Origin of the sequence: Acinetobacter sp. YH12241 (assembly GCF_013417535.1) — a bacterium.
Classification (GTDB): Bacteria; Pseudomonadota; Gammaproteobacteria; order Pseudomonadales; family Moraxellaceae; genus Acinetobacter.
Map to the genome: position 1 here is coordinate 1 of NZ_VPDQ01000001.1, position 230686 is coordinate 230686.

A 230686-nucleotide genomic window follows, 5' to 3' on the forward strand; every position below is an offset into this window, starting at 1 on the left:
TTTCCTGTTGGCACTCCAAATTGGATTGAATATCTCTCAGACTTTGCCTACAAGAGAATTGAGACATCAATATGGCAATAAACTGATCCCACCGGGAAGCCGCTCTAAATTTCTGTCCAACATGGTGCACTTTAGCAAGTTGTTCAAAATCCTGTCGCACAACAGGTTTAATTAGCTCATGAAATACGGTATTCTGATGGGACAAAACCTGAATCCTGGTCGTTAAAGTGTTTGTTTGCACTCATATTTTAACTGTTAGGACTCAGGTTTTTTTATTTAAAGCAAACTATGGGACAGCAGTGATCTCAGGTCGCCTTTTTTAGTGTTCTAAATCTGCTGCTGCCCGCGATAAGACAAGGCTTCCGATAAGTGCCCAGTCTGAATATCTGGACTTTGGTTAAGATCGGCAATGGTTCGGGCAACACGCAAAATCCGATGATAGCCTCGTGCTGACAAATTCAGTTTCTGCTGAGCCAGTTCAATCATTTTCTGAGCTGGTGGATCGAGAGGGGCGTATTGTTCTAGTTGCTTTGGACTAAGACTCATGTTCAAGGCATTTTGCCGTTCGATCTGAATATTATAGGCGGTGATCACGCGCTGTCTGACCGTTTCAGAGTTTTCGACAGGTTTATTGTCCTGTAATTCCTGTGCCTGTAAAGGTGGTACGTCAATATGCAGGTCAATCCGATCCAGTAATGGGCCAGAAATCCGGCTCTGATAACGCTTAATGCTTTCAGGTGAACATTGACAGCGGCTGTCCTGATTAAATGCATAACCGCATGGACAGGGATTCATGGCTGCCACCAGTTGAAAATTGGCTGGAAAAGTAATTTGCCGGGAAGCACGTGAGATTACAATTTCTTTGGACTCAAGCGGCTGACGTAATACTTCTAAAACCTTGCGGTCAAACTCAGGCAGTTCGTCTAGAAATAAAACGCCCAAATGTGCCAGTGTGATCTCTCCAGGTTTAGGATGTGAGCCACCGCCGACCAGTGCAATGGCAGACGCAGTATGATGCGGTGCCCGAAATGGCCGCTGGCCAAAGGGATGATTGGCATTGGCAATTGAATAGATACTAGCAACTTCCAGATTTTCCTGAGTATTTAAGGGAGGTAAAATACTGGCGAGGCGCGATGCTAATAAGGTTTTACCTGTACCAGGTGGGCCGCGGAACAGCAGGGAATGGCCACCTGCAGCTGCAATTTCCAAGGCACGTCGTGGTCGCAATTGTCCTTTCACATCCGCAAGATCAAATTTATAAAAAGAGTGCTGATCTAATGGACTGGTCTTAAACGGGGGCAAGGTTTCTGCTTGAGCCAGATGTGCACAGACTTCCTGTAAATGATTGGCAGCAAATACCTGAAAATCCGGAAGCTGAGAGGCTTCCTGAGCATTCGGACTAGGCAAGATCAGTTGATGCTGTGCCTGCTGGCAGGCGATTGCAATACTCAGGATTCCTGTTACTGGCCGCAATTGACCATCTAGGGCCAGTTCACCAATAAATTCAAGGTCATCTGTGCAATTTTCTGGAAGCTGCCCTGAGGCCACTAAAATTCCTAGCGCAATCGGCAAGTCCAAACGTGAGCCATCTTTAGGTAGATCGGCAGGTGCCAGATTAATGGTCAGGCGTTTGGTCGGAAACTGAAAGCCGCTATTCAGAATAGCTGATCGAACCCGATCCTTACTTTCCCTGACTGCGGCTTCAGGAAGCCCCACAATGGTGAGGGAAGGCATGCCAGAACTGACATGAACTTCGACTTCAATTAAAGGTGCATGCAGGCCTAACAGGCCTCGCGTATAAATTTTGGCAAAAGACATATTGTTGTTCCAATATAGTGCATTATTTTTATTGTTCTCGTGTCTTTTGTGCACTGTAGTTGTGCTTATTTTTTAATCGAGACTTTTTCTTCTAGCTCTTCGACTTGTTTTAGTAAAACATTTAAACGCTGATTGGCATTATTTAGGGCAGTGCGTTGACGTTCGAGCTCTTCTTTAGACACTAAATCCATTTTACTGACGGCTTCATTGAGCAGGGCACGCAGATTGTGCTCCAGGTCCTTTTTAGGGTGTTCAACTTGCTGCAAAATTGCTTGTAACAGGGTTTCAATCATAATCTGATCCATCGCCATATAAATGCGCGGACAGTGTAGCATTGCTGCAAGAGTGACTTACAGTATTTCAGATAAAATATAGGCTGCTTCGATTAGTAATATTGTAAAAATCCACATAAAAAATATCCAATTTGTGCAGATTCCAATACGTTATAAGTATAAAATAAAAGAGCAAGAAACATCGTGCCGGGCTTTCTAATTTCCCCCGACCTTAGGAATCTTGGCATGAAATTTGAACATAAAACCTTACTGGTGAAATAAGCCGAAGGAAAACAAACATGAAGCTCGTAACTGCAATTGTAAAACCTTTCAAATTGGATGATGTGCGTGAAGCATTATCTGAAATTGGTGTTCAAGGCATCACTGTGACTGAAGTCAAAGGCTTTGGTCGTCAAAAAGGCCATACTGAACTTTATCGTGGTGCTGAATACGTTGTAGATTTCCTACCGAAAGTCAAAATCGAAATCGCAATCAGCGATGAAATGGTTGATTCGGTAATTGAATCAATTACTCGTGTTGCAAGCACTGGCAAAATCGGTGACGGAAAAATTTTCGTAACTAACTTAGAACAAGTCATCCGTATTCGTACCGGTGAAACAGGTGCAGACGCTGTTTAATTTGGCACGAAGTTTGCTGAGTACCTAATAACTCACAAAAAACATGGTTGGGGGATACGAATGAAAAAAATGCTAATGGCGTTCGGCTTGTCCAGCGCTCTTTTAGGTGGTTCTGTTGCGTGGGCTGAAGAGGCCGTAACAGCACCAACACCTACTGAAGAAGTCGCACTCGTTGCAGAGACTGGTGATACTTCACTTACAATAACAGACACAACTACAGCAGAGATTGCTGAAGTGGCGCCAGCTGAACCAGCAGCGCCTGCAGAAGAAGAAGCTACTCTCGATACTGGCGATACAGCCTGGATTCTCACTTCAACAGCCCTTGTATTACTGATGACCATTCCAGGTTTAGCCCTGTTCTATGGCGGTATGGTCCGTAAGAAAAATGTGCTGGCAACAATGGCACACAGCTTTGTTGCCGCAGCCGTAGTCAGTATTGCCTGGGTCGTGATTGGCTATACATTGGCCTTTGGTGAAGGAAATGCCTTTATCGGCAGTCTGGACAAGCTCATGCTGGCTGGAATAACCACCGATGCGCTTTCAGGCACAATTCCTGAAATCCTGTTCGTGATCTTCCAAATGACGTTTGCCATTATTACGGTTGCCATCATCAGCGGTTCGATTGCTGAGCGTATGAAGTTTGGTGCTTTTGTGGCATTCATTGCACTCTGGGTGATTCTGGTGTATGCACCAATTACTCACTGGGTCTGGGGCGGCGGCTGGTTAGGCAACGACGGTGCGCTTGACTTTGCTGGTGGTACAGTCGTTCACATCAACTCAGGTGTAGCGGGTCTGGTTGCAGCCTACATGCTTGGTAAACGTATGGGTCTTGGCCGTGAATCAATGGCGCCACATAACCTGACTTTAACTGTAGTCGGTGCAAGCTTACTTTGGGTAGGCTGGTTCGGCTTCAACGGTGGTTCAGCATTGGGTGCAAATGGTTCTGCAGGTTATGCGCTGATCGTAACTCAAGTTGCAGCAGCGGCAGCAGCGATCTCTTGGTTAATTACTGAAAAAGTAGTACGTGGTAAAGCATCTGTATTAGGTGGGGCTTCTGGTGCGGTAGCAGGTCTGGTGGTAATTACTCCAGCAGCTGGTTTTGTCACTGTCGGTGGTGCGCTGGCAATGGGTCTGATCGGTGGTGTGGTATGTTTCTGGGGTATTACTGCTCTGAAACGTACACTGAAAGCTGATGATTCTCTGGATGCCTTTGGCCTGCACGGTGTGGGTGGTATCGTTGGTGCGATTCTGACAGCATTCTTCGCAAGCGAATTCATCATGGGTGATGCTGCTCCAGCAAATGTAATGAGCCAACTTTGGGTTCAAGTTGAAGGTGTACTTGCAACCATCGCTTACTCTGCAGTATTAACTTTCGTGATTCTTAAAGTGATTGATCTGATCATCGGTATCCGTGTTTCTTCTGATGATGAACGCATGGGTCTGGACTTGAGTCAACATGGCGAACGCGTAGAATAATCTGCTAAAACAATAATCAATATATTGTGTAAAACAGCCCATCTGGGCTGTTTTTTTTCTATATATTGCGTAAAACTCTACAAAGTTTAGAATTTTTGCTACACTCGGAAATTATCAGGATTTGTTCAATTAAACCGCTATGCATTGCCCATTTTGCAATACACCAGACAGTAAAGTGATTGATTCACGCCTGGCCGCTGAAGGTTGCCAGATTCGCCGCCGTCGTGAATGCGTCAGTTGTAATGAACGTTTTACTACCTTTGAAAGTTATGAAGTGGTGATGCCGCGTGTCATCAAATCCGATGGCAAGAATGAACCCTTTGATGAAGCCAAATTACGTCGCTCACTGATGCATGCCTTGCAGAAACGTCCTGTGACTCAAGAACAGATTGAAACGGTGCTGAGTGATATCCAGTTGCAGATTCGCCGTCTGGGTGAGCGAGATGTGAAATCACGTACTATTGGTGAAATTGTCATGCAATCTCTATTCGCACTTGATCATGTGGCTTATGTCCGTTTTGCTTCGGTGTATCAGGATTTCCAGGATGTCGAAGCCTTTCGTCGTCAGATTGAACAGATGCAGCAACGTGGTGAGTTTCAAGAATAAGCATGACTGAACTCACTCAAGATCAAATCTGGATGCGCCGTGCCATCGAACTGGCACGTCAGGGGCAGTACTCCACTAAACCGAATCCGAATGTCGGCTGTGTCATTGTCAAAGATGGCATAGTCGTGGGTGAAGGTTTTCATCCCAAAGCCGGTCAGCCTCATGCGGAAGTCTTTGCCATGCGTCAGGCCGGAGAGCAGGCACGTGGCGCAACAGCATATGTGACTTTGGAACCTTGTGCCCATTATGGCCGTACACCACCATGTGCTAAAGGATTGGTTGAAGCAGGCGTAGCTAAAGTGATTGTGGCTTGTCCTGATCCGAATCCACTGGTCGCTGGCAAAGGTGTGCAAATCCTGAAAGATGCCGGAATCGACGTTGAAGTCGGCATTTGTGAAGATGAAGCACATCCACTGAATGATGGCTTTCTAAAAGCGATGGCGACTGGGATGCCTTATGTCCGTTTGAAAATTGCATCGAGTCTGGATGGCCGTACGGCAATGGCATCGGGTGAATCGAAATGGATTACCGGGCCTGAAGCGCGTCAGGATGTACAGCATTGGCGTGCGATTTCTGGCGCGGTGATTACCGGTATTGAAACCGTATTAGCCGATGATTGTCAGCTCAATGTCCGTAGCTTAAACGGTGTGGATGACATCAGCAGCATCGTTCAGCCAAAACGGATTATTCTGGATCGTCAGGGGCGTTTGCCACTCACTGCCAAGCTCTTGAAAAATCCAGAAACGGTAATGGTGATGGGGCCTTATTGTCCGGAACTAGCCGACCTCGGCGTGATTCAACTTGAGATTCAGCCTTTAAAAGAATTATTACAGCAACTGGTTCAGCAGCATCAGATTTATGATGTGCTGGTAGAAGCAGGGGCGACCTTATCTACCGTATTTTTACAGGCAGGACTGGTGGATGAACTCATCAGTTATGTTGCACCAACCTTATTGGGGCAAACTGCGCGTAGTATGTTCAATGCAGAATTTAGCCGAATGGCAGAACAACTTCGATTTAAGTTGCAGGACGTGACCCGTTTGGGTGACGACGTGCGCTTCAGGTTAATTCCTTCTCAAGAGACACTATGAATTCAGAGTCTACGGTTTATCACAAACGCCGCCATGCGGCACGTACTACCGATGAATATCTTTTCCATCAGTTGGTTCCTTATTTGGGGAACAAACGCCGTTTACTACATTTAATTCTGGAAGCACTTGAGAGCACGGGAACCTTAAAACGTGAAGATGGCCGTGCGCCGATTTTTGCCGATTTTTTTGCCGGTTCCGGTGTAGTATCACGTTTGGCACGTCAAAATGGCTATCGTGTGATTGCCAATGACTGGGAACCGTATAGCCATGCGCTGAATCATGCAGTTCTGGCTTGCACTGATGCACCTACATTTAAAGAACTGGGTGGCTATCAGAAAGCAATTGATTATCTGAACCGTTTGCCTGAAGTTAAAGGCTGGGTGACACATAACCTGTGTCCGCGTAATGATGAGATTTATGATCCGACCCGAGACCGTTTGTTCTTCAAACGCCGTAACGGCATGCGTATCGATGCCATCCGTCAGCAGATTGCCACCTGGCAGGCTCAAGGTGCGATTGATGACGTGGAAATGAGTGCTTTGCTGGCACCGCTGCTCTATTCAGCCAGTTTTGTCAGCAATACCTCAGGTGTATTTAAAAGTTTCCATCATGGTTGGGGCGGTAAAACCCAGACTGCACTAGAACGCATTGAATCACTACTTTGGTTAACGCCAAGCCGTTTCTGTGAAGATGCTAAGCATCAAGGACCTGCCGCAGAAATGTGGTGTGTGGATGCCCAACACTTAGCCAATCAGATGAGTGGTTTTGAAGTCGATGTGGCTTATCTGGATCCACCGTATAACCAGCATGCCTATAGTAGTAACTATCATGTACTCAATGCTTTAACGCTGTGGGATCAGGTGGATTTACCGACTCCAGACACTAAAGGCTTCAAGAGCGGGATTGACCGTGCATGGCGTAAAGAACGTCCAAGTCAGTACAACTCATCCAAGCATGCCAAAGAAGCCTATGAAACTTTGTTGGCGACCATTAATGCGCGTTTTATCCTGACCAGTTATTCAACCGATGGTAATATCAGTGCCACAGATTTGCTGCAGGCCAACCTGAAACGTGGCCGTGTAACCTTGCTCACTCAGGATGTGCCACGTTATCGTGTCAGTAAGCAGCGCCAGTCTGAACGTGCACGCGTATTGGAATTTATTGTAATTACCGACACGCATGCCAAGTCAGGTCCACCAATTCGTCAGTTACTGAGCCAGTTGCATCATTATGCTGAGCTGGGCGGTGTGGATACGACCGGCGTGAGCACCCAATTGGCCTTGTGGTAAGCGCAGAGAAAAAGGAAATAAAGATGTTTACAGGTATTATTGAAAGTCTGGGCAAGGTCGAGAGCTTGCAAAGCGTTGGCGGTGATGTACGCTTACGCATCCAGACGGATCTGGATATGTCCGATGTACATCTGGGTGACTCGATTGCCACTAATGGCATCTGTCTGACCGTAATTGACTGGGGTGAGAACTGGTATGCTGCAGACGTATCACGTGAAAGTCTGGACCGGACTACACTGGCTAACTGGAAAGTCGGCCAACCTGTAAATGTCGAAAAGGCGATGCTACCAACTACACGCTTTGGTGGACATATTGTTTCTGGTCATGTCGATGCGGTTGGTGAAATTACGGTGGTACGTTCCGATGCCCGTTCCATTTATTTTGAAGTGACTGCACCAAAAGAAATTGCCAAATATCTGGCAGAGAAGGGCTCTATAACAGTAGATGGCATCAGCCTGACCATCAATCACTTGCGTGGAAATATCCTTAGTCTGAATCTAATTCCGCATACGGCAGAACGGACCAATATTGGTACCTGGAAGTTAGGCACTAAAGTCAATCTGGAAGTGGATGTACTGGCACGTTATATCGAGCGTTTATTGCTTGGTGACAAGGCCGCAGAAACTACAGAACAGTCTAAAATCAGCATGGAATTCTTAGCCGAAAATGGCTTTTTGAAATAAATTAGCTGCGCAATTACCAGACAATCTAATTGAAAAATTAGACTGTTTTTTTATTTTTCGGGATAATACGTAGCTCAACTCGCGATTTTAGCCCCAGTGGACAGGTCGAATGCTCGATTTTTTACTTCATCTTGAACAGTCTTTACCCTTATTGCTGGAGCAGTATGGGGTATGGATCTATGCAATTTTGTTCCTGGTGATTTTTGCGGAAACAGGTTCGCCATTTTTTTTCTTTTTGCCCGGTGACAGTCTGTTGATTGCCGTCGGTGCGCTGTGTTCCAGCTCTGACCTGATTACCTTACACTCCATGGGTTTATTGCTGCTGATTGCTTCGATTCTGGGTTATACCGTGAATTATTATTCAGGCAGGGTGCTCGGATTAAAATATTTCAATGAGCATTCACGGTTTTTCAAACCCGAATATATGGTCAAAACCAATCATTATTTTATGAAACATGGCGGCAAGACGATCTTAATTGCGCGTTTTATTCCCTTTGTACGTTCCTTCGGTCCTTTTGCGGCAGGTTCTGGCCATATGAGCTTTGCAACTTTCAGTTTTTATAATGTGACTGGGGGAATTCTCTGGATTAGCACTCTGCTAGGGGCGGGCTATCTGCTTGGCAATACCGCATTTTTACTGGCTGACTTGTTTTAATTTTAAAGCAGATTTTATAGTTTGATGGAATAAACTAACCAAGACAGGGGATGGATTAGGCTGAAAAATAAAAAGAATCTTTTCAGCCAACTGACGATCAACTTTACTCAGCCAGATCAGAATTTTTCAGAATATAGTCAATTTCTTCTTTGGCTGCAGCGCGTAATTTCTCACGCAGTGCATTGACGGTTTGTTCAATCACAGTTTCTGCTTCGAGTTCCAGACGTAACCGTAAGCTTTCCAGCTCAGATAAAATCTGGGTATCGTCGATATTTAGGCGACCTTTGGCAAAGTCGAGCACCTGATCCGGATTTTTCTGATAACGTGCGGCATAATCCTGAACCTCAGTATCTAGCATATGACGCATTTCAGCCAGCTTCCGGGTCTGCTCGGCAAATTTTCGCTCTTCATCACGGCGTAGCTGTTCGGCATAGGCTTGCTCTTCAGCACGTTTTTCGGCTAAGGCTTTTTCGAGTGCCCGTTGTCTGCGAATACGTGCTTCTTCAATCAGTTCGGCCTTGCGCTGTGCATACGCTGCTTCAATTTTACGCTCAGACTCTTTCTGTAACTGCTGGTCGCGAACGAGCCATTCTTCTACAGCAGTTTCAGGCTTAAGTACTTCACAGATGCGCGAGAGGTCATCGATAAAGGTCTGACGTACAGCCTCAGGCGTGTTTAACCAGCGCTGTTTAAAATCTGGACCTACATTTAATGCCACTTGCATCTCCTTGTTCACGTGATTACTTAGAGCTTAAAGGTATTTGGCTGAATGCCAAAGCGACGATATTGTTTATATTTCTCACGTCCCAGCTGTTTAGCCGGTTCATTGTTTTCAATAATCTCAATAATGTGACTAAATTTCGCATCAGGTTCAAGTGCTTCCGGATTAAAATTAAAAATAATCCAGCCAGGCTGCTCTGGTAATTGAGCCGATATACAAACGGTCGCATCTGGCTGATCGATTCCATGCGGAATAAAGCTGGCAGGATCAAAGTTCCATAGCTTTTCATCCAGTTCCTGCTGTAAGGCAGGATCGGCACACAGCAGCCAGATACGCTCTGGCTGACGCAAAATTTTACGGCATAAACGACAAGTGCTGTCCACTTGTCGTTCAGGGCTTTTTTCAAATAAATAAAAGCTGACCTTAGCCATGCTTTTGAACGCGATTAGCCAGGAATTGCATTAATAGAGGTACTGGACGGCCAGTTGCGCCTTTATTTGGACCTGAATTCCATGCAGTACCTGCAATATCCAAGTGAGCCCAGCGATATTCACGCGTAAAACGTTGCAGGAAGCATGCAGCTGTTACAGAACCGGCTTTAGGGCCACCAATATTGGCAATATCAGCAAATGGGGAATCCAGTTGTTCCTGATAGTCGTCCAGTACTGGCATGCGCCATACACGGTCAAATGCATTTTGGCCGGCGGTTTCAAGCTCTGCAGCCAGCTCATTGTCTGGCGTAAACATACCGGTCAAGACTGAACCTAAGGCCACTACACAAGCACCGGTTAGAGTTGCAATATCAATCACCAGGGCAGGGTTGAAGCGTTTCACATAAGTTAGCGCATCACAGAGTACCAGACGGCCTTCAGCATCAGTATTTAAAATTTCAACAGTTTGACCACTCATGGTGGTTACGATGTCACCTGGACGGGTGGCTTTGCCCGATGGCATATTTTCAGCTGCAGCAATCGCACCTACCACATGAATTGGTAAACGAGATTCGCATAGTGCACGAAGCGTGCCCAGAACTGAAGCTGCACCGCACATATCGTATTTCATTTCATCCATGCCAGCGCCTGGTTTTAATGAAATACCGCCGGTATCAAAAGTAATGCCTTTACCCAGTAATACAACTGGTGCTTCTTCACGATGAGCCAGATATTCAATTGTAATAATACGGCCTGGACGGTCTGAACCTTTGCTAACTGCAAGGAAGGCACCCATACCAAGGTCAGCCATTTGCTGTTCATTAAGTACAGTTACTTTAAGCAGGTCCGGGTATTGAGCCGCCAGCGCTTGCGCCTGTTCTGCCAGATATTCCGGGAAACAAATATTGCCAGGACGATTACCCAGATCACGCGCCAGATTCTGACCAGTCTGAACGGCCTGAATCAATTGCAACTGTTCAGCTGTTAGCGGAGTTTCGGCAGCGATGAAATCAATCTGCTGCAGAATAAATTCGTTCTTTTTTGACTTGTATTCGTCATAGCCGTAGCTGGCTTGAGTTAAAGCCAATGCAAACAGATAGTGCAATTCTTGTGGAAGTTGTGTCAGATCAACAGAAATCTGTTTGAATTTTTTTTGAGAGCCTTTAATAATGGCTTGGGCAATTTTCGCCAGTTTTCCCGCTTGTAATTCGGCAGTCTTGCCGAGGCCGATCAGGGCCGCATGCTGAGACTGGCTGACCTGTCCAATCAGGCTTAAACTTTCTGCCAGACCAGCCTTGAATTGAGATGCTTCAATTAATGTATCTAGGCTGTTGATTTGGTATGTTGATGCAGCGCTCTGAATCTGTTCTGAGTCGACTAAAATCAACAAAGATTGACTTGATCCATTCTCTGGGAATGACGTATTAATTGTAAGGTTCATATCTTGTTTTCACGCCTGTTTAGATTTGCAAATCATTCAAGCATTGAAACATTTATCCGAATAGATTTTCAATGGGCAGAGCCACCTAGGTTTTATATTTTTGCTATTCGGGTAAACTAGCACTCGTTTTATGGAGCTCATTTTGGAAGAACTAATTTGATTATTCGGCGTTATCTGGTCAAGCAAGTGGTATCGACCTCCTTGGTGGTGATTGCCTTACTGACCCTTATCATGATGGGCGGTCGTTTGATCAAGTATTTTGGTGTGGCCGCGCAGGGGCGTCTGGATGCTGGAATCCTGTTCAGCATCATTGGTTATCGTTTGCCTGAATTCCTGACCTTGATTCTTCCACTTGGGTTCTTTATTGGCTTAATGCTGGTCTTTGGTCGTCTCTATGTTGATCATGAGATGGCGGTCTTAAATGGTAGCGGAATTAGCCGGCATCAGCTGGCACGTCTTTTGATTCCGATGACTTTGGTCTATCTCCTTGCACAAGGCTTTCTCATGTTGTGGGCTTCACCGTGGGGGATTCGACAGTTCGAAGCCTTGACCAGTGAGCAGGCAGTACGAACCGGCTTTGATCTGGTTCGGCCCAAAGAATTTATCTCTTCCGGACCTTATACTATTTATGCCGGAGATCTATCCGAAGATCGCAAAAACCTGAAAGATATCTTCTTCTATCAGCGTGCGGAAAAAGAAGGCAAGCCAGATGTGATGATTCTGGCGCAGGAAGCGACCCGAATTGAAATGCCGAATGATGCGGCCAATGTGGTCGATCTCGTCAATGGCCGCCGCTATGAAATTTATCCAGGCACGCCGCAATATACCCAGGCTGAATTTGAAAGCTATCGTTTACGGATCGAAAGTGATAAAGAAGCAGAACTGGCCAGTGATGAAGTCGAGGCCTTGCCGACCGGACAGCTTTGGAAAAACCGTCAGGATCCGGTGGTAGCCAGTGAGCTTGGCTGGCGTGTCTTTGTACCATTTGCCATTGTAATTGCCCTGATTTTGTCTGTAGCCCTGTCTGAAGTGAGCCCACGTCAAGGTCGCTATCTCAAATTATTCCCGGCACTGATGATCTTTGCCAGCCTGATCGTCGCCCTGATGGCGATCAAAACCCGGGTCAGCAAGGCGGAAATGGGCATTTGGGCTTATCCATTGGTCCTGATCATATATGCCATAGCCGGTGCATTGTTCTCACGTAAACAGAATTTGGCGCCAAAAATTAAAAAACGGATTCAGCGAGTGAGGTCTTAACAATGTTAGCACGTCGTATAGTTGCCAAACATGTGACCGGAACCACCGCGCTGGCGATGCTTGGGGCAACCGCTGTTCTTTCAGGTCTGCAGGTCTTATTTACGTATTTAGGTGAATTGGGTTCCCTGAAAGAAGGCTATGGTGCCTGGGATGCCTTGAAATATGTACTCTGGGGGGCACCGAATTATCTTTATGAAATCCTGCCAATTTCGGCACTGATTGGCGCGGTACTCGGTTTAGGTACATTGGCTTCCAATAGTGAACTGATCATAATGCGTTCAGTCGGAGTCAGTCTGTGGCGGATTGTCGGCTGGGTGATCCGTTCAGCATTGCTATTGGTCGTATTATCGTTTGCCCTGAGCGAGTGGGTGATTCCATATACCAATGAACAGGCCAAAGCAGTCAAAAGCTATAACAAGCCAGTCAAAATTGGTGAAGTGAAAGGTTACTGGACGCGTGAGGGTAATCGCTTTATCTATATTGATTATGCCAACGCCAAGGGCCAGCTGAAAAATGTACAGATGCTGGACTTTGATGACAATTACCGACTGCGGGGTACTCTGGATGCCAAGCAGGGTGAATTCGTCAAAGATGGGGCTTGGAAACTAGATAGCACAGAACAGTTTGATATTTTACAAAACGGCAATGCGACACTGGTACAGCATGATGAGCAACCACTGGCTTTGGCCTTGCAGCCGAAATATGTGCATATGGTGACGATTGATCCGGAAGATTTATCGCCAAGCCAGCTGGTGAGCTTTATGAGCTATATGCATGAATATAGTCAGGTACCTAAAACCTATCAGCTGGCTTTCTGGCAGAAAGTCGGTTCGCCATTTGCCCTGATTGCGCTGGTAGTGATTGCCTGTTCATTTATCTTTGGGCCATTGCGTCAGCAATCGATGGGCTTCCGTTTGGTGATTGCGTTATTCGCAGGTTTAGGCTTCTTCTATCTGCAGGATTTTCTCGGTTATGCCAGTCTGGTCTATGCGCCGTCACCGGCATGGTTTGTATTTATTCCTATTTTGCTGATGTTTGCTATTGGCGGCTACTTGCTCCATCGGGCCCGCTAAACTACAGGAAAATAGAAGAAATCAATCGCAACAAGAGGCTTAAACCATCGTCTGGTCATGGCCTCTTTTTGCAAAATTCGGTAAACTAGAGCGATTAATTCGTAGACGAAAAGAGTATTTCATTATGACGGATGCAACTGCTGGCAAAATCCCTCACGTTTTGGTGATTATGGATGGTGTGGGTCATCGCGAAGCGGTCGAAGACAATGCGTTTTTAGCGGCTAAACGACCAAATTTAACTGCTATGCAGGAAAAGCATCCGCATGGTTTGATCTCAGGTTCAGGTGAAGATGTCGGCCTGCCTGATGGTCAGATGGGGAACTCTGAAGTCGGTCATATGAATCTCGGTGCTGGCCGTGTGCTGTATCAGGACTTTACCCGTATTACCAAAGATATCCGTACTGGTGCTTTCTTCGAACATGAAGTGCTGGTAGATGCGGTTGAGAAAGCCAAAGCAGCAAATGGCGCAGTCCACATTATGGGTCTGTTGTCTGAAGGCGGTGTGCACTCACACGAAGATCATATCGTGGCGATGGCTGAACTGGCTTTAAAACGCGGTGCTCAGGTTTATCTGCATGCGTTTCTCGATGGCCGTGATACACCACCAAAAAGTGCGCAACCCTCTTTAGAAAAACTGGATGCATTATTTGCTCAATATCCGGGCCAGGGTCGTATTGTCAGCATGATCGGTCGTTATTTTGCCATGGACCGTGACAACCGTTGGGATCGTGTAGAGCAAGCGTATCGTCTGCTGACTGAAGGTGAAGCAGTGCGTACTGCAGCTAGTGCAGTTGAAGGTCTGGAACAGGCTTATGCTGCAGAGGAATCAGACGAATTCGTAAAAGCGACTCGCATTGGCGACACTGTGAAGATTCAGGATGGCGACAGCGTTGTATTCATGAACTTCCGTGCTGACCGTGCCCGTGAATTGACTCGTGCCTTTGTTGAAAAAGATTTTGCCGGTTTTGAACGTAAGGTTGTACCGAATCTGGCGAAATTCGTGATGTTGACCCGTTATCAGGCGACCATTGATGCGCCAGTAGCCTATATGCCAGAAGCGCTGGTAAATTCTTTAGGTGAGTATCTGTCGAACCTGGGCAAAACTCAGCTACGTATTGCAGAAACCGAGAAATATGCGCATGTAACCTTCTTCTTTAGCGGTGGCCGTGAAGATGAATATCCAGGTGAAAAACGTATCCTGATCCCATCTCCAAATGTTGCGACTTATGACCTGAAACCGGAAATGAGTGCCTATGAAGTAACAGATGAACTGGTGGCAGCGATCAATTCAGGCGAGTTTGACCTACTGGTTGTGAACTATGCCAATGGTGATATGGTCGGCCATACTGGTGTATTTGATGCAGCAGTGAAAGCCGTTGAAGCCGTGGATACTTGCTTAGGCCGAGTTTATGAAGCTGTGATGGCGAAAAAAGGCCATATGATTATTACTGCAGACCATGGTAATGTGGAGCAGATGCAGGATTATCAGAGCGGTCAAGTGCATACCCAGCATACCACTGAACTGGTTCCATTTATCTATGTGGGTCCAAGCTCTGCAACAATCGCAGAAGGTGGCGTATTGGCTGATGTCGCACCAACCCTGCTGAACTTGATGCAAATTCCGGTACCAGCTGAAATGCAGGGTCGCAATCTTATTGAGCTGCACGCTTAATCTTTTATAAAACAGGTATAAGAATGATAAAAACACATGGCAAGTCTGTAGTCTTATCCTGCTTACTGATGTGTTTGAGTCATTCCGCCTGGAGTGCTGTTTCGACCGAGATGGCACTCGATGAACTGGAAATGGATGAACAGGTCTATAATGAAATTCCTGTTACATCCATCCAGGAATTTGTTCAGATTTATGGCATCGTCAAAGATAATTATATTCAAGACAAAAATGACGATGTGCTTTTCCAGCAAGCCATTCAAGGTTTGGTGAGCGGCCTGGACCGCTATTCCCGCTATTTATCTCCTGAAGACTATAAACAGCTGCGTGAATATACTGAAGGTGATCTGGCCAGTATTGATTTTGATCTGCATTTTAATCCACAGCTAAAACAATGGATGGTACAAGGCCTAAGTCCGGATGCTGACTCTGCCAAACAAGGCCTTCGCAATGGTGTCACAGTTTATAAGATTGATGATCAGGTCTTGAGTGCGCTGAAACGTGAGCAGGTGCGAGATTTATTGACTGGTGCCATTGGCTCTACTTTAACGCTTCAGCTTTCTGCGCAAAGTGTACCGATTACACTGGTCCGCAATACCAAAGTGGATACCGAGATTAAATCGACTTTACACAGTAATCAGGTTCTGGTGCTGCAGGTCAAAGTTTTCCAGCAAGATACTGCTAATGAAATCAAGCGAATTATTGAAAGTTATTCAACCAATCGCCTGAAAGCAGTGCTGTTTGACTTACGTAATAATCCGGGTGGTTTATTGTCTGCGGCTGTTGAATCAGCAGATTTGTTCCTGAATCAGGGCATTATTGTCTCGACCAAGAGCCGTTCTGAAGGTAATCAGCAATTTCAGGCACTTCCAGGAATTGAATTTCAAAATCTGAAAGTCGGGATTCTAATCAATAACCGTTCGGCTTCCGCTGCAGAAGTATTTACTGCTGCTCTGAAAGAACATAATCGTGCCTGGGTGGTAGGGGAAAAGAGCTATGGCAAAGGGGTGGTGCAGAAACTGTTTCCTTTGAGCAATGGCTCTGCTTTGCAGATGACGGTGTCGCAATACTTTAGCCCGAGCGGCAATATGATTGAAGGACAGGGGATTCAGCCACATTTCACCTATCCTCTCGGTCAGGATGCGCGTGAGGAGAGCTATCTGGATCACGTCACAGACTTGCTGCTCCTGCAGAAATAATTATTCCTCTTCTTCGGTATCCAGTCCGAATTTTTTCAGACGATAACGTAAAGAGCGAAACGACATACCGAGTTTTTTGGCGGCCAATGTACGATTCCAATGCGTCAGATTCAAAGCATTCAGCAGAATTTCTTTTTCAATCTTTTCTAAATACAGTTCCAGACCTTCCTCGGGGAGTTTCTTGGGAATAATGATCTGATCCGTAGATGAGGTCGGCTCTGCCAGATTTGCCGTTTCTGATTGGACGGATACCGTATGACGCAGTGGAGCAGTTTGCAGATGCTGAAGATCAATCTTGTCTTCATCACTCAAAGTAATAGCTCGTTCAATAATGTTACGCAGTTCGCGTACATTGCCCGGATAGTATTGCTCCAGTAAAAATTCCTTGCTCCGTTCTGTCAGTTTTTTCGCAGGAATCTCCCATTCCTGACAGATCTTTTGAACAAAATGCTCAGCGAGGAGCAGAATATCTTGGCCGCGCTCACGCAGTGGTGGTAAGACCAGATCCATCACGTGAATACGGAAGAACAAATCCTGACGGAATTTGCCTTGTTGTACCAGCGCATCGAGATCCTGGTGGCTGGCGCTAATAACACGGAAATCGACATCAATTTCAGTATCAGAACCGACTGGACGAATGCGTTTTTCCTGGACGGCACGTAACAGTTTAACCTGCATAGATAGCGGTAATTCGGCGATTTCATCTAAGAACAAACTGCCTCCATGGGCAGACTGAATCAGTCCCTGTTTGTCCTGAGTCGCGCCAGTAAAGCTGCCTTTCTTGTGGCCAAACAGTTCACTTTCCATTAATTCAGTCGGGATTGCACCGCAGTTAATCGCGATAAAAGGCCCTTCATTGCGGTTACTAAGACGATGAACCAGATTGGCCACCACTTCCTTCCCGGTACCTGATTCGCCAGTAATAAATACGGGTGCCTGAGAGCGGGCAATTTTTTTCAAGGTGACACGTAATTGCTGAATAGGCAGGGATTGTCCAATTAGCAGCTTATGCTCTAATGAGTCATTGGAATTATTCTGATAATAGTCTACTGGTTTATTTAGCGCTTTTTGCAGCAGTTGTTCCAGATGCTTTTGATTAATCGGTTTGCTGACAAAGTCAAATGCACCTGCCTTGAGTGCAGCAATGGCAATTTCCATATTACCATAGGCCGTTAGAACAGCTACCGGAAGGTGAGGGGAATGCTGGTTAATCCAGTCCAGTAATTGCAGACCATTGCCATCAGGAAGATTTAGATCTGTCAGACAGGCATCATATTGATGATCCCTAAGACATTTTTTTGCATCTTCCAGACGATGAGCAATATGCGTACGGATTCCCATGCGCATCAATGACATTTGCATGAGGGTACATAGATCTTCCTCATCATCCACCAATAAAACCAGTGGTTGTTGTTCCACAATATTTCCCCTTATTCCTTTTATGCTGTCACACGTTGACAGCTAATCCGAAAGCATGCGCCCTGTTCTTGTGAAATGTAGTTGAGTTGTGCCTGATTGGCTTCACAAAAACTGTGTGATAAATATAGTCCGAGTCCCGTTCCATGGATAGACGTGCTGAAAAAAGGTTTAAATAATAATTCCTGATCATGGGTGGCAACACCAGAGCCAAAATCCCGGACATCTATCCATACCTTATGTTCATATGGGTGAATATTCAATTGAATATGGGGTGAATCCGGTGAATTATGCCGGATAGCATTACGAATCAGGTTAATTAGAATCTGACGTAACTGGGCCTCATCAAACTGAATTGCCAGTGGTACATCAATATTAAATTGAATCTGGTCCGCCACATCTGCTAAATCTTCCTGAATAAACAGTGGTATAAATTCATTCAGCTGAATTACGACTGGATGGGTTTCTTTATTCTTCACCATATTCAGGGTGTCCTGAATAATCCGGTCAATCCGGGTGGCCTGTCGGCTAATCATCTGATGCAGAACTTGTTGCTGTTCAGGTTCAGAATCGAGATAAAGATCATTGGCCTGTACAATGGCAGCCAGAGGATTGCGAATTTCATGGGCAATACTGGCGGAAAGCTGGCCTAGAGCAGCAAGCTTTAACTGTTGCACCTGCTGATTAAGTTTGCGGGCATCTTGCAGCACGAGGAGCGTCAGAGTCTGGTGCGGCACAATCAGCTTTTGTACCTGCACGTGAATATTATAACGACTCTGCTGGGATTCAAATTGAAACCGCTCGCCATTTTCCAGATTTTCAAAACGGATCAGTTCAAACAGGTCATTTTGAGATTGGTATAACGAAAATCTTTCATGGGCATACATTGGCTCAATGCCGAGCAGATGACAGGCAGCCGGATTACTGAGCACCACATGGTAATTCTCATCTAAAACCAGATAGCCGGTTTCAATCTGTTCCAGAATATAGCGGTTAATATTCTGTAAGCGATATAGTTCCAGCGATTGAGAAAAATTCAGGTTTTCCAGAATCTGAAAGCGCCGTACCGCAATTTGTCCTGAGCCATAGACGACAAAAAACAAAAAGGCCAGCAGGGCACTATTCCCGATATTGGTAAGCGAGGAAAAGGCAAAAATACTGCCGATAAAATGCTGGTAGATGATACTAATCACCGCAATCAGGGTGATGATCAGGGCCTTCTTGGCATCCAGTAATAATGAAGCTGAAAAAATGGTAATAACAAAAATCAGTCCGAGATGGACATTTGGACCCTGACTGGCCAAGGTCAATAAACTGAGAAAAAAGACATCGCTGGCAAAAATCAGAATGAACTGCGGCTGAATCAGGCGCTTTACCCATCTCAGCGTAAACAGCTGCACAGTATTGACGGCGACGCTAATCATTAAGGCATAGTGATAGAGTTTAGGATACTGATAATCTGTAGTCATATCAGGATAAGTCAGCAGAAAAATCAGCAACAGACCCGTGCTGATAATCAGGCGGTAGGCGCTATACCATAGGCCCAGATGATATTGATTCAGTTCAGAATAACTGGATGTTTGCGCCATAGGAACCGCATTAAGCAGAGGGTTAAATTAAGGTTTAATCAGGCCATAGCGCATTGCAAGATGGGTTAGTTTAACATCACTATCGATATTCAGTTTTTCGAAGATCCGGTAACGGTAAGTATTAACTGTTTTAACACTTACAAACAGCTTGTCGGCAATTTCCTGCGCGCTGATACAGTTCACTACCATCATGGCTACCTGCATTTCACGTTCAGACAGTGCGTCAAAAGGAGATTGCTGGGTATCGGACAGGTAAGAACTCGCCAGCTGTTCAGCAATGTCGGCACTGAAATATTTACCGCCCTGCATGACTTTATTGATGGCACGGACCATCTCTGATACAGGTGCACCTTTGGTGATATAACCTTTGGCACCTGCTTTCAATAATAGTGAAGGATAAGGTTCTTCAGCCAGGCCACTGACCGCAAGAACTTTGGTTTCAGGAGCAGTCTGTAGCAAACGGCGTGTGGTTTCTACACCACCGATACCTGGCATGTTGACATCTAACAGAACCACATTGGGATGATGCTGACGGACGAGGGTAATTGCTTCTTCACCAGATTCAGCCTGTCCAATCACCTGAACGTCCGCATGGTCTTCCAGCATTCTGCAAATTCCAGTACGAACTAATTCATGGTCGTCGACAACTAAAACTGTGATCACCTAGACTCTCCCTCATTAAAAAATCATTTTTTTGTTACATAAAGCAAAATAAGCTTGCAATGAAACTACAAAATTAGCAATCCTATTCGCAGATTAAATCTGAAACTTATCACATAGTGTCAAGAACAAAAAATGTTCGGCATTGTGTTTAAATGTAAGGCATATTAGAGGTAATACGCAAATCAATCTTACCTCTGTTAGTTGAGTGAAGGAATAGTGAAGAAAATAAACAAGTCTTTAAGGCATCTACTCGGCCTGTCCGTGTTAATCAGCATGAGCACGACAAGTTTTGCTGAAATCATTATGAATTCTGGCACAACAGAGGGCGGATCCAGCATCAGCTGGTCTTCTGATGAAGTCAATCAGCTCATGAATGATAATTTGAGCGTATCTGCTGCAGAACCTTCACCACCAGGTTCAGCAACTGTTACGACGACGATTCGTCAGGGCAGTGCACCAGCGCCAGTACCGACAAAACCTGTGCAGATTATTGATAATAGTCATTTTATTAATCAACCTGCTGTAAGTGCGCGTGCAGCTCTGGTGATGGATTCACAGACAGGTGAAGTGTTATTCAGTAAAAATACCAATAATGCTTACCCGATTGCGTCGATTACCAAATTGATGACTGCAGTAGTGATTTCAGATGCGCGTTTGAATATGTCTGAAAAAATTACCCTGCAACAGGCTGATTTTTCCTGTGCAGGCTGTAAGAGCTCAAGTTCTACCTTAAGAGCCGGGGACAGCATGAATCGTGCTGAAGCCTTATTATTTGCTTTGATGAAGTCTGAGAACCCGGCTGCAGCTGCATTGGCGCGTACTTATCCAGGCGGTCGTGCAGCCTTCATTGCGAAGATGAATGCCAAAGCTAAAGAGCTGGGCATGAATTCAACCCATTATATGGAATCTACTGGCCTGCATCCTGGCAATGTGTCTTCTGCACGTGATTTGGGGATTCTGGTCAATACCGCTTCACAGTATGGCCTGATCCGTCAATTCTCTACCACTGCCAGCTATGATTTCAACCTGGGTTACCGTGTATTGAAATCCAACAACACCAATTCACTGGTGCGTAATGGCGGTTGGAATATCAATCTGTCTAAAACCGGTTATATTAATGAAGCAGGACGTTGTGTCGTCATGCACACCACCTTGAATAACCGTCCTGTGGTGGTCGTGGTATTAGGTGCGGATTCAACTGCTGCACGTACCAATGATGCGACTCGTCTGATGACTTGGGTATCTAGCCTGCCTAAACAACGTGTTTAATCTTTTTTAAGCGCATATAAAAAGCCCTGCAATTGCAGGGCCTTTTATTTCAATCTAAATTACATATTAGAAAGAATTGATTCACGAACCTGTTCTAAAGTTGCGTCAATTGAAAGCATTACGGCATCAGAACATTGTTTGATCGCAGTATCCGGATCTTTCAGACCGTTACCAGTTACAGTACACACGATCACAGAACCTTCAGCAATTTTACCTGCTTTAATGTCACGGATTGCGCCACCGATTGAAGCTGCAGATGCAGGTTCTACGAATACGCCTTCATACATAGAAAGAAGACGTTGCGCTTCCAGAATCTCGGCATCAGTCAGTTCATCGAACCAGCCTTTAGAATCACGAACAACCGCTTTCGCATGGTTCCAGCTTTGTGGATTACCGATACGGATTGCAGTTGCAACAGTCTCAGGATTTGCAACAGGTGCACCACGAAGGAAAGGTGCGGCACCAGAAGCCTGGTAACCTACCATTGTTGGCAGACCTTCAGGTTTAGGACCAGTGAAGGCATCAGTAGCAGCATCGTAAACCACTTGCTCAAACTCGCCAGCAGGCTGATTTGCAACCGCTTCGGTATAACCCATCCAGTGCGCAGTAATGTTACCCGCATTACCTACAGGCAGGCAGTGGTAATCTGGTGCACGGCCCAATTCATCCACGATTTCGTAAGCAATGGTTTTTTGACCTTGCAGACGGTATGGGTTGATTGAGTTCACGATAGTGACAGGTGCTTTGTCAGCGATTTCTTTTACCAGACGCATACCGTCATCGAAGTTACCGCGGATTTGCATGGTGATCGCACCATACATCATCGCTTGCGCCATTTTACCCATCGCAATTTTGCCTTCTGGGATTAAAACAAACGCCTTGATACCTGCACGCGCTGCATAAGCTGCTGCAGCTGCTGAAGTATTACCTGTAGAAGCACAGATAATCGCTTTAGAGCCTTCTTCAACCGCTTTTGTTACCGCCATGGTCATACCACGGTCTTTAAATGAACCAGTCGGGTTTAAGCCCTCGTACTTCACATAAATTTCAACATTTTTGCCAATAATGCGCGGAATATTCGCAAGCTTAATCAGTGGCGTGTTACCTTCACCCAGAGAAACGGCTTTAGTAGTTGCAGACACTGGTAAACGGTCGCGATAGCGGTCAACTAAACCAGTATAACGATTGGCATTCGACATGATGATGTTCCAATTGTGTAGAGCTTGGCAAGGGGAGAGTGTCCCCTCGACCCGATTAATTATCAAGCGATTCTAAACGAATTCGTACAATTTCGCCATGAATGACAGGAAGAGCTTGAATTTGTTTTAACGCTTCATCCATTTTCGCTTCCTTGACTGGATCAGTCAGGATCACGATAGGAATAAGATCTTTCAGACGTGACTGCTGCAGAATTGCATCAATACTGATGCCTTCGCGGCTTAGAATAGAGGTTACTTCAGCCAGTACTCCGGTTTGATCTTCAGCATTGATCCGGATGTAGTATCCAGTCGTCATTTCTTCACGTGGCAGGATTGGCAGGTCACTTAAGCTTTCAAAAGCCAGTTGTGGAATTGTACCAGCACCATCTTCAGTATAAGAAATATCACGTACGATATCCACGACATCTGCGACTACTGCAGAAGCTGTAGGACCTGCACCCGCACCTGCACCGTAATACAGTGTAGGACCAACCGCATTGGCTTGAACCAGAACTGCATTTTTTACACCATTCACATTAGCGATCAATTGCTCTTCAGGAATCAGGGTAGGGTGTACACGGAGTTCGATACCAGTTTCAGCACGACGGGCAATACCGAGGTGTTTAATACGGAAGCCCAAGTCTTCAGCATATTTCACGTCTTGTGCAGTAATTTTGCTGATGCCTTCAGTAAAGACTTTATCAAACTGCAACGGAATACCAAAAGCAATAGAGGCCAGTAATGTCAGTTTGTGTGCTGCATCGATGCCTTCTACATCGAAGGTTGGATCTGCTTCTGCATAACCCAGTTCTTGCGCTTCTTTCAGTACATCAGCAAAGGCACGGCCTTTATCTCGCATTTCAGTCAGGATGAAGTTACCTGTACCGTTGATGATACCAGCCAGCCAGTCAATCTTGTTGGCTGCCAGACCTTCACGCATCACTTTAATAATTGGAATGCCGCCAGCTACCGCTGCCTCGTAAGCAATTTGCACAGCGTTGTCATCGGCAAGTTTGAACAGTTCATTTCCATGTTCAGCCAATAGGGCCTTGTTGGCAGTTACGACCTGTTTGCCATGCAGAATGGCTTCTTTAATCACTTCATAAGCAGGGTGAATACCGCCCATGACTTCAACCACCACATCTACATCAGGTTGACGTACGATATCGAGCAGATCTGCACTTTGTTTGACTGATTCAGGTAGATCCAGATCAGGACGCGGACGACGCGTACCAACATGGGTAATTTGAATTTCACGACCGGTGCGACGTTTAATCTCAGCAGCATTTTCTTTTAATAGTTTAAGGGCACCACCACCCACAGTACCAAGACCGAGGATTGCCAGACGAACTGGTTTCACGTCACACTCCAAATATAAACAGTTTTTTACGAGAGCCTAGATCATAGCTAAAAAAGCGGCCTGACTCTAGGGTCATTTCAGAATATCTTCATCTATAAAATAAAGTTAAATAACTAATTAAAATGAGTTATTTAAGTCGATCCAATAATTCTGATGTGCTCATATAGCCACCGAGGTAAAGTCCTTCAGAACTGTATACGCCCGGCGTACCATTGACACCAATATTAAGACCCATTTGATATTGATCTTTCACAGGATTTTTACAAGTCGTTGGTGTGATAGATCCACCGGCAATGGCTTGATCGAAGGCTGCACGACGATCGGAATTACACCAGATGGCTTCCATGGCAGGCATATGCTGCTCGCCACGTGGCCAGGCAATATAGCGTACTTCGATGCCTTTGCTGTTCATTTCATCCATCTGTTCATGGAATTTGTGACAATACGGACAGCTGACATCGGTAAAGACATAGATCACATGCTTGGTTTTGCCTTTGGCTGGATAAATCAGCAGGTCTTCCGCTTTAAGGTTTGCAAAGATTTTCTTGTTGACGTCAGATTGCAAAGTTTCACTGACATTGTGCAGCTCTTTATCTCCAAGGCGAATGACATCGCCCTGAATCAGATATTTGCCATCATTTGTCACATAGACGGGTGCCATACCTTCCAGGCTGACCCATGACATGTTGGGTACTTCAGTGGTTTTAATACCCGTGATTTTTGCGTTAATTCCCGCTTTTTTTAAATGACCTTCGAGCGTTGAAATCAGGCGTTGCTGTGCATTACGTTCGCTAAGGTTAGAGGCTTCACCCGTCGCCGGTGCACTTGCTGTAAGCGTATCTTGCTTTTTATCTGAATTATTGGAATTGGAACATGCGCTCAGTCCCAGACCGGTAGCAAGCAGACAAGCGATAAAAATTTTGGTGCGGGCAAATGTCATAATAACCCTTTTTTTTCTTGGACTAAAAACAGAGCATTAGCATAGCAAAAAAAGATAGAGCTACGTCAAACTTCTCAGTTTATTCTATTCAAATCAGCTCTTAAGCCCGTGGATGATGGGTTGCATGCAGTTGCTGCATTCTAACTTGTGCCACATGGGTATAGATCTGTGTGGTGGATAAATCACTATGACCTAGCAACATTTGTACTACCCGTAAGTCAGCGCCATGATTAAGTAAATGCGTGGCGAAGGCATGACGCAAAGTATGTGGAGACAGTTCAGCCTGAATTCCGGCTTGTAGTGCATAGCGTTTAATGGCATACCAGAAATTCTGCCGGCTCATGATGCCGCCATGCTGGGTGAGGAACAGATAATCAGTCGCTGTCTTATACAATTGCGGGCGTGCTTCCTGCAGGTATTTTTCCACCCATTCACAGGCCATCTGTCCCATCGGCACCAGACGTTCTTTATTGCCTTTACCGACAATACGCAAATAGCCCTGTTTTAAATTAATCAGATCCAGACGCAGATTAATCAGTTCTGTCACCCGTAAACCGCACGCATAAAGCACTTCAAACATAGCACGATCACGTAAACCGAGGGCAGTATTAATATCGGGTGCATGAATCAGTGCTTCGACATCAGCTTCAGACAGGTCTTTGGGCAGGGCACGGCCCAGCTTCGGTGTTTTATGAGCAGCAACCGGATTGTCACTCCGCAGTTTTTGTTCCCGCAGGAATTTATAAAAAGAACGTAAGGCGGACAAACATCGTGCAATTGAACGTGGACTTTTTTGCTGTTTGGTCAGTTCAATCAGTACATCGGAAATATCGTCATGGTTCCATTCTGGTAAAGGTTTAACCAGACATTCGGCACACTGGATCAGATCAGACAAATAGGCATTTCGGGTATGAGGGCTCACTGTCTGGGCAATCAGATAATCGCGAAAACCCTGTAAGTAACTGAAAGCTTCAGGAATCTGAACTGGACTAGGAATGCGAGGTTTTTTATTCAGCATGATGTTTAATGAAGATAATTTTAAAAGCGAGAAGCCTGATTGCTCATCTCCACTCTAGTTTAATTTTACGAACATGTCGATGTGCTATACAGCTAAGAAGAAATGTAATTAATACTTATTTGTTAATTATTCTCATTTGTTTGTATACTGTACAAAAGTCTTAGGAATTTTCACGGTGCGTTTGTCTGATTTGAAAGCAAAACAAACTGCCATCATTCGAAAAGTTAATCGAACTACTGATGGTAAAGGCGCTTCCCACGATGTTGTGGCCAGTCGCTTGGAAACTTTAGGTTTTGTACCAGGGACTCAGGTACAAGTCATTACCAAAGGTATTTTTGGTGGGGATCCGATTCTTATTCAGGTGGGGTTTACGCGTTTTGCTTTACGAAAATCGGAAGCGGCCAAGATTGAAATTGAACAGGGAGCGGCGGCATGAGTGATACCTTACGTATTGCCCTTGTCGGTAACCCAAACTGCGGTAAAACTTCTTTATTCAACCATTTAACCGGATCTCGTCAAAAGGTCGGCAACTATGCCGGGGTTACGGTTGAACGTAAAGTCGGGAATTTTACACTTCCTTCAGGCAAACCGGTACGCGTACTGGATCTGCCAGGAACTTATAGTCTGGATGCGACCAGCCCGGACGAAGAAATTACCCGTAATGTGGTTCAGGGTAAAATTGCAGAAGAAGGCCAGCAGGATACTTTCCTGTGCGTTGTAGATGCAACCAACCTAAAACTGCATCTGGGACTGGTACTGGAAATGATTCAGCTAGGTCGTCCAATGCTGGTGGTGCTAAACATGATGGATGAAGCGCGCCGTCGCGGGATGCAGATTAATACCCAGAAACTGTCTGAACGTCTGGGTGTGCCAGTGGTTGAGACCGTTGCCGTGCGTACTTCAGGCATTGAAAACCTGAAAAATGCACTGGATAAAAACAAATTTTCTGCCCCGCAAACTGAACTCAGCGGTTTGAGTGGCGATCACCATCATCAGATTGCCAGCATTCTGAAAGATGTGGTGAATTATGCCGATCAGGAAGATAAACGTACTGATTTTCTGGACAAGATATTCCTGCATCCGGTATTGGGCCTGCTTAGCTTAGCCATTATGATGTTTGTGGTGTTTCAGGCGGTCTTTGCTTGGGCTGCGCCATTCATGGATGGGATTGAAACTTTCTTCGGCTGGTTGGGGGAGTACATGGGTGGACTGATCGCTCATCCTTTATTAAACAGCTTGGTGGTTGACGGGATTATTGCCGGCGCGGGTGGGGTAGTGGTCTTTCTGCCGCAGATTCTGATTCTGTTCTTCTTTATTCTGGTACTAGAAGAGTCCGGCTATTTACCACGTGCCGCCTTCCTGCTGGATAAATTGATGTTTAAGGCAGGTCTTTCGGGCCGAGCCTTTATTCCATTATTGTCCAGCTTTGCCTGTGCCGTACCGGGAATTATGGCTTCAAGAACGATTAGTGACCCACGTGACCGTCTGACCACGATTTTTGTGGCGCCACTGATGACCTGTTCGGCACGTCTGCCAGTATATGCTTTGCTGATTGCAGCCTTCATTCCTGAGCAAACCGTGTGGGGCTTCATGAATCTGCAAGGTTTGGTGTTATTTGGTCTGTATATGGCCGGTATTCTAAGTGCACTGATTGTTTCCTTTATCCTGAAATTTTTCCATAAGGACAAGTCACAGCATATGCTGTTGATGGAGCTGCCAAGTTACCGTTTCCCGGATGTGAAAAACGTCTGGATTGGTTTGCTTGATCGCGGCAAAATATTCTTGAAGCGTGTCGGTGGCATCATCTTTGCGCTATCCATTCTGCTTTGGTTCCTGTGTACGTTCCCGCAACCACCAGAAGGTGCAACTTTACCGGATATCGATTATTCCTTTGCCGGGATGCTGGGCCATGTGATGCAACCTATTTTTGCACCATTAGGCTTTAACTGGCAGATCTGTATTGCACTGATTCCGGCGATGGCAGCGCGTGAAGTTGTCGTGGCAGCACTAGGTACGGTTTATGCCTTGTCTGCAGTCGATGAAGATGCCATGTCTGAGGGTCTGGCGGCACTGATTAGTGGCGGCGGTGATTTGGGCTGGTCGATCGCGACCGGCTTGTCTCTACTGGTATGGTTTATTTATGCACCACATTGTCTGGCGACCTTAGCCACTGTGAAGCGTGAAACCGGTTCATGGAAAACGGTCAGCTTTATGACCTTCTACCTGTTTGGTTTGGCATATTTCATGTCATTCCTGACTTATCAAATTGCATCACATTATTTGGGTTAAACTGGCTGAAGGGAAACCTTGGCTAGATCTGAATGATCATGTGAATGGGAGATTGAGATGATTGAAATTCTGATTGTAGCGGTACTGGTTGTCTGGAGTGCGCTCGTGGTATTTAAAAAGGTATTTCCGAATACTTCACGCTCAGTCTTCCAGAAGTTGTCTGATGCCTGTGCAGCCAAGGACTGGCATACGCTGGCGAAATGGTTAAAACCGGCTATGGCCAGTGGCTGTGGCGGTAACTGTGCCTGTCCGGCATCGGAGCAAAGTTCGGATGCTAAGCCTAAAGCTCAGGCAGTGAAATGGAAGTAAACTTTCATTCTGTTTGAGAATAAAAACTGAGCATGCAAATGAGTAGGGAGCTTAGAAATAAGCTCCCTAATTTTTTATTTTTTAAAAACTTATTAATTTATCTAGGTGAAAAGAATCCACTATTTTTCTATATTATGAATGGAAGCGTTATCTGATTTTCCTTTCAAGTTATGGATAGCATAGTCTTAACTTTTATTCCCATGATGGCTCCAATAAAAATTTATTAATTATTAAACCGATTAAAGATGAAGATTTAACGATATTTTTTTACGCCCTGACACAAAAAATGCCAGAGAAAGTCAAAACAGAAAAAGCATTCAAAACAGCAAAGTGCTACCATTTCGTCAGTTTTAAAATAGACCAGAAAATGGGGCGAAAATGTTAATACAACGTGGTGGATTAAAAGTCGTTGCAGGACTCGGGATTTCAGGTGTTGCAGCGGTCAACTTCTTACATGACCAGGGCTACCGCGTTGCAGTAACGGACTCAAGAGCCACCCCTCCGGGACATGACCAGATTCCTGCGGAAGTACAGACCAGTTTTGGCAAGTTTGACCAGAATCTGTTGCTCTCTGCCGAAGAAATTATCATCAGCCCGGGACTCGATCCAAAACTGCCTGAAATCCAGGCAGCACTAGATCAAGGTATTCCTGTGGTAAGTGAAATCCAGATTTTACGTCGTGCGACTGATAAGCCGATTGTGGCGATTACCGGTTCCAATGCCAAAAGTACCGTAACTACTTTAATCGGTCTGATGGCAGCGAATGCGGGTAAAAAAGTGGCGGTTGGGGGGAATCTTGGTCGTCCAGCACTGGATCTGACCAAAGATGATCCTGAACTGTATATTTTGGAGTTGTCGAGCTTCCAGTTAGAAACCACATCAAACTTGCAGGCTGAAGTGGCTGTTGTTCTGAATATGAGTGAAGACCATCTGGATCGTCATGGCGACATGATGGGTTATCACACCGCCAAACACCGTATTTTCCAAGGCGTGAAAAAAGTGGTGTTTAACCGTGATGATTCACTGACCCGTCCACTGGTTCCAGATGCAACACCGATGCAGAGCTTTGGTTTGAATGCACCGGACATCAACCAGTACGGTATTCTCAAAGATAAGGATGGCACGATCTGGCTGGCACGTGGTCGTGAACGTCTGCTCAAAAGTTCTGACATGTACATTCAAGGTACCCATAATGTGGCGAATGCCTTGGCTTGTCTGGCTCTAGGTGAAGCAATTGGCCTGCCAATGGACGTTATGCTGGATACGTTAAAAACCTTCAAAGGTTTGGAACATCGCTGCGAATTTGTTAAAGAAGTCAATGGGGTACGTTATTATAATGACTCCAAAGGAACCAATATTGGTGCAACACTGGCAGCACTTGATGGCTTGGGCATGGCAATCGAAGCTCAAGGTGGTAAAGTTGCCATTATTCTTGGCGGTCAGGGTAAAGGTCAGGACTTTACTGCTTTACGTGACTCATTATCTAAGTATGCAAAAATAGCTGTATTAATTGGTGTGGACCGTCCAATTATTGAAAAAGCCATTGCGGGTACAACTGAGCTGGTGCATGCAGAAAGCCTGCAGGAAGCAGTAGAAATTTGTCAGAAGCGCACTCAGGCACATGATGTCGTGTTATTGTCTCCTGCATGTGCAAGTTTTGACATGTTCTCCGGTTATCCGGAACGTGGTCGCAAGTTTGTGGCCTATGTGAATGAACTCAATTAAGAATAACAAGGATTCGTGATATGGCTGAGTTTGCTCAGACTGCGATCAATAAAATTAATCAATTTTATCAGCAGTGGGTACCTAAGTTACCCGCTGAAGTTAATCCGCGTAATGTGCTGATTTTTTGTGTGCTGGCTTTGCTGTGCATCGGTTCGATCATGGTGGCATCGGCTTCGATGCCTTATGCGGAACGGATGCATGAGAATGCTTTCCATTATGTGACCCGACATGCGATCTCGATTCTGGTTGCGGCGGGTGCAGCCTTTTTAGCCTATAAAGTTCCATTAAAAGTCTGGTTCAATAACACTTTCTTTTTATGGATTATTACCATTGTTTTGCTGGTCGCCGTACTCTTTGTCGGGACTGAAGTAAACGGCTCCAAGCGCTGGATTCGGGTAGCCGGTTTTACCTTGCAGGCTTCCGAAGTCGCTAAGGTCATGATGGCGATTTTTACCGCTGACTATGTAGTCCGTCGTGCTGAAGAGGTTCGTAATAATATCAAAGGCTTGGTACGATTAAGTGCCATCATGGGTGCAACCGTTGGCCTGATTATTCTTGAGCCTGACTTAGGGGCAACAGTGGTAATCACCCTGACCATGCTCGGTGTATTCTTCCTGGCTGGTGCACCCTGGATTCAGTTCGGTGTCGCTTTTATTACTTTATTGGGTGCATTTGCTGCTGCGATTGCTCTGGAACCTTATCGTTTACAACGTTTATTGTCTTTCTCGAATCCTTGGGAAGATCCGCTCGGTACCGGTTATCAGCTTTCTAATGCCTTGATGGCGTTTGGTCGTGGTGAATGGACCGGAGTAGGGCTAGGCCATAGTATCCAGAAAATGTCATATCTGCCGGAAGCGCATACTGACTTTATGTTGGCGATCTTAGGGGAAGAATTTGGTTTCTTGGGTATTTCTACCATTCTGATTCTGTCCTTTACCGTGATGGTCTGCTGTATCCGGATTGGACATCGTGCCTTGCAGCATCAATACTTGCGCGCAGGTTATCTGGCTTATGGGATCAGTATCATTTTCCTGTTACAGATTCTGGTAAACGCCGGGATGAATATGGGTCTATTGCCAACCAAAGGTTTGACCCTGCCATTTATTAGTTATGGTGGTTCATCACTCATTGTCTGTGCAGTGATGATCAGTTTGATTCTGAAAATTGACTCAACTACTCAACAAGTTAATCCAAGTCGGGAAGAATCAAGCTTCTAGATTAGACGGACGCTGTGGATCGGGCTGAGCATGGTTAAGCACTGTGCTCGGCATGACAGTTCCACAGTTCAGGCAACGCACAAAAGTACTTTTTGCCTTAGAAAGTGGAACTAGCGGAATAAAAAATAAAGAAAAATAATTACGCTGCTGTTTGAGTTCATACCCAGAACGGGTTCGGCAGACTGGACAAAGAAACTGACTTTTCTCAATGACCTTGGTTTTCGGTCCTACACCAAAAATAAAAAACATTTTTATGACCCTCACTCGCCTGTGTTATTGCTTTTAGCTTAAGTGAAAACCCGTTTTTATAAATAGTGACCTTGTAGCTCAGTTGTATGCGGGATTCGGGAGATATCCCATTGTGCGACGGCTTGTTCGAGCATACGAGCAGGGCGATCCAGTTCTACGGGCGCCTGACAGAGGGCTTGAAGTGCCTGTTGCAAGAGCAGGGGAGCTTGATCAAGATCCAGTGCTTGCGCCAGATTTTGCTTGGACAGTTTCTGGCCCTGATCATTCATTGCCAGTGGTAAATGCATATAGCTTAAACGCGGATAACCCAACAATTGACCCAGATAAATCTGACGTTCCGTGTTGTCCAAAAGGTCTGCACCACGGACTACATGGGTCATGCCTTGCAGATAGTCATCGACCACAACTGCCAACTGATAATTCATGATGCCATCACGGCGTTTTAAGACAAAATCGCCCAAGTCCTTTTTCAGTTGTGAGCAGTGTCGGCCTTGCAGACGGTCTTCAAAACAGATTTCAACATCTTCAACCTTGACCCGAATTGCCTGATGTTCAAAAGGCAAACCTAAGTCACGACAGGTGTCCTGATAAATATGATTGGAACCCAGCATTTTACGGGTACATTGACAGGCATAGACCAGACCCTGCTGGCGCAGTTGCTGGATCACATTTTCGTAAATATCCAGACGATCTTTCTGATAAATGATTTCACCATCTGGCTCGAATTCAAAAGCATCCAAGGCACGCAAAATATGTTCTTCGCTGCCGGGATAAATTCGCGGGATGTCGGTATCTTCAATGCGGACTAGCCAGCGCCCCTGATGGGCTTTGGCATCGCAGTAACTAGCGACTGCGGTAATGAGGGAACCAAAATGCAAAGGGCCGGTTGGCGATGGCGCGAACCGGCCCACGTAATTCTCTTCAGCTTTCCCTTCCTTTGATAAAGGGAGGGTCAGGGAGGGATTACTTAAAGACATGCTTAACCGTTATTTTGCTTCTCTTTGATCTCTGCCAAAGTTTTGCAGTCGATACATAAAGTTGCAGTTGGACGTGCTTCTAGACGGCGCAGACCAATTTCGATACCACAAGTTTCACAGAAACCGTAGTCATCGTTTTTAATCGCTTCGATAGATTGCTCGATTTTGCGGATCAGTTTACGTTCACGGTCACGAGTACGAAGTTCGATGGCAAATTCTTCTTCCTGAGTCGCACGGTCATTTACATCAGGGAGTGCAGTGTTTTCGTCTTGCATCGTATTTAAAGTACGATCAACTTCTGACATCAGTTCAGCTTTCCATGCCATCAAGATTTGGCGGAAGTGTTCAAGCTGCCCTTCAGACATGTATTCTTCATTTTTTTTAGGTTGATAAGGTTCAATACCAAATAAGCTAGCAGTAGAACCACCCTCAGTCGTTTTCGGCTTAGATTTGCGCACACGTTTTGTAGGTTTTTCCTCTACAACATCAGTTTGTTCGTCTAAGACTTGATTTTGGTTGTCATTCGCCATTTAGGGCATTCCTCATCATATGCGTATGTTAATACGCAAAAAATATGGTGATATGCAATTTTTATCCACCCTGTAGAAAGATTATCCTCCTACGGGGGTCGTCATCATATAGACTTTTTATGCTTTTTGATAGTCTTTGATGTCTGGATTATAGATATCACATTTCCTTTGGTTGCAATAAAGTAATTCAAAAAAAATAAAATGCAAAGTTAATAACCTGAAATTTCGGTATTAATATTTTGCTGGCTTAAGGTCACACGTTCGATATGTGTATCGAACTCCCCATTTTGTTTCAAATGTAATACACGATAGCCAGGTGCCGCCTGGTCTAGCGCGAATTCATCACTCTTGGGTTTGAACTGTACGCTGGTTGATGGCGTCGATAAAAACTGGATACCGTGCCATTCATTGCAGGAATCCTGATGCACATGACCAAACAGAACCAGCTTCACATTCTGGTGCCGGGCCAGTACATCTTTTAGATCTTCGGCATTCTTTAGCCGGTGCTGGTCAATCCAGTGCGACTTCATCGCAAAAGGATGATGATGGCAAGCCACAACCACATGCTGATTACGATATTCAAGCAATAATTGGTCTAGCTGTTCCAGTTGAGCCTGCTCTACCCAACCATCTATCCGATCCTGGACTGCACTATTTAGTAAAATCAGGGTCCAGTTGCCAAAATGAATCGCATGAGCCTGATCTCGATCCTGATAAAAAGGAAAGACATTGATGTCATCATGATTGCCCGGAATCTGGTAATAGGGCACCTGGCAAGACTGGATATATTTTAAATAACGTGTATAGGTTTCTGCGACCGGCACCTGTGCCAGATCACCGGTATGTACGAGTGCATCCATTTCTGGAAAATTGTGCTGAATATGCTGCATGACTTCATGGAAGCTCTGCTCGGGATTCATATTCGCGAATTCCAGATTGGGCTGATCCATCAAGTGGGTATCAGAAATCTGGATAATGGTCCATTCTTGTGGCGATGCAGGACTGAATTGTTCCGATGTCATGTCTGCCCCCTTAAACCTGATGGGACAGCCTGTTGATGCTGTTGTAGCCATTGTAAGGCCATAATCACAGGTGCATTTCTCAAGCGACCATTATTCAGCAGGGTCGGAATATCGGCATAATCCAGAATGTGCAGCTGGATATTTTCCCCTTCATCCGGCATACCAAAAACACCGCCTTCTTCAGGCAGTTCAGTCTGGGCGACATAAAGATGAAACAGTTCCGAGCAGGCACCGGCAGAAGGGTAGAAACTGAAAAGATGCTGTAAGGAATCAACAGTGCAGCCTGACTCTTCGAAAGCTTCGCGGCGAATACAGGTCTCAGGCGTTTCATCGCCATCCAGTACACCGGCAATGACTTCTAGTTGCCATGGCGTATCCTGATCATCCAGCCCGCCAATACGGAACTGTTCAATCAAGCCGAATTTTTGCTGTTGATCGTTATACAGCAGTACCCCAGCGGCTTCAGGACGATGGATGAGCTCACGCTGCAATGCAGGTGTATAAGATTCCTGATGGAAGACACGATGACGTAACGTGACTTTTTCCACCTGAATAAATCCCCGATATAAAAACTCACGGGCCTCTATCCTAAAATCTTTTTTATTATAAGAGGCTTGTTTAATAATATTCATAACTCAGAAAAGGATGAAATAACTTATTTTTTTCATCCTATCTGAGATTTTTATGAAAACAACTGTTTTTTTTACGGTTTTACACCTTGTGGTACAATTTTTGACCAGAGCTGTGGAAATCGTTTTTCATCTGGTTGAGGCCGGCTTCAATCTCTGCCTGCGTTACAGCCGGGGTTTCATCAGCAGATAACTGGCTGGCATAATCCCGCACATTCTGGGTGATTTTCATTGAACAGAACTTTGGTCCGCACATTGAGCAGAAGTGAGCCGATTTATGTGCCGCTTTGGGCATGGTTTCATCATGCATGCTGCGTGCTGTGTCCGGATCTAGACTCAAGTTAAACTGATCTTCCCAACGGAATTCAAAGCGGGCTTTGGACAGGGCATTGTCACGCGCTTGTGCTCCCGGATGGCCTTTGGCCAGATCAGCAGCATGTGCAGCAATCTTGTAGGTAATGATGCCATCTTTGACATCTTTCTTGTTCGGCAAGCCTAAATGTTCTTTCGGTGTCACGTAGCAAAGCATTGCCGTACCGTACCAGCCAATCATCGCGGCACCAATCGCCGAAGTAATGTGGTCATAACCCGGTGCGATATCTGTGGTTAATGGCCCAAGTGTATAGAAAGGTGCTTCCTTACAGACTTCCAGCTGCAGATCCATATTTTCCTTGATCATATGCATCGGTACATGCCCCGGACCTTCGATCATCACCTGAACATCATGTTCCCAGGCACGATGCGTTAGTTCACCCAAAGTGCGCAGTTCAGCAAATTGTGCTTCGTCATTGGCATCCTGAATACAGCCCGGACGTAAGCCATCCCCGAGGCTGAAAGACACATCATAGGCTTTCATGATTTCGCAGATTTCATCGAAATGGGTATAGAGGAAGTTTTCCTGATGATGGGCCAGACACCACTGTGCCATGATCGAACCACCACGTGACACAATACCAGTCAGACGATTCGCGGTCAGCGGTACATAACGCAATAACACACCGGCATGAATCGTGAAGTAATCCACGCCCTGTTCAGCCTGTTCAATTAAAGTATCTTTAAAAATTTCCCAAGTCAGGTCTTCGGCTACACCGTTAACTTTTTCTAGTGCCTGATAAATTGGTACGGTACCAATTGGCACTGGTGAGTTGCGAATAATCCATTCACGAGTTTCATGGATATTTTGACCAGTCGACAGATCCATAATGGTGTCGGCACCCCAGCGGGTGGCCCAGGTCATTTTTGACACTTCTTCTTCAATACTTGAACCTAGTGCGGAGTTCCCGATATTGGCATTGATTTTCACCAGGAAATTGCGCCCGATGATCATTGGTTCCAGTTCAGGGTGATTGATATTGGCAGGAATAATGGCACGGCCTGCAGCGACTTCCTGACGGACAAATTCAGGGGTGATTTCCTGTAAATTTTTGGCACCAAAATTCTGTCCCGGATGCTGGCGCATATCGGTACCTTCCAGCTGACGCAGGTTTTCCCGAATCGCAATATATTCCATTTCCGGCGTAATAATGCCCTGTTTGGCATAGTGCATCTGGGTCACATTCTGGCCAAGTTTAGCCCGGCGTGGTTTCTGGATATGGGCAAAGCGGATATTGGCAGTACGGATATCGCGCAGACGTTGGCGACCAAACTCAGAACTTAAATCATCTAGCATTTCTGTGTCATTACGCTGTTCAATCCAGCCTTCACGCAGATTTGGCAGGCCTTTATTCAGATCAATTTCAACGTTTGGATCGGTATAAACCCCTGAAGTGTCATAGACCATCAACGGTGCATTATATTCACCGCCCAGACCAGTCGGGGTTTCGCTGAGAGAAATTTCCCGCATCGGCACCTGAATATCAGGACGTGAGCCTTGTAGATAGACTTTACGGGAAGCAGGCAGAATGCGGGTCAGATCACGCGCTTCCTGTTCGTGTGGAGTAAGGGGTGTTTCAGAAGAAAGATTCGTTAACTGGCTCATTGCAATGATCCTTATGAATGACATCAACGAATCAAGCACGACCAAAAACGTGGACAGAATTATCTGAGTAGATAAAACAAGGGTAGTCGTTTTTAGATGGCTTGATTCCTACGCAGGTATTAACCTGATCAGGTTCAACGGTACTCACTATCAAATGGCCGATAAGGCTGATTTAAGTGATCTCAGCGAGTTATTACTCGCGCTCCGTCAAGCGAAGTTAAATCTTAGCTTAGTTGGTATTTAAAAAGTAGCTTTAAATTGGGAGGGGTTGCTGATTTTCGGCTATCTCATCGATTTTTAAGAAAAGATTGTTTTAAAGACAGATCGCATCCTTAAAGCAGTCTTTACCATAGTTCTGTGAGGGTGGGGTGACTTGAGCATAATATAAAATCTGTTCAGTGCTGGAACGGTCACGATATTCCGCAGCTAAGGCACGCTGACGCTGTTCAGGATTCATGTCCAGAAACTCTAAAAATAATTGCGCCTGTGTCGATAACTTGGATTTCTGACCACGCGCTAGACCAATAATAGTTTCCAGATGGCTGGTTTCTACTGAATAACGGTCACGATAATCCTCAGAGATTGACGATTGCTCGCTGCCTCTGAACAGGAAATAAGTATATTGTTTCAGCAGATATTCGGCATCACGCTGATAACTGCTTTTTGGATAGGTTTGCAGATAATCTTCCCAGAATAGAGCGCGAGCGGCAATATTGGCAGCTTCAAGCTGTAAGCGTTTTTCGACCAAGACCGGTTCCATATTCTGCTCAGCCAGATTTTCAATAAATACCTTTTCGGCAGCTGGTAAATACGGCGCAAAGATACGTACCAGATATTCCGGACTACGACGATATTGTAGCGTGCCATTGCCCTGATCCAGCAGTTCTACATAGGCCTGACCTTTATGCTTCAATAAATACTGGTCGCGTGTGGTCAACTGTTCAAAGTGGCTTTGCTGAATAGTAGGATGCTGAGCCATATCTAAGGCATATTGCTCGAAAGCACGCTGCTGAAATTCGGTACGTTCCACATGCAGGAAGCGTTGATACATTTCGGTAGAACGCTGCATCAGGTGTTTCTGCTCGGCCAGTTCCATGAGCGGCAGACACACTTTAAGGTCCTGATTAATCTGTTCCAGCGCAAAAGTGGTGCGCTGTTCATTAATCTGGGACATGTTTTTTTCAATATTTTCACACATGAGGGTGAAATCGTTCGCGGGAGATTGAACGGTTTTAACCTCGGCCTGTTCCATTTCAACTTGCGGTTCTGAGGATTGCTGGCATCCGCCTACGAACAGCAAGCTGCTGAAAACAAAACAAACTTTGAACATCGAATGAATTCGCGTTAACACTATGCTTCAGGACTCTATATAGATGAAATCAGAAATAACTGCCTTACTGGGAGCTATATTGTATAGATCTAATTCAAGTTCTATGTGTAGTATTGTGAATGGCTTTGTTAAGCTAGGATGCGGGATGGGGAAAATAGGAGGAATATTGAATAAAATCGTGGATCTATAAGAGAAAATTAATAAAAGTCATACGTAAAAAATCAAAAGAAATCTTTAGTATTGCTGGGTTTAAAGCGCCTTAATCTGATGATTTAAATGGCTGTAGGGGTGAAAACTATAAAATGAAATTAAAACTCATCGTCAGTGCCTGTTTATTGGGTGTCAGTCCGACACTGTTTGCACTGGATCTGCTTGAAGCTTATCAGCGTGCCCAGCAGAATGATCCGAACTGGCAGGCGAATCTGTTGCAATACCAGTCGGACCAGCTCAATCTGGGCATTGCCAGTGGAAATTTATTGCCGACTGTGACTTTATCTGGAAATGTAACCCGTAAAAACCAGTCTGCTGATAATTCATCGATAGAAGGTTTGCCTGCCGAATTTGGGGAACTACAAGGTTCGAGTACGACCACGCGTCAGATTGCAGTCACTGCACGTCAGCCTTTATTCCGCTGGGATGCCTGGCAGGGTTATAAGCAGGTCAAAACCTCGGTAGAACTCAGCGAAGTTAATCTGCGTCTGCAAAAGCAGCAGCATATTTTACAAGTGGCAGAAGCCTATTTTAATGTTTTACGTCAGCAGTCTTTAACCACAGCTTATTTACAGGAAGAGCAGGCTTTATCAGAACAGTTAAGGATGATGAATGCCAAACTTCGAGAAGGGCTCGTGGCGAGAAGTGATGTCAGTGAAGCCAATGCCCAATACCAAAGTGCACAAGCTAACCGGATTTCTACACAGGTACAACTGGTGCTGGCACAGGAACAATTGGCTCAGTTGATTGGACCCTATCAGGAAAATCTGGCGGTTCTGCGTGAGGATTTCCAGTTTCAGAAACCTGTTCCGAGTAATATCGGTTCCTGGACCGAACTGGCACAAAACCAGAATCTGGAAATTCTACAGGCACGTTTGCAGAAACGCTATTCTGAAGATGCCAAACGGGTGGAGCAGGCTGCTCTCTATCCTCAGGTTGAAGCCGTTGGAACCTATGGCTATTTGAAGCAGACCCCTGAAACAGTGTTATCAACCAATGGGGATTTTGACCAGATTGGTGTCGAAGTTAACTGGAACCTGTTTACCGGGGGCCGAACCCAAAAAAGTATTCGTCAGGCCGGCGTAAATGTGCAGCGAAGTGAAGCCCAACTGGATGCTGCCATTCGCAAAGCCAACACCGATGTCAAACAGTCTTATCTGCAGGTAGAAACGGATGAGGCCAAGCTGAATGCACGTAAAGCAGCGATGCAGTCTTCAGATATCGTTTCTCAAGCTTCCAGAGCTCAATATCAGGAAGGTTTAAAAACCATGGTGGATGTATTACTGGCCCAGCGCAATGCTTTCTCTGCCAAGACCGATTATCTGAATGCCAAATATGATTATTTGCTGCATGTACTACAATTACAGGCTTCGGTAGGACAATTGACAGAAAAGGAACTGGCAGAGATGAATGCCTGGCTCATTGAATATGACCGCTCTTAAAAAAGGCTAACAAGTTGTCATCAAACTTTCATGATGGTCATGCTTTAATCACAGTTCATGATGTATTTTTGCCTTTTCCTGTTCAGGAGTAGATTTCCTTGAGTCCCAATAATCCTGTGCTCAGTCATCACATTTCTTCGCAATTCAATGAAGAATTGCAGGATGTAAATACCAAGTTCATGACCATGGGCGGCATGGTAGAACAGCAGGTGGCTAATGCCATTCATGCGCTGCTGGATACAGATGCTGCAATGGCGGTTGAGGTGCAGTTTCAGGACAACACCGTGAACCGCCTGGAAGGTGAAATTGATGAGGCGCTCACCCTGATTTTGGCTCGCCGTCATCCCGCTGCCATTGATCTGCGTATGGTGCTTGCCATGTCCAAGGCCAATACCGATCTGGAACGGATTGGAGATGAAGCATCGAAAATTGCCCGTATTGCCCAGACTTTGTGTGAAGAGGGTGGTTCACCACGCGGTTATATGGAAACCCGACATATTGGTAACCAGGTTCGAGTGATGATTCATGATGCATTGGATGCCTTTGCTCGTCTGGATATAGACCAAGCGCTGCGCGTGATGCAGGCCGATGCCGATATTGACCGGGAATATCAGTCCGCTACCCGTACCTTAATGACTTATATGATTGAAGATCCACGGCATATTAGCCGAGTGATCAATGTGCTTTGGGTGCTACGCTCACTGGAACGCATTGGAGACCATGCACGTAATATTTCGGAACAGGTCATTTATATGGTCAAGGGCCTGGATGTACGGCATAGCAGTGTCGAAGAAATTGAGCAAAAATTTCAGCGTTAAGCAAACCTAAATAATGATAAAAAGCCTGCATTGTGCAGGCTTTTTTTATTTCAAAAATATATTCTTGATATTGTGAAAGCTAGATAGGATAGGCGTTCCTTAATATTACTATGAGAAAAATCACATAAATAACAATTACTAATAATCGTTATAAATTTAATTAAAAGAAATGTGAACTATTTATCAAAAAACATACAAAAGTTGTATATAATTTAGCAAAATGCGGGTTGATTTATGAAAATGGAATTGTTTTCAGAAAGTGAAAAGATTTTTTCATGTGCTCATCAAACCTATAGATAAGAAAGAAAAACGAAGCTCTTTTGTTATCAGTCACATACTTCTGGTCTAAACCTAACCCTGCATTAATTTACTCAGTGAAATTATATATTTAAGAGAAAATTCATGATCATTGATGAAAGTCAAAGAGAAGCTTCCCGAATTTACTTTTCTGTGCAGTTAAAGTTTGTGATCGCGTTAATGGGTGCGTGTTTTTGGACCGTATTTTCTATCTGGATTGCCCAGGACTGGATGCATGATTTGAGCAGCTATATCGGTTATTTTTGGGCTATTTTTCTGATTTATGGTATTGCCATTATTCCAGGATTTATGAACTCATTTGCGGCATTAAGCCTGATGATGGACAGACGCCCTAAACGCCAGCCATTAGCAGTTTATCCAGGGATTACCATGTTGGTGGCTGCTTACAATGAAGCCGCGTCAATTGAAGACACTTTGGTCAGTATTAACCAGCAAAAATATCCGGGAAAATTACAGGTTATTGTGATCAATGATGGCTCTCAGGATGAAACCGCAGAGATTGTTCGCAAAGCAGAATCAAGATTTCCCTAGCTGACTTTACTGGATTTAAAGCAAAATGCAGGGAAGGCGCACGCCTTAAACGAAGGTCTGAAACTTGCGGAACATGATCTAGTAATTACCGTCGATGCGGATTCCTATCTCCATCGTGTTGCCCTCATCAATATTGTTGAGCGCTATGTGGCAGATCCTCCAAATACACGTGCGGTTGCGGGTAAAATTCTGGTACGTAACTCACGTACCAATCTGCTGACCAAAACTCAGGAATGGGACTATTTTTTGGGGATCTCGGCGACCAAACGCCTGCAATCTCTCTATCAGGGAACTCTGGTAGCACAAGGTGCTTTTTCTATTTATGACCGTAATGCCCTGATTGAAGTCGGTGGCTGGCCTAAATGTGTAGGTGAAGATATTGTGCTGACCTGGGCTTTATTAAATGCAGGTTATCGGATTGGACATTGTGAGGATACCTGCCTGTTTACCAATGCACCGACGACGCTTAAAGTGTTTGTTAAACAGCGTCAGCGTTGGGCTCGTGGCATGATTGAGGCATTCATTAAACATCCCAGTATTTTAATGTGGGTAGAGAGTACTTCAACCCAGAAGATTATCAAGAATCGATGCTCGCTCTCGGTTGGCGTCAGCGTTTTGCTGGCTGGTCCGCAGGCTTAACGGCAGGCTTTGGCCGAGAAAAAATCAATCAGGATCCGAGCCAGTCTACCCGGCTATTTGAGCTTAATGTACAAAGTTCTGTTCGTGGCTCGCAATTTCTGCGGATGAATGCCGGCTATAACCGCAGTGCTTCTTTCTATGGCCCGAATTACGATTATCGTTATATCAAAGGTGAATGGATTATGCGTTTTTAATACTGGACGATAAATCTTGATTTTAAGCAGTCTTTAAAGACCGCTTTTATTTTTTAGGGATAGTCTAATGAAGAGCTAACTATGCGTTTCTTCCTCTGCATCATCTTCAAAAGTCTTGGCAATTTTTTCAATATTCAGGCTCTTGGCCATTGCATCGAAAATTTCCTTATATACGCCGTCCTGATGATAAAGCGCGTCATGTTCACCGTGTTCGGCAATACAACCTTCTTTCATCACATAGGTATAGTCCGCATCAATAATTTGAGACAGGCTATGTGAAATGATAATCACGGTACGGCCTTGCTTGATCTGATCCAGACTTTGTTTGATCTGTTCTGTCGCAATGGCATCCAGACTCGCCGTCGGCTCGTCCAGAAAAATAATCGGCGGGTTTTTCAGGAACATCCGTGCGATGGCAATTCGCTGTTGCTGACCGCCGGACAGTTGCAGGGCATCGGAATCATAACCATCCGGTAGCTGTAAAATCTGTTCATGAATTGAGGCTTTTTGAGCAGCTGCAATCACCTCATCCATACTGGCATTGGTTTTGCCATAACGGATATTGTCAAAAATTGTGCCCTGGAAAATATGGTTTTTCTGTAGTACCAATCCGATATGATCACGTAAATATTGAGTGTCATAATCTTTTAAATCAATCCCATCCAGCTTGATCTGGCCTTCCTGTGGTTCATAAAATTTATCTAGCAGACTGATCAAGGTTGATTTTCCGGCTCCCGATAATCCTACCAGTGCGGTAATGGTATTGGGGCGGATTTCCATATTGATATCTTTTAAAGCATGATGCCCATTCGGATAATAAAAATTCACGCCACTTAGCTCAAATCGGCCTTGGACAGGTGGTTTTTGCTGGCCACTCTGTTCAATTTCAGCATCCGCTTCCAGAATATTAAAGAAGCTTTCTGAATAGATCATGGCATCATTCACTTCATCATAAATCCGGTGCAACGAGCGAATCGGGGCAGAGACGTTATTAAAGAGCAGCACATGGTACATGATCATGCCGATACTCATCTGGCCATCCAGTACAAAATAGGAAGTTAGGATGATAATCAGGACTATGCCGATCTGTTCAATAAAGGTTTTTAGGCCATCAAACAGGAAGCTGGTCTGCCGGGTTTTCATCTGGTTATCGGTCAGCTCACGCTGTAAGCTCAGCTGCTTGTCTGATTCAATTGATTCTCGGTTAAAGGATTTGATGACCGTAATTGAATTGATGATGCTGAGAATGCCTTGACTCTTTTTTTCCCGGCCATCTCTCAGACTACGGCGCCATCCTCCGAGTTTTTGTGCCTGTTTATAGGTGAGCCAGAAGTAGATCGGCACAATCGCTGTGGCAACCAGTCCGACATAAAAATTGGCATAGTACATCAGTCCTAGCGCGACAATTGCACTGGTGAATAGAGGAAAAATATCAATGAAAAAGATCTGGACCAATCGGGTGAGGGAGCCAATTCCGCGGTCAATCCGGGTCTGTAATTTTCCAGCCTGATTATTATCCTGATTAAAAAATGCCAGCCGGTATTTTAAAAACTTTTCAATAATGCCTTGAGCCAGATCTTGGGAAATAAAAATCCGCAGCTTTTCTCCATAAAACTTCTGCCCAAACTGGACCAGCGCATTCACCACTTCTTTACCGAGTAAAATGGCAGAGATAGTGACCAGAATATGCCAGCCTTCATCCAGTCCCTGTCCTTGTTCCAGCAGTGCATTGATGCTGTCGACTGCATATTGCAGAGTCAGTGCATTGACCTGAGCAGTAAAGGAACCGATCAGGGTCAGAATGAGGGTCGCAATCACCAGGAGCCGATAAGGGCTGACAAAGGGACGAAGTTTTAAAAACAGCTGCCATAAATTCATAAGCAATTATTTTTATTGTCAAAGTTGAATTTAGTCTAGGCAGGAATAAAGGTACTCACAAGAGTAAATGTTGTATTTATTTGTGAAATTAGATTGTAATTTTTCCGGTTAAGTCTCAATCTTTTCAGCAAGATATCGTAAATTTTAGACTGATTTTAAAATGACTTTGGACCTGTTTGCGCCAGAATCTCAAGTGAATTTATTACCCTTTGATGGGGTGGTAGAGGATTATGGCCAGATTTTAAATGAGCAGCAGAGCCAGCAATATTTACAGCATTTTCTAGCTCATCTGGCCTGGCAAGCGGATGAAGTCACTTTATTTGGCAAGCACTATGTCACTGGACGAAAAGTCGTCTGGTATGGCGATGAACACTATCAATATCATTATTCTGGAAGTTTCAAACAAGCTCATATCTGGACACCGGGGCTATTTCGGTTAAAGCACCATATTGAAAAATTGGTCGGGCATTCCTTTAATTCCTGTTTGGCCAATTTATATGAAGATGGTTCGCAAGGTCTGGGCTGGCATAGTGATGATGAGGCGGCTTTATATCAGGGAACGTCACAGGAAAATGTGATTGCATCCCTCAGTCTGGGGGCAACCCGCAAGATGAGCTTTAAACATAAAACAGAGAATGAAACAGTAGATCTGCTTTTACAAAGTGGTCAGTTGATTGTGATGCGAGCACAGACCCAACACTACTGGAAACATTGCATCCGGAAAACGACTCGGGTTTTAGAACCCAGAATTAACCTGACCTTTCGTTATTTTTTTCCTTAGTTAAATCTCTTCATAAAATAAAAAATATTAGTTTATTAGTATTTAAAATTCCTTCTCCCTCAGGGAGAAGGTTAGGATGAGGAAGTTTCTTTGCTCATTGTTAAATGATTAAAAAATGATTGATGAAGGCACTCTATTGTTTTTAGATTAAAAGTATTCCAATGAAGTAAAAAGAGACTCTTTAACTCAAAAAAATAGCATCTCGAAAGATGCTATTACTGATATTTAAAAAATTTAAGGTTGCAGTCCAGCCGGATACCGATACCAGCTTTCAATCAAGAGGGCAGCAGCAATACTGTCCGCAGACAATTTTTTGCCACGACCTTGAGCCTGATAATGATCCAGTTCATCCCGTGCTTCACGAGTGGTCAGGCGTTCATCCACCATCAAGGTTTCAATATTGGTCTGATGACGTAAACGGCGGGCAAATTTTCGTGCCCGTGTCGACAGTTCAGATTCACTATCATCCATATTCAGTGGAAGTCCCACTAAAAATAGGCTTGGCTGATGGTTTTTTACAATTTTCAGTAATTCGTCCCAGTTCGGAATCCCATCTTTCATGGGGAATAAAGGGAGGGGGGTGGCACTTTCAATCAGGGATTGGCCGACTGCCATTCCCATTTTCTGTGTACCAAAATCAAACGCCATAATAGTGTTTGGCGCGTTTACATCAGGCATGTCCAATCTCGGAAGATAACCAGGTTCGGTCTACGCCCATTTTTTTATAGGCAGCATCCCAGCGGTCGTTATAAGGTAAGTTAAAAATCAGGTCCATATCGGATTCACAGATTAGCCAGTCACCCCGGGCAATCTCTTCTTCAAGCTGATGTTTGCCCCAGCTCGCATAACCCAATGCGATCTGATAGCGGCCTACACCTTCATTATGCGCAATCGCATCCAGAATATCTTTAGATGTGGTAATACAAACATTTTCACCCACAGCAATAGAGGAATGCCAGGTCGGCTGACCGGTATGCAGGACAAAACCGGCCTCTGGTCGCAAAGGTCCACCTTGCAACACTTCATGGGGATTGACATTATCCGCCTCAATATCCAGATCATTCAGCAATTCTTTAATTTGAATGCCAGCAGGGCGGTTAATAATGATCCCTTGAGCGCCATCTTCATCATGACGGGCCAGATAAATGACCGTATGCGCAAAAAAATCGTCACTTGCATGGGGTGGCGCAATCAGACAACGATGAGTCAGATATTGTTTAGTCACCTGAGCGGCTCTCCAAAAGTCTATATCGTTTATGATTGTGGTAAATGATTTATCAGGGCAAAAGACTGGATTTTCAATTCTGCAAATTGTCTATTCCTTTATTTACTTATCCCACAAAAATGTATCACTGACAACTTAGCTTTGTAGATACTGGGTATAAAAAAACTACAAATAGGCATTTTTTTTATTTTTTCAATAAATTAATAAAATCAGTTTTATTTTATTGAATGGTAAATTCTAGAGCTCATTTATTATTGACTAAGAATATAAAATAAATTCAATGAGGAATAAGTTTATATATTTTTAATTGTTTAATAATCAAACTAAATAATTAAATAGAAGAAAATATTAAATTTTATATTTTAAGCGAAGTGCTTTATTTTTTATTAATTTTTTATAAGTTATTTTATTAATGAATAGATGTAATTAATTAAACTTATATAGCAATAATAGAAAAGATTTTTCATACTTAAAAACGATCATAATTTGTAAAGTTTATTTAATATTGTTTAATTTAGGTAAATATAATGCGTTTGTTTAGAGTTGAATTTTACGTAATATATACATAAACTACATATTGAAACAATCAGGCTTTGTTTGTAAGATGCGCCGATTTTTAATCTTCTATTATTTTAACGGATCGTTATGCATCATTTTTTTAAAGGGACTTTAATTTCTACTCTATGTTCAGCATCTATTATTTCCCATGCGGAAGTATTCAAAACATATAATGAAGAAGGTAATTTTTTTCGTAGTCATTTAAATGCAGAACTGTCTGAAAATTTAATTACAGATTTCAAGAATAAAACTAATTCAAAAGATGGAGTTTTATATCTGTTAGAACAAGCCCGTTTATTACAGGTTAATCATCAATATGATCAAAGCCAAGAATATTATAAACAGGCTTTTACTTTGCTGGATAAACAGCAAAATCGTGCGAAAGTCAGTGTATCCCGTGTGGGCTTTAAAGCTCTGGCTTTGATGAGTAATGATTCAATCGTTCCTTATCTGGTGCCACCACATGAACAGGTACTGGCACATATTTCTCAGGCAAAAAACTATATTTTTCTCAAAGATTTAGAAGCTGCATCCGTAGAAATGCGGGTCGCGCAAGGCCTACAGCGTGAAATTGAACTGGCTCACCAGAAAGAGCTGGAAAGAAAAAAAGATAAAGTTAAAAAACCGGCTACTGAAGGAAATCCGCTTAGCGCACTGGATGAAGCGTTTATAGGTTTGGACCCTATTGCCGGCAAGATTAAAAACAGCTACCAGAATGCGTATGCGTTCTACATGGCTGCCAATTTATGGGAAACCTTGGGTGAATATAATGATGCCTTGGTAGATTATAAAAAGGCCTATGAATTACAACCAGATGCGCAGATTGCCCAAGATGTAAAACGCCTGAATCAGTTAGTAGCAAAACCAAAAAGTGGCAGTGTGCCGGTGATTGTCTTTATCGAGCAAGGCATTGTGCCACAAAAGGTTGAAAACAAGATTGATGTGCCAACACCAGGCGGTCTGGTCAATATCGCTTTTGCGACTTATGAACCAAGCACCTATGTGGCACCGAAAAGCTTAAAAGTCAAAGTTAACAATAAGCCTATGCAAGACAGCTACGTGATTAGTGATATTGGCGCTCTGGCAGTTAAAGATCTGAAAGAAAAAGTAGTAGGCAATCTGACCAGTCAAATCATGCGTGCAAGCGCCAAATATGCGGCACAAAAACAGTTGGGCAATCAGCTGGGTATTTTGGGTCAGGTGGCCGGCAATGTGCTTAATATGTCAACTGAACGTGCCGACTTGCGTGGCTGGAGTACCTTACCAAGTAATGCTCAGATTGCTCGTTTAAATCTCGCCCCAGGCAATCATAAATTACAGCTCTCTAGCGGCAGCCTTTCCAGTTCGGCTGTCAATCTGGATGTTAAAGCCAATCAAACTGTCTTTGTCTATGCACATCACGTCAATGACAAGATTACTGCCAGCGTAAGCACCATCCCACATTAATAAAACCTAAGAGAACGATATGAAACATCAATTCAGCTTTGCAGTACTTGGTTTAGGGGCACTGTTAATGGTGGGGTGTACTGCACCGAATGCCTTGTCGACCCAGACCAACTCAACTAATGAAATCAGCATCCGTACGATCACCAATAACCCGATCCTGAGTACGGAAGTATTTGTAGAACGCGTAAATATGAGTGCGGCAGGGGATTTGAAGCGCGCATCAATTGCAATCAAAAACCGTCGTTTTAATAACAAAGATTTTAGCTACAAGATCGTGTGGGTAGATGCGCAAGGTGCGGAAGTGAATCCTGAAGGTGCCATCTGGAAGCCGATTCAGTTAACTGGCCGTGAAACCAAAGGCGTGCAATCCCTGGCGCCAAATCCATCTGCTGTCGATGTTGTTGTGTACTTGAAAAAATAAGAGAGATTAAACATGAATGCAAAATTGATTTTCGCTGTATTGGCAGCAACGACTCTGGTTAGTGGCTGTGCGTCTACTGGTGCAGTGAGTTATGGCGATGCGCAAGCAGTTGAAACTTTGACGACTGACTTCGGTTCGACTGACCTGCAAATGATCGCAGCGAAAATGGTGGATGACATGCTGATGTTCCCGCCGATCGTGCAGATGACACAAAACCGTCGCCCGGTGATTGTAGTAGATCGTATTCACAATAAAACTCAGGAACATATTGATACTGAATCCATTACTGACAGCATTCAGAACAAGCTGATCAACTCTGGAAAATTCCGGTTTGTGGATATGAAGTCTGTGAATGCGATGGCGCAACAACTGGCCTATCAAAAACAGAGCGGCATGGTGAATCAGGCAACCGCTGTACGGAGCGGTGGTCATATCGGTGCTGAATATATGCTAAATGGCAACTTGTCGAGCATTGTAAAAAATGCGGGCAGCAAGAGCGATGTGTATTACAAGTTCACCTTTAAATTGCAAAACCTGCAGACTGGAATTGTCGAGTGGACTGGCGAGAAAGAAATCCGTAAAGCAGGCAAGCGTTCGACTTTCGGCCTGTAATTTAAATTAAGGTTGCTGTGCTTTGGCACAGTGACCGCAGAAGAATTCATTATGAAAAAAATATTACTTGCAGGCTTATTGTCCGGATTGCTCAGTTCACCTGCTTTTGCAGCAATTAAGGAAGTGATCAAAGAAGCCAGCGGCAGTGGTTCTACACAGCATCAGGCCATTTCTGAAGCGTTATTGGTAGCGGTACAGTCAGTAAATGGTGCTTCGGTTTCTTCGCAGATGGATTATGAAGAAACCGTTTCTTTATCAGTGAACCATCAAGGCTGGACCTATACCGGCAAGGTATCTCCGGTCTTTAGCGTAGCTAATCAGGGTTCGGGTTCAGTCACTAAATTCCAGGTACTTAGTGTTTCTGGAGCGAAGAATAATTATCGGGCCAAAGTCCGTGCTCATGTGGTCAAGTTTGAATCTGCTGTGCAGGATCAGCATTTACACCGGATCGCTGTTTTACCATTCCAGATGGCGGAAAAAAATAATCGACTGGCTGGAAGGGGATCTGCCCGTCAATTTAGTCAGGAATTATCCGATACACTGGGCACTTATCTAACCCAAAGCGGACAATTAAGTGTGGTTGATCGTCACTATATTGAGGAAATGCAGTCTGAAACCGGTTTCCTGTATTGGGATGGCGCACCACAGGAACTGGCACGTATCGGTCAGAAAGTTGGCGCAGATTATTTGCTGGTTGGTCAGATTAAAGATTTATCTAGCGCCAGTGATCGGCAGATGTATGGTCTGAATGCTGGTGCGGCTCAGGTGCGTCTGAGCTGGCGCGTGATTGAAGCTGCGACCAGTAAAGTCGTTGCAGCTGGAATCTTTAACCGTACCTTGTCTAATTTAATGACGCAGAATATTTTGACGAACAGTTTAAATGACAGTACTGCAGACAAAATTGCTCAAGGTCTTAATTCAGAGATTTTACAAGGTTTGAAATTGCAGCCTGTACAAACTCGTCAAGCTTATGACCAGTCACCCGGTTATGGAATGACGCCAGGTTCTAGTGATCAACCAGTCAAATGGTAATTTTTGGCTTTAACTAAGAGCTGTTCATAAAAAAATCCCTGCAATAGTCAGGGATTTTTATTAAGCATGATTTATGCTTGCTGAAACTTTAACTGTCTTAACTGACGTGCATGCTGCAAGGTGGTTTCATTAATTTCCACGCCACCCGTCATACGTGCAAGTTCCTGTACAATTTCACTTTCTTCCAAATTAATAATGGTACTGCTGGCCGGATCAGTCTGGCGTTTTTTCACTAATAAATGCTGGTCGGACTGTGCAGCCACCTGCGCCTGATGGGTAATACAAAGAATTTGTACATGCTGTGCCAGATCAGCCAATAAGCGACCCACGATTTCCGCAGTTCCGCCACTGATCCCGACGTCGATTTCATCAAAGACCAATACTTCAGCTTCGGTTTTTTCTGCATTCATCACCTGCATCACCAAGGCGATACGGGATAATTCACCGCCTGAAGCCACGCGTGCCAGAGGTTGTGCTGGTATGCCCTTGTTGGCAGTAAACAGAAGCTGAATAAAACTCAAACCTTCACTTGATGGATGTTCCAAAGGCTCAAATTTAAATTCAAAATGCGCTTCAGGTAGGGCAAGCTGTTTCACCTGTTCGGTCAGTTTTTTCGCCAGCGGTTCGGCTGCATCACGGCGAATCTGGTCCAGATGTTGAGCTTTGCTTAGAAACTCCTGATAAGAGACCTCGACCTGTTCAGCCAGAGTTTCCGGGTCTTCTAGCTGATGCAATTGTTCAAGTTCAGTCTGCCAGGCCTCATATTCTTCTTTCAGCAATTCTGGCTGGGTGCGGTATTTGCGTGCTAAACGGTGAAACACTTCCAGTTTGGAATTCAGTTCTTCCATACGTTCCGGATCAAAGCTTTGCCGATCCATAAACTGACGTAAGGTTGCCGTTGCATCTTCGAGTTCGCTTTGGGCATTCAGTAAAGAGGTATAAATCTGGGAAAGCTGTTCGCTACGACCGGCATGCGATTCCATGCGGCGCAAGATTGAAGCCAGTTCCTGCGAAATATTCTGTTCACCTTCATCCAGGCCATTCAGGCTATAAACACAATCCTGCATGATGGCTTCATGATGTGAAAGGCGGTCAAATTCCTGCTCAATTTCCTGATAATCCGTCTGGACGACTTCTTCCAGTTCTTCAAGTTGCAGCTCCAGAGTTTCCATACGTTGCTTACGGGTTGCTTGTGCATCCAGCGCGGCCTGATGCTGGCGAATATTTTTATGCCAGGTGCTATAAGCGTCACGTACTTCCTGAGCTGGTGCATAAAAATTGCTATAGCGATCCAGCCAGTGTTTGGGATAAGGTGGTTCTAGAAGTTGCTGCTGACTATGCTGGCTATAAAGCTGAACCAGTAGTCGGCCAATTTCTTTCAGTTCAGACAGACTACTGGGACGACCATTGATCCAGGCCTTACTGCGGCCAGTGGCAAAGATCACCCGGCGTAAATGAATCTCCCCCGACTCATCATCCAGTTCATGCTCTTTTAACCAGCTCGCTTCAGGGCTGTCTTCCTGATAACTAAAGGTTGCTGTTACATCCGCTTTTTCGGTGCCATAACGCACATAATTGGTATCGGTTCGCTCCCCCAGACAGGCAGACAGAGCATCCAGTAACAGGGATTTACCTGCACCGGTTTCACCAGTAAGAACGTTAAAACCTTTATCAATATCAATAGCAAGATGCTCGGCCAAAGCAAAATTGATCAGAGTTAAATGTGTCAGCATAAACGCATCCGGGCTGCGAAAAGTTTGAATGAAATAGCATGTCAGTTGCTTCAGTCTAGCAACGCGGCTGTTATTATAAATCAGGATAAATCGATTTCATTCTATCTTAAATTTCATGGATTAATACACGCTTATTTGAATGTTGTGTCACAGGAACCAAGATCAGGCCACTGAAGTTACAAAAGATATTTTCATTTTTCTGACATGCTTGAAAGTTAAATTAAATCAGGTCGGAATATATTTTGCTTATAAATGGCGGGAAAAATCACGGCATTTTCCAGGATCTGCCGAAATCATTCAAACAGGCTGGAATCAAGGCAAGCAGGGGGCACCAATAATTTCATTCAAGTCCGATAAACTTCGATTGATTAGTTGCGGGTGCACATTTAAACTACAGCAATCAAAATATTACAAAATGCTTTATCTGGAGAAATGGCATGTCAGCTCAGTTTGATCATGTATCAGTACTTAAAAAATCGAATGTGTATTTTGGCGGGTTATGCATTAGCCATGTGGTGCAATTTGAAGATGGCACTAAAAAAACCTTAGGGGTAATTTTACCTTCAGAAAATGCATTAACTTTTGAAACACATGTGCCTGAGCGTATGGAAATCATCTCAGGTGAATGCCGTGTGCAAATCGCTGACAGCGAAGAAAAAGAACTGTTCCGTGCTGGTCAGTCTTTCTATGTGCCAGGCAATAGCCGTTTCAAAATTGAAACTGATGATGTGCTGGACTATGTTTGCCATTTTGAAGGCTAAACAGACCTACAGATGAGCTGTAACCGATCAAGAAATTTTGTTCTGAATCGGTTAAACTAAGCTTAATACAGAATCCTGTGAAGTTGGCTTTGCAGGATTTTTCTTTTGCTGCCTATTTCCCAATTTATTTTCGAGGTCGTTCATGGCTAAACCTGAGTATTATTATGGCGTCCATTCAGTAGAATCACTGCTGGAGCTTGAGCCTGAACGTGTCTTGACTCTTTTTACCCTGAAAGGCCGTGATGATCAGCGCCTGAAACGTGTGCTGGAATTGGCTGAGCCTTTTGGCATTAGTGTCCAGCAGGCTAGTCGTGACAAGCTGGAAAAACTGGCTGGTTTGCCTTTTCACCAAGGCGTTGTAGCGGCAGTTCGCCCGCATCCAACCTTAAATGAAAAGGATCTGGAAGATCTATTGAAGCAAGATTCTCAAGTACTTCTATTAGCACTCGATCAGGTAACGGATCCACATAACCTGGGTGCTTGTATTCGTACTGCCGCAGCGATGGGTGTAGCGGCTGTGATTGTACCGCGTGACCGTTCAGCAAGCCTGACGCCGACTGCACGTAAAGTGGCAGCAGGTGGTGCAGAAAAAGTGAAGTTTATTCAGGTGACCAATCTGGCGCGTACTTTGGGTCAAATCAAAGATGAATTTAATGTACGTGTGGTTGGTACGATGCTGGATGAAAAAGCTTTACCTATCCAGAAATTTGATTTTACTGGTACAGGTGTATGCGTGGTGATGGGTGCGGAAGATACCGGTTTACGTCCAATTACCCAAAGCCAATGTGACCAGACGGTTTATATTCCGATGGCAGGCAATCTGCAAAGTCTGAATGTGAGCGTGGCAACAGGGATGGCTCTTTATGAAGCCTGTCGTCAGCGTCAAGCCTAAGCCCTTTTTATTGTTTATTCACAAATACTGTTAAAGAAGAAGTCTATGTCTCCCCGAACGCAAGGTTATGCCTTTGTCTTAATTACCATGTGTATTTGGGGAGGTTTTACCTTAAGCACGCGCTTAAGTGCCCAGTGGGGGATTAGTGCCTGGGATCTGGTGGGATTACGTTTTCTATTGGCTTTTCTGATTCTGATGCCAGTCCTGATTTATAAAAAGGACACAGCCTTTTTGTGGAGTAAGGAATCCTTTCTCTTAGCCATGATTGGCGGGGTAGGGTATTGCCTGACTGCTTATACTGCTTTCCATTATGCACCTGCAGCTCATGCTGCCGTATTTCTAAATGGCTGTATTCCACTTTGTACCGCAGTGGCTGCTTTTGTGTTATTTAAACAGGGATTTGACCGACATACTTGGATCAGTATGGCGATTATGCTGCTTGCGATTGGCAGTATGAGTTGGCTGATGTTCCGAGAGTCCGGTGTGGCCTTGGGATTAGGCGATCTGCTATTTTTCATCAGTGCAATGTGGTGGGGTGTATTCACTGTACTGCTACGTCAATGGAAGCTATCTGCCTGGCATTCTATGGCCAGTGTAGCGATCTGGTCAGCCATCGTTTATGTGCCAATTTATCTGCTATTCTTCCCCAAACATCTGGATGCTGCTGAACCTTGGCAAATGGCTTCCCAGGTACTCTTTCACGGTGTTTTTGTGGTGATTGTAGCGACACTAACTTATGTGGAAGCGATTAAGCGTTTAGGTGCATTTAAAGCGGGTAGTATCGTGACTCTCGCACCATTTATTGCTGCCATACTGGCTGTGCCGCTTCTAGATGAACCTTTAAGTCTCGCGATTGTTTCTGGTTTGGTAGGTATGGCAATTGGTGCCATACAACCTTGGCGCTGGCTGATGCATCAAGATAGCCTGAGTCAGAAACTGGAACAACAAAAAAAGCAGTCCTAAAAGGACTGCTTTTTATTTGGAGACTGACTGAGTTCGGGTTAATGATTTTGAGCAGCCATCTGAAGATACTTTTCATGTAATGGTGTGAGATGAGCATAGAGATGTTCTAGCTCACCATCATTCAGTACAATATCATCAGCCATGGCACACTTTTGTTCACGCGGCATTTGTGCGGCAATGATCTTCTGAATTTGCTCTACATTTTGTCCATCGCGCTGTGAAGCCCGTTGAATTTGCAGTTCAATAGCAGCATCAATTAATAACGTATGTTGTGTTAGTTCATGCTGATTTGTTTCAAACAATAAAGGAGAAACTAAAATCGCATAAGGACTTTGTGCTGCATGTAACTGTTGAATAATTGAATTGCGAATAGCAGGGTGGGTGATATTTTCCAGCATTTTTCGTGCTTCTGGAGACTGGAAAATATGTTCGCGCAAAACACGGCGATTCAATGAACCATCCTTGAGTAAAACCCAATCGCCGAAAGCTTCCCGAATTTGCTGTAGGGCTGGTTGACCGATATCAACGACTTCACGGGCGACAATATCTGCATCTACGACAGCAATCCCTTGAGCTTCAAACCATTGGCTGGCAGCAGACTTGCCACTACCAATTCCACCAGTTAAACCGAGTACAAATTTCACTTTACTGACCTAAATAGATTTTCATGATCTGCTCACCCCATAAAAAGGCAATCCAGCCGGCAATGGCAATATAAGGGCCAAAGGCAAAGGGCTGATTTTCTTTACGGACTTTAAGCAGGATAATCCCAATAATCGCGCCCACCAATGATGACAATAATACAATGAGTGGTAGGAGCATAGGCCCCATCCAGGCACCTAAGGCAGCTAGTAATTTGAAATCTCCATAGCCCATACCTTCCTTGCCGGTCACCAGCTTAAACAGATAGTACACCACCCACAAGCATAAGAAGCCAATGATATAGCCCCAGATGGCAGAATCAGGGGTAGTATAAATCGCATAACTATTAATGCCCAGGCCGAGTGCAGCCAGCGGCAGGGTATAGCGATCGGGTAATAACTGGGTATCGAAATCAATAAAGGTGAGGGCAATCAGGACATAGGTAAAAACCAGACCAAACAGCATCTGTATGGTAGGCCCAAATACTGCCACCACTATCAGCGCACAAGCAGCTGTGAGAAGTTCAATAAATGGATAGCGGATACTGATTGGATTCTGACAGTTACCACATTTACCACGTAATAAGATCCAGCTAATCACCGGAATATTCTGATACCAGCGAATAGGAGTCTGACATTTCGGGCAGGTGGAAACTGGTTTGCTTAAAGTAATTTTGCTTTCATCAATAATGGGCTGATCTGGATGCAAGAACAGCTGGCAATCTGTACGCCATTCCTGTTCCATCATTTTAGGGGTACGGTAAATGACAACGTTTAAAAAGCTACCAATACAGAGACTAAAAAGCCCAACTGCGAGATAAAGCGCAGTTGGGTTTTGACTGAAATATAAAATAAAATCTTGCATTAAACCACGGAACCCATTTGGAAAATTGGAAGGTACATTGCGATAACAAGGCCACCAACAAGGACACCAAGAATTGCCATAATCAAGGGCTCCATCATGGAAGTTAAACCATCAACCGCATTGTCGACTTCATTTTCATAATGGGTTGCGACTTTATCCAGCATGGCATCCAATGCACCTGATTCTTCACCAATTGCAACCATTTGTACGGCCATAGAGGGGAATTTATCGGTGACACGCATGGCAAATTGAAGCTGTTGACCGGTTGCAACATCTTCCTTGATTTTTAATACCGCCTCCTCATAGACCACGTTATTGGTTGCACCAGCAGTCGATTCAAGCGCATCAATTAATGGCACACCGGCAGCAAAAGTGGTGGCGAGAGTGCGGCTATAACGGGCAATGATCGCTTTATAGACCAGATCACCAAAGATGGGTGCTTTGAGCGCGGCCTTATCCAGTAAATCACGGAATTTTTTGCTACGCTTTTTCGCTTCAAGGAAAGCAGTAATCACTACGCCAATTCCAATAATCAAAAGGAACCAATATTTTTGCATCCATTCGGACATATTGACTACCATTTTAGTAAATGCAGGTAAGTCTGCACCGAATGAAGAGAATAAGTCCTGGAATACAGGAACTACTTTCACCATCAGGATAATTGTGACGATCACAGCTACTACAATTACTGTAGCTGGGTATTTCATGGCTTTTTTAATTTTTTGCTTTAACAGCTCACTTTTTTCTTTATAAATCGCGACACGATCCAGCATGGTTTCCAGAGCACCAGATTGTTCGCCAGATTCGACCAAAGAGCAGAATAGATTATCGAAATATTGTGGGTATTTTCGTAAGGCTCCGGCAAAAGTATTCCCCCCTTCAACTTCGCCTTTAATTCCAAGCACAACCTCGCGCATGGATGGATTTTCTAAACCTTCTGCAACGATTTCAAAGCCTTGTACTAAAGGCACCCCCGCTTTCATCATGGTGGCTAACTGACGGGTGAAGATGGTGATATCCAAGGTGGAAACTTTTTTCTTCATCAAACCTTCGAGAATATTTTTTTTCTTTTCCCGGATGGTTTTGATCGTAATGCCTTGTTTGCGCAAGTTCACTTTTGCCAAGGCCATATTTCGTGCCGGCAATTCCCCCTTGATCTTGGCGCCTTTGCGATCAACCCCTTCATAACTGAAGATCGGTGTCATCTGGCCTTTTTTTACTGCTGCCATAGCTTTATCCTTATTTTATATTCAGCACGATCATTCGCTGGTTACACGATTGACTTCCTGTAAAGAAGTCACCCCCTGCATAACCTTCACTAACCCTGATCGGCGTAAATTGTTAAATCCTGCACGTGCGGAAGCTTCAGCAATTTCAATGGCATTGCCATCTTCCATAATAATTCTTGAAATCTCAGGTGTTACCTTCATAACTTCATAAATACCGACCCGGCCCTTATAACCTTCACGACATTCATTACAGCCGACTGGCTCATAAATCTGAAATTCAGGGCTTTGTAAATCTGCTTCGGTAAAGCCCATCTCCAGTAAGCTTTGCTTTGGAATGTCAGCCGGTTTTTTACATTGTGAACACAAGCGACGGGCCAGACGCTGCGCAATCACCAGATTGACTGAAGTCGCGATATTGAAAGAAGGTACGCCCATATTACGTAAACGGGTCAAAGTTTCCGGAGCACTGTTGGTGTGCAGAGTTGACATCACCATATGACCTGTTTGCGCTGCTTTGATTGCAATTTCAGCTGTTTCCAGATCACGGATCTCACCGACCATGACAATATCAGGATCCTGACGCAGAAAGGATTTTAAAGCAGCTGCAAACGTCAGGCCAACTTTATTATTGACGTTCACCTGATTAATCCCTTGCAGGTTAATCTCGACTGGGTCTTCCGCAGTAGAAATATTGGTATCTTCACGGTTCAAGATGTTTAAGCCCGTATAAAGTGATACGGTTTTACCGGAACCGGTAGGACCGGTAATCAGTAACATCCCTTGCGGTTTATCTAGGGCTTCCATGAATAACTCTTTCTGCTCAGGTTCATAACCTAAAGCATCAATTCCTAGCATGGCACTAGACGGATCTAGAATACGTAGAACCAGTTTTTCGCCAAACAGGGTAGGGAGTGAGTTAACACGGAAGTCGATAGCTTTGTTTTTTGAGAGCTTTAATTTAATACGACCGTCTTGAGGAACACGTTTCTCAGAAATGTCCATCTGCGACATGACTTTCAAACGCGACGCCAAACGGTTTGCCAGTTGTAGCGGCGGTGTTGCAATCTGACGTAAAACGCCATCGACACGATAGCGTACCCGATACATTTTTTCATAAGGTTCAAAATGTAAATCTGATGCCCCCATACGAATGGCATCAATCAGTAATTTATTAATATATTTAACAATCGGGGCTTCTTCACCCTTGTCTTTTTCATCTTCTTCTTTCGTTGGATCGGCTGTGTCGACATCGACATCCAGATCGAAATCATCATCAAAATCAAAAGTACTTTCTTCAGTAAAGTTTTGCTCAATCAGTTTTTCGAGTTTATTGTGTTCAACAATAACAGTTTCAATATTCAGTTTGGTTGCAAAGCGGATGGCATCCGTTGCTTCGATATTGGTCGGATTGCTCGTGGCGACATAAAGAATATTGGCGTTTTTATAAATTGGCAGAATACGATGCTTGGTAATCAGCTTTTCATCAATATCTTCACGCAGGATTTGTCCCGGATCATAAGCACCAATATCAAATAGAGGCTCACCAAATTCTACTGAGATCGTTTCAGCAATGGTAGTAGGGGAAAGATTATGATGACTGACCAAATAGGCCACGATATCTGTTTTTTCCTGTTTGGCATTGGCTAAAGCAGTCCGCATATCTTCAGCTGATAATACCCCTTCATCGACCAGGCGACGAATAAACCCCGTAAATCTTGGTGACCCCTGCAATGCTGTCATGCTTCAAATGCCTATCAATTCAATTTTTTTAATTTGCTATTCTAAAATTATACGTTTGTTATACAAAAATACCATAGCTGAGAATGCTGCAATCTTCGTGATATTCAGTAAAAGCTTGAACTGGTCGGAAGAACCGGGCATTTTTTTCAGTGATAACAAAAAATAACCATTTTGAATAGTCTAAACTGAGAAATAGGATGAATAAAACTATTCTTTAAATTTTACAATTCCGTGTAGAATGTGCCCAATTCAAGATATGTCAGTGAAATAGGTTATTTATGTCGGTTTCGACGATTACCCCTTGGGTGGTGGGCAACTGGAAAATGAATCCAATGCAGGCAGATGCCCAAGCTTTGGTTCAGAATTTAAAAGACTTGCTTGAGTCTGCACCAGTTTCAACAGAGAAATGTCATTTGGGTGTGGCGCCGACAACCCTTGCCTTAACTCAAATTCAAACTGCATTTGCTTCTGCTAATCGCCCTGTATATACCGTAGCACAAGATGTATCACGTATTGCAGGGACAGGCGCTTATACTGGGGAAGTGAGTGCTGAATTATTGGCTGATAGCCAGATTCACTATGTATTGATTGGGCACTCTGAACGTCGTGAAATTTTTGCTGAAAGTTCACAGATTCTAAATACTAAAATCAAGAATGCCTTAAATGCCGGTTTAACCGTAATTTACTGCGTGGGCGAAAGTCTGGAACAGCGTGAAGCAGGGCAGGCAGAAGCGGTGGTTCTCCAACAGATTTGCGATATCGCGACTGTGGTAGAAGATGAACAGTGGAAAAATATTGTGATAGCCTATGAGCCAATCTGGGCCATTGGTACCGGTAAAACAGCTTCTCCAGAAGATGCGCAGGCCATGCATGCCCAGATCCGTCAGGGTTTGAGCCAGATTACAGGTTATGCTGCGACTATGGCAATCTTATATGGTGGTAGTGTAAAACCGGAAAATGCAGTAGAGTTAGCAGCCTGCCCTGACATTAACGGGGCATTGGTGGGTGGTGCATCACTCAATGCTGAGTCGTTCCATCAAATTGCTCAAGCATTTGCAAATACACAATAATTAGGAGTTCAGCATGCAAACTTTTGTGCTGGTAGTACATATTATCTTAGCGATTTTGATGATTGTCTTGATTTTAGTTCAGCATGGTAAAGGTGCGGATGCAGGTGCATCATTTGGCGGCGGCGGTGCGGCAACGATCTTTGGTGCCTCAGGTTCGGGTAATTTCATGACCCGTTTGACGGCAGTTTTTACCGCATTGTTCTTTGTGACCAGTATTACTTTGGCGATTCTTGCCAAGAAACAAACCACGAATGCGTACAGTTTATCGTCAATTCAATCAGCACCAACTGCGCCTGCGCAACCGGTTGAAACTTCACCAACTGCACCACAAACGACCGAATAATTTTAATTAAACCTTTCTTTTTTTCAGTGATGCGACTAGAATGCGTCACAGCTGCGGTGGTGGTGGAATTGGTAGACACGCTACCTTGAGGTGGTAGTGCTTTCGGGCGTGGGGGTTCAAGTCCCCCCTTCCGCACCAACTTATAATCCAGAATATAAGTTGGTGTATGCAGCTAAAAAAACTTCTGTTGATGCGGGATGGAGCAGTCTGGTAGCTCGTCGGGCTCATAACCCGAAGGTCGTTGGTTCAAATCCAGCTCCCGCTACCAATCAATCCTTTTTTAAAGACGCAAACTTTTAAAAGGCAGCTTAAATCTGATTTAAGTTGAGAAGAATTATTTGCATGTTGTTGCGGGGTGGAGCAGTCTGGTAGCTCGTCGGGCTCATAACCCGAAGGTCGTTGGTTCAAATCCAGCCCCCGCTACCAATCCTTTAAAGCTGCAAACTTTAAAGGCAGTTTAGTGTAAAATATTAAGCTGAATGTTATTTGTATGCTGATGCGGGATGGAGCAGTCTGGTAGCTCGTCGGGCTCATAACCCGAAGGTCGTTGGTTCAAATCCAGCTCCCGCTACCAATTTTTCAGTAACAGATAACAAATATGCAGAATGATGTGGTTGTGATTGAAAAGTTCGCATCTTTTGTATATAATTTTTGCACGTTGATGCGGGATGGAGCAGTCTGGTAGCTCGTCGGGCTCATAACCCGAAGGTCGTTGGTTCAAATCCAGCTCCCGCTACCAAGTTTCTTAAAAGAGGCTCACAACTATGGTGGGCCTTTTTGCACAGTGGGATTTGAAAAAAGTTCAAATTGTGCATTAATTGGGGCGATTTACGCCCTTTTTTATTGGCTATCGTGTAGTGTCGACAATATTTGGTCAAATCTCCATGTTTCACTACTACTATAGTTTGTATTGGTTTGTAGTGGTCAAATAGATCATAAAATCGCACCAGATGACGAGAGTAAATGAAGCTATCAAATAAAACTCAAGCACTTCAGGACTTGATTGCACCAGCAGTTGAAGCCTGTGATGTAAATCTGTGGGGGATTGAATTCCTGCCACAAGGCAAACGTTCATTATTACGGATCTATATCGACAAACCGGTCGATGAAAATGCAGCACCTGTTGTCAATGAAGATGGCGAAGAAGAGCAGGGTCGTGGTATTGGGGTTCAGGACTGTGTACGTGTCACACAGCAAGTCGGCGCGATCCTGGATGTACATGATCCAATCTCAGGTGAATATTCGCTTGAAGTGTCTTCACCAGGTTGGGATCGTCCATTCTTCCAGCTGGAGCAGATGGCTCATTATATCGGACAAATGGTTGCGCTGCGTTTGATCAGTGCCGTCGATAACCGTCGTAAATTCCAGGCAAAACTGGTTGCAGTCGACCTTGAAAATGAAATGATTCAAGTTGAAGTAGAAAAGCAACAGATTTTGGATATCGACAGTCACAATATCGATAAAGCAAACTTGGTCTATCAAGATTAATTCAATTAATAAGAATCTGAACGAATAGGTGACTTATGGCACGTGAAATTCTTACCGTCGTTGAAACGGTTAGTAACGAAAAAGGTGTAAGTCGTGAAGCAATTTTTGAAGCGCTAGAACAAGCTTTGGTTGCAGCGACTAAGAAGAAATTCTACGAGGGGACTCACTCGGAAGAAGCTCGTCTTCGTGTAGAAATTGACCGTAAAACTGGTGATTATCGTACTTTCCGTCAATGGGAAGTGGTAGCTGATGAAGATCATGAAATGCCTGCTTGTCAGGATGCGATCTCTGATGTGGATCCAGCGCAGTGGTCGATTGGCGATATCCGTGAACTGGAAGTAGAATCAATCGATTTCGGTCGTATTGCTGCCCAGATCGCGAAACAGGTGATTGTACAGAAGATCCGTGAAGCAGAACGTGCACTGGTTGCTGATGCTTATGAATCTAAAGTCGGTGAGCTGATCTACGGTGAAGTGAAAAAACAAACCAAAGATGGTTTTATCATTGACTTGGGTGATAACGCAGAAGCGTATCTGGCACGTGAAGAGATGATTCCGAAGGAAATCCTTCGTCCGAAACAACGCGTAAATGCGATTCTATATAGCGTTAACCGTGAAGGCCGTGGTGCACAGTTATTGTTGTCACGTGCTAAACCGGAAATGCTGATTGCATTGATGAAAAAAGAAATCCCTGAAATTTCTGAAGAAATCATTGAAATTAAGGCCGCAGCTCGTCAACCGGGTGTTCGTGCTAAAATTGCAGTGAAAACCAATGACCACCGTATTGACCCGGTGGGTGCTTGTATTGGTATGCGTGGTACACGTATCCAGGCTGTACAGCAAGAGCTCAATGGCGAGCGTATTGATGTAGTGGTTTGGTCGGATGATCCTGCGCAATATATCGCAAGTGCATTAGAACCAGCAGATGTATCTAGTATTGTCATCGATGAAGATGCACGTACTGCAGACATCATTTTCGCGACTAGTGATCAGCTAGCTCGCGCAATTGGTTCACAAGGTCAAAACGTTCGTCTGGCATCTGAACTGACTGGCTATAAGCTGGACATGATGCTGGAAGAAGAGTACTACGCACGTCAGCAAAGCGAAGCACAAAAATATCTGGACATGTTTGTTACACGTCTGGATATTGCTGAAGATTTGGCGATGGCGTTAGTAGAAATGGGCTTCACCTCGCTTGAAGAAATTGCTTACGTACCGCCAGAAACGTTTGATGAAATCGAACTGGATGCGGAACTGGTTGAACTACTGCAAAGCCGTGCGAAAGAAATTGCACTTGCTGATGCATTACAACAGCAAGAAAACGTACAAGCGCCAAGTGAAGAACTTGTTGCAATGGAAGGCATGACAGCAGAGATCGCGCAAGCTCTCGCAGCTCGTGGTGTGGTAACCGTAGATGACTTAGCTGACCAAGCGACTGATGATATCGAAGATATCGAAGGTCTCGGTGCTGAGAAGGCCGGTCAACTTATTATGAAAGCGCGCGAATCATGGTTTAACTAGGAGGTAGTATATGACGGACAAGTCGATTAAAGAGTTAGCACTCAGCGTGGGTCGCCATGTTGATAAGCTCCTAGAGCAGGTTCGTGAGGCAGGTTTACCACAGCGTAAAGCTGACGATATTATTACCACCGAACAACAAGATCGCTTAATGAATCATGTGAAAAAGACACAAGGTTCTGATGGCCATGCAGGACAAATCACGTTGAAACGTAAAACGACCAGTACTGCTAAAGTGGCAAGTACTTCAGGTAAGGCGAAAACGATTAATGTAGAAGTTCGCAAGAAACATACATTCGTTAAGCCAGACCCGGAACAAATTAAAGCAGAAGCTTTAGCGAAGGCTCAAGCTGAACAGCAAGCGAAAGCAGAAGCTGAACAGAAGCCAGCACCAGCTAAAAAACCTGCTGATGCACCTAAATCAGGTACAAACAATGCAAGCAAAGCACTAGAAGCAATGCGTGCAGCTCAGAAACAAGAAACTGAGAAACAGGAAACACCTAAAGCCGCTGTTGTGGTAAAACGCAAATCAACTAATAAACCGATTGTGAAAGCAGCGGTTAAACAAGTTGAAACAGCAGAACAGAAAAAAGCGCGTGAAGCTCAAGCCGCTCAATTAAAAGCAGCTGAAGAAGCAGCACGTCGCAAGGCAGCTGAAGAAGCACAACAACGTACCCTTGAGCAAATGCGCAAGATGGCATCGAAGTATTCTTCTGAAGATACCACTGCAACCATTCGTGTGATTGATGATTCTCCACTTGCGGCTGGTCTGGTTGGCCAGGCATATGAAGACTCATTTGCGAAAGAAGACCGCGAAATTAAACGTGGTACTAACACTTCAAATACACGTTCACCGAAGAAAGGTGGTCGTCGTGGTGAAGAGCAGTCTTTCCGTGATAACTCACATAAACGTGGTTTGAAATCTAGCCAAGCGAACAAGCATGGTTTTGAAAAACCAGTGAAAAAACAGGTTTATGACGTTGAAATCGGTGAAACGATTGTCGTGGCTGACCTGGCTGCGAAAATGGCAGTTAAGGTTCGTGAAGTCATCAAGTCACTGATGAAAATGGGTGAACTGGTTACTCAAAACCAGGCGATCGATCAGGAAATCGCGGCACTTGTGGTTGAAGAAATGGGCCATAACCCGGTACTGGTTTCTGAAACTGCAGTCGAAGATAACCTGCTTGAACAGGCTGAAGAAGCACGTGGTGCGCAAACTACTCGTGCGCCAGTTGTTACGATCATGGGGCACGTTGACCATGGTAAAACATCGCTTCTAGACCGTATCCGTCGTGCCAAAGTGGCGCAAGGCGAAGCAGGGGGTATTACCCAGCATATCGGTGCTTACCATGTAACCACGGATAAAGGCATTATTACATTCCTTGATACTCCGGGACACGCAGCGTTTACTGCAATGCGTTCACGTGGTGCCAAAGCGACTGATATCGTAGTTCTGGTTGTAGCAGCTGATGATGGTGTGATGCCACAAACTGCAGAAGCAATCGATCACGCACGTGCAGCGGGTACGCCAATCATTGTTGCAATCAACAAGATGGATAAAGACTCAGCTGATCCAGATCGCGTATTGAACGAATTGACCACCAAAGAAATCGTACCTGAAGAATGGGGCGGTGACGTTCCTGTAGCGAAAGTATCTGCACATACTGGTGCGGGTATTGACGAACTTCTTGACCTGATTTTAATTCAGTCTGAATTGCTTGAATTGAAGGCGTCTGAAGAAGGTGCGGCACAAGGTGTTGTGATTGAAGCGCGTGTTGATAAAGGCCGCGGTGCAGTGACTTCTATTCTGGTTCAAAACGGTACGCTGAAAGTGGGTGACCTGGTACTTGCTGGTTCATCTTATGGCCGCGTTCGTGCCATGACCGATGAAAACGGTAAGCGTATCAAGTCTGCAGGTCCTTCGATTCCAGTCGAAATTCTGGGTCTTCCAGAAGCACCGATGGCAGGTGACGAAGTTCTTGTTGTGAATGACGAGAAGAAAGCACGTGAAGTTGCCGATGCGCGTATGGATCGTGAACGTCAAAAACGTCTTGAACGTCAATCTGCAATGCGTCTTGAAAACATCATGGCGTCTATGGGCAAAAAAGATGTGCCAATCGTCAATGTGGTATTGAAAACTGATGTACGCGGTACATTGGAAGCACTGCATGTTGCATTGGCTGAGCTTTCAACGGATGAAGTAAAAGTACGTATCATCGGTTCGGGTGTAGGTGCGATTACTGAATCTGACGTCACACTTGCTGAATCTTCAGAAGCGGTTCTTCTTGGCTTTAACGTACGTGCCGACAATACTGCACGTCAGAAAGCAGATGCAGACAGTATCGACATTCGTTACTACTCAGTGATCTATCAATTGATTGATGACGTGAAAGCAGCGATGAGTGGTAAGCTTGCTCCTGAACACCGTGAAACCATCTTGGGTGTTGCTCAAGTGCGTGAAGTGTTCCACTCAAGCAAATTCGGTGCTGCAGCAGGCTGTATGGTGCTTGAAGGCGTATTACACCGTAACAAACCGATTCGCGTATTACGTGATGACGTGGTGATCTTCCAGGGCGAGCTAGAATCTCTTCGTCGCTACAAAGAAGTGGTGGAAGAAGTTCGTGCCGGTATGGAATGTGGTCTTGCGGTGAAAGGCTATAAAGACATCAAACCTCTCGACAAGATCGAAGTGTATGATGTGCAATTGATTAAACGGAGTCTTTAATGGCGGGTAGTCAACGTCTGAAGCGTATGGCGGATACGGTACAACGCGAGTTGTCTGAACTGATCCGTCAGGAGCTGAAAGATCCACGTCTGGGTGGTCTGGTGACCATCTCAGCCGTGAAGGTGAGCCCAGACTTAGGATATGCAGAAGTTTATGTCACAGTAATGGGTCGTGAACTTGGTGATGAGCAAAGTGAAGCGGCAAATAAAGAAACACTCGATGTCCTGAATAAGGCATCCGGGTTCCTGCGCCATGAACTGAGCCGTCGGATCAAGACACGTATTACACCTCGTCTACGTTTCCATTACGACAAAACCAATGCATATGGTAACTATATGTTTGGTCTGATTGCTGAAGCAGTGAAGGATTTACCTCCTGCTGAAGACAAGAAAGATGAAGAATAAGCTTTTATAAAGCGCAATAAAAAAGCCACCTTAGGGTGGCTTTTTTATTGTTGAACTTTTAAGTAGAACTGGCTAACTATTACTTTGAATCCTGGTCATTCATTTTCTTTTCATAAAATGCACGACGGCGGGTTTTCTGCCAAGGCAATGGACGTTCTAGTGTTTCTGGCACTTCACCACTCATCGAGCGCAAACGTAAATGCAAGGCCGCTTGCGCCATCAGGTTGGCAGATACCGGTGCAGTAATGAAGGCAAACAGGGTAATCAGTACTTCAGCAAAACCTAAACGACCATAGATAGCCGAAAAAATAATAGAAGCGATCAGAAAGCTTCCCAGGCCTAAGGTACTGGATTTAGTCGGTGCATGCAGACGCATAAAAAGGTCGGGTAGACGTATCATCCCAATGCCACCCACCAGCATAAAAAACGCGCCAATCAATAAAAAAATCGAAACTAGTATTTCTAAAATTAAAGGCATTTAAAAACTCCTAGTCGATGACATGTCCAGTGGTGAAATAGCGGGCAAGGGCAGCGGTAGAAACAAAGCCCAGCATGGCCACCAGTAGGGCACCTTCAAACATGAAAGTGCTGCTCCAGTAGATTCCCAGAATCACCACCAGACAGGTTGCATTTAAAAATAGGGTGTCCAGTGCCAGCAAACGGTCGACGATTGATGGGCCCATAACCAGCCGGATCAGACACAGTAACATGGAGATCGTGACAGCACCCAGACAAATCAGCAATGCATATGGCAGAATGGTCATGCTTCAGCTCCTGATTGTGCGCTAAAAATTTTAATCAATGGTTGTTCATAGCGCTGTTTAATAGTTTCAATTTCGGCCTCTTCATCATCCGTGCTTAAGGCATGCACCAGAATATCGCCACGGTCCTGATCAATCCCCGCAGAGACTGTACCTGGTGTCGTGGTAATAATCATTGCCAGCAACGTATTCACTTCTTCATGTTCGGTATCTAGCGGTACCCGAAACCATTTGGGATGCAGATTTTTGGTCGGTCCCAGTACTAAAATCGCGACTTTAATATTAGCGACAATGATGTCCCAAACAACGACCCAAAACAGGCGCATCGCTGGCACCCACCGGATATTCGGTGTGTAATCAATAAAAGGGGCGACCATTCTCGGAATCAAGATCGCCAGAAATATTGACATAAGGAGTGTGCCGGCTTCCATATTATGGGCCAGCATGATCCAGCTCATCGCCACAATGACCGAAACGAAAGGATGTGGGAACCAGCGTTGAAGTAATGATTCAGCCATTAAAGTCCCTCCGCCGGTTTAAGTTGATTGTCGTCGTATTTGTTCTGTTCAATATACTGCTTATCAATCTGACGCTGTTTAAATTCAGAAATATGATCGCCATTTAAGGTATTTTCTGAAATGACATAAGGAATCAGGTGCGCATTTGGATCAGGCGTTTCACCACCGTATTTGGTTTCTGGTAAATAACCCGGATCAAATGGCTGAACACTGATGAACTTGCCTTCAGCATCACGTTTTAACAGTGCTGCTTCATAAATCGGATTGGTTTTAATCTGTACTGCGGTCTGATAATTATATTGATAAATCGGTGCAGCAAAAACAACGTAGGCTGTCAGACTGAGCAATAATAGATAAATAACCCGGTCATTCCGTGCTGGTGCCTTGCTGGGCAAGGATTCATATTTGCTGAATTCTTCAGAATTTTCATCCTGTTCTGGTCGGCTTGAACGCCAGAACAGAATAAAACCAACCCGGGTAAAAGCCAGAATACTTAGTAAGCTGACCAGTAGAACCGTAAAGATAATCAGCATTTGATGTTCAGACTGTCCTGAAGCTTGCAGGATAAACACTTTACCGAAGAAGCCACTGAAAGGTGGCAAGCCGGCCATCATCAAGGCAATGATGAAATACACAATAGAAACCAGCTTATTCTGTTTCATCTGTGGGGCAATTTTAAAGTGATCTTTAAATTCACCGCGTTGTGAGGTAATCCAGCCACACAGGATATAAAACGCTGCGCCAATCAGGGTACTGTGCACCATATAGTACAAGGCACCTGCCCAGGCTTGGGTACTGTTCATGGCAATCGCAATCAGAATGGTGCCGACTGAAGACAGGATCATAAAGCCGACAAAACGGCGTAGACGTTCAGTCCCAATGGCACCGAATGCACCATAGAGTGATGTAATCACACCAATGGCCAGCAGACAGTTCATCAGGATCTGATGGCTGTATTCATCATCAAATACGGTGCCATTGACGCGGATAATCGCGTAGATCCCGACTTTGGTCATGATGGTAAACAGGGCAGCCACTGGAGTAGTGGCAACAGCATACGTTTTAGGAAGCCACAGGCCTACCGGTAACATGGCTGCCTTGATCCCGAACACCACAAATAGCATCAATCCGCCTGCAACGGCCAGCTTATGTTCATCGTCTGCCAAAGTTGGCATCAGACGAGCAACATCAGCCATATTCAGGCTGCCGACACTGCCATAAATCATCCCGAGTCCGATCAGGAACATGGCAGAAGCAAGCAGGTTAATAGCCACATAATGCACACCGAGCTGAAAGCGTGCCTTGCCTTGCCCATGCAAAAGCAGGACATAGGATGCCATTAACAGGATCTCGAAGAACACGAACAGGTTAAACAAGTCACCGGTCAGGAAGGCACCACTAAGCCCCATTAATAGAAAATGGACCATGGCATGGAAATAACGCCCGCGAATATCCCATTCTTTGCTGGCATACCAAACGATTGGCAAAGCGAGTGTATAGGTCAGTACCAGCATCAAGGCAGAGAGCTGGTCCAGGACCAGCACAATACCAAAAGGGGCGGCCCATTCACTTAAAGTGTAGACACTAATTTGCCCTTGGCTGCTATTGATCAGATAGCCAATCGCCATAATCAAACCCAATAGGGTCGAAATATGACTCACGCCACGACGCCAAGGCTGACGCCAGTCGGTAATCAGAGAACCAGAACCTGGGTTACCCAACAGTACTAGAATAAAGGCAGTAAAAGCCGGTAAAAGAATACTGAAAATAGGGGTGTGTTGATTCAAGAAGTTGAGAAGATCAGTCATTACGGCTCATCCTCACGTGGGTCATGTTGCGGTATCTCTTCTTTGGAATCAACGTGATCTGTTCCTGATTCATAACGGCTACGTAAGGCCAGCTGTACAATAAAGGCGGTGGTGGCAAAACCGATTACAATTGCGGTTAAAACCAAGGCCTGAGGTAAAGGATCGGTGACCTGCGTGGTTTCGGTGAGTACTGCAGGTGAATTCATCTGAATACGGCCCATGGCAAATAAAAACAGGTTCACTGCATAACCAATCATGGCCAGTCCGAGGACCACCGGAAAGGTACGTGCCCGCAGAATCAGATAGATCCCGGTGGCAGTGAGTAGGCCAATTGCTGAGGCTAATAAAAGTTCTAAACTAATCATTCTATTATCCTCTTGGTACTGGGCCAGTCATACTTGAGTGACGGGAGTCACCCAGAACGGAAATCATCAGCATGGTCGCACCGACTACGGTGACATAGACACCGACATCAAATAGTGCAGCAGAAGCCAGATGCATATCGCCAAGTAATGGCGGATGGACATGAATATGGGCACTGGTCAGGAAAGGACGTGACCAGAACCAGGCTGCGATGCCAGTCAGGCCAGCAATAGTCAGGCCGACGCCAATCCAGATTTCATAGAGACGTCCAGATTTAGCTCCCAGCATTTTTTCTGCATGATCCTGACCAATGGCAACGTATTGAATGATCAAAGCCAATGAGGTGACCAGACCGGCAATAAAACCGCCACCCGGAAGATTATGGCCGCGCATAAAGATATACAGACTAACCACCAGTGCTACCGGCAAAATCCATGATGCAGTAATTCTTAGCATCAAAGGGGAGGGGTTAAAACGGTAAGTCAGGCCTTGGGTAATGGTGGTGCCATGAGCACGCATACCATCCATCAGACTTAGTACCCCAATGGCGGCAATCCCGAGTACGGTAATCTCGCCAAAGGTATCGAAACCACGGAAATCGACCAGAATTACATTGACGACGTTTGTACCGCCACCAAGCGGAATCGATTGTTGGATGAAGAACCAGGAAATTGAATTATGGTCACGTGTCATAACTAGCCAGGCAACTGTTGCAATTCCTAGACCTCCGCAGACTGCAATCACTGCATCTCGCCAGCGTCGGGTCGGGCTGGATTCATAAGGCGTTAATTGTGGCAGGAGTGACAGGCTCATTAGTAGCAGAACCGTCGTTACTACATCGACTGTAATCTGGGTCAAAGCCAGATCGGGTGCTGAAAAACCAATGAAAACCATGGTGACGACCAGACCGACCGCACCGCTGATCAGGATGGCTTTAATCCGTTCATGATGGAACCACAGCATCATCCAGCAGGCTGAGAACAGCAGTAACCATAGAACGATGGCCAGAACTGGTGCATGGGTCAGTTCGCGGCTACCGGTGTCGATCCCATTGACGACGAGTGGATAGCCCACCAGACCAATGGTAAACAGCACCGTCCACAAAATATAACTTTGCAGTTTGCCATTTTCAGTCGCACGGCGGAAACGTCTTGAATTCAGTAACAGATTTTTCAGGAACAGATCAAACAGTACACGACCTTGCAGTTTGCCCAGTTTCGGATCCAGATCAATTTCCCGAATTGCGCCGCCTTTGGCCAGTGCAAAATAGAAAATTGCACCGCCGAATATCGCGATGATACTCATCACCAAAGGCAGATTAATACCGTGCCAAAGGGCGAGGTGAGTGCCTTCAAAGGCGAAATTCTGGGTTGACGCTTGTGTGGTGCTATTTACAATCTTTTCGACCAGTAATCCTGGTAGCAGACCAACTGCAATACACAGAAAAGCCAGTAAGATAGCCGGTGCACGCATACCAAATGGCGGCTCATGCGCAGCTTTATTTGGGACTTGCTGGCCTAACGGACCATCAAAAAACACGCCATGTACCAGGCGAATCGAATAGGCGACAGCGAAAATCCCGGCCAGTGTTCCTGCAATAGCAGCACCGACCATGACTGGGCCACTTAAGTTTGCGACCAGTTCGGTAAAGAACATTTCCTTGGACAAGAAACCATTGGTTAATGGAATACCAGCCATGGAGGCGGCGGTGATCATGGTCAGTGTTGCGGTAAAAGGCAGCATTTGCCAAAGACCAGACAATTTTCGCAGATCACGAGTACCGGATTCATGGTCAATGATCCCGGCAATCATGAATAGGGCAGCTTTAAAGGTTGCATGGTTAATGATATGGAAAATTGCTGCTGCCACGGCCAGTGGTGAGCCAATACCCAGCAAACACATGATCAGGCCCAAGTGGCTAATAGTTGAATAGGCCAACAGACCTTTCAGATCTTCTTTAAAGATGGCAAAGAACGCTGCCACACACAGGGTAAATAACCCGATAAAAGTAACAATATTATGGAACAGTGCCGCGCCTGCAAAAATCGGCAATAAACGTGCGACTAAAAACAGGCCCGCTTTGACCATGGTGGCAGAGTGCAGATAGGCAGACACCGGCGTCGGTGCTGCCATGGCATTTGGTAACCAGAAGTGAAACGGGAACTGCGCACTTTTGGTAAAAGCACCGAGTAAAATTAATAATAATGTCGGTACAAATAGGGCATGTGCCTGAATCTGTTCGCCCATCATCAGGATCTGGTCAATCTGATAGGTACCCGTCATCTGTCCGAGCAGAATAAAACCACCCAGCATAGATAAGCCGCCCATGCCGGTAATGGTTAGAGCCATGCGTGAGCCGCGTTGGGCCGCTTCGTAATTGCTCCAGTAACCAACTAGCAGGAAGGAAGAAATACTGGTGAGTTCCCAGAAAATCAGGAGAATCAGAAGATTATTAGACAATGAAATACCGAGCATCGCTGCCATAAACAGCATCAGCAGGAAATAGAGTTTACTCAGGGAGTTTTTAGGACTGAGATAGTAATAGGCATAGATATAAATCAGGGTACCAATTCCACTAATCAGCAGAGCAAACAGCATGCCCAAAGCATCCAGCCGGAAACTGAAGTCGATTCCAAGCTGGGGTAGCCAGGACCAGGTCTGGGTAATTACCGTTCCATTAAATACAGCAGGCGCCTGACTCAACAGTAATAAGAAACTGCTGAGGCTGACGGCAATTGCTCCTAAAGCCGTTACCCCGCGTGAAAATTGCTTCAGCCACGAGACAAGGGTTGTGCCTAATACTAACGGTAACAATATAATAATTGGCAGCACACTCGTATCCATTGTCGTGATATAGGTTAAGGTCAACCTAGGGTGAATCTTTATCTTTCAAGGATTACAGGACCGCAAAGAGCGACCCAAAACTTCTCGATCTTGAAAGCCAGAATGATATTCAAACAGAATAAAACAGTTGTATTGCGCAACTTATAAACGATAGCAAATTCCGATTTTACAACGAAAATTGCAAGTAAAACCGATCATATTACAGGATAACCACAACATCAATGTTTTTATGTAGAACTTGTAGATTATACGTAAGCTTGGTTTTGATATGGGGTGCATGCTTGAACATCTCGTACAAATTTGACCGAAAATAAAGATCAAACTCCCTGCATTTATTGATAAAAATTTATAACTTCTTGATCAGGAATGCAGAAAATCAAAACCTATTCTTGCATCCTGATTTTAATTTTTAAATTGCATTATCGTTTCAGCACTAGTTAAGAAGATTGAGGCAGGCTTTGTGAATTATCCTGACTCAACAGTTGTAAAAGTTCTTGCTGCTGTTCTGTGCTTAGCTGTTCCTGAATCAGTTGCAAAACAGACTGAGCCGTCAAGTTGACTATTTCTGGTTCCTGAAGTGCATCTTCAACTTTTTCTATATCTGAATGATTTTGGCTCATCTCAAGCGGCAACTCTGCATAAAAATGATCATACTGAACCTGCATTGGATTTAGATGGATGGGATGCACCTGTTTATTTTCCAGTTTTAGACACTGAAAATCCTGAGCCTGCTCCAGCAATTCCGGCCGGTTTCCAGTCACAATAATCTGCAAGTTAGGAAACGCCTGATGCAGACGCGGTAAAATGACGGCGGCCATGTCCTGATCCAGTTGATGATCAATTTCATCAATCAGTAAAATGCCAGTACCTTCCTGACAGGGAAATAAGCTGTGCGGATTAAGCAGACAAAGGCGCCGTACAACATCTCCCACCAGTGCAATCCAGTTCCGGATACTGCTCGACAACTGCTGAAAGCTAAAGGTGTGATCCTGATAACGCACCATCAATTGCAGCTTGGGCTGGTAGTCCAGATAAATCTGGCTAAGTTCTGGTAGTACAATGGATAAAGCTTCACGCAAGGCAGTCAGGCTCGGTGTATGCATATGTGCTTTAGCTTTTTCAATTTGCTGGACCAGCTGATCTGCCTGTATATCATCCGATTGCTGTAGCGCCTGATCTAGAATCTGGTCAATGATCTTGGCACTTTGTGCATTTTCGATATCACTGATTTCACGAAACCATTCAAAGAAACGTGCAAAAGTCGTAAAAGGGATAGCAGTAATTTCATAGGCATGCGCAGTCTGAAAAATGGCCTGATTATTTTTGCTGAGTAAATTGATTTCATTGACGAAGCGTTCAGCCGGATAATAGGCGACCATAGGCAGGCCGAGCAAAGGGTCATGTTGTCTTGCCTTCTGATAAAGATTCACCATGGTATCGAGTTGCTGGGTTTCCGCTTTGGCAAAGCCAATTCCCTGACTATTTAAGGTTTTGTATAACTGCCAGGAACAGGATTGGGCAGGGGCTGCTTCTCCCTGTGCTGATTCAGGTAATGGTCCCAAATCATCAGGAAAACGCACCTGGATATCAATTTTGGATTGCAGACGATTTTGCAGGATATCCTGATCCAGCATACTTAAACCTGCGGTACGCAAGTCGCGAAAACGTGCAGAAAACCAGGTCAAAGCCTGATAACTCAAGCGCAGCAAGGTGGTTTTACCCGAACCCTGATCACCCAGAATTAAAGTCACAGGTGATTTTTGCAGATCAAAATCGAGCTGAATATTAGAAAAGTGCAGAGCATGTTTGAGTTGTATTTTTTCGATGTGCATGGATCACCTGTAGCGTGATTTTTACATCTATGTTTTACCTTAGCCAACGGCTTGGCGCAGTGACTGTGGCATCCTGATTTTCAGTTGTTGAATGAGGTCATAAATGTGATGAATATTTAAGCTTACTTTAGCACGAGTACAGGCCACGTAAAGCAGACGTAACTCTTCGTCACTAATTTTATGGTCTTTCTCATTCAGCTTGAACTGGTAGTCATCTTCAATATGCACACGATCCCATTCCAGACCTTTGGCCTTATGCGCGGTAGAGATGATGTAGTCCGCTTGTCCGATTGGGGTGATTTTGGCGAGGGCAGTTTTCAGGGGATCAGTGCCATGTTCATCGACCAGTTTGACTAAAGGCTTGATATCACTGCCTTCATTGGTCTCACAGTATTCGTGTACATCATGCCATGAGTTAAACCAAGCCAGTTCAGGCACATCAACTACACGCTTGCCCTGTTTCAGCATCGCAGCGGCATCAACAAAACGGTTCAGTTTGACATGATCCGCTTGCAGGCTGACTTTATCGCCACGTACTAAACCGGCAAGTAATAGTTCCATAGCACGCGCATTGGTCCGGCATAGAATCGCATCGCGTAATTTAGTGTGCGGTTTATTGACGACTTTGGAGTTTAAGTGCGGATTACCGAGTAGGGGCACGGTTTCATTCAATGCTCCCAAAATCGCATTGGCATTCAGCGCAATTTCAGGCCCGAAACGGAATGAAGTGGTCAGACGAGATTCGGGTAGCGGCAGCTGCTGCATGGCATTCACTGCGCCACGCCAGGCATAAATCTGCTGATGCGCATCGCCGACATAGATGACCTGAGTGCTACGCTGTTTCAGCAAAATTCCCAGCATCAGTGGGTCGGCATCCTGTGCTTCATCAAACAGCACATAGTCGGCAGGAATATTGGGCTCAGACAATGCCCAAAGTTTCAGGTAAATATCATGCCCAATCCCGGCCTGATGATTGGGATCAATTGACTCTAACCAACGCCGTTCAACTGCTGGATAAAGTTTCTTTTGCAATGCTTCAATATCATCTGGGTGTAGCCAGCTCGGTGCCTGAATATGTCGCGGGGCGGGATATTGCGAACTGGTTGAGCAGAAATAGCCAACTGCATTCGCGACCAGACTGGCCAGACGCGAAGGCATCAGTACATATTTTTCATAACGTCCGCCCATCATCCGGCGCAAGGTCATCGGTTCAAGGCGATATTCTTTGGCAATAAAGCTTGGACTTAAACGCGGTAGGCGTAGTTTATCCGTGACTCCACGTGGAACACTGCGAAAAGCCAGGGAGTGGAAAGTACGGCAGTCGACACCACGATGAAACTTGTTTTGTGCTTCTGAGGCAATGGATTTATTAAACGCCAGATACATGCCGCGCCGTTCCGGCATGGCATCACTGATCATTTGCAGGGTCGTAGTTTTACCTGTGCCCGCATAGGCAATGACTTTAAAAGATTTTCCCAGACGTGCGTTATCAATGGCAGTGGCCTGCTCATAGGTCGCTTTGGGTTTTTGCAGATCAGACACAGGTAGATTCATTCACGACTTAATGTTGACGATTGGCTTTTTCAACCAGACCGGATAGACCCTGACGGCGTGCCAGTTCATTCAGGACCAGTTGTGGATCAAGGTCAAAATAACCAAGCATGACAATGGTATGGAACCACAGATCAGCTACTTCATAGATCAGGTCATTCTTGTTGTCTTCAGAGGCTTCAGTTTTGAAATCTTTAGCCGCGATCACGGTTTCAAAGCTTTCTTCACCGACTTTTTCCAGAATCTTGTTTAAACCTTTATGGTACAGCTTGGCCACATAAGAGGATTCCGGATCAGCTTTCTTACGCTCTGCCATCATCTCGCCCAAGTATGATAATACTTCAACCTGTTCAGACTGAGCAGTTGAGGCATTCATAGCAAGGGTATGTGGATTTGTTGATTTTTCACCATAGATTGCTGCTGGATCTTTAATTTGTGCATCCACAATTTCCCAGCCATTCGGTGTCAGTTTACGATAGAAACATGATTCACGGCCGGTATGGCAGGCAATACCACCATGCTGTTCAATCTGTAAAATAATCACGTCCGCATCACAGTCCAGACGGATTTCATGCACAGTCTGGAAATGACCAGATTCTTCACCCTTATGCCATAACTTGTTACGTGAACGGGAGAAATATACCGCCTGATTTTTTTCAGCAGTTAAAGCCAGCGCTTCACGATTCATCCAGGCGACCATCAATACACGACCAGTTTGATGGTGCTGGGCAATGGCAGGGATCAGACCTTGTTCGTTAAATTTTACTTCATCGAGCCATTGCACGTTGTTCATAAGGGTTTCCATTAATTGAATCAGAATATAAAAAGATGGATAGGAAATATCCGTCCATAGTGTACGTGATCTCGTCGCATTTGCGGCAAAAATCTGTACCTGAAAAGACAGGATGTGTCGTTAGGCACATTCAGATTATAAACCTGAGCGGTTGAATCTCTAAAGTGCAGAAATAAAATAGCCGCCCTTAGGCGGCCGAAATATTCTTGAAGAAATTACCAATGCTCGCCCGGGAAGATCCGCGCATAGGCCTTTTGCACCCAGTTCAGTTTTTGCGGCTGACCCACTGATGCTGAAGAGCTTGGGAACAGGTTATAACCGATCGACATCAGGACATTGTTGATGTCTGGTGCAATCGCATAGGTAATCGAAGCCAGACGTCCCAAATTGGTTGCGACTTTCTTCGGACGTTTCACAATCGCATAAGCAACCAGTTCAGCTGCCTGTTCCGGAGACAGGGTAGGCACATATTTATAGATCTTGGTCGGTGCGATCATTGGTGTACGAACCAAAGGCATATAAATTGAAGTGATTGCAACTTTATGTGAATGGACTTCTGCAGACAGACAGCGGCTGAAAGCATCCAGTGCCGCTTTAGATGCGACATAAGCCGAGAAGCGGGTGGCGTTCGCCAATACACCAATCGAGCTGATATTAATGATATGACCTGCACGGCGAATCATCATTTGCGGCAGGATATTCATCACCAGGCGCACTGCACCAAAATAATTTAGCTGCATGGTACGTTCAAAATCATGAAAACGATCCACTGATTCATGCACTGCACGGCGAATCGAGCGGCCCGCATTGTTAATCAGGATATCGATATGGTCGACTGAAGCAATAATCTGTTTGGACACTTCATCAATGGATTCCATATTGTTGAGATCACATGGAAATACCGAAGCTTTACCGCCTTTGGATTCAATTTCTTTTTTTACTTGTTCTAGGGTGTCTTTGGTACGCGCGACCAGTAAAACATGTGCGCCAGCATCTGCCAGCTGATGTGCCGTCGTTAAACCTATACCACTGGATGCGCCTGTAATGAGAACAGTTTTACCTGCAATACGTTTTTCCAATTGTTTCTGTAGTCTAGTTTTCACGTTTGTTATCCCTAATTTGAAGACTGCGTTCAAATTATTTTTATTAAAAAATCAAAGATGGCTCTAAAGAGATAAGAGCGAAGATGAGTACTAATATAATAACTAATTATTTAAGAAAATCTATACATTAAACTATTGAAAATAAAATAAAAATTAGAGTAATTGCTCTAATTGTGTTCGCCGTTTCAATTGATTTTTATCATGAAAATAAATCACAAAGCAAGTGATTGTATTCAAAAAATAAATAAAAAAACTCCAGCATTTTTGCTGGAGTTTTCTGCTTTAAAATGGCGCTTAAACTGCTGCAAGAGATTGTTCCAGATCCGCAATCAGGTCATCAATGTGTTCAATTCCAATCGATAAGCGAACCATATCTTCACTCACACCTGCTGATTTGAGCTCTTCAGGATTGAGCTGGCGGTGGGTGGTGGTTGCAGGATGACAGGCGAGACTCTTAGCATCCCCAATATTGACCAGACGGGTGAACAGTTGCAGGGCATCGATAAAACGGGCACCGCCTTCACGGCCACCTTCTACACCAAAAGTCAGAATGGCAGACGGTTTACCTTTCACATATTTTTGTGCCAAAGCATGCTGCGGGTGATCTTTCAGACCGGCATAATTGACCCATTTTACTTTTGGATGTTGTTGCAAATATTCTGCAACCTTCAGCGCATTTTCGGTATGACGTTCCATACGCAGGCTCAAAGTTTCCAAGCCTTGCAGAATTAAAAATACATTTTGCGGGCTGATCGCTGCCCCGGTATTACGCAGAGGTACGACACGAGCACGCGCGATATACGCCGCTTCACCTAAAGCTTCAACATAATTAACACCGTGATAACTCGGATCAGGTGTATTCAGAGCAGGGAAACGCTCGGCATGTTGACCCCATGGGAATTTACCGCTATCCACGATAATGCCGCCAATCGAATTCCCATGACCACCAATATATTTGGTCAGTGAATGCACCACGATGTCGGCACCGAAATCAAAAGATTTCTGTAGGACTGGTGTCGCTACAGTATTGTCGACGATGACTGGTACGCCATATTCATGGGCAATTTTGGAAATCGCTTCGAGGTCAATAATATTACCCAGCGGGTTACCAATTGATTCCACAAAAACCAGTTTGGTCTTGTCATCAATTAGGCCACGTAATGCTTCCGGATCTTGATAATCAAAGAAGCGAACTTCGATCCCTTGTTTAGGCAGGGTATGTGCAAACAGGTTATAGGTGCCGCCATATAAAGTAGACACCGAAGCAATATTGTCACCTGCTTCAGCAATGGTCTGAATCGCATAGGTAATCGCAGCCATACCCGAAGCCAATGCCAGTGCACCAATCCCGCCTTCCAGAGCTGCAATACGTTGTTCTAGCACCGCTGTGGTAGGGTTCATAATGCGGGTATAAATATTGCCCTGAACTTTCAGGTCAAACAGATCGGCACCGTGCTGAGTATTGTCAAAGGCATATGAGGTGGTTTGATAAATCGGCACTGCCACAGCTTTAGTAGTAGGTTCCGGGCTATAGCCTGCGTGAATCGCTAAAGTTTCTGCTTTATGAGTCATGATCGTTGGTCTTCTTGTGTTTTTAGCTGTAATGAAACTGCTCAAATATTAGCACTTGAAATATGAAGAAAAGTGCATATTTATTCAAATGAATATCTTAATTAACGATATAGCATCAATAAAATAATGCAAGTTTAGGTGTTAGAAATGCTGTTTGAAAAATAAACAGGATTAAACTTGTAACAAGGCATTAACTTCACGTGAATGGCTTATGTTTTGAAGACTTTCTGCGTATAATAGCCGATTATTTTTTCGCTCATGATTGAGCAGGGGGAGTTTGTTTCTTCCCCCATTTGGTTTTTCAATTGAGGAGTCCTACGTGGCCCAATATATTTATACGATGAACCGAGTGTCCAAGATGGTTCCGCCAAAGCGCGAAATCCTCAAGGATATCTCCTTATCATTTTTCCCAGGCGCAAAAATTGGTGTGCTTGGTCTGAACGGTGCAGGTAAATCTACTTTGCTTCGTATTATGGCGGGCGTAGATAAAGATTTCTCTGGTGAAGCACGTGCGCAACCGGGTATCAAAATTGGTTACCTCGAGCAAGAACCACCACTTGATCCAACCAAAGACGTTCGTGGCAACGTTGAAGACGGCGTACGTGAAGCACTTGATGCACTTGAACGCCTTGATCAGGTATTTGCAGACTATGCAGATCCGGATGCAGACTTCGATGCTTTGGCGAAAGAACAGGAAAAACTGGAAGCAATTATCCAGACTTGGGATGCGCATAACCTGAATAACCAGCTGGAACAGGCTGCAGCAGCATTAAATCTGCCTGCATGGGATGCAGATGTAACCATGCTTTCAGGTGGTGAACGCCGTCGTGTTGCATTGTGCCGTTTGCTGCTGTCTAAACCAGACATGTTGCTTCTTGACGAACCAACCAACCACTTGGATGCAGAATCTGTATCTTGGCTGGAACGCTTCCTGAAAGACTTCCCAGGCACTATCGTGGCGATTACGCACGACCGTTACTTCCTGGATAACGTGGCCGAGTGGATTCTGGAGCTTGACCGTGGACATGGTATTCCTTACCAAGGTAACTATTCTTCTTGGCTGGAACAGAAAAATGCGCGTTTAGAACAAGAGAACAAGCAGGAAGAATCTTTTGCTAAAGCATTGAAAAAAGAACTTGAATGGGTTCGTTCAAATGCGAAAGGCCAGCAGAAGAAAAACAAAGCACGTATGGAACGTTTCGAGGAGCTTAACTCTCGTGAATTCCAGCAACGTAATGAAACTTCTGAAATCTATATTCCACCTGGTCCACGTCTGGGCAACAAGGTGGTTGAAGTTGAAGGGATCAGTAAATCATTTGGTGACAAACTGCTGTATAAAGACTTGTCTTTCACAGTACCACCAACAGCGATTGTCGGTATCGTAGGTCCAAACGGTGCAGGTAAAACTACACTGTTCCGTATGATGACGGGCGAACAGCAACCCGATACTGGTACAGTGACTTTAGGTGATTCTGTAAAAGTTGCTTATGTGGGTCAGATCCGTGACACCCTGGATGACAATAAAACCGTTTGGGAAGAAGTGTCTGGCGGTCTGGATATCCTGAAAGTGGGCGATTACGAAATTGCATCTCGTGCTTATATTGGACGCTTTAACTTTAAAGGCCAAGATCAGCAAAAACGCGTAGGTGAATTGTCAGGTGGTGAGCGTAACCGTTTACAACTTGCGAAAATCCTGCAACAAGGTGCGAACGTTATCCTGCTCGATGAACCATCAAACGACTTGGACGTAGAAACTTTACGTGCGTTAGAAGATGCGATTTTGGTCTTCCCGGGCTGTGTGATGGTGGTATCGCATGACCGCTGGTTCCTGGACCGTATTGCGACTCACATCTTGTCATTTGAAGATGAGACTCCAGAATTCTTCACCGGTAACTATACCGAGTTTGAAGAATATCGCCGTAAGAAATATGGCGATGATCTGGCAGCGAAGCGTCAGAAATACCGCAAAATTGGTGCTTAATCAAAGCGCATAAAAAAACCGGCCTTTGGGCTGGTTTTTTTCTTTAATATTGGACACTCATTTGGCTATAAGTATTCGATAACAGACGCGCAGCTTTTAAATGACCTTGCTGTTTAGCCTTATTCAGCCATTCTTCAGCATGAAAATAATTCTGGTCTAAGCCTAGACTACCTTTAAGAAAGTGTTTACCCAGTCTATATTGCGCTTCGACGTGTCCACGCGTGGCTGCACTTAAGTAATTCCAGAAAGCATTGCGTTGATAATTTTCTTGCTGCTCTAGCTGCGTAATTTGAAAATGTTCGGCTTGGTGTTGCTTTAAAACATGGCAAAGCTTTTCAAGCTGTACAGCTTCCAGATAATAGGTATCTGCTTCAGAAATAGCATTTTCCATTTCTGAACCTGTAGGCTGATCATGAGAAAACAGAAAATGTATGACTTTTTTAAGTTTAAGCATTTTTATTCCTCACCTTTGCCATTATTAACAATTATTTAAACTATCCACTAAAGACTACAATATAAAGCGGTTTTATTTCGGTAATGAATTGCATGCTTTTAGTCTCATGTTGATATTTTTGTGTATTTAATGAGCAAAAACAAGCAGTAGAAATAAAAAAACTTCATTTTAAAAGTGAAGTAAATTAGAAAAAATATGAATTTATTGCTCTAGTCGACACTTTAATATTGGATGGTAGAAAATTTAGTTCTACTAATAAAAAAATCTTGCATAAGCATGCAAGATTTTTAGCTTTGAAAATGAGTGAACTATAGAAATCAGATTTCCCACTCATGATTGCATTCACGGCATTTCCATTTCTTTTGGCTTTGCATGAAAGCCTGCATAGAAATTTTAAAATCAGGCAAATCTTTATAGAACATGAAGCCTGCGATCAGACAGATAATAAACACGATCACAGTGGCGGTCTGTAAAGTCGTACCTGCACCATCTCCAAAAATCCACATCGCGATGCTAATGATGACCAGCAGCAATAATACAAACAGGGCAGGCACCAGCATGATCAGGCTTTTAGGCACGACAGGACGCGCCGCTGGTTGACCTGGCTGAGCAACGGGCATGATTTTTGGGCTTTGACATTTAGGGCAACGATATTGCATTACAACTCCAAAATTCTAAATTACTGATTATTTTATCGGAAGATACGCAAAAACCGAAATACCGCCAATATAAAACAGACAGACAATAAAAAACCCAAGTCACAATGCTTGGGTTTTTTATTAAGATGTTGCCATCTTGAATATGGCGTCCCTACGGGGATTCGAACCCCGGTTACCGCCGTGAAAGGGCGATGTCCTAGGCCTCTAGACGATAGGGACAAATGAGGCAAATACACAGGTAAAGCAAGACTTATTTGGTGGAGTCAAGGAGGATCGAACTCCTGACCTCTACAATGCCATTGTAGCGCTCTACCAACTGAGCTATGACCCCAGTCTGTGTGAGCGCTATATTATGGATATAACGCTTAGACGTCAACTAAAAAATAAATTAAGCTTGATCAACTGCTTCATTTTTCGGCAGTTTCAGACTCTCATTTAGTTTTTCCCAAGCTTTTACTTCTTTCTTGCTAGGAGCACCGACCACTTCCAGCGCGTGGCGCAGACGGGCAAAAGTTAGATCCGGACCAATGGTAACCATGGTCTGCATGACTGGGGTAGAAGCGGTTGAACCGGCAATCGCAATAAAGAACGCTGGCATAAAGTCACGTAATTTAATGCCCATCTGATTCGCCAGATCCATCAACGTTTGGCTAACAGTGTCATTGTTCCAGGTGAACAGGCTTTCTAGACGCCAGATCGCAAATTGCAGGCTTTGACGCACTTGTTCTTCAGAAAGTTTTTTGCTTTCGAACTGTTCTTTAGTCAAAGTCGGGAAATGGTTGAAATAATGCGCTGACCAGTTCACTGCTTCAGACAGCAGATTGATCCGTGGTTGAATTGCAGCAGCGATTTCTTCCAGTTTGGCACGGTCTGCTTTCCAGGCCAGTAAGGTATCTAACAGTTCAGCAGGAGAGAGGGCTTTAATCCATTGACCATTCAACCAGTTTAGTTTTTCAACATCAAAGATTGGACCACCTAGAGAGACACGGTTAATATCAAAGTGTTCAATCATTTCAGCCAAAGTGAATTTTTCACGCTCATCTGGCATTGACCAGCCCATACGGCCCAGATAGTTCAACAATGCTTCTGGCAATACACCGATGTCTTTATAGTAATTGATTGAAGTTGGGTTCTTACGTTTAGACAGTTTTGATTTGTCCGGGTTACGCAGTAGAGGCATGTGGCACAGGACTGGCATGTCCCAACCAAAGTATTTATACAGCAACTGATGTTTTGGTGCAGATGGAATCCATTCTTCACCACGAATCACATGGGTAATTTGCATCAGGTGATCATCAACCACGTTTGCCAGATGGTAAGTTGGCAGACCATCCGTTTTTAGCAGAATTTGCATGTCGACTTGCGCCCATGGAATTTCTACTTCACCGCGCAGCATGTCATTAAAGGTACATACCCCTTCAGTCGGCACTTTCATGCGGATCACGTGCGGTTCACCAGATGCCAGACGACGTGCCACTTCTTCTTTAGACAGTTTTAGACCGCGGCCATCGTAGCGTGGAGTTTCGCCACGAGCCTGCTGTTCAGCACGCATTTCATCCAGTTCTTGCGCTGTTGCGAAGCAGTAGAAGGCATGACCTTTATCTACCAGTTCTTCTGCGTATTTTTTATAGATGCTCATGCGTTCTGACTGACGGTACGGTGCATGTGGACCACTGACATCTGGACCTTCTGACCAGTTCAGGCCTAACCAGCGTAGGGAGTCCAGAATCATTTTTTCAGATTCAGGAGTAGAACGCAGCTGATCCGTATCTTCAATACGAAGAATGAATTCGCCACCGTGCTGTTTGGCAAAACACAGGTTGAACAGGGCAATATAGGCAGTTCCCACATGCGGGAAACCGGTAGGAGAAGGTGCAATACGAGTACGAACAGTCATAACCGGATCTAATCTTAAATATAAAATTGCAGCTATTATAACGAAAAAGCCACATCACTTAATGCTTTATTCAACATTGAATGATGCGGCTTTTCAGGATGAGCAAAATATAACGAATGTGGAGAACTAAAACTAAGTCTTATGAATTGCTCGGAGAAAAGATACTTTGCACAAAGCGGGTAAAGCGCAAGTTTTGAGCTGCAAAAAAGCTTTGAGTCGGATTTGATTTGAACGCAGTCAGCGCTTTAAGTTCATCCTCAGTATGAAAAGCATTTTTATCAGCTTTATGTTGCTGAATTGCTTTTTCAATTGGTGAGGTTTTCACTTCAATTGCACTTACAGAGGCTTTAGGTAGCTCTGTTTTCACAACTACGGCATGGCCAAGTTGAATCGAGAACAGCGTGATAAGACTTAGGATGCTGGCTGTAAATATTTTAAATTTCATATCCAAACTTCCTCCTTGGCTTTGGTTAATCTTGTTTTGTTAAAAATGTTGTTATAATACTGGCTACAATCTAATCACATTCAGATATGAAAAAGTAGAACCAAGTCACATTTTTTACAAAAAACTAATATTTCTCTGTGGAAAATTACTAAATCTCAGGATTTCCACATTTAAGTTGCCTATTTGTAACAGATAACTGTGTAGAGATCGTGAAGAACTGTCTTATATTGTAGCAGGATATTAAATTTTTAGGGGAAAATGTATCCGAAATGAATTGTGAGCATATATATCAAAAATAGAATATGATTGGATAAAATATTATAAACACATGATTGTTAAGTAATTTTTTTGTTTATATAGTGCTGAGTAAATTAGCAATGAGTGCCCATCATGAAAAAGATAATAACTTCTACTATCTCCAAGTGAAAGAGGACTCCACCCGTCAGTCAGGGTGGAGGTGAATTTCACAAATTTCAACCTTGTTGATTCTGAATATATTGTTTGATTATTTCCAAAGGCGCACCACCACAAGACCCTGCAAAATATGATCTTGACCATAAAACAGGTTTTGTATAATTCCCTCTCAAGTCTAAAAACTCATTTCGCATTCTTCTACTTGTTACAGACTTTAAATTATTAACCAATTTGCTTAACTGTACCGTTGGTGGATACTGAATAAGCATGTGAACATGGTCGGATTCACCATTACATTCCTTTAATTCAGCATCAAAATCTTTACATATTTCAGTTGCACACTCATTGAAATATTTATGATGCAACTCACCTAGTATTTTTTTTCGATATTTCGTTATAAAAACTAAATGAACATGAAGATTAAAGGCTGAATGTCGGTTTTTATATATCTCACTCATTGAAAAAATATACCTAAAATGTTAGAATCAGCACCATATTACCAGATACACACTCATTAATGAAAATCAATAAAGCGTATAAATTTAGGCTTGAGCCTAATGTCGAGCAAGAGGTTATTTTAAATAATCTCGTTGGCTCTGCACGCTTTGTTTGGAATCAAATATTAGCAATTTCATTTGAAATGTTTGCTCAAAATAAACACATTAATGCGGTGAATCTAGTAAAAAAGATAACAGCACTGAAAAAGAATCCTCAGTTTAGCTTTTTAGATGGAAATTCAAATGCTGTGTCACTTCAACAAAAAGTTCGTGATCTTGCATCAGCATGGGGGAAGTTTTTCAACCCTAAAGAACATGCTCGACTAAAAGAAAAAAAGCGCAAACCTAAGAAACCTAAATTTTTTAAATTGGCTGATGGTACTGAGGTTCAGTTGCGCCCACTTATGCCTAGATTTAAGAAAAAATCAGACGGTTATGATTCCATTCGCCTTGTACAATTCGATAAATACTGTTGGGTTAAAGGAAATAAACTCAAACTCCCTAATGGCGTAGGTGTTATTAAATTCAGGAAGTCGCAAGAGATTCTAGGCACAATAAAAAATGTGACGATCAGTAAGGTGTCAGGACGTTGGTACGTTTCATTCTGTACTGAAACAGAACTTACTGAAATGCCGATCCACCCATCAAAATCAGCGATTGGTGTTGATCTTGGTGTTAAGAAATTAATCACTACCTCAAATGGTCAGGTCTTTGACCCGATCAATAGCTTTAAAACCAATCAGATTAAATTAGCTAGACTTCAACGGAAGCAGAGAAAGAAAGTTAAATTTAGTCAAAATTGGAAAAAACTGAATTTTAAAATCAATAAACTACATCATCACATTGCCAATATTCGTCATGACTACTTGCAAAAAATCACTACAACGCTCAGCAAAAACCACGCAATGATTGCTGTTGAGGATTTAAAAGTAGCAAATATGTCGAAGTCAGCAAGTGGCACAATCGAAAATCAAGGAAAGAATGTAAAAGCTAAGTCAGGCTTAAACAAATCAATCCTAGATCAAGGTTGGGGCATGCTCGTCACACAACACCAAAAATAAATAATTACACACAACACCAAAATAATATAAATAAAATATAGAATATTTAAAGTCGAAATGTATAATAGACTCATGGAATTAAATGAGTCGGAAATACAGTGGAATCTAATATTCACACTTCAATAGCAAAAGTTGAGATTATTAAAGGCTTCCGTCCTCAACGATTTGATCCTGAAAAAAAATCCTTCTATGTTGTAGATGATTTTTATGCTGCAAGATTTCCAGCGATAGTTAAAAACAATGGAGAAATATGGCAGATAGCTTCAATATATCTTCAACATCTATTTATTACTGAAAATAAAGACTCAGACACTCTCGTTACTATTGGATTCCATCTTTTAGACTATTTACGTTTTTTGGATAAAAATTTTTTAACTTTTGGTGAATTTCCTTTAGAAGAAGAAAAACGTCCTACGGCTTTGTACTTTAAATATTTAAACGATCAAATAAGTTGTGGTGCATTCTCAAGCTCTTATGCTAGTGAAAGAATGAGAGCAGTTATTAATCTTTATAATTTTTGTATTGAATTCAAATTATTTGGCAGCCATTTAAAAGATCGTGCTTATAAGACATTAACTAGACGTATCTTGATTAGAGGGGAATTTGGTGATGCTAAATATAAAGACGTTGAAACCACAAATTATGCTATTCCAAGAAATAATAGAACTGTAAGTTCAGATGAAATTATTGATGGTGGTCGTCTTCATCCTTTAACGGTTTCTGAGCAAAAGATACTAAATAAGTATTTGAAGGATGCCCCTGTTGAATTGAGCTTAATGTGTTCGTTAGCTCTACATACTGGAGCTAGATTGCAAACAGTTTGCACGTTCAAGAAAAAACACATCTTAGATCTTAAAACAAAAGGAAAGATCAACTCAGGCGACAATACTTACTCTATTCAGGTAGGTGGAACAATTGATACTAAAAATAAGGTTTCTTATAAATTAAGAATACCTGTACAGATTGTTAAAAACTTATGGAATTACGTTAATTCAGAAGAATGGAAAGAAAGGGCTGAGTTAAGTTTCTATGGTATTTCTGATGAAAACTATGTCTTTTTAACTAGATATGGGAATCCTTTTTATACTTCTAGAGCAGAAATAGTTCAAAGGCAAAAGAATTATAAAGATTCTTCAAAAGATGAATTTTCACCCCAAAAAGGCGGTGCTGTACGTGAATTATTAAGAAAGCTCCAAATTGAAATGAAGATCAATAATGAGGACATTCGGCCTTTCTCATTTCATGATTTTAGAGCGACCTTTGGGTTGAATCTAGTTCGTAAATTACTGAAAGCCAATTGCGAACCTGACCAAGCAATGCTTTATCTTAAACAACGAATGGCGCATAAAAATATCTCTACCACTCATGGATATATGCTTTATGCGGGTTATGAAGAGCTAAGTCTAACTACCAATCAGAAATTTGAAAATATGCTTTATGAAGATATAGACCTCGATAATGATGGGGGGATTGAAATTGAATAATATTGTTTCGCTCCATGAAGAACGAGAGTTGGTATATATGAATACAGATGAGTTCCTAAAGAATGAAACTGTATCGTTCCAAAATATTATCTTGACGCTCACCATTAACAACGAGCTTCTAAAATTCGACTGTGCCAAAATATGCTACAAAGAATGGGTTAGTAAAGGAACAGCAGTAGCCAATCACATCAGACATATCGTATTGCCTGTAAAAGGAACATTAAGGGATAGCACATCCCTCGATCTAATCAAACGCTATATTAAAAAAAATATTGTGAATGGAGTTTCCCAATCAACAGTCAAAAATTCTTTATTCCAACTAGCCGGATTATTCAAGGAATTAGATAAACTGAATGTTGAGAAAGATTGGAGTGATAAAAACTCACAACTTAACCTATACAAGAAATACTCAGAGAAACTATATCTTAATTTTCAACTAGCATTAAAGGATGATAAAAAAACAAATATTTTTTATAGCTATCAGGCACTTCTTTCAAATTTGATAGGTTTTAATCTTGATATTGACGGCCTTAATATCAAAACAATCGCTTGGCAAGTTCCTCAAGAAAAATATACTCATAGGCAACCTATAAGCGAAGATAAACTTAAAGCATACTCCAATATTAATCTCTTAATTTTCAGACAAATTAAGACGTTCTTAATGGAAAATAAACCAATTCCTTTAATTATTGAAAGCAAAAAATTAGGAGTTCACTGTGTAGAGTCGAATACCAGTAGAAATAGCGATTACTATGATATGTTTATTGGCAAAAATGGTGAATTTCTAGATTTAGAACAAGCTAAAAGTATTTATTTAAAGTTTAAAAAAAATATTCCTGAGGAGAAATTTAATACGATCTATGAGAGATATAAAAGTATTTACGGAGATAGAAATAAGCCTTTTACTACCTTCAAAATAAGATTGATTAATAAGGCGATAAATGCTTTTGCAGCTTGTATATTCTGTGATAGCTCAGTGAATCCGTCTTTAATTTCTCAACTTAAAACGGATAGCTTTGATAGTCCAATTTCGACTAATAAAACAATACGCACCTATCTTATTAAGCCTAGAGCGAAAAAAAATAAAGTCCCTGTAACCTTTACAGTTACCTTTAAGTCTATTCTTAAAGAATTTTTTGAATTCAGAGAATGGGTTTTAAATAATGTACCTCTTCACCCATCATTTGAAACATCTTCATTATTATTTTCAATTATTGAACTTGAAAAAAAGTCAGAAGATCAAATCACCAGACTTATTTATTCTTATAAAGTTAGTCATTACTCAGGCTTTTATAAAATTTGGTTTAAAGAAAAATTCCCAGATGTGAATTATTTAACCCCCTCTATAATAAGGGCATCTGTAACTAATTTTTTTAACGAAATATCTAATAGTTCTGAGGTAACTGCTGAAAAGGCAGGGAATATTCCATCAACAACACGCCAAGCTTATACAGAATCTACTCCTGAACAGTTTTATAGCCAAATGAATGAATACTTCGATGCGGTTTCTAAAGCTTCTTATCAAAGAACTAGAGTTAGTGATAAACCTGTTCCAGTAAAGATCACTGTTAATGAAATTGAGGGTAATCAGACTACTCCTATAGGGCAATGTAGTAGTGTTCAAAATCCACAATTAGGTATTGGATTTCAAAATATAAGTGAGCCAACTTGTAGCAATCCTACGTCATGCCTTTTCTGTGAAAAATATGTAGTCCATGTAGATTATATAGATATTAAAAAGTTACTTTCTCTTAAAGAAATGACTTTCTTATCTATCAATAGAAATAAAGAAGATGAAATTCTGTATATCAGATACAGAATTGATGAAATCTTAAAACAGGCGGCAACAGCCTATCCTGAAACAGTCGAGATAATTAAGGATGTGGAGAAAGATATTGAAGATGGGAACTATGCTGAATACTGGCAACAACAAATAGACTTGATAACTGAGTTGATGGATTACTAATGATTGAGCAAAAATTTCAAAATCAACTTCTAACAGTGATAAATAACTGTAATTTTGATTCATTACCTGAACCCAACTTTATCATTTCATTTGATAAAGAAGGTAATCCTCTATCTAGATATAAAGATAATGAATGGGATTTAATGTGTTATGCATATAAAAAACAATCATCTTCAAGGGTTATATTTCAGTTAGACAACAACTCAGAAAATGCAAAAATTTTAATTGAACAGATTAAACTAATACTTTACTCAGGTATGGTTGAATTTCAAAATAATGGTTCTTCACGATTAATAAATATAATTGTTTATCAAGGACAAAGACTAAAAAAAATAGCTAATATTTGTCTTAAATATGGGTGTAATTTCAGCAATATTAGATTGTGCAAAGAAGCTATGGAAACTATTGTAAAACACATTTGTAGCTTAAAGAAAATTTCTGCCTCAACATATATCAAAGATTTATATAAAATAAATAATACACAAATTAAATATCAAATTGAAAAATTTGGTATTAGTGAGAAAGAGATAAAAAAAATAGAGAAAATGGTTAATAAATTAGAATCAGAATCTAAGCAAACCACTCTAATACCAACAAATATATATGCTGACATTGTTGTTCAGTGTATAGATTATATAAATGAATACCACTCTAAAATAGAACAGATTAAAAATTTTTCTTTTGATTATTTTTCAAAAAAACATACTATAAAAGAGTATCAAAAGATAGTATCTGAAAATAACTTGGAAAAGATATTTGAAAAAATAAAAATAAAAAATCCGACCTATCTTTACATCCTATATTCAAGTTTTCAAGCTATAGCAGCAATGATGGTTCTATGTTTTAGTGGTATGCGAATCAGTGAATTACAAAACCTTCCAATTAATGCTTATACATCTAAAATTTACAACAAGCAGAAAGTTTATGTTTTAAATGGATTTACGAGTAAAGATAAAGTTACAGGTCTTAAATGTACTACATGGATTACAAGTAATATAATTGAAAAGGCTATTGAATGCTTACGTGTACTCTGTGAGATTCATAGATTCTATTACGATTATAAAAAACGTCTGGGTGGTAAAAGTGTAAAACAGAAAGAAAAATATAAAGACTTAAATATATTAGAGCTTGAGGATTACCCATTATTTCCCTCATTTACATTTGTAGGTAAGGAACAGCCAAAATATGGGATACCAGTAGCCGAAATCTCTCAGGGAATTAATAAATGGGTTGATCGAATTTTAAAGCCAAAACTGTTTACCCAAGAGGATTTGAATGAATTATATGATTTTAATCCTTTGGAAGATTGGGATAGCTATGAAGAGCTAGTAATTGGAAAACCATGGCGATTTAAAACACACCAATTCAGAAGGTCGCTCACTGTTTATTCTATTAGAAGCGGATTGGTAAAATTACCGACTTTGAAGAAGCAACTTCAACACATTAGCTTTGACATGACGTTACATTATGGAAATAATGCTGTTGATAGCAAAAATTTTATCTTCGAACCTGAGTTAGTTACTGAGTTTAATAATGAAAAAATTGAACATACTACTAACTTGTTTTTAAATATTTTAGAACAGGATGATGTGTTATTTGGGGCTAGAGGTACAAGCTTAGAAACACAAAAAAATAATCTAAGACAACTATATCTTCCCGACAGAAAGAAAACTGAAAAGCTAATTAAAACAGGTCAAATATATTACAAAGAAACTCCACTTGGTGGTTGTAGTCTTGAAACTAATTGTAATCGTTTAGGATTTGCTTATACGACAGCTTGTGTAACGTGTGAAAATGCTATATTTGATCAGTCTTCAGTTAAGAAACTTGAGATTGTAAAAAATAATCTTAAAAAACAATTATCTAAATATGAATTAGGAAACTATTTTCATGATCAATTAAAAATAGAGATTGAGTCTATAGATAAAGTTCTAGCAAAACGAATCACATTAATTGAGACCGTTAAAAATGTCTAAAGCAGTAGAAAGGCTCGAAACAGCATTACAAAGGCTTATAGATGGTAAGCCTTTGAAGGTAGAACATCCATATAAAATTAATAATGATACTGTTGCTTTGGAAGCTGGACTTAAACGGGGTTCTGTCAACAAACAACGCTCTGAATTAGCTGATCTCCTTATAAAGATTAAAGAAGCAGAGGATATTCGTACTGGAAAATCTACAGAGAAAGGAATCACTGCAAAAAAGAAAGAACAGAAAAAAAGTCAAGCAGATAAAATTAACGAACTAAATCAGGAATTAAATGAACTTAAGCAAAAATATATGATTACTTTAAGTGAAAATAATTCGCTTATATATCACAATCATTTATTGCATAAAAGGTTAAAAGAAGCTAAACAAGCTTTAGATACTTATGTAGTTAAATTCAATAAATCAGAGAAATAATGTGCCTATTACAGCCTACTCAAAAACTTTTAAAAGAGAATTACAAGTTAGTCAACTTGAAGACTTGCATTCCCAATTTGTAGAACAATTGAAATTAAACCCTGATTTTAGACTCTTTGTAAAAGATGATGTGGAGTGTCCCTGTTGTAATATTTCTAATGGAATAGTAGTACGTGAAGGTGTGTCTAGTAAAAATAATAAAGTAGTTAAACAAGCACACTTCTCATTTAGAAATAATGAAGATCAAGATGCACATTTAAAATTCTGTGATTACTATAACGGTGTTGATAAGCTAAAAACATATACTAATAACTGCATAGTAGAGTTTAAAGATTCAGATCTCGCAACAACTGAGATTATACGTCACCTAATCTGTGCAGCAATAGAGAATGATATTATATGTCAATCTGATATAAGAGATATGCGAAATTGGTTTTTAAATATTAGATCTAAAAAAGATATTTACCTAGAAGATAGTAGTATTATTTTAAATACTCTACATCAGATGACACTAAATGAACATTTTTAAAAAAGTAGATATATACCAGTTTATGCTTATGAAGCAGATCCTAATTTCAAATTGGAACGGCTTTGTTGCATAAATATGTAAGCATCTGATTTAAATAAATTTAATTTTGGATCAAAAAATAATCAAAACTTTTAAAATCATATAGTTATGAAATCTTTGTGCAACAAAGCCGTTGAAAACTCATAAGCAATAATATTCTTCAATCAATTACTGTGTCCATGAAAAGGTTTTTCATGGACATTTTTATTGAGCTTATCTTTAATTAGAGTGTTTTTCATCCAAAGTATTTCTAATTCCAAATGAAATTTGGGAAAAATAAACTCTTTAAAAATATGGAATATAATACTCATATTCTATAAAATATAGAATTCCATATAGAATTTTAAAAAATACAACAAATATCTTAATTTTCAATTACATATAAATATAATTATATTTATTTGGTGTTGTGTGGCTTGTTAGTATGTTGGAATATAAGCAACAATGGCGAGGTGGATTACTTGTAAAAGTTGATCCGAAGTACACAAGTCAAACCTGCTGTGAATGTGGTCATGTAGCAAAAGAAAACCGACAAACTCAAGCTAAATTTGAGTGTGTCGGATGCGGTTATGTTGCGAATGCGGATTTAAACGCATCTCGTAATATATTGTCGGCAGGACATGCCGTTTTGTCTGTGGAGGGTGGATGCGGTAAAGGTCGCCCTAAGAAGCAGAAAGCAAGCGAAATCCGTGAGGAAGTCGCCTAAGAGCTTTGCTTTTAGAATCCCCCACTTGAGTGAAAACGAAAGTGGTGGGAGTATGTCAATTATATTCACCAAAAGGGCAGGAGCTGGCAGCGAAATATTACTTCCGTCCACGTGATGCTAAAGCAGCAGCAAAATATGCGGCGCAATTCCCAAAAATCCAGACTTTTACCATTGATAAAGTCTTTGGCGGCTGGGCAAAAGCGCAGAAAACCCATTTTGTGAATGGAGCCATCTACGATCAAATCTCTGCGGAAAACCGTAAATAATTCTAATTACTGAACCATAAGTAGAAAGCGGATAATTTATTATCCGTTTTTTTTATATCTAAAGCATAAAATGCTATAAAAATAGAATAAGCCTTTAATTTAGATATTTTTATTATATAAAACATGAAATTAAAACAAAAAATAACTAAATATTACCCTGTATGCACTTTGTTTGCTCAATTGCGAAAAATAATTTTATTTCATATAGTTATATCTAATGAAGATAATCTCCCGATGCTCTTATGAAAACTCAATTAAAATCACTGGTTAGTGCTGCCTTATTGGCAACAGGTCTGACATTTACTGCAACTGCGAGCCAAGCCGCGGATCGTGAATTCCTGAACGTTTCTTATGATGCGACCCGTGAATTCTATGACGAATTCAACAAATCTTTTGGTGCCTACTGGAAAAAACGAACCGGTATTGATGTGAACTTTAAACAGTCTCACGGCGGTTCAGGTAAACAGGCCCGTTCTGTGGTTGACGGTTTAAAAGGTGATGTGGTGACCTTGGCATTGGCAAACGATATTGAAGAGATCGTAAGATCTGGTCAGATCCAGCCAGGCTGGCAAAAAGAGTTCCCGCACAATTCTGCACCTTATACTTCAACGATTGTCTTCATGGTACGTAAGGATAACCCCAAAGGAATTAAAGACTGGAAAGATCTGACTAAACCGGGTGTAGAAATTATTACACCAAATCCGAAAACTGGTGGCTTGCCACGTTGGGTTTATCTGTCAGCTTGGGGTTATGCAGAGAAACAGCCGGGTGGTAGCAAAGCCAAAGCCCAAGAATTTGTCGGCAAGCTTTATAAAAACGTCAAAGTGATGGACTCTGCTGCACGTGCATCGATGACCACATTTGCTGAACGTAATATTGGTGATGTGTTGTTAACTTGGGAAAATGAAGCCCTAGTAACACAAAAAACTCTCGGTAAAAATAAGTTTGATATCGTTTATCCATCTTTGACCATTCTGACTGAACCCTCTGTAGCCATCGTAGATCGTACCGTAGATAAAAATGGCAATAAATGGTTAGCTAAAGGTTATATCAACTATCTTTACTCTCCACTTGGTCAGGACATGGCAGCACGACATTTCTACCGTCCACGTAATGAGAAAGTATTAGCCAAATATTCATCACAGTTCCCAAAAATTAAAACCTTTACCATTGATGAAGTATTCGGTGGCTGGGCCAATGCACAGAAAACTCACTTTGTGAATGGCGCAATCTTCGACCAGATCTATAACTCGAAGCGTTAATCTGTTGATTAGAAAATAAATTTAAAATATAAAAAAGCTTCCTCGATGGAGGCTTTTTTATCGGCTGTCGAAAAATAAAAACGGTTTTCTCTATAGAAATTAATATTTATCTACAAAAAGTCGTTTGGAGCTTTAGCTAAACAGAGTGATAATGTGCAGTTAAATTTTTCGCCCTATTGATTGAGTTTTTATGTCACATATTTCTGTATTACTTCACGAAACGATTGATGCCTTACTGGCTGGTCGCAATACGGGAATTTATGTGGATGGAACCTTTGGTCGCGGTGGGCATACACGTTTATTACTTTCCAAATTAGATGAAAATGCACGCGTCTATGCTTTCGATAAAGACCCGCAAGCATTGGCTGTTGCCGCAGAACTGGAACAGGGAGATTCACGTTTTAAAATTATCCATGCCAGCTTCGCTGATTTAAAACAGGCATTAGCTGAGCAGGGTATTGAAAGTGTAGATGGTGTGATGGCTGACTTAGGGGTGTCTTCACCGCAGCTGGATCAGGCAGAACGCGGTTTCAGCTTTATGAAAGATGGCCCGCTGGATATGCGTATGGACAACTCGCAAGGTCCGACTGCAGCAGAATGGCTGGTGGATATTGAAGAAGAAGCACTGGCCAATGTGATTTTTCAGTATGGGGAAGAGCGTTATAGTCGTCGTATAGCCAAAGCGATCAAGGCTGCCGGATATATTGATACCACAGCCAAACTGGCGGAAATTGTGAAAGTTGCCCATCCAAAATGGGAAAAAAATAAACATGCTGCCACCCGAACTTTCCAGGCAATTCGTATTGCTATTAATAAAGAATTAGAAGATATTGAAACTTTCCTCCCTCAAGCGGTTGAAATTTTAAAACCAGAGGGACGTTTGGCTGTGATCAGCTTTCATTCATTAGAAGACCGGTTGATTAAACAGTTTATTCAAAAAGAATCAACGCTTGAAGAAGATTCAGGCTGGGGAATGCCGCAACAACAAAAGGATACGCGACGTTTAAAGAAAATCGCCCGGGTCAAGGCAAGTGATGAGGAAGTTAAAGCCAATCCTCGTTCACGTAGCGCATGGCTGCGCGTGGCAGAACGTTTAGCTTAATAGGCACATCATGAAAACTGAAGTGGTTGATAAAAAAACAGAAAAGTTATGGCTGAAAAAAGTCATTATTTACCTCATATTGATATTGATGGTCTTCATCAGTGCGGTATTTGTCGTCTTCCAGGTCTTTGAATACCGTCAGGATAATCGCAAATTGAGTACTTATCTGCGTGAACGGGATGACCTGAATGCAGAGTGGGGACGTTTGCTGATTGAACAGCAGACTTTCGGTGCGACCGCGCAGATTGGTACCCGTGCAGTGACCCAGTTAAGGATGTATTCACCTCCGATTTCACAGAGTGTCGTGATTTCCTTACCACAACCTTCAGATGAGAAAAAATAAGGCTAGCGCTCGAACATGGTAGACAAGAGAAAGAAGCAACCGGTACGTAAAAAGCAGTCCGTCACCGAGAAAAATGCCTTAAATGTTTATATCAACCGTTTTTACATCATGTGGGCCGTGGTGCTGCTGTGTTTTGTGACACTGATCGGCCGAGCTTTCTATGTGCAGATTATCAATAAAGACTTTCTGCAAAATAAAGCCAATGCCAATATTCTGCGAACCAATACCATCAAGGCCATGCGTGGCGTAATTTATGATCGTAATGGTATTCCGCTGGCGATCAGTACGCCGATTATGAAAATCGTGATTGACCCACGTGACTATTTTGATAATAAAAAACTCTATGATGAAACCATGCTGGCACTACAGAAAGAGCCGAATAGCCGTAAACTAAAACGCCAGCTCCCAGATAAAAACCTGAATCTGGATGAGCTGGCTGATGCAGTGGGCATGGATCGTGCTGAATTGCGCAAAAAGATGGAAGAGCGTCCACGTTCACGTTATCTGATCCTGAAAAAAGAAGTGCCGCCACAACAGGCGGAACTGATCATGAAGCGTAATTTCCAAGGTGTGTATACCGAGAAAAACTATAAGCGTTATTATCCGCAACCGCAGCCAAACTCCCAGATTATTGGTCTGACCAATAGTGAGGGAATTGGGATCGAAGGTCTGGAGATGCAGCTGAATACCCGTCTTGCCGGTCAGGATGGTGAACAGCAGATTATCCGTGATAAAAAAGGCAACCGCGTTAAAGAACCGGAAGTGATTAAAGAAGTGGAGCCGGGTGAAAATATTACCCTGAGTATCGACTCACGTTTACAGTACATTATGTATCGTGAACTCACTGCAGCAGGCGTCGCCAATAATGCCCGCTCCGCAACAGCGATTGCAGTTGATGTCAAAACCGGTGAAATTCTGGCAATGTCTTCTTGGCCATCTTATAACCCGAATGACAAGAATGGCTTATTAAATAAAGACGCAATGCGTAACCGTGGCGCTGTCGATTCCTTCGAGCCGGGTTCAACCATGAAGCCGCTAACCGTGGCGATGGCTCTAGAGAGCGGGAAATATACGGCCAATTCGGTGATCAATACGAGTCCAGGTAGTATGCGAGTCGGGAATCATACTATTCGTGATACGCATAACTACGGTCAGTTGACACTGGGTGGTATTATCCAGAAATCATCAAACGTCGGTGTAGCTAAATTAGCTCTGTCACTGCCGTATGAAACTTTACCGACTTTCTATAAACGTCTTGGTTTTGGTCAGCGTTCCGCAGTGAAATTTCCGGGTGAAAGTTCCGGTCTGATTCTGCCGCCAAGTAAATGGAATGTGTCTGAAGTAGCAACCATGGCTTATGGTTATGGTCTGAATGCGACTGTGCTGCAACTGGCTGATGCCTATGCCATGCTGGCGAACAAAGGTGTGAAATTGCCTTTAAGCCTGTATAAATTAGAAGAACAGCCACAAGGCGAGCAGATGATTGATCCACAAATCGCAGAACAGGTTCTGCTGATGATGGAAACTGCGACGCTGCCTGGTGGTACAGCAACCCGTGCAACCGTACCTGGTTATCGTGTTGCAGGTAAAACGGGTACTGCGCATAAATTGCGTGCCGACCGTAAAGGCTATTCAACTAGTGAATACCGTGCTTTATTTGCTGGTGTAGCACCCGTGAGTGATCCGCGTATTGCTATGGTGGTGGTCGTGGAAAATCCGCAAGGGTCTTATTATGGTGGTACGGTATCTGCACCTGTCTTTGCCCGTGTGATGCAGGAATCTTTACGCCTGCTAAATGTCCCGTTGGACAAACCTTTAGAATCTCCCAAAGTCCAGTAAATAGGTGATCAATGTCCATTACATTTCAAGATCTCTACGCCGTTCAAGAACCTGCTGAGTGGATGCGACAATCCTTTCAGGGTTTCGAACTGGACAGCCGCAAAGTTAAACTGGGGCAAATTTTTATTGCCCTGACCAGCTTGTCTCAACCTGAAAAAACCGCAGAATATGCCAAAAAAGCCCTGTCATTGGGTGCACTGGCCGTAATTTCAGAACAAGAGCTAGGTGTTACTCCAGCTTTGGTAGTACCCAATGTCCGTCACTTGATGGGCGAGTGGCAAAAGCGCTATCTGCAAGCGACTCAGCCAGTCAAGGCTGCCCGTATTCTGGCCGTAACTGGTACCAATGGTAAAACCACAATTTCCCGTCTGGTTGCTGAGTTGCTGATGCTGCAAGGCAAAGCTTGTGCAGTTATGGGGACTACTGGGAATGGTATTTTGCCGAATCTGGAAGCCTCTTCTCATACCACCCTTGATGCCCTGCAATTGCAAAATGCCTTGCATGCTTATGCACAGGCAGGTGCGGAATTTGCTTCAATTGAGGCGAGTTCGCATGGTCTGGAGCAGGGCCGTCTGAATGGGTGTGCGATTGAAATTGCGGCTTATAGCAATTTAAGCCGTGACCATCTCGACTATCACGGTACGTTGGAAGCTTATGCAGAAGCAAAATCGCGTTTATTCAGTTTTGAATCTCTGAAAGTTGCAGTTATCAATATTGATGACGCACATGCAAAAGTGATGCTGAATGCTGCAAAAGCCAATCCGAATCAGCCGAAAATTCTGACTTATTCTTTGTCACAAGCAGCTGATTATCAGGTTCAGGATATCCAATACAGTATTTCCGGTGCTGAATTTAAATTGATCACTGCACAAGATACATTTACTGTGCATAGTCCTTTGCTGGGTCATTTCAATATCGAAAATCTGGTTGCGAGCCTGGTTGTGGCAGAGCAAGCCGGTTTTGCATTAGCCGATTTAATTGCAACTGTGCCCGAGCTGAAAGGTGCTCCAGGCCGTATGCAGGTGATTCGTGATGATGAACGCCTGTTTGTGGTGGATTATGCGCATACTCCAGATGCCCTGACTCAGGTCTTGCTTACGCTGAAGCGCCATGTCAGTCAGAAACTCTGGGTTGCTTTTGGTTGTGGCGGTGATCGTGATCGTGGCAAACGTCCGCTGATGACTCAGGCGGCCCTCGAAGGTGCTGATATTGCAGTGCTGACTTCGGACAATCCGCGTACTGAAGATCCAAACCAGATTTTCGCTGACATGAAGCAGAATATCGATTTTTCAGGCAAAACCTATCATGAAATTCATGACCGTCGTGAAGCAATCCGCTTTGTAGTCGACCAGGCACAGCCAGGTGACATTGTGGTGATTGCCGGTAAGGGACACGAAAATTATCAGGAGATTGATGGGGTGCGACATTGGTTTGATGATGTGGTCGAGGTACAGGCCGCGATTGATGCCCAGCATCACAACCGTGATTTAGCATTTCCAGCGCATTAGGATTTTACATGCATACTTCAACAACAAGTACCGTGCCTCTAGAGCCATGGACAATTGAACAGTTACAGCAAGCCACTCAGGGTTATTGGCTGAATGATAAAAAACCTGAAGGCCAGATTAAGCGGATTTTAACTGATTCCCGTCATGCCGAAGCAGGTGATGCTTTTCTGGCATTGAAAGGTGAGCGTTTTGATGCGCATGACTTTATCGCACAAGTGGCTGAGAAGGGCTGTGGAATCGCGATTGTCAGCCAACCTGTTGACGCAGATATTTGTCAGCTAGTAGTTGAAGATACTCGCCTGGCGCTGGGTCATCTTGGCGCATATCGTCGTCAGCAAAATCCACAGCTCAAAGTCATTGCTTTGACAGGCAGTAGCGGTAAAACCACGACCAAGGAAATGCTGGGCAGTATCCTGTCGCGTCTGGCACCGACTTTAGTCACTCGCGGTAACCTGAATAATGATTTGGGTGTCCCAATGATGTTGCTGGAACTGCGTGCTGAACATCAGTATGCGGTGATGGAGCTGGGTGCGAGCCATCAGGGTGAAATTGATTACACTTCCAATCTGGTACAGCCGCATGTGGCCGGTATCATTAATATCGGTACTGCACACTTAGGTGAGTTTGGTGGCCGTGATGGGATTTGTCGCGCTAAATCTGAAATCTATTCACATATTTCTGAAACTTCGATTGTGCCTGCAGCGGATGATTATGCCGAGCAGATTCGTGCAGCCGTCAAAACCGAGAAGACTCTAAGTTTTGGTCAGGGCGGTGACGTCTACGCGACTGACGTAGAACTACATCCGCAATCTGTGACTTTCACGCTAAATACACCGCAAGGCAGTAAAACCGTAAATCTGCCATTTGCTGGTGAACACAATGTGCAAAACGCAACTGCAGCAGTGGCTTTTTCTTTGGCGATTGGTATCAGTCTGAATGATATCGTGGCTGGCCTTGAACAGGCCGTTGGTGCCAAAGGTCGTTTGAACTTTATTCCGCACAAAGAATTTTTATTTATTGATGATACCTACAATGCCAATCCAAGCTCGATGCGTGCAGCGGCTGAAGTTTTAGCGCAGCAGCAGGGTATTCGAGTGATGGTGACCGGTGATATCGGTGAACTGGGTTCATCTGCCGCGATCGAGCATTATAAACTTGGTCGGGATCTGGTATCGGTCAAAGGCATTAATTTTGTGGTGGCTGTGGGTGAATTTGCTCCAGCTGCACAAGAAGGTGCACGTAGTACGCAATATGGTAAGAAGATGCAGGCTTTCCTGAATCAGGAGCAGGCTTTACCATTTTTAATTGATTTGATTGAAACACATCATCCCCAGCCAATGTCTTTTCTATTTAAAGGGTCGCGTTTTACCCATATGGAAACATTAATGGCTGCATTGATGGAGAAACTCTAAATGCTGTTATGGCTATTTGACCAGCTGGCGGGCTTTGATAGCACGTTTCAGGTGGTTCGTTATTTAACTTTACGTGCTTTGCTCAGCGTTTTGACTGCTATGACTATCGGTTTGGTCTTGGGTCCGATCATGATTCGCAAATTGCAGGCACTAAAATATGGTCAGGCAGTAAGTTCGTTTGCTCCTGAGAATCATGCCAAGAAAATGGGCACACCGACCATGGGTGGGGTATTAATCCTGCTCTCGATCGGGATCTCCACCTTACTGTGGGCGGACCTGACGAATCCTTATGTCTGGATTGTGCTCTCGGTGATGGTGATTTTTGGTGCCGTTGGTTGGGCGGATGACTGGATTAAAATCCGTTATAAAGACAATGCCGGTTTACCTGCACGTAAGAAATTCTTCTGGACATCAGTGGGTTCTTTGGGTGCTGGTATTGCGCTGTATGTGATCGCCCAGCAGCAACCGAATCCGGTAGTGACTGCCAATATGCTGGATGTGTTAATTCCATTCTTTAAGGATCACACCATTCCATTGTCTGTGATTCCGCTGGGAATTGGCTTCATTATTTTCACTTACTTCGTGATTAATGGTGCATCCAATGCCGTAAACCTGACTGATGGTCTGGATGGTCTGGCAATTATGCCAATTGTCCTGGTTGCAGCCGGTTTAGGGGTATTTGCTTATTTGGCAGGCGATGTACGTTTCGCTAACTACTTACATATTCCTTATGTGAAATATTCTTCTGAACTGGTGGTGATCTGTGCTGCGATGATTGGTGCCGGTCTGGCATTCCTCTGGTATAACGCTCATCCAGCTCAAGTGTTTATGGGTGACGTGGGTGCATTATCTTTAGGTGCAATGCTGGGTACGATTGCCGTGATGGTACGTCAGGAAATCGTGTTTGCGATTATGGCAGGTGTATTCCTGGTGGAAGCAATTTCAGTCTTCCTGCAAATCGGTTCATTAAGAATGCGTAATAAACGGGTATTCCTGATGGCACCTTTGCATCACCATTATGAAAAGAAAGGTTGGCGTGAAACTCAAGTCGTCATCCGTTTCTGGATTATTACGATTATGCTGGTAGTTTTGGGCCTAATGACCTTAAAATTACGCTAAGAAATGCATTTGAAGAAGTCGGCGCATGCCGGCTTTTTTGTTTTGGAGAAATTAAAAATGAACCTACTGATGTGTCCTGTTTGTCGTGAGCAGTTACGCTTAAATGAACGTACATGGCGCTGTGACAATCAGCATAGCTATGATGTAGCCAAGCAGGGTTATGTGAATTTGCATGTGGTGCAGCATAAACATAGTAAAAATCCAGGTGATACGCCTGAATCTGTGCAGGCACGCCGTGCATTTCTGAGTGCAGGTCATTATGCGCCTTTGCAACAGGCTGTGGTTAAGAAAATCCGTGAGCTGCGGATTGAAAATCTGCTCGATATTGGTTGTGGCGAAGGTTATTACACCAATGCCATGCAGGCTGAAGTAATGCAATGTGTCGGCGTAGATATTGCCAAAAATGCAGTTCAGGTTGCAGCTAAACTGAATAAAGAAATTACCTGGGTGGTAGGAACAGGGGCGACCTTGCCGGTACTGGATCAATCCATTGATCTCTGTACCAGCTTATTTAGCCCGATTCCGAAACAGGAAATCTTGCGGGTATTAAAGCCAAAATCTTATTTGATGGTAGTGACGCCTGCACCACAACATTTGTACGCGATGCGTGAAGCCTTATTTGAGGAAGTGAAAGCACACGAGCCACAGAAATTTGTTGAGCAGTTGCAGGATGTATTTAATCTGGTAAGTGAACAGGTGATTGATGCGCCAATGACTTTGCCTCAAGCGGATTTAAAAAACCTGATTGCTATGACTCCCTATGCTTATAAAGCCAAACCTGAACGCCGTTTGGCACTTGAGCAGCAGGATCAATTCGATTTAATGGCCCAATTCCAGATTTATGTATTTCAGAAGAAGTAAATCGGTTATTTAGAAATAAAAAATCCCTCATTATTGAGGGATTTTTTATTGGTTCAGATTATTCAATTTCTTCAATCAAGTTTTCCAAAGGATCCACCACCCGATTTGGTTGTAGTGGCTGGTCTCTTGGCGCCACTCTTTCATCATCCGGTATGCGAATTTCCTGATCAGGCAAATCTTCAAAATCATTGCTTTGTCGTTTAGGTGCTACAACCGGGGCAGGGCGATATAGAGGCGTCGCTAAAGGTGGAGAAGACGGATCATGCTGTTCCTGCTCACCTTGCACTACTTTATTACGGTTAATAGGTGCTTTAGCATTACGATCCAGGCGAACCCAAGCTTCTGGTGTACCTTTTAAGGCATTACCCATAAAGTCGGTCCAGATTGGTAAGGCTGCCACGCCACCGTATTCACGGCGACCTAAAGTTTTTGGCTGGTCGAAACCGACCCAGGCAACGGTGACCAGTTTGCCATTAAAACCTGCAAACCAGGCATCTTTGGCATCATTGGTGGTACCGGTTTTACCCCCAATATCGCTACGACCAATTCTTAAAGCAGCACGTCCCGTACCATGCTGAATCACATCACGCAGGATATTGGCCATATCATAAGCAGAACTAGATTTTAAAATACGTTCTGCCTGACGGTAATTACTGTCTTCAGCCGAGATTTTTGGTGTCTCTGGTTTTTGCGCTAGGGTCTTGTTATTGATTTCAATTGCTTCATCATCAGGAGTGAGTGCGCCTGTTGGTTGAGGACTTTCTTCCTGAGCATTAATACACGAGATGCAGGCATATTCAGGCTTAGCCTCAAAAATAGTCTTGCCATAGGCATCTTCGATACGCGTAATAAAATGTGGCTGAATCCGATAACCGCCATTGGCGAACGTAGCATAACCAGTGGCCATCTGGATTGGTAAAACCTGAGGCGTGCCTAGAGCAATGGTGTAGTTACGTGGAATCTGGTTATCCTGCAAGCCAAAATCCATAAATAACTGACGGGTACGTTCAATACCGACGGTTTGTAATAGACGAACTGAAACCGTGTTACGTGACAGATATAAAGCACGACGTAAAGGAATCATCCCTAAATAACGGCCATCCGAATTACGTGGACTCCATTTACCAATGGTAATCGGTGCATCATTCACCATGGTATGTGGAGTCATACCACGTTCTAAAGCCAGAGCATAAACAAAAGGCTTAATGGTTGAACCCGGCTGACGCCAACCTTGAGTCGCACGGTTAAATTTGGATTGATAAAAATTATAACCACCGACAATGGCTTCAATCGCACCATTATTCGGGTTCAATGCAATTAATTGGCCCTGTACCTGAGGCGTTTGTACCAGTGCCCAGGAACTTTTATTCTCGTTAGGTCTTAAACGAACAATATCTTTAACTTTGACAATCTGTGATGCTCTGCTTGGTGCAGCACCTACACTATCTGCACTACGATAAGGACGGGCCCAGGACATGCCTGACCAAGGCACAGTTACGGTTGTACCATCCTGCATCAACGCTTCAAAGCTATTATTATTGACCTTGGTCACTTCAGCAGGATAAGTATTGGCATAGACACGGAAATTTTGCAGGGGCTGATCATGAGCTTCGGCACCTCGCCAGCCATGACGACGATCATAAGCTTCTAAACCGTCCTGTACCGCCTGTTCAGCATAAGCCTGACGTTCACTATGGATCGTCGTGTAGACTTTATAACCTGAATCTATGGCCTGTTCACCAAAATTTTCTACTAGTTCGGAGCGAACCATTTCACCGACGTAGGGAAATTTGTTACGCGTACTGCGGTCAGGCATATCCAGGTTAATCGGTTCAGCAATGGCTTCCTGATATTGGCTTTGATTCAGATACCCCAATTGCAGCATGCGACCTAAAATCCAGTTACGGCGCTCTAATGCACGTTTAGGGTTGGCCACCGGATTATAACGAGAAGGTGCTTTAGGTAGGCCAGCAATCATTGCCATTTGCGCAATCGAAAGCTCATCTAAACTTTTGTTGTAATAGATTTTCGCTGCTGCCGCAATGCCGTAAGCATTTTTCCCCAAGAAAATTTTATTGACATATAAAGTCAGAATTTCTTCTTTACTTAAATTCTGTTCTATTTTACGTGCCAGGAAAATTTCAGTCAGCTTACGCTTTAAAGTACGTTCGGGACTTAAATAGTAGTTTTTGGCGACCTGCATGGTAATGGTCGAACCGCCAGTCTGTACATCAGAGCCGGTAATAGTTTCACTGACTGCACGTCCTAAGCCTTTAAAGCTGATCCCGCTGTGTTCGAAGAAACTAGAATCTTCTGCAGCGAGGAAGGCGTGAATAAATTCTTTCGGAATCTGTTCATAATTCACAGGAACAGAAAGCTTGCCACCATACTCTGCAATGAGCTCATTATCTGAGCTAAAAACTTGTAAAGGCTTTAATAAAGGTGCCTTTTTAAGCGTAGACATTTCAGGCAAAGATGGGGCAATATAGAGATACATGCCATAGAAACCCATCGGAATTGAGATCAAAATAATGATAATGATCAAAAAAAATGGATGAACAAGGCCTGAACAAGATAGCTTTTTCATAACAAGTAAGTTTTAATAAGAGCTAATGGCAAACTAATTACCGGTCAGTATATCCTTTAGATATACATATTGTTAGATGAGTTATTGTATCTGTATAAAATTATAGGCCGGCACAGATTGGTGAGTTTGTTTTTATTGGGGATAAAAAAATAATAGGAATTGTATTGTGCGCAGGTTATATCGTAAGCCAAATAAGGGGTTAATAGGAGTCGATATTAGTTCGACTTCTGTTAAAGTTTTAGAGCTCTCTGTAAAGAACGGTCGGTACTGGGTAGAAAGTTATGCTTTAGTCCCATTACCAGAAAGTAGTGTCGTTGAAAAAAATATTTTAAATCCAGAAGCGGTGGGTGATGCGTTGGGGCGTGCGATTAATTTGGCCAATACCCAGTCCAGTCAGTCAGCCTTTGCGATTCCAACTTCTATGGTCATCACCAAGATCATCGAAATGGATGCCGATATGTCGGATGATGAACGTGAAATTCAGATTCGTGAAGATGCCGAACAATATATTCCTTTCCCACTTGATGAAGCCAGTCTGGACTTTGAAGTTCTGCCAGACCGTTTAACCAATCCGAACCGGGTTAATGTCCTGTTGGTAGCGACCCGAATCGAAAATGTTGAAGCGCGTTCTGAAGTACTGCAAATTGCCAATCTCAATCCAAAAATTGCAGATGTCGAAAGTTTTGCATTAGAAAATGCATTCAAGGTGTTTTCGGATACCTTGCCGATGGGGGTAAATACTGTCGGGATCCTGGATATTGGTCATAGTATGACGACCTTATCCGTCATGCAGAATAACAAGATCATTTATACTCGTGAGCAGGTTTTTGGTGGTAAGCAGCTGACTCAGGAAATCCAGAACCGTTATGGATTGTCTTTTGAGGAAGCAGGGCGTGCTAAAAAAACCCGTGCCTTACCGGATGATTATGACATCGAAGTGCTGGAGCCTTTCCTGGATGCAGTCGTGCAGCAGGCAGCGCGTTCATTACAGTTCTTCTTCTCTTCATCTCAGTTTAACGAGATTGACCATATTTTATTGGCAGGGGGGAATGCCAATATTCCAGGTCTGGCAAAACTATTACAGCAAAAACTCGGCTACCGGGTCACGATTGCCAATCCATTCCTGCAAATGGGCTTTTCTCCTCAAATTGATATTAAAAAAATTGAAAATGACGCGTCCTCACTCATGGTTGCATGTGGTTTGGCATTGAGGAGTTTTGATTAATGGCAAAGATTAACTTACTCCCTTGGCGCGATGAGCTAAGAATTAAAAGAAATAATGAATTTGTAGCGATTTGCGCAGGGGCACTTTTTCTAGGATTGGCAGCAGCAGGTTCAACCTGGTTCTATTACGATCAAAAACTTCAGGATCAGGAACAGGCCAACCAGCTGGTGGTCAGTACTAACCAGAATCTGGATGTACAGCTGAAAGCATTGGATGGTTTACAAGACCAGCGTAATGCAATTGTTGAACGTATGAAGCTGATTCAGGGTTTACAGACTCAACGGCCGATTGCAGTTCACCTGATTGATGAAATTGTACGGGTCACACCAGGCAATATGTACATTACAAAATTTCAGCGTACCGGCGATAAATTCACCATTGAAGGTAAGGCAGAAAGTCCGAATACAGTGGCTGAATTGCTACGTAATCTGGAAGCTTCCACCTGGTATCGTAATGCATTTATGAATGCTTTCCTGGTTGCTGAAGAGCCAAAAGATAAAGCGCCATCCTCAGTGATTCCTCGAGTAGAAGAATCTTATGGCAGCTTTACGGTCACGGTTGATCTGGATCAAATCGCTGAGCCAACACTTAAAGAAGGACAAACACCAGCCACAACTACAGCGGAGGCATCATCATGAGTAATGACGGATTCGATGAATTAAGCCAAGACGTAGTGGCTGTTCCTAGAAAAAAAATGACAGTTGAGAAATTCTTTCAACAATTCAATACACTAGATCCAAATAATTATGGTAGTTGGCCATTATCAGTCAAAATCACCTGCTGGATCTTTATTGTTATTCTGGTTTTTATGCTGGGGTATTTTGGATTTATTCGCGGCAAGATAGAAGCAATTTCACAAGCCAGTGCTCAAGAACAAAACCTGTTAAATGAATTCCGGGAAAAGGAATCCAAGCTGCGTAATTTACAGCAGTATCAGATTCAGTTGCAGGAGATGGAAGCACGTTTTAATCAGCAATTGGAACAATTGCCGAAAGAAACTGAAATTCCAGGTCTGGTAGAAGATATTAACCTGAGTGGAGTGAACTCTGGACTGAAATTTAAGAATATTCGTCTTGAACCTGAAATCAAGCAGGAATTCTTTATTGAACAGCCAATCGCGATTGAAGCCACTGGGGATTATCATGCATTTGGTTCTTTTGTGAGCAGTATTGCAGGGCTTTCGCGCATCGTTACACTGCATGACTTCACGATTACGGGAACTGAAAATAAAGAAAAGAAATCTGAAATTCCTGTCATTGATTATGTGGTAAAAGCAAAAACCTATCGGTATGTAGGTAATGCAGATGCTTCATCTACTCCGGCTACAACTGATATGCAGGGAGCTCAGTAATGAATATCATTAAAATTACTTCAGCTTTAACGCTCGGATTTTTATTGGTGGGCTGCGAATCAAGAATTGATGCAGTCAATCAGGAAATGGCCAATATTCGCAATCAACCGCCATTACCGATTGAGCCGGCACCAGATTTTATTCCGACAGAAATGTTTAATTATGCAGCTCATCAGCTGAAAAGTCCTTTTCTGCCGAGCTCTTTAGCGGCTGAATTGAAAATTATGGCAGGTAAGCGGGTTTATCCGAACTTGTCACGCCAATTACAGCCTTTAGAGAGTTATCCACTAGAGACCTTAAGCATGAAAGGCAGTATGCGGAATCAGGCGGGGCAGATTCTGGCTCTAATTCAAACGCCTGATGGGGAAATTGAACGGATACAACGTGGCAGCTATATGGGACTTAATCATGGTCGTGTAACGAGAATTACGCCGACACAGATTGACTTGATTGAGATTATTCCAGATGGCCGTGAGGGATATGTGGAACGACCACGAAGTCTGGTTTTGATTGGGCCAGCGCCATAAGTTTTAAGGAATAAAAATGAATAAGAGTATTAAAGAATTTATTTTTGGGGATGCTAATACAATGAATCATGTGTTTCGTCAGTTTTCTATGGGGGCTGTCGCGATTGCTGTGATGCAAGCAGCGAGTGCGCAAGTTTCAATGACCAATGTAGTGCCAATGCAAATTCCTGGACAGGGAACTGAAATCCGGGTGATGTTTAATGGCTTGCCACCTCAGCCTCAAGCTTATCAGCTTGAATCTCCATCACGCCTGATTCTGGATTTTAATGAGGCCCAACAAAATCTAAAACAGTCTAGTATTCCAGTCGCAACTGCTGAAGCTAGTTCAGTGGATGTTAGCTCAGATGCACAGCGTTCTCGACTGACGGTGAATCTCGCTAATGCAGGTGCATTTACGACGCGTGTGGAAGGCAATACCTTTATTTTAAAAATTAATTCTGCTACTCCAGTCGCTATTGCTCAGCCTGTACAACAACAGGTCGCTCAGGGGATTACTAATATTGGTTTCCAGCGGGGTGCGCAAGGTGAAGGACTGGTGGTAATTGATCTGGCAGGTCAGAACACACCAGTCGATGTACAGCAGCAGGGAACCAAAGTGATTGTGCGGACTCTGGGCTCCAAGATTCCGGCACATTTGACCCGACGTTTAAATGTAAATGATTTTGCTACACCCGTTTCAACGGTAGATGCAGTCAACCAGAATGGATCAGGCGTAATTACCATTCAGTCTGCGGAAAGCTATGAATATATGGCTTTCCAGACAGATAATAAGCTGACCATTAGTTTGAAGCGTCCAGAAGTTAAAGGGCCTTTACGTCCTAAATCAGTCGCTTATACAGGCAAGAAGATTTCTCTAGATTTTCAGGATATTGAAGTCCGTCGTGTTTTACAGCTATTAGCTGATTTTACCGATATTAATATGGTTGCTGCAGATAGCGTACAGGGTAATATTACCTTACGCCTCAAGGAAGTACCTTGGGATCAGGCTTTAGATATCGTGTTAAAAACCAAAAATCTGGATAAACGCCGTAATGGTAATGTGATCTGGATTGCACCAGTGGCAGAACTAATTAAGGCTGAAGAAGAGGAAGCGAAAGCACTAGCACAGAGTGTTAAGCTTGCACCAATTCAAACTGAATATATGCAGCTCAGTTATGCAAAAGCAGCAGATATTGAAAAACTGATTACTCAAAATAAGAGTGCATCAGGATCAGGGAGCTCGAATAGCACAAGTAACGGTGATGATAGAGAAAGTTTATTAAGTTCACGTGGCTCTATCTCTATTGATGCTCGTACCAATACCATTATTGTGAATGATACCCAGCCATTTATTGATAAAATTCGCAATATGGTCGATCTACTTGATGTGCAAGTGAAGCAGGTGATGGTAGAGGCGCGTATTGTCCGTGCAACCACTGACTTTACCAAAGAAATGGGGGTGAAGTGGGGAATCCTATCTCAAGGGATTACCAATAATAATCACCTTCTTGTAGGGGGGAGTGACACTACTCTATGGGATTTGAGAGATCCTCAAGAAAGTGATTTAGGGGGATTTACCTATGATATTCAACGCCCGGATAACCTAAATGTAGACTTAGGGGTAACCAGTCAAGGAGCAAGCCGTATTGCTTTTGGCTTAATCAGCCTTTCAGATTTTATGCTGGATCTTGAACTTTCTGCACTACAGGCAGACGGTTATGGTGAAGTGATTTCTACGCCGAAAGTGCTCACTGCTGATAAGCAAAAAGCAACTGTGGCTTCTGGTTCGCAAATTCCATATCAGTCCGCAGAAGGTGGTGGTGCTAATGCAGTTTCAACTACTGAATTTATTGATGCAACTTTAAGTCTGGACGTTACACCAAGTATTACCCCAGATGGCAAGGTACAGATGGAGTTGAATATTACCAGTGACTCACCAGGAAATCCGACACCCACTGGACAGTTAACGATAAATAAAAACCAGATCAATACTAATGTACTGGTTGATAATGGTGAAACAGTAGTGTTAGGGGGTATTTTTGAGCAAGAAACTCGAAATGCACAAACTAAGGTGCCTTTCCTGGGCGATCTACCTTATTTAGGCCGTTTATTCCGTAAAGATGTAAAATCAGATAACAAGCGTGAGTTACTGATTTTTGTTACGCCTCGAATTGTTAATGACAGTGTTTCAAGAAATCATTAATATATTTTGAATTTAACAAAATGAATAGGTGACTCCTTGCCAAGCAAAGAGTTTGAAACCCTGCCAAATATCTATTTGGTAGGGCCGATGGGGGCCGGTAAAACAACAGTAGGACGACATTTAGCAGAACTGTTAGGACGAGAATTTCTGGACAGCGATCATGAAATTGAGCGGAAAACAGGAGCTACAATTCCCTGGATCTTCGAAAAAGAGGGTGAAAAGGGTTTTCGTCATCGTGAAACTGTTGTCATTGATGAGTTAACCTCACGTCCACAGCTGGTGCTTGCGACTGGTGGTGGCGCAATTACTCAGGCTCCTAATCGGGATTATTTAAAGCAGCGAGGCATCGTTGTTTATCTTTACACTCCAGTTGAAATTCAGCTTCAGCGAACCTATCGCGACAAAAACCGCCCCTTGTTACAAGTCGAAAATCCTGAACAGAAACTCAGAGATCTGCTTGCAGTGCGGGATCCGTTATACCGGGAAGTCGCACATTACATTATTGAGACCAATCAGGGAGCTGCACGAGATCTGGCGCAGCGTATTCTGAATCTCATCCTTCCGAAAAAATAAGTTCAGTTGAAAAAGTGGTCATTCCCTCATGAAAACCTTATATGTCGAACTCGGTGAACGTCGTTACCCTATTTTTATTGGCAGTAACTTGAATCCTCAGGAATTGCTTGAGCCCTATATCCATGGCAAGCAGGTGATGATTGTCAGTAATGATACGGTGGCACCACTCTATCTGGATCGCTATAAGGCTGCATTGGAAAATCTGGGTAAAACTGTGGCGACCTGTATTTTACCGGATGGCGAGAAATACAAAAATATTGAGCATCTAAACCTGATTTTTGATGCATTGCTTGAGGCGGGTTTTAACCGCGATTGTACAGTTCTGGCACTCGGTGGTGGTGTTATTGGAGATATGGCCGGCTTTGCTTCTGCCTGTTTCCAGCGTGGAGTATATTTTATTCAGGTGCCAACGACGTTGCTGTCTCAAGTAGATTCCAGTGTTGGGGGTAAAACCGGCATTAATCATCCACTGGGTAAAAACATGATTGGTGCTTTCCAGCAGCCACAAGTGGTGCTGGCAGATATGTCGCAGCTATCTACGCTGCCAGATCGTGAGCTATCTGCCGGTTTGGCTGAAGTGATTAAATATGCCTTGCTCGGTGATGAAGAATTTCTGGTCTGGTTAGAAGCCAATATGGAAGGTCTTATTGCTCGTGATGAGCAATTGCTGGCCGAAGCGGTTTATCGTTCTTGTGCGCATAAAGCTCGTATTGTAGCGAATGATGAAAAAGAGCAGGGTGAGCGTGCTTTACTTAATCTCGGTCATACATTCGGTCATGCGATTGAGTCTTATCTGGGTTATGGTGAATGGCTGCACGGAGAAGCGGTAGCAACCGGTATGGTGATGGCAGCAGATTTATCCCATCGCATGGGCTGGATTTCATTAGAAGACCTTGAGCGTACAAAAAAAATCATTTCTCGTGCGCAATTACCTATTGTTTGTCCTAAAATCCCACTTGACGATTTCCTGGCTTATATGGCTCACGACAAGAAAGTTTTAAATGGGCAGCTTCGTCTTGTATTATTGCAGCAACTTGGAAAAGCGGTCATTACTCGAGACTTTGATGTCGAGTTGATGCAACAGGCGATTTTAGCTCATCAGGCATAGGTTTAAATTTTTATGACAGCATTACGTACCCCTTGGCAAAAGATTCAGCATTATTTCTGGCTGGTCTGTGGCGTATGCTGTCTATTTGCTGCCTTGGTTTTTTGGGCTATTACCGATACAGATGAAGTTGTAGAAGTAGAGAAGAAGCCGGAAACGGAAGTTGAATTACAGATTCAACCAGAAAAAGTGGCCTCAATGACCCATCTTGGTGCACTTTCTGATGAGGTTAAGCCTCTTGCTCTCAATACTCGGATTGTTGTCAATGTTAGTCATGAGCCTGAATTCCGCGGAACCAAATATATTGGTAAAGTAAAGAAACAGCATGCGATTGAGCTATTTCGTGTAGGTAATGAAGCCATTCTAAAAACCTTCCTGAAAAAGCAGCAGGATCGTAAGCCTTTTGTTTATTTAAGGCTTTCGGGTGAGAACCAGCCTGAACAATATGTATTGTTATATGGTCTGTATAAAACCGCAGCAGAAGCTCAACAGGCTTTATCAGTGCTCAATCTGAATCTGCCTAAATCCGTCCAGCCTAAAGTTGTGGCCATGCAACAATATGCCAGTCTAGTCAACAGTATGGGTTCGGAAGAACTGGCAAGTAATCAAAAACTTTATGAAATTCAGTTGAAAAATGTACCTTTACCGAAAGTCGATGAATCCGTACAGATAAGACCGAAAGCTCAACCTTCAGCACCTGTGGTCACCCCTAAAGAAAGCACCACGAGTACCACGATTGTTCGACGTGATCAGGAAGGTAATGTAGTAGATGTACAGAAATCTCAAAGTCATGTCGAAGGAAGTCCGCGCTCATCAAATGGCAATTCTCGACCTCAAGAAAACGAGATTAGTGATCCATTTAACTAGGCCGGTCTAAAATAGCGCACGGACACTTTATCTTTATTATAAATGTGCGCTTTTGGTGCAAAAAATACGCACCATAAATAATCATAATTTTCCTTTTGTAGGCTAAATCTTTGTCATTTGTGTTGTTTTGATTTTTGCTCCTTAAGTTGGCATGAAATTTGCTTTATTGGTGCATGAATTGAATTAATCTCCCTGTTTTGGCGCGAAAATGATTCGATGAATAGGCGTAATTGTCATCTTTGTTGCTTATTTTTATCTTATCCATCAGCAAAATGAATGTTATTTTTCATGCATTCCGTCTGAAAAAGGATTATGTTGAAAAGATACTCAATGATATTTTGCTCTATAAAGCTGCTTAGCTTGCGGAGTAAATCAGACAGTCACGCACAGCAGAATTTAGATTGTTTAATAGCCTATCGGGCTTAGTGAAAAGAAGGGTACGCTATGCACATGCCATCGCCTAATAATGTAGCTCCCGCTCAAGGTTTATACCAACCGGATGAGTTTAAAGATAACTGTGGTTTCGGTTTGATCGCCCATATGCAGGGTGATGCCAGTCATGATCTGGTCAAGACCGCAATTCATAGTCTAAGTTGTATGACCCACCGTGGCGGTATTGCTGCTGATGGCAAGACCGGTGATGGTTGTGGTCTATTGCTGGCAATGCCTAAAGAATTCTTCCGTGAAGAGGCCAAACGCTTAAGTGACATTACCTTAAGTGAGATTTTTGCTGTGGGTACAGTATTCCTGAATCTGGATCCAGCATTAGCCGCACATGCAAAACAAGTCCTGACGAAAGAAATTGAAGAAGAAGGTTGTCGCGTTATCGCATGGCGTGTTGTGCCGACGAATAATGATGCGCTTGGTGAGATTGCGATGCAGTCTCTGCCAGCTTTTGAGCAGGTCATCGTGAACTGCCCAATCGGTGTGACTGAAGTTGAATTCAACCGCAAATTGTTCCTTGCGCGTCGTCGTGCTGAGCAGCAGTTAACCAGTGATCCATACTTCTATGTGACGACCTTATGCTCAACTGTAATCAGCTATAAAGGTCTGATGATGCCGGCAGCGATTGCTGACTTCTATACTGACCTGGCTGATGAGCGTCTGGCATCACATATCGTGGTCTTCCACCAACGTTTTTCTACCAATACATTGCCACGCTGGCCACTGGCTCAGCCATTCCGTTACCTGGCGCACAATGGTGAGATCAACACTATTACGGCTAACCGTAACTGGGCAATGGCGCGTACGCCTAAATTTGAAAACCCATTACTGCCAGGTCTGACTGAGCTGAATCCAATCGTAAACCGTACTGGTTCAGATTCATCTAGTCTGGATAACATGCTGGAAATCCTCGTGGGTGGTGGTATGGATCTGTTCCGTGCGCTACGTATGCTGGTTCCACCTGCTTGGCAGAATGTTGAAACTTTAGATGCTGACTTACGTGCATTCTATGAGTTCAACTCTAAACATATGGAAGCATGGGATGGCCCTGCTGGTTTAGTTATCCAAGACGGTCGTCATGCGATCTGTATGCTGGATCGTAACGGCTTGCGTCCGGCACGTTGGGTCATCACTAAAAATGGCTACATCACACTGGCGTCAGAAATCGGTGTATGGGGTTATGAACCTGAAGATGTCATTTCTAAAGGTCGTGTGGGTCCTGGCCAAATGCTGGTGATCGATACTTATACTGGTAAAGTGCTAGACACTCAGGATGTGAATAATCACCTGAAACGTATGCGTCCATACCGTGAATGGTTACGTGAAAATGCTGTACGTCTACAAGGTAGCCCTGAGCTGGAAGAATATCTATGTGAGCGAGGCTTGAAAGGTGACAACCTGAAAGCGGCACAGAAAATGTTCATGGTGACTTTCGAGGAACGTGACCAGTTACTGCGTCCAATCGCTGAAAGCGGTCAGGAAGCTGTAGGTTCTATGGGTGACGATACTCCAATGGCGGTTTTGTCACGTCAGGTACGTCATGTATCGGACTATTTCCGTCAGCAGTTCGCTCAGGTAACGAATCCGCCAATCGATCCATTACGTGAATCGATTGTAATGTCACTAGAAACCTGTTTAGGTCGTGAACAAAACGTTTTCGAACAGGGTCCAGAACATGCAGACCGTCTGATTATTTCAAGTCCGGTTCTGTCTAATTCAAAAATGCATCAAATCCGCACGCTAGGCCGTACAGGTTATGAGATTGCGGATATTGATCTGAACTATGCTGAAACCGAAGGTCTGGAAGCTGCGATTGCTCGTATTTGCGAAGAATCAGCGCAAGCGATTCGTGACGGCAAAACTTTATTGGTACTTTCAGACAAGAAAATCCGTGAAGGTTTCTTGCCAGCCAATGCTGTGATGGTCACTGGTGCAGTACACCATCATCTAATCAATACTGGTCTGCGTACTGATGCGAATTTGATTGTTGAAACCGGTTTCGCCCGTGATCCACATCAATTTGCCGTTCTGCTTGGCTTTGGCGCGACAGCAATTTATCCATACCTGGCATATGACGTGATCAATGATCTGGTTGCTAAAGGTGAATTGCTGGGTGATCCGGTCTATGCGCAAAACAATTTCCGTAAGGGTATTGAAAAAGGCCTGCTGAAAGTCCTGTCTAAGATGGGTATTTCAACTGTGGCTTCTTACCGTGGCGGTCAGCTGTTTGAAGCAGTCGGTTTATCCAATGAAGTTGTGAATAAATGCTTCGTAGGTGTTCCGAGCCGTATTCAGGGTGCAACTTTTGCTGATCTTGAAAATGACCAGAAACAACTGGCAGATTTGGCATGGAAAAACCGTAAGCCAATCGATCAGGGCGGTATGCTGAAATTCGTCTTCGGCAAGGAATACCATGCGTTTAACCCGGACGTGATTAACTCACTGCATAAAGCAGTACGTTCTGGTAATTATGCTGACTTTAAAGAATATGCAGAACTGGTAAATAACCGTCCGATTGCAACCATCCGTGATTTATTCAAGCTGAAAACTGACAACTCAATTCCAGTGGATCAGGTTGAGTCTGTAGAAGATATCCTGCCTCGTTTTGACTCCGCGGGTATGTCTTTGGGTGCACTATCTCCTGAAGCACATGAAGCGATTGCGATTGCTATGAACACTATCGGTGGTCGTTCTAACTCTGGTGAGGGCGGTGAAGATCCAGCGCGTTATGGCACCATCCGTAACTCGAAAATCAAACAGATTGCATCCGGACGTTTTGGTGTAACTCCAGCGTACTTAACATCAGCAGAAGTACTGCAAATTAAAGTCGCGCAAGGTGCAAAACCAGGTGAAGGTGGTCAGTTGCCAGGTGGTAAAGTGAATGGCTTGATTGCCCGTTTACGTTATTCAGTTCCGGGCGTGACTCTGATTTCGCCACCACCACACCATGATATCTATTCAATCGAAGATTTATCTCAGTTGATCTTTGACTTGAAACAGGTCAATCCGCAAGCGATGGTATCGGTGAAACTGGTATCTGAACCGGGTGTAGGTACGATTGCAGCAGGTGTGGCAAAAGCTTATGCCGATTTTATTACCATTTCTGGTTATGACGGTGGTACAGCAGCATCTCCATTATCCTCGATTCACCATGCGGGTTCTCCATGGGAATTAGGTTTAAGTGAAGCGCATCAAGCACTTCGTGTAAACGACTTACGTGGCAAAGTACGCGTTCAAACTGATGGTGGTTTAAAAACTGGTCTTGACGTGGTAAAAGCAGCGATCTTGGGTGCAGAGAGCTTTGGCTTCGGTTCGACTCCAATGATTGCCTTAGGTTGTAAATACCTGCGTATCTGTCACTTGAATAACTGTGCGACCGGTGTTGCGACTCAGCAGGATCATCTGCGTCAAGAGCACTACATCGGCGAACCACAAATGCTGATCAACTTCTTCACTTTCATTGCTGAAGAAACTCGCGAATGGTTGGCTGCATTGGGTGTATCTAGCCTGAAAGACCTGATCGGTCGTACCGACTTGCTGGAAATCTTGCCAGGTGAAACTGACAAACATGCTCACCTTGATCTGAGCAAACTGCTAGAGTCACATCCAGCAGCAGAAGGTAAAGCACAGTACTGTGAAGTACAGGGTAATGAACCATTCGATAAAGGTATTCTGGCTGAGAAAATGGTAGAGGAAATTCTGCCAGCAATCGAAGCAGGTACAGGCGGTGAATACAGCTTTACCGTAGGTAACTGTGACCGTTCGATTGGTGCACGTCTGTCAGGTGAAATTGCCAAACGTTATGGCAACCTGAGTATGGAAGCACATCCAGTTAAAGTAAATCTGACTGGTACAGCGGGTCAGTCACTCGGTGTCTGGAATGCCGGTGGTCTGCATCTCAAACTGGAAGGTGATGCGAACGACTACGTGGGTAAAGGTATGGCAGGTGGTCGTATCTCGATTTTCCCACCGAAAGGTTCGCCATTCCAGACTCAAAATACTGCGATCATTGGTAATACCTGTCTGTATGGTGCGACTGGTGGTAAATTGTTTGCTGCGGGTACTGCGGGTGAACGTTTTGCAGTTCGTAACTCTGGTGCCTTTGCTGTGATTGAGGGTGCAGGCGATCACTGCTGTGAATATATGACTGGCGGTATTGTGACTGTCCTAGGTAAAGTAGGTCATAACTTCGGTGCAGGTATGACCGGTGGTTTTGCTTATGTATTGGACCTGGACAATGATTTTGTAGATCATTACAACCATGAGTTGATTGAACTGAACCGTATCTCAACTGAAGCGATGGAAGAACATCAGACCTTTTTGCTTCGCATTTTAGATGAACATATTGCAGAAACAGGTAGTGCTTGGGCGTACAAGATCCGCCATGAGTTTGATTTCTATAGTCGTAAGTTCTGGCTGGTAAAACCAAAAGCAGCTAACTTGTTGACCTTGTTGAAAACAACTCAAGCTGATCCACAATAATTCCACTACTGCAGATATAGGTAGACCTAAGGTAATGCGAATAAAGCCTTGGGTCTACCCACGGAGAGAGAGATGGCAGAGCGCCTAAATAATGACTTTCAATTCCTGGATGTCGCACGCCAAGATCCAGAGAAAAAAGAGATTGACGTCCGCAAAGCAGAATTTGTGGAAATTTATAAACCTTTCACAACAGAAGTGGCTGCAAATCAGTCACATCGTTGTCTAGGTTGTGGTAACCCGTACTGTGAATGGAAATGTCCGGTTCATAATTACATCCCAAACTGGTTGAAGTTACTTGCAGAAGGCCGTATTTTCCAGGCAGCAGAATTGTGTCACCAAACCAATACTTTGCCAGAAGTGTGTGGTCGTGTTTGTCCTCAAGACCGTCTGTGTGAAGGTGCTTGTACCCTCAATGATGGTTTTGGTGCAGTCACCATTGGTAATGCTGAAAAATATATCAATGACACCGCTTTCGCTTTAGGCTGGCGTCCAGATATGTCTCATGTGAAATGGACTGATAAGAAAGTTGCTATCATTGGGGCAGGTCCTGCGGGTCTAGGCTGTGCTGATATTCTGGTACGTAATGGTGTTAAACCTGTTGTATTTGATAAACGTCCTGAAATTGGTGGTCTGCTGACTTTCGGTATTCCAGAATTCAAGATGGAAAAAGACGTGATGAAACGCCGTCGTGAAATTTTTACCGGCATGGGTGTTGAATTCCGTCTGAATACTGAAATTGGTACCGATGTCACCATCGACCAATTGCTCGCTGACTATGATGCTGTCTTTATGGGTATGGGAACATACACTTATATGAAAGGTGGCTTTGCTGGTGAAGATCTGGATGGTGTATATGATGCACTGGATTTCCTGATTGCTAACGTGAACCGTTGCCAGGGGTGGGAAAAAGATCCATCCGAATACATCAGCGTTGAAGGCAAGAAAGTGATTGTCTTGGGTGGTGGTGATACTGCGATGGACTGTAACCGTACTTCAATCCGTCAAGGTGCTGAGTCAGTGGTTTGTGCTTATCGTCGTGATGAAGCGAACATGCCAGGTTCACGTCGTGAAGTAAAAAATGCGCGTGAAGAAGGTGTGGAATTCCAGTTCAACCGTCAACCTATCGAAATCATGGGTGAAAATGGCAAAGTGACTGGCGTAAAAGTGGTAACGACTCAACTGGGTGAACCAGACAGCCGTGGCCGCCGTAGCCCGGAACCAATTCCAGGTTCAGAAGAAATTCTGCCTGCAGATGCGGTATTGCTGGCATTTGGTTTCCGTACCAGCCCTGCAGACTGGTTTACTGACGTAGAAATCAACCTGGATGGTTCTGGTCGTGTACTTGCAGCTGAACAACAGCAATACAAATTCCAGACTTCAAATCCAAAAATCTTTGCTGGTGGCGACATGGTCCGTGGTTCTGACCTGGTCGTGACTGCGATCTGGGAAGGTCGTCAGGCTGCGGAAGGTATTCTGGATTATCTTGGTGTTTAATCTAATTTAATCATTTAATTAAAAAACCCGCTATGGCGGGTTTTTTATTTTTCTTCATTTTACTAATTTATTCAGCTTAGTTCTAAGTAGTTATAATAAATATGGATTTAAACTTATCAATATATCCAATATTAATTCGTAGCTCTGAAGCAGAACAGAAGGAATAAAAACGGTATAAGTAAAAAATTATAAAAATTAACAAAAAATGAGAAAAATATGTTTAAAATCAAATTTATTAAATAAATATCAATAAAGAATTGAGGAGAAAAGATGATTCCTGTATTAAAAAAATCTTTCATTGCTCTGATGTTAGCCAGTACCCTGACGCTTACAGGTTGTGGCTATAACACCTTACAAGTCAAGGATGAGGCTGTAACTGCAGCATGGTCCGAAGTACAAAACCAGTACCAGCGTCGTGCTGACTTGGTGCCGAATCTGGTGAATGTTGTCAAAGGCTATGCAGCGCATGAAGAGCAGGTGCTAACTGAAGTGACTCAGGCACGTGCCAATGTGGCAGGCTTAAAAGTCGACCGTGAAGTGCTGGAAGATCCTGAACTGTTCCAGCGTTATCAGGAAGCTCAAGCACAAATGACTAGTGCTTTATCGCGTTTATTGGCCGTAACCGAGAATTATCCTGATTTGAAAGCTAATGAGCAGTTCCGTGATCTGCAGGTACAACTTGAGGGTACTGAAAACCGTATTGCGGTAGCGCGTAACCGTTATATTACGACTGTACAAGATTTTAACTCTTATGCACGTCAGTTCCCGCAGGTGATGACGGCCAAAGTTATTGGGATGGATACCAAACCAAACTTTAGTGCAGAGCAGAGTGCGCAACAGGCACCTAAGGTTTCATTTGAATAAGCCTGATCTTGGGTAATCTGCTAATAAGGTGGCTGCAATGATGCATATAAGCGCTGTAAAACTTTATATAGGTCTATTTCTCAGCCTCATTATGAGCCTGATGAATCCTGCCTGGAGTGAAACAGCAACAGCAACTGATACAGAAGAAGTGATTGTTGCACGTGAAATTTTGCAGCCTAAAACGAATACTACGGATCAAAATGTAGAATCTGCAGATACAGCACCGCAGCGCCAAATTGCCAATGATATGGCAGAAGGTCAGGTTCAGCGCGACTTGCCCAGCATGAATGAGCCAGTCATTGATCAGGCAAATTTATTGACAGCAGCAGAAAAACAGCAACTTAGTCAAAGAATTATCAATCTTTATCAGGCGGGTAAGGCTCAGATTGGCGTAGTAATTGTCCCTACCACGGGCCAGGAAGATATTTTTGACTATTCCATGCGTGTGGCAGATCGCTGGCAACTGGGATCAAAAGAACACGATAATGGCCTGTTAATGACCATTGCGGTAAATGACCATCGTATCCAGATTTTAACTGGATATGGGTTAGAAGGCGTTCTGCCAGATATTGTGGCTGGACGGATTATTAATAACAAAATTACACCTTTGTTTAAGCAGGGTCAGTATGCACAAGGGATAGATGCTGGGCTGGCAGAAATAGAGCGTATTCTAAATCTGGATCCAGAAATTGCAGCTCAAGCAGCGGCTGAGCTTAAAGAGCGTCAGGAGCAGGCTTATAAAGCGCAGCAAGCATCTCAAGCGACTTTTGGTTCGGTTATTTTTATTATCGTCGCTGGTGTTATTGGTTCCATGATCTTTGGCAGAAAGCTGAGTGCAGCCACTGCTGCAGTGGCTGGAACTGCAGCCGGGTTAGTCAATGGCATGGGATTGGTCGCTAGCCTATTAATTGGTGCTGGAGTTTTCTTTTTACTCGTGACCTCACTTGCTCAGTTGATCCTGCATGCCTTTATGGCAGGTGGAGGTCGTGGCGGCGGTAGTGGACGTGGTGGTTTTGGAGGCGGCGGCTTCGGTGGAGGCGGCGGTGGTTTTGGTGGGGGAGGAGCATCAGGCTCATGGTAACAACTACAGATACAACAGATATTGTCACGCAACCTAAGCTGGAAGAACATGCTCAACCAAGTTTTAAGCGCTGGCTTAAGCACTTCTTTTATATGCCTGCAACTAAGCGGTTTTTCTCTAAGCAGGATCAGCATGCGATTGCAATTGCTGTAGAAGAAGCAGAGCATGGACATGTGGGAGAAATTCAGGTCGTGATTGAAGGGTGTCTACCTTCTCGTTCTGCTTATTATCAAGATACGCTTTGTCGTGCCCGTCAACTTTTTGCTGAACTGGGTGTTTGGGATACAGAGCACAATAGTGGCGTGCTTTTATATTTAAACCTCTGTGATCATAAAGTGGAAATTGTAATTGACCGGGGAATTAAGCAGGCAACTACACAAGATGTCTGGGATGAGATTTGTGAAAATATTATTCAGCAGTTGAAGCAACAAAAGTATAAGAATGGAGTGATTTTGGGTGTTAAGCAGATTGGAGAAATTTTAAATCAATACTATGATCGAAAAATGGATGATTTAAAGAATGAATTAGGAAACAAGCCCATCATTTTGGGGTGACCTTATCAATTAATTTGCTGTTGTCGAGTCGACTCTATACGATTTTAGAGTTGTTTAAAAGCCAACAAACCGATTGTTCTACCGAAAGGCTCTGCCATTAATAACGATACGGTTGCAATGGAGGCTGGACGTAAACGAGGCTCGATTAAAAAGAGCCGTCATGCTGCATTGGTTGAAGCAATTGAGCTAGCTGCGCAGCAAGTTGGGCAAAATATTCTTTCGCCTACACAGCAGGTTGAAAAAGCTAAAAATAAGACCAAAGCGGTTAAAACTGATTATGAGCAGCTTAGGGAAGATTATGAAAAACTGCTGGAAAAGTGTAATTCACTGTTGTTGGAAAATTTTGAGTTAAAACAAAAAACGCATCTTTAAAGATGCGTTTTTGTTTTATAAATTATATTTAACGACAAGCTGCTGGAGCATATTTGGCTTGAAGAGTACCAGCAGTGATACCTGTCATTTTTTGTGCTGTTGCTGCTGCTTGCGTTGCTGATGCACAACCCCAGTCTAATGAACCAGAATTACCAGCTCTAATAGCAGTATTCAATGCTACAGCTCTAGCATTCGCTGCTCCAGAACGTACAAAAGGTTTAATATTTAAAGTATTTTCTGTAGCTGCTACACCCATTGTTGTTGGGTTGTAAGTAATAGTAATTTCCCCTGTTGTTGCATTAATTAATACCGAATTAACATATTTACTATTTGCTCCAGTGTTACTAGCTTGAGCATTCCAGGTGTCGGCTACACGTTTTAAATCTGCTGCTGAGGCTGCGCCATCAGTAGCGATTGCTAGTTTAGCACTACTTGCTAAATTTAGTCCTTCAGTTACACGTGTACGTACTGTGTAGTCTTGATAAGCTGGAATCGCAATTGCAGCAAGAATACCGATAATTGCTACAACAATCATTAATGCTTACCATTCCATAAGTCACTTTATATGGACATGAATTAAACCATTGAATTGTCTTGTTTTACTTCATTTTTCATTTTGTCCATATGGACACCGTTTTAAATAGACAAATTTTTCCAATTTGTCCATATCAGAAAATGGCTTTTACTCAGTGCGATAGGGTGAATTTTTATAAAAGCAGACTGGTCGTGAGATATTTTAAAATTTTGATAAGCTAAAAACAGAATAAAAAAATCCAAACTCATTTATAAGCCAGCTTTTGTAGTTCTTCTCTATGCTGACGAATCACACGTCTTGCATTATGGATCACAATACGACGAGTCGCTTCATCATCACCAAATTGCATAGGCAAAACTTCTATAACGGGACGAGGGATTCGTTCTGTTATTTTGTAATCTTTCAGCCGTTTCATTTTATTACTCCCTCTTATATGAAACATTCAGCACAGAACTTGGCTTTTCAATTTTAAACTGCACTCGTCATTGCACAAGTAATCATCACTACATCAATAATTGTATGCTTTTTTAGCTGCTGAAAATTCATCTTTTTCTAGTACAAACAACTTACATTTCAGCATCTTATAAAACCAACAAAACTGACATTTTTTGTCACTTAGTTACACAAAATTACTTAGTGATTTTTTAAATTTTTAAATTCATTAAACAATGTATTGATTTCACGCAAAATAATTAGATAATATGCTTTGGCACACTTTGTGCAAACTATAAACTAGCTTACAAAGCTTATAATTAAATTAACAAAACATTTGTGGAGAATGTTATGAATACAATGCAGAAGGGCTTCACGCTCATCGAGCTTATGATTGTTGTCGCTATTATTGGTATTCTTGCTGCAATCGCGATTCCAGCTTATTCTAACTATACTGGTCGTGCTCAAGCTTCTGAGGGCTTAAAAGTAACAACTGGTTTACAAGCTGATATTGGTGTATTTGTAAACGAATACAATAGAGCACCAGATACAGAAGATTTAAAGGATGGTAAAGAAGCGGCCTCTATTGCTGCGGCTGCACGAGCTCTTGCCGGTAAATACTTCAATGCAGGCGGTGTTACAGTTACAGATGGTGGTGTTATTAATATTGAATTTGCAAGTGGTGCTAATAAGGGAAAAGGATTCAAATTAACTCCCACTTTAACTACTGCTAAGCAAATCTCTAAATGGACTTGTGCTCCTCTAACTGGAGAGAAAGCAATTGATACAGCTCGTTTACCAACTAGCTGTCAAGCCCAAGAATAAAATTAAAAAAAACGCATCTTCAAGGATGCGTTTTTTGTTTTAACTCAAAATTTTCTAGCAATAGCGAATTCACTTTTTCAAGCAATTTTTCATAATCTTCCTTCAATTGCTCATAATCACTTTTAACCGCTTTAGTCTTGCTTTTTGCTTGTTCAATCTGCTGTGTAGGTGAAAGAATATTTTGTCCTACTTCTTGCGCAGCCAGCTCAATAGCCTCCACTAGTGCAGCATGACGGCTCTTCTTGATCGAACCTCGTTTACGTCCAGCTTCAAGTGCCACAGTGTCATTGTTAATCGCAGAACCTTTCGGTAGGACGGTTGGTTTATTAGCTTTTAAACGCTCCAAAGCGGCATAATATTCATTTAATGCACTCATCATTAGCCCCCTATATCCACAGTTTGAATTTTTTGAATGGTCTTATTCAATGCCATAATGTCGCTGTCCATCTGCCCATACAGCAAACTGCCTTGCACTTGTGTATCTCTTACTCGTTGTAGTCGCTGAACCGCTTTTTGCATCTTCTCAGCACTATCAGTATCAAACACCGCATGGGCACAACTCAGACAACTTGTAATCGCAGTAAAGGAAATTTTTTCGCAAGAATCAGGGTTGGTACAAGCACCAAAAAGACTAGGCTTATATGCAATTTCCCCCTTTTTCATCCGCTTAACCGTTTCATCACGATCTGGAAAAACCTTCAGTAATTGCTCACGATCTTTTTGCAACTGCAAATAGGTTCCTGCACCGCCAAAGAGCTTACTAGAAGTACTTATTACGCCTTCCTCAAACTGAGTGTAGGAATGTACCAAACGCTGATATTCTAGCTCTTGAATAAATTCCTTTTGACTATCGCTGGCTAAAATGTTTGGAGCAAACACCGCATTGTCTCGATAATACAAAGTCATTGCTTCGGTTAAATGCTTATATTGAACTGACAGAGCACCTAACCCAATAATGCCTGAACGAGCACTATACACAGCCAGTGAGCGTCTAAATTGATGGGTACAGATATTCCAATACTCACCAATTTGACAGTCTTTTTCTTCTCGCCAATTCCGAAAACCATCAAATGCCTCTAGTTCAGCTAAATCGCTTTCAGTAATTTTTAATTCATCTCCAAGCGAGACTGAAATAAGGCTTAAATACTGATTAAAATTATTCTTTGTACGAGTCGGAGCACCTGAAAAATTGGAAATAAAATCGGTTTCGTTTTTAATATTTCGATTATTTTTATTTCGATGCTTTTGCGAGTATAGCGTTGGAAATAAGGGGTACTCAGCAGGATTAGACATATCATAATGTGGATTGAACAAAGCATAGATTTCACCGATACTTTGCGCTGCATGTACCCCAAACTGGATATCTTCAAACGTGATCCAATAAGTAGACTTATTACCTCCACCATGTAACTTAGAGGTATAGCCCATTAACACATGCACTAGGTGCTCATTGCTCTGAACAGTTTGGTAACAGTCATAAGACAGTTGATTCACCTCATTGTCCCGCATCCCTGTAAATAGGTGAATCCACAACTTGGCCATGCCTTGAATCAACGTCATATAGCGAGTGAGATTGGCATGTTTACGAATCTGATTATTTTCAAACAGTACCGTTAAACCAAGCAAATCTCGAGCATCCACAAAACTCACTGCATTTTTATAATCTTTAAACTCACGCGGCATACGCGCAAAAGCTTTATCTTGCTGAATATGCTGGAACCATTGCAGCAAAGCAGGTGCATTTTGATTAAACTCGTTTAATTTATCCGCTAAAGCATTAATTAAGGCAATATAAAGCCGTGAAGGAACCACTTTGGTTTGTGGGCCTACTTTGCCTGATTGCAACCTGAGTTGAGCAGCCAACTTTGCTAAATACTCAATCGGTTGATATGTACTAAACGCAGGAATGAGCCAGGGGTGTTGCTGTTGAATAGAAAAGCAATCCGTTAAAAATGCTTTGACTTGGAGTGCTTTTTGATAACTTACGCTTATATAAGCATCATTCACTTTTGACATATAAGCAACATCACCAAATAACTGCTGCAATGTACAGCCATTACGGTATGCAATAGCAGCAAACTGGCGCAAAATAGTATGCCGCTTCTCAATACTTTTAATAATCGACTTACCCGATTTTATATAAAGCAAAGCAAAACTGATTTTTTTCATTTCTGCACGAATTTGACAGAAGAGAAAATCATCTTCACGTGCATTCTCAAGCCAACTATTAAAATTCAGGCGACAGTGACACTTCGGTAAATATGGAGAAAGATCCCACACATTGTCTGAATAAACTGATAATGTTTCACCGCTTTTCATTCGCGATAATACAAAAGTACTTGGAACAGTCAGCTGATTATTTTGTAGACTGTACTCATCAGGTAAAAACAGTTCAGCAATACCCAATGAATATAAATATGAATTAAATGAACTCATGCGACCCATCCCAAATCAAGTAATAATTCAAAATGATTCAGCCAATACGCATCTAAATCACCACTTTCTACTTCTTCCTGAATTGAAAAAATACGATCACGTAAATTTTCATAAGTGTTTGATAAATCTTCGATCACTTCATCGATACGATGTAGTACAACCCCAAACTGCTGTTCCCACTTGATTAGGTCCGTGGCTTTTTGTTTTACATAGCCGAGCAGACTTTTCAGTGACAAAAGCTTACGCACATCTTCATCATCAGCGTGGACTGCATAGTGTTGGCAAAATAGACAATGCTCAAATTGCTGACAGTTAGGTGTAGGAGCTTGTTCGGTAAAGCCTAAAGCTTTTTCAGGCTGTGGAGCTGCTGTAATACATGCACCGACAGGTAAGGTCTGAACATCAACAGTCTCATCCAACGTTTGCACAGCGATTCGTTCAAGCGTTCGTGTTTTTGCGACTGCAACTTCTCGCAGCTCATTAAAAAACTGTGAAATCTGCTGGGCTGCATCTTTGAATGAAGTACGTGCATAATTATTTCTTGCCGTATCGAGTGAGTGACCCATTACTTCAGCTTCAAGCAGTAGATCACCATCGCTAAACTCAACAGTTTGACTGCTCTTATGTTTACGCCACTGTTGCGGCGTAATCCAGACCATTCTTGGGAAAATACGCTGAAATAGCTTTTTCATTAATTGTAATCTGCCGTAGCTGACAGGTCCCAGCTGTTGAATTTCGTTGCGTAATGGAAAGATGAAATCACATGCTTCATCTTGAATATACCATTCACGAAGTTCCAAAATCTTTCTAAACACTGGCTCAAATTTCACCCCAAATTCTGGGTATACTGTCTTACCTCCTGCACGGCTTTTCGCTCCTGAAAAGCGTCGTCCTTGAGTACTTGGTAGAATTTCCATTGTTCCTATTTGTAATTGTTGAGCAGTGTCTAGATTTGCTCCAGTTTGTGCGATAAAGAGCAATATACCAATGGCAAGACCGTATGAAGCAAGTCTTGCGCGCTCTAAATGCCGCTTGTCTTTATTACGTTCTTCAAGATTACGAATCGCTTGATTACGATTCTCACGTAGACGCTTTCGATGCTCACTATCTTCTTCTAATTCAAAATCAGCCAGCATTTTGGAAAAAGCTGGAATAACCGGATATTTGACTAAATAACTCTGTATATCAAACTGGAAATGCTGTTTTTCAATTTGATGATGAAAACCCGAATAAAAATAAAAGTTCTCTTCATCAACCGATTTAAAATGCGCTGGAAAATCTGCTTCTTGTATCACAATACGATGGATTTCAAGAAAGACATTCTGCAAAGTCGCATAAGTTTTCTGATGATCTTCTTCCGCAATGGGTAATATAGGAACATCATAACGCTGAGATTGGACTTGCATCGCTTGACTAACAATATCAATTTCATGACAGTCAAATACATATGCGATTAATTTGGCTGCATTACGCTGATATTGCTTTGCTGTATGTGCAGCCAAACTTTCCTCTTCAGTATCAGCAAGCAAAGTGCGATCAACTAAATATTTACTGTAACGACGATACGCATCGATCACACTATCTTGATTCGAAAAATCAAATATCTTTTTTTGGCTATCTACCCAATCTAAGAAAAATTTACTGGTGTAATAAAATAGCCCTTTTGACAAATCTGATCCGCCCATTTGCAGTAAATAATCGGTCAAACATTGTAAAAAATAATGCCTTTTTTCATCAAATGATGCAGATAACTGTTGTTCTGACAAAATCTCGCCAGATATTCTTTTTCGGTAAAACAGTATTCCAATATCTAATGTTTTAAAACCCAAAGAAGCGGTTTTATCTTTGCAGACGAGAAAAAGTCGCTCATATTCATTAATTTGTTTGTTGATATCGGAGATATGGACGAACAATGGGGTACGTGTGAAACTCATAATAAATCTCCTGCTGAATTTACAGAAGACATCACGTACTTCATTAAACTTGATTCATACTCATGCTGAATTTTACTGCGCCATTCTAGTCGCGATTTATAGTTCAAATACTGTAAAGTCGTACTAATCTTGGTATGACCCATTCTGGCTTGCACATATTCGACAGCTGTCATCGCTGAATGCCCTTCGGGCAGATGCTGTAACTGGCTTTCCAGCAAATTCATCCCAAAACTAGCACGTAAATCATGGAATTTAAAACTTTGAAATTGCGGATCAATCAAGCGAATCTCGGGTAATAACACGACTTTTAAATAACTACGTACCGCTTCGCCTTCATACAATTTAAGCCTAGTCTCAAATGAGTTAGAGGCTTTGATCTTCTCGGTCAATTGCTCTTGTTCAGCTTTGCTAGTGTAGAAAGGTGTACCAAGCTTGGTGAGAAACACATAGTTTTCATCCGAGTCACCATAGTTTGACTTCTGTCTACGCTGACGTGCCTGCTCACTATTGATATAGATTTTAAGATCTCGAGCTAACCAATTCGGAATTAGCAGCGTCATTGGCTTTTGAAATTTAGTATCAATACCTGTCCCAGCTCCAACAGGCAGACGAATAAAGCCATGACTATCAGACTCACGATTAAATAAACAATTAATTCTTAAAGTACAAATCGTTTGCAAACGTGCGCCCGTGAATAAGGCAAGATAGAACATCAGCTGATATTCACGTGATGATTTTTGCAGTGCTTTTAATATAACAGCCTGCTCTTCAACAGTAAGTGGGCTTAATTCACCACCGTCAATAATGGCTTCAGAGTTCGGAGCCTTGGCTGGAACATGAATCGCAAGATCATGCGACTTAATTGCCAATTGTCTACGTGCGCCAAATTCATTATCAACGGAAATATATTTATAGACATCTTGGAATGGAAGCCCATAGCGTTGATGATCAACCAAATTTTCTGTTATTAGAAATCGATAACAATTGATCACAGCATTAATTCGACTACGTGCCGAACTGGCTGAAATTAGACCTGCATTCGCTTGCCCAATCAGGCGAGTACGATATTTAAAAATCGCATTCAACTGTTTTAGTTTATGAAATTTCAAGCAGTCCAGTTGTTCATCTTCTAAAAAGCGTTGAAAATCAACTAACTGATTGGCAATAAATGCAAATGTTTTAAAATCATACTGTATTGTTTGTTGTAATTTTTTCAGTAAGTACAGATTAAGAATTTCAGATGGCTGCCCATCCCCTTGAATAATACTGGGGAATTTGAGATAAGCATCACCATATTTTTCGAATTCTGCATCATTTAAACAACGGGTTGCCTTAACCAACGTCAATAACTGAAATTTTTTGATGCTCACAACTTTGGCTTTAGACTGGTAGCGTGACTGACCATTTTTAAGTTTAGTGCTCATTTTGAGCCTCCTGTTTATTAAAAAACAGGCAAAAAGTGATCTTGAGATAGGATTGACAAAAATGCCCCTATTCATCAAAATACAAATGTCTGATCAGCAATGAAGACATTCATAAGAGCTCATGTTCCCGCATGGGCTTTTATACTTTTTGCCGAATGAAAATAATTACTTTTTTGTCAATTCTCTCTGTTCCTCTTTTCTTAATCGTTCCAATTCCGTAATAAAAAAAGCATTCATTGACTGATGTCTTTGCTTTGCCATTTGTTTGACCCAAGAAACTAAATCTATGGGTAAACGGAGATTCGTCTGTTTCATGTGCATCATGCCACTTGTTAGCATATTGCTAACATAGCAATATGCTAACACTTATGTCAACTTTTTTTTTATAGCATAATGCTAGTGCTATTTTTACCGACTAAAGAATGTATGAGTAAGAAAGATATCCAATTTAATCTTCGTATTCCTGAAGAGCTAAAAGCTAAAATTGATGCTGCAGCGAAAGCGAATCAACGCTCTATCAATGCAGAAGCGACCTCTCGACTTTACGATTCATTCGTCATGAATGACAATATTCAAGTTGAAGCAGCAAAAATCGTTGAAAACTTTCTTCGAGCTCGATCTCCGACAGAGCGAAAAAAAGTGGTAGCTGAACGTTTAAATTTTGTATTAAGTGAATTGAAAAAAATTTATCATTTCAATGAATTTACAATTGCTGAATTAGCTTTTGAGATCAATGAAGATACGGCTGATGAGGCTGAAGCATGGTTTAGAGCAGAATTAGAACCCACCTTCGGACAATTGGAAAAAATAGCGCAACATACTTCAGTGAATCCAAACTGGTTACTCTTTGGTAAACAGACTCCATATGATATTCAGCACATACGTTTAAATGAATATTTAGATCAAGATATAAAGCTGCTTTTAGGTTCAGCCCCTAGTAATGAATATTTATCTGCATCAAAAGTGAAAGAAATAAAATTTATTCGCGAATTATCAGAAACAGGACAGTTAATTATTCTTAAAATTTATGAAAATTACGCAGTTGAGACTTTTTATCCCCCATATCATATCAGTGACGTAAATGGTGTTGGTGGATATAACTCATTGTTATATTTTTGTTTATTAATCAAAGTACTGTTGCGATATTATAAATCTAAGGTGAATGTATATAGTCATCTGCTTTCAAAAGAGCAGTTTAAACTTATTTTGACTGGAACAGTTCATCCCTTAACAATTGCAGAAAAATTACATCATATTCCTTGGGTTGATGATTTAGCGGATAGACCCCCAAATAAAAATTTAGATTATTGGGATGGTTTTGATACGTTAAGAGCAAGAATACTACGAGACTTTGCAGCGAAAGAATACATTCAGGAAATTTGGAATGATCCTGAGTTGTATTTAAAGCATCCTATTGAGTTTTAAAAAAGGGATGACATTTTACTAAATGCCATCCCTTTTTCTAGGCTCATTGGTATATTCAAATAAATCCTGCATATTACAATTAAAATATTCACATAAGGTATTTGCGACTGAAAGCTCAATTCGTACTGCACGATCATAGTAAAGACTTGTTAATGTATTACGATTGATACCAGTCGCTTGAGCTACCTCACTTAACTTTAAAATTTTTCGCTCACCCATCAAATTTGACAACCTACATCTAATCATAACAACCTTTAAATTAAAAAATTAACCTATAGCAGGTTAATTAAACTTGATAAATAACTTTTACCATGCTAATTTAACCTGCAGCAGGTTATATTGTTTTATTAAAAACCAAATTAGCCGTTCTAAATTTCATTATATAGTTTTTTAAGGAAGTTCAGCTATGAATAACTACTTTTCTCCAAAATTCTCTGTTTCAGAGGAAGTTCGTTCAACTGCTGTTGCACTAATCAAAGAGTTTAATATTGACCGTACATTTGATTTAGCTTTGTTTCTTAATGTTAACCCCAATTTAAATGACCAAGATGCGACTTTAGCCTGGGTGAATTATTTTGAAAAAAATCAACATGATCTCAGTGACTTCAATCATGTTAGACGCCACTTTATGAAAAATTTTCCTAAAATTATGTTTGCAAATTTCAGTGAATAAAATAATCAAAGGGAGATATCAAATATCTCCCTTAATTTGTTTAGCAATGCTCTTATGGTAATCTCAACAAAAAGTAAAATTCAATTTAATTGGTTGTAAAAATATGGAATCATTTATAAAAGCAGGCCATATTGAGCCTTCAGTCATTGTTTTTGACGTATTTGGCACACTTGTGCAGATAGGGGAAAGACGTTCCCCATATAGAAAATTAATGAAATGGCTAAAAGAAAATGGGCGACAACCAAAACCTGATGATGCCAAATTTATTATGTCCCACAATTTAAATTTGGCAGAGCTTGCAAAGCGATTAGCAGTAAATATTCCAGACCAATTTCTGCAAGAACTTGAGCATGATTTAGATGAAGAGTTACGCTCTATTAGACTGTATGAAGATACCTTATCAACTTTGGAAGAATTAAAAAAATTGGGATTCAGATTGGTATTATGCTCCAATTTAGCGATGCCATATGGAAAAGTTGTTTCTTCATTTTTACCTTCTCTTGATGCTTATGCTTGGAGTTATGAGGTTGGAGCAATTAAACCCGAGTCACAAATTTATCAATATTTAATTGATAAATTACAATGTTATGCCAAAGACATTTTGTTTATTGGAGATACACTTTTAGCTGATTACAGTGGTCCAACTGAATTTGGTATGTCAGCACGTTTAATTGATCGTAAGAATGGGCAAAAGCTGGCAGATGTTTTAAACGACATACTTTAATAACTCGTGGACGCCACCTAATAGTGAATACTCACAGCTCCTCATCTTTCCATTTTTTAAATTCTGCAATTCGTTCATCAAGCTCCAGAACCCATGCTGGTTTTATATGTGGCACATTTGGACGCTCAACACCTTGATGGTCAAAAAATTTATACACCATTGCCGCCAACTTGATAAACGCCTGTTCAAACGTATTTGCCCAAACATCTAAACGATAATCGTGATAATGCTCTTGGTATAATTTACCACCATCTTCTACTTTATTAAGATGTGAGCCAGTCTCTAAATAAATCACTAATTGCCCATCATCTTCATCATTATATGCACCATGATAAACATTTTGGCAATGCCCCCATGTATTCCAGTGCCATGATGGTACATCGCCAATAACCGTCCAAAAAGCTGGGTGTGTATCAATAAAATGATATGCAGTTAAAAAGTCTGTTGGATTTGCGAGATATGCTTGCTCATTTTCAAAGGCAGTCTGTAAAGCAGATTGTAAATGCTCAAATTTATTTTTATCTGTGTAGGAAAACAAACTACTAGAAAAATGCTCAGAGGTTTTAAAAAATAGGCAACCACTCTCTTTATCCTCACCAAAATATTGATAAACCTCTGGTAGAATCTGTAAATCTGTAGGTTTGACATGATGGATCTGGTGTTGTACGTCTTTTAAGCTTTCGTGAATTGCTTCCATACGATCAGGGTAAGTGATGACAAGTTTCGTATCTCGCAGTGATAAAACTGCTGGTTCAGTTATTTGGGGTAACTGTTGTAATAACCAGTCTGGTAATTGTTTTAATTCAGTTAGCTGCATTTTTAGTTATCCTATTTTTTAATAATTTCAACTTGTTACATATGTTACACAACATAATTTGTGAAAGTTCAGTGTAAGTTAGTCCATAGGAGTATATTGGTAAGCGTCCGCTGAGCCCCACTTTTTCTAACTCATTAATACCGCGATAGTGTCCACTAAATTTTAAGTGGACACCTATTTATGGATTTAAAGACAGTTATAGACAGCACACCAACGCTAAAAAAGCCTCATCGAACCTTCACGGCTGAATTTAAACATCAACTTATTCAGCAATGCCAGCAGCCAGATACATCAGTGGCCAAGGTCGCAATGCAACATCAGATCAATGCCAATCTGTTGCATAAATGGATTCGTCAATCCAGATCAATACCCCCTGCATTAACAACCCCATCTAGTCCACAGACTGACTTTCTTCCGGTCATGCTTCACCCGACTCCAGCCAAACAAGACGCACCTCCGCTATCTGTGCCGGAGAAGAATACTGTCGCTCATATCAGAATTCCACTGCATCAGAAACAATGTTCTGCAAGAGATCAGGTGATCGAAATCGAATGGCCAGTGGAATCGGCCAAGGAGTTGCTGCTTTTACTTCAGGGCTTGATCAAATGATCCGTATCGATGAAATCTGGCTCTCTACCCAGCCGATGGACATGCGTGCGGGTATGGATACGGCTATGGCGCAGATCATGAAAGCCTTTGGCTCGATCAAACCGCATTGCGCCTACCTGTTCTGTAATAAACGTGGCCATCGTATGAAAGTACTGGTGCATGATGGACTGGGCATCTGGCTGTGTGCCCGGCGGCTGGAACAGGGCAAATTTCACTGGGCTAAAGTTCACCAGGGTGAAAGCGTAGCTCTCAGCCCGGAACAGTTACAGGCACTGATCCAGGGTTTGCCCTGGCAGCGCATTGGACGACAGCAGGTGGTCACAATGCTCTAAACCAGGCTCGACCATTCTGCCATCCTCCAAACGTTCTATTTCATTCTTCTCATGACCTCAGGCATACTGCGGTCATGAATACGCTGCCAGATTTAAGCCAACTGACCCATGAACAACTGCTGGAATTCACCCGGCAGTTGGCGATGCAGCATCAACAACTCGCAGAAGATAAACAACAATTAGATGCTCAAGTCCAACATCTGGAAGTATCAAATCAACAATTAGATGCCAAAGTTCAACATCTTGAAGTCACCAATCAGCAATTAGATTCTAAAGTTCAGCATCTTTCTATTCTCAATCAAAAATACGAGCATGAACTGGCGCTGTTTAAACAGCACAAATTCGGTAGTAAAAACGAACATCTCACCGCAAAACAAATCCATCTATGGGACGAAGCGGTCGAAGAAGATATCGCAGCCGTTGATCTGGAATTAGAACGATTAAATGCAGATAAAACCGATGCAGCGACACAGAAAGCCACAGTCAATAAACCTAAACGTCGACTGCTGCCAGATCATCTACACACCATCCGTATTGAACATGAACCTGCATCAACCCAATGCAGTTGTGGCTGCCAGTTACGTCGTATCGGCGAAGATATCAGTGAAAAACTGCATTTCAGACCGGCACAGTTCTACAAGGAACAGCATGTGCGTGGCAAATGGGTCTGTGATCAGTGCGACACTCTGACTCAGCAAGCGATGCCCGCCTATGTGATTGATAAAGGCATTGCTTCACCTGAATTGCTCAGCCATGTGCTGGTATCGAAGTATGCCGATCATTTGCCGCTGTACCGTCAGCGCCTGATCTATCAGCGGGCTGGCATTGATCTGTCCAGATCCACTTTATCTGACTGGATTGGTCGCTGCGGTGTGGAACTGGAACCTCTGGCTAATGCCTTAAAACAGGTGGTATTGCAACAGCGGGTGATCCATGCCGATGAAACGCCGGTCACCATCATGCGGATGGGTGAGAATGAGAAAAAACCGAAGAAAGGTTATGTCTGGGCCTATGCCACCACACAGTACAATCCAGTTCAAGCGGTGATCTATGACTTTCAGGATAGCCGTTCAGGTCAGCATGCTGAAGAGTTCCTGAATGGCTGGCAGGGCCATCTGGTCTGTGATGATTACAGTGGTTATAAAGCACGCTTTAAATCAGGCGATGTCATTGAGGTGGGCTGCATGGCACATGCACGTCGTAAATTTCATGAACTGCATGTGACCGGGAAAAGTCAGATCGCTGAACAGGCATTAGTGCTGATTCAGAAACTGTATGCCATAGAAGCAGAACTCAGGAAAAAGACCGATGGTACAGCAGAACATCGCCGCGAATATCGGCAAAAGCATAGTCAACCGGTGATGCAACAACTGTATGAATGGCTCAACCAACATTATCTGACGGTGCCATCGAGTTCTCCAACTGCCAAGGCGATCAATTACAGCCTAAAACGTTGGCAGGCACTCTGCCGCTATCTGGATGATGGTAATTTGCCTATAGATAATAACTGGATTGAAAATCAGATGCGTCCCTGGGCGTTGGGACGTAAGAACTGGCTGTTTGCTGGCTCGCTGCGCAGCGGCCAACGAGCTGCCAATATCATGACTTTAATCCAGTCAGCAAAGCTGAATGGACTGGATCCGTATGCCTATTTAAGTGATGTGCTGAAAAGGCTGCCGACGCATAAAGTGACCCAAATAGAAGAATTACTGCCACACCGCTGGAAATCCGACCAAAATTAAAAAATAGGCATGGGATTCAGCGGACGCTTACGTATATTGTCACACAATGGCTTCAACAAAATTAAGAACAGAAATCAAGCCACTCATTGTTTCAATTTGATGAATTGGGATACCGCTAGTGACTCTATTTTCGGACGTTAAAAAAATCTTCATCGCAGCCTGATCACCACCTGTCAAAGCATGTAAAGCCTGGTATAGACGAATCAGCAACAGTGCTAATTTCCCCTGTTTAGAATTTGGATCTAATTCAGGTTGGTTGTGCAATTGAGTGATTGCCTCAACATCCATATCTAGCACTATTGCGAGCTGAGACTGACTAAGGGAGAGCAGTTTAGCAGCCCTAAGTACTGATTTTCCAAACACAACTTCTGGTACAGCCTGCTGTTCCAATAACGTCATAGCATCATCTCAAGCTCTAATTTTACTGATCAAGCCTTAAATCTAACAATATCATGCAAATTGCTAGATAAAACGATCACCTATTCCTGTTCGTACCATACCAGTTATTCTTACTTGTTAGACCAACATAAATAGTCACATAAGCTAATTTTGCCGACACCTGATGATTCATATTTACACCACGCTCTGCTGCTTCCAAGGCTAGTTTTTGATGAACAATGATGGAACACGAATAACAAATCGACCACTATATTAACCAAGGGGATCAGTTTTTAAATGCCGTTAGGGGGGCATTTTTACACTGCCGATAACACAGCTATCTTCCTAATTTTTTAAAATAGGTTTCACATTTTGAAACGGGGCCAAAATTATATTTTAAAGCGGTATTGGCTCTAGCTGTTGCATATTCAATACTTTGAATTTCACGCTGCTGAGCGAAAACTTGAGTCGCAGGATGTAACTGTTCTGAGCAACTGGCATCATTGCTAAAATATTTTAATGTCTTGGTTTTGGAAAAATATATTGCAGCAAACAATCGCCCATCTTTAAATACAATCGCTGATGAAGCATCTAAACTGCTTCCAGACCTACCTTCATAATACAGAGCCTCATCTGTTTTCAATAAATATGGCGCTGAGTAATTGTCGAAATTAGATTGAAATTTTAGATAATCATGATTTAACAATGTTTGAAGTTGTGTTTGGATTTTTGGATTCAAAACAATTTGAGGAATTGATGAAATATCTGAATATTGAATTAAGTCTAGTTCTTGAGCATGAGTAAAAACGGAGATTGAAAAAAGTAGAAATAGATAATATTGATGCCTCATATCAAATTTATTATTTTTATGTCCATATTGACTTACTTATGGATTGTTCATTTTATATGGACACTTATGGAGTATCAATAAGGGTAAAGCCTTTTTGAGCATTCATAACATTCTCCACAAATGTTTGTTAATTTATTTATAAGCTTTGTAAGCTAATTTATAGCTTGCACAAAGTATGCCAATACATGTTACTCAATTATTTCCTATAAAATCAATAGATTGTTTGATGGATTAGAAATCTAATAAAATTACTAAAGTAAATTTATGTAATTAAGTGACAAAAAGTGTCAGTTTTTTCTGAATTTAACCAAACTAAAGCCTCTGCAATATCTTCACTAACTAAGAACAAATTACAAAAAATCTGCTTTTTGTTTATCATGTGCAGAACTTCTACCGCCTGATATTTCCATGAAATTCACGCTTGCCCTGATTGCGGCAATTCTTATCTCCCTTGCATGGCTTATGCCCGTGCATTACCGTCCATGGGTTACCTATACCGGTGAACTCTATGCCTTCTTCGCTTTATTCACGCTTGCTACCATCTGTCTAAAAGAAAAACTAAAAATTCCAGTAATGAGTTTGCCATTGCTGTTATTGGCTTGTATTCCTCTTGCTCAATTTTTTCTGGGGCAAGTATTTTTCTTTAGTACCGCCATGATGGCAGCGATTTATGTGTTTAGTTTCTGGCTAGCGAGTGTCTTGGGCTATAACTTATGTATAGGAAACAATAACCGAGAAGAAACTTTTACTCATTTAAGCTATGTATTCTTGGTATCAGGCACCATTACAGGTTTAATTGCCTTGTGTCAGTGGACGAATCTGGATTCAGTCTTGCCGGGCATGGTCAATATCAGTGGTAATCAGCGTCCTTATGCCAATTTCGCTCAACCCAATAATATGGCGACTTTTTTAGTCATGGCATTAATGAGCTGCCTTTATCTGTATGAAAAGAAAAAAATCCAGACCAAATGGCTATTTGCCTGCGCTGCTGTAATTATCATGGGAGTGGCGTTAAGCCAGTCACGTACAGCCTGGGTGGCCGCGATCGCAATTATGTTGTATTTAGCATTTTACCAATATAAAGGCATTATTCGCCTGAAATGGGTTTACAGTACCGCTTGGTTCATTTTCTTTGTTGCCTGTATTGTGGCTTTTCCATTGCTAAGTCAACTGGCAACACAGGTTATGGATGCCCAGGTGGTACAAAGCCGTGATGTAGTTGCTCGTGCAACAGGCGATATGTCTCGTTTAGCGATCTGGCAGCAAATGCTAGCAGCAATTCAGGCACACCCATGGTTCGGATATGGCTGGTATCAGACCAGTGTCGCCTTTGTCTCGATCAGTGATACAGTGCAGGGTCCAGTCTGGATTCGCAGTGCACATAACTTTATTATTGATTTCTTACTATGGAATGGACTGCTTACTGGTCTGCCTTTCTTGGCTTACTTCGGTTATTTAGGTTATCAGCTACAAAGATGGGTGAAAACTCCTGAGTCGGTCATTGGTATATTGATGATTGGAGCTTTTCTTACCCATGCCATGTTTGAGTTTCCTCAGCATTACGCCTATTTCCTTTTACCGGTTGGGTTTATTATTGGTACGGTTCTAGCACAAAATCCAAATATCAAAACCGTGACCTTGCCTTCTATAGCGATGAAACTCATTTTTGGATTTGGGCTGCTGTTATTGATTGCGATCTATCGGGATTATGATGTCGCTGTGCCAAAACTCGGACAAAGTATTCGTTATGAAAAGCAGCCGGAAAAAATCACTAATGAAAAACCGATTTATCTGCTGACTGAGTTTAATCATCGGATTGCCTGGATTCGTCTGAATCCTTATAGCAAAGTCTCTGCTGATCAGATTCTGGAAGGTGAACAGATGGTGTTAACTTACCCGACCAAATATAACCTGATCAAATATGCCAAACTTTTAGCTTTTAATGGCTATGAGGTGGAAGCCAAGCACCAGCTGCAGCGTTTAAAAACCATTCAGAAAACTGAAATAAGTTATGAAGAATTAACGCAGGATGTACCTCGCTAAATACAAAAAAGCCAGCAGATGCTGGCTTTTTCTTGGCTTAACTTTAAGTTTAGAGCTGACTTTGAATATAGTTTTCGATATCAATACTTTCGATCAGATCAATCTGCGTTGTCGTCCAGTCCAGATATTCCTCTTCTTTTTCCAGAATTTCTCGCACTAAATCACGAGTCACATAATCCATCTGTGTTTCTGCTAAAGCCACAGTCTGCTGAATGACTTCAATATTCTCTTTTACTTTGCGTACATCACAGTGCAGTACTTCTTGTGTATGCTGGCCAATATATAATTTGCCAAGATGTTGTAGGTTTGGTAAGCCTTCCAGAAATAAAATACGTTCAATGATTTTATCGGCGTGCTTCATCTGGCGGATGGATTCTTTATATTCTGCTGAACCCAGTTTTTCAATGCCCCAGTCATTAAACATGCGTGAATGCAGGAAATACTGGTTAATCGCTGTAAGGTGGTGATACAACACCTGGTTCAGCTGATTAATTACATCACGATTACCTTTCATCGTATCACTCCATATAGCCTGTTGACCCATTTATTACTATGGGTTTTTGATTAACTTATCTTAAATCAATCGAGCAAACAATGGCGAGTAATTTATTGAACTGCAAATGAAAATCGCAATCAAAAAGCTTCAGATGAAATATAAAGCAATAAAAACCCGCCAGAGTCAGAGGCGGGGGAGGAGTAATAATACGAGACCATTAATTTTATAATTATCGTTATCCGCTTTAGGCAGCAACCGCTAGCCGTGCAGCAATCTGGGAAATTTCATCACTAATGATCATACGGGCTTCTGGAGCACAACGGCCACAACACGTCCCTAGATCAAGCATTTCGCGTACATCACGGTAACTTTCGGCGCCATTTGCAATAGCATCTTTAATGTCTTGATCTGTAATGCCACGGCATAGACAAACGTACATAGGATACAACCACAGTGAATAAATAAGATAAGAGATATTATTGATAATTGTTATCGTTTGTCAATAAAAATCATTTGAAATAGCTTTTATTGTGATTGGTGATTTAGATAAAAAAATATCACTCAAGCAAAAATCCGATTATTGCTCGGGTTTTTGCTTGAGTGATTCATGATTGCAAACGAAATATAGAAGCTTAGGTGTTACATAAATTTTAAAAATTATTGCTGAATGATGACTACGCCATCCATCTCGACCAGAGCATCTTTCGGTAGGCTGGCAACACCGAGTGCTGCACGTGCTGGATAAGGCTGGGCAAAATATTCACCCATAATCTGATTCACCAGCTGGAAGTGCGATAAATCAGTCAGATAAATATTCAGTTTGGCGATGTCTGCCAGAGAGCCACCGGCCGCTTCGCAGACGGCTTTTAAATTATCGAATACACGGCGAATCTGTGCTTCAATGCCTTCAACCAGTTCCATGCTGTATGGATCTAAACCTATTTGACCAGATAGATACAGGGTATCGCCCACAAGAATGGCTTGCGAATAGGTGCCAATGGCAGCAGGGGCATTTTCAGTATGGATTACTTGGCGGAACATTAATTTCTCCTTTTATCAAATGGAGCGTAAAACTCTGTCCTTCAGGGCAGAGATATAAGCGATACGACATAAAATGTCGTTGAATTTTTTAAAATCAACACCTTTAATTTAACATGATCTAAAATAAGCTCATGAAAACACTTAAATTACGCATAAAAGACAAACATTGCAAGGTGCTAGACCAATTAGCATCTGAGGTGAACTTTGTTTGGAATTATGTGAATGATTTGAGTTTCAAACACCTGAAAAGAACAGGTGACTTTTTCTCAGCATTTGATATGACTCAGTACACAAAAGGAACTTCAAAATTGTGTGGTTTGCATAGTCAAACAGTGCAAGGGATAACAGAAGAATATGTTGATAAAAGAAGACAACACAAGAAAGCAAAGCTGAAATGGCGTGTGAGTAACAAGAAGTCAGCAAGACGTTCGCTTGGTTGGATACCATTTAAAAAAGTAGCGATTAAATATGCTGATGGATATGTGCAATACGGCAAGCAGAAATTTAAGCTATGGGATAGCTACGGCATAAGTAAATACAGCGTGAGAACAGGCTCATTCGTTGAGGATAGTCGTGGGCGCTGGTATGTGTGTCTTGTTGTGGACTCACCTAAACAAGACAAACCAACGGCAACTAAAGCGATTGGTATTGATCTTGGTCTAAAAGACGTTGCCACCTGCTCAGATGGTACTGTAATTTCAAATCCTAAGTTTTACCGTAATTACGAGCAGAAATTAGGGATTGCTCAAAGAGCAAGAAATAAAAAACGTGTACGTGCATTACACGCTAAAATTGCCAATTGTCGTAAAGACCATTTGCATAAAGCAAGCACTCTGCTTGTGAAAGAAAATGCACTGATTGTTGTAGGTGACTTAAGTGCGAGCAAACTTGTAAAAACCAAGATGGCGAAATCTGTTTTGGACACAGGATTTTCAGCACTGAAAACAATGCTCAAGTATAAATGCGAGAACGCAGGGGTATTGTTTGAGGAAGTCAGTGAGAAATTCACAACCCAAATCTGTTCGTGCTGCGGTGAAATCACCTCTAGCAGTCCCAAAGGCAGAACAGATTTGCGAATAAGAGTATGGGAATGTGAGTGTGGAAGTATAAATCATCGTGATTTAAATTCCGCTAAGAACATACTTGCGCTTGGGCATGAGCGTCTAGCAGTAGGAATCCGCTTGCTTTAGCTGGAGGATGTCAACATCAACATACATCATATTAGATCAATTCAACTGACAAAAGCATTATCGTTTTAAATGATTAACTGGCTTTAGAGGTTTCAGCAATATTGAGCGACTGTTCTAAGCGGGTAATACGTGGAAAACCAAAATGCATGCGTAAATCACGAATAATCTTGGCAATCTGTTTACGGTTATGCACCACAATATTTACATAAGTTTTGCCATCATAATTACGTACCATCTCTACACCAGTATGACCTTTACGACATTGATAAATCAGATCGGAAATCTGTTCATCGTCCATGGCTTGATCAATACAGAGGTAGGCGGTAAAGCTGACATCATCCAGATCTTCAGTCGTCCATTGTAGAGGCATAATATTTTCAGGATGCATATGTTGTTCCTGTAATAAATTATGGCAACGGGCACGATGTACAATTAGGCCACGACGAGTCAGATGACCTTGAATTGGATCACCAAGTACCGGGTTGCAGCAATGTGCGTATTTAACATCTACACCTTCTGTACCCTGAATAAGGCGACCTGAACTATTTGCATTTTGATGCTGGTCATGTGCGAATAAATGATTGGCAACCAGTTGTGGTAATAAATCACCTACAGCAATCTGTTCAAATAGTTGCTCTTTAGTGGGAACATGACGCCATTCCAGTACATTTTTCCAATCAGCTTCGGTCAGATCACGAATAGAACATTGGAAAAGTTTTAAGGCGCGGTTGAGGGCCTGTTGACCCACAAGGCGCTGTTCATCAATATCCTGATCACGCAGGATATTCTGAATCGCACGACGGGCTTTTTGGGTATTAATAAAACTGAGCCAGTCCGGGTTTGGGGTAGCAAGAACATCGGTGATGACTTCAACCACCTGACCACTCAATAATGGCGTAGAAAGTGGCTTGGTTTCGCCATTAATTTTGGCGCCAATAGCATGGTTACCCAAGAACAGGCTGGCAGCATAGGCAAAATCAACAGCAGTCGCACCTTGCGGTAATTCATGCAGATGACCGTGAGGGGTATAAACCCAAATTTTTTCCTGATGTAGATAATCCAGTAATTCACTGAACGTAGTCTTGGCACATTCGCCATCAACGAGTACGTTCAGGTTTTGCATGGATGCCTGAATTGCAGAACGGCAGGCTTGAGGGGCATTTTCGCCCAGTACAACACCAAAGCGCGCAGCTTTGCGCATTAGTTCAGTTTGAATAGTCAGCGATAAAGTAGTCTTTTCACCTTTTAAGCGCATAGTTAAAGACTGGTTGCCGCCTGGAAGGGGGCGACGGATATTATCCTGATAATTTTGAACCGTAAAACTCTCAGTCAGAATATCTGCAAGACGGTCACAGTCGGCAATACTCTGTAAGATAATTTCAAATGCGTGGCTATGCGTAAGTTCCTGCAGATCAATATCATTTTTTACAAAATGGCGTAATAGTTCGATATTATTATTTTTCTTTTTAACTCGACCTTCAATCGCATATTGCTGTAGTAGTTCGTTAAGTTTCTGTTCCCATTTGGCCTGATATTCACAACGTTTAGGCTTGGTTTCTAAAAGGGCAGCCTGGACATCATTGTACATATCCAGATCCAGATTCTGATAACACAGATGTTCCAGATTATCTGCCATTTCATTCATGCCGACCAAGCGTGCCATTGGAACGAAAATTTCAAAGGTTTCGCGGGCAATACGGGCGCGTTTATCCGGGCGTAATGCTTCCAGCGTAGTCATGTTGTGATAGCGATCTGCCAGTTTCACAATAATGACACGTGGATCCTGTAAAGTCGCTTGCAGAATTTTACGGAAAGAGGCTGCTTTATTATATTCTTTATCACTGGAATGGCTGAGCTTGGTGACACCATCAACCAGCTCTGCAACCGTGCTGCCAAATTTTTCAGTAATGTCATCTTTATTGAAGTCGGTATCTTCAATGACATCATGCAGCAGCGCTGCCATTAAGGTTTCAGTATCCAGACGCATATGGGCAAGAATGCAGCTCACCGCGATAGGGTGCAGGATATAGGGTTCACCACTTTTACGGGTAATGCCATCATGGGCAATATCGGCATAATCACAGGCCGCAAGCACACGTTCGACATCGCTTTCACTTAAATACGCGTCGATAATAATTTTTAACTGTTGCTTAGCTTCACTGACCTGTGGGCCTGGCATAAAACACCTTTAAAACTGGATTTTTTAACGAATAAAACAGAGAAAGCTCGTATGAAATGTATAACATAAAGTAGGTCAGTTTTTTCATATCAACAAGTGAAAAATTTATACTGACTTTAGAGCTAACCCTTATGTTATAACCGTTCTGCGCAAAATATAAAAGTCACAGAACAAAAAAAGCCTAGTTTAAAACTAGGCTTTTTGGAATGGTTTATTCTTATTGGAAAGAAAAACCATCTAAATTTAGATTATTTGCAGAAAGAGCAAGGTCTAAACTCGAAGTTTGATAATCTTGATCACGTTGTTTCAAAATATCTTTTGATACATGACCTGCAGCGATTTCACGTAAAGCAACTACAGTCGGTTTGTCATTGTCCCATTCTACAGTTGGTTCAATGCCTTGACGTGCCAATTGACGCGCGCGTTTGCTTGCCACTAGTACAAGCTCAAAGCGGTTGTCTACATGGTCTAAACAATCTTCAACGGTTACGCGTGCCATAAGAATTCTCGTTTTGAATAGTAAATTTCAACAGACTGCACAGTATAAAATGCTTTGTCTGGAGACTCAAGTTTTAATCACTGTTCGCTTGGAGTAATTAGAGCCTGGATCAGTTTTTCATGACGGGTTGCTTGCTGGGAAAGGACCAGACGATTGGCAATAATCACAGATTCAAGATCATGTAATGCCTTATTAAAGTCATCATTGATAATGACATAATCAAAATTGACATACTGCTGCATATCTTCGACTGCACAGCTAAGACGGTGTTCAATCACTTCAACAGAGTCTGTACCACGGTTGGAAAGACGCTGACGCAAATCAAACTGGCTTGGCGGAAGAATGAAAATCTGTTTAGATTCAGGAAAAAGTCGACGAACTTGTTGTGCACCTTGCCAGTCAATTTCAAGTAATACATCATGACCTTTGGCAAGTTGTTCTTTTACAGTCGCTTGTGCTGTGCCGTAATAATTGCCAAAGACTTCGGCATATTCAATAAAACCACCTTCCTCGACCAGGTTTAAAAAGTCTTCTTTAGTCGAGAAATGATAATGTACGCCATCGAGTTCGCCAGGTCGTTGACCGCGTGTCGTATGAGAAACAGAAACATGAAGATTGTTGACGCGTTCAAGTAATGCTTTAACGAGGGATGTTTTGCCCGTTCCAGACGCTGCAGAAACGACAAACAAGAGACCCGACATGATATTTTTCCTGATATGATAAAATATCTTCTCTATTTTAGAGTAGACCGGCTTTAAACTAAATAGTTGTATGTCGATTGTTTTACATTTATTTCAATTGTAGCGCCATAAATTGAGTGAGTATTGAGGATTTCTATGGAAATTGTTTTAGCTAACCCGCGTGGTTTCTGTGCCGGTGTAGATCGTGCCATTGCGATCGTGAACCGTGCCCTAGAATGCTTTAATCCACCCATTTATGTGCGTCATGAAGTGGTCCATAACAAATTTGTCGTAGATGATTTACGTCAACGCGGTGCAATCTTTGTCGATGAGCTAGATGAGGTGCCAGATGACAATATCGTGATTTTTAGTGCACATGGTGTGTCTAAAGCTGTACAGCAGGAAGCTGAACGCCGTGGTTTAAAAGTCTTTGATGCGACCTGTCCATTGGTCACTAAAGTACATATTGAAGTGACTAAATATGCCCGGGAAGGGGTAGAAGCGATTTTAATTGGCCATGAAGGCCATCCGGAAGTTGAAGGCACCATGGGGCAATATGATAAAAATAATGGTGGTGACATTTATCTGGTCGAAGATGAAGAAGATGTTGCTGCTTTAACAGTTCGCAATCCTGAGAAAGTTGCTTTTGTAACTCAAACGACTTTATCGATTGATGATACAGCGAAAGTCATTGATGCGCTTCGTAAAAAATTTCCGAATATTCAAGGTCCACGCAAAGATGATATTTGCTATGCAACACAAAATCGCCAGGATGCTGTACGTGATTTAGCTGCACGTTGTGATGTAGTGTTGGTTGTAGGATCACCGAATTCATCAAATTCAAATCGCTTGCGCGAACTCGCGGAACGTATGGGGAAGGCGGCTTATCTGGTTGATAATGCAGATGAGCTCAAGCAGGAATGGTTTATCAATATTTCTAAAATTGGGGTAACTGCAGGTGCTTCTGCCCCGGAAATTTTAATTAAGCAGGTGATTCAGCGGTTACAGGATTGGGGTGCACAGGCATCAAAAGAACTGGATGGGCGAGAAGAAAATATTACATTTAGTTTACCAAAAGAGTTACGTATTCCTGTAACACAGGCTTAAATTGCTAACTATTTAACAATTTATTTTTTATTAAAAAATAAACAGATAGCTATAATATGACAGTTATCTGTTTTTTTATGCCTTTTATCTACTCTGTGTAGGTTTTGTAAAATTTATAGATATTATTTTTAATAGGGTAAAATTTTGGAGTTGGGGAAGAGTGTGCAAAAGAATAAAGGTTTTACGTTAATTGAGCTCATGGTGACGATTGCAGTACTAGGGATTATTGCAACGATCGCTGCGCCTTCTTTTGGGAATATGCTGACCCAACAAAATTTAAAAAAAAGCACTAATGAATTGATAGGTGTTTTACAACAGGCACGATCAAAAGCGGTCCTAGAGCGAAGAGATATTAAAGTTGAATTGCAATCTGCTGAGACCACAACCTTAGTTGCCAATACTGAAACTACCTTAAATTGGATGCCTTATGGTTCAACCATTTTGATATCAGGTAGCGATAACGAAATTACCTATGGGTTTAATGGTGGGGTGGTTGGTGCAACGACTGATACTACCTTTACTTTATGTGGTAATTCAGGTGGGACATCTCAAACCATTACAGTCTCGAAGATGGGAACAATTCAACAAGTGGTGAAGGGTACATGCTGATGAATCAAATAAATAACCAACAGGGTGTAGGTTTAATGGAAGTACTTGTTGCCTTGTTTATTTTAGCAGTTGGGGTAATGGGATTTATTGCACTTCAATATCGAGCTGTAGAAGCTACTATAGAAAGTGGGGCCCGAATTCAAGCCATTAATTTGGGACGTGATTTAGCTGAACGTATGCGTGTCAATCGTGGTGCAGAAAATGTTTATAAATACCAATTAAATACAGCTGGAAAACAACTAGAACGTTCCAAAAACTGTTTCACTTCAACCAATTGTACAAGTACTGACTTCGCGGATTTCGATGTATCTGAAATTTCAAAAAAAGCACGTTCAATAGGCATGATGATTAATTATTTACCCTGTCAAGGTAATAATGATGACCGTCATTGTATTTATGTGGCTTGGGGAGATACTGCACCTACGCATGGGGCTGATGGTGAAGGCAACTGTACATCGAGTACCGCTTATGATCCAGCCTCAACATGTTTGATTATGGAGGTCTACTAAAATGAATAGACAGGTAGGCTTTACTTTAATTGAATTAATGATTGCTTTAGCACTTGGTTTAGTGATTAGTGCTGCAGCGATGATGTTATTTTTAACAGCATCGAGAAGCCAAGCATTACAACAAGGTCAGGCAAGTTTACAAGATGATGCTAACTTTGGTTTAAATGCGATAGTGCAAGATATTCGCTTAGGAAATTTAAATACTGTTCAGTCCAGTATTAATGATTTGACAACCTATGGCGGAATTGTTTTTCGGTCAAGCGCTAATAAGGTAAATGTAAGTGGTATTGAGAGAGCAAGTTTACCAATCTCACTCACAGGGAATACAGTTGTTGTCAACTTACTTTCAAGAAGCCATGGTGATACTGCGGGAAGTGCGCCTCAATGGACAGGAGTTTCGAATGTCAACACCTATTCTAGTGATCAGCTGACGATTCAATACGTACCACAATATATTAAAGATGATGATGATTGGTATGGTGGTTATGATTGTGAAGGACAGGATTTAACTTTTCCTGTTGAAGATCCAGGTGATGGTAAGCCTTTTGGTCGCCAAGTTATTGTTCAACGCTATTTCTTACGAGTAGATGATAATAAAAATACCAATGAGCCTAATGCTCCATTGGCACTTGCTTGTGATGCTGGGCATTATTCCTTAGATGGTGATCCTACAGCGATTACTAGGTTTGGTGATGCGGGGCAGATTATTTTAAAACGTGCTGATTACTTCAGAGTACTTTATGGTATTCAAAATGGCACCAATTACCGTTATGTCGATGCCAAGACTTATTTGGCTTTGCCAAGTCCACGACCACGAATTTTATTGGTTCAGTTGGGTATTTTAGGGCGTTCTAATCAATCAGTTGGTAATGATAGTTCCTTTTCAGACACGCAATCTTTTCAAGTTTTAGACCAAACGGTAACAGTGAAAAAACCTGCAACCAACTCTCCAAAATATTCTCGTCAAGTCGTAACACAAACAGTTGCTTTAAGAAATACATTTGGGGAGAGAGGGCAATGATCAAGAATCAACGTGGTGCAACTTTAATTGTTGTCCTTCTTATTTTAGTGGCCATTATTGTGATAGGAACACTTGCTGTGAGACAGGGCTTAGTCTCATTGGGGATTGCAACCAATAGTCAAGCACAACAATTGTTATTGCAAAACTCTGATGCTGCATTTTTCAATGTGGAAAGAGAAGACAATATTATTCAGGCGCTGAGTAGTAGCGGGATGTTTGGTTACATTAGTGGTGCCGATGATCGGGAAAAGGAATTGGTGTTTTGTTATCGCGGTGCAGAACCTAGTTTTTTTGATATTAGCCGGGCAAGTATCATTTATTGGAAAGCGGGTACAACTGTACCTACAAATAGTGAATTCGGTACCGAGGGTTACTGTGATGCAAGTAAAAACAGTTTAATCAACTTTTTTACAAGTGGTCGAAAAGCAGTGATGACTCAGGTCGCAGTTAAATTCGCTAGTATTTCTCAAAATGATCCATTTTTTGGTGCACAGTTCGGGACAGATGATGAAGCCGTTAAATTTGAACGCAGTAAGTCTGTAAAAGTATTTGCTGTTTCTGTCATGCCGAACCTGACATCTGCATCGAGTACTGAAATTAATACGTGTTTGCAAAATCGTATGAGTGAAGTATCGATTCCTGAGGGAACGGATGTAAGTGAAACAGCAGCGAGTACAAAGACGGTTACTGAATGCTTAAGTGATTTAAATGTCCCATTTACTTCTTATGTGACTGAATATGTCATTGTGCAAGACTTTGTATAGATTTGGAGTAATGAAATGAAACAACAAATACATAATTTTCTAGGTTCATGTCGTTATAAAGTGCTTGCTGCAAGTGTTGCTGCATTGTCAACGGCACTGATCACGACAAGTGTGACACAAGCAAGTGATATTGAGATTTATCAAGATGCGAAGTCGGGCGATGTTACCTTGATGTTTATGCTTGATATTTCAGGAAGTATGACAAATAAGGACGGTACAACAACTTCACGCATGGATAAAGTTAAAGTGGCTATGCGTGATTTGTTAAATGGAAATACAAGTAAAGGTATAACAAGATTGGGTGATGATAAAATAATCGGTTTATCGACGTTAGGTGCAAGGTTGAATAATACCGATTATAATGCTGGCGCAGTTCTAGTAGATGCGAAAAGTTTAGGTTATAAATATACAGAAGGAAGCAATATAGGTAAGACACATAGAGAGGTCTTACTTGCTGCTATTAATAATTTAACTGCGACTACAAACACGCCAACAGCAAGATCATATGCTGAAACCATAGCCTATTTAATGGGTACTACGACAAAACCTTCAGGTATTTATCAAAACTATTTTGGGAGGAAATCCGTTTTTACAAATTATTATGCAATGTGTACTGATTGGAACAGTAGTAGAAACTGTATTAATTGGGAAGGATGGTATCAGGGGAATGTACCTAGTATATATACCAATACAAGTTCGGGTAAGATTGATGGTTACTCTGGTTCTTATTATTCAGGTAGTCATATTGCTTCAGGTTTTGATTTTTCAAGTGATAATGTTAAATCAGGAAGTAGTTACCTCTCTCCCTCATCCTTAACTCAAACAGATGAAATTAAAAAATGTAGTGGACAAGGAATTTATGTTCTCACTGATGGAGAGCCTAACCAAAATGCAGGAACTCCAATTACAGCTAGATTAGCTCTTAATAACTCTAATTTTACTTGTAATAATAGTAGCGATGGTTGGGATTGTACTAATAAGTTAAACGAAGCGCTGCTAGATCCTCAACAAAACCCAAAAGGTCTAAAATTTAAGACTGCCGTTGTTGGATTTGGTAATAGTTTTAATAATGTAACTTCATATGATTCTACAAAGACTCAACAACAAAACTTAGCAGCCTTAGGCGAGATTAATAGTGATGTGAAAAGAGCTGCTCGATGGGGAATTTTAGGTGAAGGTGGTTGGTATTCTGGGAATAGCTCGCAAGATGTTGTTGATAGTGTAAATGAGTTTATTAGCAACCTATCCAAAGATATTCCATCTGTGACGACAGGTTCTCCAACTGTACCGCGTGATGCATTGAATCCAGCAGAGTTGCAGGACGATGCTTACTACCAAACTTTCCAACCCACACCAAATACTAATTACCAGCTATGGGTAGGTAACTTAAAAAAATATAAAGTGGGTGTTGGCGGTGTATTGAAAGGTAGAGGTAATGCAGATGTATTTAATGATAATGGTAGCTTAGTAGAACCAACTTATAATGACAATGGTAATATTACCAATGCAACCTATGATTTCTGGTCTAAAGCGATTGATAGTTCGGTAGCTACTAGTGATGAAAATACAGTAGGGAGTCGTAAGTTTGCGGCTCGTGGTGGTGCTTGGTCTCAATTGCTATTGGGGGCTAAATCTGATAATCAAACACCTCAACGTAAGTTATTAACGAACCGTAAAGCTGTTGGCTCGGGAGCTTCAGTTGAATTTGGAGGAAGTAGTGATCTTCGCCAAGTTCAACTCTCAGATTTAACAGATTCTCCTTATAAAAATGATTCGAATCGTGGTCATCTGGTTTCATTATTAGGCTATAACATAGATGTTGATAGCCCGCCAACATCTATTTCAAATTTAATTGCACAGCCGACATTACGTCAGGTTGGTGCAGTTATGCACTCCTATCCTGTACTTGTCACAAACAAGGGGAAATTAAATTATAACTCAACTGCTAAATTGATGGAGTCTACCAACAGGGAAGATTATATTTTATTCGGAACAACACAAGGTTTGCTCCATGTGGTTGATGCAAATACGGGAGTGGAAAAATTTGCTTTTGTTCCTAATGAAATGGTGAATAATCAGAAAGATGCCTTCAGGTTATCAAGTGTAACTACCGGTGGTCTGCAAAAAATGTTTTATGGAATTGATGGCCCATGGACGCTTGATACACGTTATGTGGTAGATAATTCAGGTGCTTTAACAGTAGGTGCAGGTCGAACTTCTAAGCAAAAAGGTTGGCAAATCGCATATGGTGGTCTGCGCATGGGGGGGCGTAGCTATTATGCACTTGACCTCAGTGATATCGATACTCCAGCATTAAAGTTTCATATTGATCCCGAAACTCAAAAAGTCTATAGCGGATCATCAAGCAAAACATTCTCACAGTTACAATATATGGGACAAAGCTGGTCAAAACCTTCTATTGCATGGGTAAATTGGGGAGGTGTGCGTAAACGAGTTATGTTTGTCGGGGGGGGGTATGATGCAGGTGGTGTAGATGGAGATGCGCGTACTAATGGCGTTAAAGGAACTTATGCTGGCTACGAAGATCATAATTACAACCAAACTAATAAAATAGGTGCGGGTGTCTACATGTTCGATGCCGACAACGGTGATTTATTGTGGTGGGCGAGTGCCAATGCATCAAGTACTTCAGGGGGAGCAACAGACAATGGTGTCATTGCAACCGAATATGATGCATTAAAATATAGTGTGACAAGTCAAATCCGTACTGTTGACCGTGACGGTGATGATTTAATTGATCATATTTACTTTGGAGATTTAGGCGGCCAATTATTCCGAGTTGATTTTGATAATACTCAAACGACTAAGGAGGCTGTGCCTAAGACTCCGGTGCTTTTACTGAATTTAAATGATGCCGAGAAAAGCCCGCGTTTTTATGATACGCCAAGTTTCTCTTTATATAGTTCAAGTGGAGAAACATTCGCACTGATTTCAATAGGTAGTGGTAATCGTAGCCAACCATTGCAGGATTTTTCTGCTGGGGACAGTAGTTATGATTACGATGCGATTTACAATATTTATGATAAAGATGTAGCTCGTCGTGATCTGTTTAATAGAGCGGCAACTGCGCCACTTAAAACTGAAAATATTAAGAAAAAAGAATTAGGGGAAATTACGGATAGTAATCGGTTCTCAACCACTACTCCTGTTGCTCCTTATTCATCTAAAGGATGGTATTACCGATTCCAAAATTGTACTGCTGGTGTAAAGCAATATGATAAGGACGGTAAATTAATACCAACCAAATGTGATTCTTATAAAAAACAAAGTGAAAAAGTATTTGGTACGCCACTTGCAATGAACTACAAACTGTATGTTTCTACATTTGATGCAAGTAAACCCGGTATTTCGGGTGACTGTGGTGCTGGTGTGAAAGGCGAGAGTATGATTACCGCCTTCTGTTTGCCATATGGTCAATGTAAAGAGCAATTAATTGATGCGCGTGGTGTGATTGGTGTTGGGATCCATACGGTGACGGTAGGTGGCCAAGATGATGGAGGTGGTAGTGAATGTCAAGGTGATGATTGTCCACCTCCTGTGACATGTGGTGATGAAGCATGCCCACCTGAAGCCGAAGGTGATTCGAGTGCGAAGAACTATTGTATTGAAACGAGTGGCCGTATTGCACTGACTGTCACAGGCGGATTTGGTGGAGGAGAAGCAACAGAAATGTGTCTAATTCCTCAGCGTTGGTATGAAAAATTGGCGCGTAAAAGCTAATAGGTGATCTATGAATTTAAATATTTCACCGACCAAGGGCTTCACTTTAATTGAACTGATGGTGGTGGTGGTAATTGTTGCGATTTTCGCAGCAATTGCCATTCCATCCTATCAGTCAATGGTTCGACGTGGTCAGGCAGCACAGGCTCAAGATCAGTTACAGCAAATTGCCATGGCACTTGATAAGCATAAATCACGTAATTTTAGCTATGAAGGTTTTAGTATACCCACGGACTTAACCGTGCTTCCTAAAGGGGCAACTGGATCTGCAATCAGATATAATTTTAATTTGGTTGCGGGATCAACAGGGCAAACTTGGGTACTCACAGCTGAAAGTAAAGATACCCAAAATTATAGTTTTCTAATGTCAAGTACAGGTCTACGTTGCAAAAATCTTAGATGGGACAAAATTGATACCACGACCTTGACATGTGGTGCGGGGCATGAAGAATGGTAGATAAAATAAAAGGCTTTACGCTGATTGAACTGATGATTGTAGTTGCAATTATTGGTATTTTGGCTGCAGTAGCATATCCTTCATATCAAGAACATGTACGTAAAACAAAACGTACAGAAGCACAGTCTGAGCTTCTCGATATTGCACAGAGACTACAAAAATTTAAGATCGCAAATTTTGCTTATATCGTTTATGAGCCTGATGAAAATGATCCAACGAAAGAAAATCCAAAGCCTGTCACATTATCTGATATTAATCATACTGGGAACATTCCGAACCAAGGGGATCCACTTTATAATGTTAGTTTAGAAGATGTAGGTTTAACAAGCTGGACGCTGGTTGCTACTCCTGTAGTAGGCTCAATCGTTGCTAATTATGGCGTATTTTGTTTAAATCAGCGTGGTGAGAAATTTTGGTCAAAAACCACCAGTACTGCAGCTTTGTGTAAAGCGGGATTATCTGCTACCTCCAACTGGGACGGACGCTAACTAAATTCAAAATTGTGGATAACCAACTTTTGATCTTTCATTCAGGGCAAACTTCGCGTAAAATATTGCCCTCTATGAAAGGGGTTTGAAGTGTTCCGGTGGTCGGTACATGAATAATCCGTAAAAACTATAAGGTTCTATCATGGTTGTTATTCGTCTTGCACGCGGTGGTGCTAAAAAACGTCCGTTCTATCAAATCATTGTGACTGATAGCCGTAATGCACGTGACGGTCGTTTCATCGAACGTATCGGTTTCTTCAACCCTACAGCTCAAGGTAAAGCAGAAAAACTTCGTTTAGATGCTGACCGTTTTGCTCACTGGGTTTCTCAAGGTGCTCAACCTTCTGAACGTGTTGCTTCTCTAGCTGCTCAAGCTAAGAAAGCTGCAGCTGCTGCTTAATTTTAAGGTAGCAGGTAGCCCATGACACCAACACAGAATGTTCCCGAAGATCGTATTCAGATTGGACAGTTACGTTCAGCATATGGATTAAATGGGTGGCTCTGGGTCTATTCCAATACAGAACCTATGAGCAACATATTTGACTACCTTCCTTGGTACATTGAGACCAAAGCAGGATGGCAAATTGTCGATGTAAAACGTTGGAAACCACATGGCAAAGGCTTGGTTGTTTCGCTAAAAGGTGTGAGTGATCGTACCGCAGCAGACGGTCTGGTGGGTGCTAATGTCTGGATCTCTAAATCGCAACTGCCTCAACCAGGTGTGGACGAGTATTATTGGTCTGATTTGAAAGGTCTAACTGTATTAGGTCTGGATGAAGAAGAACAGGAAGTGAATCTCGGTCAAATCCATGAAATGTTTGAGACAGGTGCTAATGATGTGATGGTAGTTCGCGCTACTGCTGACAGCGTCGATGGCGAAGAGCGAATGATTCCATGGCATAAAGATGTGGTACAGCGAGTTGATCTCGAAGCTGGTCGTATCTACGTTAATTGGGGCGTAGATTATTAATCCTCAACAGGATTAACGCAGCAGGAAAATGAGGAGTCTGCGGTGTTCTTTGCAGTCATTACGCTTTTTCCTGAAATGTTTGAAGCGATTACAGCCTACGGTATTAGCGGGCGCGCAGCGAAGCGTGATTTGATACAAATTCATTGTATTAATCCACGAGAATTTGCTGAAGGGAACTACAAACGGGTGGATGAACGTCCATTTGGTGGTGGTCCCGGTATGGTGATGATGGCTGAGCCTCTGGCGAAAGCAATAAACCGTGCCAAAGAGCTTGCAGCGCAAGCGGGAGCAGTTCATGTTCCTGTGGTGTATATGTCACCACAAGGAAAAACCTTAAATGAACCTGCGGTACAAGACTTCGTTAAATATGACGGATTGATTGTACTGTGTGGACGTTATGAAGGTGTCGATGAACGTTTGATCCAGAAATATGTTGATCAGGAATGGTCGATTGGAGATTACGTGTTGTCGGGTGGCGAGCTCCCTGCGATGGTTTTATTGGACAGTATTATCCGGAGACTTCCGGGTGCAATGTCAGATGAACAATCACACGTGCAAGACTCATTTGTGGATGGTCTTCTAGATTGCCCACAATATACCAAGCCAGACCATTTTGAAGGGATGGATGTACCGGATATCTTGAAATCGGGACATCATGCCAATATTGAAAAATGGCGGTTTTTGCAGCGGTATCAGCGCACTTTGGAACGCCGACCTGAGTTGGTGGAAAAAGTTGAACTGACCAAGCAGCAAAAGAAATGGCTAAAAGATTTAAATAGTGGCAACAACTAAACCTGTTGTCCTAATCTGTATTTAAGCAATGTTGTTTAAATATTTAAAATAGGCTCTTTATGCATTGAAGCGGTCAAGCATAAAGGGAAAGTCAATCGGGTCTATGCGATTCAGCCTCTATACCCAGCGATGATCAGACCTCTTCTGACTCGCACATATTGGAGATACCCCATGAGCGGTAAGCATCCTTTAGTACAAGCTGTTGAAAATGCTCAGCTTAAACAAGACATCCCAGCTTTTGCACCAGGTGACACAGTAGTTGTCCAAGTAAAAGTAAAAGAAGGCGACCGTGAACGTCTACAAGCGTTCGAAGGCGTTGTCATTGCTAAGAAAAACCGTGGTCTGAACTCTGCGTTCACAGTACGTAAAATTTCTAGCGGTGTTGGCGTTGAGCGTGTATTCCAAACTCACTCTCCAATCGTTGCTAAAATCGAAGTGAAACGTCGTGGTGACGTTCGTCGTGCTAAACTTTACTACCTACGCGAATTGTCTGGTAAAGCTGCACGTATTCGTGAAAAATTGCCAGCTCGTAAACAAGGTTAATTTTAGCCTTGCTTTTAAGCAAAAAAATGCGCCTTTGGGCGCATTTTTTTATGTTTGCTTTTATCTGGATTTATTCGAAATGTTCCTGCAAAGGCAAGATCATGGCATCCAAAATATCCAAGAAAATTTTATGAATAAACATCAGGAATAATACAAAATATCCCCAAGACTGGAATCCTGCATTAAAAAGTTGAATGCAAATAAAACATTGTGTGATAGCCAGTAAAATACTGATCCATACATTTGCGATAATATGTCGATGACAAGAGGGACAATAATAAGGCTCATATTTTTTAAATTGAAAAGGATTAATCACTTTTCGTTTGCAACAGGGGCAGGTTCTTTTAAATCTGTTTTTGATTTCTATAGAAGGTATCTGCATTTATTTTATTTCACAGTTCTTTTTATATTTGATGAATATTTTATATGCAGTTTAATCATGATTAACAAGTAAATTTTAAGAAAAAATTTAGCGAAAAATAAGATGGAAAAAGCCTCTGGATGAATAGAGGCTTGTGTAGCTCTATAAACCTTGCAGTTTTAAGCGGTTGGCATGCTGGCGATAAACATCGACTGGGTCTGGAGCAAAGACATTTTTTAACCCGAGTAGCTGGTTCACTTCGTCCAGGTGGTTCCAGTTGTAGTTATCCCGAATGGTTTTACCGAATTTGGCACTACAGCGGGAGACCAGACCATCATTTTCCTTGCCGCCATCAATGAGCAGGGCTGTAACTTTGAGTGCTGAATCAGGATCGAGCGGGTTGGTAACTTGGCCTACACCTGTGAATGAATAGTTGTAGATACCTTTTTGTTGATATGCACCTTCACCACAGGTGGTAGTCGGCATACCAATGGGATATCTCTGATTAAAGTTCGCAGAGCCCAATGCCGTTAAACTGCTGCCACCCGCAAGTGAATCATGCGGATAAGAGTTTGGGTCCAGGCCTTGAGCCCAGGTAATGGCTTTAGAAACCAGATTTATTGTGCCGACCAGTGGCGCTTCAATAGCAGTCCCTTCAGCTTTTAGAATCAGGTCTGCAACCGGTGAACCTTTGTGCGGTGCACCTACTGTGGTTAATGAAGCCACCAGTTTAGGTTCTGAACCGGCCACATAACGAATTGTTGGGCCACCATGTGAGTGTCCGATCAGATTAACTTTATCTGCTCCGGTAATTGCGGCAATTTCCTTGACCTGCTCCAAAAGTTGTTCACCGCGAATTTCAGATGAGTTAAAAGGGGAGACTCGCGTTGCCCAAACATTCGCACCATTACGGGCCAGATCAGGTAAAATCTGATACCAATAGTCCAGTCCAAACTGGTCAGTGCCAACCCGAATGAAACCCGCCATGCCGTGTGAAAATACAATCGGATATTTGGTTTTGGCATATTGTGAACTGGCTTTCGCCGTCACCTGACTGGCCTGGGTAGAGGCATGAGCCGTAAAGCAGGCCGCTGCCATGAGCAGACCTGTCGTTAATACTCCATATTTCATCATTATTTCCTCATTCTTGTTGTTGTGTTAAGGCGATCCTCGCCATAATGTGGGGAATAGCCAGCTGAAAAGCTGACCCATTAAGCGTTTTGAGTGTTTTATCTCCCTATTTTTTTAAGTGAAAATAACGAAAAAGCCCTTATATCCGCAGATAGAAGGGCGATGAAAATTATAGATTCTGAAGTTTTAAACGATTGGCATGTTGACGGTACATCGCCACCGGATCCGGAGCAAACAGGCCTTTAAGACCAAACATCATATTGGCCAGATCGGTATGGTTCAGCTTGTACTGGTCATTAATCACCTTACCAATGAATGCACTACAACGGGCAACCATGCCATCGTTGTCTTTATTGCCGTAAGATAAAGGGCCAAGCTGCATCAGGATGGTATCGATATCCAGTGCATTGGTCGCTTGAGCCACACCGGTCCAAGAATAATAATAGATACCGTTACGGTCTTTTGATTTCAGGTTCTTATTACAGTTTTCTGTGGAGGCTAAGACACCATCCTGCACCATCTGTTTGGCCACGCTGGCATTAAAAGAGCTGGAGCCAGTTTGGGTCAGGGATTTCATGGATGCATCGAAATCAATTTCCAGTTCAGGTTTGAACTGTCCCAGTGCGATCAGTGGCCCAATAATATAATCACCGAGAACATTAAAAGCAGTGCGGGTAAGAGTATTGTTCTGAATATCATCGGCCACTTTAGAGCCATGATAGGTGCCTGCAACCCCCGTAATGGATGCAATCTGCTGCGGTCGAGTCGCTGCCACATAGAGTACAGTCGGGCCACCATGGGAGTGACCGATGAGATTGATTTTTTCCTTCCCTGTAATTGCCAGCACTTCATCGACCTGATGAATGAGCTGTTCACCACGGTGGGTCGTGGTATTGGCAGGCGACAATTGGGCGGCAAACACGGTAGAGCCATTACGAGCCATATCCGGCAGAATCTGATACCAGTAATCTAAGCCAATGGTATCAGTACCTATGCGTTGCCAGCCTAGCCAGCCATGCACCATCAGAATAGGATATTTGGTTTTGGCATAGTCTGATTTGGCTTTTTCAGTGACCTGAACTGCACTTGCTGCCGCCTGGGTTTGTGTTGAAAAGCCAAAACCGAGGCCTGCTGCCAAGGAAAGCGCCAGCATCTGTGTTGTTTTAATAAAAGTACGCATAACCGTTCCTTTGTTCATTTTATTGTTATAAAAAGCAATCATTGCTCGGGAGTATTGATGCACGATAAATATTGAAGTTGGATGTCTCGATCGTGCAGACCTAATCTTCAATCACGCGCAAAAATTATTATTTTGAAGCAGAAGCATTTTTTCATGCTGATGAGCCAATTCCATGTCATTTCGGGCCATGCCCGATGAGCATTTATGAGTCCATAAATTTGCAATTTATATACGTATGTATTTTATTGTTAACTCCTTGAAATATAAGATTGATGAATGTTTAGGTTGAAATAGTTAGAAACAAATAACAATGTTAAAAAAAGTAATCAGCCCAAGAAAATCAAGGCTTTCAGAGAGAAATGGCTCTGTTAAACTCTCAAAATAGAGGGTCAGCGTTACTGTTTTTATATAAGAGATGAGACAAAAAAAAGGGAATAAGAGAAGATATTCGACACCGTAGCAGTACTGTGTAGCTACGGCGTCAATGAGCAATTTTAGCTGAAAATTAATTGGCAAAGGGTAGGGTCCCACCCTGATCATGTACCTGTTCAAATGTACCTACACGAAGCCGTTCTTCAGGGCGCTGGAAATGTTTCTGACGCAACTGATCAACTGCCTGCTGTTTGGCATTTTCACTCAGGCCACTTTTTAGGATGTTATCGCGCTCGCCCAAGTAACGCGTCACACTGGATTTCCAATTCGCACGTTCATCATCAAGTTTTTCCAGACGTTGGGTTGCTTCAGGACCGACCAGATTCAGGCGCATCTGACGGATTTCTTCCGCAGAACCACCCCGGGCTTTAATATCAGCGGTGAGTTTACGCAGATCTTCCAGTTTATTCAGTTGCTCCAGATTTTCTTGCCAGTCCTGCGGTAACTGCGCAAACAGTTCTTTTAGCTTCTGGGCTTTTTCTGCTTCGCTCAGCTTTTTATCCGCCATGACTGCCATCCGGTCTAAGGTATATTCATGATAGGTATCTTCAGTGCCAAACAGTCCTTCAATTTCATAATCAGAGAAAAAGCGTTTACGCAGGTTCTGGGTGCTGGCATAGATACTGCGGTAGTAAGCTGGATCTTCTTGATCCAGACCTGCAGGTGGAGTCAGTTCTCCCAAACCTTGACGATACTGGATATAACGATCCCAAAGATCCAGAACTTGTGAGAGTGCAGGATCCTGATAATTTTGTTGAATATAGGCTTTAAAATCTCGCTGGATTTGTTCGAGGGTTTTTTCCCCATATTGGGTAATAAAATATTCAAAACAGTTACGGGTCTGTTCATTGACAATCAGGCGATTGCTGGCATCCATCTGCATCTGGCAATTAATTTCCGTATCCTGCTGGCTTGGACTCAGGAATATGTTATTTACGGGGCCATTGGCCAGTGCTGCTGCCTGCTGAGCACTGCTTTCATTGGTGGATTGCGGGCCTGAGACACGTGCCTGTGCTTCATCCCTGGGCGCAAGCCATAGAATCAGGGTAATCAAGCACAATACGATGAGCGCAATCACGATCCATAGTTTATATTTCTGCATATCCTATGCACCTTTATTTTAATTATCGGATTATTTTAAATTTTGCATTCGGCAGAATAGGAGATATTGCACCTTATATGCTGTAGAAAAGTTGTAAATAATTGGCTGGGGTTTTACCATTGCGCCAATTTATAAAATGTCTGACTTTTTGCCATGAAATCCTCATCTCCTAAAATTCAGCGTCGTCATATCAGCGGTGTATTTCTATTAAATAAGCCTCTAGGCATCAGCTCGAATGCTGCATTGCAAAAAGTACGCTGGTTATATCGTGCGCAAAAAGCTGGACATACTGGTGCACTAGATCCCTTGGCCTCCGGTCTTTTACCGATCTGTCTGGGTGAGGCGACCAAGTTTTCGCATTATCTGCTGGATTCAACCAAGCGTTACCAGACCACAGTTTTTCTAGGACATAGCACCACCACAGGTGATGTCGAAGGAGAGATTCTGCTGGAAAAACCAGTCCCTGAACTGAATGAAGAGTTGATTCAGGAGACAATTGCCAAGTTTGTCGGTGAGATCCAGCAAGTGCCACCGATGTATTCGGCTCTGAAAAAAGAAGGTCGTCCGCTGTATGAGTTGGCACGTAAGGGTATTGAAATCGAACGTGAAGCACGTCCAATTACCATTTATGCAATTGAGCTTTTATCTTTGACTGAAAATAGTATTACGCTGGATGTGACCTGTTCTAAAGGCACTTATATCCGGGTACTCGGCGAAGATATTGCCAAAGCACTCGGTACTTATGGTCATCTGACTTATCTGCACCGGATTCAAACCGGTCATTTTGACCTTATTCCAAGCTATACCATTGAATATCTGGAAAGCTTGACTGAGGCAGAACGTGAAGCACTATTACTGCCAGCTTATGCACCGGTACAGCATTTCCCGCAGATTCAGGCACCGGAAGGCCGTGCAGAATATTTTAGCCGGGGTATGGAAAGTAATATAGACCATTCGGCAGAGCCACAGGTGCTGGTTTTTGATGGCGAGAAATGCTTAGGCCTGGCTGAAATCACAGATAAAAAACGTCTGGTACCCAAACGTGTTCTTAATCTCTAGGCGCGTTGAATAACAATGGACATTGAGATTATCCTCAGTCTGGTGCTTTTTGCCTTTATGGCCGGAGCGATTGACGCTGCCGTCGGTGGGGGTGGTCTGATCCAGATCCCGGCGATTATGAGCAGTCTGCCGCAGCTGCAACCTGCCACAGTATTTGGCACTAACAAGCTAGCCTCTATTTTCGGTACAGGCTCGGCAGCCTTTTCCTATCTTAGACAGGTCAAGCTGCCATGGGTTTTACTTGGTGTAATTGCGCTGTGCAGCTTTATTAGCTCATTTATTGGAGCAGCCAGTGTCACCTTGATTCCGGTGGATATTCTCAAGCCTTTTGTGCTGATCATGCTGATCGTGATTGCGATTTATACCTTCATGAAAAAGCAATTCGGACGGGTACATGTCGAGCAAAAGCTGAATAAAAAGATGCTGATACTGGCAGCATTAGGTAGCCTGGCTATCGGTTTCTATGACGGAATTTTTGGCCCAGGCACGGGCAGTTTCTTTATCTTTTTCTTTATCCGTTATCTGAGCGTGGATTTCTTGCATGCCTCAGCTTTATCGAAAATTGCCAATTTCACTACTAATCTCGCGGCACTGAGTTTCTTTATTCCTACAGATCATGTGCTATTTCTGATGGGTGCCATGATGGCAGCTGCCAATATTTGCGGTTCGCTGTTGGGTGTTAAGCTGGCCTTTAAATATGGCAGTGGTTTTATCCGAACTCTGTTTCTGATCCTGGTCAGTTTGCTGATTTGCCGTATGGCTTATCAGATGTTTTTAGCCTAAAAATAGATGTAAACTATTCTCAATATTAAAGTTTTTTATACAAATTCGCCTTATAAATATTCCTGACCATTTGCCGGTTTCACTCTATGCTGAAGCAAAGGCATGACAAAAACAGGAGAAAAATTACATGACCACCATTTTTGAAGCATTAAGGGAAAGTCATGAAATCCAGCGTGATCTGGCAGAAAAATTACTGCAAACTTCGGGGGATTCGCCAGAACGTCGTGAGTTGTTCAAGCAGCTGAAGAATGAACTGTTTGCGCATGAAACCGCAGAAGACCGTTACTTTTATATTCCCTTGATGATGACAGATCCCGGCCTGAACATTACCCGTCACGCCTTGGCAGAACATCATGAGATGGATGAAATGATTGAGGAACTGACTGAAACTGAATTTAGTAGCCCAAGCTGGATTGCAATTGCCAAGAAACTGTCAGATAAGGTACATCATCATTTGAAAGAAGAAGAGCATGCTTTCTTCCAGCAGGCCGGAAAAATTCTGGGAGATGAACAAAAACAGGCTTTAGCGGATCAGTACAAAACTGAATATCAGAGTTATAAAGAAATGAAAAAAGACATGCTGGTTAAAAGCTAATATTTAAATTTATTTAAATTCAAATTTTCATGACAAAAAAAGATGGGCCAGAGTGCCATCTTTTTTTATTTATTCAGCTTTCTATTTTCCGGGTTTTATATTGCTGTCGTGCTTCCCGCATGGTCACGCCAACTGAAGCCAGCATAATACAAACCAGTGCGACGGTTTGAAGTAGCGTAATTTTTTCACCCAGCAAAATAAAACCTACCAGTGCCGCCAGAGCTGGAGACAGACTGGAAAGCGTACCATAACTGGTTTTATTCAAGTGCTGAAGCGCTTTTAAATCCAGCGCATAAGGAATGGCTGTTGCCAGCACTGCGATGGTAATGGCCTTGCCCCAATATTGAGTATCAATCAAAGCAGAGGCGTTGTTATATAGTCCGATTGGTAGCAAACACAAGGCTGAAATACTGATGGCAATCGTCAGTGCATGCATGCCGATATTTTGCTGCACCACGCGTTGCCCAAAATAGATATACAGCGCCCAGCAGAGGCCGGCACCTAAGGCACAGGCTGCACCAAACAGGTCAAAGTTACTGCTATTGGCTTCCCCCCATGGCACCATCAGCACAATACCTAAAATTGCCAGTAATACCCAGACATAGTCCTTACGGTTCTGAATCGAAATTAAGGCCAAGCCTAGCGGGCCAATAAATTCCAGTCCGACCGCAATTCCTTGCGGGAGTTTACCCAGCGACATGTAGAACAGGATATTCATCACGCCTAGAGAAGCACTATAGCAGAGCAGATCCCGCCATTTCAGGAATTGTAAACGTCGGATAACTTTCCAGGAACGGAACATGATACAGACAATAATGGCGGCAAAGCAGAGTCTTAAAATAGTGACAGTGATCGGGTCAAGCACCAGGAAAAGTTGCTTGGCGAAGGATGCACTGATCTGGTATGAAGTCATGGAGAGAACCATGTACAATACAGCAAGAAGTTGGACGTTTGGCATGGGAGAAACTACTTATACCAGAAGGGTATAATCGAGATACAGAAGAAAGCGGAAGTATATCAAACTGGTTAATTTTTGATGAGTAGGGCAGAAGAATATTTTGTGAATACGAAGCAGATTTTGGATCAGTGGATTTAAATTTTTGATTTTATCCCCCACCGAAAAAATTAAATTCAACGTTAATTGTTGATGAGATTGTGGTTACAAATTAATCAATTTTTAATTTGATCTTAATTTTATATTTATTAAAATGGCTTAGACCTCATGATTTGGGTCAACTTTAAAATAACAATGAAAAATAAAACGATCAAAAAATAATAAGGTAGATAATAATGAAATTAAGATTACTCTCTTGTGCTGTCTTGAGCCTTATGCTGACTGCATGTGGTGGCTCTGATTCTGATAATAACGAGCCAGTCGCAGGCCAACCAACCCCAACCAATCCTGGAACCCCGGATAATGGTGATGGAACATCAGATACGATTTCTGAATTCTATACCTATCAGTTCAACCTGCCGAATATTGATGCTTCAGATATGGAGTCGGAAAAGCTTCTATTGGCCAGTCATAAAAATAAAATCACTGACGGCATCTTGTATGCAGATGATAACCGGACTGTTGATACTGAATATGATCTTGATGAAGATATGACCTTCCCAATTTATGTCACAGAAAAAGGCGTATTCCCTGCAGATCGTGCCCGTACAGCATTAGGTTATAAACTGGAAAAAGTACTGGAAAATACTTCTGAACAATTTACCAGTCGTCCCGTCACTATTCCGGAAAATAACATCAGCAATCATCGACACCTGGAGTGGTACGACCTGTCAGGTAAAGCCTTAACTGAACGTACCAATATTGCTGTCGTGAAGATGTATGACGATACCGAGACCAGAGTTTTCTTTAATACTGATACCACGGATGCTGAACGTAAATATTACAATCAGTTTGCTACCAATTTTGTCGGTTTACAGAAGGCGCGTACTTTCCCGAACGGATCTAAATGTTTCCGTATTCTGGCGGAACATCCTGAGGAAGAATTTATTGAATTTGATCCGGATATCAAAACTGGCTATCGTACACTGGCTGAATGGCAGACAGGCGAGTCTGTTCAAGAGATGGCGAAAACCATTTTAGATGGCACGATGGCTAACCTGAAATTTAAAAAAGCCGAATATAAAGACGATGCGCAGCAATATTATAAATACTTTGGGGCGATCGAATATCAGGGTGAAATTTATTCCAGTACTTTCTCGGAACATGGAGAGCATATTGATCATGCCGATTATATTGCTCAAGCAAGAAAAGCTGCCTTGGACAATTTAAGGGAAGAGGGTGCAACTCCTCTAATGCTCAAATGGACAGATTACCTGTATGACCATCTTGCTTCGGCATGTGATGGCTATAATGTGACAGCAGCTACAACATTAAATACAGCTATTAAGGATGCAACGCCACGCTAAAATTAAATAGGTCATTTAAAAAAGGCGCTTGAGCGCCTTTTTTATTTAGTGCTTTCTTCTTTGTGTCATCACCGTACAGCCAATCGATGCACTGATAATAGTGGCCAGCGCCAGCCATTGTGTCCACAATAAAGTCTCGCCTAAGAATACAAAACCGGAGAGTGCTGCAACCGCAGGTTCTAGGCTCATCAAGGTGCCAAAACTCAAAGCAGTTAAATTACGCAGTGCAATCATTTCCAGGGTAAAGGGTAAGGCACTTGCAAGAGTAGCCAAAATAACAAAATACATGAGGCTAATGGGTTCAAATACATGAGCAGGCATTCCCGCAAACAGGGCAATCGGCATTAGCACCAGCATGCCCACGAACATGCCTAGACACACGGTATGATTCCCTGATACACCCGAAGGCTTTTGTCCGGCCACGATATATAGTGCCCAGCAGGAACCTGCACCTAAGGCAAACAGGATGCCCATCGGGTCAAGTGGTTGTGCAGCCTGATCAAAGGGAAACAACAGAACCAGCCCCAGAATGGCCAATCCTACCCAGATAAAATCAAATTTCTGCCGGGCATAAAACAGGGCAACACTTAAGGGGCCAATAAATTCAAAAGAGACTGCGATTCCAATCGGCAATCGATCAATTGCCAGATAAAACAGCATATTCATGCCAGCTAATGCCAAGCCATAGCTGATAATGGCTGGCCATTTGACCTGGCGGAAATTGATCTGCCAGACCTTAAAAATGAGCGCCAAAATCAATGCGCCGAGGAGCAGGCGCATGGCTGAAACGGTCAGAATGGGAAACTGACCGAACAGATATTTGGCAAAGGAACCACTGCTTTGCATACTGATCATGGCGATTAGCAAGATCAGCGGCGCTTGCACCACTGGTGCAATTTTAAAATTTGGCATGACTAAATTTGTTTCGATGACTCGAAGAGCGGGAGCACAGCAAACGCTGGATCAGGTTTAAACCTAAAAACCTTGAAGCAATAAAAAAAGCCACAGCCCGAAGACTGTGGCTTTTTTTAAATCTGAATTAGAACAATACGCGTACGCGAATTGTGCCTTCAACGTTGTGAAGTGTTTCCAGTGCTTCCTGAGATGCAGTCGCATCGACATCCATGACCAGGTAACCTACATCGCCTTTGGTCATTAAAGTCTGACCAGAGATGTTGATGCCGTGTTCAGCAAACAGGTTGTTGATCTTAGACAACACACCCGGAATGTTTTTGTGGATGTGAAGCAGACGGTGTTTGCCTTCAGTTAATGGAAGCGCGATTTCTGGGAAGTTCACCGCAGAAAGCGTCATACCTTTATCTGAATAAGCCACAAATTTCTCAGCAACTTCCAGACCGATGTTCGCCTGAGCTTCCATAGTAGAACCGCCCACGTGTGGAGTCAGGATCACATTTGGAATGTTACGTAATGGAGAAACGAATTCTTCACCATTTGCTTTAGGCTCTTTAGGGAATACATCAACCGCAGCACCCGCAAGATGGCCAGATTTCAATGCTTCAGCCAGGTCTTCGATCACCACACATGTACCACGTGCCGCATTGATGAAGATTGAGCCTTCTTTCATTTGCGCGAATTGTTCTTTGGTCATGAAGTTACGTGTAGACGGAACATCAGGAACGTGAATAGAAACAACATCAGCATTTGCAAGAAGTTCGCCCATTGTGCCGACCTGACGTGCATTACCCAGTGGTAATTTAGTCACTGTGTCGAAATAGATCACTTTCATACCCAGGCTTTCAGCAAGGACAGAAAGTTGTGAACCAATTGAACCGTAACCAACGATACCTAAAGTCTTACCACGAGTTTCGAACGAACCTACAGCAGATTTGTTCCAGCCGCCTGCATGTGTATCTGTAGATTTTTCAGGTACACGGCGAAGCAGAAGAATCGCTTCAGCAAGTACAAGTTCAGCAACCGAACGTGTATTTGAATACGGTGCGTTGAATACCGGAATACCGCGACGCATTGCTGCATCCAGGTTCACCTGGTTAGTACCGATACAGAAACAACCTACCGCGATCAGTTTGTTCGCAGCTTCAAACACTTCTTCAGTGAGCTGAGTACGGGAACGGATACCAATGAAGTGTGCATCTTTAATCGCTTCTTTCAGTGCTTCACCCTCAAGCGCTGTTTTGCGATAGTCGATATTGGTATATCCAGCTGCATTCAATGTGTCGATTGCGTTCTGGTGAACGCCTTCTAACAATAGAAAACGGATTTTATCTTTAGGTAGAGATAGATGTTGGCTCATTACGGCTCCGCTACAAAGGCCAAATTTAGTCGCCGTATAATAGCACAGGAATGGGGCGGTTATACATTTCCTTGATGACTACAATATCAGCTATTTTTGCAAGTGATAGTAGTGAAAATGATAGAACTGGTTGAATTAAACTATCATTTTCAAAGGTATATTATCAAAATTGTCATTTTTTAAGGGAAAGCCCCAAAAATAGCTTATAATATTGCGCCATGCTGTTTAAGCTGCCAGTTTTGGTGCTTTAATCATCATGTTTCGCCTGCTTTGTATACAGGTTTTAATGCCTGAAAAATATACAAATAAACTGGCGAGGTCTCTCTTGTTTAATTCATGCTAGGTCTGCAAACGATGAATGCTCCAGTCGCTTTAACCCCAGAGTTATTGACCCAATTGACTGCAATTGTGGGTGAAAACCGTATTAAAACTGATGCGGACAGCCTCCAGAATTGGGGTCGTGATCATACCAAACACTTTGATCCAAACCCATCGGTCATCGTTTTCCCATCTTCAACTGAACAGGTTCAGGCAATTGTGAAGCTTGCGAATCAGTTCAATGTTGCAGTAACACCATCAGGTGGTCGTACAGGTCTTTCTGCAGGCGCTGTCGCTGCGAATGGCGAGATTGTGGTGAGCATGGACAAGATGAACCAGATTCTGGAATTCTTTCCGGCAGACCGTATGGTGCGCGTACAGGCAGGTGTGGTGACTGAACAGCTGCAAAACTATGCTGAAGAGCAGGGCATGTACTATCCGGTTGATTTTGCCTCTTCTGGTTCAAGCCAGATCGGCGGGAACATCGGCACCAATGCCGGCGGGATTAAAGTGATCAAATACGGCATGACCCGTAACTGGGTGCTTGGCCTGACTGTGGTGACTGGTAAAGGTGATGTACTGCGTCTAAACAAAGGCATGATCAAGAACGCGACTGGTTATGCGTTACAACACCTGTTCATCGGTGGTGAAGGTACTTTAGGTTTAGTCACTGAAGCAGAAATCAAACTTGAGCGTCAGCCACACGACCTGCAAGTGCTGGTACTGGGCGTACCTGATTTTGATGCGATCATGCCAGTGTTACATGCCTTCCAGGCAAAAATCGACCTGACTGCATTCGAGTTCTTCGGTGAGCTGGCGATGCAAAAAGTACTGGCCAATGGTCACGTACAGCGTCCATTTGAAACTGAATGTCCATTCTATGTATTGCTTGAATTTGAAGCGCCGTTTGAGCCGATTATGGACAAGGCAATGGAAATCTTCGAGCACTGTATGGAGCAAGGTTGGGTGCTGGATGGCGTAATGAGCCAAAGTCTTGAGCAAGTACATAGCTTATGGCGTCTGCGTGAAGACATCTCTGAGTCAATCGCTCCATTCATTCCATATAAAAATGACATCTCTGTACTAATCACTCACGTACCGGCATTCATTAAAGAAATCGATGCGATCGTGAATGAAAACTACCCAGACTTCGAAATCTGCTGGTTTGGTCATATCGGTGACGGTAACCTGCACTTGAATATCCTGAAACCGGCTGACCTGACCAAAGATGAATTCTTTGCGAAATGCCAAGTCGTGAACAAGTACGTATTTGATACTGTGAAAAAATATGACGGTTCAATTTCTGCGGAACATGGCGTGGGTATGACCAAGAAACCTTATCTTGAATACACTCGTTCAGCTGAAGAAATCGAATACATGAAAGCCTTGAAAAAAGTGTTCGATCCAAATGGCATCATGAACCCAGGCAAACTATTCGATCTTTAATCAGAATAGATTTACAAAAGCGCATCGAAAGGTGCGCTTTTTTTATTGCTTTGTAACTGGACTTACAGAGTCTAAATAGCGTTAAGCTGAAAAGCCCGGCATGATAATTTCTGCATAATAAAGATAATCTGGGTTAAACAATATGTTACGGTTATTGGCGGTTACAATTTTAGGTCTGGGTGTGATGACATCAGGTTGTACAACCACCCAGAAAGTGATTGCAAAAGTGCAGTCTTCTTCAGATACACCTTTGGATCAGGTACTTAAAATGAGGCCTGATCTGCGTGAAGAACTGGCAACAGTCGAGATACGTCAGTTCTTTAATCGTGTTGAGTCACCGACGGTTGGACAGGTAAAAGTAACTGAAACAGGTTTGATGGATGACTCGGTGAGATCGATTCAGACCATTTATCATTTTAGAAAAGAAGAGAAGAACTGGAAAATGCACAATACTGAAAAGCTCTATCAGTGTGTACGCGGTTCAAATACCAAAACTTTCCAGAAGGCAGTCTGTCCATAATAATGTTTGATCTTTAAACAAAACTTCGTTAAAAGCGTATCTTCAGGATGCGCTTTTTTGCTTTTTGGGGTGATATGAAAAACGATATTAATATAGAAACTGTGCTTAGTAATATAAGTTATGAACTACAAAAATTATTTGATTCTGCCCCATACAATACTTTTGATTACTTAGATTTAGTACAGCTTCTTATTCTCTATAGATTTGAGGAGTTTTCTAAACGGCTAGAACAGCATACCGATTTATTAGAGTCTTTACTAACTAGATTAAAATACGCGAATCCTCATTTCAATTTAGATGAAGTCTTTGAAGCAGAAAGAACTGCAAGAAAAGTATTAGGGGTATTTGATAGCCAGTATAAATTCGCTGATACTGATGAATTAGATTTCCCTTTAAATATAGATAAAGATAATTTAGAAAGAAGCTATAGAAAAATAAACAGACAACTATTTGATATACATAAAGAACAATTAAGAATTTCTTTTAATAATGAAGATGTTTTGAAATTACAGAGTGAAGCTAATCAATTAGTTGAAGAGTTAAGAGTAAAGAAGTATTTATTAAATCAGGATATAGACGATAAAAATAATAGCTTAATTAAAAAATTATATGATGAAATTCATGAGGAAGAAGTTTCGATAGCAAACAAATATAGAAATTGGGCTTTAGGTATTTTTGCAATTATTGGAACAATATTGATATTGGGTTTTCTTAACATCTCTATCCAAAATTGGAATCATTTAAGAGATAGTACCTATATTCATATTCCACTTGGTTGGGAAAGTCTAATCAAAACATTGATGCTTTTTAGCTTAACTACACCTGCTTGGTACTTAGCTCGTGAATCTTCTAAACATCGTAAAGTGGCATATAAAGCCAGAATGTTGGGAACTGAACTCGCTTCTTTCCCACTTTATGCCCGTGAATTTAAAGATGAGGATCGTTTAGAACTTCGGAAACATTTAGCAGATCGTTTCTTTGGACAGGAACTTTATAACGATTCGAAAGCTGATTCAAATTCTGATAATTCGTTGGAACAAGTCAAATTACTGACAGAGGCAAATAAAGTTTTAGCTGAATCTTTTAAAATGAAGAAATCGGTTGAGAACAGTTAAAGTTCAAAATACTTTAAATCCGATCTCTGCTAAAATTATTCTTCTCTATTTTAGATAAAGTTCGGTCTGCTATTAATGGGCAGACTGGCAATAACAACTCCCATGCAAAACGCCCAAACCCACAAACTGACCCGTGCCACACTGATGTTTCCTCTGGCACTGGTGCTGTTTGAATTCTCCGTCTATATCTGTAATGACCTGATCCAGCCGGCCATGTTGGCCATTACCCGTGATTTTGGCGTAAGCAGTTCCTGGGCACCATCTTCTATGTCCTTTTTCCTGTTAGGTGGGGCATTTGTTGCCGCAATTTTAGGACCCTTATCAGACCGATTAGGCCGTAAAAAAGTCCTGCTCGGTGGCGTAGCTTTTTTTGTAATCTGCTGTCTGGCGATTTTACTCACACCGAATATTCAAAGCTTTCTGTTCCTGCGCTTTTTACAAGGTTTTGGCTTGTCCTTTATTGCTGCTGTGGGTTATGCCGCGATTCAGGAAAGTTTTGAAGAACGCGATGCCATTAAAGTCATGGCACTTATGGCCAATGTCTCCTTGCTGGCACCACTTTTAGGGCCAGTAGTCGGTGCCTTTATGATTGACCATGTCTCATGGCACTGGGGTTTTATCGGCATTGCCTGTCTGGCATTTCTGAGCTGGTTTGGACTAAAAGCGAAGATGCCGAATCCGAATATCAGTATTCCCAAACAGCCACTCAGCTATATTATCGATGACTTTAAACAGGTCCTGAAAAATAAGCGTTTTGTGATCATGACTATGGCATTACCGCTGGTGAGCTTGCCATTGATGCTATGGATTGCCTTATCTCCTGTGATTCTGGTTGAAGAATTGGGCTTGAGCAGCATGCAATATGGCCTGGCTCAGTTTCCGGTATTGGGTGGCCTGATTCTGGGCAATATCATTCTACTGAAAATTATCGACAAGATGCCGCTCGGTAAAACAGTAATGCTAGGTGTGCCATTGATGCTGTTCGGAACCATTTTGCTGTTAGTGGGAATGTTGATTCCAGACTATTTTCTGCATTGTCTGATTATCGGTACCACTTGCATCAGTCTGGGTGAAGGGATCAGCTTTTCGGTATTGTACCGGTTTGCGCTGATGTCATCTGAAGTGTCTAAAGGCACGGTTGCGGCAACGGTATCTATCTTGATGATGCTGAGTTTCTTTATCGTGATTGAAGTAGTCAGAATTGCTTATGAAGCTTTTGATCTTTGGGCTTATTGCGGTGCCTCGTTTATTTTGATTGCACTCTGGTTTAGCTTGCCACGTATCCAGCTGAAACAAATAATGCTGGACAGAAAAGGGCGAGGAGAGTTTTAAAAGAATTCCTCCCTTTTAAATGTTTAATCAAATGAAGCTATTTACTTTATGTGCCTCAAATACAAGTATTCAATGTTCTCTCTCCCTATGGGAGAGAGTTAGAGAGGGAAATATTAATAAAATAACCTCACCCTTGCGCAGCAGTGCTGTTCATCTCCTAAAGGGAGAGGGAACGTCCATTATGGATTTAATAATGATTAGAATTCAAAAGTTAAGCTTCAGCCGGCTGCTCCAACTTCTTTAATTTCATATCAAAGATAAATGGCCCAAATGGCAGAATTGAAGCGATCAAGCCCAAAATAAACATACTCAGAGACCATTTCTGTTTTTCACATACCGCAAATAACACTACAAGAAAAAGCACGAAAAGAACACCGTGACCCATGCCGATATATTTCACCAGAATCGGGTTATCCATCATGTACTTGACCGGCATTGCAATAAATAACAGCAGCAGAAATGAAATACCTTCAAGCAATCCAACCAGACGTAAAGTTTTAATATTCACGCGCACTCACTCTTCTATGTTCTATTCAATCAGGCTTGAGTGTACCCAATCTGCCGATTTAAGCAAAATGAAATTTATAGGATAAAATTAATTATTTTAAATACTTATATCCTAGTGCTCCGCTTGGTTATTTGATTTCAACTACCAGTAATTGCTGTCTTAGAGACAATAATTCAGGCAAGGTTTCCAGTAATAGACTGATCTGTTTAAGCACCAGCAGCAGGTGGGTAGAAATATGCTCCTGCTGACTCAGCTGCCGGATTTCTGCCAGTTGGTCCTGAATGTTCTGCTGCGGTACATTTTCAGGATTTGATAGGGCAGAGGTTAAAGTCTGCTGACAGGCAGAGAGCAGTTGCAGAATTTGTGGATCAGATACCTGTTCGCGATGGCTACCCAATGCGGAAATATAACTGAGCTGACTGTGACTATAAACTAGATAACGGAAGGCATTGCGAATCAGCACCGGATCTGGATTTGGTTCGGTACTCAGACTGGAAATCATATTGGAAAGGTCAATCTGGGCATTATGAGCCAAACGACGTGCTGTCCGGTAAGCAATGCTGTTATTTTTACCATGCTGATATTGCTCCAGAATAGCCAGTAAATAGTTCAGCGTCGCTTGGGAAGACTTTTTAATGTTGCTGGAAATATTCCGGAAATTCCAGTCCGGCCAGATACAACTGACCGCCAGCCAGGCAATCAGACAGCCAATTAGGGTATCGATAATTCTCGGCAGAATGACAGCATAGCCTGCGCCTTTCAGATTAAAAATCAGCAGTACCACCAAGGTTGCCATCAATGTGGCCATAGCATATTTCTTGGAGCGCAAATAGAAAAAGCCGACACCGAAAATAACTGTGAGCAGCAATTGGCCTTCAATACTTGGCACAAAATACAGGATCGGAATTCCCAGAACGACCCCAAGTAGAGTACCTAAAGTCCGCAGTTTTAAACGGCTTTTGGTAGCGAAATAACTGATCTGGCAGACAAATAAACTGGTCAGCAATATCCAGTAGCCATTTTTGGCAAAGGGCAATAGGGAAATTGCATAGCCAACCAGAAAGACCAAAGCGATCCGCACCGCATGACGAAACAGCGCCGATTGTGATCCCAGATGGGGTTTTAATTTCAGCCAAAAATCCGCGGGTCCACGCAGGTCATCATCAAACAGGCTGGAATCATCAAAATGTTTTGGATAATCCGGACGGTAAATGGCTTGTCCATCCTGCAAATGTTGCAGCTGTTCATGCACACTCAGCAGATTGCTCAGAATGAGCTGTAAGTTTTTCACTTCAATATTCTGGGGGTGCTGCGCAATCCAGTCCTGCATGGAAGCTTCTAATGCTTTGAGTGCCAGTTGATGCTGTTCAGGAAGCTGATAAGTTTCATTACGCAATACGCAAGTAGCCAACTGCTGGCAGGCAAGCGCCTGCAAGTGAATATTTTTCTGAATCCGAAAGATCAGATCGGTACGGCTAAAATGCTGATGAATCTGCTCATAATGCAGATAGTTGGCAGTCGCCTGTTCATGGATATCCTGGGTCAGAAAATAAAGATTCAGCCAGTAAATAGTTTTATGATTCGGACGTGAGGCTTTGAGTCGGGTCAGTAAAGAATCTTTGGTGCGGTTAAAGCTTTCAATGACTTGGGTATTTTTTAAGGAAAGCTCGTAGAGCAGCGGCTCGACATTATTCTGATTATCTGGATCAAATAATTTGGCTTTGGTCGATAGCAGCTCTGCCATCTGTTGCAGGTTGATGGACAGATTTTCCTGAACCTGTAAAGTGGGACGAATCAGGTAAAACAGAATCGAAGTCAGGCCATACCACACCACCCCAACTACAAAATACAGCGGCTGCTCATACCAGTGTCCATATTCTCCCAAGCCAAACATGGTGTAAATGGACAGCAATACAGTGCCAAAAGAAATGGTGGCATAACGCTGTCCCAAAGCCCCCATCAAGATAAATACGGCACTAGAAAGTGATAGCCAGAGTGCAAACCAGACTTTATAGGAGTGCAGAAATTCCAGCATGCTACTGACTGCAAAAAACAGCAGCATGACCAGCCCCAGATTGCGCAGCCTTAAACTTAAACGGTCATCAAAATCGGTCAGGGCAGTGGCAATTGCTCCTAAAGTGACCGGAACAATCAAGGTTTCATAGCCGAGAAGTTTTAGACCAAAAGTCGTTCCTGAAAGCACAATGAACATCTGCAAACAGTAAGTCATCAAGGCACTGGACTGAAAAGGCAACAGGGCTTTTTTAAGTATGTGCTGAAGAGGATGCAATATGGAATCTGAGCTATTCACAAGAATATGATCCGTGGTATTTGACTGCCGGTTTTGAATGCAATTTAAGCGCCAATTTCAGAAGAAATGTCTACTAAAAAACGGGCAATAAGCCCGTTTTTAAATGCTAATAATCTGTGATAAATCAGATCACACCACACGCAATACGTTCACCGCCGCCGCCTAATGGTTGCGGTTCATCTGAATAGTTATCACCGCCCGCATGAACCATGATGGCACGACCCTGAATATCTGCCAGTTTCAGGCGTGGCGCAAGCAGAGTTACACGTGCTGTACCATCAGTGTTTACTTTAAGGGCTGGTAAGTCACCCAGGTGACCCGTCACTGGCGTGCCATGATGAGGTGCCTGATTTGGGTTGTAGTGACTGCCGGCAGCAAGTGCAGCACCTGGTTTGCCATCTTTTTCACCCGGTGCACATGAACCATTTTCATGAATATGGAAGCCACGCTCACCCGCAGGAAGCTGTTTCAGGTTAGTACGAATCACCAGGCCCGCCGGGCTGTCACTCAATAATACGGTACCAATCGATTCACCGACGCCCTGTGCAGAGACTGCATTCAGGGTCACGGTTTTAACATTTTCAGTCGAAGTAGAGGTTGAAGCGCAACCGGTAAAAAGTGCGGCACTGACTGCGCACAAAGCTGTAAGTTTAAACAATGAAGACATAATTATCACACCTTGATCTTTATTCTGCTTTTCGGAATCTATTGAAACAGAGCAAGACCAAAAGCACTATGGAAAATCGGTACTTAAATGTTTTAATTTGTTTAAGCCAGTCAGTCTTGTGATTTCGGTGTCTTGTTGCGGCGCAGACGGAATTTTTTCTTCGGTTCAACCTCATGCGCCATAGTGGCTTTAGGCATCATCAAAAGTTCATTCAAGTTGCTTTCATGCAGCCATTCACGCCAGATGGCCAGTAGTACGGCCAGAATCACCGGTCCAATAAAGACACCGACCAGACCGAAACTGGCAATGCCACCTAAGACACCAAACATGATCAGCAGGAATGGAATTTGTGTTGCACCTGAAATGACCAGTGGACGAATCACATTATCTGCCGTACTCACAATACAGACACCCCAGATCATGACTCCTACGGCTTCAATGGTTTGACCTTGCGAGAACAGCCATAGCGAAACTGCACCATAAGCAACAGGAGGGCCAAAAGGAATTAAAGCAAAGATAAAGGTGATAATGGTCAGTACCATTGGGTTCGGTACGCCAGCCACAAAGTAGCTGATACCTGCCAGTAAAGACTGGGCAATCGCTGTTAAGCCTACCCCATAGACCACCGCACGTGTGGTATCTGAAATTGTCGCCAGATAATGGTGAATACGTGGACCGACTACCATCTCAAAGGCTTTACGCACCTGATTCAGAATGGTATGGCCATCACGGTAGAAGAAGAATAACGACAGCACAGCAAAACACAGCTTGAAGACGTTTTTACTGATTTCATTCAGTACGACTTTACCATAATTCAGATGACCCTGAATCCAGGCTGAAATGGTTTGTGCAATGCTATTTGGATCGGCATTAATCTCATTCAGGGTGCGGGTAATTTCCTTACCTACAAGTGGCAGGCCGCGAATAAAATCTGGAACGCTGAGATGACCTGAGAATACCTGTTTCTGCAATTCAAAATACAGGTTCCGGCCTTCGTGTTGCAGCATAAAAATGGCAAAGATAAAAGGCAAACCAAATACCAGAATCACACCCAGAATCATAATGGTCGCACTCAGTGTCGGCCGATTGCCACTCATTCTTAAGATCGACTGATACAGCGGCCAGGTCATGTACGCAATAATGGCTGCCCAAACTACAGGAATGATGAAATACTTGAGTATGTGAAAACTCAAAAAAATCAGAATGAAAAATAGTCCAAATAATAAGACTTTTTGTAGTGTAGGCGCGTACTGTTGCACTGAATTTAGAAGCTCATTTTTTTAGGTCGTGTCAGGCATATTAACTGAAAAAAAAGCGATCGAAAACGATAGTGCGGGAAGTAGTACGATTATTTTCCTTAGAATAAAAAGAAGAGGCTAAAAATAACAGAACTAGAACCATTGGCTTGGATCGTCAATAATGGCATTCAATAAAGGTTGCCATTGATCCTGTAATTCACGGTACATCTTCTGCTGTTTATCAAAAATAGACAGGCCTTGCATGGCCAGTCGGCTATAGGGTGCACGTTCAGAAATCCAGGTAATCGGTTGCTGATCAATTTTATTAAAGAATTGCTGAATGTCCTGATTACTGGCTGCATTAGGTTTGGTGCGGTTAGCGAGGAGCAGAATTTCAACCTTGCCTTTACGGATACGTTTAATATCCTGCAAATGTTTGAGAAAACGGCGCGTAGAATCAATATCAAAAAAAGAAGGCTGCAGCGGGATAATGATGGCATCCGCTTCACTAATTAGCTGTTCGGCATGATCTTCAGTCAGCGCTCCGGGTGCATCGATAATCAGATATTCCAGATTTTTAGGCGCATCCCCAATCGATTTGGCATTTCGCCAGTCCAGACTCTGAATCGGTGCGGCATCTTTTGGGCGATGTTTCAACCATTGCAAGGTCGATTTCTGGCTGTCCGCATCGGCCAGAGCAACTTTATAACCCTTTTGTGCCAGGGCAGCTGTCAGGCTAATCGCAGTAATGGTTTTACCACAGCCACCTTTCTGATTTGCAATTAAAATAGTTTTCATGACCCGGGATGATTTAATTCTGCTCCCGCCTAGCATATCATTCTTTGCAGGCTTACTGGATGGCAGACCTTTTCAACTTCAGTCGAAGGTAGGCAGCAAAATAAAGCAGATTAGGAAGATTGAATGTCCATTGGAATGGCTATGCTGATTGGTGCCTGTATTGGAGTGGTTTTAACTACCCTGATTCTGGGCCAGACGCGAAATGGTCGAATTAAAGCAGAATATGAACAATATATTGCCGAGCTGGAGCTGGAACATCAGCAAGCTTTAGTCGCTGCACAAAAACGCAGTGTGAATACCAGTCGCGCGGTACTCAAAGGCAAAATGGCCGAGCAGTTGGCACCGATCATGCCAGAGTTTCAATATCTACCTAGTGATGCCAAATTTTTAGGCGATCCGGTGGATTATGTAGTCTTTGATGGTTATACCGATTTTCGTGATGGTGAAGGACTGGCAGAAGATATTGAAGTGGTTTTGATTGATATTAAAAGTGGTGGTGCACGTCTGACCAAAGGCCAGATGGCAATTGCTCAAGCCATTCAGGAAGGGCGGGTACGTTTTGAGACCATCCGGATTGATTTTGAAGACTGAAGGACAGCAAGCTTCAACGCTACACTATGGATAAACTGATTATTGCCGCAGCACTGTTTGCGCTTGGACTATGGATCTGGTCGGAATACTTTCGGGCGATCCCGAATCTGGAGCAGGCCGGGGTACTCAAAAATTTTCAGGTAGAATCGATTGAGCCGCATCAGGCTGAATATCGCGTACTGGCTAAACAGTATTATGGGCCTGAGCGCCGTACCATTCATCCAGCCAGTCCGGTGGTGGGAAGTTTTAATGATCTGGCCTATGTCAGTAATATTGATCTGTTACTGGCAGTACCGGAAGTATCCAGTGCTGTATTTAAACCATTCAAGCTTGAGCAGGACAGGCGTTGTTTTAATATGACCGCTACAGACGCACAAGCCAATCCTGCGAACATTCAACCTCATTTGCTGAACCTGAGTGTGATTGCCGCCAGCGAAGCTGTTGCCAATAAGGTTCGCCGTTTAAAAGCAGATCAGCGGATCTGGCTGCAAGGTGACTGGGTACAGGTCAAATTAGCGACCAGCCAGCAAGAATTTCAGGTTGGAAAAAGCAATCCAAAATCAGCCCAATGCCGCCTGTTTAGAATAACTGATTTAAAAGTGCTGGATTAAAGCGGTTTATGCGCTCTAGCTAACAGCATACGCTGGCCAATCTTTGGAATACCTTCGGCATCGATATAATGAACTTCATCCAGTTCAAACCCAGCCTCTAAAAGAGCGGTTTCAATATCCCGGTTAAGATGACAGCCATCTGCCACTTTTTTCTGGATCGGGGTGAGTAAATGCTGCAAGCGCTGAATGTTGAGATGCTCTCGGTTTAATACATGCTCAACCAGATGAAAATGGCCGCCCGGCATCAAAACCCGGTAAATTTCATACAGACTTTGATGCAGATCCGGAATACTGCATAAGGTCCAGGTTGATACGATATTTTCCAGACTATTTTCTGCAAAAGGCAGGGCTTCTGCACGGACCTGAATCTGTTCGACCGCAAAAGGGCTTTGACTGATACGCTGCTCAGCCAGTTTAAAAATGTCCGGGTTAGGTTCCAGCGCATAGACTTTATCGACGGCCTGATAAAAAGGCAGATTCAATCCTGTACCAAAGCCAATTTCCATGACTTCACCTGTAATAGGCAATAATAATTCGCGGCGTAAATCCATCAGGGATGGGGTCTGCATGACCTGATTTAGCAAATGTGGAAAAATATGTTGTTGATAGAATTTATACAGCATGGTCGCATTCAAATGATTCTTAGACAGGCTTAGATTAACCGAAAATAATCAGATTAGCTAAAGCCCTCCGCTCACCAAAATTGATCAACTTGTTACTAATTTCAACTATTTATTCATTAAAAAAATCGTACTATCAAACAAGATATTCTTGAAAAGATTTGATGGAATAAAGACAGAATTATGTTCAAACATCTTCGATACTATGCTTTGGCGGCCAGTCTTTTACTACCGCTTTATGGTCACACTTCTGTAGACCATAATGTTGCCAAAGGACTGCCACCGATGGCTAAAGACCAATCTATTTCAGTCTTGCAGCCGTTTAAAGGTGATTTCCGCATTCTGGGATCAAAAATTTATACCGACGATGAGCAGGCCAAGTTCTCTCCGATCGATTATGCGGTGAGTTGGGGGCTGTTTGCACAACCTGAAATTGCCCGGCACATTACAGTCAACCAGTATAACCGTTACCTGAACTGGAAAATGGATCGCGTGCCAGTGCCTATTGAACAGGCTAAACAGATGGTATCCAATATGCACATCATCCCTGCCAATCCACAAATTGCCAAAGCAATTAAACAGGTAAAAAGGGGTGACCTGGTGCGTTTGCAAGGGGAACTGGTGGAAGTACGTGATAAAGACCTCGTCTGGAAATCCTCTTTAACTCCAACCGATACCGGTGATGGCGCTTGTGAAGTGTTTCGGGTCAGCTCAATCAAGTGGATTGAGAAAGTGGGTAAAGGTTAAAACTGGAAAACTTATGGCTTTCTGAAAGGGTCGCTTGGAGCGCTTCAGGGTGACCAGGCTTTATTGATATTTAATTTATTTTTAGCCTTATAGTTTTTCATTTTTAAAGTGAACTACTTCTTCCAAAAAATAATTTTAATCTTAAATATGAATGTCATTTTGTTCTGTTATTTTGATATAAAAAACCGCCAGAAATAGGCGGTTTTTTATTTTAAAGACATGCTTATTTGGCAACCAGTGCTTCACCTTCAAAGGCAATGCCATCCCAGCCATTTTGCATGAACTGGCGGATATTCTGGTGATCCGTTGCTTCTGGCGTGGCCAGTACAGCCGCATAGTGTTCTGCAAACAGGCTCAAGGTTTGTGCCTGATCTAGGCCATTCAGTTGGGCAAATGAAAATACTTTGGCACTGCCTTGGTTTTCAGTGGCAGCATTAGCCTGTTGACCATTTTTAAAAGCAGTTGGTGTATGAGCATAGCGCGCATCGATATATGCAATTACATCTGCAAATTTAGCTTCGCCCGCAGCCAATTGAACCAGTAATTCCTGAGCCATGTGGATTCCCTCTAGACTTAAATCAATTTGAATGGCGTCGAATATACCAATTTTTTGGCAAAGATCCATGTTCATTCTGCAATTTTAGGTGCATGATGTTATTCATTATTCTCGTCCCACATGGTGGTTGAGAAAAGGTTTAAGATCGAATAAAGACGGAGTAGACATGAACTGGCTTTTGGTGGCAATGGGCGGCGCGATCGGGGCAACACTGCGTTATGGAGCAGGAATGTTGATTGCCAAGCCACAGATGCTATTTCCGTGGCCGACCTGGTGGATCAATATTATAGGCTGTCTGTTTGCCGGGATTTTCTTTGCCCTTAGCCAGAAATACAGTTTCCTGCAAACTGAAGCACGGCTATTTTTGATGGTAGGCATCTTGGGCGGCTTTACGACTTTTTCCAGTTTTGGCCTAGAAACTTTTCAGCTGCTTAAGCAGGGTGCAGTCACGATTGCCCTAAGTTATGTGATCTCTAGTGTGATTGTCGGAGTATTGATGCTGGGTGTGGGCTTCTATTTAACTCAGCTGGCTTTAGCGCAGGCATAAAAAGTCAGGAAATTGGAGGTAATTTCCTGACATAAACCGCGATTTAAATTGAGAGTAAAAATCGGAGGTTTTAAGTTTAACCACGTTTAAAACGGGCAAAACGTTTGTTAAAGCTCGCTACGCGACCTTCATTACTGGTTTGACGTTGCTCACCGGTATAAAACGGATGTGAAGCACTCGAAATATCCAGGGTGACATAAGGATAGGTCTTACCTTCATATTCCTTGGTCTGGCTAGAAGTCATGGTGCTGCCAATCACGAAGTAGGCATCAGCATTGGTGTCATGAAATAAAACTTCTCGATATTCGGGATGAATGTCTGGACGCATCGTAATATTCCTCTTGTAATTTAAGAGTAATGTTATAATGTAACATTTGATATTTCAAGTGAAGTAGGGTTACAGCTTGTAAGCTTATTACTGTAACCTAACTGCGACTTGGCACAATTTCCTCAAATACATCACTCAAATCATCATGTACTTTCAAATGAATCAGGTTCCAGTATTGTCCGGAAATAGTACGGTTTACCATCAGGGTATCTGGCGAAGGTTTGAATACATCCCAATATTTCAGAGAAGGTTTGAGCAATTCCATTCCATCATGATGTGCTGAGTTTTCAGCAAAATCATAATTGGTAGTTAAAGGACGCATCAGTACTTCTAGCCATTGTTCATACAGATCGGCCGGGAATTTTCCGGTTTCTGTCAGGGTATGCAGGGCATCCAGTTGCTGTTCAATGGTCGAAATATCCTTGTCACGAGCTGCATGGATCAACTCTTTGAAATGAGTAATGATCTCGGTAGAAAGGGTTTTAACACCGCCGTAATCGTAAATAATCACCGAGCCATCTTCACGGAAGGCAAAGTTCCCTGGATGCGGATCACAGTGGAAACGTTTCAGATAGAAAATTTCCTGACCAATCGCACGGAATAAACGGCGGCCTAGGGCATTACGGGTTTCTAGCGGCCATTGGCTGGCCGTTTCCATACTTTCACCCTGTTCCAGGCTTAGGGTCAGAATATGGCGGGAAGAATATTCACTAAATACTTTTGGAATCACAATTTGGTGATCGAGTGATTCATGAAAGGCACGTGCCACTTCCAGATTCTGAGCTTCAATTTCATAATTGAGTTCATTGTCCAGACTATGCTGGATTTCCTTGAATAGCTGATCCTGCAATTTGCGGTCAATTTTTAGTACACCCATCAAACGCAAGGCCAGACGAACCTGTTTCAGGTCACTTTCACAGGCTTCTTCCACTCCCGGATATTGCACCTTGACCACAACCTGCTGGCCATCGGGTAGCGTCGCTTTATGCACCTGTCCGATCGAGGCCGCGGCAAAAGGCTGCTCATCAAACTGCTGGAATAGGTCCTGCAAAGATTTGCCTAATTCTTTTTCGACCTGTGACTGAATTTCTTTAAATGGCATTGGTGGCGCCTGACGCTGCAATTTGGAAATGGCTCGAGCAACTTCAGGCGGAAAAATATCTTTATATTGCGAGGCAATCTGGCCGACTTTCATCACCGCACCTTTCATTTCCCCCAAGGTATCAGCAATCTGTACTCCAATATCCTGAAATAATTTACTGCGTGCAGCATTTTTCTGCTCTTCATCCGCAGTTAAATTTTTAATCGAATTGGATAGGGTTTTACTTGCAATACTTGCGGTCATTCCAGCCAATTTCATAAAGCGGCGACCAGGCGTTCGAGCCGTTTTTGCCATGCGAGATTCCTCAAAATCACCATTTTTATGGGTGTATTTGATCATAGGTGACAAACTATAAATTGCCTATATTTAATTGTAGATGTTATGTTGCAAAGCTTCTCAAAGTATTCATATTTGCTTGATATTGTTCATTTGATTTATGCAATTTTTAAACCAACTCGGCGTATGTACGGCAGTTTTTAAATCAATTATTTAATTATTCTGGAGAGAGCAAAGCATGATTTTTAAGTGCCTTTCCATGATGAAAGTCTTAAAATAATCGCATCTCAAGATCAAGAAATTTCAATGAAAGTCTATCGATATTTTACTGGTAAAGATGATGTGAATTTTTGTGCCCGTGTGACCAAGGCACTCAATGAAGGCTATGAACTTTATGGTGCACCGACCATGACCTTTAATGGAACAGATGTCATTGTCGGGCAAGTGGTGATTAAGGAAGTGGCGGATGAGTCGGAAATTCCACAGGGATTAAAAGATGCATTAAATCAGTAATTCAATGCATCTTTTTAAATAATAAGAGAATTAGGCACGCTGGCTTAAACGTTTGTTATTGCCATAAAGCCGTGCCAGCAGCAGGACACAAGCCACACTGAGACCGACAATCAGTCCGACCCAGACGCCTGCCGCCCCCATATCTCCAAACCGGGACAAATAAACCCCCACCGGGAAGGCAATCACCCAATAGGCAATCATGGTGATCCACATTGGGCCTTTGGTATCTTGCATACCGCGTAAGCAACCTGCAGCACTGATCTGCCAGGCATCCATCAGCTGATAGGCCACTGCAAAGAGCACCAGATAAAGCGCAATCTGGGTCACCATAGGATCAGAGGTATAAAGCGCTACGATTTCACTACGGAACACCCAGAGTAATAACATGATGAGCAGAGCCAAAATCGTCGCGGTCATCAGACCTAAGCCTTGTACTCTACGCATGGCATCCCAGTTCTGTTCACCATAATAAGTTCCCACCCGAATGGTTAGTGCAATGGCGAGAGACATCGGAATCATGAACAGCTGTGAGGTAACAGAAATAGCAATCTGGTGAGCGGCCACAATGGTTTCACCCAATGGGCTCAAGACTATCGCTGCGGTACTAAAAATACTCACTTCAAAGAAAATTGCCAGTCCGATCGGAAAGCCCAGCTTTAAAATCCGTTTCAGCCAATATGTATTCAGCTTTTCCCAGTGACTAAATGGCTGACTACTTTGATAAACCCGATTTTTAAAAATATACAGCGCCAAGCTGAGTAACATTAACCATTGCAGAATTGCTGTGGCAAAACCACAACCGGCACTGCCCAGTGCCGGAATAGGGCCAACTCCATACATAAAAATGAAGTTTAATGGAACCAAAAGCAGTAGCGCCATGAGGCTAATAGCAGTGACCGGACGTGGATAACCAATGGCTTCAGAATAACCACGTAAAGCCGCATACATGGTCACAGCAGGCATACCAAAGCCGATGGCATGTAGGAACAGACCAGCCTTAGGTTGCAAGCTTTCTGGGACACCTAACAAAGGTAAAGTGAGTGGCAAAACTTGCAAAACCAGACCCGCAATCACCCCAAGGATAAATGCGACCCATAATGATTGCCGCGCAATTGTGGCGATTTTTTCAGGTGTACGTGCACCTTTGGCTTCCGCCACTAAAGGTGTAGTGGCGATCATGATACCGCTAAAGAGCAGCATGACTGGAATCCAGAGACCGACACCGACCGCAATCGCTGCCAGGTCGGTCGGTGAGAGGCGTCCGGCCATAATGGTATCAATCAGGCCCAAACCTGCCTGGGAGAATTGTGTGACCAGAATGGGCAACATCAGATGAAACAGCTGTTTTAATTCATAACGACGGGTTGTGGCTGTCAAAACATTCGACACAAAAATTACTCATTAGTGATCATGTGCTTAGAGATAAGGTTTAGCGTTGTAAAGTGAGAAGCACACCAATAAAAATCACCACGCCACCTAAAAGACGTTGCCAGTTCACCGGCATTTTGTCATTGCCCAGCAGACCAAACTGATCGACGATCATGGACATCACCATCTGACCAAAAATAATCATTCCGGTCAGTGTCAGGAAGCCCATTTTAGGTGCAGCATAAATGCTCATGCTGATCGCATAAACACCCAAAAAACCACCTAACCAGAGATACCAGGGAATTGCCATCAGCTCCTGTAAGCCTGGTTTGGGATGTGACTGAAACAGCACGATGCCGGCAAGTACTATTGTACCAATCAAAAAGGAAAAAAATGCAGCTTGAATAGGAGAATATAAATATTCTTTTAATTGGGTATTAATAGCCGTCTGTAAGGTCAGCAAGACCCCGATTGCAAAGACCAAAGGCAATAAAATAAGGAGCTGGGAGGATATTTTCATAATTTTAACTATCTAATTCTATTTAAATTTTTAAGCATTAGGTGATGGCGATTTTAATTTTAGCAGTGTTGTTGCCGAGTCATGTTAAAATTACGCTAGATCTTGTAGTTGTTTTTGAGTAGTTCTTTGGCTGAATTGAATCCTGCACTTATTCCCTTATCCCTGTATATCCATATGCCGTGGTGCGTACGTAAATGTCCGTATTGTGACTTTAACTCGCATGCCGTGCCTGATGGGGAATTGTCTCTCGAGCTGGAGCGGGAATATCTGCATGCGCTGGTAGAGGACTTTAAAACTCAGGTTGATTTTGCCCAAGGCCGTTCGATTCATAGTGTATTTATCGGTGGGGGAACGCCATCACTGATCTCTGCTGCAGGTTATCAGTGGCTGTTTACCGAACTGAAAGCACTGATTCCTTTTGAAGAGAATTGTGAAATCACACTGGAAGCCAATCCAGGTACGGTGGAGCATGATCCATTTGCTGGCTATTTAGCAGCTGGTATTAATCGTCTGTCGATTGGCGTGCAAAGTTTTAATACCGAGCATCTGAAAAAGCTGGGCCGAATCCATAGCAATGAAGATGCGATCTCGGCGATTGGCCTGGCGCGTGATGCTGGTTTTCAACGGATTAATGTGGATTTGATGCATGGCTTACCTGAACAGACACTAGAGCAGGCACTCAATGACCTGAAACTGGCAGTCGAGAATGGTGCTACGCATATTTCCTGGTATCAGTTAACTATTGAGCCGAATACTGTGTTTTTCCGTACTCAGCCGATTTTACCGGTCGATGAAGTACTGGAAGAGATTCAGGAACAGGGCGAGGCTTATTTAAAAGCCAATGGCTTTATCAATTATGAAGTCTCTGCCTGGCGTGAAGAATTACCATCGGCACATAACCTGAATTACTGGCAATTTGGTGATTATCTGGCCATTGGAGCAGGGGCGCATGGCAAAGTGACTCAACCGGATGGTGTTTACCGTTTCCAGAAAACCCGTTTGCCCAAAGACTATTTAGCCAAAGTGCCAGCAGAACATTTGCAGTTTAAGCGCATCGAAGCGGCAGATATGCCGTTTGAATTTATGATGAATGCCTTACGTTTAAATGAGGGTGTGGAAGCGAAGCTTTATCTTGAACGAACAGGTTATAGTCTGGATACACTGGATGAATTGCTGACTTCATTGCGCCAACGTCAATTAATGGTAGAAGATGCAGAACGTCTGGCATGTACTGAGCAAGGTCACATCTTTTTAAACTCTGTGCTGGAAGAGTTTCTTTAATTGCCTAATCTATCCGAATAATTAATCCAGTTTAAAAAGAAAAAGCCCGATGAGTTACATCGGGCTTTTTCTTCTCTCTCCACTATGCATTTAAGCCATTCGGATTAACGATACTTAGGTGGCAACTTGTGATGCGGGCCATTGTGATGATTTTTGTTGAAGAAGCCTTTATGGTCTTTCTTGCCAAACTTATCATGACGATCATGCTGGTTAAAATGCGCTTTAGGAGGTGCTTTATGGAAACCCCCTTTATGCGGCATTGGTTTCTTATCAAAATGATGCGCTGCTGGCGTTGGATGACGATGATCCGGTCCAGGAGCTGCCATTACTGACATGGTAGCTGTTGTTGCGATCGAGCCAATCATTAAAGAAGAAACTAATTTTTTCATGATCATACTCATATTTATTCAATGAGTTCATCATAGGAGTCAGTGATGTAGGGAAGATGGAGCCGTAGACAAGACTTTTGTAAATTTCAGAATTTCTTTCAATTTCGTATATAAGTAATTAATAAATAACAATTTTTATTAAAACTTCTATATTTTTATGGGCAATTTTTGATTTTAAAATCATCAAAATTCTTCTCAGTTTCTTCATGTTTTAACCTGAATAAATTTAGATGAAGAAATTTAGGACAAGATGATGAATGAAAAGCGAATATTTTTAATTATCTTTAAAATTTAATTAATTGATCTAGAAACTAAAATTAGCCAATTTAAGGTACAAAAAAAGCACTCTAATGAGCGCTTTTTTTCATCTTCGCAATATTAGATTGCAGTGATGTTAGTCGCTGTAGGACCTTTTTGGCCTTGAGCTACGCTGAAAGAAACCTTTTGGCCTTCAGCTAAAGTTTTGAAACCTGAACCTTGGATTTCGCTGAAGTGAGCGAAAACATCTGGACCATTGTCTTGTTGAATGAAGCCAAAACCTTTAGTTTCGTTGAACCACTTTACTGTACCGGTAACTGTGTTAGACATAATATAACCTATTGAATCTTATGGATTTATAGTCAAAATTTCAGATGACTAGCTGTAACTTTGAAAAATAAAAAGGATGGAGCTTATTGATCTTTAAAACGAAGGTTTATGACTAAAACTGCGATACTTAAAAGAAGACTAACCAAAACAAGAATTTTTCTAGTTATCGCCATCATACCCTGTATTTATAGATATTCAAGTAAATTATATGGATTATTTAATAGACGTCTGAAAATTATAGATATAAATTTGTGTAGTTTGTGTACGCAGCAGATTTTTCTTTGTATCCAGTCATCATTTTGACATATGAAAAAGAGCGCCGTAGCGCTCTTTTTAAAGCTAAAACCTAAACTTTTGACTTAGTAATCAAAACTGAAGTGTTCTGCTGCCAGTGAAGTCATGGTTTTGGATGGATTCACCATTGCTTCAGCATGGCCTTGGGCACGTGGCAATAAACGCTCAAAGTAGAAATCAGCAGTTTTAATTTTCGCTTTGTAGAACTCTGGAACTTCTGCACCATCACCAGCAACCAGTTTCGCTGAAGCCACTGCAGCTTGTTGTGCCCAGAAGTAAGCCATCATTACATAGCCTGAGAACATCAGGAAGTCCACAGAAGCAGAGGATACGATGTCACGGTCTTTACGTGCTGCCAGCATGATACGTACAGTTAACGCATTCCACTGTGCACATAGCTTGGTCAGGTCCCAGGCAAAACGGCGCATGTATTTATTGCGTGCATGCTGTCCACAGAATTTCAGAATTTCAGCGGTGTAATCACGAATCACTTTACCTTTAGAGGTTAGCAGGACCTTACGACCAATCAGGTCAAGTGCCTGAACGCCAGTCGTTCCTTCGTACAGGGTAGAGATACGTGAATCACGAACGATTTGCTCCATGCCCCATTCTTTGATGTAACCATGACCACCAAATACTTGCATACCGTGGTTCGCTGCTTCATAACCCATTTCAGTCAGGAAGCCTTTCAGAATAGGGGTATAGAAACCTAAGTGATCATCCTGCTGTTCAAATTCAGCAGTATCACCACGCAGCAGAGCATCATTCATGTTATCTGCGATTTGTGCAGCATGATAGATCATGGCACGACCACCTTCAGCAATCGCTTTCTGGGTCAACAGCATACGGCGTACATCAGCATGGTGGATAATCGCATCCGCCACTTTTTCTGGATCTTTTTTACCAGACAGGGCACGCATCGACATACGTTCTTTGGCATATGGCAATGCGCCCTGGAACGATAGTTCTGCATGACAGATACCTTGGATTGCGGTACCAATACGCGCGGTATTCATGAAGGTAAACATGGCATGCAAGCCTTTGTTTGGCTCGCCAATTAAATAACCTACTGCATTGTCAAAGTTTAGTACCGCTGTTGCAGAGGCACGGATCCCCATTTTGTGTTCAATCGAACCACAGTTCACCGCATTGCGTTCACCAATACCGCCATCTTCAGTGGCAATAAATTTCGGTACGATGAACAGGGAAATGCCTTTAGTGCCTTGTGGCGCATCTGGAAGACGTGCCAAAACGATGTGCACGATATTTTCAGTTAAATCATGCTCACCCGCAGAAATAAAGATTTTAGTACCAGAAATCGCATAAGTACCATCAGCTTGCGGTTCTGCTTTAGTTTTTACCTGACCCAGGTCGGTACCACATTGTGGCTCAGTCAGACACATGGTTCCTGACCAGGTACCTGCAACCAGATGCGGTAGATAGGTGTTTTTCTGCTCGTCAGTACCATACTGGATGATGGTATTGATACAGCCCACGCTCAAACCTGGATACATCTGGAAAGACCAGTTTGCCGTACCCATCATTTCTGATTTGATCAGGTTTAAAGACATCGGCAGGTTTTGACCGCCAAATTCTTCAGGATAAGACAGACCTTGCCAGCCACCTTGTACGAACTGATCATAAGCTTCCTTGAAGCCTTTAGGTGTGCGTACTTCGCCATTTTCAAAATGACAGCCTTCTGCATCGCCGGTCTGGTTCAGTGGAGAAAGTACATTTTCACAGAAATCTGCCGCACCTTCTAGAATCATGTCTACCGTATCTGCATCGGCATATTCGCCATTTGACAGTTTTTGGTAATGTGCAGGGTAATCAAGCACTTCATTCATTAAGAAGCGAATATCACGTAAAGGAGCTTTATATGCTGGCATGCGTTTAATCCTGATTAAAATAGTTTTGGATTATCTGTATCGATTCTATGATTATTCACATTGGGGATAAAAAAACATTGATAAAGACAACAAATAAAAATGTCAGAAAAGCGAATCGAGAAGATCAGACAAGTTTAAAGATTAAATAACGGAACTCTCCATCTTTAAATAAGGCACTTCTATTGAAAAATGCTTATCTGTCTGGACTTTAATCAATATTTAGGGAGATTGTCTAGGGGTATTTTTGTATGAATTGTACACGAATGTTAGGGTCTAATCATTAGATAAATCATGTCATTAAATCCAATTTAATTTTATTATTTTTAATGAAAGGAAAAGAGTGAACGGATTAATGGCTAACCCGTTCACCTGAAAAATATTCAGAATTAAAGAAAATCTTTCAACTCAGGTTTTACTCCGTTCCAGATATAGAAAGATTCAATGGCCTGACCGACTAGCATGCCGAAACCTTCAGAAGTAGGGACGCCACGGGCTTTGGCTTGATCTAAGAACGTGGACGGTTTACCATAGGCCATTTCATAGGCATGTTTAAACTGTAGAGCTTCAGATAGTACCAGCGCATCACCACTAAGACTGGCAGAAGTCGCATTAATCACGATATCAAACTCACCGGCTAAATCAGTTAAGGCAATGGCTTGTAACTCCGCTTGAGGCACAGCGTCTTTTAGATCGGCAACCAGTTGTTCTGCACGTGACAAAGTACGGTTAGCAATAACAATCTTCTTCACACCAGCCTGTACCAATGGATAGATCACGCCGCGGGTCGCGCCACCAGCACCAATAATCAGGATATCGGTATTTTCCAGAGTCCAGTCAAGAGCACGAATAGCCTCGACTAAGCCTTGTCCGTCAGTATTGTCACCATGCAGAATGCCATCTTTCATCCATAGGGTATTCACGGCTTTGGCGATTTTGGCGCGTTCGGTAAGGACCTGGCACTGGGCAAAGGCCTGTTCTTTGAAGGGCACAGTCACATTCATGCCAATACCGCCCTGAGCAAAAAATTCCTGGATATTGGCTGTGAAACCATCCAGAGGGGCAAGGCGTTTGGTATAGGTCAGATTGACCCCGGTTTTGGCAGCGAAAGCCTGATGCAGTTCAGGAGAGCGTGATTGTTCGATGGGGTTGCCAATGACGGCAAATTGCTTGCTCATTTCACCATGTCCATGTGCGGAAATGGCCATTAATATACGTGAAAATGCAGGAGGGCTAAAGCCTGTCAGCAGTGAAAAGCAGGCTAAAGATTAAAGGTTTAGGAACTACAAATCTCAATAATATGTTCGACAAAAAGCAAGGCCATACTAAATAAGGTTCCGGCAATCGTGAGAACACTCACAGAAATGGCAACTACATCTAGAATCAGGTTATGACTGATGACAGCGGTACTAATCGCACTAATACCAAGCGCCAGAAATAGCCAAAAGGCCAACGTAGCAGGATTAAGGTGAAGCTTAAACATTGTTATTTTTACCTAGCAGAATTTATCTTTATCAGAGTCAAGATCAAGGAGTAGATCCTGAAATATCTTTCTGAGTTGCAGTATAGAGGATTTATCCATTAAAAAAGCCCTCGATCTGAGGGCAATTTGTATTTAAATATTTTGATTGCTTTATTTTGTTTTTAATTCTGTTAACCAGTCATGTGGTTTAAGGTAGTAATCAGTCAAGCGTTTTTCTGGTGATCCTTCGGCCCATTCCGGACGGTATAACCAGCCGGTAAGAGGTGGCAGGCTGACTAGAATTGATTCAATCCGGCCACCCGTCTGCAGGCCAAATAGTGTGCCCCGGTCATATACCAGATTGTATTCCACATAACGGCCACGACGATACAGCTGGAAATCACGTTGTGCTTCAGTATAAGACTTGTCTTGGTTACGCTGGAAAATTGGCAGAATGGCCTCTAAATAGCCATTGCCTACAGCCTGCATATACTGAAAACAGGTTTCAAAATCCCATTGATTCAGGTCATCAAAGAATAGACCGCCGACACCGCGCTGCTCATCACGATGTTTTAGATAGAAATAATCATCACACCATTTTTTATGTTCTGGATAAACCTCTTCGCCAAAAGGCGCACAGAGATCATGCGCTGTCTGGTGCCATGACAGCACATCTTCATCATTTGGATAGAAAGGGGTGAGGTCAAAACCGCCACCAAACCACCAGATTGGATCCTGACCTTCTTTTTCCGCCACAAATAAACGTACATTGGCATGTGAGGTCGGGACGTTCGGATTTTTAGGATGGATAACTAAAGATACACCCATGGCTTGGGCTTTAGCTCCGGCTATATTCGGATGGCGTTCAGTGGCAGAAGCGGGCAGTTTGGAAATATTGATGTGAGAGAACATCACACCGCCTTTTTCAATCACCTTACCATTTTGCAGCACGCGTGAACGGCCACCGCCACCTTCAGGACGTTCCCAGTCATCAATCACGAATTCAGCCGTGCCGCCACCGGCACGTTCCTGCTGTTCCAGCGCGGCACAAATCCGGGCTTGCAGGTCGAGGAGAAAATCGCGAACGCGTTGAATATCTGCAGAGGTAGGATGCTGCATCAGAACCCTCATAGGGAAATAAAAAGACTGCTTACATCAAAGCATAAAATGGCCTAAAAATTAAGGTGTTTTTCTGGAGGCTCACCATCTGTAACAACATTCAATCTAATGTTTTAGAGCAATTTGCTTCAGCTCAAATCCGACCACACTACTAGGTTGAATTCTTTTTTTGAGCTCCGCACAATAACCCTAACAGCGCTCTATGCAGCGCATTAACCTGACTGATAAGGTGGTAGGCATTCATGACTGTGCAGGCAAATTCTCTCATTCAAAAATATAATGTCCCCGGTCCTCGCTACACCAGTTATCCAACTGTACCTTATTGGGAAGAGTCAGGATTTTCACTAGAGCTTTGGAAGCAGACACTAAAACGTTCTTTTCAGGAGTCGAATGCGACTGAAGGCGTTAGCCTGTATATCCATCTACCATTTTGTGAAAGCTTATGCACCTTTTGTGGCTGTCATAAACGGGTGACCAAACGTCATGAAGTCGAGCTGCCTTATATACAAGCTGTGCTGAAAGAATGGGAGTTATATTGTGAGCTGTTGCAAGAGAAACCCATCATCAAAGAAATTCATCTCGGCGGTGGGACACCAACGTTCTTTTCTATTGAAAATTTAACCCAGCTCATTCAAGGTATTTTTTCCAAAGCCGAGATTGCAGCAGAACATGAATTCAGCTTCGAAGGTCATCCAAACAATACCACGCGTGAGCATTTGCAAGGCTTATATGACTTGGGCTTTCGTCGGGTCAGTTATGGCGTGCAGGATTATAATGAAACCGTACAAAAAGCCATTCACCGCATTCAACCTTATGAAAATGTTAAACAGGTGACTGAATGGGCACGTGAAATTGGTTATGAATCGATTTCGCATGATCTGGTTTTTGGTCTGCCATTTCAAAGTCTGGATGATGTTTTAAATACTATTGATCAGACCAATTCATTGTTACCAGACCGTCTGGCCTTATATAGCTATGCACATGTGCCTTGGATTAAAGGGAATGGCCAGCGCGGTTTTAAAGATGCGGATGTGCCAAAAGATGAGATCAAGCGTCAATGTTATGAAGAGGGTAAGAAAAAGCTCCTAGCGCATGGTTATCATGAAATTGGTATGGATCATTTCGCGCTAGAAAAAGACAGCATGTACCAATCCTTTCAATCCGGAACTTTGCACCGCAATTTTATGGGTTATACCGCGTCTAAAACTCAGGTGATGATCGGACTCGGAATCTCTTCGATTAGTGATAGCTGGTATAGCTTCGCACAGAATGTGAAAACCATTGAAGAATATTATGAACTGCTAGAGCGGAATCAGATTCCAGTGGTAAAAGGGCATATCCTGACTCAGGAAGACCTGATCATTCGTAAACATATCCTGAATCTGATGTGTAGTTTTACTACTTCATGGGAAAGTGGAGACATACAGTTTGCTGAAATTGATGAAGTGCTAAAGCAGCTTGAGGAAATGCAGCAGGATCAGCTAATCAAAATTGAAGACTCTTCAGTCACGATTTTGGAGAAAGGGAAACCATTTGTACGCAATATTTGCATGGCTTTTGATTTACGTTTAAAGCGTCGTATGCCAGAGAACCGGATTTTCTCAATGACGATTTAAGAATCCCTCTTAGGATCTTATAAATCCCTCCAAACCTCCCTTTAAAAAAGGGAGGCTTCCCTATACTTATATAAAAGGAAATTTCCCCTCTTTGAAAAAGAGGGGGCAGGGGGAGATTCTTTTAAAAATCTTCCTTCTGATACATATGCGCCATACGCTCATGCTTGGTTTTGAGGTATTGCTCATTGAATGGATTCAGACCCACAGTGAGTGGTACACGGTCCACTACATTAATGCCTTGCTCTTTCAGTGCATCAATTTTTAAAGGGTTATTGGTGATCAGGCGGACGGCTTTTACACCTAGGTGATCCAGCATGATGCTGCACATATCATATTGACGTGCATCTGCCGGTAAATTCAGCATTAGGTTGGCATCGACCGTATCATGTCCCTGGTCTTGCAAGGCGTATGCACGGATTTTATTGGTCAAGCCAATTCCGCGTCCTTCCTGACGTAAATAAAGAATGACACCGCGACCCACTTCATTAATCAGTTTTTGTGTTGCCTGGAGTTGAGGGCCACAGTCGCATTTTAATGAAGCAAAGGCATCACCGGTTAAACATTCAGAATGTACACGGACCAGCATAGGTTCATCACTTGGTTCTTCTAAGCCTTTAGAAAGAGCGACATGTTCTTCGCCAGTTTTAGGGTCTTGAAAAACAGTAATTTTAAATTCACCATGAGCGGTCGGTAATCTTGAAGTTGCGACAAATTCGATAGGCACAGCTGAACCCGTAAAATCCTAATAAAGTAGCTAAAGTATAGCGTAATGCTTAAACATTAGTAGAATTGCTCAGCTGAATTTATGAAGAACATTTTCTTTTTTGTAGAAAGCGAACGATAATAGTTGATAAATAGTAAGATTATTCAGGATAATCGTAGCCTGCAAATTTTTCACCCCGACGAGATCGCTGTTTAATATTGCATCGCTAGAAGCGTAGCTGAATTGAAGCTGCTACAATTCAACTATATGATCGGTTATTCCCCATTGACCTAGCTTAAGATTTTGCCAGGCTTTAGAAGGCTTTGCCATATATGCTGTATACAGAAATACCAACTCAACGCCCTGTAACACCGTTGCTTGATGCGATCGATCATCCTGAGCAACTGCGTGCACTCGAGCAAAGCCAGCTCACTCAAGTGGCAGATGAGTTACGTCAATTCATTTTGTATGCTGCGGGTCAGAGTGGTGGACACTTTGGGGCCAATCTGGGTGTGATTGAGCTCACAGTCGCTTTACATTACTGCTTTAATACGCCACATGATCGCCTGATCTGGGATGTGGGTCATCAGGCTTATCCGCATAAGGCGTTGACTGGACGTCGTGAACAGCTCACTACAATCCGTGCCAAAGATGGTCTGGCCGCATTTCCAGCGCGTGAAGAATCTGAATTTGATACTTTTGGGGTAGGACATTCATCTACCGCCATTTCTGCTGGCCTTGGCATGGCTTTGGCCCGCCGTTATCAGAACAATCCGTGTGAAGTCGTATCAATCATTGGTGATGGGGCCATGACAGCAGGCATGGCTTTTGAAGCGATGAATGATGCTGTGGCACATCAGGCTGACCTGATGGTGATTCTGAACGACAATGATATGTCGATCTCTTGCAGTACTGGTGGTTTTGCCAAGCATCTTGCTGCAATCTGGGAACGTGGCGAATTCGTCAACGTGACTGAAGATGGTGAGGCTTATGTACAGCCACATCCGGAATGGCTATATAACTCTCGTTTACATCAGGCTGCAACTGATGCCGCAGATAACCTGTTTAAAGCCATTGGTTTTGATTATTTTGGTCCTTATGATGGCCATGATGTCAAACAACTGGTACACGTCTTTAAAGCCTTGAAAAAACGTAAAGGTCCGCGCCTAATTCATATCTATACCAAAAAAGGTAAGGGCTTTGCACCAGCAGAATGTGACCAGATTAAATACCATGCGATTAGTAAACTCAATGCAGTTGCAGTAGCTAATCCAGCACCGAAATATTCGGATGTATTTGGACAATGGTTATGTGATGAAGCAGCACAGGATAAACGCCTATTGGCGATTACTCCGGCGATGTGTGAAGGTTCAGGTATGGTGCAGTTTGCCAAAGAATACCCTGAACGTTTCTTTGATGTGGCCATTGCAGAACAACATGCAGTGACGCTGGCAGCAGGTATGGCTTGTGAAGGTTTAAAACCGGTCGTCGCAATCTATTCAACTTTCCTGCAACGGGGTTATGATCAGTTGGTGCATGACGTGGCACTGCAAAATCTGGATGTGACGTTTGGGATCGATCGTGCCGGTCTGGTTGGTGAAGATGGTCCAACGCATGCCGGCGCCTATGATTATGCCTATATGCGTACCATTCCGAATCTGGTGATCATGGCACCAAAAGATGAGAATGAATGCCGTCAGATGTTGCATACGGCTTATCTGTATCATGGTCCGGCAGCAGTGCGTTATCCGCGTGGGAATGGACTGGGTGTGGAAATCCAGAAAACCATGACCGAGATGCAGATCGGTCAGGCAGAATTGTTGCTCAGTCTGAACGAACAGTATGACGAATATGTTTCTATTCTGGCATTCGGTAGTCGGGTTCAAGCCGCAGTGGAAGCTGCTCAGGTATTTGCCAGCAAACATGATGTGGGCGTACGCGTAGTGAATATGCGTTTTATCAAACCATTGGATACCAAAATATTAAACCAGCTGGCCAATTCAACCAGTCTGTTTGTCACTGTTGAAGAACATGCAGTCATGGGCGGCGCAGGAAGTGCTGTGAATGAGTATCTGGCTGAAGCTCAAATCGTTAAACCAATCCTGAACCTAGGTCTAGCGGATAGCTTTATGGCACAAGCAACACATAGCCAGATGTTGCAGCAGGCAGGACTTGATAGCCAAGGCATTGAAAAATCAATCAATGAGGCCTGGTTAAAGCTAGGTCAAAGCGTTCTGTTATAAACGCTTAAAAAGTTTCGACACATTTTTTCCCAAAAAGCCCGGATATTTGCTAAAATATGCGGGCTTTTATGCATTATTCTTTATCAGTATCTTCAAATTTGTAGTGGGTGTTCAATGGAACCTATGGTGGTGATGGCTGCGCGTGCGGCTCAATTAGTTGGTCAAGAGCTTTTAAAAGCGCATCAAAATCGTCATAAACTCGATCTGCAAGTCGAAGAAAAAGGCATTGATGGTCCGGTAACGCGTGTAGATCGTTATCTGGAACAGTTGACCATCGATACTCTACGTAAAAGCTATAAAAATCACAGTTTCCTTGGTGAAGAATTTGGTCTGCAAGAAGGTAAAGGTCACGACGCTGATTGGTGTTGGGTGATCGATCCACTTGATGGCACACTAAACTTTATTAACGGTTTTCCGCATTTCTGTATCTCTATCGCAGTTCAGCACAAAGGTGTAACTCAGCACGGTGTTATCTATGACCCTGTGAAAGATGAGCTATTTTCTGCGAGCCGTGGTCGTGGTGCGATGTTGAACCAGCGCCGCATCCGTGTAAATGTTAAAGACAGTCTGAACAATACTTTCCTGGCAGTTGGCCATGCTTACCGTACTAAACGTAATGGTGAAGTAGTCTCTTATGCCAAGAATCATTTTGATGCATTGCTTAATGTAACTGAAGCAGGTGCACAATTCCGTCGTGGTGGTTCAGCTGCCCTGGATCTGGCTTATGTCGCTGCTGGTCGTCTTGATGGTTACTTCGAGCTTGGCTTGAAACCTTGGGATATTGCAGCAGGCGAGTTAATCGTGAAAGAAGCGGGCGGTACTGTGGTTGATGCGCGTGGTGGTAGCGATTCTATGGAAAATGGTCAAGTTTTGGCTTGTTCAATGAAAATGCTGAAACCTCTTATGCAAGCAGTTGTTCCTGCTTGGGGTGACGCAGCGAAATAATCGGGTTTAACGCCGTAAATCGAATATTAAAAAGGTATCTCTCGGGATGCCTTTTTTATTTTTTGAAAATAATTACGGGATAAATATCTTCATATTTAGATGATTTACAGCCTTGATAAAAAGAAAATTGACCGGCTGGAGAATTAATTACATTTCTTTTCTTGTTTAAGTCATAGAAATTGATGAAGAAATTAGCAGTTAAACAAAATAATCTGAAAAGCGGATGACTTTATAAATAATCCTGCTATAATCTGCGCACGCACTTAATTTCTGTTCGTCACCTGAACATTTCTCTTCTTATCATTGTGTATGCGCGTGCGGTCCAAAGAGAGGACGATATCTCGCGCCCCAATCGCTAAAGCGATTCCTTCAGGTTATGCCGTAATCATGCGTGCGTTATATCACATCGTCGTTACTCGGATCGCCGCTGAATCATCTCTTTTCAGCGTTTAATTGCTGTACCGCTTTTTGTCGATGTCCATTTGACTTTATTTTTAATGGAGCACCCAATTTCCGGGTGGAATACTCTATGAGCAAAACTTTTGCTGAATTTTCTTTGCATGAATCGTTACAACAAGCCCTTCAAGGCTTAGGTTTTACTACTCCGACTCCTGTACAAGAACAATCTATCCCTGCTGCACTAGAAGGTAAAGACCTTTTAGTATCTAGCCAGACAGGTTCGGGTAAAACCGCTGCGTTCCTTCTCCCAACTTTGAACGCACTTGCTAACCAAGATACTTTCGTACCATTTAAAGAACGTATGAAAGCGGTGACTCAACCGACTATTCTGGTGATTTCACCAACTCGTGAATTGGCGCAACAAGTATGTCAAGACGCGATCGCATTTGTACGTCACATGAAAGGTGTTCGTATTGCTGCAATTATGGGTGGTATGCCATTTGGTAAACAAATCCAGCAGTTAAAAGGTGCACAGGTTGTTGTAGCAACTCCAGGCCGTTTACTTGACCTTGTTAATCGTCGTCAAATCAAACTTGACAAAGTTGACTCGCTGATCGTCGACGAAGCTGACCGTATGCTGGATCTTGGTTTCTCTGAAGACCTGGAAGCAATCGGTGACTTGGCTGCAAACCGTAAACAAACACTGATGTTCTCTGCAACTTTCGCTCCACGTATCATTACCCTTGCTGAACGCATGATGAATGAACCAGAGCGTATTGCAATTGAAACTGGTCACTCTACCAATACTGACATTACCCAGACTTTACACTGGACTGATGGCTTTGAGCACAAGAAAAAACTTCTTACTCACTGGTTAAACGAAGAAGATGTTGATCAGGCAGTGGTCTTTGCTTCTACTCAAGAAGATACAGATATGCTGGCTGAAGAACTTGCTGAAGCAGGTTTATCAGTTGTTGCTCTGCATGGTGCGATGCCACAAACCGTTCGTAACCGTCGTCTGCGCAGTATCCGTGAAGGTCGTGCAAAAATCCTGGTTGCAACTGACGTTGCAGCACGTGGTCTAGACGTACCGACAATCTCTCACGTGATCAACTTTGGTCTTCCTATGAAGAACGAAGACTATGTACACCGTATCGGTCGTACAGGTCGTGCGGGCCGTACCGGTAAAGCAATTACTTTAGCGACTTATCGTGAACGCGGTAAAATCCGTGCACTAGAAGACTTCCTTGAAGCTCGTCTAAATGTATCTGAAATTGAAGGTCTTGAGCCATCTCCACCTCCTGCACGCGGTAGCCGTGATGGCGCTGGTCGTGGTCGTGGCGGTCGTCGTGATGGCGGTCGTGGCTTCGGTGGTGGTCGTCGTTTCGAAGGCGAGAGCAATTTCAAACGTCGTGAAGGTGGTGATGACCGTCCACGTCGTAGCTTCGATGACAAACCTCGTGGCGAACGTCCTGCGTTCGGTGGCGAAGATCGTCCACGTCGTGACTTCAACAGCGATCGTCCACGTCGTGAAGGCGGTTTCGGTGATCGTCCACGTCGTGACTTCAATGAAGACCGTCCACGTCGCGAGTTTAACAATGATCGCCCACGTCGTGACTTCGGTGACCGTCCTCGTTTCGAAGGTAATGATGACAACCGCGGTAACCGTGTAGATTACAAACCACGTCGTGAAGGTTCATTTGGTGACCGTCCAAAACGTGATTTCGGTGATCGTCCTGCTCCACGCCGTGAAGGTGGTTTCGGTGACCGCCCAAAACGTGATTTCGGTGATCGTCCAGCACGTCGCGAAGGTGGTTTCGGTGATCGCCCAGCACGTTCATTCGGTGATGACCGTCCAAAACGTGACTTCGGTGACCGTCCAGCGCGTCGCAACTTTGATGACAAGCCACGTGGCGAGCGTTCATTCGGTGAAGATCGTCCACGTCGTAAATTCAATGACTAATTGAATAACGTCTGAAAAAAAACCAGCCTGAGTGCTGGTTTTTTTATGCATTGATTTTTTGTTTTTTCAGCATAAAATGCCTACTTCATCAACTTTTTCTGGGTTTATGATGATCCGTAATCTGAAAGCGTCCCTTTATAGTCTTTCATATTATTGAGGGGGTACATGTCCTACATCGCGGTAACTTTGCTTTTGTGCAATCTGATTTATTATGTATATCGTTTTTTAAATGGATCATAGTCTGTTAAAATCGCGTCGAAATAAAATTTTTGATTACTAGAAATATATGGCCAGGCATGGAGCATTATGTTTTCCATGAACTTGACCCTTCATTTTCAAATGCTAACATGTTGAACTTCGTTCTTTTGTCATATGCATGCTGAAAAAATGCAGGAATAAACTCAGCTATGAAAAATCAAACAGCGCAGGATCCTCAGTCTTTGATTGAAGTCAAGAATTTGAGTTTCAAGCGGGGTGAGCGTGTAATTTATGACGATGTCAGTTTAAACATTCGTCGTGGGCAGATTACCGCCATTATGGGACCTTCCGGAACTGGTAAAACCACTTTATTAAGATTGATCGGTGGGCAACTGACGCCTGAACAGGGTCAGGTTTTACTGGACGGTAAAGATATTGCCAAGATGTCCCGTTCCGAGCTTTTTTCCGCACGTGCACGTATGGGGATGCTGTTCCAAAGTGGCGCTCTGTTTACCGACATGAGCGTCTATGAAAATGTTGCCTTTCCGATTCGTGCGCATACCAAATTGCCTGAACATCTGATTGCTGAAATTGTGGCTTTGAAACTCGAGTCAGTAGGACTACGTGGGGCAGAGCAAATGATGCCTTCAGAGCTGTCTGGCGGGATGAATCGCCGGGTGGCTTTGGCTCGGGCGATTGCACTGGACCCTGAACTGATCATGTACGATGAACCTTTTGCCGGGCAGGATCCGATTGTGATGGGGGTTTTAACTCGACTAATCCGCTCTCTACGTGAAGCACTGGATTTAACAACCATTATTGTTTCGCATGATGTGGCAGAGACTTTATCGATTGCCGATTACATTTATGTAGTCGCAGAAGGCAAAATCCAGGGTGAGGGCACAGCAGAAGAATTGAAAAATCATCCTTCAGCCTTTGTGCAGCAGTTCCTAACCGGTTCGGTTGAAGGCCCGGTAGATTATCAGTTTAGTCATCAGGCTTATTTAAGTGATGAGGTACGTTCATGAATGCCATTGCTGCCTTAGGTAGACGCGTTATTGAACGTGTTCAGGGAATTGGTGTTGCAACACTGATGCTGTTGCAGATTCTCTTTTCCATGCCAACCTGGCTTGGAGTAAAGCTGTTTGTTTATCAGATGTATCGGGTCGGGGTACTGTCGCTCTTGATCATTGCGGTATCTGGCCTGTTTATTGGTTCAGTACTCGGTTTGCAGATGTATACCATCCTGTCGACATTTGGTAGTGAAGCGATGCTTGGTACTGCAGTGGCTTTAACCTTGTTACGTGAATTGGCACCTGTGGTTGCTGCCTTACTGTTCGCGGGTCGTGCCGGTTCTGCTTTAACCGCCGAAATTGGTCTGATGAAAGCGACCGAGCAATTGTCCAGTATGGAAATGATCGGGGTCGATCCCTTAAAACGGGTGATTTCACCACGCCTTTGGGCCGGTATTTTTAGCTTGCCCATGCTCTCTGTGATCTTTGCTGCGGTCGGGATTATGGGCGGAAAAATGGTAGGTGTTGATTTTCTGGGTGCAGATGAAGGTGCATATTGGAGTGGCATGGAAAGTACCGTGCGCTTCTATAAAGATGTCCTGAATGGCACCATTATCAAGAGTTTTGTTTTTGCATTAATTTGTACCTGGATCGCGGTTTATCAGGGTTATGCCTGTGAACCAACATCAGAAGGTATCGCAACTTCTACAACACGTACGGTTGTCTATTCTTCGCTGTGCGTATTAGGTTTTGATTTCGTGTTGACTGCGGTCATGTTCGGAGGTATTTAATGAAATCACGTACTAGTGAGCTGGCCGTTGGTGTTTTTGTCATTCTTTTTGGTATCGCCCTGTTCTTTTTGGCGATGCGTGTTAGCGGTCTGGTAGGCACCAATATTTCTGATAGCTATCAGATGACAGCGACTTTTGAAAATGTAAATGGCATCAAACCACGTGCTAAAGTTGCTTTAAGTGGGGTGAAAGTCGGTCAGGTTGATAAAATTACGCTGGATCCGGTGACTCGTTTAGCCACTGTCCATATGACGCTAGATGGCTCTCTGACTTCTTTTAATGCCGAGCAGCTCAAGCAGGTTCAGCAGGAAGCATTGGAAGAGTTACGTTATAGTTCAGACTATACCGCAGCCGATCTTGCGCAACAAAAAACAATGGAAAAACAACTATTAGATAACATGAAATCCATCACCAATATTGATGAAGATGCTTACATTATGGTAGCAACAAATGGTTTATTGGGTGAAAAGTATCTGAAAATTATTCCAGGTGGCGGTCTGACTTACTTGAAACGTGGTGAGCAGATTGCGAACACTCAAGGCACCATGGAAATTGAAGATTTAGTGACGAAATTTATTACCGGTGGTGCCGGAAAATCGTCAGATAGTCAGGAAAGTGCCTCAGAAGAAGCTGCATTTTCAAAAACAACAAATGCAGAACCGGCATTTGTTGAATAACAGATTGAGGAGATTTGAGTGAAGACTTTAGTAAAACAAACGCTTGCTGCAAGCATTCTTTCAACAATGGTTGCTGGTACAGTGTTTGCTGCACCGTCTGAAGCCCCACCTGCTTTTATTAAAAGAGTTGCAGACAATTTGATTGATCGTCTTAAAACCGATCATGCCAAATTGCAGAATAATCCTGCGCTTGTGAAAACGATTGTCCGTCAGAACCTTGACCCGTATATCGATTCACAATCGTTTACCCGGATTGTGATGGGGACTTATGCGACCAATCAGTATAGTACTGCGGCGCAGCGTGCACAGTTTGAAAAGAACTTCCGTGAAACCCTGATTGAAAATTATGGTACGGCTTTCTCTAAGTTCAGTAACCAGACTTACAGCGTTCGTCCTTATAAGGCGACTAACAGCAAAAATCCTGTAGTGACCATCGACTTTAATAACAAAGGCGAGAAAATTCCGGTTGCCTTCCAGCTGGTTGATAAAGGTTCACAATGGAAAATCCGTAACATCAATGTTTCTGGTATTGACCTAGGCCTGCAGTTCCGTAACCAGTTTGCGGCTACAGTAAAACGTAATGGTGGTAACTTGGATAAAGCCATTGCTAACTTCAAGCCAGATGCAGAAGCGGCGATTGACAAGAAAAAATAAGATAGGTGAGCTGTGATTCAATTCAATAATCAGGAACTGCAGGTTTCAGGCAAGATTGACGCTGACAATGCGCAGAACTATTACCTAGATGGTCTGCGTGTTATTCAGTCACAGGACAAGTTTCCTGTGGTAGTTAATTTGGCTGGACTTGAGCAGGGTAGTACTTTGACTTTGGCAGTTCTGGTGCGCTGGTTGCGCCAAACTCCGCAAGCACGAGGGCTAGAGTTTAAAGCAGTCCCTGAAAAAATGATGAAGATCATTCAGGCCTGTCATTTGCAGGATGATTTACAGATCATTCAGTAAATAAAAAAGCACCGAAAGGTGCTTTTTTATTGTTTTTCAAATAAGCATGAATCAGATGAGGAGCGTTTCTTGCACTTCGCTTTAAAAGCAGTGCTTTAAAGCTCGCTCAAATCCACTTCTTCCATCTAAAGTAAATCAATGGCCCAATCAGGAAGCCCATAATAATAATGTTCACCATCACAAAGCTCATCGAACCTTGAGCGAAGGGCAAGACATCAGTGTTCATCCCGTAAATACTGGCAATTAGCATGGGGGGCGCGAGCATACTTGGTAAAATCGAGAAGCGACGGATCGTATCATTCTGTTCAGTGTTAATGAATCCGGACGTGGTATCCAGCAAGAAGCGGACTTTCTGGAACAGGAAGGCATCATGCTCGACCAGTGAGCGGACGTCTTCACTGAGTTCTCGAATATCCGCATCATAAATATGACTGCCTAAGGCACGTGGACGTGACAGGAAGGTAAGTACACGGCGTAAATCGATCAGACAGAGCTGAGCTTTTCCGAGCATATCTTCCAGTTGAGCCAGACGGGTAATCATGTCGTCCAGATCCAGGATCTGTTCACGATGCCGGTTATTCAGAACTTCGGTTGAGTATTTTTCCAGATCCTTATGTACGTCTTCCAGAATATCGGCCAACTCATCCAATTTAGCTTCGAGCAAACCCAGCAGAATCCAGGTTGGATCTTTATAGTCAATATCATAATCATTGCGACGCGCACGGGCACGAAAGGCCCGGAAAGCTACCAGCTTTTCACCACGCAGGGTAAAGAGCCGGTCCTTATGCAAAATGAAAGCGACTGTCTGAACCGTCGCGAGGATGCTGGCATCATCCTCATGTTCACTTTCGACCTGATAATTTTTATTTTTCGTTAAGAAATAGGTACTGATGTGCAAAATACCGTCATCATCACGGTAAAATCGGGCACTCGAAGAAATATCTTCCAGAGATTTTAAGGTGGGCAGGTTTTGCTCATAGGCATCCAGAATCCATTGCTGTTCTTCCTGTGAAGGCGCAATTAAATCTATCCAAACCAGTTCCGGATGCAGGTCGAAATCACCATTGATGGTGGCATCTTCTAGGCTACCGCGCTCTGTGGCGTAAAAGGCTTCAAGCATGCTGTCTTTTCTCCCTTGCGCAGTATGTTAATCTAAATGTGTGTATTTTAGACAAGGAATTGAATAAAAACACTGATTGTGCAGTTATTTTTGAAAAAAAACTCTCAGGCGCTGCCTGCGTACTATATACCGGCAATGCAATGGTGAAAATGATGAATTCTATCGCAATTTTCTGTGGCTCAGCGCTAGGTTCTGAACCTGGTTATAAACAAATTGCCGAAAAGGTAGGCCAAGCCCTGGCAAAAAGACAGCAAACACTGATTTATGGTGGTGGTCGTTCCGGATTAATGGGCATTGTAGCAGATAGTGCCCTGGCTGCAGGGGGCGAGGTCATTGGTGTCATTCCAAGACCCTTGGTGAATCGTGAATTGGCGCATCCGCATATTACCAAGCTGTATGTGGTCGATAATATGCATGAGCGTAAGACCAAAATGTCAGAACTCTCCGATGGTTTTATTGCCATTCCGGGTGGGGCGGGAACGCTCGAGGAAATTTTTGAGCAATGGACTTGGGCTCAGCTCGGGATTCATAAAAAACCTTGTGCTTTTCTCAATGTCGATGGCTTTTATGATGATTTGCTTAAATTTATTCAGATGACCACGGACAAGGGTTTTACCAAGCCACGTTTTACTGAATCCCTGATCGTGAGTGATGACTTCGAAGAAATTTTACAGAAATTTCAAGACTACCAGCCGCCTGAAGCAAAATGGGGTATGGTCGATCAGGAAGATCTCGTAAAATAAGTGTTTTCCACTTGATCGTTCCGAATTCATGAAAATTATTACCGTCGCAGCTGCCATTATTTTGAATTCAGATCAGCAGCTGCTGGTGGTTCGTAAGAAAAATACTGACTGTTTTATGCAAGTGGGTGGCAAGCTGGAACCGGATGAAACACCTGAACGCACCATGCTACGTGAAATTCAGGAAGAAATTGGCTGTCAGGCTGAGATTCAGCAATTTATCGGGCGTTTTGAAACTCAAACTGCCAATGAACCGGATCATCAACTGGTCAGTTATGTTTATCTGATGCAATTAGATGGGGAACCACATATTGAAGCTGAGATTGCCGAGATGAAATGGGTGGACCTGAATCAGAAAGATGTGAAACTTGCACCATTGACTACAGAAATTGTCATACCTTGGGTTAAAAAGAACTTATTGGTACAAGCCTGATTTAAAGTTTGGCTCCTGCTAGACAGGCGGCGTAAATCTGCTGGCAGCCCAGTTTTTCTAGTTGCTGGCTTAAAGCTCGAATTGAGCTACCTGTCGTGACCACATCATCAATAATTAAAACCTTACGATAACGGACTTTTGAAGAGATAGTGACCCTGAACTGGGCTTCAATATCTTCGATACGTTCCAGACGGCTTAAACCTTTTTGTGAATGTTGCTTAAGCCTTTCAATGGGCTGCCAGACGGGAACTTGCAAGTGTTTAGCTACATGCTTGGCCAGCAACAAAGATTGATTATAGCCACGTTCAACTAGCCGTTCTGTTGAAATCGGCATAGGCACCACTGCACTGACTTTAGGAAATTTTAAGGTTAGTAATGCACCTGCCAATAATGGTTCCAGATGCAGCTTCTGCTCATATTTAAATAATTGAATCAGGCGATCCATCGGGTAGGCATAGTCACATGCCACTTGAAACTGCATTTCCTGACGCTGAATAGTCTGATGTGCCCAAGGTAACTGTTGCCAGCAATCCTGACAGACGGAATACAGGTTTTGATAATCTGTCTGGCATAGTTGACAAGGCTGTAAACGATTCAGCCAGTGTTTTCCCTGTTGGAGCAGCTTAAACATAGGCATAGCGTGGAGCCTCGGGTAGCCAGCGTTTTAATAAGGCATCCGCCTGTTTCGGATAATCTTTTAGCATCTGCTGGGCGACATAATGGGCCTGATTCAGCAAGTGATCATCACGTTCCAGCTTGGCTACACGGAAACCCATATCACCAGTCTGTTTGGTTCCTAATAATTCACCCGGACCACGTAATTCCAGGTCTTTCTCGGCAATGATAAAACCATCATTGGTTTCGCGCATGATACGCAGACGTTCCTGACCATTTTGTGACAATGGATTTTTATAGAGCAGGGCACAGAAACTGGCTTTGGCACCACGACCCACCCGACCACGCAGCTGATGTAGTTGTGACAGGCCAAGCCGTTCGGCATTTTCAATCACCATAATCGAAGCATTCGGGACATCAACACCGACTTCGATCACAGTTGTAGCAATGAGTAGCTGCAGTTTATTGTCTTTGAATTCCTGCATGACTGCCTGTTTTTCATCGGCTTTCATTTTGCCATGTACCAGACCGATATTCAGTTCAGGGAAGCGTTCCTTGATCTCGGCAAAGGTTGCTTCTGCGGCTTGAGCATCCAGAGTTTCCGACTGTTCCACCAAAGTACAGACCCAATAAGCCTGTTTACCTTCAGCACAATTCGTGGCAATCCGTTGCAGAACCTCTTCGCGACGATCCAGCGGAATGGTCACAGTCTGGATCGGAGTACGACCCGGTGGCAATTCATCAATAATCGAAGTATCCAGATCGCCATACGCCGACATAGCAAGCGTGCGTGGAATCGGGGTTGCGGTCATCACCAATTGATGCGGCGACATGCCATCCAAGCCTTTATTTCTCAAGGCTAAGCGTTGATCGACCCCAAAACGATGCTGCTCATCAATAATTACTAAGCCCAGTTTGGCAAACTCGACATTTTCCTGAAACAGGGCATGTGTGCCCACCACCAGATGCGCGCTACCATCACGGATCACTTGCTCTGCTGTAGTACGCGCTTTACCTTTCTGCTTGCCGGAAAGCCAGGCGACATTTAAACCGAGTGGTTCGAACCAGCGCTTGAAGTTGAGGTAATGCTGTTCGGCCAGAATTTCAGTTGGCGCCATCAGCGCGACTTGCCAGCCTTCTTCTAGGGCATGACAGGCTGCTACGCCGGCAACCAAGGTTTTTCCTGCACCCACATCACCCTGCACCAGACGTAGCATCGGTTTATTCTGTTTCAGGTCTATGGCAATTTCTTTGGATACACGTTTTTGCGCACCGGTCATTTCGAAAGGTAAACCGGCCAAAAGCTGTTTGGCATAGGTTTTACTCGGGGAAAATGAAGGGGCTTCAATCTGCTGAATAAAGGCACGCCGAGTCAGTAAACTGATTTGATGTGCCACCAGTTCCTCAAAAATCAGACGCTGCTGTGCCGGATGTGAGCCTTGAGTGAGCTGCAACATATTGGCGTCCAGCGGTGGATGATGAATATATTCCAGTGCCTGCTTCAGGCCATAACCATTGCTAAATTTTTGTGGCAACAGTTCAGGCAGATCATCGCTATGCAGCTCTAGTGCCTGTTTAATATATTCCCGCAGCTTGGGCTGAGTCAGTCCTTCGGTTGCCGGATAGATCGAGGTGAGTTGGGTATGGGGTAGAGGTGTATGTTCAGTAATGACTTGCAGCTCTGGATGATACATTTCCAGACCACGGGCGCCGACTCGCACTTCACCAAAGACTCTTAAACGGTTACCGAGCTTGCAGCGATCGGTAATGCCTTTATAAATATGATAAAAGCGCAAAGTGACTTTGCCAGAATCATCATCCAGTAACACTGCCATAGACTTGCGTTTACCGGGTGGGAAATCAACCCCTTTCACGATACCTTCCAGCAAATAGCTGCGTCCCACCGTTAATTGATTCATGGGAATGATCGTGCTACGGTCTTCATAGTCACGTGGTAGATGAAAAAGCAAATCATCAGTATTAAAGATATTTAGTTTTTCGAGTAAAGCAGCGGCGGCATTGCCAACGCCTTGTAACTGATGGACTGCAGCCATGTCCCCTCAACCAGGTCTGTGATTCGGTGTCGAATGCATATTTTATTTATTGGTTATGGTAAAACATCCGAGCGGGTAGCTAAACAATTATTTGAGCAAGGTCATCAAATTAGCACAATTAGCCAAAGTCCCAAAACAGATTCATTCGCAACTCATCTGATTCAGGATGTACACACTCTGGATTTAAGTGCAGCCGCTCCGATTGATTGGGTCTATGTGTTACTTAGCCCAAAACTGAGGGGGGTCGAAGCCTATCAGCACATTTATCTGGATTCGGTTCAGCCAATCATTACTGCCTTGAAATCCCATCCGGTAAAAAGAATGGTGGTGGTTTCATCAACCCGGGTTTATGGACAGAATGCAGGTGAAAGCGTGGATGATGAAACTGAAATTCATCCGAATGATGCTCAAGGTGAAATTCTGCATCACATGGAACAGGCGTATCTCGCGGCTTATCCTGATCAATGTACCATTATCCGCCCAAGTGGGATTTATGGGACTTCTGTGGCACGTATGCAGAAAATGGCAACCTCAATGATCAGTTATCCAAATCTGCACTGGTCGAATCGTATTCATATTGAAGACTTATCACGTTTTCTAGCTCATATGATTCACGTGGAACATCCTGATTCTTCATATATTTTGACTAATAATCAGCCACAACTTTTGCATGAAGTCTTGCAATGGTTTCAGCAGCAGATGGGTTTGCCTATATTAAAAGTCGAAAGTGACAGGGTGACGGGTAAAAAGCTGTATGCCACAAGAATGGAAAAGATAGGCTTTGAGTTAGAGCATCAGGATTGTTTTCAGGATTATTTAGAGTTGATGAATAAGACTGATTTATAAATTTGGAAGTTCCTCCTCCCTCTGGGAGGAGGTTAGGAGGAGGGTTTTTTAAAATCACCTCTCCCTTGCGCAGCAGTGCTGCTTGTATCTTGATTGATATAGTGATTAGCTACCACTATACGCAAATTGTAGAGTTTGGAGTGCTGCTAAAATCTTAAATTTGAACCTGAGATAAAACCTACAATTTGCCCTTATCCCTCATACAACTCTGAACGGTAACTAAGCACTTTGATGCTGTATTCACAAGGTAAGATGATGGTTAATGGGATAAAAATCATAGCTTAAACTCAAGGAATATCACCATGATTATGCTAGGTATTGATGTCAGTAAAACCAAAATAGATTGTTGCATTTTCCCTCAAGGTTTGACTGGAAAAAGAAAAAATAAAATATTTACTAATACAGAAAGTGGCTTTGGCAGTCTGCTCAAATGGCTCATCACTCTTAAAATTGAACCTGATCAAGTGACAGCAATCATGGAAGCGACTTCGGTTTATCACGAGAATTTGGGATATTATCTATATGATGCAGGTGTAAAGGTTTGTGTGGCTAATCCTTCACGAGTAAGAGCCTTTGCCAAAGGCATGTCCATGCTAAATAAAACGGATAAAGCTGATAGTGAAGCTCTTTCACGTTATGGTTACACCGCAAAGTTAATCATATGGCAGCCTGAACCTGAAAATGTCAGATTATTAAAAGCTTTACTAGGCAGACGAGATGTCTATCTAGGTAGTCTATTGCAGGAAAAGAATCGACTTGAAAAGGCGCAGTCCACTCATACCTCCGTTGTTGTGATTAAATTACTTGAAGAGAATATTGAGTATTTAAATCAGCAACTTGAACATATTGATAAGTTAATAAATAATCACATAGATCAAGATCCAACATTGAAACAGGATTTGAAATTACTGCAAACTATTCCTTCAATCGGTGAACGATCAGGCTTATTACTGTTGGGGTTATTTCATTCGCACAAGTTTGAAAAAGCAAGTCAAGCTGCTGCATATGTAGGTTTGGTTCCAGTACATCAGTTGTCTGGCAGTTCAGTCAACAAGCAAAGTCACTTATCAAAAGCAGGTGACAGTAAAATACGCTCAGTATTGTATATGTCGGCATTAACAGCGATTAAATATAATCCACACATTGAAGCTTTATATCAACGATTATTAAGCCAGGGTAAAAATAAAATGTGTGCTTTAGGTGCTGCAATGCGCAAGCTTATACATCTGTGTTATGGCGTTTTAAAACATCAGACTGCCTATCAAAGAGATTATTTAGTGGTCGAATAATCTCAAAACCTGATTGACTACCAAGACGGTATCTCATCTCCTAAAAGGAGAGGGAATATTTATCATTTTTATTAATTCTCAAGCAAAAAAAGAGAGGCCAAAACCTCTCTTTTTCTTTAAGTAAACTTTACTTTTTCTTGCGTTTCGCACGTTTCTTGGCTTGTTCAGCCGCAACCGCATCTAGTGCTTCTTTCAACTCTTCATCGGTAAAGGAGGTGATGTGATGCAGCATTTGCAGCTTCACTTCATCCAGTACCAGATCTGCATACTGCGCAACATTGGTCAGCTGCTCATCATAGACAATGGCATTGTCTTCGTTGGTACAAATATAGCCTTTTTGCGTCAGAACCTTAATAAAGCTTTGGAATAAGGCTTTGTCAAAGAATTCTGGTGAGTTGAATTCATACAGTACAGAAAGACGTTGCCCCACCAGATGACTCAGTTCTTCCACCTGACGGGTTGAAATATTGCCTGGGCCACGCTGGGTGATCAAAGCCAGTGTCATATAGTAACGTTCCAGACTTTGGGTTACTGGAGCAGCCAGAACTTCAAGCTGGTGATGCGCTTCAGTATTCGGTGCTGGCGCTACCAGATTTTCACCATCTGCACTGATCAGATTGGTTGCAAGTAAAGCATCGATATAAGCATCAACATGTTGCTGAATTTCATCTTCTTTCCATTTCAGGAATAGCTCAGCTTTCAGGAATGGATAGAGTGTACTGCTAGCGTTGATCGCATCTTCACGGCGAATCATGCCATTGTGTTCTACCAGTGCCGCAATCAGGGACGGCAATACAAAGCTATGCACGATGTTATTACGGAAATAAGTCAGCAATACGGCCTGATTATCTTCAATGGCAATGATATCGCCCAGAACGTGTTTCACCCGTTTAATCAGCTTGAGCTTCATTGCATAGGCAATAATCTCTTTACCTGAAAGTGAGGTAATTTGCATACGCTCATCATAAGGTAAAGCCACCAGCAGATTACGGTAGGTATCCAGCTGCTTGATACAGATTTCTTCGTCCAGCGTATGTTTCGGTGTTGCCAATAAAATAAGTGACAGCAGTGAAACCGGATTCACCACGACTGCACGGTTGATATTTTCCAGAATGGCTTGGGCAGAACTGTTGACTGCGTCGGATACTGGCTGCGGAATCGGATCATCATTCTTTTCAATTTTGATATGTTCTGCACCATGCTGTTTCAGGATGTCATCCAGAAATACCGGTTCACCGAAGTTCAGATGGACCTTGCCAAAAATACGTTCAATTTTGCGCAAGGTTTTCAGGATGCCAAAAATAGATTCTGCTTCTTTCGGCTTGCCATTCATCTCACCGACATAAGTACCACCTTCCATCAGGCGTTCATAGCCGATATAAGTCGGAACAAAGACAATTGGCTTAGCTTTGCCACGTAAATGACCATGTACGGTCATCGCCAGCATGCCGGTTTTTGGTGGCAGCAGACGACCAGTACGTGAACGGCCACCTTCGATAAAGTATTCCAGTGGAGTATTACGCGACAGCACGCTATACAGATATTCTTTAAATACGGTGGTATAGAGTGCATTACCGCGGAAGGTACGACGGATAAAGAAAGCACCACCACCCCGTAAGATCTGACCCACAAATGGCATGTTCAGGTTATCGCCTGCCGCAATATAAGGCACCATCAGACCACGACGATAAATCACATAAGACAATAATAAATAGTCGATATGACTGCGGTGACAAGGCGTATAGACAATTTCATAATCTTTGGCCAGTTCACGCACGGTACTGAAATTATGTACTTCCACGCCGTCATAGAGCTGGGTCCATAAACGGGTCAGGGCTTTATCGGCGAAACGTACGGTAGAGTGAGAGTAGTCCGATACAATTTCATTCAGATAGCCAATCGCACGACGTTCTGCTTCCAGCATACTGATTTTGCTGCGGATGCTTTCATTACGAATAGCCGCCTGTACATCCGGAGATTTAATCAGGCCATGCATCACATTACGGCGGTCTGACAGGTCAGGGCCGAGGATCACTTCACGCTGTGCATCCAAATAGTCATTCAGACGGCTGACAATATAGGTCGCTGGCGCTGAATTTGGATAAGTTTCTTTGGCAAATTCCATGAGGGCGCGCAAAGATTGTGGCTCATGAAACTCCAGATAAGACTGGCGACCATGCAGACCGATATTGACCAGCTGTTTGACCCGGCTTGGCGTAGACCAGGTATCGGTAAATAAAAGCTTGAACCAAGAATCTTCTTTTTCAGGATCACGACCCCAAAGTACAGTCACCGGTACCAGTTCCACATCCAGTTCGGGATTTTTTTCTAGGACTTCAATCAGGCGTAACAGGCGTGGAGGAAAAGCATGTGGTGGTGAGCTAAGCAGATTATTCTCATCATGATGCTGCAGGAACAGAACCGAAGCCTTTTCCTTGCTGTCACCAATCTGTAGAGGATCGAGCGCAGGTGGCATATTTAAACGGCGAGTTTCTGCATCAACTACCAATGCATTACTGCGTGAATGATTCTGCAAGATATAGCAGACGATTTTCTGCTGTGCTGCCGGAGTCTGGTCAGCAGTAGGAGTTGTCACTTCACTTGGTACTTCCCCAAGAACATGCGGGGTGACCACAAGATCAAGTAGCTTACTTGAAAGCTTGCGATACATTTGACCAAAGCCACTCTTGGACATAGTTACTCCTAATTTTACTGACCAAAACTACAGAATTTCTGAGGGAATTTATTTTGATTGATTATAAAAACAAACAATATGTCATTTTCTGACAAATTCAATCGAAGTGGTTCAATTTTAGCGCGAAAGCAGATGTTTTTCCTAGTAAGTTGCAAGATCAGTTGACAGAACAGTCAATCAATCTTTAGAAGATTGCTTGGATTTTATGGCAGAATATTCAGAATAAATTGTATAGATTTATTTCTACACTTCTGGATCTTGCCAATATCACACAGGTTGCTTATGAATGCCTTAACACAGGAACTGGTCGAGCTGCTCAGTTTAGAAAAGTTAGAAGAAAATATTTTCCGGGGAATTAGCCGTAATCTGGTAGGCAAGCGCGTATTTGGTGGGCAGGTTCTGGGACAGGCCCTACGTGCTGCCTCTTATACCACAGATCGTCCTGCGCATTCACTGCATGCCTATTTCCTGTTTGGTGGCGATGTCAATGCACCGATCATTTATGAAGTGGACCGTATCCGTGATGGTAAAAGTTTCGTCAGCCGTCAGGTTCGCGCCATTCAGCATGGCCGTACCATTTTCATGTGTATGGTTTCCTTTGCGCATCAGGAAGAAGGTCTGAACTATCAGATTTCAGAACCTGAGTATCCACCAGCAGAAAGCCTGAAAAATGAAGCAGAGCTCACCCGGCAGATTATTGAATTTATTCCGGAAAATGTGCGTGCGTCTTTCATGCGTGACCGTCATGTCGAAATTCGCCCTGTAATGCCAGTGAATCCATTCCAGCCGCAACCGGAAGCGCCAAATTATGCGCACTATATCCGTACTCATGGAAAGATCGCTACAGAAGTGGATGAAATTTCCTTGCATCAGGCGATTGCTGCTTTCTATTCGGACTTTACCCTAATGACCACAGCGCTGCGTCCGCATGGTTTAAGTTATCTGTCTCCAAGCTTGCAATGTGCCAGTATTGATCATGCCATGTATTTCCATAAACCATTCCGGGTAGATGAATGGATGTTATACGACATGGATGCTACTCAAAGTGCCAGTTCACGTGGTCTGAACTTTGGCCGCATGTGGCAAAATGGTGAGCTGGTCTGCAGTACCACACAAGAAGGCCTGATCCGTTTACGTGAAATTGAAACTCAATAAAGCATACTTTTAATTTAAATAAAGCCGGATCTCAGATCCGGCTTTATACATTTTTAAGCACGGCTCTTTATAAAAAATTACTCGATTCTCCAGTACTTGCATGGCATAGTGCCTTTAAGATCAATATTAAAAATGCATGTAAAATGAGCTTAAATACGCAGATTTTAATTGCCGCCGTATTGGGGGTACTGTTTGGATTTTTACTGACTTTATTTCCGCAAAGCACATTTTTTGATGTCGGCCTGTACGGGATTGGAATTGCCAGCAGCCTTTTTATTGGCCTGCTGAAAATGATTTTGATTCCCCTGATTTTTACCTCAATTGTGGTTGGGGTCTCTAATCTGCAGGCGGGGGGGCAGCTGAGTCGAACCTGGAAAATTACTTTGCTGTGCTGTGTGACCACCACCTCATTGGCACTGATTTTAGGGCTAACCTGTGCGCATCTATTTAATGTGGGGAGAGGTGTGGATGTGGTGATGTTTCAGGATGCTATGGCTCAGCATCAGATTCCTGATACTTTAACGCCGTCGTCTTTCTTTACTAATTTTATTCAGAATACCCTGATCAATCCCTTTAAGGCCTTTGCTGATGGCAATGTTTTGGCCGTTGTGATTTTTGCTCTGTTTATCGGTGTGGCGCTGGTCGCAGGTGGAGACAGCTTCCGTACTGTGCGTAAGCTGAGTCACCAGTTTTTTGACATCATGATGTTGATGATTGGCTGGATCATGAAACTGGCACCGATTGGGATTTTTGCATTACTCGCCAAGTTAATTGCCACTGAAGATATTTCAGTGCTGAGCCGTCTGGCCGAGTTTGCGGCAGTGGTGACAGGCACTACAATTTTCCACGGAATAGTGGTGTTGCCGTTATTGCTATGGATCTTCGGAAAAATGAATCCGCTGACCTTTTTTAAAGGCACCCGTAGTGCATTAATTACTGCCTTTGCCACCAGCTCCAGTTCGGCAACCATGCCGATTTCTTTAAAATGCGCGCAGGAGAACCTGGGCGTACGTCCGCAAACAGCCGGTTTTGTGATTCCTCTTGGCACGCAGCTGAATATGGATGGAACGGCACTTTATGAAGCTGCAGCAGCTTTGTTTATTGCCAATCTGATGGGGCTGGATTTAACCTTAGGTCAGCAGCTGGTGGTTTGTGCCACGGCAATGATTGCGTCCCTAGGTGCACCGGGCATTCCAAGCGCCGGCATGGTCACCATGATCATGGTACTGCAATCAGTGGGTTTACCTGCTGAAGCGATTGCGATTCTACTTCCGATTGACCGTCTGCTGGATACCGTACGTACAGTAGTAAACGTGCAGGGCGATATGATGATTAGTGTGGTGGTAGATCGACATACCCGCGAGCCTGAAGTGCCGGTTTAATCTTTGTCTAATTCAGCTTTATCTAAGTCCGGATTCCAGACAATTTCCCAGAGATGACCATTGGGATCCTGAAAATAACCTGCATATCCGCCATAAAAAGTCGTGTGTGCAGGTTTAATAATTTTAGCGCCGGCACGTTCAGCCTGTGCCATTGCCTGGTCGACTTCTAAGGGACTATAGACATTATGCCCCAGAGTCATTTGCGTCGGACAGATTGGGCTTGGCTCCAGACCGGTATCTTGCTGGATATTACGCTGTGGCCATAAGGCAAGCTTAAGACCAGGTTGTAATTGAATAAAAGCCACCGCGCCATATTCAAACTCTTCACCCATAATTCCTTCACTGGGAAAACCCAGTCCATCACGGTAAAAGCGTAGTGAAGCTTCCAGATCGAGCACACCGAGGGTAATCACAGAAATCCGTGCTTGCATAAGTCCCTCCTGATTATGATTGTTATATTTCTATCTTAGGACAAATAAAAAGCAGGGAAGCGATCCCTGCTGTTAGAAATTGTAATAACAGGCAAGCTTAAGCGACTTTGAGAGTAGCGCGTTTGGCTGCCTGTGAATGGTTGAGATAATGCAGCGCATCATCGGTACTGCCTTCATGCACCGGATCATACCAAGGCATTAAATAACCGAGCTGTTGGGATACTAACCACAGCGGGTTAGGCAGAAGGCGGTTATCTGACTGGGAAATACGCAACCATTCTTTCCAGATCCAGGGTTTATATACGGCTGGCTTATACTGCTTGAAACGTGAATCCTGCGATAACAGATGTGCAGCACCATCCACCCAAAGGCCAATTACACCAATAATGACCACCACACTTAGATAATAACGGGCAATATAGCCGCCACCTAGGTGACGATATAAATCAAAAGCCACACTACGATGTTCAATTTCTTCAGCACCATGCCATTTCACCAGATCCAGCATATTCGGATCAGCACCCAGACGTTCCCATTCAGTATTGTAGAGTGCGTATTTACCCAGGACACAGGTCATATGTTCTACTGTCGCAATGATACCGAGACGAAACAGATCCCATTGGTGTTCTAAGATTTTAGGAATTTTGAGACCGAATGGCTGATCGGCGAGCAGCTTGTTAAATAGGAAATGCATGATGTCCAGATTGCGCTGGATATCAATCTGACGTTCAGATAAATATTCTTTATTGGCTGAATTATGTGCCTGGGCATGCATGGCTTCCTGACGGATAAACGCCTGTACATCATGCTTTAATTTTTCGTCAGTGATCTGGGGGAGGACTTTGTTATATAAACGGCAGAACCAGAGTTCACCCGCGGGCAGAATATTATTAATTTCATTGACGAAGTAACTGGCAAAGGGCTGATCAGGAATCCAGTCGACTGGAGTGTCTTGCCATTCAAAGCTGACTTTGCGAGGCTGGATAAAATAGGAAATGGAAGAGCCAATTCTTGTTGTTTTGAAGCGCGAAAGTAAAGACATGGTGTGAATCCATCACTGCTTGATCAAGACAGTATGAAAAAAATATCCCGAATTGCGGCAGGCAATACGGGACATTCTTTTATCCGATGAAACACATTCGGCTTATTTTTGTGGATCCTGTTCGACAATCTTTGTTGGATCGGCTTCCACAGGCGCGTCCAGATCATTCAGTTCACTGGCACTGACTTCATGAGCGCTGTTGGTCTCATCTTCATCTTCTAATAATTCAATTGGTTCATCAGCTTCGTTTAAATCATGCATTGAAGCTTCAGGAATGCTGTCCAGATCAAATTCAGGTGCTTGATTCAAAGTGAAGTTCAAACGCCCGCCCATCACACTGGCCAGTTCTTCCAGACCTTGCTTGTTTAGAGAAGAAAACAGTTGAATCGAGAAATCCAGCTTCATCTTTTTCAGTTTGGCTTTCACTTCTTGTAGCGCTTTCGAAGCAGGGCCACGGTTCAGCTTGTCGGCTTTGGTCAGCAGCACATGTACGAATAATTTACGTGAATACGCCCATTCCAGCATCATCACATCAAAGTGTTGTAGCGGATGACGGATATCCATCAGCAACACCAGACCTTGCAGGCTCTTGCGGTGAATCAGATAGTTTTCCAGTTCTTTCTGCCAGACAATTTTCATGGCTTCTGGGACCGCTGCATAGCCATAACCCGGTAAATCGACCAGACGCTGATCCGGATTGCCAAGGCTAAAGAAGTTGATCATCTGGGTACGGCCTGGTTTTTTGGACGCACGGGCCAACTGTTTCTGATTGGTCAGGGCATTGATGGCACTCGATTTACCCGCATTGGAACGGCCAGCAAAAGCCACCTCATAACCGGTATCTTCTACACACAAGCTGAGCTTGGGTGCACTCATCAGGAACTCAGCTTTGCGTAACCAGTTGAGGGCTTGTACCGAATATTCAGTAATGGCTGGATCGACCTTTTTTTCATAGCTGATCTTTTGCTTTGGGGCATTTGATGCCTTACTGTTTTTCGACTTTCCTCTGCTGTGATGCATGGCTCAACTTCAATGACTAATTATACAAGAAGCTATTATAAAGGAAGTCGGGCGGGCAAGCGAACTTTAGAATTGCCCAATAGAATAAGGGTATTAGAGATTGATCAGGCTAATTGGTGACTGGATACTAAAATGTTCCTTGGTCGGTTCAACGACATCACCCAGAATATATTGATCCAGACTGGTGTAGAACTGCTCCACAGCCTGATCCAGAATGCCTTTTAATCCGCAATTGGTACGTAATACACAGGGTGGATCATTACATTCCACAATCTGGTTGTCACGTTGCAGAATACGCACAATCTGTCCTAGCTGAACTTTCAGGGCAGCCGGATTAAGACGGATTCCACCGCCTTTACCGCGAGAGGTAATCAGCCAGTCCTGTTTCGCCATAAAGTAGACAATTTTCATGGCATGGTTCTGTGAAATCTGTAAGCGCTCCGCCAACTCGGCAATCGTATAAGGCAGATCACGGGGTTGTGCAACATACATCAGTATGCGCAGCGCATAGTCAGTAAATTTATTCAGTTGCATGATAATACTGATGTTTTTGATGAAAAAATTAGGGTTAGTCTAGCATACCAGACTAACCCTCTGTTTTTATTTTAAGCTGAAGAAGCAGTTAGTGGCGTACACCACCTGTGCCAAAGGCTTCGCTATGAATGTTCTCAGCAGGGATTCCGCGAGCGACAAGCGCCTTTTGCTGTTCAGCCATAAATGGCATTGGGCCACAGAGATAGTAGTCTGCATTGGCTGGTAATAATGCGCTATCTACAGTGCTTAAGTCCAGTCGACCGGCAACATCATAATCCTCGCCCAGTTTATCGCTTGGGTGCGGGAATTCATAAGCAGTCATTGTGCTTAAACGTGGATATTTGGCTTTCAGGTCATGAATATGCTGTTTCATCGCATGAACCTGTTTGCTACGGCAGGCATGGATGAAAGTCACAGGTTGTGGCATGTCCAGAGTCACCAGCTGGTTTAGCATGGCCACCATTGGAGTCAGGCCTACACCGCCACTGATAAACACATTACGTTTGTTCGGATCGATCAGGTAGAAGTTACCTGTTGGTGCAGAGACTTCAATTTCTGAACCTTCTGGAAGGCTATGTAAAGTATTCGATACCCAGCCTGGAACCATGTCGCCTTTCTGATCTTCACGTTTCACGGAAATACGCAGGTAATCCGCTTGTGGGCAAGTTGACAGGGTGTATTGGCGTGGCTGTCTCAGGTTCAGCTCAGGTACAAATACACGTACTGAAATGTATTGGCCGGCTTCATATTTTGGTAATGGACCGCCGTCGACTGGAGCCAGGTAGAAAGAAGTGATTTCGTCACTTTCCACGACTTTCTTGGCAATCTTGAAGTTGCGCCAGCCTAACCAGCTGCCTTTAGTCTGTTCATGCTGGTCGTAAATCACTTTTTCAGTTGCAATGAACAGATCCGCCAGTTGACCGTACGCTGCAGCCCAAGCATCAATCAATGGATCATCCATCGAAATGTTCAGCACTTCACTGATCGAATGCAACAGGTTTTCCCCAACAATACCGTAATCCGGTGCCTTAATGTTTAAGCTCACGTGTTTATGTGCGATCAGCTCAACCACGGGTAACAGCACAGATGGATCTTCGATATTTTCAGCATAAGCCAGAACCGCACCTGCCAAGGCTTGTGCTTGAGCTCCACTGCGTTGATGTCCCATGTTAAAGGTTTCTTTCAAATCAGGATTATTGCCTAGCATGCGGTTATAGAAATAACCGGTCAGGGCAACCCCATTTTCACGAAGTACAGGAACAGTGGCTTTTACAAGGTCAATTTGCTGTGGAGTCATAGCTGATCTCTCATGGCTGTTATTTATAAGATGTATTTAGAATACATCTTATAAAATGCTTTTACAATATAGTAAAAGCATAAAACCATAAAAAAATTATGGGATATAAAAATATCCCATAAAAATGATGTTTTCGATCGGAGAAAGGAAGGTTATTTGCGCCCGAAGAGGGAACCTAATAGACCACGCACAATTTTCTGTCCGGTACTACCACCAAGACTACGTGCTGCACTTTTGGCAAAGGTACCCACAATATCCTGAGTAAGTTTTTCACGTTGCTTGGCTGCACGCTCAGCTTCTTTTTGCTGTTCACGTGCCAAACGTTCCTGTTCCTTGGCTTGCTGTTTAGCCAGAGCTTCCTGTTCTTTGGCCTGTTGCTTGGCAAGTTCCGCAGCTTGAGCCTGCTGCTGAAGTTCCAGTACTTTTTGCTGCAGCATCTCATGCGCACTGTCACGGTCAACTTCCTGCTCATAAATACCAGCGACAATGCTTTGCTGCATCAGTGCTTTACGTTCTTCTGGTGTAATCGGGCTAAAAGAAGAATGTGGTGGCATGATCCAGCCACGTTCAACCATCTGTGGAGTCCCTTTTTCATCCAGACAGCTAATCAGCGCTTCACCTACAGCAAGTTCAGTAATCGCTTCCTGTACTTTAAATTCTGGATTGGCACGGAAGGTATCCGCCGCCGTTTTGACTGCCTTCTGGTCTTTAGGTGTGAAAGCGCGTAAAGCATGCTGAATACGGTTGCCGAGTTGTCCTAATACGCTTTCAGGTAAATCCAGTGGATTCTGGGTGACAAAATAAATCCCCACACCTTTGGAGCGGATCAGACGCACCACCTGTTCAATCTTTTCCTGCAGGGCGGGGCTGGCATTATCAAAGAGTAGGTGGGCTTCATCAAAGAAGAACACCAGTTTCGGTTTGTCCAGATCACCCACTTCTGGTAACTGTTCAAATAACTCTGACAGCATCCATAGCAGGAAAGTGGCGTACAACTTCGGTGTATTCATCAGCTTGTCGACAGCCAGCAAATTGATATTGCCGCGGCCTTGGCTATCCGTTTGCAGGAAATCCATCAGGTCGAGTGCTGGCTCGCCAAAGAATTTATCCCCGCCTTGATCTGCAAGTGCCAATAAATTGCGTTGAATCGCACCGAGGCTGGCGGGGGAGAGATTGCCATATTCCGCTTTAAAGTCTGCAGCATGTTCGCTGACATAGCTGAGCATGGCTTTCAGGTCTTTAAAATCGATCAGTAACAAGCCCTGATCGTCGGCAATTCGGAAGACTGCCGAGAGAACGCCTTCTTGCGTGTCATTCAGGTTCAGGATGCGGGCAAGCAAGAGTGGCCCAATTTCAGAAATCGTAGTACGGACCGGATGGCCTTGTTCACCAAACAGATCCCAGAATACGACCGGCGAAGCTTCAAAAGGAATCGAATCAATATTCAGACTTTTAATACGTTCATCAAACTTAGGATTACTTTCGCCTGGCTTGGCCAGGCTGGAAACATCGCCTTTGGCATCGGCAAGGAACACGGGTACACCAATGCGAGAAAAGTTTTCTGCCAAAACTTTCAAGGTTACCGTTTTGCCGGTTCCGGTCGCGCCGGCAATCAGTCCGTGACGGTTGGCAAGCTGTGAGTGCAGTACAATATCTTGCGTAGTATCACTGGTTTTTTTTGCAATAATGATTGGTATACCCATAAATTTTCCTGTTGTTATTTATTCATTTTTAAGTTTTTTCATTTCTTGTAGTGCATGCTGAATATCTTCAATCAGATCTTCGGGATGTTCCAGACCAATACAGAAACGAACCAGAAAACCCTCCTTCAAATGTGAATGTTCAAGCACACGCATTTCTTTTAAGTTATATAGCATGACCAGACTGACAGGACCACCCCAGCTAAAGCCAAGCTTAAACAGTTTTAAGCTGTCACAGAAATTGCGAATATCTTGCAACTTGTAGTTATTGTCAAAAATTACGCTGACCACTCCGGCACTGTGTCCTTGCTTGCAAATTTCTTTCCAGTTTTTATGGCCAGCATTGTCAGTATCAGCCGGATGTAAGACCTGAACAAATTCTGGTTGCTGTTTGAGCCAGTCTAATAAAGTTAAGCAGCTTTGTGATTGATGTTCATATCGGAGTTGCATCGATGCCAAACTTCGTTGTACCTGAGCGACATCATCACCTGATACTGAAATACCCTGAATGGCATGCGCACGGAACAACTTGTGGTGCAGTTCTTTATTGCGCGTAACCACTGAACCCATCAGGATATCACCGCCACCACTTGGATATTTAGTCAGGGCATGCACGGTCATATCGACACTTAAGTGTTCATTGCCAAAATCAAAAGCATTAAAGGCAAGACCTGCACCCCAGGTATTATCAAGCGCAGTGAGAATGTTGTTAGCTTGAGCTTTCTTGACCAAGCGACTTAAATCGGGAAATTCTAAAGTCACGGAACCCGCCGCTTCAAGCCAAAGTAGTTTGGCTTTTTCCGAGGGCTGAAAAGTATCCGCATCTATCGCATTATAGACTTTGACCTGAATACCATAGCGGGTTTCTAGATTGCGTAGATGTTCCATGTTTGGACTATAGATATTATCTGCAACCCACACTTCATCGCCCTGGCTTAAAAAACAAGAATTCACGAGATTAATCGCGGATAAACCACTCGGTGCCAGCAAACAATATTGACCACCTTCGATCTGGGCAATGCTATCGCCTAAGGTAAATGTCGTCGGTGTACCATGCGTGCCATAGCTATAGTCATAGTCATCAGTCCAGTGGCGATTAAATAGGGCATCAGTATTGTTAAAGATGATGGTGGATGCACGAAACAGGGGAGGTTGAATACTGGAAATATATTGCGGGGCCTTTCGTGGTGCATGAATCAGCGCTGTTTGAGGATTTTTTTTCACGTGAATGCTCTTAAATGTAATCAAATATTGCTTTAGCTTAAGAGAATCTCATTATTGCTGCCAGTTATGTTGTGAAATGTTGAAAAAATTGACATTGCTAAAAAGTTGGCTTCATTTTTGCAAAACCTAAAATCAGAGAGCTACAACAAAAGGTTTAGGCGCATGAAGTCGCAGTTAAAAGTACATTATTTTCAGCATATTGCTGGCGAGGGTTTTGGTAGTTGTATTGATTTTTTAAAGCAGCATCAGGCGCAAATTACTGCGACTGAATTCTTTGCTTTACCCGTCGATCGTCCACTGGATATTGAAGCTTTGCCATCAGTCGATGAAGTTGATTTACTGATCATCATGGGAGGCACCATGAGTGTCAATGATGAGGCAAATTATCCATGGCTCAAGATCGAAAAACGCTGGTTACGCCGTTATCTTTCTCAAGGCAAACCGGCGATTGGCCTATGTTTAGGTGGGCAGCTGATTGCCAATGCCTTGGGTGCGGCCGTCAGCCGTAACCAGGAGCAGGAGTTAGGCTGGACCACGGTACGCAAAGTCGCGCATGTACCCGAGGATTGTTTTAATTTACCTGAACAGTTTGAAATTATGCAGTGGCATAGTGAAACCTTTGAACTGCCTAAAGGGGCAATTCATCTGGCAGAAAATGAAGCCTGTCGTAATCAGATGTATCAACTCGGCAAGAATGTATTGGGGTTCCAGTTTCATCCGGAAATCACCCCGGAAACTTTAAAGCTGTTTTTGGAAAATGAAGAAGAAATTTCACAATTTTCTGGAAAATATGTACAGGACATACAACAACTGAAAAGAACAACCAAAAATAATTTTATCCAAGGAAATCAAATACTAAATCAAGCTATTCAGTATGTTTTGGAAAAAACAGCCTAGTGAGTAAAAAATAAACAATTGATTTCCCGAATAAATTGAAATACAGCAAGAAAAACCGTAAAAGGGATTTGCTTATGCAATAAATAATGGCTATAATAAGCGACCCTTCGAGAGGAAGGGGGTTAACTGCGAAGAAAGTAGTTAACTATCGTTACAGTCGTGGCATCGATCACGACCTTAGTGATATTTCACTGCTCTTGACACTTGCCTTAAAATAGTGGGGTGAGATGCGTCAAGAGTGATTCTTTATATATTTGGCTTGGAGTTAACTGGTATGTCTAACCAGAGAATTCGTATCCGTCTTAAGTCTTTTGATCACCGTCTTATTGATCAATCAGCTCAAGAAATCGTAGAAACAGCAAAACGTACTGGCGCACAAGTTTGTGGTCCAATTCCAATGCCTACACGCATTGAACGTTTTAACGTTTTAACATCACCACACGTTAACAAAGATGCGCGTGACCAATACGAGATCCGCACTTACAAACGTTTGATCGACATCGTTCAACCTACAGACAAAACTGTAGATGCATTGATGAAGTTAGATCTTGCAGCTGGTGTTGATGTTCAGATCGCATTGGGTTAAGGCTTTCGGGTTAATTAACGCTCTAAGTTAATTAGGCCGCTTTTTTAGAGGTTTATGCACATGGCTATTGGTTTAGTCGGTCGCAAGTGCGGTATGACACGTATCTTTACAGATGCTGGTGTTTCTGTGCCTGTTACAGTGATTGAGGTTGATCCTAACCGCATCACTCAAATCAAAACGCTTGAAACTGATGGTTATCAAGCGATTCAAATCACTACTGGTGAACGTCGCGAATCTCGCGTAACTAACGCTCAGAAAGGTCACTTCGCGAAAGCTGGTGTTGCTGCTGGTCGTCTGGTTCAAGAATTCCGCGTTTCAGAAGCTGAGCTTGAAGGTCGTGAAGTTGGCGCTACTATCGGTGTAGATCTGTTCACAGTGGGTCAAATTGTTGACGTAACTGGTCAGTCTAAAGGTAAAGGTTTCCAAGGTGGTGTTAAGCGTTGGAACTTCCGTACTCAAGACGCTACTCACGGTAACTCTGTTTCTCACCGTGTTCTAGGTTCTACAGGTCAAAACCAGACTCCTGGTCGCGTGTTCAAAGGCAAAAAAATGGCTGGCCATTTAGGTGCTGAACGCGTAACTGTACAGGGTCTTGAAATTGTATCTATCGACGCAGAACGTTCAGTTCTAGTAGTTAAAGGTGCGATTCCTGGCGCTACTGGTGGCGACGTAACTGTTCGTCCTACGATCAAGGCCTGAGGGGAAATAACGTGAATTTAAATACTGTTTCCGGCTCTGCTGTTGAATTATCAGAAGTTGCGTTCGGTCGTGAATTTAATGAAGCTCTTGTACACCAAGTTGTTACAGCTTACTTAGCTGGTGGTCGTCAAGGTTCTAAAGCTCAGAAATCACGTGCAGACGTTTCTGGCGGTGGTAAAAAACCATTCCGTCAAAAAGGTACTGGCCGCGCTCGTGCTGGTTCTATTCGTAGCCCAATCTGGGTTGGCGGTGGTAAAACTTTTGCTGCTCGTCCACAAGACTGGTCTCAAAAAGTAAACCGTAAAATGTACCGCGGTGCTATGCAATGCATCCTGGCTGAACTTGTTCGTCAAGATCGCTTAGTTCTAGTTGAAGAGTTTGCTGTTGCAGCTCCAAAAACTAAAGAATTGCTTGCAAAACTTAACGACTTGAATGCTACTCGTGCATTGATCGTTACTGATGCTGTTGATGAGAACTTGTATCTAGCTGCTCGTAACCTTCCACACGTTGATGTGGTTGATGCGACTGCAATCGATCCTGTTAGCTTGATCGCGTTCGATAAAGTTGTTATGTCTGTAGCTGCTGCTAAGAAAATTGAGGTAGAACTCGGATGAACAACGAACGTTTATATCAAGTCCTGCAAGGACCTGTTTTCTCAGAAAAAGCACAAGTTTTAGGTGAAACTGCTGGTGTTCAAGTATTCAAAGTTGCACTTGATGCAAACAAGCTTGAAATCAAAAAAGCAGTTGAACAATTGTTTGGTGTAGAAGTTGTTAAAGTTAACACTACGATCACTAAAGGTAAAACTAAACGCTTTGGTAAAACATTAGGACGTCGTTCTGATGTTAAAAAAGCATACGTCACCCTGAAAGCTGGCCAAGATGTTGAAATGGCTGACTTGGGCGATGCCGCTGAAAGCGCAGCGGAATAAGGACGAAAACTATGCCTATTCAAAAATGTAAGCCAACGTCTCCAGGACGTCGCTTTGTAGAGAAAGTGGTTCATGATCACCTTCACAAAGGCGCGCCTTATGCTCCACTAGTTGAAGCTAAAAAACGTACTGGCGGCCGTAATAACAACGGTCACATTACGACTCGTCACGTTGGTGGCGGTCACAAACAACACTACCGTTTAATCGACTTCAAACGTAATAAAGATGGCATCCCAGCTGTAGTTGAGCGTATTGAATACGATCCAAACCGTACTGCGCACATTGCGTTGTTGAAGTATGCTGACGGTGAACGTCGCTACATCATCGCGCCTAAAGGTTTACGCGCTGGTGATTCAGTTCAATCTGGTAACGATGCTCCAATCCGTCCAGGTAACTGCTTGCCACTTCGCAACATGCCTATCGGTTCTACTCTTCACAACATCGAACTTAAAATCGGTAAAGGCGCGCAGTTAGCTCGTTCAGCTGGTACTTCTGTTCAGTTGTTGGGTCGTGACGGTTCTTACGCTATCGTTCGTCTTCGTTCAGGCGAGATGCGTAAAATTCATGTTGAATGCCGCGCTGTGTTAGGTGAAGTATCTAACTCAGAAAGCAACCTTCGCTCACTAGGTAAAGCTGGTGCATCACGCTGGCGTGGTGTTCGTCCTACCGTTCGTGGTATGGCGATGAACCCAGTTGATCACCCACACGGTGGTGGTGAAGGGCGTAACAAAGGTATTCAACCTGTAAGCCCATGGGGTCAAAAAGCTAAAGGGTACAAAACACGTACCAACAAGCGTACGACTAAGATGATTATTCGCGACCGTCGCGTTAAGTAACAAGTAAAGGAATCTGACAATGCCTCGTTCTCTGAAAAAAGGCCCATTCGTCGATGCGCACTTGTTCGCTAAGGTTGAAGCGGCTATCGCGGCTAATAACCGTAAGCCGATCAAAACTTGGTCGCGTCGTTCGATGATCCTCCCGGATTTTGTTGGTTTAACAATTTCTGTACACAATGGCCGTAACCATGTTCCAGTGATCATCTCTGAACATATGGTTGGACACAAGCTTGGTGAATTTGCACCGACTCGTACCTACCGTGGTCACGGTGTTGACAAGAAATCTAAACGTTAATAGGTGCTATGATGGAAGTAACTGCTAAATTACGCGGTGCCGCTATCTCGGCACAAAAAGCTCGTTTGGTTGCAGATCTTATCCGCGGCAAATCTGTTGCGCACGCTCTTAACATCTTAAACTTCAGCAACAAAAAAGCTGCAGTATTGGTTAAGAAAGCGTTGGAATCTGCAATTGCAAACGCTGAACATAATAACAGTTTAGATGTAGACGACCTTAAAGTTTCTACGATCTACGTTGATGAAGGCATGAGCCTGAAACGTATTATGCCACGTGCTAAAGGCCGTGCAGATCGTATTACTAAGCGTACTTGTCACATCACCGTTAAGGTAGGGGTTTGATATGGGTCAGAAGGTTCATCCAATCGGTATCCGCCTAGGTGTTGTGAAACGTCATAACGCTAACTGGTATGCGAGTCCGAAACAATACGCTGAATACTTGCTTAAAGATTTGCAAGTTCGTGAGTTTTTAACTAAAAAACTTAAGAATGCAATGATCAGCAATATTCTTATCGAACGTCCAACAGGCGCTGCTAAAGTAACTATTAGCACTGCTCGTCCTGGTATCGTAATCGGTAAAAAAGGCGAAGACATTGAGAAATTACAACGCGAATTAACATCTATTATGGGTGTTCCTGCGCAAGTAAGTATCAACGAAATTGATCGTCCAGACTTAGACGCGCGTCTAGTTGCTGAAGCTATCGCTTCTCAATTGGAAAAACGTGTAATGTTCCGTCGTGCTATGAAGCGTGCGGTTCAAAACACTATGCGTGCTGGTGCGAAAGGTATCAAAGTAGAAGTTTCAGGCCGTTTAGGTGGTGCTGAGATTGCTCGTACTGAATGGTATCGTGAAGGTCGTGTACCTCTACATACTCTTCGTGCAGATATCGACTACGCGACTATGCGTGCTGAGACTACTTACGGTACGATTGGTGTTAAAGTTTGGATCTTCCGTGGCGAGATCTTGGGTGGCATGAAACAAGTCATGAACCCAGCTCCAGCTGAAGAACGTCCAGCTAAACGCGGTCGCGGTCGTGGTGAAGGTCAAGAGCGTCGTGGTCGTCGCAATGATCGTTCTGCTGAAAAAGGAGAATAATCCATGTT

The 230686-nt window shown here is 43.0% G+C and carries 218 protein-coding genes, 7 tRNA genes, 4 pseudogenes and 1 riboswitch (1 of these 230 cut by a window edge); of the genes and pseudogenes, 131 read left to right on the top strand and 98 right to left on the bottom strand.

Annotated elements, in window-relative coordinates:
* The 3 genes from FTV18_RS00005 to FTV18_RS00015 all read right to left on the bottom strand — a co-directional run.
* Nucleotides 1-205 (bottom strand): DUF4372 domain-containing protein (locus FTV18_RS00005; RefSeq protein WP_180010975.1); only part of this gene is annotated, 205 nt, incomplete at its 3' end.
* Nucleotides 206-327: 122 nt separating this feature from the next.
* Nucleotides 328-1818: a YifB family Mg chelatase-like AAA ATPase gene (locus tag FTV18_RS00010; RefSeq protein ID WP_180016634.1), complete on the bottom strand. Its 1491-nt coding sequence runs from the start codon at nt 1816-1818 to the stop codon at nt 328-330.
* 65 nt (nt 1819-1883) lie between these two features.
* Complete coding sequence (locus FTV18_RS00015; protein ID WP_034703445.1) at nt 1884-2111, bottom strand: accessory factor UbiK family protein; 228 nt, start codon at nt 2109-2111, stop codon at nt 1884-1886.
* Nucleotides 2112-2389: 278 nt separating this feature from the next.
* Between FTV18_RS00015 and glnK the strand changes: the two genes are divergently transcribed.
* The 7 genes from glnK (at nt 2390) to FTV18_RS00050 (ending at nt 8529) form a co-directional block, all read left to right on the top strand.
* A complete protein-coding gene (gene glnK, locus FTV18_RS00020) occupies nt 2390-2728 on the top strand; it encodes a P-II family nitrogen regulator (RefSeq protein WP_004650081.1) in 339 nt (112 codons plus the stop codon).
* A gap of 60 nt (nt 2729-2788) precedes the next feature.
* A complete protein-coding gene (locus tag FTV18_RS00025; RefSeq protein ID WP_180016633.1) occupies nt 2789-4204 on the top strand; it encodes an ammonium transporter in 1416 nt (471 codons plus the stop codon).
* Between the two features lie 139 nt (nt 4205-4343).
* On the top strand, nt 4344-4811 hold the full coding sequence (nrdR, locus tag FTV18_RS00030; protein ID WP_004787309.1) for a transcriptional regulator NrdR: 468 nt from the start codon (nt 4344-4346) through the stop codon (nt 4809-4811).
* Nucleotides 4812-4813: 2 nt separating this feature from the next.
* The gene (gene ribD / locus FTV18_RS00035; RefSeq protein WP_180016632.1) at nt 4814-5902 is read left to right on the top strand and encodes a bifunctional diaminohydroxyphosphoribosylaminopyrimidine deaminase/5-amino-6-(5-phosphoribosylamino)uracil reductase RibD; all 1089 of its coding nucleotides are present in this window, start codon (nt 4814-4816) and stop codon (nt 5900-5902) included.
* Nucleotides 5899-7191: a DNA adenine methylase gene (locus tag FTV18_RS00040; RefSeq protein ID WP_180016631.1), complete on the top strand. Its 1293-nt coding sequence runs from the start codon at nt 5899-5901 to the stop codon at nt 7189-7191. The genes ribD and FTV18_RS00040 overlap by 4 nt, the downstream gene beginning before the upstream one ends.
* Before the next feature lie 23 nt (nt 7192-7214).
* Nucleotides 7215-7874 (top strand): riboflavin synthase, encoded by a 660-nt coding sequence (locus FTV18_RS00045; protein ID WP_034703431.1) that lies wholly within the window; start codon nt 7215-7217, stop codon nt 7872-7874.
* Nucleotides 7875-7983: 109 nt separating this feature from the next.
* Nucleotides 7984-8529 (top strand): VTT domain-containing protein, encoded by a 546-nt coding sequence (locus FTV18_RS00050; protein WP_004787301.1) that lies wholly within the window; start codon nt 7984-7986, stop codon nt 8527-8529.
* Nucleotides 8530-8632: 103 nt separating this feature from the next.
* On the opposite strand, the gene FTV18_RS00055 is transcribed toward FTV18_RS00050, so the two are convergent.
* The 3 genes from FTV18_RS00055 to FTV18_RS00065 are packed head-to-tail and all read right to left on the bottom strand — an operon-like array spanning nt 8633 to nt 11122.
* Nucleotides 8633-9247: a hypothetical protein gene (locus FTV18_RS00055; protein ID WP_159123955.1), complete on the bottom strand. Its 615-nt coding sequence runs from the start codon at nt 9245-9247 to the stop codon at nt 8633-8635.
* Nucleotides 9248-9273: 26 nt separating this feature from the next.
* The gene (locus FTV18_RS00060) at nt 9274-9681 is read right to left on the bottom strand and encodes a DNA polymerase III subunit chi (protein ID WP_179992212.1); all 408 of its coding nucleotides are present in this window, start codon (nt 9679-9681) and stop codon (nt 9274-9276) included.
* A complete protein-coding gene (locus tag FTV18_RS00065; RefSeq protein WP_180003799.1) occupies nt 9674-11122 on the bottom strand; it encodes a leucyl aminopeptidase in 1449 nt (482 codons plus the stop codon). Before FTV18_RS00065 ends, FTV18_RS00060 begins: the two co-directional genes overlap by 8 nt.
* A gap of 156 nt (nt 11123-11278) precedes the next feature.
* On the opposite strand from FTV18_RS00065, the gene lptF reads away from it, so the two are divergent.
* The 4 genes from lptF (at nt 11279) to FTV18_RS00085 (ending at nt 16320) form a co-directional block, all read left to right on the top strand.
* Nucleotides 11279-12379 carry an LPS export ABC transporter permease LptF gene (gene lptF / locus FTV18_RS00070; protein ID WP_034703425.1) on the top strand — a complete coding sequence of 367 codons (1101 nt, stop codon included), beginning with the start codon at nt 11279-11281 and terminating at the stop codon, nt 12377-12379.
* A 2-nt stretch (nt 12380-12381) separates the two neighbouring features.
* Nucleotides 12382-13452 (top strand): LPS export ABC transporter permease LptG, encoded by a 1071-nt coding sequence (lptG, locus tag FTV18_RS00075; RefSeq protein ID WP_180003801.1) that lies wholly within the window; start codon nt 12382-12384, stop codon nt 13450-13452.
* A gap of 124 nt (nt 13453-13576) precedes the next feature.
* A complete protein-coding gene (gpmI, locus tag FTV18_RS00080; RefSeq protein WP_180011330.1) occupies nt 13577-15124 on the top strand; it encodes a 2,3-bisphosphoglycerate-independent phosphoglycerate mutase in 1548 nt (515 codons plus the stop codon).
* 23 nt (nt 15125-15147) lie between these two features.
* The gene (locus FTV18_RS00085) at nt 15148-16320 is read left to right on the top strand and encodes a S41 family peptidase (RefSeq protein ID WP_034703419.1); all 1173 of its coding nucleotides are present in this window, start codon (nt 15148-15150) and stop codon (nt 16318-16320) included.
* On the opposite strand, the gene FTV18_RS00090 is transcribed toward FTV18_RS00085, so the two are convergent.
* From FTV18_RS00090 to FTV18_RS00100, 3 genes are read right to left on the bottom strand one after another with little or no spacing between them, the layout of a single operon-like run.
* On the bottom strand, nt 16321-17742 hold the full coding sequence (locus FTV18_RS00090) for a sigma-54 dependent transcriptional regulator (protein WP_180016639.1): 1422 nt from the start codon (nt 17740-17742) through the stop codon (nt 16321-16323).
* Between the two features lie 17 nt (nt 17743-17759).
* Complete coding sequence (locus FTV18_RS00095; protein WP_180016630.1) at nt 17760-19325, bottom strand: PAS domain-containing sensor histidine kinase; 1566 nt, start codon at nt 19323-19325, stop codon at nt 17760-17762.
* A gap of 27 nt (nt 19326-19352) precedes the next feature.
* Entirely contained in the window at nt 19353-19988 is a 636-nt protein-coding gene (locus FTV18_RS00100) for a response regulator (RefSeq protein ID WP_005233474.1), read from the bottom strand.
* A gap of 216 nt (nt 19989-20204) precedes the next feature.
* Here FTV18_RS00100 and FTV18_RS00105 point away from each other — a divergent pair, with 216 nt between their 5' ends.
* Nucleotides 20205-21257 carry a serine hydrolase gene (locus FTV18_RS00105; RefSeq protein ID WP_166136457.1) on the top strand — a complete coding sequence of 351 codons (1053 nt, stop codon included), beginning with the start codon at nt 20205-20207 and terminating at the stop codon, nt 21255-21257.
* A 59-nt stretch (nt 21258-21316) separates the two neighbouring features.
* On the opposite strand, the gene thrC is transcribed toward FTV18_RS00105, so the two are convergent.
* From thrC to xerD, 4 genes are all read right to left on the bottom strand, one after another.
* Nucleotides 21317-22456, bottom strand: a complete 1140-nt coding sequence (gene thrC, locus FTV18_RS00110) for a threonine synthase (RefSeq protein ID WP_180016629.1) — start codon at nt 22454-22456, stop codon at nt 21317-21319.
* Between the two features lie 55 nt (nt 22457-22511).
* Nucleotides 22512-23816, bottom strand: coding sequence for a homoserine dehydrogenase (locus tag FTV18_RS00115; RefSeq protein WP_005233480.1), 1305 nt, complete (start codon nt 23814-23816; stop codon nt 22512-22514).
* Nucleotides 23817-23943: 127 nt separating this feature from the next.
* Complete coding sequence (locus FTV18_RS00120) at nt 23944-24756, bottom strand: DsbC family protein (protein ID WP_180016628.1); 813 nt, start codon at nt 24754-24756, stop codon at nt 23944-23946.
* A 100-nt stretch (nt 24757-24856) separates the two neighbouring features.
* Nucleotides 24857-25774 (bottom strand): site-specific tyrosine recombinase XerD, encoded by a 918-nt coding sequence (xerD, locus tag FTV18_RS00125; protein ID WP_159124366.1) that lies wholly within the window; start codon nt 25772-25774, stop codon nt 24857-24859.
* 175 nt (nt 25775-25949) lie between these two features.
* Between xerD and FTV18_RS00130 the strand changes: the two genes are divergently transcribed.
* The 5 genes from FTV18_RS00130 (at nt 25950) to ftsW (ending at nt 31314) form a co-directional block, all read left to right on the top strand.
* Nucleotides 25950-26210 (top strand): FeoA family protein, encoded by a 261-nt coding sequence (locus FTV18_RS00130; RefSeq protein ID WP_004787267.1) that lies wholly within the window; start codon nt 25950-25952, stop codon nt 26208-26210.
* Nucleotides 26207-28063 (top strand): ferrous iron transporter B, encoded by a 1857-nt coding sequence (locus tag FTV18_RS00135; RefSeq protein WP_004787264.1) that lies wholly within the window; start codon nt 26207-26209, stop codon nt 28061-28063. The genes FTV18_RS00130 and FTV18_RS00135 overlap by 4 nt, the downstream gene beginning before the upstream one ends.
* Before the next feature lie 57 nt (nt 28064-28120).
* Nucleotides 28121-28372 carry a DUF6587 family protein gene (locus FTV18_RS00140; protein ID WP_175966305.1) on the top strand — a complete coding sequence of 84 codons (252 nt, stop codon included), beginning with the start codon at nt 28121-28123 and terminating at the stop codon, nt 28370-28372.
* A gap of 378 nt (nt 28373-28750) precedes the next feature.
* Nucleotides 28751-30097, top strand: coding sequence for a UDP-N-acetylmuramoyl-L-alanine--D-glutamate ligase (gene murD, locus FTV18_RS00145; RefSeq protein ID WP_180016627.1), 1347 nt, complete (start codon nt 28751-28753; stop codon nt 30095-30097).
* 20 nt (nt 30098-30117) lie between these two features.
* Nucleotides 30118-31314, top strand: a complete 1197-nt coding sequence (gene ftsW / locus FTV18_RS00150) for a putative lipid II flippase FtsW (RefSeq protein ID WP_004787257.1) — start codon at nt 30118-30120, stop codon at nt 31312-31314.
* Here ftsW and FTV18_RS00155 read toward each other — a convergent pair.
* The 7 genes from FTV18_RS00155 to FTV18_RS00185 form a co-directional block, all read right to left on the bottom strand.
* Nucleotides 31303-31563, bottom strand: coding sequence for a zinc ribbon domain-containing protein (locus FTV18_RS00155; protein ID WP_034705366.1), 261 nt, complete (start codon nt 31561-31563; stop codon nt 31303-31305). The genes ftsW and FTV18_RS00155 overlap by 12 nt on opposite strands.
* A gap of 56 nt (nt 31564-31619) precedes the next feature.
* Nucleotides 31620-32540, bottom strand: a complete 921-nt coding sequence (gluQRS, locus tag FTV18_RS00160; protein WP_180016626.1) for a tRNA glutamyl-Q(34) synthetase GluQRS — start codon at nt 32538-32540, stop codon at nt 31620-31622.
* Nucleotides 32541-32542: 2 nt separating this feature from the next.
* Entirely contained in the window at nt 32543-33070 is a 528-nt protein-coding gene (dksA, locus tag FTV18_RS00165; protein ID WP_004787252.1) for an RNA polymerase-binding protein DksA, read from the bottom strand.
* Nucleotides 33071-33279: 209 nt separating this feature from the next.
* Nucleotides 33280-34092, bottom strand: a complete 813-nt coding sequence (cpdA, locus tag FTV18_RS00170; protein ID WP_180016625.1) for a 3',5'-cyclic-AMP phosphodiesterase — start codon at nt 34090-34092, stop codon at nt 33280-33282.
* Nucleotides 34089-34724 (bottom strand): NUDIX domain-containing protein, encoded by a 636-nt coding sequence (locus tag FTV18_RS00175; RefSeq protein WP_180016624.1) that lies wholly within the window; start codon nt 34722-34724, stop codon nt 34089-34091. The genes cpdA and FTV18_RS00175 overlap by 4 nt, the downstream gene beginning before the upstream one ends.
* A gap of 79 nt (nt 34725-34803) precedes the next feature.
* Nucleotides 34804-36699, bottom strand: coding sequence for a phosphomethylpyrimidine synthase ThiC (gene thiC / locus FTV18_RS00180; protein WP_179992201.1), 1896 nt, complete (start codon nt 36697-36699; stop codon nt 34804-34806).
* Nucleotides 36700-36787: 88 nt separating this feature from the next.
* Nucleotides 36788-36916, bottom strand: a riboswitch (TPP riboswitch).
* A 96-nt stretch (nt 36917-37012) separates the two neighbouring features.
* Entirely contained in the window at nt 37013-38029 is a 1017-nt protein-coding gene (locus FTV18_RS00185; RefSeq protein ID WP_180016623.1) for a hypothetical protein, read from the bottom strand.
* Nucleotides 38030-38331: 302 nt separating this feature from the next.
* Between FTV18_RS00185 and FTV18_RS00190 the strand changes: the two genes are divergently transcribed.
* The 4 genes and pseudogenes from FTV18_RS00190 to FTV18_RS00210 all read left to right on the top strand — a co-directional run bounded on the left by FTV18_RS00190 (nt 38332) and on the right by FTV18_RS00210 (nt 42181).
* Nucleotides 38332-39681, top strand: coding sequence for a TolC family outer membrane protein (locus FTV18_RS00190; protein WP_034705354.1), 1350 nt, complete (start codon nt 38332-38334; stop codon nt 39679-39681).
* A gap of 98 nt (nt 39682-39779) precedes the next feature.
* A complete protein-coding gene (phoU, locus tag FTV18_RS00195; RefSeq protein ID WP_180016622.1) occupies nt 39780-40499 on the top strand; it encodes a phosphate signaling complex protein PhoU in 720 nt (239 codons plus the stop codon).
* Between the two features lie 687 nt (nt 40500-41186).
* Nucleotides 41187-41987, top strand: a pseudogene (locus tag FTV18_RS00205) (glycosyltransferase family 2 protein).
* Complete coding sequence (locus tag FTV18_RS00210; protein ID WP_257218559.1) at nt 41936-42181, top strand: hypothetical protein; 246 nt, start codon at nt 41936-41938, stop codon at nt 42179-42181. The pseudogene FTV18_RS00205 and the gene FTV18_RS00210 overlap by 52 nt, the downstream one beginning before the upstream one ends.
* Before the next feature lie 75 nt (nt 42182-42256).
* Here FTV18_RS00210 and FTV18_RS00215 read toward each other — a convergent pair whose 3' ends face one another.
* Nucleotides 42257-44059 (bottom strand): ABC transporter ATP-binding protein, encoded by a 1803-nt coding sequence (locus FTV18_RS00215; RefSeq protein WP_180016620.1) that lies wholly within the window; start codon nt 44057-44059, stop codon nt 42257-42259.
* 160 nt (nt 44060-44219) lie between these two features.
* Between FTV18_RS00215 and FTV18_RS00220 the strand changes: the two genes are divergently transcribed.
* The gene (locus FTV18_RS00220) at nt 44220-44840 is read left to right on the top strand and encodes an alpha-ketoglutarate-dependent dioxygenase AlkB (RefSeq protein WP_180016619.1); all 621 of its coding nucleotides are present in this window, start codon (nt 44220-44222) and stop codon (nt 44838-44840) included.
* 234 nt (nt 44841-45074) lie between these two features.
* On the opposite strand, the gene ruvX is transcribed toward FTV18_RS00220, so the two are convergent.
* Complete coding sequence (gene ruvX, locus FTV18_RS00225; RefSeq protein WP_180016618.1) at nt 45075-45518, bottom strand: Holliday junction resolvase RuvX; 444 nt, start codon at nt 45516-45518, stop codon at nt 45075-45077.
* On the bottom strand, nt 45511-46065 hold the full coding sequence (locus tag FTV18_RS00230; RefSeq protein ID WP_004787233.1) for a YqgE/AlgH family protein: 555 nt from the start codon (nt 46063-46065) through the stop codon (nt 45511-45513). Before FTV18_RS00230 ends, ruvX begins: the two co-directional genes overlap by 8 nt.
* A gap of 645 nt (nt 46066-46710) precedes the next feature.
* Between FTV18_RS00230 and FTV18_RS00235 the strand changes: the two genes are divergently transcribed.
* Genes FTV18_RS00235 through FTV18_RS00250 form a run of 4 tightly spaced genes read left to right on the top strand, consistent with a single transcriptional unit; the run spans nt 46711 to nt 50134 of the window.
* Complete coding sequence (locus FTV18_RS00235; RefSeq protein WP_180016617.1) at nt 46711-48069, top strand: COG3014 family protein; 1359 nt, start codon at nt 46711-46713, stop codon at nt 48067-48069.
* Nucleotides 48070-48088: 19 nt separating this feature from the next.
* Entirely contained in the window at nt 48089-48490 is a 402-nt protein-coding gene (locus tag FTV18_RS00240) for a YcfL family protein (RefSeq protein WP_180016616.1), read from the top strand.
* Between the two features lie 12 nt (nt 48491-48502).
* Nucleotides 48503-49102 (top strand): penicillin-binding protein activator LpoB, encoded by a 600-nt coding sequence (lpoB, locus tag FTV18_RS00245; protein ID WP_180016615.1) that lies wholly within the window; start codon nt 48503-48505, stop codon nt 49100-49102.
* Between the two features lie 51 nt (nt 49103-49153).
* On the top strand, nt 49154-50134 hold the full coding sequence (locus tag FTV18_RS00250; RefSeq protein WP_180016614.1) for a CsgG/HfaB family protein: 981 nt from the start codon (nt 49154-49156) through the stop codon (nt 50132-50134).
* Between the two features lie 71 nt (nt 50135-50205).
* On the opposite strand, the gene recN is transcribed toward FTV18_RS00250, so the two are convergent.
* The gene (gene recN / locus FTV18_RS00255; protein ID WP_180002783.1) at nt 50206-51867 is read right to left on the bottom strand and encodes a DNA repair protein RecN; all 1662 of its coding nucleotides are present in this window, start codon (nt 51865-51867) and stop codon (nt 50206-50208) included.
* 437 nt (nt 51868-52304) lie between these two features.
* Between recN and FTV18_RS00260 the strand changes: the two genes are divergently transcribed.
* The 3 genes from FTV18_RS00260 (at nt 52305) to FTV18_RS00270 (ending at nt 54483) form a co-directional block, all read left to right on the top strand.
* Nucleotides 52305-52628, top strand: coding sequence for a pyrimidine/purine nucleoside phosphorylase (locus FTV18_RS00260; protein ID WP_004787221.1), 324 nt, complete (start codon nt 52305-52307; stop codon nt 52626-52628).
* A 142-nt stretch (nt 52629-52770) separates the two neighbouring features.
* The gene (gene rlmB, locus FTV18_RS00265; RefSeq protein WP_005233526.1) at nt 52771-53520 is read left to right on the top strand and encodes a 23S rRNA (guanosine(2251)-2'-O)-methyltransferase RlmB; all 750 of its coding nucleotides are present in this window, start codon (nt 52771-52773) and stop codon (nt 53518-53520) included.
* A 45-nt stretch (nt 53521-53565) separates the two neighbouring features.
* Nucleotides 53566-54483 carry a DMT family transporter gene (locus FTV18_RS00270; RefSeq protein ID WP_159122718.1) on the top strand — a complete coding sequence of 306 codons (918 nt, stop codon included), beginning with the start codon at nt 53566-53568 and terminating at the stop codon, nt 54481-54483.
* Nucleotides 54484-54521: 38 nt separating this feature from the next.
* On the opposite strand, the gene coaE is transcribed toward FTV18_RS00270, so the two are convergent.
* From coaE to pilB, 4 genes are read right to left on the bottom strand one after another with little or no spacing between them, the layout of a single operon-like run.
* On the bottom strand, nt 54522-55127 hold the full coding sequence (gene coaE, locus FTV18_RS00275) for a dephospho-CoA kinase (protein ID WP_159122717.1): 606 nt from the start codon (nt 55125-55127) through the stop codon (nt 54522-54524).
* Nucleotide 55128: 1 nt separating this feature from the next.
* A complete protein-coding gene (locus FTV18_RS00280) occupies nt 55129-55989 on the bottom strand; it encodes an A24 family peptidase (protein ID WP_180016613.1) in 861 nt (286 codons plus the stop codon).
* Nucleotides 55989-57218: a type II secretion system F family protein gene (locus tag FTV18_RS00285; RefSeq protein WP_004787210.1), complete on the bottom strand. Its 1230-nt coding sequence runs from the start codon at nt 57216-57218 to the stop codon at nt 55989-55991. Before FTV18_RS00285 ends, FTV18_RS00280 begins: the two co-directional genes overlap by 1 nt.
* 30 nt (nt 57219-57248) lie before the next feature.
* Complete coding sequence (gene pilB, locus FTV18_RS00290) at nt 57249-58958, bottom strand: type IV-A pilus assembly ATPase PilB (protein ID WP_180016612.1); 1710 nt, start codon at nt 58956-58958, stop codon at nt 57249-57251.
* Between the two features lie 278 nt (nt 58959-59236).
* Here pilB and tpiA point away from each other — a divergent pair, with 278 nt between their 5' ends.
* The 11 genes from tpiA (at nt 59237) to FTV18_RS00345 (ending at nt 66505) form a co-directional block, all read left to right on the top strand.
* Entirely contained in the window at nt 59237-60028 is a 792-nt protein-coding gene (tpiA, locus tag FTV18_RS00295) for a triose-phosphate isomerase (RefSeq protein WP_159122713.1), read from the top strand.
* 13 nt (nt 60029-60041) lie between these two features.
* The gene (gene secG / locus FTV18_RS00300) at nt 60042-60371 is read left to right on the top strand and encodes a preprotein translocase subunit SecG (RefSeq protein ID WP_159122712.1); all 330 of its coding nucleotides are present in this window, start codon (nt 60042-60044) and stop codon (nt 60369-60371) included.
* Nucleotides 60372-60424: 53 nt separating this feature from the next.
* Nucleotides 60425-60509 (top strand) — tRNA-Leu (locus FTV18_RS00305).
* A gap of 53 nt (nt 60510-60562) precedes the next feature.
* Nucleotides 60563-60639, top strand: a tRNA-Met gene (locus FTV18_RS00310).
* 81 nt (nt 60640-60720) lie between these two features.
* Nucleotides 60721-60797 (top strand) — tRNA-Met (locus tag FTV18_RS00315).
* 71 nt (nt 60798-60868) lie between these two features.
* Nucleotides 60869-60945 (top strand) — tRNA-Met (locus FTV18_RS00320).
* Nucleotides 60946-61033: 88 nt separating this feature from the next.
* Nucleotides 61034-61110 (top strand) — tRNA-Met (locus tag FTV18_RS00325).
* A 224-nt stretch (nt 61111-61334) separates the two neighbouring features.
* Nucleotides 61335-61859 (top strand): ribosome maturation factor RimP, encoded by a 525-nt coding sequence (rimP, locus tag FTV18_RS00330; RefSeq protein WP_180016611.1) that lies wholly within the window; start codon nt 61335-61337, stop codon nt 61857-61859.
* A gap of 35 nt (nt 61860-61894) precedes the next feature.
* Nucleotides 61895-63379, top strand: coding sequence for a transcription termination factor NusA (gene nusA, locus FTV18_RS00335; protein ID WP_004787201.1), 1485 nt, complete (start codon nt 61895-61897; stop codon nt 63377-63379).
* A gap of 10 nt (nt 63380-63389) precedes the next feature.
* The gene (gene infB, locus FTV18_RS00340) at nt 63390-66101 is read left to right on the top strand and encodes a translation initiation factor IF-2 (RefSeq protein WP_159122710.1); all 2712 of its coding nucleotides are present in this window, start codon (nt 63390-63392) and stop codon (nt 66099-66101) included.
* The gene (locus tag FTV18_RS00345) at nt 66101-66505 is read left to right on the top strand and encodes a ribosome-binding factor A (RefSeq protein ID WP_004810065.1); all 405 of its coding nucleotides are present in this window, start codon (nt 66101-66103) and stop codon (nt 66503-66505) included. Before infB ends, FTV18_RS00345 begins: the two co-directional genes overlap by 1 nt.
* A 79-nt stretch (nt 66506-66584) precedes the next feature.
* Here FTV18_RS00345 and FTV18_RS00350 read toward each other — a convergent pair whose 3' ends face one another.
* The 11 genes from FTV18_RS00350 to FTV18_RS00400 all read right to left on the bottom strand — a co-directional run bounded on the left by FTV18_RS00350 (nt 66585) and on the right by FTV18_RS00400 (nt 79650).
* Nucleotides 66585-66983: a Na+/H+ antiporter subunit G gene (locus FTV18_RS00350; protein ID WP_005233541.1), complete on the bottom strand. Its 399-nt coding sequence runs from the start codon at nt 66981-66983 to the stop codon at nt 66585-66587.
* Nucleotides 66984-66993: 10 nt separating this feature from the next.
* Nucleotides 66994-67269: a monovalent cation/H+ antiporter subunit F gene (locus FTV18_RS00355; RefSeq protein WP_004787192.1), complete on the bottom strand. Its 276-nt coding sequence runs from the start codon at nt 67267-67269 to the stop codon at nt 66994-66996.
* The gene (locus tag FTV18_RS00360; RefSeq protein WP_034169751.1) at nt 67266-67784 is read right to left on the bottom strand and encodes a Na+/H+ antiporter subunit E; all 519 of its coding nucleotides are present in this window, start codon (nt 67782-67784) and stop codon (nt 67266-67268) included. The genes FTV18_RS00355 and FTV18_RS00360 overlap by 4 nt, the downstream gene beginning before the upstream one ends.
* Nucleotides 67784-69592 (bottom strand): monovalent cation/H+ antiporter subunit D, encoded by a 1809-nt coding sequence (locus FTV18_RS00365; protein ID WP_180016610.1) that lies wholly within the window; start codon nt 69590-69592, stop codon nt 67784-67786. Before FTV18_RS00365 ends, FTV18_RS00360 begins: the two co-directional genes overlap by 1 nt.
* The gene (locus FTV18_RS00370; protein WP_034169749.1) at nt 69592-69957 is read right to left on the bottom strand and encodes a Na+/H+ antiporter subunit C; all 366 of its coding nucleotides are present in this window, start codon (nt 69955-69957) and stop codon (nt 69592-69594) included. Before FTV18_RS00370 ends, FTV18_RS00365 begins: the two co-directional genes overlap by 1 nt.
* Before the next feature lie 4 nt (nt 69958-69961).
* Complete coding sequence (locus FTV18_RS00375; protein ID WP_180016638.1) at nt 69962-72799, bottom strand: monovalent cation/H+ antiporter subunit A; 2838 nt, start codon at nt 72797-72799, stop codon at nt 69962-69964.
* A 437-nt stretch (nt 72800-73236) separates the two neighbouring features.
* Nucleotides 73237-74631: an AAA family ATPase gene (locus tag FTV18_RS00380; protein ID WP_180016609.1), complete on the bottom strand. Its 1395-nt coding sequence runs from the start codon at nt 74629-74631 to the stop codon at nt 73237-73239.
* Between the two features lie 39 nt (nt 74632-74670).
* Entirely contained in the window at nt 74671-76173 is a 1503-nt protein-coding gene (locus tag FTV18_RS00385; RefSeq protein WP_034590271.1) for an AAA family ATPase, read from the bottom strand.
* Between the two features lie 19 nt (nt 76174-76192).
* Nucleotides 76193-76975, bottom strand: coding sequence for a bifunctional phosphoribosyl-AMP cyclohydrolase/phosphoribosyl-ATP diphosphatase HisIE (hisIE, locus tag FTV18_RS00390; RefSeq protein ID WP_159122705.1), 783 nt, complete (start codon nt 76973-76975; stop codon nt 76193-76195).
* 215 nt (nt 76976-77190) lie between these two features.
* A complete protein-coding gene (locus FTV18_RS00395) occupies nt 77191-78078 on the bottom strand; it encodes an SDR family NAD(P)-dependent oxidoreductase (protein WP_034169744.1) in 888 nt (295 codons plus the stop codon).
* Between the two features lie 294 nt (nt 78079-78372).
* Nucleotides 78373-79650 carry a bifunctional O-acetylhomoserine aminocarboxypropyltransferase/cysteine synthase gene (locus FTV18_RS00400; RefSeq protein ID WP_180016608.1) on the bottom strand — a complete coding sequence of 426 codons (1278 nt, stop codon included), beginning with the start codon at nt 79648-79650 and terminating at the stop codon, nt 78373-78375.
* Between the two features lie 319 nt (nt 79651-79969).
* Between FTV18_RS00400 and ettA the strand changes: the two genes are divergently transcribed.
* Complete coding sequence (gene ettA / locus FTV18_RS00405) at nt 79970-81631, top strand: energy-dependent translational throttle protein EttA (RefSeq protein WP_005233568.1); 1662 nt, start codon at nt 79970-79972, stop codon at nt 81629-81631.
* A gap of 43 nt (nt 81632-81674) precedes the next feature.
* Here ettA and FTV18_RS00410 read toward each other — a convergent pair whose 3' ends face one another.
* The 7 genes from FTV18_RS00410 to tnpA form a co-directional block, all read right to left on the bottom strand.
* Nucleotides 81675-82085 (bottom strand): SEL1-like repeat protein, encoded by a 411-nt coding sequence (locus FTV18_RS00410; RefSeq protein WP_180016607.1) that lies wholly within the window; start codon nt 82083-82085, stop codon nt 81675-81677.
* Nucleotides 82086-82402: 317 nt separating this feature from the next.
* A complete protein-coding gene (locus tag FTV18_RS00415; RefSeq protein ID WP_004787163.1) occupies nt 82403-82744 on the bottom strand; it encodes a hypothetical protein in 342 nt (113 codons plus the stop codon).
* A gap of 143 nt (nt 82745-82887) precedes the next feature.
* Nucleotides 82888-82963: transfer RNA gene (locus tag FTV18_RS00420), tRNA-Glu, on the bottom strand.
* A 36-nt stretch (nt 82964-82999) separates the two neighbouring features.
* Nucleotides 83000-83075 (bottom strand) — tRNA-Ala (locus tag FTV18_RS00425).
* 57 nt (nt 83076-83132) lie between these two features.
* The gene (gene gltX / locus FTV18_RS00430; protein ID WP_180016606.1) at nt 83133-84641 is read right to left on the bottom strand and encodes a glutamate--tRNA ligase; all 1509 of its coding nucleotides are present in this window, start codon (nt 84639-84641) and stop codon (nt 83133-83135) included.
* Between the two features lie 139 nt (nt 84642-84780).
* Nucleotides 84781-85086: a hypothetical protein gene (locus FTV18_RS00435; protein WP_159122701.1), complete on the bottom strand. Its 306-nt coding sequence runs from the start codon at nt 85084-85086 to the stop codon at nt 84781-84783.
* A 473-nt stretch (nt 85087-85559) separates the two neighbouring features.
* The gene (tnpA, locus tag FTV18_RS00440; RefSeq protein WP_004970281.1) at nt 85560-85958 is read right to left on the bottom strand and encodes an IS200/IS605 family transposase; all 399 of its coding nucleotides are present in this window, start codon (nt 85956-85958) and stop codon (nt 85560-85562) included.
* A 59-nt stretch (nt 85959-86017) separates the two neighbouring features.
* On the opposite strand from tnpA, the pseudogene FTV18_RS00445 reads away from it, so the two are divergent.
* The 16 genes and pseudogenes from FTV18_RS00445 to FTV18_RS00520 all read left to right on the top strand — a co-directional run.
* A pseudogene (locus tag FTV18_RS00445) lies at nt 86018-87040 on the top strand (RNA-guided endonuclease InsQ/TnpB family protein); the annotation flags it as partial.
* 116 nt (nt 87041-87156) lie between these two features.
* On the top strand, nt 87157-88542 hold the full coding sequence (locus FTV18_RS00450; protein WP_180016605.1) for a site-specific integrase: 1386 nt from the start codon (nt 87157-87159) through the stop codon (nt 88540-88542).
* Entirely contained in the window at nt 88535-90508 is a 1974-nt protein-coding gene (locus FTV18_RS00455; protein ID WP_180016604.1) for a hypothetical protein, read from the top strand. Before FTV18_RS00450 ends, FTV18_RS00455 begins: the two co-directional genes overlap by 8 nt.
* Nucleotides 90508-92484, top strand: coding sequence for a hypothetical protein (locus FTV18_RS00460; RefSeq protein WP_180016603.1), 1977 nt, complete (start codon nt 90508-90510; stop codon nt 92482-92484). The genes FTV18_RS00455 and FTV18_RS00460 overlap by 1 nt, the downstream gene beginning before the upstream one ends.
* Nucleotides 92477-92911: a hypothetical protein gene (locus FTV18_RS00465; protein WP_180016602.1), complete on the top strand. Its 435-nt coding sequence runs from the start codon at nt 92477-92479 to the stop codon at nt 92909-92911. The genes FTV18_RS00460 and FTV18_RS00465 overlap by 8 nt, the downstream gene beginning before the upstream one ends.
* Before the next feature lies 1 nt (nt 92912).
* Nucleotides 92913-93440 carry a hypothetical protein gene (locus FTV18_RS00470; RefSeq protein WP_180016601.1) on the top strand — a complete coding sequence of 176 codons (528 nt, stop codon included), beginning with the start codon at nt 92913-92915 and terminating at the stop codon, nt 93438-93440.
* Between the two features lie 454 nt (nt 93441-93894).
* Nucleotides 93895-94185: pseudogene (locus FTV18_RS00475) on the top strand (zinc ribbon domain-containing protein); the annotation flags it as partial.
* Nucleotides 94186-94244: 59 nt separating this feature from the next.
* Nucleotides 94245-94451, top strand: a pseudogene (locus FTV18_RS00480) (sulfate ABC transporter substrate-binding protein); the annotation flags it as partial.
* Between the two features lie 242 nt (nt 94452-94693).
* Nucleotides 94694-95713 (top strand): sulfate ABC transporter substrate-binding protein, encoded by a 1020-nt coding sequence (locus FTV18_RS00485; protein ID WP_159122700.1) that lies wholly within the window; start codon nt 94694-94696, stop codon nt 95711-95713.
* A 190-nt stretch (nt 95714-95903) separates the two neighbouring features.
* Nucleotides 95904-96815 (top strand): 16S rRNA (cytosine(1402)-N(4))-methyltransferase RsmH, encoded by a 912-nt coding sequence (gene rsmH, locus FTV18_RS00490; protein ID WP_034702209.1) that lies wholly within the window; start codon nt 95904-95906, stop codon nt 96813-96815.
* A gap of 10 nt (nt 96816-96825) precedes the next feature.
* Nucleotides 96826-97158 (top strand): cell division protein FtsL, encoded by a 333-nt coding sequence (ftsL, locus tag FTV18_RS00495; RefSeq protein ID WP_159122699.1) that lies wholly within the window; start codon nt 96826-96828, stop codon nt 97156-97158.
* 15 nt (nt 97159-97173) lie between these two features.
* Complete coding sequence (ftsI, locus tag FTV18_RS00500) at nt 97174-98997, top strand: penicillin-binding protein PBP3 (RefSeq protein WP_179992186.1); 1824 nt, start codon at nt 97174-97176, stop codon at nt 98995-98997.
* A gap of 11 nt (nt 98998-99008) precedes the next feature.
* Nucleotides 99009-100505, top strand: a complete 1497-nt coding sequence (locus FTV18_RS00505; RefSeq protein WP_180016600.1) for a UDP-N-acetylmuramoyl-L-alanyl-D-glutamate--2,6-diaminopimelate ligase — start codon at nt 99009-99011, stop codon at nt 100503-100505.
* An 8-nt stretch (nt 100506-100513) separates the two neighbouring features.
* The gene (murF, locus tag FTV18_RS00510; protein WP_180016599.1) at nt 100514-101917 is read left to right on the top strand and encodes a UDP-N-acetylmuramoyl-tripeptide--D-alanyl-D-alanine ligase; all 1404 of its coding nucleotides are present in this window, start codon (nt 100514-100516) and stop codon (nt 101915-101917) included.
* A complete protein-coding gene (mraY, locus tag FTV18_RS00515; protein ID WP_180016598.1) occupies nt 101918-103036 on the top strand; it encodes a phospho-N-acetylmuramoyl-pentapeptide-transferase in 1119 nt (372 codons plus the stop codon).
* A gap of 57 nt (nt 103037-103093) precedes the next feature.
* The gene (locus FTV18_RS00520; protein WP_180016597.1) at nt 103094-103897 is read left to right on the top strand and encodes a putative RNA methyltransferase; all 804 of its coding nucleotides are present in this window, start codon (nt 103094-103096) and stop codon (nt 103895-103897) included.
* 58 nt (nt 103898-103955) lie between these two features.
* Here FTV18_RS00520 and ponA read toward each other — a convergent pair whose 3' ends face one another.
* The gene (gene ponA / locus FTV18_RS00525; RefSeq protein ID WP_180016596.1) at nt 103956-106484 is read right to left on the bottom strand and encodes a penicillin-binding protein PBP1a; all 2529 of its coding nucleotides are present in this window, start codon (nt 106482-106484) and stop codon (nt 103956-103958) included.
* 166 nt (nt 106485-106650) lie between these two features.
* On the opposite strand from ponA, the gene FTV18_RS00530 reads away from it, so the two are divergent.
* The 14 genes from FTV18_RS00530 to FTV18_RS00595 all read left to right on the top strand — a co-directional run bounded on the left by FTV18_RS00530 (nt 106651) and on the right by FTV18_RS00595 (nt 123605).
* Entirely contained in the window at nt 106651-107709 is a 1059-nt protein-coding gene (locus FTV18_RS00530; RefSeq protein WP_180002742.1) for a pilus assembly protein PilM, read from the top strand.
* Nucleotides 107709-108347 carry a PilN domain-containing protein gene (locus FTV18_RS00535; RefSeq protein ID WP_179992180.1) on the top strand — a complete coding sequence of 213 codons (639 nt, stop codon included), beginning with the start codon at nt 107709-107711 and terminating at the stop codon, nt 108345-108347. Before FTV18_RS00530 ends, FTV18_RS00535 begins: the two co-directional genes overlap by 1 nt.
* Nucleotides 108344-109060, top strand: coding sequence for a type 4a pilus biogenesis protein PilO (locus FTV18_RS00540; RefSeq protein ID WP_159122691.1), 717 nt, complete (start codon nt 108344-108346; stop codon nt 109058-109060). Before FTV18_RS00535 ends, FTV18_RS00540 begins: the two co-directional genes overlap by 4 nt.
* Nucleotides 109060-109587 carry a pilus assembly protein PilP gene (locus FTV18_RS00545; RefSeq protein ID WP_034169727.1) on the top strand — a complete coding sequence of 176 codons (528 nt, stop codon included), beginning with the start codon at nt 109060-109062 and terminating at the stop codon, nt 109585-109587. The genes FTV18_RS00540 and FTV18_RS00545 overlap by 1 nt, the downstream gene beginning before the upstream one ends.
* A gap of 61 nt (nt 109588-109648) precedes the next feature.
* Nucleotides 109649-111769, top strand: a complete 2121-nt coding sequence (gene pilQ, locus FTV18_RS00550; protein WP_373685629.1) for a type IV pilus secretin PilQ — start codon at nt 109649-109651, stop codon at nt 111767-111769.
* 36 nt (nt 111770-111805) lie between these two features.
* Nucleotides 111806-112342 carry a shikimate kinase AroK gene (gene aroK, locus FTV18_RS00555; protein ID WP_005233593.1) on the top strand — a complete coding sequence of 179 codons (537 nt, stop codon included), beginning with the start codon at nt 111806-111808 and terminating at the stop codon, nt 112340-112342.
* A gap of 28 nt (nt 112343-112370) precedes the next feature.
* Nucleotides 112371-113450, top strand: coding sequence for a 3-dehydroquinate synthase (gene aroB, locus FTV18_RS00560; RefSeq protein WP_180016594.1), 1080 nt, complete (start codon nt 112371-112373; stop codon nt 113448-113450).
* A 12-nt stretch (nt 113451-113462) separates the two neighbouring features.
* Nucleotides 113463-114314, top strand: a complete 852-nt coding sequence (locus tag FTV18_RS00565) for a hypothetical protein (RefSeq protein ID WP_180016593.1) — start codon at nt 113463-113465, stop codon at nt 114312-114314.
* 450 nt (nt 114315-114764) lie between these two features.
* Complete coding sequence (gltB, locus tag FTV18_RS00570) at nt 114765-119240, top strand: glutamate synthase large subunit (protein ID WP_180013506.1); 4476 nt, start codon at nt 114765-114767, stop codon at nt 119238-119240.
* Nucleotides 119241-119312: 72 nt separating this feature from the next.
* A complete protein-coding gene (locus tag FTV18_RS00575) occupies nt 119313-120734 on the top strand; it encodes an FAD-dependent oxidoreductase (protein ID WP_180016592.1) in 1422 nt (473 codons plus the stop codon).
* A gap of 270 nt (nt 120735-121004) precedes the next feature.
* Nucleotides 121005-121598 (top strand): LemA family protein, encoded by a 594-nt coding sequence (locus tag FTV18_RS00580; protein WP_218945503.1) that lies wholly within the window; start codon nt 121005-121007, stop codon nt 121596-121598.
* 37 nt (nt 121599-121635) lie between these two features.
* Nucleotides 121636-122679, top strand: coding sequence for a TPM domain-containing protein (locus FTV18_RS00585; RefSeq protein ID WP_180016591.1), 1044 nt, complete (start codon nt 121636-121638; stop codon nt 122677-122679).
* The gene (locus FTV18_RS00590; protein WP_180016590.1) at nt 122673-123233 is read left to right on the top strand and encodes a TPM domain-containing protein; all 561 of its coding nucleotides are present in this window, start codon (nt 122673-122675) and stop codon (nt 123231-123233) included. The genes FTV18_RS00585 and FTV18_RS00590 overlap by 7 nt, the downstream gene beginning before the upstream one ends.
* A 72-nt stretch (nt 123234-123305) precedes the next feature.
* Nucleotides 123306-123605, top strand: a complete 300-nt coding sequence (locus FTV18_RS00595; RefSeq protein WP_180016637.1) for a hypothetical protein — start codon at nt 123306-123308, stop codon at nt 123603-123605.
* Between the two features lie 28 nt (nt 123606-123633).
* Here FTV18_RS00595 and FTV18_RS00600 read toward each other — a convergent pair whose 3' ends face one another.
* Nucleotides 123634-124140 carry a pilin gene (locus FTV18_RS00600; protein WP_180016589.1) on the bottom strand — a complete coding sequence of 169 codons (507 nt, stop codon included), beginning with the start codon at nt 124138-124140 and terminating at the stop codon, nt 123634-123636.
* Nucleotides 124141-124923: 783 nt separating this feature from the next.
* Between FTV18_RS00600 and FTV18_RS00605 the strand changes: the two genes are divergently transcribed.
* Entirely contained in the window at nt 124924-125397 is a 474-nt protein-coding gene (locus FTV18_RS00605) for a pilin (protein WP_218945502.1), read from the top strand.
* Nucleotides 125398-125416: 19 nt separating this feature from the next.
* Here FTV18_RS00605 and FTV18_RS00610 read toward each other — a convergent pair whose 3' ends face one another.
* The 5 genes from FTV18_RS00610 to FTV18_RS00630 form a co-directional block, all read right to left on the bottom strand.
* A complete protein-coding gene (locus FTV18_RS00610) occupies nt 125417-125773 on the bottom strand; it encodes a hypothetical protein (RefSeq protein ID WP_180016587.1) in 357 nt (118 codons plus the stop codon).
* A gap of 2 nt (nt 125774-125775) precedes the next feature.
* The gene (locus tag FTV18_RS00615; RefSeq protein ID WP_180016586.1) at nt 125776-127833 is read right to left on the bottom strand and encodes a hypothetical protein; all 2058 of its coding nucleotides are present in this window, start codon (nt 127831-127833) and stop codon (nt 125776-125778) included.
* Complete coding sequence (locus FTV18_RS00620) at nt 127830-129767, bottom strand: hypothetical protein (RefSeq protein WP_180016585.1); 1938 nt, start codon at nt 129765-129767, stop codon at nt 127830-127832. The genes FTV18_RS00615 and FTV18_RS00620 overlap by 4 nt, the downstream gene beginning before the upstream one ends.
* Complete coding sequence (locus FTV18_RS00625; protein WP_180016584.1) at nt 129764-131191, bottom strand: site-specific integrase; 1428 nt, start codon at nt 131189-131191, stop codon at nt 129764-129766. The genes FTV18_RS00620 and FTV18_RS00625 overlap by 4 nt, the downstream gene beginning before the upstream one ends.
* A 165-nt stretch (nt 131192-131356) precedes the next feature.
* The gene (locus FTV18_RS00630) at nt 131357-131530 is read right to left on the bottom strand and encodes an Arc family DNA-binding protein (RefSeq protein ID WP_171528317.1); all 174 of its coding nucleotides are present in this window, start codon (nt 131528-131530) and stop codon (nt 131357-131359) included.
* An 87-nt stretch (nt 131531-131617) separates the two neighbouring features.
* Between FTV18_RS00630 and FTV18_RS00635 the strand changes: the two genes are divergently transcribed.
* Nucleotides 131618-132616: an Arc family DNA-binding protein gene (locus tag FTV18_RS00635; protein WP_103800480.1), complete on the top strand. Its 999-nt coding sequence runs from the start codon at nt 131618-131620 to the stop codon at nt 132614-132616.
* 18 nt (nt 132617-132634) lie between these two features.
* Here FTV18_RS00635 and FTV18_RS00640 read toward each other — a convergent pair whose 3' ends face one another.
* Nucleotides 132635-132862: a helix-turn-helix transcriptional regulator gene (locus tag FTV18_RS00640; RefSeq protein WP_103800479.1), complete on the bottom strand. Its 228-nt coding sequence runs from the start codon at nt 132860-132862 to the stop codon at nt 132635-132637.
* Between the two features lie 160 nt (nt 132863-133022).
* Here FTV18_RS00640 and FTV18_RS00645 point away from each other — a divergent pair, with 160 nt between their 5' ends.
* Together FTV18_RS00645 and FTV18_RS00650 are read left to right on the top strand one after the other, a co-directional pair.
* On the top strand, nt 133023-133289 hold the full coding sequence (locus FTV18_RS00645) for a hypothetical protein (protein ID WP_004281168.1): 267 nt from the start codon (nt 133023-133025) through the stop codon (nt 133287-133289).
* Nucleotides 133290-133392: 103 nt separating this feature from the next.
* Nucleotides 133393-134013, top strand: coding sequence for an HAD family hydrolase (locus FTV18_RS00650; protein WP_180016583.1), 621 nt, complete (start codon nt 133393-133395; stop codon nt 134011-134013).
* Between the two features lie 31 nt (nt 134014-134044).
* Here the strand turns inward: FTV18_RS00650 and FTV18_RS00655 are convergent, their stop codons facing one another.
* Nucleotides 134045-134830 (bottom strand): hypothetical protein, encoded by a 786-nt coding sequence (locus FTV18_RS00655; protein ID WP_180016582.1) that lies wholly within the window; start codon nt 134828-134830, stop codon nt 134045-134047.
* Between the two features lie 180 nt (nt 134831-135010).
* Here FTV18_RS00655 and FTV18_RS00660 point away from each other — a divergent pair, with 180 nt between their 5' ends.
* The 3 genes from FTV18_RS00660 (at nt 135011) to FTV18_RS00670 (ending at nt 137513) form a co-directional block, all read left to right on the top strand.
* The gene (locus tag FTV18_RS00660; protein WP_180016581.1) at nt 135011-135439 is read left to right on the top strand and encodes a transposase; all 429 of its coding nucleotides are present in this window, start codon (nt 135011-135013) and stop codon (nt 135437-135439) included.
* Nucleotides 135436-135771, top strand: a complete 336-nt coding sequence (tnpB, locus tag FTV18_RS00665; RefSeq protein ID WP_005108356.1) for an IS66 family insertion sequence element accessory protein TnpB — start codon at nt 135436-135438, stop codon at nt 135769-135771. The genes FTV18_RS00660 and tnpB overlap by 4 nt, the downstream gene beginning before the upstream one ends.
* A 74-nt stretch (nt 135772-135845) precedes the next feature.
* Nucleotides 135846-137513 carry an IS66 family transposase gene (locus FTV18_RS00670; RefSeq protein WP_159124468.1) on the top strand — a complete coding sequence of 556 codons (1668 nt, stop codon included), beginning with the start codon at nt 135846-135848 and terminating at the stop codon, nt 137511-137513.
* Between the two features lie 39 nt (nt 137514-137552).
* Here FTV18_RS00670 and FTV18_RS00675 read toward each other — a convergent pair whose 3' ends face one another.
* Both FTV18_RS00675 and FTV18_RS00680 read right to left on the bottom strand, forming a co-directional pair.
* Nucleotides 137553-137912, bottom strand: a complete 360-nt coding sequence (locus FTV18_RS00675) for an antitoxin Xre/MbcA/ParS toxin-binding domain-containing protein (RefSeq protein WP_004281163.1) — start codon at nt 137910-137912, stop codon at nt 137553-137555.
* A gap of 316 nt (nt 137913-138228) precedes the next feature.
* Nucleotides 138229-138741, bottom strand: a complete 513-nt coding sequence (locus FTV18_RS00680) for a hypothetical protein (protein WP_039902450.1) — start codon at nt 138739-138741, stop codon at nt 138229-138231.
* 408 nt (nt 138742-139149) lie between these two features.
* Between FTV18_RS00680 and FTV18_RS00685 the strand changes: the two genes are divergently transcribed.
* Nucleotides 139150-140784, top strand: coding sequence for a PglL family O-oligosaccharyltransferase (locus FTV18_RS00685; protein ID WP_180016580.1), 1635 nt, complete (start codon nt 139150-139152; stop codon nt 140782-140784).
* Nucleotides 140785-140833: 49 nt separating this feature from the next.
* Here FTV18_RS00685 and bfr read toward each other — a convergent pair whose 3' ends face one another.
* The 3 genes from bfr to FTV18_RS00700 form a co-directional block, all read right to left on the bottom strand.
* Nucleotides 140834-141298, bottom strand: a complete 465-nt coding sequence (gene bfr, locus FTV18_RS00690) for a bacterioferritin (protein ID WP_180016579.1) — start codon at nt 141296-141298, stop codon at nt 140834-140836.
* A 226-nt stretch (nt 141299-141524) separates the two neighbouring features.
* On the bottom strand, nt 141525-141719 hold the full coding sequence (locus tag FTV18_RS00695) for a bacterioferritin-associated ferredoxin (RefSeq protein ID WP_004787097.1): 195 nt from the start codon (nt 141717-141719) through the stop codon (nt 141525-141527).
* Nucleotides 141720-141937: 218 nt separating this feature from the next.
* Complete coding sequence (locus FTV18_RS00700; RefSeq protein WP_004787096.1) at nt 141938-142321, bottom strand: RidA family protein; 384 nt, start codon at nt 142319-142321, stop codon at nt 141938-141940.
* A gap of 131 nt (nt 142322-142452) precedes the next feature.
* On the opposite strand from FTV18_RS00700, the gene FTV18_RS00705 reads away from it, so the two are divergent.
* A complete protein-coding gene (locus FTV18_RS00705; protein ID WP_004787095.1) occupies nt 142453-143511 on the top strand; it encodes an RNA-guided endonuclease TnpB family protein in 1059 nt (352 codons plus the stop codon).
* A gap of 73 nt (nt 143512-143584) precedes the next feature.
* On the opposite strand, the gene FTV18_RS00710 is transcribed toward FTV18_RS00705, so the two are convergent.
* The 3 genes from FTV18_RS00710 to gmk form a co-directional block, all read right to left on the bottom strand.
* On the bottom strand, nt 143585-145690 hold the full coding sequence (locus FTV18_RS00710; RefSeq protein WP_180016578.1) for a bifunctional (p)ppGpp synthetase/guanosine-3',5'-bis(diphosphate) 3'-pyrophosphohydrolase: 2106 nt from the start codon (nt 145688-145690) through the stop codon (nt 143585-143587).
* 217 nt (nt 145691-145907) lie between these two features.
* Nucleotides 145908-146189: a DNA-directed RNA polymerase subunit omega gene (gene rpoZ, locus FTV18_RS00715; RefSeq protein ID WP_004650579.1), complete on the bottom strand. Its 282-nt coding sequence runs from the start codon at nt 146187-146189 to the stop codon at nt 145908-145910.
* Nucleotides 146190-146266: 77 nt separating this feature from the next.
* Complete coding sequence (gene gmk, locus FTV18_RS00720) at nt 146267-146890, bottom strand: guanylate kinase (RefSeq protein ID WP_004787090.1); 624 nt, start codon at nt 146888-146890, stop codon at nt 146267-146269.
* A 135-nt stretch (nt 146891-147025) separates the two neighbouring features.
* On the opposite strand from gmk, the gene ispH reads away from it, so the two are divergent.
* From ispH to rplS, 12 genes are all read left to right on the top strand, one after another.
* Nucleotides 147026-147976, top strand: a complete 951-nt coding sequence (ispH, locus tag FTV18_RS00725) for a 4-hydroxy-3-methylbut-2-enyl diphosphate reductase (RefSeq protein WP_180016577.1) — start codon at nt 147026-147028, stop codon at nt 147974-147976.
* Between the two features lie 162 nt (nt 147977-148138).
* A complete protein-coding gene (locus FTV18_RS00730; protein ID WP_180016576.1) occupies nt 148139-148585 on the top strand; it encodes a GspH/FimT family pseudopilin in 447 nt (148 codons plus the stop codon).
* Nucleotides 148585-149094 (top strand): type IV pilus modification protein PilV, encoded by a 510-nt coding sequence (gene pilV / locus FTV18_RS00735; RefSeq protein WP_180016635.1) that lies wholly within the window; start codon nt 148585-148587, stop codon nt 149092-149094. The genes FTV18_RS00730 and pilV overlap by 1 nt, the downstream gene beginning before the upstream one ends.
* A gap of 1 nt (nt 149095) precedes the next feature.
* Nucleotides 149096-150115, top strand: coding sequence for a PilW family protein (locus tag FTV18_RS00740; RefSeq protein ID WP_180016575.1), 1020 nt, complete (start codon nt 149096-149098; stop codon nt 150113-150115).
* Nucleotides 150112-150879, top strand: coding sequence for a pilus assembly protein PilX (locus tag FTV18_RS00745; protein WP_180016574.1), 768 nt, complete (start codon nt 150112-150114; stop codon nt 150877-150879). Before FTV18_RS00740 ends, FTV18_RS00745 begins: the two co-directional genes overlap by 4 nt.
* 15 nt (nt 150880-150894) lie before the next feature.
* Nucleotides 150895-154620, top strand: a complete 3726-nt coding sequence (locus tag FTV18_RS00750; protein WP_180016573.1) for a PilC/PilY family type IV pilus protein — start codon at nt 150895-150897, stop codon at nt 154618-154620.
* A gap of 10 nt (nt 154621-154630) precedes the next feature.
* On the top strand, nt 154631-155077 hold the full coding sequence (locus FTV18_RS00755; protein WP_180016572.1) for a type IV pilin protein: 447 nt from the start codon (nt 154631-154633) through the stop codon (nt 155075-155077).
* Nucleotides 155071-155565 (top strand): type IV pilin protein, encoded by a 495-nt coding sequence (locus FTV18_RS00760; RefSeq protein WP_180016571.1) that lies wholly within the window; start codon nt 155071-155073, stop codon nt 155563-155565. Before FTV18_RS00755 ends, FTV18_RS00760 begins: the two co-directional genes overlap by 7 nt.
* A gap of 142 nt (nt 155566-155707) precedes the next feature.
* Nucleotides 155708-155965 carry a 30S ribosomal protein S16 gene (gene rpsP, locus FTV18_RS00765; protein ID WP_004826436.1) on the top strand — a complete coding sequence of 86 codons (258 nt, stop codon included), beginning with the start codon at nt 155708-155710 and terminating at the stop codon, nt 155963-155965.
* Nucleotides 155966-155986: 21 nt separating this feature from the next.
* Nucleotides 155987-156535 (top strand): ribosome maturation factor RimM, encoded by a 549-nt coding sequence (gene rimM, locus FTV18_RS00770; RefSeq protein ID WP_004787070.1) that lies wholly within the window; start codon nt 155987-155989, stop codon nt 156533-156535.
* Between the two features lie 42 nt (nt 156536-156577).
* Nucleotides 156578-157327 (top strand): tRNA (guanosine(37)-N1)-methyltransferase TrmD, encoded by a 750-nt coding sequence (trmD, locus tag FTV18_RS00775; protein ID WP_180016570.1) that lies wholly within the window; start codon nt 156578-156580, stop codon nt 157325-157327.
* Nucleotides 157328-157498: 171 nt separating this feature from the next.
* Complete coding sequence (gene rplS, locus FTV18_RS00780) at nt 157499-157870, top strand: 50S ribosomal protein L19 (protein WP_004787066.1); 372 nt, start codon at nt 157499-157501, stop codon at nt 157868-157870.
* 523 nt (nt 157871-158393) lie between these two features.
* Here rplS and FTV18_RS00785 read toward each other — a convergent pair.
* The 3 genes from FTV18_RS00785 to FTV18_RS00795 form a co-directional block, all read right to left on the bottom strand.
* A complete protein-coding gene (locus tag FTV18_RS00785) occupies nt 158394-159362 on the bottom strand; it encodes a triacylglycerol lipase (RefSeq protein ID WP_034704494.1) in 969 nt (322 codons plus the stop codon).
* Between the two features lie 169 nt (nt 159363-159531).
* Complete coding sequence (locus tag FTV18_RS00790) at nt 159532-160542, bottom strand: triacylglycerol lipase (protein WP_179992159.1); 1011 nt, start codon at nt 160540-160542, stop codon at nt 159532-159534.
* Between the two features lie 505 nt (nt 160543-161047).
* Entirely contained in the window at nt 161048-162076 is a 1029-nt protein-coding gene (locus FTV18_RS00795) for a lipase secretion chaperone (protein ID WP_180002712.1), read from the bottom strand.
* Between the two features lie 153 nt (nt 162077-162229).
* On the opposite strand from FTV18_RS00795, the gene truB reads away from it, so the two are divergent.
* The 3 genes from truB (at nt 162230) to FTV18_RS00810 (ending at nt 164513) form a co-directional block, all read left to right on the top strand.
* Nucleotides 162230-163135, top strand: a complete 906-nt coding sequence (truB, locus tag FTV18_RS00800; protein ID WP_180016569.1) for a tRNA pseudouridine(55) synthase TruB — start codon at nt 162230-162232, stop codon at nt 163133-163135.
* Nucleotides 163136-163150: 15 nt separating this feature from the next.
* A complete protein-coding gene (locus tag FTV18_RS00805) occupies nt 163151-163918 on the top strand; it encodes a TSUP family transporter (RefSeq protein ID WP_180016568.1) in 768 nt (255 codons plus the stop codon).
* Nucleotides 163919-164045: 127 nt separating this feature from the next.
* Nucleotides 164046-164513: a hemerythrin domain-containing protein gene (locus FTV18_RS00810; RefSeq protein WP_180013479.1), complete on the top strand. Its 468-nt coding sequence runs from the start codon at nt 164046-164048 to the stop codon at nt 164511-164513.
* Between the two features lie 73 nt (nt 164514-164586).
* Here FTV18_RS00810 and FTV18_RS00815 read toward each other — a convergent pair whose 3' ends face one another.
* Nucleotides 164587-165471 carry a DMT family transporter gene (locus tag FTV18_RS00815; RefSeq protein ID WP_180016567.1) on the bottom strand — a complete coding sequence of 295 codons (885 nt, stop codon included), beginning with the start codon at nt 165469-165471 and terminating at the stop codon, nt 164587-164589.
* A gap of 332 nt (nt 165472-165803) precedes the next feature.
* Here FTV18_RS00815 and FTV18_RS00820 point away from each other — a divergent pair, with 332 nt between their 5' ends.
* The gene (locus tag FTV18_RS00820; RefSeq protein ID WP_104425665.1) at nt 165804-166934 is read left to right on the top strand and encodes a hypothetical protein; all 1131 of its coding nucleotides are present in this window, start codon (nt 165804-165806) and stop codon (nt 166932-166934) included.
* Nucleotides 166935-166979: 45 nt separating this feature from the next.
* Here the strand turns inward: FTV18_RS00820 and FTV18_RS00825 are convergent, their stop codons facing one another.
* A complete protein-coding gene (locus FTV18_RS00825) occupies nt 166980-167846 on the bottom strand; it encodes a DMT family transporter (RefSeq protein WP_180016566.1) in 867 nt (288 codons plus the stop codon).
* Between the two features lie 127 nt (nt 167847-167973).
* A complete protein-coding gene (serA, locus tag FTV18_RS00830; protein WP_180016565.1) occupies nt 167974-169206 on the bottom strand; it encodes a phosphoglycerate dehydrogenase in 1233 nt (410 codons plus the stop codon).
* A 354-nt stretch (nt 169207-169560) separates the two neighbouring features.
* On the opposite strand from serA, the gene FTV18_RS00835 reads away from it, so the two are divergent.
* The 4 genes from FTV18_RS00835 (at nt 169561) to FTV18_RS00850 (ending at nt 173937) form a co-directional block, all read left to right on the top strand.
* Nucleotides 169561-170970: an FAD-binding oxidoreductase gene (locus FTV18_RS00835; protein WP_125279697.1), complete on the top strand. Its 1410-nt coding sequence runs from the start codon at nt 169561-169563 to the stop codon at nt 170968-170970.
* 142 nt (nt 170971-171112) lie between these two features.
* Complete coding sequence (locus FTV18_RS00840) at nt 171113-171490, top strand: hypothetical protein (RefSeq protein WP_004787040.1); 378 nt, start codon at nt 171113-171115, stop codon at nt 171488-171490.
* Between the two features lie 74 nt (nt 171491-171564).
* Nucleotides 171565-172605, top strand: coding sequence for a hypothetical protein (locus FTV18_RS00845; RefSeq protein WP_125279695.1), 1041 nt, complete (start codon nt 171565-171567; stop codon nt 172603-172605).
* Nucleotides 172606-172707: 102 nt separating this feature from the next.
* The gene (locus FTV18_RS00850) at nt 172708-173937 is read left to right on the top strand and encodes an MFS transporter (RefSeq protein ID WP_180016564.1); all 1230 of its coding nucleotides are present in this window, start codon (nt 172708-172710) and stop codon (nt 173935-173937) included.
* A 211-nt stretch (nt 173938-174148) separates the two neighbouring features.
* Here FTV18_RS00850 and FTV18_RS00855 read toward each other — a convergent pair whose 3' ends face one another.
* From FTV18_RS00855 to FTV18_RS00875, 5 genes are all read right to left on the bottom strand, one after another.
* The gene (locus FTV18_RS00855) at nt 174149-174445 is read right to left on the bottom strand and encodes a DUF3817 domain-containing protein (RefSeq protein WP_004787034.1); all 297 of its coding nucleotides are present in this window, start codon (nt 174443-174445) and stop codon (nt 174149-174151) included.
* Between the two features lie 127 nt (nt 174446-174572).
* On the bottom strand, nt 174573-176675 hold the full coding sequence (gene yccS, locus FTV18_RS00860; protein WP_257218561.1) for a YccS family putative transporter: 2103 nt from the start codon (nt 176673-176675) through the stop codon (nt 174573-174575).
* Nucleotides 176676-176880: 205 nt separating this feature from the next.
* On the bottom strand, nt 176881-177423 hold the full coding sequence (gene sodC / locus FTV18_RS00865; protein ID WP_180016562.1) for a superoxide dismutase family protein: 543 nt from the start codon (nt 177421-177423) through the stop codon (nt 176881-176883).
* Nucleotides 177424-177533: 110 nt separating this feature from the next.
* Nucleotides 177534-178682 (bottom strand): AI-2E family transporter, encoded by a 1149-nt coding sequence (locus FTV18_RS00870; protein ID WP_180016561.1) that lies wholly within the window; start codon nt 178680-178682, stop codon nt 177534-177536.
* 132 nt (nt 178683-178814) lie between these two features.
* A complete protein-coding gene (locus FTV18_RS00875; RefSeq protein WP_180016560.1) occupies nt 178815-179459 on the bottom strand; it encodes a ParA family protein in 645 nt (214 codons plus the stop codon).
* A 123-nt stretch (nt 179460-179582) separates the two neighbouring features.
* Here FTV18_RS00875 and FTV18_RS00880 point away from each other — a divergent pair, with 123 nt between their 5' ends.
* Nucleotides 179583-180050, top strand: a complete 468-nt coding sequence (locus FTV18_RS00880; RefSeq protein WP_004787020.1) for a Holliday junction resolvase-like protein — start codon at nt 179583-179585, stop codon at nt 180048-180050.
* A 26-nt stretch (nt 180051-180076) separates the two neighbouring features.
* A complete protein-coding gene (locus FTV18_RS00885; RefSeq protein WP_180016559.1) occupies nt 180077-180661 on the top strand; it encodes a hypothetical protein in 585 nt (194 codons plus the stop codon).
* Here FTV18_RS00885 and FTV18_RS00890 read toward each other — a convergent pair.
* Nucleotides 180658-181284, bottom strand: coding sequence for a class I SAM-dependent methyltransferase (locus tag FTV18_RS00890; RefSeq protein WP_180016558.1), 627 nt, complete (start codon nt 181282-181284; stop codon nt 180658-180660). The two genes, FTV18_RS00885 and FTV18_RS00890, sit on opposite strands and share 4 nt — an antisense overlap.
* Nucleotides 181285-181464: 180 nt before the next feature.
* On the opposite strand from FTV18_RS00890, the gene FTV18_RS00895 reads away from it, so the two are divergent.
* On the top strand, nt 181465-182028 hold the full coding sequence (locus FTV18_RS00895; protein ID WP_004787012.1) for a hypothetical protein: 564 nt from the start codon (nt 181465-181467) through the stop codon (nt 182026-182028).
* A gap of 223 nt (nt 182029-182251) precedes the next feature.
* On the opposite strand, the gene FTV18_RS00900 is transcribed toward FTV18_RS00895, so the two are convergent.
* On the bottom strand, nt 182252-182584 hold the full coding sequence (locus tag FTV18_RS00900; protein ID WP_180016557.1) for a HopJ type III effector protein: 333 nt from the start codon (nt 182582-182584) through the stop codon (nt 182252-182254).
* Nucleotides 182585-182750: 166 nt separating this feature from the next.
* Between FTV18_RS00900 and crcB the strand changes: the two genes are divergently transcribed.
* Entirely contained in the window at nt 182751-183131 is a 381-nt protein-coding gene (gene crcB, locus FTV18_RS00905) for a fluoride efflux transporter CrcB (protein WP_159122650.1), read from the top strand.
* A gap of 76 nt (nt 183132-183207) precedes the next feature.
* Here crcB and FTV18_RS00910 read toward each other — a convergent pair whose 3' ends face one another.
* Nucleotides 183208-183459 carry a type B 50S ribosomal protein L31 gene (locus FTV18_RS00910; RefSeq protein ID WP_004787006.1) on the bottom strand — a complete coding sequence of 84 codons (252 nt, stop codon included), beginning with the start codon at nt 183457-183459 and terminating at the stop codon, nt 183208-183210.
* 97 nt (nt 183460-183556) lie between these two features.
* Nucleotides 183557-184855, bottom strand: coding sequence for an AarF/ABC1/UbiB kinase family protein (locus FTV18_RS00915; protein WP_004787005.1), 1299 nt, complete (start codon nt 184853-184855; stop codon nt 183557-183559).
* A 288-nt stretch (nt 184856-185143) separates the two neighbouring features.
* Here FTV18_RS00915 and FTV18_RS00920 point away from each other — a divergent pair, with 288 nt between their 5' ends.
* Nucleotides 185144-185350 carry a DUF1737 domain-containing protein gene (locus FTV18_RS00920; protein ID WP_034701512.1) on the top strand — a complete coding sequence of 69 codons (207 nt, stop codon included), beginning with the start codon at nt 185144-185146 and terminating at the stop codon, nt 185348-185350.
* A 30-nt stretch (nt 185351-185380) separates the two neighbouring features.
* Here the strand turns inward: FTV18_RS00920 and FTV18_RS00925 are convergent, their stop codons facing one another.
* Both FTV18_RS00925 and FTV18_RS00930 read right to left on the bottom strand, forming a co-directional pair.
* On the bottom strand, nt 185381-186739 hold the full coding sequence (locus FTV18_RS00925) for an MATE family efflux transporter (protein WP_180016556.1): 1359 nt from the start codon (nt 186737-186739) through the stop codon (nt 185381-185383).
* A gap of 40 nt (nt 186740-186779) precedes the next feature.
* Nucleotides 186780-187238: a DMT family transporter gene (locus FTV18_RS00930; protein WP_125279675.1), complete on the bottom strand. Its 459-nt coding sequence runs from the start codon at nt 187236-187238 to the stop codon at nt 186780-186782.
* Between the two features lie 126 nt (nt 187239-187364).
* Here FTV18_RS00930 and hemW point away from each other — a divergent pair, with 126 nt between their 5' ends.
* Complete coding sequence (hemW, locus tag FTV18_RS00935) at nt 187365-188519, top strand: radical SAM family heme chaperone HemW (protein ID WP_180003274.1); 1155 nt, start codon at nt 187365-187367, stop codon at nt 188517-188519.
* Nucleotides 188520-188623: 104 nt separating this feature from the next.
* Here hemW and FTV18_RS00940 read toward each other — a convergent pair whose 3' ends face one another.
* The 6 genes from FTV18_RS00940 to hemF all read right to left on the bottom strand — a co-directional run bounded on the left by FTV18_RS00940 (nt 188624) and on the right by hemF (nt 194257).
* Nucleotides 188624-188908, bottom strand: coding sequence for a hypothetical protein (locus tag FTV18_RS00940; RefSeq protein ID WP_180016555.1), 285 nt, complete (start codon nt 188906-188908; stop codon nt 188624-188626).
* A 378-nt stretch (nt 188909-189286) separates the two neighbouring features.
* Nucleotides 189287-189496, bottom strand: coding sequence for a cold-shock protein (locus tag FTV18_RS00945; protein WP_004786992.1), 210 nt, complete (start codon nt 189494-189496; stop codon nt 189287-189289).
* Nucleotides 189497-189855: 359 nt separating this feature from the next.
* The gene (locus FTV18_RS00950) at nt 189856-191679 is read right to left on the bottom strand and encodes an acyl-CoA dehydrogenase C-terminal domain-containing protein (RefSeq protein WP_166135889.1); all 1824 of its coding nucleotides are present in this window, start codon (nt 191677-191679) and stop codon (nt 189856-189858) included.
* 386 nt (nt 191680-192065) lie between these two features.
* Nucleotides 192066-192854 carry a shikimate dehydrogenase gene (aroE, locus tag FTV18_RS00955; protein ID WP_180016554.1) on the bottom strand — a complete coding sequence of 263 codons (789 nt, stop codon included), beginning with the start codon at nt 192852-192854 and terminating at the stop codon, nt 192066-192068.
* Nucleotides 192855-192952: 98 nt separating this feature from the next.
* A complete protein-coding gene (locus tag FTV18_RS00960; RefSeq protein ID WP_004786985.1) occupies nt 192953-193159 on the bottom strand; it encodes a hypothetical protein in 207 nt (68 codons plus the stop codon).
* Between the two features lie 150 nt (nt 193160-193309).
* Nucleotides 193310-194257, bottom strand: coding sequence for an oxygen-dependent coproporphyrinogen oxidase (gene hemF, locus FTV18_RS00965; protein ID WP_166135895.1), 948 nt, complete (start codon nt 194255-194257; stop codon nt 193310-193312).
* 242 nt (nt 194258-194499) lie between these two features.
* Here hemF and hemN point away from each other — a divergent pair, with 242 nt between their 5' ends.
* Nucleotides 194500-195873, top strand: a complete 1374-nt coding sequence (gene hemN / locus FTV18_RS00970) for an oxygen-independent coproporphyrinogen III oxidase (protein WP_180016553.1) — start codon at nt 194500-194502, stop codon at nt 195871-195873.
* Between the two features lie 121 nt (nt 195874-195994).
* On the opposite strand, the gene ribA is transcribed toward hemN, so the two are convergent.
* A complete protein-coding gene (ribA, locus tag FTV18_RS00975; protein WP_180016552.1) occupies nt 195995-196597 on the bottom strand; it encodes a GTP cyclohydrolase II in 603 nt (200 codons plus the stop codon).
* Nucleotides 196598-196908: 311 nt separating this feature from the next.
* Here ribA and dxs point away from each other — a divergent pair, with 311 nt between their 5' ends.
* The 8 genes from dxs (at nt 196909) to FTV18_RS01015 (ending at nt 205762) form a co-directional block, all read left to right on the top strand.
* Nucleotides 196909-198819 carry a 1-deoxy-D-xylulose-5-phosphate synthase gene (dxs, locus tag FTV18_RS00980; protein WP_166135901.1) on the top strand — a complete coding sequence of 637 codons (1911 nt, stop codon included), beginning with the start codon at nt 196909-196911 and terminating at the stop codon, nt 198817-198819.
* Between the two features lie 114 nt (nt 198820-198933).
* Nucleotides 198934-199764, top strand: a complete 831-nt coding sequence (locus FTV18_RS00985; RefSeq protein WP_005233698.1) for an inositol monophosphatase family protein — start codon at nt 198934-198936, stop codon at nt 199762-199764.
* Between the two features lie 529 nt (nt 199765-200293).
* Nucleotides 200294-202126, top strand: a complete 1833-nt coding sequence (locus FTV18_RS00990) for a DEAD/DEAH box helicase (RefSeq protein WP_180011177.1) — start codon at nt 200294-200296, stop codon at nt 202124-202126.
* A gap of 407 nt (nt 202127-202533) precedes the next feature.
* Complete coding sequence (locus FTV18_RS00995) at nt 202534-203352, top strand: ABC transporter ATP-binding protein (protein ID WP_005233709.1); 819 nt, start codon at nt 202534-202536, stop codon at nt 203350-203352.
* Nucleotides 203349-204128, top strand: a complete 780-nt coding sequence (gene mlaE, locus FTV18_RS01000) for a lipid asymmetry maintenance ABC transporter permease subunit MlaE (RefSeq protein ID WP_004786970.1) — start codon at nt 203349-203351, stop codon at nt 204126-204128. The genes FTV18_RS00995 and mlaE overlap by 4 nt, the downstream gene beginning before the upstream one ends.
* Entirely contained in the window at nt 204128-204805 is a 678-nt protein-coding gene (locus FTV18_RS01005) for an outer membrane lipid asymmetry maintenance protein MlaD (protein ID WP_180016551.1), read from the top strand. Before mlaE ends, FTV18_RS01005 begins: the two co-directional genes overlap by 1 nt.
* 18 nt (nt 204806-204823) lie before the next feature.
* A complete protein-coding gene (locus FTV18_RS01010) occupies nt 204824-205459 on the top strand; it encodes a phospholipid-binding protein MlaC (protein ID WP_004786965.1) in 636 nt (211 codons plus the stop codon).
* 12 nt (nt 205460-205471) lie between these two features.
* Nucleotides 205472-205762 carry an STAS domain-containing protein gene (locus tag FTV18_RS01015; protein WP_180016550.1) on the top strand — a complete coding sequence of 97 codons (291 nt, stop codon included), beginning with the start codon at nt 205472-205474 and terminating at the stop codon, nt 205760-205762.
* A 106-nt stretch (nt 205763-205868) separates the two neighbouring features.
* Here FTV18_RS01015 and FTV18_RS01020 read toward each other — a convergent pair whose 3' ends face one another.
* A complete protein-coding gene (locus FTV18_RS01020; protein ID WP_159122636.1) occupies nt 205869-206882 on the bottom strand; it encodes a CorA family divalent cation transporter in 1014 nt (337 codons plus the stop codon).
* Nucleotides 206883-207034: 152 nt separating this feature from the next.
* Here FTV18_RS01020 and FTV18_RS01025 point away from each other — a divergent pair, with 152 nt between their 5' ends.
* On the top strand, nt 207035-207625 hold the full coding sequence (locus tag FTV18_RS01025; protein ID WP_180003288.1) for a TIGR00730 family Rossman fold protein: 591 nt from the start codon (nt 207035-207037) through the stop codon (nt 207623-207625).
* 28 nt (nt 207626-207653) lie between these two features.
* The gene (locus tag FTV18_RS01030; protein WP_180016549.1) at nt 207654-208055 is read left to right on the top strand and encodes an NUDIX domain-containing protein; all 402 of its coding nucleotides are present in this window, start codon (nt 207654-207656) and stop codon (nt 208053-208055) included.
* A 1-nt stretch (nt 208056) separates the two neighbouring features.
* Here FTV18_RS01030 and FTV18_RS01035 read toward each other — a convergent pair whose 3' ends face one another.
* Together FTV18_RS01035 and recG are read right to left on the bottom strand one after the other, a co-directional pair.
* Nucleotides 208057-208692 (bottom strand): ComF family protein, encoded by a 636-nt coding sequence (locus tag FTV18_RS01035; protein WP_180016548.1) that lies wholly within the window; start codon nt 208690-208692, stop codon nt 208057-208059.
* A complete protein-coding gene (recG, locus tag FTV18_RS01040; RefSeq protein ID WP_180016547.1) occupies nt 208679-210724 on the bottom strand; it encodes an ATP-dependent DNA helicase RecG in 2046 nt (681 codons plus the stop codon). Before recG ends, FTV18_RS01035 begins: the two co-directional genes overlap by 14 nt.
* A gap of 33 nt (nt 210725-210757) precedes the next feature.
* Here recG and FTV18_RS01045 point away from each other — a divergent pair, with 33 nt between their 5' ends.
* Together FTV18_RS01045 and FTV18_RS01050 are read left to right on the top strand one after the other, a co-directional pair.
* Entirely contained in the window at nt 210758-211570 is an 813-nt protein-coding gene (locus FTV18_RS01045; RefSeq protein WP_180016546.1) for an NAD-dependent epimerase/dehydratase family protein, read from the top strand.
* 302 nt (nt 211571-211872) lie between these two features.
* Complete coding sequence (locus FTV18_RS01050) at nt 211873-212859, top strand: IS110 family transposase (RefSeq protein WP_096911503.1); 987 nt, start codon at nt 211873-211875, stop codon at nt 212857-212859.
* 127 nt (nt 212860-212986) lie between these two features.
* Here the strand turns inward: FTV18_RS01050 and plsB are convergent, their stop codons facing one another.
* Nucleotides 212987-215554 carry a glycerol-3-phosphate 1-O-acyltransferase PlsB gene (plsB, locus tag FTV18_RS01055; protein ID WP_166135528.1) on the bottom strand — a complete coding sequence of 856 codons (2568 nt, stop codon included), beginning with the start codon at nt 215552-215554 and terminating at the stop codon, nt 212987-212989.
* A 282-nt stretch (nt 215555-215836) separates the two neighbouring features.
* On the opposite strand from plsB, the gene FTV18_RS01060 reads away from it, so the two are divergent.
* Both FTV18_RS01060 and FTV18_RS01065 read left to right on the top strand, forming a co-directional pair.
* Nucleotides 215837-216709 (top strand): acyl-CoA thioesterase II, encoded by an 873-nt coding sequence (locus tag FTV18_RS01060; RefSeq protein ID WP_166135531.1) that lies wholly within the window; start codon nt 215837-215839, stop codon nt 216707-216709.
* A 143-nt stretch (nt 216710-216852) separates the two neighbouring features.
* Entirely contained in the window at nt 216853-218091 is a 1239-nt protein-coding gene (locus FTV18_RS01065) for a dicarboxylate/amino acid:cation symporter (RefSeq protein WP_166135534.1), read from the top strand.
* Here FTV18_RS01065 and FTV18_RS01070 read toward each other — a convergent pair.
* The 7 genes from FTV18_RS01070 to FTV18_RS01100 form a co-directional block, all read right to left on the bottom strand.
* A complete protein-coding gene (locus FTV18_RS01070; protein WP_180016545.1) occupies nt 218088-218522 on the bottom strand; it encodes a VOC family protein in 435 nt (144 codons plus the stop codon). The two genes, FTV18_RS01065 and FTV18_RS01070, sit on opposite strands and share 4 nt — an antisense overlap.
* A 97-nt stretch (nt 218523-218619) precedes the next feature.
* A complete protein-coding gene (locus tag FTV18_RS01075; RefSeq protein WP_180016544.1) occupies nt 218620-219564 on the bottom strand; it encodes a metal-dependent hydrolase in 945 nt (314 codons plus the stop codon).
* A gap of 102 nt (nt 219565-219666) precedes the next feature.
* The gene (yihA, locus tag FTV18_RS01080; RefSeq protein ID WP_180016543.1) at nt 219667-220584 is read right to left on the bottom strand and encodes a ribosome biogenesis GTP-binding protein YihA/YsxC; all 918 of its coding nucleotides are present in this window, start codon (nt 220582-220584) and stop codon (nt 219667-219669) included.
* 93 nt (nt 220585-220677) lie between these two features.
* The gene (locus FTV18_RS01085; protein WP_180016542.1) at nt 220678-221118 is read right to left on the bottom strand and encodes an Rrf2 family transcriptional regulator; all 441 of its coding nucleotides are present in this window, start codon (nt 221116-221118) and stop codon (nt 220678-220680) included.
* An 88-nt stretch (nt 221119-221206) separates the two neighbouring features.
* Nucleotides 221207-222415, bottom strand: a complete 1209-nt coding sequence (gene hmpA / locus FTV18_RS01090) for an NO-inducible flavohemoprotein (RefSeq protein WP_180016541.1) — start codon at nt 222413-222415, stop codon at nt 221207-221209.
* A gap of 152 nt (nt 222416-222567) precedes the next feature.
* Nucleotides 222568-224118, bottom strand: a complete 1551-nt coding sequence (locus tag FTV18_RS01095; RefSeq protein ID WP_180016540.1) for a helicase HerA-like domain-containing protein — start codon at nt 224116-224118, stop codon at nt 222568-222570.
* A gap of 18 nt (nt 224119-224136) precedes the next feature.
* A complete protein-coding gene (locus tag FTV18_RS01100) occupies nt 224137-225339 on the bottom strand; it encodes a PLP-dependent transferase (RefSeq protein WP_180016539.1) in 1203 nt (400 codons plus the stop codon).
* A 162-nt stretch (nt 225340-225501) separates the two neighbouring features.
* Between FTV18_RS01100 and FTV18_RS01105 the strand changes: the two genes are divergently transcribed.
* The 10 genes from FTV18_RS01105 to rplP all read left to right on the top strand — a co-directional run.
* Nucleotides 225502-226236, top strand: coding sequence for a type 1 glutamine amidotransferase (locus FTV18_RS01105; protein ID WP_180016538.1), 735 nt, complete (start codon nt 225502-225504; stop codon nt 226234-226236).
* A gap of 274 nt (nt 226237-226510) precedes the next feature.
* Nucleotides 226511-226822: a 30S ribosomal protein S10 gene (gene rpsJ, locus FTV18_RS01110; protein WP_000070912.1), complete on the top strand. Its 312-nt coding sequence runs from the start codon at nt 226511-226513 to the stop codon at nt 226820-226822.
* A gap of 60 nt (nt 226823-226882) precedes the next feature.
* Nucleotides 226883-227521, top strand: coding sequence for a 50S ribosomal protein L3 (gene rplC / locus FTV18_RS01115; RefSeq protein WP_005233737.1), 639 nt, complete (start codon nt 226883-226885; stop codon nt 227519-227521).
* A gap of 11 nt (nt 227522-227532) precedes the next feature.
* A complete protein-coding gene (gene rplD, locus FTV18_RS01120; protein WP_004786925.1) occupies nt 227533-228135 on the top strand; it encodes a 50S ribosomal protein L4 in 603 nt (200 codons plus the stop codon).
* On the top strand, nt 228132-228452 hold the full coding sequence (rplW, locus tag FTV18_RS01125; protein ID WP_004786923.1) for a 50S ribosomal protein L23: 321 nt from the start codon (nt 228132-228134) through the stop codon (nt 228450-228452). The genes rplD and rplW overlap by 4 nt, the downstream gene beginning before the upstream one ends.
* An 11-nt stretch (nt 228453-228463) precedes the next feature.
* Nucleotides 228464-229288 carry a 50S ribosomal protein L2 gene (gene rplB / locus FTV18_RS01130; protein ID WP_005233738.1) on the top strand — a complete coding sequence of 275 codons (825 nt, stop codon included), beginning with the start codon at nt 228464-228466 and terminating at the stop codon, nt 229286-229288.
* A gap of 19 nt (nt 229289-229307) precedes the next feature.
* Entirely contained in the window at nt 229308-229583 is a 276-nt protein-coding gene (gene rpsS / locus FTV18_RS01135) for a 30S ribosomal protein S19 (RefSeq protein ID WP_004673001.1), read from the top strand.
* A gap of 11 nt (nt 229584-229594) precedes the next feature.
* Nucleotides 229595-229924: a 50S ribosomal protein L22 gene (gene rplV / locus FTV18_RS01140; protein ID WP_001982638.1), complete on the top strand. Its 330-nt coding sequence runs from the start codon at nt 229595-229597 to the stop codon at nt 229922-229924.
* Nucleotide 229925: 1 nt separating this feature from the next.
* On the top strand, nt 229926-230678 hold the full coding sequence (gene rpsC, locus FTV18_RS01145; protein ID WP_004786918.1) for a 30S ribosomal protein S3: 753 nt from the start codon (nt 229926-229928) through the stop codon (nt 230676-230678).
* Between the two features lie 3 nt (nt 230679-230681).
* A protein-coding gene (gene rplP / locus FTV18_RS01150) for a 50S ribosomal protein L16 (RefSeq protein WP_004786917.1) crosses the window boundary here: on the top strand, nt 230682-230686 show its 5' portion. The gene runs 409 nt beyond the window's last position; only the first 5 of its 414 coding nucleotides appear in the window; the start codon lies at nt 230682-230684; its stop codon lies off the right edge, out of view.

Coding starts and splice junctions, on each gene's coding strand:
- FTV18_RS00940 (WP_180016555.1), bottom strand. CDS start 188,908: ATGAAAAAATTAGTTTCTTCTTTAATGATTGGCTCGATCGCAACAACA.
- FTV18_RS00985 (WP_005233698.1), top strand. CDS start 198,934: ATGGAACCTATGGTGGTGATGGCTGCGCGTGCGGCTCAATTAGTTGGT.
- FTV18_RS01070 (WP_180016545.1), bottom strand. CDS start 218,522: ATGCAAGCACGGATTTCTGTGATTACCCTCGGTGTGCTCGATCTGGAA.
- tnpB (WP_005108356.1), top strand. CDS start 135,436: ATGATCCGTATCGATGAAATCTGGCTCTCTACCCAGCCGATGGACATG.
- xerD (WP_159124366.1), bottom strand. CDS start 25,774: ATGCTGAATAAAAAACCTCGCATTCCTAGTCCAGTTCAGATTCCTGAA.
- FTV18_RS00655 (WP_180016582.1), bottom strand. CDS start 134,830: ATGCAGCTAACTGAATTAAAACAATTACCAGACTGGTTATTACAACAG.
- FTV18_RS01050 (WP_096911503.1), top strand. CDS start 211,873: ATGATTATGCTAGGTATTGATGTCAGTAAAACCAAAATAGATTGTTGC.
- truB (WP_180016569.1), top strand. CDS start 162,230: ATGAAATCCTCATCTCCTAAAATTCAGCGTCGTCATATCAGCGGTGTA.
- FTV18_RS00710 (WP_180016578.1), bottom strand. CDS start 145,690: ATGCCAGGCCCACAGGTCAGTGAAGCTAAGCAACAGTTAAAAATTATT.
- FTV18_RS00380 (WP_180016609.1), bottom strand. CDS start 74,631: ATGCACATCGAAAAAATACAACTCAAACATGCTCTGCACTTTTCTAAT.
- FTV18_RS00700 (WP_004787096.1), bottom strand. CDS start 142,321: ATGTTCCGCCAAGTAATCCATACTGAAAATGCCCCTGCTGCCATTGGC.
- pilB (WP_180016612.1), bottom strand. CDS start 58,958: ATGACAGCATTGCAGGGGTCACCAAGATTTACGGGGTTTATTCGTCGC.
- recN (WP_180002783.1), bottom strand. CDS start 51,867: ATGCTGACACATTTAACTCTGATCAATTTTGCTTTGGCCGAGCATCTT.
- FTV18_RS00620 (WP_180016585.1), bottom strand. CDS start 129,767: ATGAGTTTCACACGTACCCCATTGTTCGTCCATATCTCCGATATCAAC.
- FTV18_RS00260 (WP_004787221.1), top strand. CDS start 52,305: ATGTCAGCTCAGTTTGATCATGTATCAGTACTTAAAAAATCGAATGTG.
- FTV18_RS00485 (WP_159122700.1), top strand. CDS start 94,694: ATGAAAACTCAATTAAAATCACTGGTTAGTGCTGCCTTATTGGCAACA.
- FTV18_RS01065 (WP_166135534.1), top strand. CDS start 216,853: ATGAGCTTAAATACGCAGATTTTAATTGCCGCCGTATTGGGGGTACTG.
- nrdR (WP_004787309.1), top strand. CDS start 4,344: ATGCATTGCCCATTTTGCAATACACCAGACAGTAAAGTGATTGATTCA.
- FTV18_RS01060 (WP_166135531.1), top strand. CDS start 215,837: ATGAATGCCTTAACACAGGAACTGGTCGAGCTGCTCAGTTTAGAAAAG.
- FTV18_RS00670 (WP_159124468.1), top strand. CDS start 135,846: ATGAATACGCTGCCAGATTTAAGCCAACTGACCCATGAACAACTGCTG.
- rimP (WP_180016611.1), top strand. CDS start 61,335: ATGAAGCTATCAAATAAAACTCAAGCACTTCAGGACTTGATTGCACCA.
- ftsL (WP_159122699.1), top strand. CDS start 96,826: ATGAAAACTGAAGTGGTTGATAAAAAAACAGAAAAGTTATGGCTGAAA.
- FTV18_RS00890 (WP_180016558.1), bottom strand. CDS start 181,284: ATGCTGTATAAATTCTATCAACAACATATTTTTCCACATTTGCTAAAT.
- FTV18_RS00835 (WP_125279697.1), top strand. CDS start 169,561: ATGAATGCTCCAGTCGCTTTAACCCCAGAGTTATTGACCCAATTGACT.
- rpoZ (WP_004650579.1), bottom strand. CDS start 146,189: ATGGCACGCGTAACCGTTGAAGATTGTTTAGACCATGTAGACAACCGC.
- FTV18_RS00520 (WP_180016597.1), top strand. CDS start 103,094: ATGAACCTACTGATGTGTCCTGTTTGTCGTGAGCAGTTACGCTTAAAT.
- FTV18_RS00565 (WP_180016593.1), top strand. CDS start 113,463: ATGACAGCATTACGTACCCCTTGGCAAAAGATTCAGCATTATTTCTGG.
- FTV18_RS00540 (WP_159122691.1), top strand. CDS start 108,344: ATGAGTAATGACGGATTCGATGAATTAAGCCAAGACGTAGTGGCTGTT.
- FTV18_RS01020 (WP_159122636.1), bottom strand. CDS start 206,882: ATGCTTGAAGCCTTTTACGCCACAGAGCGCGGTAGCCTAGAAGATGCC.
- FTV18_RS00845 (WP_125279695.1), top strand. CDS start 171,565: ATGAAAAACGATATTAATATAGAAACTGTGCTTAGTAATATAAGTTAT.
- FTV18_RS00745 (WP_180016574.1), top strand. CDS start 150,112: ATGATCAAGAATCAACGTGGTGCAACTTTAATTGTTGTCCTTCTTATT.
- FTV18_RS00045 (WP_034703431.1), top strand. CDS start 7,215: ATGTTTACAGGTATTATTGAAAGTCTGGGCAAGGTCGAGAGCTTGCAA.
- FTV18_RS00095 (WP_180016630.1), bottom strand. CDS start 19,325: ATGGCGCAAACATCCAGTTATTCTGAACTGAATCAATATCATCTGGGC.
- FTV18_RS00065 (WP_180003799.1), bottom strand. CDS start 11,122: ATGAACCTTACAATTAATACGTCATTCCCAGAGAATGGATCAAGTCAA.
- FTV18_RS00350 (WP_005233541.1), bottom strand. CDS start 66,983: ATGCCTTTAATTTTAGAAATACTAGTTTCGATTTTTTTATTGATTGGC.
- FTV18_RS01045 (WP_180016546.1), top strand. CDS start 210,758: ATGCATATTTTATTTATTGGTTATGGTAAAACATCCGAGCGGGTAGCT.
- FTV18_RS00810 (WP_180013479.1), top strand. CDS start 164,046: ATGACCACCATTTTTGAAGCATTAAGGGAAAGTCATGAAATCCAGCGT.
- thiC (WP_179992201.1), bottom strand. CDS start 36,699: ATGAGCCAGTTAACGAATCTTTCTTCTGAAACACCCCTTACTCCACAC.
- FTV18_RS01005 (WP_180016551.1), top strand. CDS start 204,128: ATGAAATCACGTACTAGTGAGCTGGCCGTTGGTGTTTTTGTCATTCTT.
- FTV18_RS00605 (WP_218945502.1), top strand. CDS start 124,924: ATGAATACAATGCAGAAGGGCTTCACGCTCATCGAGCTTATGATTGTT.
- FTV18_RS00365 (WP_180016610.1), bottom strand. CDS start 69,592: ATGACTGATCTTCTCAACTTCTTGAATCAACACACCCCTATTTTCAGT.
- bfr (WP_180016579.1), bottom strand. CDS start 141,298: ATGAAAGGTAATCGTGATGTAATTAATCAGCTGAACCAGGTGTTGTAT.
- tpiA (WP_159122713.1), top strand. CDS start 59,237: ATGTCGGTTTCGACGATTACCCCTTGGGTGGTGGGCAACTGGAAAATG.
- FTV18_RS00625 (WP_180016584.1), bottom strand. CDS start 131,191: ATGAGCACTAAACTTAAAAATGGTCAGTCACGCTACCAGTCTAAAGCC.
- rsmH (WP_034702209.1), top strand. CDS start 95,904: ATGTCACATATTTCTGTATTACTTCACGAAACGATTGATGCCTTACTG.
- FTV18_RS00630 (WP_171528317.1), bottom strand. CDS start 131,530: ATGCTAACAAGTGGCATGATGCACATGAAACAGACGAATCTCCGTTTA.
- FTV18_RS00215 (WP_180016620.1), bottom strand. CDS start 44,059: ATGAATTTATGGCAGCTGTTTTTAAAACTTCGTCCCTTTGTCAGCCCT.
- FTV18_RS00740 (WP_180016575.1), top strand. CDS start 149,096: ATGAATAGACAGGTAGGCTTTACTTTAATTGAATTAATGATTGCTTTA.
- ribD (WP_180016632.1), top strand. CDS start 4,814: ATGACTGAACTCACTCAAGATCAAATCTGGATGCGCCGTGCCATCGAA.
- FTV18_RS00615 (WP_180016586.1), bottom strand. CDS start 127,833: ATGAGTTCATTTAATTCATATTTATATTCATTGGGTATTGCTGAACTG.
- FTV18_RS00895 (WP_004787012.1), top strand. CDS start 181,465: ATGTTCAAACATCTTCGATACTATGCTTTGGCGGCCAGTCTTTTACTA.
- FTV18_RS00950 (WP_166135889.1), bottom strand. CDS start 191,679: ATGCCAGCATATAAAGCTCCTTTACGTGATATTCGCTTCTTAATGAAT.
- infB (WP_159122710.1), top strand. CDS start 63,390: ATGACGGACAAGTCGATTAAAGAGTTAGCACTCAGCGTGGGTCGCCAT.
- hemF (WP_166135895.1), bottom strand. CDS start 194,257: ATGCAGCATCCTACCTCTGCAGATATTCAACGCGTTCGCGATTTTCTC.
- FTV18_RS00400 (WP_180016608.1), bottom strand. CDS start 79,650: ATGACTCATAAAGCAGAAACTTTAGCGATTCACGCAGGCTATAGCCCG.
- FTV18_RS01025 (WP_180003288.1), top strand. CDS start 207,035: ATGAATTCTATCGCAATTTTCTGTGGCTCAGCGCTAGGTTCTGAACCT.
- rplB (WP_005233738.1), top strand. CDS start 228,464: ATGCCTATTCAAAAATGTAAGCCAACGTCTCCAGGACGTCGCTTTGTA.
- FTV18_RS00930 (WP_125279675.1), bottom strand. CDS start 187,238: ATGAAAATATCCTCCCAGCTCCTTATTTTATTGCCTTTGGTCTTTGCA.
- FTV18_RS00220 (WP_180016619.1), top strand. CDS start 44,220: ATGACTTTGGACCTGTTTGCGCCAGAATCTCAAGTGAATTTATTACCC.
- tnpA (WP_004970281.1), bottom strand. CDS start 85,958: ATGAGTGAGATATATAAAAACCGACATTCAGCCTTTAATCTTCATGTT.
- FTV18_RS00880 (WP_004787020.1), top strand. CDS start 179,583: ATGTCCATTGGAATGGCTATGCTGATTGGTGCCTGTATTGGAGTGGTT.
- lpoB (WP_180016615.1), top strand. CDS start 48,503: ATGAATGCAAAATTGATTTTCGCTGTATTGGCAGCAACGACTCTGGTT.
- ftsI (WP_179992186.1), top strand. CDS start 97,174: ATGGTAGACAAGAGAAAGAAGCAACCGGTACGTAAAAAGCAGTCCGTC.
- FTV18_RS00915 (WP_004787005.1), bottom strand. CDS start 184,855: ATGGCAAAAACGGCTCGAACGCCTGGTCGCCGCTTTATGAAATTGGCT.
- mlaE (WP_004786970.1), top strand. CDS start 203,349: ATGAATGCCATTGCTGCCTTAGGTAGACGCGTTATTGAACGTGTTCAG.
- FTV18_RS00945 (WP_004786992.1), bottom strand. CDS start 189,496: ATGTCTAACACAGTTACCGGTACAGTAAAGTGGTTCAACGAAACTAAA.
- FTV18_RS00120 (WP_180016628.1), bottom strand. CDS start 24,756: ATGACATTTGCCCGCACCAAAATTTTTATCGCTTGTCTGCTTGCTACC.
- FTV18_RS00600 (WP_180016589.1), bottom strand. CDS start 124,140: ATGATTGTTGTAGCAATTATCGGTATTCTTGCTGCAATTGCGATTCCA.
- ruvX (WP_180016618.1), bottom strand. CDS start 45,518: ATGCCTGATGTAAACGCGCCAAACACTATTATGGCGTTTGATTTTGGT.
- thrC (WP_180016629.1), bottom strand. CDS start 22,456: ATGTCGAATGCCAATCGTTATACTGGTTTAGTTGACCGCTATCGCGAC.
- FTV18_RS00590 (WP_180016590.1), top strand. CDS start 122,673: ATGGTAACAACTACAGATACAACAGATATTGTCACGCAACCTAAGCTG.
- FTV18_RS00060 (WP_179992212.1), bottom strand. CDS start 9,681: ATGGCTAAGGTCAGCTTTTATTTATTTGAAAAAAGCCCTGAACGACAA.
- pilQ (WP_373685629.1), top strand. CDS start 109,649: ATGAATCATGTGTTTCGTCAGTTTTCTATGGGGGCTGTCGCGATTGCT.
- plsB (WP_166135528.1), bottom strand. CDS start 215,554: ATGTCCAAGAGTGGCTTTGGTCAAATGTATCGCAAGCTTTCAAGTAAG.
- ponA (WP_180016596.1), bottom strand. CDS start 106,484: ATGAAAAAGCTATCTTGTTCAGGCCTTGTTCATCCATTTTTTTTGATC.
- FTV18_RS00805 (WP_180016568.1), top strand. CDS start 163,151: ATGGACATTGAGATTATCCTCAGTCTGGTGCTTTTTGCCTTTATGGCC.
- cpdA (WP_180016625.1), bottom strand. CDS start 34,092: ATGACATCGGAACAATTCAGTCCTGCATCGCCACAAGAATGGACCATT.
- FTV18_RS00650 (WP_180016583.1), top strand. CDS start 133,393: ATGGAATCATTTATAAAAGCAGGCCATATTGAGCCTTCAGTCATTGTT.
- FTV18_RS00900 (WP_180016557.1), bottom strand. CDS start 182,584: ATGGCTCAGGAATTACTGGTTCAATTGGCTGCGGGCGAAGCTAAATTT.
- rlmB (WP_005233526.1), top strand. CDS start 52,771: ATGGCTAAACCTGAGTATTATTATGGCGTCCATTCAGTAGAATCACTG.
- FTV18_RS01030 (WP_180016549.1), top strand. CDS start 207,654: ATGAAAATTATTACCGTCGCAGCTGCCATTATTTTGAATTCAGATCAG.
- FTV18_RS00360 (WP_034169751.1), bottom strand. CDS start 67,784: ATGGCTGAATCATTACTTCAACGCTGGTTCCCACATCCTTTCGTTTCG.
- dxs (WP_166135901.1), top strand. CDS start 196,909: ATGCTGTATACAGAAATACCAACTCAACGCCCTGTAACACCGTTGCTT.
- FTV18_RS00920 (WP_034701512.1), top strand. CDS start 185,144: ATGAAAGTCTATCGATATTTTACTGGTAAAGATGATGTGAATTTTTGT.
- rpsJ (WP_000070912.1), top strand. CDS start 226,511: ATGTCTAACCAGAGAATTCGTATCCGTCTTAAGTCTTTTGATCACCGT.
- FTV18_RS00995 (WP_005233709.1), top strand. CDS start 202,534: ATGAAAAATCAAACAGCGCAGGATCCTCAGTCTTTGATTGAAGTCAAG.
- mraY (WP_180016598.1), top strand. CDS start 101,918: ATGCTGTTATGGCTATTTGACCAGCTGGCGGGCTTTGATAGCACGTTT.
- FTV18_RS00175 (WP_180016624.1), bottom strand. CDS start 34,724: ATGAATATTATTAAACAAGCCTCTTATAATAAAAAAGATTTTAGGATA.
- FTV18_RS00410 (WP_180016607.1), bottom strand. CDS start 82,085: ATGCTTAAACTTAAAAAAGTCATACATTTTCTGTTTTCTCATGATCAG.
- FTV18_RS00015 (WP_034703445.1), bottom strand. CDS start 2,111: ATGATTGAAACCCTGTTACAAGCAATTTTGCAGCAAGTTGAACACCCT.
- FTV18_RS00050 (WP_004787301.1), top strand. CDS start 7,984: ATGCTCGATTTTTTACTTCATCTTGAACAGTCTTTACCCTTATTGCTG.
- hisIE (WP_159122705.1), bottom strand. CDS start 76,975: ATGAACAACGTGCAATGGCTCGATGAAGTAAAATTTAACGAACAAGGT.
- gmk (WP_004787090.1), bottom strand. CDS start 146,890: ATGTCGGGTCTCTTGTTTGTCGTTTCTGCAGCGTCTGGAACGGGCAAA.
- glnK (WP_004650081.1), top strand. CDS start 2,390: ATGAAGCTCGTAACTGCAATTGTAAAACCTTTCAAATTGGATGATGTG.
- nusA (WP_004787201.1), top strand. CDS start 61,895: ATGGCACGTGAAATTCTTACCGTCGTTGAAACGGTTAGTAACGAAAAA.
- FTV18_RS00545 (WP_034169727.1), top strand. CDS start 109,060: ATGAATATCATTAAAATTACTTCAGCTTTAACGCTCGGATTTTTATTG.
- FTV18_RS00610 (WP_180016587.1), bottom strand. CDS start 125,773: ATGAGTGCATTAAATGAATATTATGCCGCTTTGGAGCGTTTAAAAGCT.
- FTV18_RS00785 (WP_034704494.1), bottom strand. CDS start 159,362: ATGAAATATGGAGTATTAACGACAGGTCTGCTCATGGCAGCGGCCTGC.
- FTV18_RS00345 (WP_004810065.1), top strand. CDS start 66,101: ATGGCGGGTAGTCAACGTCTGAAGCGTATGGCGGATACGGTACAACGC.
- FTV18_RS00135 (WP_004787264.1), top strand. CDS start 26,207: ATGAGTGATACCTTACGTATTGCCCTTGTCGGTAACCCAAACTGCGGT.
- FTV18_RS00695 (WP_004787097.1), bottom strand. CDS start 141,719: ATGTACGTTTGTCTATGCCGTGGCATTACAGATCAAGACATTAAAGAT.
- FTV18_RS00210 (WP_257218559.1), top strand. CDS start 41,936: ATGCTCGCTCTCGGTTGGCGTCAGCGTTTTGCTGGCTGGTCCGCAGGC.
- FTV18_RS00270 (WP_159122718.1), top strand. CDS start 53,566: ATGTCTCCCCGAACGCAAGGTTATGCCTTTGTCTTAATTACCATGTGT.
- FTV18_RS00355 (WP_004787192.1), bottom strand. CDS start 67,269: ATGACCATTCTGCCATATGCATTGCTGATTTGTCTGGGTGCTGTCACG.
- rpsS (WP_004673001.1), top strand. CDS start 229,308: ATGCCTCGTTCTCTGAAAAAAGGCCCATTCGTCGATGCGCACTTGTTC.
- FTV18_RS00840 (WP_004787040.1), top strand. CDS start 171,113: ATGTTACGGTTATTGGCGGTTACAATTTTAGGTCTGGGTGTGATGACA.
- yihA (WP_180016543.1), bottom strand. CDS start 220,584: ATGCATCACAGCAGAGGAAAGTCGAAAAACAGTAAGGCATCAAATGCC.
- FTV18_RS00795 (WP_180002712.1), bottom strand. CDS start 162,076: ATGCAGAAATATAAACTATGGATCGTGATTGCGCTCATCGTATTGTGC.
- murD (WP_180016627.1), top strand. CDS start 28,751: ATGTTAATACAACGTGGTGGATTAAAAGTCGTTGCAGGACTCGGGATT.
- FTV18_RS00155 (WP_034705366.1), bottom strand. CDS start 31,563: ATGTTTTTTATTTTTGGTGTAGGACCGAAAACCAAGGTCATTGAGAAA.
- rplW (WP_004786923.1), top strand. CDS start 228,132: ATGAACAACGAACGTTTATATCAAGTCCTGCAAGGACCTGTTTTCTCA.
- serA (WP_180016565.1), bottom strand. CDS start 169,206: ATGAGCCAACATCTATCTCTACCTAAAGATAAAATCCGTTTTCTATTG.
- FTV18_RS00640 (WP_103800479.1), bottom strand. CDS start 132,862: ATGATTAGATGTAGGTTGTCAAATTTGATGGGTGAGCGAAAAATTTTA.
- sodC (WP_180016562.1), bottom strand. CDS start 177,423: ATGTCTTCATTGTTTAAACTTACAGCTTTGTGCGCAGTCAGTGCCGCA.
- FTV18_RS00820 (WP_104425665.1), top strand. CDS start 165,804: ATGAAATTAAGATTACTCTCTTGTGCTGTCTTGAGCCTTATGCTGACT.
- FTV18_RS00460 (WP_180016603.1), top strand. CDS start 90,508: ATGATTGAGCAAAAATTTCAAAATCAACTTCTAACAGTGATAAATAAC.
- FTV18_RS00825 (WP_180016566.1), bottom strand. CDS start 167,846: ATGCCAAATTTTAAAATTGCACCAGTGGTGCAAGCGCCGCTGATCTTG.
- hmpA (WP_180016541.1), bottom strand. CDS start 222,415: ATGACTCCACAGCAAATTGACCTTGTAAAAGCCACTGTTCCTGTACTT.
- recG (WP_180016547.1), bottom strand. CDS start 210,724: ATGGCTGCAGTCCATCAGTTACAAGGCGTTGGCAATGCCGCCGCTGCT.
- FTV18_RS00140 (WP_175966305.1), top strand. CDS start 28,121: ATGATTGAAATTCTGATTGTAGCGGTACTGGTTGTCTGGAGTGCGCTC.
- FTV18_RS00635 (WP_103800480.1), top strand. CDS start 131,618: ATGAGTAAGAAAGATATCCAATTTAATCTTCGTATTCCTGAAGAGCTA.
- FTV18_RS00040 (WP_180016631.1), top strand. CDS start 5,899: ATGAATTCAGAGTCTACGGTTTATCACAAACGCCGCCATGCGGCACGT.
- FTV18_RS00375 (WP_180016638.1), bottom strand. CDS start 72,799: ATGGATACGAGTGTGCTGCCAATTATTATATTGTTACCGTTAGTATTA.
- FTV18_RS00685 (WP_180016580.1), top strand. CDS start 139,150: ATGAAATTCACGCTTGCCCTGATTGCGGCAATTCTTATCTCCCTTGCA.
- gltX (WP_180016606.1), bottom strand. CDS start 84,641: ATGACTGTTCGTACTCGTATTGCACCTTCTCCTACCGGTTTCCCGCAT.
- FTV18_RS00585 (WP_180016591.1), top strand. CDS start 121,636: ATGATGCATATAAGCGCTGTAAAACTTTATATAGGTCTATTTCTCAGC.
- FTV18_RS00235 (WP_180016617.1), top strand. CDS start 46,711: ATGCATCATTTTTTTAAAGGGACTTTAATTTCTACTCTATGTTCAGCA.
- FTV18_RS00875 (WP_180016560.1), bottom strand. CDS start 179,459: ATGAAAACTATTTTAATTGCAAATCAGAAAGGTGGCTGTGGTAAAACC.
- aroE (WP_180016554.1), bottom strand. CDS start 192,854: ATGAGCAAGCAATTTGCCGTCATTGGCAACCCCATCGAACAATCACGC.
- rplC (WP_005233737.1), top strand. CDS start 226,883: ATGGCTATTGGTTTAGTCGGTCGCAAGTGCGGTATGACACGTATCTTT.
- FTV18_RS00850 (WP_180016564.1), top strand. CDS start 172,708: ATGCAAAACGCCCAAACCCACAAACTGACCCGTGCCACACTGATGTTT.
- FTV18_RS00010 (WP_180016634.1), bottom strand. CDS start 1,818: ATGTCTTTTGCCAAAATTTATACGCGAGGCCTGTTAGGCCTGCATGCA.
- FTV18_RS00885 (WP_180016559.1), top strand. CDS start 180,077: ATGGATAAACTGATTATTGCCGCAGCACTGTTTGCGCTTGGACTATGG.
- FTV18_RS01095 (WP_180016540.1), bottom strand. CDS start 224,118: ATGGGTATACCAATCATTATTGCAAAAAAAACCAGTGATACTACGCAA.
- gpmI (WP_180011330.1), top strand. CDS start 13,577: ATGACGGATGCAACTGCTGGCAAAATCCCTCACGTTTTGGTGATTATG.
- FTV18_RS00025 (WP_180016633.1), top strand. CDS start 2,789: ATGAAAAAAATGCTAATGGCGTTCGGCTTGTCCAGCGCTCTTTTAGGT.
- FTV18_RS00250 (WP_180016614.1), top strand. CDS start 49,154: ATGAAAAAAATATTACTTGCAGGCTTATTGTCCGGATTGCTCAGTTCA.
- FTV18_RS00910 (WP_004787006.1), bottom strand. CDS start 183,459: ATGCGTCCAGACATTCATCCCGAATATCGAGAAGTTTTATTTCATGAC.
- FTV18_RS00240 (WP_180016616.1), top strand. CDS start 48,089: ATGAAACATCAATTCAGCTTTGCAGTACTTGGTTTAGGGGCACTGTTA.
- FTV18_RS00705 (WP_004787095.1), top strand. CDS start 142,453: ATGAAAACACTTAAATTACGCATAAAAGACAAACATTGCAAGGTGCTA.
- FTV18_RS00680 (WP_039902450.1), bottom strand. CDS start 138,741: ATGAGGCATCAATATTATCTATTTCTACTTTTTTCAATCTCCGTTTTT.
- rplS (WP_004787066.1), top strand. CDS start 157,499: ATGAGCGGTAAGCATCCTTTAGTACAAGCTGTTGAAAATGCTCAGCTT.
- FTV18_RS00580 (WP_218945503.1), top strand. CDS start 121,005: ATGATTCCTGTATTAAAAAAATCTTTCATTGCTCTGATGTTAGCCAGT.
- crcB (WP_159122650.1), top strand. CDS start 182,751: ATGAACTGGCTTTTGGTGGCAATGGGCGGCGCGATCGGGGCAACACTG.
- ftsW (WP_004787257.1), top strand. CDS start 30,118: ATGGCTGAGTTTGCTCAGACTGCGATCAATAAAATTAATCAATTTTAT.
- FTV18_RS00435 (WP_159122701.1), bottom strand. CDS start 85,086: ATGAAATTTAAAATATTTACAGCCAGCATCCTAAGTCTTATCACGCTG.
- FTV18_RS00535 (WP_179992180.1), top strand. CDS start 107,709: ATGGCAAAGATTAACTTACTCCCTTGGCGCGATGAGCTAAGAATTAAA.
- FTV18_RS00755 (WP_180016572.1), top strand. CDS start 154,631: ATGAATTTAAATATTTCACCGACCAAGGGCTTCACTTTAATTGAACTG.
- rplV (WP_001982638.1), top strand. CDS start 229,595: ATGGAAGTAACTGCTAAATTACGCGGTGCCGCTATCTCGGCACAAAAA.
- FTV18_RS00760 (WP_180016571.1), top strand. CDS start 155,071: ATGGTAGATAAAATAAAAGGCTTTACGCTGATTGAACTGATGATTGTA.
- dksA (WP_004787252.1), bottom strand. CDS start 33,070: ATGGCGAATGACAACCAAAATCAAGTCTTAGACGAACAAACTGATGTT.
- FTV18_RS00675 (WP_004281163.1), bottom strand. CDS start 137,912: ATGACGTTATTGGAACAGCAGGCTGTACCAGAAGTTGTGTTTGGAAAA.
- gltB (WP_180013506.1), top strand. CDS start 114,765: ATGCCATCGCCTAATAATGTAGCTCCCGCTCAAGGTTTATACCAACCG.
- ispH (WP_180016577.1), top strand. CDS start 147,026: ATGGAAATTGTTTTAGCTAACCCGCGTGGTTTCTGTGCCGGTGTAGAT.
- rpsP (WP_004826436.1), top strand. CDS start 155,708: ATGGTTGTTATTCGTCTTGCACGCGGTGGTGCTAAAAAACGTCCGTTC.
- FTV18_RS00645 (WP_004281168.1), top strand. CDS start 133,023: ATGAATAACTACTTTTCTCCAAAATTCTCTGTTTCAGAGGAAGTTCGT.
- FTV18_RS01105 (WP_180016538.1), top strand. CDS start 225,502: ATGAAGTCGCAGTTAAAAGTACATTATTTTCAGCATATTGCTGGCGAG.
- FTV18_RS00285 (WP_004787210.1), bottom strand. CDS start 57,218: ATGGCAGCAGTAAAAAAAGGCCAGATGACACCGATCTTCAGTTATGAA.
- FTV18_RS00790 (WP_179992159.1), bottom strand. CDS start 160,542: ATGCGTACTTTTATTAAAACAACACAGATGCTGGCGCTTTCCTTGGCA.
- FTV18_RS00370 (WP_034169749.1), bottom strand. CDS start 69,957: ATGATTAGTTTAGAACTTTTATTAGCCTCAGCAATTGGCCTACTCACT.
- FTV18_RS01075 (WP_180016544.1), bottom strand. CDS start 219,564: ATGTCTTTACTTTCGCGCTTCAAAACAACAAGAATTGGCTCTTCCATT.
- FTV18_RS01085 (WP_180016542.1), bottom strand. CDS start 221,118: ATGCAACTGAATAAATTTACTGACTATGCGCTGCGCATACTGATGTAT.
- FTV18_RS00185 (WP_180016623.1), bottom strand. CDS start 38,029: ATGTTCAAAGTTTGTTTTGTTTTCAGCAGCTTGCTGTTCGTAGGCGGA.
- rpsC (WP_004786918.1), top strand. CDS start 229,926: ATGGGTCAGAAGGTTCATCCAATCGGTATCCGCCTAGGTGTTGTGAAA.
- lptG (WP_180003801.1), top strand. CDS start 12,382: ATGTTAGCACGTCGTATAGTTGCCAAACATGTGACCGGAACCACCGCG.
- FTV18_RS00750 (WP_180016573.1), top strand. CDS start 150,895: ATGAAACAACAAATACATAATTTTCTAGGTTCATGTCGTTATAAAGTG.
- hemN (WP_180016553.1), top strand. CDS start 194,500: ATGACTGTGCAGGCAAATTCTCTCATTCAAAAATATAATGTCCCCGGT.
- FTV18_RS00085 (WP_034703419.1), top strand. CDS start 15,148: ATGATAAAAACACATGGCAAGTCTGTAGTCTTATCCTGCTTACTGATG.
- rimM (WP_004787070.1), top strand. CDS start 155,987: ATGACACCAACACAGAATGTTCCCGAAGATCGTATTCAGATTGGACAG.
- gluQRS (WP_180016626.1), bottom strand. CDS start 32,540: ATGTCTTTAAGTAATCCCTCCCTGACCCTCCCTTTATCAAAGGAAGGG.
- yccS (WP_257218561.1), bottom strand. CDS start 176,675: ATGACTTACTGTTTGCAGATGTTCATTGTGCTTTCAGGAACGACTTTT.
- aroB (WP_180016594.1), top strand. CDS start 112,371: ATGAAAACCTTATATGTCGAACTCGGTGAACGTCGTTACCCTATTTTT.
- FTV18_RS00280 (WP_180016613.1), bottom strand. CDS start 55,989: ATGCAAGATTTTATTTTATATTTCAGTCAAAACCCAACTGCGCTTTAT.
- FTV18_RS00815 (WP_180016567.1), bottom strand. CDS start 165,471: ATGCCAAACGTCCAACTTCTTGCTGTATTGTACATGGTTCTCTCCATG.
- FTV18_RS00660 (WP_180016581.1), top strand. CDS start 135,011: ATGGATTTAAAGACAGTTATAGACAGCACACCAACGCTAAAAAAGCCT.
- FTV18_RS00465 (WP_180016602.1), top strand. CDS start 92,477: ATGTCTAAAGCAGTAGAAAGGCTCGAAACAGCATTACAAAGGCTTATA.
- FTV18_RS00415 (WP_004787163.1), bottom strand. CDS start 82,744: ATGCAATATCGTTGCCCTAAATGTCAAAGCCCAAAAATCATGCCCGTT.
- FTV18_RS00190 (WP_034705354.1), top strand. CDS start 38,332: ATGAAATTAAAACTCATCGTCAGTGCCTGTTTATTGGGTGTCAGTCCG.
- FTV18_RS00990 (WP_180011177.1), top strand. CDS start 200,294: ATGAGCAAAACTTTTGCTGAATTTTCTTTGCATGAATCGTTACAACAA.
- secG (WP_159122712.1), top strand. CDS start 60,042: ATGCAAACTTTTGTGCTGGTAGTACATATTATCTTAGCGATTTTGATG.
- pilV (WP_180016635.1), top strand. CDS start 148,585: ATGAATCAAATAAATAACCAACAGGGTGTAGGTTTAATGGAAGTACTT.
- murF (WP_180016599.1), top strand. CDS start 100,514: ATGCATACTTCAACAACAAGTACCGTGCCTCTAGAGCCATGGACAATT.
- FTV18_RS00505 (WP_180016600.1), top strand. CDS start 99,009: ATGTCCATTACATTTCAAGATCTCTACGCCGTTCAAGAACCTGCTGAG.
- FTV18_RS00575 (WP_180016592.1), top strand. CDS start 119,313: ATGGCAGAGCGCCTAAATAATGACTTTCAATTCCTGGATGTCGCACGC.
- FTV18_RS01035 (WP_180016548.1), bottom strand. CDS start 208,692: ATGCCTATGTTTAAGCTGCTCCAACAGGGAAAACACTGGCTGAATCGT.
- FTV18_RS00960 (WP_004786985.1), bottom strand. CDS start 193,159: ATGTTTAAGCTTCACCTTAATCCTGCTACGTTGGCCTTTTGGCTATTT.